We start from the raw sequence: 230686 nt of genomic DNA, 5'->3' as shown, positions 1-230686 counted from the left end.
CAATGCCGGCGACGGCACTCACGAACACCCCACACAGGCGCTGCTCGATGCCTTCACCCTGCGTCGTGCCCTCGGCGGATTCTCCGCTTCAGGGGCCGTCAAGGACGGGCCACGGGGTCGAGGGCTCGACGGCGCAAAAGTCGCCATCGTCGGAGACGTCCTGCACTCCCGTGTAGCCCGGTCGAACGTCCACCTGCTGGCCAACCTCGGCGCCGAAGTTCACCTCGTCGCACCCCCGACGCTGCTTCCATGGGGCGTTGAGACCTGGCCTGTGACTCTGCACTACGACCTCGACGAGGCGCTGCACTCCGAGGAGTTCGCGGCCGTGATGATGCTGCGCGTCCAGCACGAGCGCATGCACGAATCGTTCTTCCCCAACGAACGCGAATACGCACGACTGTGGGGACTCTCCGCAGCCCGGCTGGCCGGACTGCCCAAGGAGACTTTCATCATGCACCCGGGGCCGATGAACCGCGGCTTCGAGATCTCAGCGGCAGCCGCCGACTCACCGCGCGCCCTCATCCTCGACCAGGTCGAAAACGGAGTGAGCGTGCGAATGGCGGTCCTGTACCGCCTCTTGACAGGTCAGGAGGAGACCAATGACTGATTATCTGATCCGCGGTGCGAACGTGCTGGGCCAGGGAATCGCCGATATTGCGATCAAGGATTCGACGATCGTCGACCCCGATCTGCTCGACGCCGACGGCAGCGATGTGGAGCTCGTGAACGCCGACGGGCTCATCGCCCTGCCCGGCCTCGTCGACATGCACACACACCTGCGGGAACCGGGCAAAGAAGATGCGGAGACGATCCTGAGCGGGTCGCGCGCGGCCGCCTCGGGCGGCTTCACCTGCGTTCATGCGATGGCGAACACCGCTCCCGTCGCGGACACCGCAGGCGTCGTCGAACAGGTCCACCGCCTCGGTCGGACAGCCGGCTACACCGAGGTCGTGCCCATCGGAGCCGTGACCATCGGCCTGGAGGGAGAGAACCTCGCCGAGATCGGAGCCATGGCCCGCTCTGCGGCTCGAGTTCGGATCTTCTCCGACGACGGCGTCTGCGTCTCAGATCCGCTGCTCATGCGTCGGGCCCTCGAGTACGTCAAGACCTTCGACGGAGTCATCGCCCAGCACGCCCAGGAGCCGCGCCTGACCGAGGGCGCGCAGATGAACGAGGGTGTCGTCTCTGCTGAGCTGGGGCTGCCCGGCTGGCCAGCCGTCGCCGAGGAATCGATCATCGCCCGCGATGTGCTCCTGGCCGAACATGTGGGCTCGCGGCTGCACATCTGCCACGTATCGACCAAGGGCAGCGTCGACATCATCCGCTGGGCGAAGTCCCGCGGAGTCGAGATCACCGCCGAGGTCACTCCGCATCACCTGATGCTCACCGACGAACTCGTCCGCAGCTTCGACCCCGTCTACAAGGTGAACCCGCCGCTGCGGACCGAAGCCGACGTCACCGCACTGCGCGAAGCGCTGGCCGACGGCACGATCGACGTCATCGGCACCGACCACGCTCCGCATACAGCCGAACACAAATGCAGCGAATGGACGGCAGCGGCCATGGGCATGGTCGGCATGGAGACGGCGCTGCCCATCGTCGTCGAGGCGATGGCCGACTACGACTTCGACTACGGCGACCTTGCCCGCGTGATGTCGGCGACACCGGCACGCATCACCGGAGCAACCGGACACGGCAGCCTCGAGATCGGCGCGAGCGCGAATATCGTGCTCATCGACCCGGCCTCGACACACACGATCGTGCCCGATGACCATGCCACGAAGGGACGCAACAACCCCTTTGCCGGACTCGAGGTCTCCACCTCGATCACCGACACCTTCTTCTACGGCCACCGGGTGCTTTCCGGCGGACGACTCAGCACACCCCACCCGGCAGGAGCATCATGGACAGACCAGTGAGCGTCATCATCATCGCAGTCGTCTTCCTCCTCCTGATCCTGGCGATCACCTGGGGCTGGAGCCGACGAAAGAAGAGCCAGACAGTGGTGCCGCAGCCGGCGAAACCACATATGGGAATCAAACCCGTCTCCGATCCCGTCGAGGGATCGTACGTGTCGACGACCTTGGCCGGACATCCGCTCGAACGAGTCGCCGTCCATGGTCTCGGCATCCGCACCACGGGAGAGATCGTCATCACCGACGGGGGCGTGGTCATGGACCTCGCCGGACGTGAGGACTTCCTCATCCCTCGGCGCGATATCGTCTCCGTCGACACCACCGCCGGCATGATCGGCAAATTCGTCGAACGCGGCGGCATCGTGCGCATCACCTGGCGACTGGGGGAGACCCTCGTCGACACCGGCTTCCGCGCGCGCTACGCCGCCAGCACCACCCCCACCGTCGACCGCATCCGCGAAATGATCGAAGAGGCACAATGAGACTGTCCACCACACCTGCCGTCCTCGTCCTCGAAGACGGACGCACCTTCCGCGGTTCCTCCTACGGGGCCGTCGGCGAGACCCTGGGCGAAGCGGTCTTCGTCACCGCAATGTCCGGTTATCAGGAGACCCTGACCGACCCGTCCTATCACCGTCAGATCGTGATCCAGACCGCGCCGCACATCGGCAATACGGGGATCACCGATGATGACGACGAATCGGGCAAGATCTGGGTCGCCGGCTACGTCGTTCGCGACGCTTCCCGCATCTCCTCGAACTGGCGCTCCATCGGAGACCTGTCCACCCGCCTCGAGGAATCGGGCATCGTGGGCATCAGCGACGTCGACACCCGCGCTCTGACACTGCACCTGCGCGAGGCTGGAGCCATGCGCATGGGCATCTTCTCCGGCCCTGCTGCCGAGGCCGACGACAAGGAGCTGCTGGCCAAGGTCCAGGCCTCACCGCGCATGGCCGGAGCGAAACTGGCCGAACAGGTCTCGATCACGCAGCCTCAGCTCATCCCCGCAGTGGGCGAGAAGAAGTTCAGCGTCGCAGCCCTGGACCTGGGCATCAAGTCGATGACACCTCAACGACTGAGCGAACGCGGCATCGACGTGCACCTCCTGCCCGCGACGACGAACTTTGCGGAGATCCAGGCGCTGGGAGTCGACGGCGTCTTCTTCTCCAACGGGCCCGGTGACCCGGCGACCGCCGATGCTCAGGTCGACCTCCTCCGCGAGGTCCTCGGCGCGAAGATCCCGTTCTTCGGCATCTGCTTCGGCAACCAGCTGCTGGGCCGAGCGCTGGGCTTCGGCACATACAAACTCCCCTTCGGCCATCGCGGCATCAACGTCCCCGTCATGGACCGCACCACAGACAAAGTCGAGATCACCTCGCAGAACCACGGCTTCGCTGTCGACGCTCCTTTGGACGGTGAGACACAGGCACCGCATGATGAGAGTTTCGGCCGTGTCGCCGTCTCCCACGTGTGCCTCAACGATGACGTGGTCGAAGGACTCCAATGCCTCGACCTTCCCGCGTTCTCCGTCCAATTCCATCCGGAGGCCGCAGCCGGCCCCCACGATTCGAGCTACCTGTTCGATCGCTTCATCGACCTCATGTCCGCTTCCCAGGTCGCACAGGCCTAAGGAGAACTCATGCCACTCAGACAAGATCTCTCATCCGTTCTCGTCATCGGCTCCGGCCCCATCGTGATCGGGCAGGCCTGCGAATTCGACTACTCGGGCACCCAGGCATGCCGTGTCCTGCGGGATGAAGGCCTGCGCGTCATCCTCATCAACTCCAATCCCGCGACGATCATGACCGACCCCGACGTCGCCGATGCCACCTACGTCGAGCCGATCGATCCCGACATCATCGAATCGATCATCGACAAGGAACGCCCCGACGCGATCCTGCCGACCCTGGGCGGACAGACAGCGCTGAATGCGGCGATCGCACTGCACGATGCCGGCATCCTCGAGAAGTACGGGGTCGAACTCATCGGCGCCGACGTCGACGCCATCCAGCGCGGCGAGGACCGGCAGAAGTTCAAGACCATCGTTGAGGAATGCGGCGCCGAGTCGGCGAAATCCGTCATCTGCCACACCATCGACGAGGCACTGGCCGGGGCCGAAGAGCTCAACTATCCCGTCGTCGTGCGACCCTCGTTCACGATGGGCGGACTGGGTTCCGGCATGGCCTATGACGAGAACGACCTCCGGCGCATCGCCGGCGCCGGCTTGGGTGACTCCATCACCCACGAGGTGCTCCTCGAGGAGTCGATCCTCGGCTGGAAGGAATACGAACTCGAACTCATGCGCGACCACAAGGACAACGTGGTCGTCATCTGCTCGATCGAGAACGTCGACCCCGTCGGCGTCCACACCGGCGACTCGATCACGGTGGCCCCATCGCTGACCCTGACCGACCGCGAATACCAGAAGATGCGCGACATCGGCATCGACGTCATCCGCGCCGTCGGAGTCGCCACCGGCGGCTGCAACATCCAGTACGCAGTGGATCCTGCGACCGGCCGCATCGTCGTCATCGAAATGAATCCCAGAGTCTCACGGTCCTCGGCACTGGCATCGAAGGCCACAGGCTTCCCGATCGCCAAGATGGCCGCCAAGCTGGCCGTGGGCTACTCGCTCGACGAGATCCCCAACGACATCACGAAGGTCACACCGGCCAGCTTCGAACCGACACTCGACTACGTCGTGGTCAAGATCCCACGGTTTACGTTCGAGAAGTTCCCCGCAGCGGATCCGACGCTGACCACGACCATGAAGTCCGTGGGCGAGGTCATGTCCCTGGGCCGCAACTTCACCACCGCACTGCAGAAGGCCATGCGGTCGATGGAGCAGCGCGATGCCTCGTTCTCCTGGTCCGATCTTCCCGACATCAGCGACGAGGATGTCAGAGAATCCGTCCTTGAGTCGATCTCGCACGCGACAGCCGACCGCATCCATTCCGTTCAGCGCGGATTGGCCGCTGGCCTGAGCAATGCCGAGGTATTCGAGGCCTGCGAGATCGATCCCTGGTTCCTCGACCAGATCGAACTGATCAATGAGGTCGCCGAGTTCATCTCCTCGGCCGAGGAACTCGACGCCCAGGTGCTGCAGGTTGCGAAGAACCACGGCTTCTCCGATGAGCAGATCGCGTCGCTGCGCAGCATGGATACCGGTGTCGTCACCGGTGTCCGGCATGCCCTGCGGATCCGCCCCGTGTTCAAGACCGTCGACACCTGCGCCGGTGAGTTCGCCGCACACACCCCGTACCACTACTCGAGCTATGACGAAGAGACCGAGGTCGCCCCGCGCGAGAAGCCTGCCGTGATCATCCTCGGTTCGGGACCGAACCGGATCGGCCAGGGCATCGAGTTCGACTACTCATGCGTGCACGCGACGATGGCCATCTCCGAGGCCGGCTTCGAGACCATCATGGTCAACTGCAATCCGGAGACCGTGTCCACGGACTATGACACCGCGGATCGCCTCTACTTCGAACCCCTGACCTTCGAAGACGTGATGGAGGTCTATCACGCCGAGGTGGCCGCCGGTCCCGTGCTCGGCGTCGTCTGCACACTGGGTGGCCAGACCCCGCTGGGCCTGGCCGACAAGCTCAAGGCCGCAGGAGTGCCGGTCCTCGGCACCCAGCCCGAAGCCATCGACCTGGCCGAGGATCGCGGCGAATTCGGCGCCGTCCTCGACCGCGCCGGTCTCACCGCACCGAAGCACGGCACCGCTGTGACCTACGCGGAGGCCGAGACGATCGCGGAGGAGATCGGCTACCCGGTCCTCGTCCGCCCCTCATATGTGCTCGGTGGCCGCGGCATGCAGATCGTCTACGACCGCACTCAGCTCGTGGACTACATGGCCACTGCCACAGAGATCTCCATTGACCGTCCCGTCCTCGTCGACCGCTTCCTCGAGGACGCCATCGAAATCGATGTCGATGCCCTCTACGACGGCACCGACATCTTCATCGGCGGCATCATGGAGCACATCGAGGAAGCCGGAATCCACTCCGGTGACTCCGCCTGCGTGCTGCCCTCGCTGACCCTGGGCGAAGACGTGCTCGACCGTGTCCGCAGCGCCACCGCGGCAATCGCCGAAGGCACGAACGTGCGCGGGCTGCTCAACATCCAGTTCGCCATCACCGCCGACGTCCTCCACGTCATCGAAGCCAACCCCCGTGCCTCCCGGACCGTGCCGTTCGTCTCGAAGGCCACTTCCACACAGCTGGCGAAGGCCGCCGCGCTCATCGCGGTCGGACGCACCATCGCCGATATGCGCGGAGACATGCTCCCGGAGACCGGCGACGGTTCGCGACTGTCCTTGGACCACCCGATCGCGGTCAAGGAAGCGGTCCTGCCGTTCCGTCGATTCAGGACCGTCGAGGGCAAGGTCGTCGATTCGATCCTCGGACCGGAGATGCGCTCGACCGGTGAGGTCATGGGCATCGACCACGACTTCCCGACTGCCTTCGCGAAGGGCCTGCTGGGAGCATCGATCAAGCTTCCGACCTCCGGCACCGTGTTCGTGTCCGTCGCTGACCGGGACAAAAGGGCCATGGTCCTGCCGGTCAAGGAACTCGTCGACATGGGCTTCGACGTGGTCGCCACAACCGGAACGGCCGCAGTTCTGTCCCGGTACGGCATCAAGACCACACAGGTGCACAAGCACTTCGAGGCCGATGCCGAGGATCGCACGATCCTCGACTACCTGGCCGCCGGTACGATCGACATGGTCATCAACGTCCCATCCGGACGCCAGGAACGGGCAGACGGCTACGAGATCCGTGCCTCGGCGACCGCGCACTCCGTGCCGCTGATCACCACACTCGCCGAGTTCGCGGCCGCAGTCACCTCACTCGAGGTCGTTCGTGACAAGACTTTCAAGGTCCGCAGCCTGCAGGACTGGAACGCTTGATGTTCGGCGCCCGCCTCCAGGAGGCCATGGAGGAGCACGGACCACTGTGTGTGGGCATCGACCCCCATGAGCATCTCCTTGAGGCCTGGGGCCTGCCGCGCACAGCGGCAGGGCTGCGGGAATTCTCACTGCGCACGGTGACCGAGCTGGCTGGGAATGTGGCTGCGGTCAAACCGCAGTCAGCCTTCTACGAGCAATACGGTTCGGCCGGAGTCGCTGTTCTCGAAGAGACACTGGCAGCCTGCCGGGAACACGATCTCATCAGTGTCCTCGATATCAAACGCGGGGACATCGGATCGACCATGGGAGCCTACGCACGCGCCTACCTCGACCCCGCCTCGGCGCTGGCCGCCGATTCGATCACTGTGTCTCCGTACCTCGGATTCGGGGCACTGGACCCGGCCTTCGAACTCGCCTTGGCTCATGATCGGGGAGTCTTCGTCCTGGCTCTGACCTCGAACCCGGAAGGCGCAGAGGTCCAGCACGCCCTGAGCGCCGAGGCTGTTCCCGGTTTCGGTGAGTCCGTGGCAGGGTCGATCGTCGGCCAGGTCGCGCAGCGCAACTCGGCTGCCTCCGCACAGGGCCTCGGGCGCTTCGGTCTGGTGGTGGGGGCGACAATCGGTTCCGCGGCACGTGACCTCGGGTTCGACCCGTCTGCATGTGGAGGGCCGATCCTGGCCCCGGGAGTCGGCGCTCAGGGCGCAGGAATCAACGAACTCATCGACGTCTTCGGAGCCGATGCGATCGCTGCCAACCAGATTCTGGCCACGACCTCACGTGCTGTCCTCGGTGCGGGGCCCAACGGGCTCCAAGCCGCAGCGAAGGCACTGAACCTGTCCCTGAAACAGGTGGGCTGAGTCTACATACCTACGGGATTCCCCGGCTTCAGACAGTGCTTCTGCCCAGCAGTGCAGAATACTGTTTGAAGCCGGCTCTCTCGTACATTCTCACGGCGCCTTCGGACGAGTGGGCCGTGATGTAGTCAAGTCCACGTCGGTGAGCATATTCGATGACTTCGGTGACGAGGCGATGACCAATGCCGTTGCCGCGCAGTTGCGGGACGACAAAGCACGATTGGATATCACCGCTGGCTCGATCTGGATTCAGGGGCGCCAGTACCCGCGGCAGTATCGCTAACCATGCCATGCCGACCGGTTCGTCTCTGAGGACAGCCACGAAAGGGATGTGTGAGTCCGAGTGACGGTGCGACCAGTCAGCAGTTGCTGCTGTAAATTCCTCGAGTGGGGGAAGTTCGCTGCGCTCATGCTGTTCAAGGGCCCACCGCCAACGCAGCTCGGCTAAGCCGGGCAGGTCCCGCTCGTGGGCCAAACGGACGCCGACATCGGTGGCCGCCGGTTCCGGGGCACGGCCACCTTCGTGAGCTGCGCCCTGGGATGCTGCTGTGCCTCGCGCCATGCGCTTATCCAACCACTGGTGATATCCCGGGTCAATAGGGTACTGAAAACGACGTGTTCTGCAGACACTTGAGTTTTCTTTTGCGCTTTATGCCTCTCACGAGGGTTTTTGTTTTAGACTGAAGCAACTTCCCTACCTGCCCGTTCATGGTGACAGAGGAGATAATGTGGCACTCGAACCTTTGACCCCGCAACAGCGTTCAGCCGCTCTGGACAAGGCCTTCAAAGCGCGTCAGGCGCGGGCCGAGGTCAAGACAGCGCTGAAGAATGGTCAAACCGATCTCGCTGCTGTGCTGAAGAAGGCCGGCGCAGACGAGGCACTCGCGAAGATGCGCGTCGTCGATCTGCTGAGATCGTTGCCCGGAGTCGGCGACCGACGCGCGGAAGCGGCCATGGACGACGTCGGCATCGCATCGTCACGTCGGATCAAGGGCCTGGGCGTACACCAGAAGAATGCCCTGTTGGAGAAATACTCCTGAATGTGTGAACAATAGATCTGTGAATAATCGACTGACCGTCCTCGCGGGACCTACCGCGGTCGGAAAAGGCACCATCAGCGCGTACATCAGAGATCATCATCCCGAGGTCTGGTTCTCCGTCTCCGCCACCACGCGGCCGCGGCGACCCGGCGAAATCGATGGTGTTCATTATCACTTCATCAGCGATGACGAATTCGACTCGCTCATCGCTGCCGGTGAGCTGCTCGAGTACGCCGTCGTCCACGGACGCCACCGCTACGGCACTCCTTCGGCCCAGGTTCAGGAGAAGCTGAGTCAGGGGATACCCTCCCTGCTGGAGATCGATCTGCAGGGAGCACGCCAGGTCAAGGACAAGATGCCCGACGCGCTGTTCGTCTTCCTGTCTCCGCCCAGCTGGGAGGAACTGGTGTCGAGACTCACCGGACGCGGAACGGAAACGGCAGTCGAACAGGAGCGTCGGCTGACCACGGCCAAGCAGGAATTGCAGGCCGAATCCGAGTTCGATGTCACGATCGTCAATGACCACGTTCGCACTGCGGCCGAAGAACTCATATCATTGATGGGTATACCCACTACCGATTAGATTGGACATTCATTGCCTGCACAACCTGAAGGCATCACCAATCCACCGATTGATGATCTGCTGGCCGTGACCAGCTCGAAGTACGAACTGGTCTCGATTGCGGCTCAGCGAGCCCGCCAGATCAACTCCTACTACGCCCAGCTCCAAGAGGGCCTGCTCGAGAACGTCGGTCCGCTGGTGACCCCGGGTACCCACGAGAAGCCGCTCTCGATCGCGCTCCGCGAGATCAACGAAGGCAAGATCGTGGCCCGCGAAGTCACCGAAGCCGACTTCGGTGCGCTCAGCCAAGAGCCTGTGCAGCCCGCTGCCAGCAACGACGGCGCACTGGACTTCAGCGACCAGTGAGAACCGTACTCGGCGTCGCCGGTGGAATCGCCGCTTACAAGGCGTGCCATGTCATTCGGCGACTCCGGGAACTCGGGCACAGCGTCAAGGTCGTGCCCACCGCCAGCGCTCTGAACTTCGTCGGTGCGGCCACCTTCGAAGCTCTGTCCTCACAGACCGTGACCACCGATGTCTTCGACGAGGTCGAATCGGTCAACCATGTCCGCATCGGGCAGGACGCCGAACTCGTCATCATCGCGCCGGCCACCGCCAATACTCTGGCCAAGCTGGCCGCAGGCATCGCCGATGACCTGCTGACCGCCACGGTCCTCACGACGACCGCCGAAGTGGTCGTCGCCCCCGCCATGCACACCGAGATGTGGCAGAACCCCGCCACCGTCGCGAACATCGCGACCTTGAAGCAGCGGGGCATCCATGTCCTCGAACCCGCAGTGGGGCGTCTCACCGGCCCGGACTCCGGTCCCGGTCGTCTGCCCGAACCCGACACGATCGTCGACTTCGCCCTGGCAGCTGCCCGATCAGCGCAGACCGATCCAGTGCTGAAGACAGTCGGGCTGCTGAACAACAGGCGCGTCGTCATCAGTGCCGGCGGGACCAGGGAACCGCTCGATCCTGTCCGATTCCTCGGGAACCGCTCCTCAGGCAAGCAGGGCATTGCGCTGGCACGTGCCGCTGCCGCCGCCGGAGCCCACGTCGACCTGGTCGCTGCCAACATCGACTCGGGTCTGCTGTCCGCACTGCCCGACAGTGTCGCGATCACCGCGGTCGAGTCCACGCTCGAGCTTCAGGCCCAGATGCAGGCTGCTCAGGCTGATGCTGATGCCATCATCATGGCCGCCGCCGTGGCCGACTACCGCCCAGCCGAGCGCACCGAATCGAAGATGAAGAAGTCGGGTGATGAGGGAATGACTCTGAACTTGGTGCAGAACCCGGATGTGCTCGTGGGACTCGTCGAATCACGTCGCGAACACCAGCTCATCATCGGATTCGCCGCCGAGACCGGAGATTCTCATCACAGCGCACTCGACTATGCGAAGGCGAAGTTCCGTCGCAAGGGCGTCGACCTTCTCGTCTTCAACAATGTCTCGGACGACAGGGCCTTCGGCCACGACGACAATGCCGTCCAGATCCTGAGCGTCGACGGTGACGAAGTCGTCGCCAGCCCAGAACTCACCGGCAGCAAGGACGATGTTTCGGAAAAGGTCGTCGAGGCTCTCGTCAGCCGTTTGGAATGCGTAGAATCGACGGCGTGAGTCAATCAAATCTGCGCTTCTTCTCGTCCGAATCCGTCACCGAGGGTCATCCCGACAAGATCTGTGACCAGATCAGTGATGCCGTCCTCGACGATCTGCTGAGTCAGGACCCGAACGCCAAGGTCGCCGTCGAGACAATGGTCACCACCGGTCTCGTCCACGTCGCCGGCGAGGTCAATACCGCAGCCTATGCCGACGTCGCCGGCATCGTGCGCCGGCTCATCACCGGAATCGGCTATGACTCCTCCGACACCGGATTCGACGGTCACTCCTGCGGCGTCTCCGTGTCCATCGGCAGTCAGTCCACCGACATCCATTCCGGAGTGACGAACCCACTGGACTTCCGCGAAGCCGTGGAATCCGACCACGGTTCGAGCCTCGGCGCCGGCGACCAGGGCCTCATGTTCGGCTATGCCGACAACGCCACCGACGTCCTCATGCCCGTACCCATCCATCTCGCCTCACGCATGGCGGAGAAGCTCTCCGAGGTGCGCAAGACCGGTGCACTGGACTATCTGCGTCCTGACGGCAAAACCCAGCTGACACTGGGCTACGACGGCAACGAAGCCGTGTCGATCGAGAACATCGTCGTCTCGACTCAGCATGCAGGCCACGTCGATCAGGCACAGCTTCACGCCGAGATCAAAGACTTCGTCATCGATCCGGTCATCGCAGGCTCCGGTCTCGATGACAGCCATGCGAACATCCACATCAACCCGGCCGGCCCCTTCGTCACTGGCGGGCCGATGGGCGACGCGGGGCTGACAGGCCGCAAGATCATCGTCGACACGTATGGCGGATACTCGCGTCACGGCGGAGGCGCCTTCTCCGGCAAGGACCCCTCGAAGGTCGACCGCTCAGCTGCGTACGCCATGCGCTGGGTCGCGAAGAACGTTGTGGCCGCCGGACTCGCCGACCGCGCCGAGGTGCAGGTCTCCTATGCGATCGGCCGTGTCGACCCGATGGGCCTCTACGTCGAAACATTCGGCACCGAGAAGGTCGACCCGCACGCGATCTCGCGGGCCATTCGCGAAGTCTTCGACCTGCGACCTGCCATGATCATCCAGGAACTCGATCTCCTGCGCCCGATCTACTCTCAGACATCGACATACGGCCACTTCGGCCGTGAGCTCCCCGACTTCACCTGGGAGGTCACGGACCGCGCCGACGATCTGCTGCGCGCAGTCTCCTCGGCTTGATGGACGAACCTCTTCCGATCGACACCGGCACCTCAGCCGTCGGGCAGGTGCCGCTGGCAGCGGAAGACCCCGTCGCCCATGTGCTCATCGATCACCCGGTGCCGCACCTGGCCCGTGCCTTCGACTACGCGGTTCCGGAGAAGTTCGCCGACACGGCCCGCCCGGGTGTGCGAGTCAGGGTCAGATTCGCCGGAAGACTGCGCGACGGCTTCCTCCTCGAACGGGTCGAGAAGTCCGACCACATCGGCCCACTCGCTACGATCGAGCGCATCACCAGTCCCGTCGTGGTGCTCACCCCCGGACTGATGAGCCTCGCTTCTGCCACTGCCCGCCGGTACGCGGGAACCCTCTCCGATGTTCTGCGTCTGGCGATCCCGCCGCGCCACGCACGCGCCGAGAAGGCTGTGCTCAAGGCCGAGAAGACGCTTCAACACAACGAGGGCAGCTCTGGGGCACCGTCCGACTCCGACAACGCAAGCACGGTCTCCGCGTCCTCGACTGCCGATCAAGGGCCTGCCGAGAACACGATCGACCGCCTCGGCGCATGGGTGGTCCGCGAGTCTTCGCACGAGCGAGAAGACGACTTCCCAGCCGCTGAGCATCCGCGGATGGCACTGACCTGCGTTCCCGGCCCGACGCCGGGGCTGAGTTGGATCACCGCCGGGCTGGAGGCTGCCCGAGCGACACTGGCTGCAGGGGAGTCGGTGCTGTGGCTGGTGCCCGATCACCGTGAGCTCGCAGTCCTCTCGGCGGCACTTGACGCTAGCCCGGACATCCCCTCCTACTCAGTCCTGAGTGCAGACCAGTCACCGGAGCAGAGGTGGAAAGCCTGGCTGCGCAGCCTGCTGGGGCACACACGAGTGACGATCGGCACCAGAGCGGCCGCCTTCGCTCCGATCGCCGGCCTCGGCCTCATCATCTGCTTCGACGACTCGAACCCGAACTACCTCGACCAGCACGCGCCGTATCCGCACGCCAGAGAAGTGTGCCTGCTGAGATCGACCATCGACGCCACCGGACTGCTGTTCGTCTCCACCGATCGCAGCGCGGAGATTCAGCGTCTGGTCGAGGTGGGGTGGCTTCGTGACGCCACGCCCACCGGCCCCGAGCGCCGTGAGGGCGCGCCACGCGTCTACGTTCCCGACGAGGAGCGTGACCCCTTCGCCTGGCAGCGCATCCCATCACGCGCCTGGCAGCTGATGCGCGGTGCCCTGCGCCCCGGCGCCAAGGACACGAACGCGGTCGGACCCGTCCTCGTCCAGGTCCCGCGTGCCGGGTACTACCCGGTGTTCGCCTGCGCGAGATGCCAAGAGGTCGCTCGCTGCCCTCAATGCTCGGCCACACTGACCACTCAGTCGGAGGTCGGGCCCTTCGCCTGTCGCTCCTGCGGCTACCACTCCGATACGTTCTCCTGCGGGCGCTGCCGCTCGAATCAGGTGCGCTCGATCGTGCGCGGCAGGGGTCGGACAGTCGAGGAGCTGCGCAAGGCCATGCCGGGAATCGAGATCCTCGAATCCGGCGGCGATGACATTCCTGTGGCCATCGACGACAGCCGGCGTATCGTCGTCGCCACCACCGGAGCAGAACCCTATGCTCTCGGTGGCTACGCCTGCGCAATCCTGCTCGACTCGCTGTGGCCAGGGCCGTGGATGCGCTCGACCGATGAAGGAGTCAGCAGACGGCTGCGGGCGGCAGTTCTCGTGAGGTCACGCACAGCTGGGGGAGTCGTCTACCTCGGCGATACCGATGAGACGATCCGGAACACGGTGACCACCTTCGACCCGGTCACCACCATGTCCAGAGCTCTCGGCGATCGTTTGGATCTCGGCTTTCCGCCCTACCGTCGCATTGTCGAACTCACCGGTGCCGGCACCGACATCGACGCCGTCATCGCGGCCGTCCCAGATCTCACCGAACTCATCCGCGACTCCGACGGTGACGAGCAGAAGGCCGTTGCCGCCTATCCGATCGCAGCAGGAGACACGGTCGGCGAAGCACTGGCTCATCAGATCGCCTCCCGGTCTGCCAAGAAGCTTCCCCAGGTGCGCGTCCGCATCGACGATCCGCGGTCGCTGTGAGTGCACCGGTGCCCGGACTCTGCGTCCGCGAAGCGAACAAGTAGAATTCCTCAAGTGGATATCGTCTTCGCCGGAACTCCGGATGCCGCAGTGCCAGCCCTCGAGGCCCTTGTCGAATCCCGGCACCGCATCCGTGCCGTCCTCACCCGACCCGATGCCCCGGTGGGGCGCAAACGCGTCCTCACCCCCTCGCCGGTCAAGGCACGAGCCCTCGAACTCGGCCTCGACGTCATCGAGGCCAGCCGACTCCGCGGCGAGGTCATCGCCGAACTCCGAGCCCTCAAGGTCGATGCCGTGGCCGTGGTCGCCTATGGTGCCATCGCCGGCCCGGCAGCGCTGTCGACCGCCGAACTCGGCTGGTTCAACCTCCACTTCTCACTCCTGCCGGCGCATCGCGGAGCCGCACCGGTCCAACGGGCCCTCATCGCGGGCCAGAGCAGCAGCGGAGTCAGCGTGTTCAAGATCGACGAGGGCATGGATTCCGGACCCGTCCTGCGCAGCCTCGAACTGCCTCTGGACCATCCCGATGTCGCCGCCGCCCTCGACGACTACGCCCGCCGAGGCGCGGTCGAACTGGTCGCCGCCTTCGATGACCTCGCGGACGGAACCGCAGTGATGACCCCGCAGTCCGGAGAAGCGAGCCACGCGGACAAGATCGGCATCGATGATGCCCATCTCGACTTCTCCGACTCTGCCCGGGCGATCATCGACCGTTCCCGGGGAGTCAGCCCCAGCCCCGGGCCATGGGCGAACGTCGACGGGAAGCGGACCAAACTCTTCGGACTCACACCCGCGCCCGACGTCACCACCCCTCCAGAAGTCGGATTGCTCACCTCCTGGCAGAAGACCGCCGTCCTCGGCTGCGGCGACGGCTGGGTCCATGTCGCGGAGATCCAACCCTTCGGCAAGGCACGGATGGCGGCCGTGGACTTCCTCCGCGGACGTGGCGACATCCGATTCGATCCCACTGAAACCAGCGCCGAGCCGGCGGCAGACCCCGAGCAAGGAGCATGAGACAGATGCCAGCAGATGAGCGCATGCCGCGGAAGAGACCGGCAGGACGAGAGCCGAGACAGGCGAAGAACCTGCCGCGGCGCATCGCCTGGGAGGTCCTCGTCGACGTTGAGACGAAGGACTCCTACGCGAACCTGCTCCTGCCCGCCAAGCTCGCCCGCACGCATATGGACCACCAGGACGCGGCGTTCACGACTGAACTCACCTACGGTGCTCTGCGTCAACAGGAGTTCTACGATGCGATCATCGCCAAGGCGGCGAACCGGTCCCTCGACTCCATCGACCCCGAACCGCTGGCAGGCATGCGCCTCGGCGCCCACCAGATCCTGTCCATGCGCGTGCCAGACCATGCGGCGCTGTCGGAGACTGTCGCCGTCATCAAGTCCTACGCACCGAAGACATCCGGGTTCGTCAACGCCGTCCTGCGTCGGATCTCCGAGGTCGACCGGGCCGAATGGCTGCGCCGCGTCACCGCCGGAGCCACCGCGGTGGGTGAACAGGCCATCGAGTACTCCCACCCGGAATGGATCGTGAGGGCGATGACTCAGGCTCTCAAGGGCCACGGACGGCAGGCATCTGAACTGCAGGCGCTGCTCGAAGCCGACAACGCGGCCGCGAAGGTCAGCGTGTCCGCTCTGCCCGGACTCATCGACCGCAGCGAACTGCCCGGAGCACCGACCGAGTTCTCACCCATCGGCGTCACACTCGACACCGCTGTGCCCAAGAACGTCGACGCCGTCGCCACCGGCCGGGCCCGCGTGCAGGACGAAGGCTCCGCGCTGGTGGCCCTGGCACTGGCGCAGGTTCAGGCACCGGCGGGCACCTGGGCGGACCTGTGCGCTGGACCCGGTGGCAAGGCCGCAGTCCTCGCCGCGATTGCGAAGCAGTCGGGGACCACCCTCGATGCCTTCGACTCCAGTGAGCACAGGGTCGAGCTCGTGAGATCCTCCACCCAGGCACTCGACAACGTCACCACCCGCGTACAAGACGCCCGCGACGCCACGGGCCCGTATGCGAAGGTCCTCGTCGACGTCCCCTGCTCGGGCCTCGGTGCCCTGCGCCGCCGTCCCGAAGCTCGCTACCGCCGTCGCCCCGAGGACATCAACGCCCTGGCCGGACTGCAGCGAGAACTGCTGCGGGCGGCCTTGAACGCATGTGCTCCGGGGGGAGTCGTCGCCTACTCCACCTGCTCTCCCCACTACGCGGAGACCGTGCTGGTCGTCGACGATGTCCTCCGCGGCATTGACGTCGAGATCCTCGACGCCCCGGCAGTCCTCGCCGAGGTCACGGGCGCCGATGCCGCAGGGTTCGCCTCGGTGAGTCGGGGAGCGGGACGGTACGCTCAGCTATGGCCCCATGTCCACAACACCGATGGAATGTTCTTGGCTCTGATGCGGAAGGCGAACTGAAATGGCGATCGAGATCAATCCCAGCATCCTCAGCTCCGATTTCTCGGACCTGCGTGGTGAACTGGCGAAGATCAGCACGGCAGATATGGCGCACATCGACGTGATGGACAACCATTTCGTCCCGAACCTCACCTTCGGGCCTCCCGTAGTCGAGCGGATCCAGGCGATCAGCCCGATCCCGCTCGACGCTCACCTGATGATCGCCGAGGCAGACCGTCACGCTCCGGTCTATGCCGAACTCGGCTGCGCCTCGGTGACCTTCCACGCCGAGGCGGCCGCCGCCCCCGTGCGCCTGGCCCGGGAGATCCGGAAGCTGGGGGCCAAAGCCAGCCTCGCACTCAAGCCGGCGACCCCGATCGAACCCTTCATCGACCTCCTCGGCGAGTTCGACCAGATCCTCATCATGACCGTCGAACCCGGTTTCGGCGGGCAGAAGTTCCTCGATGTGTGCCTGCCGAAGATCCGACGGACCCGTGAGGCGATCTCGGCCGCCGGGCTGGAGATCAAACTGCAGGTCGACGGGGGAGTCTCCACGTCGACGATCGAACGCGTCGTCGACGCCGGTGCCGATGTGCTCGTGGCCGGGTCCGCCGTCTACGGTGCCGAGGACGCTGCCACTGCGATCTCAGGGCTGCGTGAGCTCGCAGCATCCCACGTGCACTGAAGAAGGCCGATATGGAACTGCTCGACTGGCTGAACACCCCGGCGTTCGAAATGCTGGGCAAACAGGTGCCGTACTCCGACCTGTTCGGCAATATCTGTGCTCTGGCCACCGTGGTCCTCGCACTGCGCCGGAACATCCTGTCCTGGCCGGTCCAGATCCTGGGCTCTATCCTCCTCTTCGCCGCGAGCATCTCAGCGGGACTCGGCGGCAACGCCTCCCGCCAGGTCGTCATCATCGTGGCCGCAGTGTGGGGCTGGACGCAGTGGAAGAAGTCCCGAGAGGCCTCCGGCGAGGTCCTCGTCCGCTGGGCGACCTGGAAGGAGCGACTGCTCCTGATCGGCGCCCTCGTGCTGGGCACCGCGGTGTTCGGCTACGTCCTCGCCCTCGGAGGGTGGTCCTGGAATCCCTATCCAGACGCCTACATCTTCATCGGATCACTCGTGGCGATGTATGCCCAGGGGCGGGCGATCGTCGAGTTCTGGTTCGTCTGGCTGGCCGTCGACCTCGTCGGGATTCCCTTGGCAGTGGCCGGAGGACTCGTGTTCTCCGGGGCCGTGTACCTCATCTTCCTCGTCATGGTCGTCATCGGCTTCATCGACTGGTCGAAGCGATCACGCCAGACGATCTCCGCGCCGCATCGGGGTGCCACGGACATCAACCGCAGCACCGAGAGCTGAGGCTGCCGCGGCGGGTGGGAGCGTCCCGCTGGCCGAGACCCCGTGTGAGCGCGGCGGCCGCGATGTATTAGGCTGGATTCGTGAAGACCTTTGACTCGCTCTACGCCGAACTCCTGCAGAAATCCCTCGATCGTCCCGAAGGCTCGAAGACCGTGGCCGAACTCGATGCCGGAATCCATGCGATCGGTAAGAAGGTCGTCGAAGAAGCCGCAGAGGTCTGGATGGCGGCAGAATATGAGACCAAGGACGAGCTCGCCGAGGAGATCTCTCAGCTGCTCTATCACCTGCAGGTGCTCATGGTCGCCAAGGATCTCAGCCTCGACGACGTCAACTCGCATCTGTAGCCTTCCACGCCGGCACAGCCGAACCCCACACAACCGTTGACGATGAAACACAAAAGGACACCATGCTGCGTGTAGCCGTGCCGAACAAGGGCGCACTGTCCGAAGCCGCCTCCGAGATGCTCAGCGAGGCAGGATACTCCACCCGTCGGGGAAGCAAGACCCTTGTCCATCAGGACGAAGTCAACGACGTCGAATTCTTCTACCTGCGCCCGCGCGACATCGCCGTCTACGTCGGCTCGGGAATCCTCGACGCCGGCATCACCGGTCGGGACCTGCTGCTTGAGTCGGAGGCCGAAGCTCAGGAAGTCATCGGCCTCGGATTCGGAGCCTCCCGCTTCTTCTACGCCGGAGTCACCGGTTCCTACTCATCGCCGACCCAGCTGGAAGGCGCACGCATCGCCACCAGCTTTCCGAACCTCGTCGACGCCGATCTGCAGGCCAGGGGCATCGACGCGAAGACCGTTCAGCTCGACGGTGCGATCGAAGTCTCCATCCAGCTCGGCGTCGCCGACGCCATCGCCGACGTGGTCGAGACCGGCAGCACCCTGCGCGCCGCAGGGCTCGAGACGTTCGGCGAACCCCTGCTGGAATCCGAGGCCGTCCTCGTCCAGCGTGATGGAGCAGCCGAGTCGATCGAGGTGCTGCGTCGCCGTCTGGAATCCGTGATGGTGGCCCGGCAGTACGTTCTCGTCGACTACAACATCGAAGAGCGCCTTCTGCCTGAGGCCCTCGGACTCACGCCCGGCCTCGAATCACCCACGATCTCCCCGCTGCAGGAGACGGGCTGGGTGGCCGCGCGCGTCATGGTCGAATCCAAAGAGGTCAACAATGTCATGGACCGTCTCTACGCAGTCGGTGCCCGTGCGATTCTGGTGACGAACATTGGCGCCTGCCGAATCTGAGTTCCGCGTCTTCCGACCCCGCCAGGTGCGCATCATCAGCACCGTCGGCGCCGTGGTGGTGTTCATCGGCTTCGCGGTGCTCTCCGTCGCCCTGCTCGTCGTGGACTGGGACCCCTGGACCCCGCTCGATACGGTCTGGATGAACCTGCTCGGGATCATCTTCGCTGCGGCCCTGCTGCGCGTCGCCGACATCCAGGCCCGACCCAGCGAAGCCGGCCTGGTCGTGAAGAACATGGTCAGGACACGCACCTTCGCGTGGGGGCAGATCCTCGGCGTCGCCTTCTCACCCGAGGGCGACGACCCATGGCCCACCCTCGATTTGACCGACGGAACCACATACGCCGTGATGGCGATCCAGCACGCGGACGGGCCCCGAGCCCACGAGGAATGTCAGCGATTGCGTATGCTCATCGCTAGATGGACCCACTTCAAGGAGGAATAGGAATGTCGAACGACACAATCACAGGGGTCGAAGGCCCACTGACCGGATACACGGTCATCGATCTCTCCCGCGCATTGGCCGGCCCGCACGCGGGAATGATGTTCGGTGACCTCGGAGCCCGAGTGATCAAGGTCGAGAACCCGGGCAAGGGGGATGACTCCCGGTCCTGGGGCCCTCCGTTCGTCGGTCCCGAGGACGATCCTCAGGCCACCTACTTCTTCTCCTGCAACCGCAACAAGGAATCCATCGCCCTCGACCTCAAGTCGGACACCGGCAAGGAGACGCTGCGGGAACTGATCTCCCGCGCCGATGTGCTCATCGAGAACTTCCGCTCCGGCGTCCTCGATCGGCTCGGCTTCTCCACCGCCGTGTGCATGGAGATCAACCCCCGCCTCGTGCTCCTCTCGATCACCGGCTTCGGCCACGACGGACCCGAATCCTCGCGCGCTGGGTACGACCAGATCGCCCAGGGCGAGGCCGGACTCATGTCGCTGACAGGATCCGGACCCGAGGACATGCAGCGTGTCGGCGTTCCCATCGCAGACCTCCTCGCAGGCATCTACGGCTCCTACGGCGTTCTCGCAGCCCTGCTCGAACGCGAGCGCACGGGCAAGGGCAAGGTCGTGCGGACCTCGCTCATCGCCGGCATGGTCGGAGTCCACGCTTTCCAGGGCACACGCGCCACGGTGGCCGGGCAGAACCCCGAGCCCGGTGGCAACCACCATCCGTCGCTCTCTCCCTACGGACTCTTCAACTGCCACGAAGGTGCCGTGCAGATCTCCGTGGGCAACGAGAACCTGTGGCAGAAGTTCTGCGCCGCATTCGGCATCGACCCGGCGACCGAGGGCATGGGCGACAACTCCGCTCGTGTCGCGAACCGTCCGGCCGTGATCGAACTCATCGAAAGCAAGTTCGCCGCCTACGGATCGGACGAACTGCTCGCCAAACTCGCAGATGCAGGAATCCCCTCCGGCACCGTGCGCACCCTCGAAGAGGTCTACTCGTGGGACCAGGCACTGAGCCAGGGACTCAAGGTCTCCGTCGACCATCCCGTCCTCGGCGACATCGACCTGCCAGGACCACCGCTGCGGTTCTTCGACGCGGACGGCGAGGCCGAGGTCGAAACCACGAGAACCGCTCACGATGCACCGCCTCTGCTGAACGAGGACGCCGAGGCGATCGTGTCCTGGCTCGATGCGGACAGTTGAGGACCCTGACCGCCAGCTGCGCTCTCTGATCCGCAGCTGGCGGCAATCAACAGCTGGTGGCCCAACACCGCTTTGCCGTTCGTCAGATTTACCGTTGGTCAGACACATCTGAAGCAGGAGATAAGCACGTGGCACGGTTGAACGCACATGAACTCGTCGACATCGTCGTCGATGACGGATCCTTCGTGTCCTGGGATACGACTCCGATCAGGCCCGCCGGAGGCATCTCCGAGGAATACGCGGCCGAACTCGCCGCAGCCAGGGAGAAATCCGGAGTCGATGAGGCCATCATCACCGGGGAAGGCATGATCGAGGGCCGGCGCGTCGCCATCGTCGCCGGGGAATTCCGGTTCCTTGCCGGTTCGATCGGCGTTGCCGCGGCTCAGCGGCTCGTCGACGCGATCGAACGCGCCACGCTCGAAGGGCTGCCGCTGCTGGCCGGGCCCGCCTCGGGCGGGACCAGGATGCAGGAAGGCACGATCGCGTTCCTGTCGATGGTCAAGATCACCAACGCCGTGATGGCCCATCGTCGGGCCGCCCTGCCCTACCTCGTGTATCTGCGGCATCCCACCACAGGCGGCGTGTTCGCCTCCTGGGGTTCGATGGGCCATGTCACCGTCGCCGAGGCTGGATCACTCATCGGCTTCCTCGGCCCGCGCGTCTTTGAGGCCATCTACGGAGAGAAGTTCCCCGAGAACGTGCAGACGGGTGAGAACCTGCACAAGCACGGGATCATCGACGCAGTGATCAGTCCCGAACGGATCCAGACCACCCTCGCCCGAGTCCTCGACGTGCTCATGGGCGCCAAGGAGATTCCGCCGCGCGTCGCCGACCCGGACACACGCCCCGAGATCGTCGATCCGGACTCCGACGCCTGGGATGCGATCACCCGTTCCCGCAACGCCGATCGTCCCGGAGTTCGCGACCTGCTGCGCACCGCGGCCAACACCGTGCTGCCCCTCAACGGCACCGGACAAGGAGAGAAGGACCCGGGACTCCTGTTGGCGCTGGCGAAGTTCGGCTCCGCCCCGTGCATCGTCCTCGGTCAGGATCGTTTCCGCCAGGATTCCCGGGCGCCTCTCGGGCCAGCGGCACTGCGAGAGGCCAGGCGCGGAATGCGCTTGGCCGCCGAACTCGATCTGCCGCTGGTGACCGTCATCGACACCCCTGGTGCTGCACTGTCGAAATCCGCTGAAGAGGGCGGAATCGCCGGCGAGATCGCCCGCAGCCTCGCCGACCTCGCGAACCTCGATGCACCCTCGGTGTCCCTCATCCTCGGTGAGGGGTCAGGCGGGGGAGCGCTGGCACTGATCCCCGCGGATCGAGTGCTCAGTGCCGAAAACGGGTGGCTTTCGCCCCTTCCCCCGGAAGGCGCCTCGGCGATCGTGCACCGGACGACCGACCGCGCGCCGGAGATGGCCCAGAGCCAAGGTGTGCATGCACCCATGCTCAAGGCGACGGGAGTCGTCGACCGCATCATCGCCGAACATCCAGATGCCAGTGAGGAGCCATTGGACTTCGTGTCCCGGGTGGGTGCGACACTGGAGTACGAACTCATCGAGCTCATGCGTGAACCATCCGACCGCCGCTTGGCGCGCCGGATGGAACGGTATCGCACACTCGGAATCTGAACGTCGACAAGGAATCCAGGAGAGTCACATGGTTGCCATCAGAGTCATTCCGTGCCTCGACGTCGACGAAGGACGGGTCGTCAAGGGCGTGAAGTTCGCGGACCTCAAGGACGCCGGCGATCCGGTCGAATTGGCCCGACGCTACGGGGAATCCGGTGCGGACGAGCTGACATTCCTCGATGTCACCGCCAGCAGCGGTGATCGCGAGACCGTTCACGATATCGTCCGGGCCTGTGCCGAAGAGGTCTTCATTCCGCTGACCGTCGGCGGCGGCATCCGCAGCGTCACCGACGTCGACCGCCTCCTGCGCGATGGGGCAGACAAGGTCTCCGTCAATACCTCCGCTGTCGCGAACCCCCAGCTCATCAGCGATATCGCCCACCACTTCGGCAACCAGGTCCTCGTCCTGTCTCTCGACGCCAGACGCGCGCAGGGGACACAGACGCCCTCTGGCTTCGAAGTCACCACCCGCGGTGGGCGTGAGGGAACCGGTCGCTGCGCGATCGACTGGATCACCGAGGCAGCCGAGCGCGGCGTCGGCGAGATCCTCCTCAACTCCATCGACGCGGACGGCACCCGTGACGGCTTCGATCTCGAACTCATCGCCGCCGCGCGGGCCGCCGTCGACGTTCCGCTGATCGCGTCCGGAGGAGCCGGCCGAGTCGAACACTTCGCTCCGGCCGTGGCTGCCGGGGCCGACGCGCTGCTGGCCGCGAGTGTCTTCCACTTCGGGACACTGAGCATCGGCGAAGTCAAGGACGCACTGCGCAAGGAAGGGATCGAAGTCCGTTGAGCACACACGATTCTGCCGCCCAGATCGACGCCACCCCGGAGAACTGGCGCGAACTGATCACGGTCAACGCAGACGGGCTCATTCCCGTCATCGTCCAAGAGGTCACCACCCGTGAAGTCCTCATGATGGCCTGGATGGACACCGAAGCCATCGAACGCACCCTGAGCAGCGGTGCCGCAGTGTACTGGTCACGGTCCCGCCAGGAATACTGGGTCAAAGGCGAGACCTCTGGACACACTCAGAAGGTGGCATCCCTGAGCCTCGACTGCGATGCGGACGCTCTGCTCATGGAGGTCGAACAGACCGGGCCCGCCTGCCACACCCTGACCCCGACGTGCTTCACCGGAAGGACCATCAGTGCCAACTGACACACGCACGACCGACACCGGGCTGACGATCCGGCCCAGCCTCGATGAGTTCCGCGCGTCCGGCGCCGATCACCGCTTGGTGCCAGTCCACGCGGAAGTCCTCGCCGACTCCGAGACCCCGCTGAGCCTGTACCGCAAACTCACGGACGGCGGTCCTGGCAGCTTTCTCTTCGAATCGGCCGTGTCCGGGGCCTGGGCGCGCTACTCGTTCATCGGCTCCTCACCTGTCGCCACCCTGATCTCCGAGGGCGAGAGCTTTCGGTGGGAAGGCACGCCTCCGGTGGGGATCCCGACCGAAGGCAGCGTTTTGGACGCGGTCACGGCGACCCTCGAACTGCTCGCCGTCGACGCGAGCGAGTCGGTTCTTCCACCGATGGTCTCAAGCTTCGTCGGATACTTCGGCTGGGACATCGTGCGGCAGTTCGAGAGGCTCGGCCCCGCCCGAGCCAACGAACACCATCTGCCGACCGTGCAGCTGATGATCCCCGGCGACATCGCGGTCTATGACCACTACTCCGGAACTCTCACCCTCGTGGCCAATGTATTCAACGTCAATGGTGTCGATACGGGCATCGACGATGCCTACCACGCAGGCGTCGAACGGATCGAGGCGATGCTGTCGAGGATCAGCAGGCCCAGCGACGCCGAGATCCTGAGCACGCACTTCGTCAGACCCGAAGTGTCGACCCGCACCGACCCGCAGGTCTACCTCGACAACGTCGAAGACGCCAAACGCGAGATCGTCGATGGAGAGATCTTCCAGGTTGTCCTCGGCCAACGCTTCGACACCGACTGCACAGCCGACCCATTGACCGTCTATCGGATGCTGCGCCATTCGAACCCCAGCCCGTTCATGTACCTGCTCAACCTCCATGACGACCAGGGACAGCCTGCCAGCATCATCGGCTCGTCCCCGGAAGCTCTCGTCACGGTCCGCTCCGGTGACGTCGTCACCCACCCGATCGCCGGCTCGCGCCCTCGAGGCGCCACGACCGAAGAGGACTCCGCACTGGCCAGAGACCTCATCAGCGACGAGAAGGAACGTGCCGAACACCTCATGCTCGTCGACCTTGCCCGCAACGACCTCGCAAAGGTCTGTCGGGCGGGCACAGTCGATGTCAGTGAGTTCATGGACATCGTGCGCTACAGCCACATCATGCACATCTCCTCGACCGTACGCGGAGAGCTCGCACCAGGACACGGAGCCGTCGACGTGCTGCGTGCCACGTTCCCGGCAGGCACCCTCTCCGGAGCGCCGAAACCCCGCGCTCTGCAGATCATCGACGAGCTCGAACCCATCGGCCGCGGAATATATGGGGGAGTCGTCGGCTACATGTCGTTCACCGGCGACCTCGACCTGGCGATCGCCATCCGCACCGGAGTCCTGCGTGACTCGGTCATGAGCGTCTATGCCGGCGGTGGGCTCGTCGCCGATTCGGTTCCCGAAACCGAATATCAGGAATCGCAGAACAAGGCGGCCGCAGTCCTGGGAGCTGCGGCAGCAGCCGGCGCGGTGGACAAGCTCGGAGCCTCGAGCAGGGAACGCGGCTGAAATGACGAAATCACGCGGAGTACTCCTCGTCCTCATCCTGGCCGGTGCACTGTGGGCGATCAGCCTTGCGTCCTGGCAAGCCGGTGCCGCCGGTGACTCACTGGGGCCCGCAGGTGTGGCCGATGTCACTGAGGACGCAAGCTCTCAGGCATCGCCGGTCGCGACCGCCTGCGTCGCAATCATCGCCGTCACCGGGCTGCTCTCAGCCATGTTGGGCAAGATCGGACGTTTCGTCGTTCTCGGCTTCGCTGCTCTGGCCGCCATCGGCTACGGCATGACCGCACTCCAGTCGGTTTCATCCCCCGGGGCCACCGCCTGGCCGATCGTGGCCCTGTTTGCGGCAGCCATCGCACTCATCGTCATCGTCTACATCGCCTTCGCCTCGGCGAGATGGGCCAATTCGAACCGGTACGCCAGGACGGCGGAAGCCGCAGGCGACGAGTTCGATTCGGCAGCGACCTGGGACGCCCTCTCCCGCGGAGACGACCCCGATCCCACCGCTGGTGGGGTCGATGATGAATCGAAATGACCTCGTGACCGGGTCGGTGTCTGAACCGAACTCGAAGCGTGTCACAATGGATGCAACAAGTTTTCACGCGTGCCACGCCTGCATCTCTAAGGAGCACCATGTCGCAAACCGTCGCTCGTAACGGCGCAACCGATCTCGACAAATCGACGATCGACTATGCAGCAATCGCCGACCCGGGACACGGAAACTCCGTGGCCGGTTGGACCGGTGTCATCGTCATGCTGATCGGCGTCACGATCGGCTGTGTCGGGTTCACGATCCACACCGCGACCATCACCTACGTCGGCATCGGCGTCGTCGTGCTCGGCCTCATCGCCGGCATCATCCTGCGTGCCGTCGGTCTGGGAAACAAGCCGAAGCAGAAATGACAGTTCTCGACGACATCGTCGCCGGTGTCCGCGAAGATCTCGCCGAACGCCGGAGGCAGACACCGCTGGCAGACGTCAGTGATCGCGCGCGTGAGGCTCAGCCTGCGCGTGCGTTCGATCTCTCAGTCGACTTCGGGGTCATCGCCGAGGTGAAACGACGTTCTCCCTCCCGCGGAGACCTCGCCCACATCGCGGATCCGGGGACCCTGGCCGGTCTCTATGCCGCTGGGGGAGCACGGGCGATCAGCGTCCTCACCGAAGGACGTCGCTTCTCAGGAAGCCTGGCGGACCTCGACTCCGTCCGCGCAGCCGTTGACGTTCCCATCCTGCGCAAGGATTTCATGGTCGAGGAGTACCAGTTCCATGAGGCCCGCGCCCACGGTGCTGATCTCGTCCTCCTCATCGTCGCAGCACTCGACGTCGGACAGCTCCACGAGTTCCATGCTCTCGCCCACGAACTCGGGATGACTGCTCTGGTGGAGACCCACAACGCTGATGAGCTGGCGATCGCGGCCGAACTGAATGCCCCTCTGATCGGCATCAACACCCGCAACCTCAAGGACCTCAGCGTCGATACGAACCGTTTCGCCCCCTTGGCCGATCTGGCACCGGCGGACTGCACCCTCGTCGCAGAGTCCGGAGTCACCGGTCCCGATGATGTCGAGACCTACGCCGGAGCCGGCGCCGATCTCGTGCTCGTGGGCGAAGCACTCGTCACCGGCGGCGACGCCGAGTCGGCCGTGGCCGCGTTCACCTCGACCGGGCAGGAGCGGCGGGCGGCGAGCAGTCGTCAGTCCTGATCCACCCGACCACCATTTCGAACCACGAAGGACGGCAATGACCGATTTGAGCCAGGAGAACGGACCCTACTTCGGTTCGTACGGAGGCAGGTTCTTCCCCGAAGCGCTGATCCCCGCACTCGACGAGATCGAGGAGACATGGCGCAAATCCCAGGTCGACCCGGAGTTCACGCAGCAGCTGCTCGACCTGCAGCAGAACTACATCGGCCGTCCCAGCCTCCTCACCGAGGCCACCCGCTTCGCCGCGCACTGCGGTGGGGCGCGGGTCTTCCTCAAACGCGAAGACCTCAACCACACCGGCAGCCATAAGATCAACAACGCCGTGGGTCAGGCCCTGTTGGCCAAGTGCATGGGCAAGACCCGTGTCATCGCCGAAACCGGAGCCGGACAGCACGGTGTTGCAGCAGCAACTGCCGCAGCTCTCCTCGACATGGAGTGCGAGGTCTACATGGGTGAGGAAGACACCCAGCGGCAGGCGCTCAACGTCGCTCGGATGCGACTGCTCGGAGCGAAGGTCAACTCCGTGTCCAACGGCACCAAGACGCTCAAAGACGCGATGAACGAAGCGATGCGCGACTGGGTCGCCAACGTCGAGAACACGCACTACATCATCGGCACAGTCGCCGGCCCGCATCCGTTCCCGGCCATGGTCCGGTCCTTCCAGGACATCATCGGCGTCGAAGCCCGCGAACAGATCCAGAACGCCGTCGGTCGTCTGCCCGACGCGGTCTGCGCGTGTGTCGGCGGCGGGTCGAACGCGATGGGCCTCTTCGCCGCATTCCTCGCCGATCCCGAAGTGAAGATCTTCGGCTTCGAAGCCGGGGGAGACGGCGTCGACAGCGGCCGTCACGCCGCCCGATTCTCCGGCGGGCGACCCGGAGTCCTGCACGGCTCGGCCACCTATATCCTCCAGAACGAGGACGGCCAGACCCAGGGGTCCCACTCGATCTCGGCCGGACTCGACTATCCATCGGTCGGCCCCGAGCACTCCCACCTCCACGACATTCAGCGCGTCACCTACGAACCTGTCGTCGATGAAGATGCGATGGAAGCCATGCAGCTGCTGTCGCGAACCGAAGGCATCATCCCCGCAATCGAATCCGCCCACGCCCTGGCCGGTGCTATGCGCATCGGCCGGGAACTCGGCAGCGAGGCGGTCCTGCTCGTCAATCTCTCCGGACGCGGCGACAAGGACATGACGACCGCGGCCAAATGGTTCAACTACTTCGACGAAGGAGCTGTGCAGGTATGACGAGCTCAGGACCCCGAACCGGCACCACTCTCGACACAGTCGCCCAGGCAGGCCGCAAGGCCGCCCTGATCGGATACCTTCCGGTCGGCTTCCCCTCTGTCGAGGGCTCCATCGAGGCCATGGTCGAACTGGTGAAGTCCGGAGTCGACATCGTCGAGGTCGGCATGCCGTACTCGGACCCGGGAATGGATGGCCCCGTCATCCAACGTGCCGCCGAGCAGGGACTCGCCGCCGGGGTGCGCACCTCCGACATCTTCTCTGCAGTCTCAGCCGTCGCTGAGGCCGGGGGAACCGCCGTGGTGATGAGCTATTGGAACATCGTGCTGCAGTACGGTGTCTCGGCCTTCGCCCGCGACCTGGACTCTGCCGGGGGCGGAGGCATCATCACCCCGGATCTCATCCCCGATGAGGCATCTGAATGGGTGAGCGCCTCGGACGAATTCGATCTGGACCGCATCTTCCTCGCGGCCCCTTCATCGACACCTGAACGACTGGCCACCATCGTCGATGCGAGCCGCGGATTCGTCTATGCCGCCTCGACGATGGGCGTGACCGGCGTCCGCTCCGAGGTCGACAACCACGCTCGTGAGCTCGTATCTCGGCTCAAGGACGCCGGAGCGCCGCACGCCTGCGTCGGGCTCGGCGTCTCGACGCGCGAACAGGCTGCAGAGGTCGCCGAATACGCTGACGGCGTGATCGTCGGCTCGGCGCTCGTGCGCGCTCTCGACAGCGACGGAGTCAGCGGAATCGCCAGCTTGGCCGCTGAACTCGCCGAGGGCTGTGCATGAGCCGGGCTCAACTGCTCGCCTCAAACAACGCACTGCAGCTCGGCTCTGCCACGATCCCCGGGTGGGCACTGTGGGTGCTCGCACTCGCTGTGGTCCTCCTCATCGTCGGAATCGTCTTCTTCGTCCTCGCTCGTCGTGCCCGAAAGATCGCCCGAGCAACAGACGCCTCGAAGAAGGGCGGTGAGGACTTCGGGGGACACGGCTTCGGATACTTCGGAGCGGTCACCTCGGCGATCTCGATCACCCCCGACGTGAAGCGGAGAACTCGGGGCGAGAGCGGTTCGAAGTCCGACGACTGAGACGTTTAGGTTCGTTTTACGGTCCTTTTTCGCTGCTATTCGGTGCCGCCACGTGGTGTAGGTTGGAAAACCGACTGTGAGAACCACGTCACAACTGTGTCTGAGGACGATCTTCGAAGGACACCGCGAAAACAGCTAGGGACAGCGCCGTCTTTAACGTAAACTCCTACACCCCGTGAAGGCAGCGATGTACAGTGAACACTCAACGACCCCGAAAGCTCCGCGTCAACCAGTTCGTGCCGGACTCTACGATCCCGCACTCGAGCACGACGCATGTGGGCTGGCGCTCATCGTCCGCTACCGTGGCCCGGCAGACCATGAGGTCGTCGAACAGGCTCTGACCGCACTGCGCAAGCTCGAACACCGAGGCGGCATCGGTTCCGATGAAGGCACAGGAGATGGTGCCGGGATCACCCTGCAGATTCCCCACGACTATTTCGCCGAGGTGCTCGGTGCCGACGGCGTCGAACTTCCGGAGCCGGGCAGCTACTCCGCAGGCATCGGATTCTTCGCTCAGGACTACCGACAGGATCTCATCCCCGACGTGGCTTTCCTCACGGATGACAGGGATGCATTGGTCACAGAGGGCATGAACGATTCGCACGAGGATCAGGACGACCTCGTCAAGAGGATCGCCGCCGAAGAGGGACTGCAGGTCCTTGCCTTCCGCGACGTACCCCACGACGCGAGCGTGTTGGGCGAGACCGCACGCACCACGATGCCGCGCATGCGCCAGCTCTTCCTCGCCATCGACGAGCGGTATCCGTCCCGGGACCCACAGGATCTGAGCCGCCGGTCCTACATCGTGAGGAAGCGCCTCGACCATGCGGGTCTCTACTGCCCTTCTCTCAACCCGGGCACCATCACCTATAAGGGCATGCTCTCAACGGGTCAGCTCTCTGCCTTCTACACGGAACTGCTCGACGAACGGCTGACTTCTCGGATCGCACTCGTGCATTCTCGCTTCTCGACGAACACGTTCCCGTCCTGGCAGCTCGCGCAGCCCTTCGGCACGATCGCCCACAACGGTGAGATCAACACGGTGCGCGGCAACCGCAACTGGATGCAGGCCAGGGAGTCGAAGCTGGCCTCGGACCTGCTCGTCTCCCCGGTGCCCGGCACCTCGACGAGCCTGGACAGACTGTGCCCGATCGTGCCGCCCGGCGCCTCGGACTCGGCATCATTCAACTCGGTGCTCGAACTCATGGTCGCCTCGGGCCGGTCGCTGCCGCAGGCAATGCTGATGATGATCCCGGAGGCCTGGGAGAACAATCCAGGCATGGGGGAGTCCCGCAAGGCGTTCTACGAATACCACTCGCTGCTGATGGAGCCGTGGGACGGACCCGCCTGTGTGGCATTCACCGACGGGAAGCTGGCTGGGGCGGTCCTCGATCGCAACGGCCTGCGTCCTGCGCGCTACGTCATGACCTCCGACACCGTGGTCCTGGCCAGTGAGATCGGCGTCGTCGACCTGCCCGAAGCGGACATCGTCGCTCGCGGTCGACTGACTCCGGGACGCATGTTCCTCGTCGACACCGAGTCCGAACGGATCATCTCCGACACGGAGATCAAGAATCAGCTCGCCACTGAGCACCCCTATGAGGAGTGGGTCAAGAGCTGTTCGCGTCGACTCTCGGATCTGCCCACCCGGATCCACGTCACTCACCCGCAGTCATCGGTGCGCAGACGCCAGCGAACCTTCGGCTACACCGAGGAGGAGCTGCGTATCCTCATCTCGCCGATGGCCGAGACCGGGGCAGAGCCACTGGGAGCCATGGGCACTGACACGGCGATCGCGGCATTGAGCCAACGGCCGAGGCTGCTCTTCGACTACTTCCACCAGAACTTCGCTCAGGTGACGAACCCGCCGCTGGACTCCATCCGCGAAGACATCGTCACCAGCATGTCCTCGGGCATCGGGCGCGAAGGCAACCTGCTGCAGTTCGCCCAGCCGGACTCCGCGCATATCCTGCTCGATCAGCCGGTCATCGACAACGACGAACTGACGGCGATCTCGCACGTCCAGGGTCACCACCTCGGCGTCGACGATGGACGACCAAGTGTGACGCTGGCCGGCCTGTATTCGGTGAATGCGGGGCCCGATGCCATGGCCAAGCGCCTCGATGCGCTGTGCCGGGAAGCCAGCGCGGCCGTTGAGGCCGGAGCAGTGTTCATCATCCTCAGCGATCGGGACTCGACGGCTGATCTCGCTCCGATTCCGTCGCTGCTGCTGACTTCGGCCCTTCACCACCACCTGGTGCGGCAGCGTTCGCGGACGCGGGTGTCCATCATCGTGGAGGCCGGCGACGTCCGTGAGGTCCACCATGTTGCCACACTGGTGGCCTTCGGTGCCTCCGCAGTCAACCCGTACCTCGTCATGGAGACCGCCGAGGCGCTCGTGCGCTCAGACAGGATCCGCGGCATCAGCGAATCCGCAGCCGTGGCGAATGTGCTCACGGCTCTGAACAAGGGTCTGCTGAAGATCATGTCGAAGATGGGGATCTCGACCGTCCAGTCCTACCACGGTGCACAGACCTTCGAAGCTCTCGGACTCTCGGATGACTTCGTTGATCAGTACTTCACCTCCACCCCGCACCAGCTCGGGGGCAAGGGGATCATCGAGATCACCGCGGAATCGAGTGCTCGGCACGCAGACGCCTACCGCGATGACCATCCGCGGCCCTCGCACCGGAATCTGCTGGTCGGCGGCGAATATCAGTGGCGGCGGGAAGGTCCGGGGCACCTGTTCAACCCGGAGACGATCTTCAAGCTCCAGCACTCCACTGCCACAGGACGCTTCGACATCTTCGAGCAGTACACCCACGCCGTCGATGAGCAGTCACGTGAGCTGATGACGCTGCGCGGACTGTTCGACCTCGTGCCCACGGATTCGGGACCGATCGACATCGCCGAGGTGGAGCCGGCCAGCGAGATCATGAAGCGCTTCTCGACAGGCGCCATGAGCTACGGCTCACTGTCCCAAGAGGCACACGAGACTCTGGCCATCGCCATGAACCGCATCGGCGGGAGGTCGAACACGGGTGAGGGTGGAGAGGACACCGAACGTCTCGTCGACCCCGAACGCCGATCGGCTGTCAAGCAGATCGCCAGCGGACGTTTCGGGGTCACCAGCCATTACCTCACCGAGGCCGATGACCTGCAGATCAAGATGGCTCAGGGCGCGAAGCCGGGGGAGGGCGGACAGCTGCCCGGGGCGAAGGTCTACCCGTGGATCGCGAAGACCAGACACGCCACTCCCGGAGTGGGGCTGATCTCTCCGCCGCCGCATCACGACATCTATTCGATCGAGGACCTCGCTCAGCTCATCCACGATCTCGGTCGCGCCAATGCCAGGGCCCGCGTGCACGTGAAGCTCGTGTCCGGGATCGGCGTCGGCACGGTGGCCGCAGGCGTGGCCAAGGCCGGAGCGGACGTCGTCCTCGTCTCCGGTCACGATGGAGGCACCGGGGCCAGTCCGCTGAACTCTCTCAAGCATGCCGGCACCCCTTGGGAACTGGGCTTGGCCGAGGCCCAGCAGACCCTGGTGCTCAACGGGCTGCGAGAGAAGGTCAGCGTGCAGGTCGACGGCCAGCTCAAGACCGGCCGCGACGTTATCATCGCCGCCCTGCTGGGTGGTGAGGAGTTCGGATTCGCGACTACGGCCCTCGTGGTCTCCGGCTGCATCATGATGCGTGTGTGCCACAAGGACACATGTCCCGTCGGCGTTGCGACCCAGAACCCGAAGCTGCGCGAACGCTTCCACGGACAGGCCGATCACGTCGTGAACTTCTTCACCTTCATCGCCGAGGAGGTCCGCGGCTACTTGGCGCAGCTGGGCCTGCGCTCACTTGACGAGGCGATCGGTGCTGTCGAGAGGCTGCGCATCGATGAGAAGCGTGCCGAGGCCTCTGGCCTCGACCTCGATCTGGCCTCGATCCTCACCGTGCCCGAGGACGTCCACGGCAACACCGAAGTGCCTCGCAAACGCACCACTGAGGTCAACCGCGACTTCGCGGGGGAACTGGACCTGCGTCTGCTGGCCGAGGCCGGGGAGTCGATCGAGTCCGGGGCGAAGGTCAGAATCACCTCGGCGATCGAGAACACGGACCGCAGCGTCGGCACCCTGCTGGGGCACAATGTCACGCTCGCCCATGCGGATGCGGGCCTGCCCGAGCACACGATCAGGCTCGACCTGCACGGCACGGCCGGGCAGTCACTCGGTGCCTTCCTGCCTCGCGGGGTCAGCATCGACCTGCACGGCGACGCCAACGACTACGTCGGCAAGGGGCTCTCGGGCGGAACCATCAGCGTGCATCCGCACGAGGAGAATCCGACCAGACCCGAGCACAACGTCATCGCCGGCAACGTGCTGGGCTACGGCGCGACCGCGGGCAAGCTGTTCATCTCTGGCCAGGTGGGGGAACGTTTCATGGTGCGCAACTCGGGCGCCGAGGCGGTGGTCGAAGGGATCGGTGATCACGGGCTCGAATACATGACCGGAGGCCTCGCCGTGATCCTGGGCAGCACCGGACGCAACTTCGCCGCCGGTATGTCGGGCGGCACGGCCTACGTCCTGGACTTCAACCCTGCCAAGCTCAACCCCAAGGAACGCGCTGCCGGCGTATTCCGGTTCACCGGGGTGGGAATCACCGATATGGAAGTCCTCCAGCGCCTACTGACTGAACATGTTCAGTGGACGGTCTCGCCCCTGGCTGCCCAGCTGCTTGAGGGACTGCGCCGAGGAGAGGACGTCCTCTCCCGCTTCACAAAGATCATCCCCGTCGCCTATGCGATGGTCAAAGACGTCCAGGAAGAGTTCACCGCGGCAGGTCAGTCCGCGGATTCGGATGAGGCCTGGCACAAGATTCTGGAGGTCGCCAATGGCTGATCCACATGGATTCCTCACCACCGACCAGCGCGAGCTGCCACGGCGGCGCCCGGTTCCCATCCGACTCATGGACTACCGCGAGGTCTACGAAGCAGGCGATCCGGAGCAGCTGCGCAGGCAGGCATCGCGCTGCATGGACTGCGGCGTTCCGTTCTGCCATCAGGGCTGCCCCTTGGGCAATCTGATTCCGGAGTTCAACGATGCGATGTATCGCGGCGAACTTCCGCGGGCCGTCGAACTTCTGCATGCAACGAACAACTTCCCGGAATTCACCGGTCGCGCCTGCCCTGCACCGTGTGAGAATGCGTGCGTCCTCGGGATCAATCAGCCTGCAGTGACGATCAAGCAGGTCGAGGTCTCGATCGTCGACCAGGGCTTCGCGGCCGGGCTCATCCAGCCGATGATTCCTGAACGGATCACCGGGCAGACCGTTGCCGTCATCGGTTCTGGTCCGACCGGGCTCGCCGCGGCCCAGCAGCTGACCCGGGCCGGGCACACCGTCGTCGTCCACGAACGCGACGATCGCCTCGGCGGACTGCTGCGCTACGGGATCCCGGACTTCAAGCTCGAGAAGCAGCACATCGACCGTCGTCTCGATCAGATGCGCGCCGAAGGCACCCGGTTCACGACCTCGGTCGAGATCGGCAGGGACATCAGTCTCGAGGACCTGCAGTCGAGCTTCGACGCCGTCATCGTGTGCACAGGTGCCACAGTGCCCCGTGACATGAGCATCGGCGGTCGGGACCTTCGCGGAGTCGAATTCGCGATGGACTATCTGGTGCCCTCGAATCGTGTGCAGGCGGGGGAGCAGCCTGGACCCGGTGGAGTCAAGAGCCACATCGACGCTGCGGGAAAGCACGTGGTCATCATCGGCGGTGGTGACACGGGTGCGGACTGTTTGGGCACGGCCCTGCGGCAGTCTGCAGCCTCGGTCACGACGCTGGCGATCGGAGCTCAGCCGCCCATCGACCGCAGCGACGCAGATCCCTGGCCCACGGTCCCGCGCATCTTCGAGGTCCAGTCCTCCCATGAGGAGGGCGGCACGCGGCGCTACCTCGCATCGACGACAGGGTTCGCCGGAGACGAGGGGGGCCGGGTGGTCGGGATCGATGTGGCAGAGACCCAGTTCGTCGACGGTCGCCGCGTGCCGACTCCTGGTACCGAGCACCGTTTGGATGCAGACCTCGTGCTCCTGGCTCTCGGCTTCTCGGGGCCGGAATCCGAAGCTCTCGGCCTCGACGTCAGCGACAGCGGGGCCTTCGCCCGCGATGAGACCTATCTCAGCTCGACTCCCGGGGTCTTCATCGCCGGTGACGCTGGGCGGGGTCAGTCGCTCATCGTCTGGGCGATCGCCGAGGGGCGGTCGGTCGCGGCCGAGGTCGACCGGTTCCTCACGGGATCGACTCGGCTGCCTGAACCGGTCGGACCACACGACAGATCGTTTTAAATGTTAAGATAGTCTGTGTCAATTAATGAGAAGTCCGCACATTGATGTGCGTGACTCTCCTCCGACGAACAGATGTGGCGGGCGGTTCGGATCGCCCGCCACGGTACAGGTAGGGTGGTGTGCATGAGGCGTGCAAAGATAGTCGCAACATTAGGTCCGAATCAGAACTCCTATGAAGAGATCCGCGCGCTCGTCGACGAAGGCGTCGATGTGGCCAGATTCAATCTCAGCCACGGCAAGCGGGAAGAACACGAAGAGAAATTCGCCTGGGTTCGCCAGGCCGCACTCGACACCGGCCGCGCCGTCGCGCTGCTGCTCGATCTGCAGGGCCCGAAGATCAGGGTCGGCAATTTCGCCAACGGCAAGGAAGAGCTGGTCGAAGGCGCAACCTTCACCATCACCAACCGCGACATCGCCGGCACCGCCGAGGTCGTGAGCACCACACTGTCGACTCTGCCGGGCGATGTGTCCGTCGGCGATCCGTTGCTCATCGATGATGGGCGCCTGCGTCTGCGTGCCACCGAGGTCACCGACACCGATGTCGTCACCGAGGTGGAGATCGGCGGAACGATCTCGAACCACAAGGGCATCAACCTTCCCGGTGTTCCGGTCTCCGTGCCGGCGCTGTCGGAGAAGGACATCGAGGACCTCAAATGGGGCCTCAAGCTCGGCTTCGACTGGGTGGCGCTGTCCTTCGTCCGCAGTCCCGAGGACATGGATGATGTCAGGGCAGTCATGGACGAGGTCGGCATCTCCGCACCCGTCATCGCCAAGCTGGAGAAGCCGCAGGCCGTCGAACAGCTCGACGCGGTCATCGACGCCTTCGACGGAATCATGGTCGCCCGCGGCGACCTCGGCGTGGAGCTGCCCCTGGAGCAGGTTCCGATCGTGCAGAAGCGTGCGGTCGAGATCGCCCGGCAGCAGGCCAAGCCCGTGATCGTGGCCACACAGATGCTCGAGACCATGATCGATGCGGCCAGGCCCACCCGCGCCGAGGCGAGCGACTGCGCCAACGCCGTCCTCGACGGAGCCGATGCCCTGATGCTCTCCGGTGAGACTTCAGTGGGCGACTACTGGGTCGAAGCGATCCGGACCATGAGCCGCATCATCGAGTCCACCGAGGAACACGGCATGGAGCGGATCCCGCAATTGGGCACAGTTCCTCACACCAAGGGTGGGGCCGTGACCGCCGCAGCGGTTCAGATTGCTGAACAGCTCGACATCGATCTGCTGTGCACCTTCTCCCAGACGGGTGACTCCGTACGCCGGATGTCGCGTCTGCGTCCCGCTTGGCCGATCCTCGGCTTCACCCCCGACGCTCAGGTTCGCCACCAGCTGGCACTGACCTGGGGCGTACGCCCCTACCTGGTCAAGACCGTGCGGCACACGGACCAGATGGCCAGGCAGGTCGATGCCGTGCTGCTCGCGGACGGAACCGCCCACGAAGGTGACCAGTCCATCCTCGTGGCCGGGTCCCCTCCCGGCATCCCCGGGTCGACCAATGCCCTGCGCATCCACACGATGGGTGATGCCGCCAAGGGCGTTGCCGCGGCCTACGAGGACTCCTCGGATGATGAGGAAGATCCCTTGGCCGGGTACGGCATCGTCTCCGAAACGCCGGTCACCCGTGAGGTGCCGATCATCAAGGAGAACGGCACGCCAAGGCACTGAGGCTCCCTACAACGGCGGCCGCCCCTTTCCGGGGTGGCCGCCGTTGTCATGTGCCGTTGTCATTTGTGCGAGCAGCCGCCTGAGCGGTTGGCGCCAGTGAGAGCCACTTCACTTGGACTTGCGGAATTTCTGAGATTGCTCAACAGTTGTGCATTGAGTTGAACATTGCCTGAACTGAGATTCGCTCGAATTGAGCACCATTCGAGTTGAGCATCATTCGGAAACCGACAGACGAAGAAGAGGAGTGGCATGAGATTGCCCAAGTGGAGTCGATCATTCGGGGTGCAGGTCACCATAGCCCTGATTGCGGGCGTGATCCTCGGGCTGATCGCCCGATCCTGGGGTCCGGTCAGTGAGAGTCAGGACAACTGGCTCGGTCAGACCTTGGACACCATCGGATCGTCCTACGTGACACTCCTCAAGGCGGCCGTCGTGCCCCTCGTCATCACCGCGATCATCGCCAGCATCGGCAATCTGCGCAAGGTCACGAATGCGGCCAGGCTCGCAGTCTCCACGCTTCTGTGGTTCGCCTTCACCGCACTCATCGCCGTCCTCATCGGGCTCATCCTCGGTGTTGTGATTCAGCCGGGCATGCACGCTGACGCCGCATCGTTGAGCGGTTCCGCCCCTGATTCTCAAGGCAGCTGGATCGGCTTCCTGACCGGTCTTGTGCCCGTGAACTTCCTCGGCCTCGAGGTCGCGACCTCACCCGATGAGGCCGGCGGCCTGGTCTCCGAGGTCGACTTCAACATCCTTCAGCTCATCATCGTCTCCGGTGCCATCGGCATCGCCGCGGTCAAGGTCGGCAAGGCCGCCGAACCTTTCCTCCAGTTCGTCGAAGCGGCCTTGGCCGTCGTGCAGAAGGTGGTCTGGTGGATCGTGCGCATCGCACCGATCGGCACCCTCGGCCTCATCGGCAACGCGGTCAACTCCTACGGGTGGTCGACCATGGGTTCCCTGCTGTGGTTCGTCGTCGCTGTGTACGTGGGACTGGCGATCGTCTTCTTCGTCGTCTATCCGACACTGGCCAAGCTCAACGGTCTCTCCGTTCGTCAGTACTTCTCCGGTGTGTGGCCGGCCGCCCAGATGGGCTTCGTGTCCCGGTCATCGATCGGCACCATGCCTGTGACCCAGAAGGTCACGACCGACAACTTCGGCGTTCCGCAGAGTTACGCCGCCTTCGCAGTCCCCTTCGGGGCGACGACGAAGATGGACGGCTGTGCCGCGATCTATCCGGCGATCGCCGCTGTCTTTGTGGCCCAGTTCTTTGGAATCGATCTCACGATCGTGCAGTACTTCCTGATCGTGTTCGTCTCGGTCATCGGTTCGGCGGCAACGGCCGGAACGACCGGTGCCACTGTGATGCTGACTCTCACGCTGTCCACCCTCGGGCTGCCCCTTGAAGGTGTGGGTCTGCTCCTGGCGATCGAGCCGATCGTCGACATGGGGCGCACAGCGCTCAATGTCTCGGGACAGGCTCTCGTTCCCGCCATTGTGGCCAAACGCCACGGCATCCTCGATGTCGACCGCTACGATGCTGCTCGTGTGGACGGCTATGTGCCGGTCGATGAGGACACAGAGGAGACTGCCGGCGACTCCGATGAAGCTGAACTCGAACAGCCCTCGAGTGGAGTGCGTTCCTGACTCAATTGGGCACCTGGCCGGCATGAGCATTTCGCTCATGTCGGCCAGACTCATGTTGGTGTCGGCCGGACTCATGTTGGTCAGAAGTGCATTTCGAGCTGTTGCGGCGCAGAGCGCTTCGCTGGTGGCTGAGTTCGCGGCGGAAAGTTCGTGGCGTAGTGAGTGAAGGGCCGGCGAACTCAAGTTCGCCGGCCCTTCACTGCTGTTTCGTGCCCTGTGACCGTCTGACGACTGTCTGGGTATAAGTACCGGATGTGGGACTCGAACCCACACGTCTCTCGACAATGCATTTTGAGTGCACCGCGTCTACCGATTCCGCCAATCCGGCTCGGCCGCAGAGCGCATCCGCGACAGAGTCGAGTTTACGACAGCTTTTATGTGATTGCACAATCGGCGGCGGTGGTGACCATCACACGGGTGGCTACCATCACAGAAGAAACTTGGGTACCGACGTCGGTGCGCGCGTGGGCCTGGTTTAGACTGGTGCCGTGCTTTCAAACAGCGAACAACCAACTTCAGATGAGTCCGTGCCGGTTCGCCGCGTCGTAGTGGCGGAAGACGAGGCCGTGATTCGTCTCGATATCGTCGAGATGCTGCGCGAGGTCGGATACGACGTCGTCGGCGAAGCCGCAGACGGCGAATCCGCAATCCGCCTGGCCGAAGAGCTGCGCCCTGATCTCGTCGTGATGGACATCAAGATGCCCATCCTCGACGGAATCTCCGCAGCAGAGAGGATCGCCAAGGCGCGCATCGCTCCGGTGGTCCTGCTCACGGCCTTCTCGCAGAAGGAGCTCGTCGAGCGAGCTCGTGATGCGGGAGCAATGGCTTACGTGGTCAAGCCCTTCACCGCTGCGGATCTCATTCCGGCCCTCGAGATCGCCTTGTCGCGTCATGCAGAGATCAGCTCGCTCGAGAGCGAGATCTCCGATCTGACCGAGCGCTTCGAAACCCGCAAGGTCGTCGAGCGCGCCAAGAGCCTGCTCCAGACCTCGATGGGTCTGAGTGAGCCCGAGGCCTTCCGCTGGATCCAGAAGACGTCGATGGATCGTCGCTTGACCATGCGCGAGGTCGCGGACACCGTTCTCAAGCAGATCAGCTCCGACAAGTAGTCAGCGTCCACCCCAACACACACCGAGGCCGACGAATCCGATGAGGATTCGCCGGCCTCCTGCGTCATGCAGTCACCGTTTGCAGATTACGCTGTCTGCAGATCACACCGCCTGCGAATGACACTGCCTGCAGATCATTTGGGCTTGGTTTTGAGGATCATGTTCGTGATTCGCACGATTGAGAGGAGCCGACCGGCGGCATCGGTCATCTTCACCTCGTGAGACACGATCGTGCGTCCCTGGTGGAGCACCTCGGCGCGGCCGGTCACTGTGCCGTCCCTCGCCGCACGCAGATGTGTGGCATTGAGGTCGACGCCGACGACGTTCTTCCCGCCGGAGATGAGGAACGAATGCATCGAGGCCAGGGATTCGGCGAGTACGACATGGCCGCCGCCGTGGAAGAGGCCCATGGGCTGAGTGTTGCCCGCTACCGGTGCGGTGCCCGTGACGTGGTCGTGGGCCAGCTCTGTGAACTCAATCCCCATCTTCGCCGCCAGATCACCGACTGCGTCGGCGGCGTTGAGCTGGCGGAGCAGCTGCTTGCACTGCTCTTCGGTGGTCTCCGCAGTCAGTGATGCATCCGGTCTGAACATCGTTCTCCTTCATGTCAGTTTTGAACGATAGGCTATGCCATGTGACTCAAGTAAACGAATCCCTCCTGCTCATCGATGGACACTCTCTGGCCTACCGGGCATTCCACGCCCTGCCGGTGGAGAACTTCGCCACCAGCACCGGCCAGTCGACGAACGCCATCTACGGCTTCATCTCGATGCTCATCAATGTCCTCAGGGACGAGTCGCCCAGCCATGTGGCCGTGGCCTTCGACCTGGGACGTCAGACGTTCCGCCTCGAAGAGTATCCGGAGTACAAGGCCGGACGGGCCAAGACGCCACCGGAGTTCCACCCCCAGATCGACCTGATCAAGGACATCGTCGTCGCGATGGGGATCACTGTGGTGACCAAAGACGGGTTCGAAGCCGACGATGCGCTGGCGACCATGGCCCGCATGGGCACCGAAGCAGGCGCCAATGTCGAGGTGATGAGCGGAGACAAGGACTCGTTCCAGCTCTCCAACGAGTCCGTGACGATCCTCTACCCAAAACGCGGCGTCAGCGACCTCAATCGCATGACCCCGGCCGCGATCGAAGAGAAGTACGCGGTGACTCCCGCGAACTACCGCGGACTCGCTGCTCTGGTGGGGGAGAAGGCCGACAACCTTCCCGGAGTGCCCGGTGTCGGTGACAAGACCGCGGCGAAATGGCTGACAACCTACGGTGACCTGCCCGGAGTGCTCGAGAACGCGGAATCGATCAAGGGCAAAGTCGGAGAGAAGCTTCGCGACCACGTCTCTGAGGTCGAACGCAACTTCCGACTCAATCGCCTCCTCGACGATGTCGACCTGGGCCTGACCTACGCCGACCTGAAATGGGGCGAGGGTGACCCGAGCGAACTGTCGAGCCTGTTCGACCAGCTCGAATTCCAGGCTCTCGGCAAACGGCTGAGTGCGATCTTCGGTGAGGAAGCCGTACCCGAGGAAGCCGCCGGACCCGCGCGCGAAGTCTCCGTTGAGACTCTCGACGTTGCAGGGCTGCTAGAGAAGATGTCTGATTCCGATGTGCTCGCGCTTGACTCCGACGCGCGTTACGAACTCGGGCACGGCGATGTTCGAGTCCTCGCCGTTTCCGGCACACCGGAGGAAGCCTGGGTCGTCGATCTCGCCGAGGCGGGGGAGAGCGCCGTGGCGAATCTGAGTTCGGCGCTGCGGTCGAAGACCCTCATCCTGCACAGCGCGAAGACGCAGATCAAGGCCTGGCGCTCACTGGGTCTCGAGGTCGACGACGTTGCCGGTGACACGGCTCTGGCCGCTTACCTCCTGGTGCCCGATCAGCGCAGCTACGAGCTGCCGCAGATCGCGCTCGAACGAGCCGGAATCGAACTGAGCGAGCCCGGAAACGACAGCGGGCAGCTGGCCCTTGACCTCGACTCGGACCAGACCGCTCAGACACACGGATACAGGGCTGCCGCGCTGCTTGAAGTCCACGAGATCCTGGCACTGGCAATCGACGAAGCGAACATGAGCCAGGTCTACCGCGACATCGAACTGCCGCTGGTTCCGGTGCTGGCCAAGATGGAGCTGGCAGGCATCGCAGTCGATGAAGCGGGTCTGTCCGGGCTCATCGATGAGTTCACCAAGCAGGCGGAGGAAAGCGCGAAGCTCGCCTATGAGGCGATCGGCCATGAGGTCAATCTCGGTTCGCCCAAGCAGCTGCAGGCCGTGCTCTTCGACGAACTCGACATGCCCAAAACGAAACGTACGAAGACCGGATACACCACCGATGCCGACGCGCTGGCGGAGCTGTTCATCAAAACCGAGCATCCGTTCCTGCAGCATCTGCTGGCCTACCGTGATGCGACGAAGCTCAAGCAGACCGTCGTGGGTCTGCTCAAGACCGTGGCCGAGGACGGTCGCATCCACACGACCTACCAGCAGACCGTCGCTGCGACGGGCCGACTGTCCTCGCTCGACCCGAATCTGCAGAACATTCCGGTCCGTACCGAATCAGGGCGGCGTATCCGTGAGATCTTCATCTCCGACCCCGAGGTCGAAGAATCTCGGCTCCTGACAGCCGACTACTCGCAGATCGAAATGCGCATCATGGCCCACCTGTCCGGCGATGCCGCACTGATCCAGGCATTCAAGGATGGCGAGGATCTGCACTCATACGTCGGTTCGAAGGTCTTCGGAGTTGGCATCGACGAAGTGGACTCGGCGATGCGCTCGAAGGTCAAGGCCATGTCCTACGGACTGGTCTACGGGCTGTCCGCCTATGGCCTGTCCCGACAGCTGGCGATCGGTGTGGACGAGGCGAAGAACCTCATGGAGCAGTACTTCGAGCGCTTCGGCGCGGTCAAGGACTATCTCGATGAGATCGTCGAACAGGCTCGAGCCAACGGTTACACAGAGACCATCATGGGTCGAAGGCGGTACCTGCCGGCCCTGCACAGCGACCGGCGGCAGCTGCGGGACATGGCCGAACGTGCCGCCCTCAACGCCCCGATTCAGGGATCGGCGGCCGACATCATGAAGATTGCGATGCTCAAGGTCAGCGACCGCCTCGGCGATCTCAAGTCGACGGTCCTGCTCCAGGTCCATGACGAGATCATCGTCGACGTCCACCCAGACGAGGTCGAATCCGTGACGGCGGTTGTGACCGAGGAGATGGGATCAGCCTTCGAGTTGGACGTACCCCTCGACGTCAACGTCGGCACCGGAGTCTCCTGGCACGACGCAGCCCACTGACGCGACGGTGAGCCGGCCACCGAGGTGGACGTGACGCGACGGCGGACGTGACGCGGAGATGCGCGCGACGCGACGGCGGACGTGACGCGGAGATGAACCGGTATTCATTGTGCGATTACGTTCGAGAATACGGCTGGGGGCGACCGTAATCGCACAATGAATATAGGTTCAGCGCGAAGCGAGGTGCACGAAGAGGGGCTGTGGTGCGCATTGCTGTTCGCAGCGGGGACCCTGGCGGGTGCGCGGCGGTGGCTCTGGCGGGTGCGCAGCAGCGCGGGAATCAGTGCCTACAGCAGTGCGGGAGTCAGTCCTTATTCAGAGTGGTGGAGAAGATGACGGTGCCGGGCATGAGCGAACCGCGCAGGGGAGACCAGCCGCCCCAGGCGGTCTGGTTGGACTCCGGCCATTCCGGCTCCGTCACCGAATCGATCGTGAAGCCGGCCGTGACCAGCAGATTCACCCAATCGCCCATTGTCCGGTGGTGCTCGGCGTAGACCGGCTGCCCGTCCGCGGAGATCTCCACGTACGGCGTGCGGTCGAAGTATGAGTACTCGACGGTCAGTCCCGCTTCGCCGGGTACATCGGGAAACATCCAGCGCAGCGGGTGGGTGGTGGAGAAGGCCCACCGTCCACCCGGTCGAAGCACACGAGCGACCTCGGAGAAGACGACATCGGCGTCTTTCACGAAGGGCAGTGCGCCGTAGGAGGAGAACCCGACATCGAAGCTGTTCGACGCGAACGGCAGCTGGCGGGCATCGGCGTGGAGGAACGTCGGGGGAGTTGCATCGTCGCTGAGCGGGTGTTCGCGCTGGAGCCTGGAGGCCTGCTCGAGCATGCCTGAGGATACGTCGACGCCGGTCGCGATCGCCCCTTCCTCGGCCAGCCAGCGCGAGCACTGTCCGGCGCCGCAGCCGACCTCGAGGATCTGCCTTCGAGCGACATTGCCGAGCAGATTCACATCGGATTCGCGGATTCCCTCCGGACACCAGATGAAATCCGTGTCGCCGAGCGCACTGCCGTGCTCGGCCAGGTAATCCTCGGCAGAATTGTCCCAATAGCCTCTGTTGGCGCGGACTGAGGCCTCTTCATCGATGGGCAGATAGCCGCCGCTGATGACCTCGGCCTGATAACTTCCGTCGCTCATCATTCCTCCGTGGCGATCGCCATGTTCTGTTTCCGACTTCGGCGTGCATTCACGCCATGGATGATGCTAGTATTGACAACCGTATGCGCGTATGCATACATGTCCAAAATCGTAATCGAGACCGGATCCAGTTCTCGGGCTGTTTCACAGCATCGCCTCAGAGTATCGGATCTGGACCATAATTCCATCGGAGTCCCAACCTATATGACCACCACCACGCCGGAATCGGTGCAGCCGAAGCAGGTCGCTGTCAACGACATCGGAACCGCTGAGGACTTTCTCGCCGCAGTCGACGAGACGATCAAGTACTTCAACGATGGCGACATCGTTGAGGGCACCGTTGTCAAGGTCGATCGCGACGAAGTGCTCGTCGACATCGGATACAAGACGGAAGGCGTCGTCCTTTCGCGAGAACTCTCCATCAAGCATGATGTCGATCCCGGCGAAGTCGTCGAGGTCGGGGACGAAATCGAAGCCCTCGTTCTTCAGAAGGAAGACAAAGAAGGCCGACTCATGTTGTCCAAGAAGCGTGCGCAGTACGAGCGCGCCTGGGGCGACATCGAAAAGATCAAGGAAGACGACGGTGTTGTCACCGGTACCGTCATCGAGGTTGTCAAGGGCGGCCTGATCGTGGACATCGGTCTGCGCGGCTTCCTGCCTGCTTCCCTCGTCGAGATGCGTCGCGTCCGCGACCTGGCTCCTTACATCGGCCAGCAGGTCGAAGCCAAGATCATCGAACTGGACAAGAACCGCAACAACGTCGTTCTGTCCCGTCGCGCATGGCTCGAGCAGACCCAGTCCGCAGTCCGCCACGACTTCCTGCAGACCCTCCAGAAGGGCCAGGTCCGTCCCGGCGTCGTGTCTTCGATCGTCAACTTCGGTGCATTCGTCGACCTCGGTGGTGTCGACGGACTCGTTCACGTCTCCGAACTGTCCTGGAAGCACATCGATCACCCAGGTGAGGTCGTCACCGTCGGTGACGAGGTCACCGTTGAGGTGCTCGACGTCGACATGGATCGCGAACGTGTCTCCCTGTCGCTCAAGGCGACTCAGGAAGACCCATGGCAGCACTTCGCTCGCACCCACGTCATCGGCCAGATCGTTCCCGGCAAGGTCACCAAGCTGGTTCCGTTCGGTGCGTTCGTGCGCGTCGAAGACGGCATCGAAGGCCTCGTCCATATCTCCGAACTCGCAGTTCGCCACGTGGACCTGCCAGAACAGGTCGTCTCCGTTGACGAGACCATCTACGTCAAGGTCATCGACATCGACCTCGAACGCCGCCGCATCTCGCTGTCGCTGAAGCAGGCGAACGAGGGCGTCGACCCCGAGGCCGACGAATTCCTTGACCCTGCCCTCTACGGCATGCCGCAGGAATACGACGAAGACGGCAACTACAAGTACCCAGAAGGCTTCGATCCCGAGACCAACGAGTGGATGGAAGGCTTCGATTCACAGCGCGAGGTCTGGGAGCAGCAGTACGCTGCCGCTCAGGAGCGTTGGGAAGAGCACAAGAAGCAGGTCGCCAAGGCCATCGCTGCGGACGCCGAAGCAGGCTCCGAAGAGGCCGGCAGCGCTCCTGCCGAAGCTGCACCAGCCACCGGATCGTTCTCCTCGGAAGAGGCAGGCGACGAAGGAACACTGGCCAGCGACGAAGCTCTCGCAGCTCTGCGTGAGAAGCTTGCAGGCAGCTGATAACAGCACTCACAAGGGCTCCCGGTCGATTGATCGGGAGCCCTTTGTGTATGCACCCACTCTGCGACAGCGAGCCCGACCATGGCTGTGGTACGCGCTTCTGCTCGCTGTCGCCAGCATCTGCGTGTTCGGACAGGTCGCCGCCGATCCAGGAGGGCAGGTAGCCGCCGGCAACGACGACTCATCGCTCTTCATCTGGTGGCTCGGGCATGCGGCGGACATCGTCGCCACCCAGCTGGGCTTCGGCACCGACGGAACCCCATCGGGAACAGCGAACGGGTTCCTCTACACGGAGGCGATGAATACCCTCAATGGGGGTGTCAACGGTGCCTGGAACACGTCCCTGGCAGGACTGGCCCTGATCCTGGCCCCTGTCACCTGGGCGGCCGGGCCCATCGTCAGCTACAACCTGCTCATCATCTCCATCCCGGTCCTGGTCAGCCTCGCGACCGCGGCACTCTTCACGCGTTTCCTGACCCGTATCCCGGCCTTCGTCGCAGCCGGCGGTGTGGGCTTCTCCAGCTACGTGATCGCCCAGACCTCGGGCCATCCCAATCTCGCATTCGCTGTGGCACCACCGCTGGTGGCACTCATCATCATCCGGCTGCTGTCCCGCACGCCCTCGTCCGCACTCTTCAATCGTGAGTTCTGGACGCTGAGCCTCGGCCTGGGAGCCGTCCTGGGATTCCAGTTCTACGTTTCCACTGAGGTTCTGGCTGGCACTTTCATCGCCGCGCTGTGTCTGCTGGTGGGCATCGCCGTCTTCGGACGGAAGACCTGGACGCTGACCAGTTGGGTCCGGGTGGCGCTGGGAGGTGTGCTCGGCTCCGCACTTGCCCTGCTCATCGCACTGCCGCTCCTGCTCACGATGCGCGGACCGAACGCTCCCGACGGTGCGATCAGACCCCACGGGGTATGGAACACAGACCTGCTCGATCCCATCATCCCAGCAGCTCCGACCCTTCTCGGGTCCGGTTCATCGCCGATCCCGCGCGTGATGGACATCGATGCCGCAGAGCTCGGCGCCTACGTCGGAGTTCCCGCGCTCATCGCCGCTGTCATCATCGTCATCTACCTCGTCCGCAGCCCCAGGTATGCGACGATTCTGCGCATCGCCTCGGCGACGGGGCTCCTGGTCTTCGTTCTGTCACTGGGTTCACCGGTCCTCCTCAACGGGTCGGCCGTCTTCGAAACCGGTCCTTTCGCCCTCGTCGAGGCCATACCGGTGCTCAACAACATCCTTCCCATGCGCCTGGTCCTGCATTCGACGATTGCACTGTTCGCGATCCTCGGCTGCGGACTGCAATGGGCCCTCGACCATATTCGGAGGCGCCTCGCCCAAGCTCTGCTGGGCCTGCTGGTGGTCGCCGCGGTCTGCGCGATCCCCGGCGTGCAGAACTCACGTGAGGTCTACGTGCCCGACTTCTACACCGATTCCATCGCCGAGGTGGTTCCCGCCGGAGCCGTCGTCAAGACCGTGCCCCGCCCCCTGGCCTGGGCCGAACCACATGCCGATGAAGCCATGGTGTGGCAGTCCGTGAGCGGTTTCCACTATCGGGAGACGGGCGGCTACTTCATCGGTTCGAGCCCTGACGCGGCAGTCACCTATGTGGCACCCGAGGACGCTCTCGACGAGCTGCTGCACGAGACGGTGTACTCGGGCGCACCCTTCCCGGATCCTGACAGCAGTGAGGTCAGCGCAGCCGTCGATGAGCTGCGTGGCTCAGCGGTCGACTACGTGGTTCTTGCCCCGGACGCGCCGCTCTTGCCCGGCGGACCCGGAGACTACGAGGACTTCCTCAACGCCAGTCTCGGCACACCCTCCTTCGCCGACGACGGGGTACTGGTCTACCCGCTGAATCGTTAGGCTGAGCTCATGCTGAAAATTGGTCTCACCGGTGGAATCGGTGCAGGGAAGTCAACCGTGTCCGAGATCCTCGCCGCGCATGGTGCGGTGATCATCGATGCCGACAAGATCGCCCGGGAGGTCGTCGCGCCGGGGGAGCCCCTGCTCGAGGAGCTGGCCGAGAGATTCGGTGCCGATGTCATCGCCGATGACGGCGGGCTCGACCGGGCGCAGCTGGCAGCATCGGCATTCGTCGACGAGGAGTCGACCGGTGCGCTGAACGCACTCATGCATCCCGCGATCCGCGACCGCACACTCGAGCACTTCGCGAGGCATTCCGACGCCGAGGTGGTCGTCCACGATGTGCCGCTGCTGGTCGAGAATGCGATGACCCCTGCCTATCACCTCAATCTCCTCGTCGATGTTCCATCCGACCTCCGACTGCAGCGTCTGATGAGTGCCCGCGGCATGGACCGCGCGGATGCCGAATCGCGCATCGCCAGGCAGGCCGACGACGAAGATCGCTATGCAGTCTGCGACGTGATCATCGGCAATGCAGGCTCGGTCAGCCAGACGCAGGACCGAGTTGCGCGCCTCGTCGACGACCGGATCCTGCCGTTCGCGGCCAATCTGGAAGCCCGGCGTCGTGCGGAACGGGGGCCGGCCGAGCTCGTCGACCCGACTGGTCAGGACTGGCCGATGCAGGCGCAGCGGATCATCGCGAAGCTGCACCACGGCATCGGCACACGGTTCCGCATCGATCACATCGGTTCCACAGCTGTACCGGGCCTGGCGGCCAAGGACGTCATCGACCTCCAGCTCCTCGTGCCCGATCTCGGCACCGCACGTGAACTGTCTGCCACCTTGGCCGAGCTGGGATATCCGGGCGATGACGCGGTCGACAACCTCGGCGAGGGGCAGTTCGAGTCCAAACGATTCCACGCGAACACGGACCCGGGGCGGGCAGTCAATCTTCATGTCCGAGCCGAGGATTCCTTCGGTGCCGTCTTCGCACGGTCGTTCGTCGAACTGATGCGCACGGACTCAGCCGAACGCGAGAGGTACGCACAGGTGAAGCGAACTCTGGCCGATGACCACGCCCGCGACGGGCACACCGCGGGATATGCGGACGCGAAGGAACCGTACTTCCTGACGATGCGCCGACGACTCGTCCCAGCCAGCTTCGACTGAGCACTTCACAACGACTGAGCAGTTCACAACAGAGTCTCGGCTCAACGGTGCACTGTGTCATGGGCGAGGGTTAGTGTTGGACCATGAGCTCAGAACGTCCCCTGCCAGCCATCGGCCATAGGCCAGATGTCACCCGCACAGTCGCCCCGTTCGAAGTCGTCTCCGAATACTCTCCATCCGGCGATCAGCCCACTGCGATCACCGAGATCTCGGAGCGACTCGACCAGGGAGAGCGGGACATCGTGCTGCTGGGTGCCACCGGTACGGGCAAGTCCGCGACCACAGCCTGGCTGATCGAACAGGTTCAGCGACCGACCCTGATCATGGCACCGAACAAGACTCTGGCCGCGCAGCTGGCCAATGAGTTCCGGCAGCTGCTGCCCAACAACGCGGTCGAATACTTCGTCTCCTACTACGACTACTATCAGCCCGAGGCCTACGTCCCGCAGACCGACACCTTCATCGAGAAGGACTCCTCGGTCAACGATGAGGTCGAACGCCTGCGCCACTCCGCGACGAACTCCCTGCTGACCCGCCGAGACGTCGTCGTCGTCTCCACCGTGTCCTGCATCTACGGCCTGGGCACACCGGAGGAGTACGTCGACCGGATGGTGACCCTCAAGCGGGGCGAGCAGTGCGACCGCGACGAGCTCCTCAAGCGCTTCGTATCGATGCAGTATGCACGCAACGACATGGCATTCACCCGTGGTACCTTCCGCGTCCGAGGCGACACCGTCGAGATCATCCCGCAGTATGAGGAACTCGCCCTGCGAATCGAGTTCTTCGGTGACGAGATCGAGACGCTCCAGACGCTGCATCCTCTGACGGGCGAGATCGTCCGGGAAGAGGAGACGATCCACGTCTTCCCCGCTTCGCACTACGTCGCCGGAGAGAACCGGATGGGGCGAGCCGTCAGCGAGATCGAGAACGAACTGCAGACACGGTTGAGCGAGTTCGAATCGCAGAACAAACTTCTCGAGGCTCAACGTCTGAAGATGCGCACCACCTACGACCTCGAGATGATGGAGTCGATGGGGTTCACCTCCGGCATCGAGAACTACTCCCGGCACATCGACGGACGGCCCGCCGGGTCGGCACCGAACTGTCTGCTCGACTACTTCCCAGAGGACTTCCTCCTCGTCATCGACGAATCCCACGTCACGGTCCCTCAGATCGGCGGAATGTACGAAGGCGACATGTCGCGCAAGCGCACACTGGTCGAACACGGATTCCGCCTCCCCAGCGCGATGGACAACAGGCCACTGAAATTCGACGAGTTCCGTGAACGCATCGGACAGGCCGTGTATCTGTCGGCGACCCCGGGCAACTTCGAGCTGGGAAATGCGAATGGCTACGTCCAGCAGATCATCCGACCCACTGGTCTCGTCGACCCGGAGATCGTCGTCAAGCCGACAAAGGGACAGATCGACGACCTGCTCGACGAGATCAGAACTCGCGTCGATGCTCAGGAAAGAGTCCTGGTCACCACGCTGACGAAGAAGATGGCCGAGGATCTCACGGACTACCTCCTCGAACACGATGTGAGAGTGCAGTACCTCCACTCGGACGTCGACACCCTGCGCCGAGTCGAGCTTCTGACAGAGCTGAGGGCCGGCGAGTTCGATGTCCTCGTCGGAATCAACCTTCTGCGTGAGGGCCTCGACCTGCCCGAGGTCTCCCTTGTGGCCATCCTCGACGCTGACAAGGAGGGCTTCCTGCGTTCGGCCACCTCCCTGATCCAGACGATCGGTCGCGCGGCTCGTAACATCAACGGCCAGGTCCATATGTATGCCGACACGATCACACGGTCCATGCGTGAGGCCATCGACGAGACCGATCGTCGACGCGAGATACAGGTCGCGCACAACAAGGAACACGGCATCGACCCCATGCCGCTGGTCAAGAAGATCGCCGACATCACCGAACGGCTGCAGCGAGAGGACGCGGACACGCGTGAGCTGCTGACCGAATTCGACTACGGCAAGGGCAAACGCGGGTACAACTCCACGCTCACCGACGAACAGCGTCAGGCTGCAGGCAAGTCCGGTACCCTGCGCCCACCGGCAGCCGACCTGACCGAGCTCATCGAGTCTCTGACCTCGCAGATGCACACGGCGGCAGCGGAGCTGCAGTTCGAGCTCGCGGCACGTCTCAGGGATGAACTCTCGGATCTCAAGAAGGAACTGCGGCAGATGAAGCAGGCCGGGCACGCCTGATTCGACCCGCGTGCTCATGCACATGCGTCCGCACGACTATACTGGTGTGGCTGGCGAAAGGGAGTATCCCGTCCATCCGTGCTCGTCACCACGATCCCTCAGAGGGTCCGGTCACGGAGCGCACGCCGCCACTTCTTCAGTGGTCATAGCGTGGGAGAGACTTTCGGCACGGGTACATCACCGACACCTTTGAAAGGCATCCATGGATATCCTGTCCTCCACACTCGCAGCCGGCGGTCAAGCCGCAGCCGGCAGTGAGTCCGCCATCCCGCCGTGGTTCATGATCACCTCAGGCATCGTCGTCGTCGCGATCCTCATCTTCGACCTCCTCCTCGTCATCAAACGTCCTCACACACCGTCGATGAAGGAAGCGGGCATCTGGGTCGCGTTCTACGTCGGCCTCGCCATCGTATTCGCCGGTGCGCTCTTCGCCATCGGAGATTCAACGCACGGCAGTGAGTTCCTCACCGGCTGGCTGCTCGAATACTCGCTGAGCATCGACAACCTGTTCGTGTTCATCATCATCATGGGCAGCTTCTCGGTGCCACGGAAGTACCAGCAGGAAGTCCTGATGGTGGGCATCATCATCGCCATCGTCTTCCGCGGCATCTTCATCCTGGCCGGTTCCGCAATCATCACGGCCTTCGTCGAGGTCTTCTTCATCTTCGGCATCTTCCTCCTCATCGTCGCCTACCGACAGGCATTCAGCAATGAAGATGAGGGCGACGGAGAGAACGGTCTCATTCGACTCCTGCGCAAACGGATCAACGTCGTCGACGAGTACCACGGCAACAGCCTGCGCGTGACGATCGAGGGCAAGAAGTACTGGACGCCCATGTTCATCGTCTTCATCGCGATCGGGTCCACGGACGTCATGTTCGCACTCGACTCGATTCCGGCGATCTTCGGCGTCACCCAGAATACGTTCCTCGTCTTCACAGCGAACGTCTTCGCGCTGATGGGTCTGCGCCAGCTCTACTTCCTGCTCGGAGGCCTCGTCGACAAGCTCGTCTACCTCCATTACGGAATCGCGGCGATCCTCGCCTTCATCGGTGTGAAGCTCTTCATCCATGCTCTGCACGAATCGGACTGGGAATTCCTGTCCTGGGGTCAATCAATCCCCGAGGTGCCGACGTGGCTGTCGCTGAGCTTCATCGTCTTCGCTATGGCGGTGGCGACGCTCGCTTCTTTGGCGAAGATGAAGAAGGACGGCATCCCTATTCGCAACTCCAGCTCCGCGGAGTCAGACGACTCGCAGGACTGAGTGACCGTTCCGGTTGCCGCAGGTGCAACTGTGCGCGGGTGTCCTCCCGAATGGGGACACCCGCGCACGCGGGCCATGTGGCCCGAGGCTCAAGCCTCGAAGGCTCAAGCCTCGAAGACTTAAGCCTCTGAGATTAGACTCAGTCTTGGGAGAACGGACCGAAGACTGGGGTCCACTCCCGAACGATCGTCTCGTCGATGACACCGATCGACGCATAGGGATCGTTCGCCAGAAGGGCATCGATTTCCTTGCGGTCGGCGGCCTGCATCAACAGCAGACCTCCGGGAACCGGATCATTGTCCAAGGGGCCGGAGGCCAAAATGGTTTCGGCTTCGTACAGATCGGCCTGCCACGCACGGTGTGCAGGTCGTGACTCCATCCGGGCGTCGGTATCTGGTCCATAGACATAGCTGACAGCGAAAACCGGCATCTGAAACTCCTGAGGTTCGATCAATAGGATGGACATCAGTCTAAACGGAAAGGTCTGTGCATACTTGTGGTGCGATTGCAGGAGATCCCAGCGGAGTTCGCTGATGAAGACGCAGTGTATGAGGCATTCGGCCACTACTGCGAAGAGCTGGGAATCGAACCGTATCCGGCCCAGGACGAAGCCATCCTCAATATTTTGGCCGGCGACAACACGATCGTGGCCACTCCCACAGGTTCGGGCAAGTCCCTCGTGGCACTGTTCGCCCTCTACCAATCATTCACCCGCGGGATCAGGGCCTACTACACGGCCCCGCTCAAGGCGCTGGTGAGCGAGAAGTTCTTCTCCCTCATCGACGCTTTCGGCGCGGAGAACGTCGGGATGATCACCGGCGATTCCACCGTCAACGGGGATGCGCCCGTGATCTGTGCGACGGCCGAGATCCTGGCGAACCAGGCTCTGCGCGAAGGCGGAATGGTCGACGCTGGCATGGTCGTGATGGACGAATTCCATTATGTCGCCGATCCCTCACGCGGATGGGCATGGCAGGTGCCCCTGCTCGAGATGCCACAGGCGCAGTTCGTTCTCATGTCGGCGACACTGGGCGACACGAGTGAAATCTGTCGCACCATGGAAGAGACCACCGGCCGCGACAGCTCCGTCGTCACCTCGGCGACCCGACCGGTTCCGCTGGAGTACGAGTACTCCACCGAGACGCTCTCCGACACATTGCGCTCCCTGGTGCGCAACGACAAAGCCCCCGTCTATGTCGTGTCCTACTCCCAGGCGGGCGCCATCGATCTGGCCACGGGCCTGCTGTCCGTCGATCTGGCGTCGAAGGAGCAGAAGGCCGCGGTCGCAGCAGCCATCAAGGGGTTCACCTTCGCGAAAGGATTCGGACAGAGCCTGCGCAAACTGCTCCTGCACGGCGTCGGTGTCCACCACGCCGGCATGCTGCCCAAATATCGCCGGCTGGTCGAACAGCTCGCGCTCAAGGGGCTGCTGCTGGTCATCTCAGGTACCGACACGCTCGGCGTCGGCATCAACGTTCCCATCCGCTCCGTGCTGCTGACAGGCCTGACGAAATTCGACGGCCGGAAGATGCGCAAACTCAGCGTCCGCGAATTCCAGCAGCTGGCAGGCCGTGCGGGTCGCGCGGGGTTCGACACCCGCGGCTACGTCATCGCTCAGGCTCCCGAACATGTCATCGAGAACATGCGAGCAGAGGCCAAGGCAGCCAATGCCGACAAGAAAAAGAAGAAGGTCAAGAAGAAATCAGCCCCGGCCGGGTTCGTGGGCTGGTCGGAGGAGACCTACACCAAACTCATCGAATCCCAGGCCGAATCTCTGCGCTCACGGATGAAGATCGACCATTCGACGATCCTCAACCTCGTCGCCCGCCCGGGATCGGACGTGGCCACGATCAGCCGCTTCATCGACAAAACCCACGAAAGCCGGGAACGTCACCTCGACCTCAAACTCACAGCGTTGAGCATCGGTCGCTCTCTCATCGATGCCGGCCTCATCGAAGCGAAGGGAGACGAACTGGTCCCGACCACCGATCTGGGGCCCCAGTTCGCCCTCAACCAGCCTCTGGCACCCTTCGTGCTCGCCGGACTCGAACTGCTCGACCCGGAGTCAGAGACCTATGCCCTCGATGTGGTCTCGCTCGTCGAATCCACCACGCCGGTGCCGTTTCCCGTCCTCAAAGGCCAACTCGATCGGCTCAAGAAGGATACCCTGGCCGAACTCAAGGCTGATGGACTCGAATACCCCGAACGCATGGCCATCCTTGACGAGATCGAGGGCCCGAAGCCGCTGGCAGACGTCCTCGATCCCGCCTTCGAGCACTTCATCGAGGTGCACCCGTGGCTGCGAGCGGGGAACTTCGAACCGAAGTCGATCGTGCGCGACATGGTCGAACAGGCGATGGGCTTCACCCAGTTCGTCAGCTATTACAGTCTCACCAGGGTGGAGGGCAGCCTCCTGCGCTACCTCACCGATGTGTTCCGCGCGCTGACGCACAATGTGCCCGCCGACAACAGGACGGAGGAGCTCTCGACCATCATCGAATGGCTGGGGGAGACGATCGCCCGCACAGACTCGTCCCTGCTCGACGAATGGCGCACCCTGCAGGGGTTGTCCCCGGCGGACTTCGCCGACGAAGAGCTGCCCGACCTCGATCGCAAGTTCTCAGACAACGAGCGAGTCTTCACTGCCGAGGTGCGCAACGCTCTGTTCCACCGGGTGCTCCTGGCCGAACGTGCCGACTACGCTGAACTGGGCCGTCTCGATGCCGACAGCGGCTTCGACGCCACCACCTGGGAAGACGCGATCGAAGACTTCTACGAGGAGTACGGCGACCTCCTCACCGACGGGAAGGCCAGAGGCAAGGAATATATCGCGATCGAACCTGGTTCACAGACGTGGACCGTCCGTCAGACCTTGGCCGATCCCGATGACAACAGGGACTGGGCCATCGACGCCGAGGTGGACGTGCCCGCCAGCGACGAAGCCGGAGAGATCGTGCTCCGGATCCTCGCGGTCGGAGAGATCAGCGCCCGTCCCCATTCAAGCAATGTCAGTGCCGAGTAATACAGTGGACAGGTGATGAAAACTAACAGCGGTGAGCAGTCTGCAGGCGTGTCGCATCTCGACACTCTGTGGGTCAAGGGCGCACGCGCCCATAACCTCAAGAACGTGGAGGTCGCCCTGCCCCGCGACTCCATGATCGTCTTCACCGGTCTCTCGGGGTCGGGGAAGTCGTCCTTGGCCTTCGATACGATCTTCGCCGAGGGGCAGCGCCGTTACGTCGAATCCCTGTCCTCATACGCTCGAATGTTCCTGGGCCAAATGGACAAGCCCGATGTCGATTTCATCGAGGGCCTGTCACCGGCGGTGTCGATCGACCAGAAGTCGACCTCCCGCAACCCCCGTTCCACGGTCGGCACCATCACCGAGGTGTATGACTTCCTGCGTCTGCTGTGGGCTCGAATCGGCGTACCGCACTGCCCCGTGTGCGGTGAGATCATCACGAAGCAGACTCCACAGCAGATCGTGGACCAGCTGCTCGAACTCGAGGAGCGGACGAAGTTCCTCGTGCTGGCTCCCATCGTCCGCTCCCGCAAGGGCGAGTTCGTCGACCTCTTCACCGAGCTGCAGGCCAAGGGCTTCTCTCGCGCCATCGTCGATGGTGAGCAGATCACACTCAGCGAACCTCCCACTTTGGAGAAGCAGTACAAGCACACGATCTCAGTCGTCGTCGACCGCTTGGTGTCGAAGTCGGGTCTGCGCCCGCGGCTGACCGACTCCGTCGAGACGGCCCTCGGCCTGGCTGACGGGCGCATCGATGTCGAGATGGTCGACGAAGGCGTGACCCGAACCTTCTCGGAGCACATGTCGTGCCCGAACGAACACCCGCTGGCGATCGACGAGATCGAACCTCGCACATTCTCATTCAACTCGCCCTTCGGCGCCTGCCCCACCTGTGACGGCATCGGCACTCGGCTCCAGGTCGATGAGACACTCGTCGTTCCCGATGAGGACCTCAGCCTCGGCGAGGGAGCGATCGCCCCCTGGGCGGGTGGAAAACAGGTGACGAAGTACTTCAACCGCCTCCTCAAAGGTCTTGGCGACGAACTCGGCTTCGATATGAAGACCACGTGGAAGGATCTGCGCACGTCGGACAAGACAGCGATCCTGACCGGCAAGGACTACAAGGTCCACGTCAAATACAAGAACCGGTTCGGACGCGAACGCACCTACTCCACCGGATTCGAAGGCGTCTACCAGTACATCCAGCGCAAGCACGAGGAAACAGAGTCGGAATGGTCGCGGGAACGCTACGAGTCCTACATGCGCGAAATTCCCTGTGCGAGCTGCAACGGTGCCCGACTCAAACCGGAGATCCTCGCCGTCAAGGTCGGCGGAAAGTCGATCGCCGAGGTCTCCGAGCTGGCTCTCGACGAATCCGCTGAATTCCTCTCACAGCTGGAACTGGACTCTCGCGATGCGGCAGTCGCGGCCCAGGTGATGAAGGAGATCAACGCACGTCTTGGCTTCCTCCTCGACGTCGGACTCGACTACCTCAGCCTCGACCGGCCCGCCGGCTCGCTGTCCGGCGGTGAGGCCCAGCGGATCCGCTTGGCCACACAGATCGGCTCCGGCCTCGTCGGTGTCCTCTATGTCCTCGACGAACCTTCGATTGGGCTCCACCAGCGCGACAACCGACGACTCATTGAGACTCTCAACAAGCTCAAGGAGCTCGGTAACACCCTCATCGTCGTCGAACACGACGAAGACACTATCTATTCGGCCGACTGGATCGTCGACATCGGTCCGGGTGCGGGCGAGCACGGGGGAGAGGTCATCTACTCGGGCCCCGTCGATGGGCTCAAAGACGCAGATCGCTCCATCACCGGTGACTATCTCGCCGGACGCAGAGCCATCCAGGTTCCGACCACCCGCAGGCCGGTGGACAAAGACCGTGTTGTCACGGTTGAGAAGGCCGTCGAGAACAACCTCCGTAACGTCTCTGTCTCGTTCCCACTCGGTGTGCTCACTGCCGTCACCGGTGTCTCCGGTTCGGGCAAGTCGACCCTCGTCAATGAGATCCTCTACACCCAGATGGCCAATGTCCTCAACGGTGCCTCCCGGGTGCCTGGCCGGCATAAGAGAGTCACCGGACTGGACAACCTCGACAAGGTCGTCCACGTCGACCAATCACCGATCGGCCGTACTCCACGGTCGAACCCGGCGACCTACACCGGGGTCTTCGACCGCATCCGGCGACTGTTCGCAGAGACCGAATCGGCCAAGATCCGCGGCTACCAGCCGGGGCGGTTCTCCTTCAACGTCAAGGGAGGACGTTGCGAGAACTGCAGCGGCGACGGCACGATCAAGATCGAGATGAACTTCCTGCCCGACGTCTACGTCACCTGCGAGGTCTGCGGGGGAGCCCGCTACAATCGCGAAACGCTGGAAGTGACATTCAAGGGCAAGTCCATCGCCGAGGTGCTCGAGATGCCGATCGAACAGGGTGCCGAGTTCTTCGCCGCGATCCCTGCCATCGCCCGGCACCTCAACACCCTTGTGGAGGTGGGGCTGGGCTATGTTCGCCTCGGTCAGCCCGCGACCACGCTCTCCGGTGGTGAAGCCCAACGAGTCAAGCTCGCAGCTGAGCTCCAGAAGCGATCCCGCGGTCGCACCGCCTACGTTCTCGACGAACCGACCACCGGACTGCACTTCGAGGACATCTCGAAGCTGCTGCATGTGCTGCAGGGACTCGTCGAGAAGGGCAACACGGTCATCGTCATCGAACACAATCTCGATGTCATCGGCAACGCCGACCATGTCATCGACCTGGGTCCCGAGGGCGGACGAGGCGGTGGAAAGATCATCGCCCAGGGCACGCCGGAAGAGGTGGCGGTCAATAAGAAGAGTCATACCGGGCGATTCCTCAAGGCGATGCTCGATGGCTGATCCAGCGTCCTACCGCCCGGCCACGGGCAGCATTCCGACCTCGGCCGGGGTCTACAAATTCCGCGACCCCGACCGGCGGGTGATCTATGTCGGGAAGGCGAAGAACCTCCGCAATCGGTTGAACTCGTACTTCTCGAACCCCGCGCAGCTGCATCCCCGGACCTCGACGATGGTCCACACCGCTGCCTCAGTGGAATGGACCGTCGTCGACACTGAGGTCGAGGCGCTGCAGCTGGAGTGGACGTGGATCAACGAATTCAACCCGCGGTTCAACGTCATGTTCCGCGACGACAAGTCCTACCCGTACCTCGCGATCACGATGAACGACGAAGTGCCCCGGGCCTTCATCACCCGCGGCAAACGTCGTAAGGGCGTGAAGTACTTCGGACCTTTTGCCCAGGTGTGGGCGATCAAGGACACACTCGACCTGCTGCTGCGGGCCTTCCCGATGCGCACCTGCACTGCCGGAGTTTACAGACGAGCCGAACGCAGCGGCCGTCCCTGCCTGCTGGGATACATCGACAAATGCGCCGCCCCCTGTGTGGGACAGATCAGCGTTGAGGGCCACAAGGACCTGGCCCGCAGCATCTCTGACTTCATGTCCGGCAACACGGGACGATTCATCAGCTACCGGCAGAAGGAGATGGCCTCGGCCGCCGAGGAACTCGACTACGAACGCGCGGCCCGCCTGCGGGATGAGATCACGGCGCTGCAGAAGGTGCTCGACAAGTCGGCAGTCGTGCTCTCCGTCAACGCAGACTGCGACGTGTTCGCTCTCGTCACAGAGGAGCTCGAAGCTTCGGTGCAGGTCTTCCACGTCCGTCAGGGACGCATCCGGGGTCAGCGTGGCTGGATCATCGAACGCTCTGACGACCACAGCCCGGCCGAACTCACGACCGACTACCTGCGTCAGGCCTACACGGGTCTCGATGCGGATGCCATTCCCCGCGAGATCCTCGTCGACACGGTCCCTGCCGATATCGACTCGCTCGAGAGCTGGCTGAGTGAACAGCGCGGATCCAGAGTCACCGTGCGGGTTCCGGAACGCGGAGAGAAGAAGGCCGTTCTCGAGACCGTGGCGAAGAACGCGAAGGAGGCTCTACTTCAGCACAAGCTCAAGCGTTCCTCCGATCTGACCACCCGCAGCACGGCGCTCAAGGAGATCCAGGAGTACCTGTCGCTGCCCGAAGCGCCTCTGCGCATCGAATGCATCGACATCTCGCACACCCAAGGCTCCAACGTCGTGGCCTCACTCGTGGTGTTCGAAGACGGACTCGTGAAGAAGCGCGACTACCGTCACTTCGCCATTCATGGCGAGGCCGCAAGCGATGATACGGCGTCGATGTACGACGTCGTCTCACGTCGCTTCAGCCGTTATCTCGAACAGATGAGCTCCGATGAACCCGATGAGCGGTTCGGGTACCGTCCCAGCCTGCTCGTCGTCGACGGGGCCAGCCCACAGGTCGCGGCGGCCACCAGGGCCCTGCACGATCTGGGCATCGTCGACATCTCGGTAGTCGGTCTGGCCAAGCGACTCGAAGAGGTCTGGGTCCCAGACGATCCGTTCCCCGTCATCCTGCCCCGGAACTCAGAGGGACTGTTCCTCATGCAGCGCCTGCGCGATGAGGCTCACCGCTTCGCCATCAGCTACCACCGATCGAAGCGGGCCAAGGCGATGACCAGCTCCGTCCTCGATGACATCTCCGGACTGGGCGAGTCCAAGAGGACCGCGCTGCTGCGCCATTTCGGCTCCGTGAAGAAGGTGCGTGCGGCCAGCATCGAAGAACTGTGCGAGGTTCAGGGCATCGGCCGGGCTCTCGCGGAGAAGGTCGCGGCCGCCCTCGCGGACTGATCTCATGGTGGCCGGAGACCGACGGGTCGGCAGGCGCTGAGCCCACTGGCGGACAACTGCTCTAGAGTAGTCCTCGACAGCTGTCTTCAACCGCGCAGCCCCAAGGAGGACGTGTGAGTACGCAGGCCGAATCGAACGGCTCCGACCATCCCATCGAGGTCGTCCTTGTGACGGGAATGTCCGGAGCGGGTCGGACCACAGTGGCCAATGTGCTCGAAGACATGGATTGGTACGTCGTCGATAATCTACCTCCGCAGATGATGCGTCCCCTCGTCGAACTCGTCGCCCGTGCCGATGGGGCTCTGCCCAAGATTGCCATCGTCACCGATTCGAAGGGGCGGGCGAAGTATGCGGAGCTCGAAGACACGATCAGTGACTTCATCGACCAGGGGCTGTCCCTGCGCATCCTCTACCTCGAAGCAGCCGACGAAGTTCTCGTCCGACGCTTCGAGTCCACCCGCCGCCCCCACCCGCTCCAGGGCGAAGGGACGCTGCTGGAGGGGATCGAGGGCGAACGTTCGGCCCTCGAATCGCTCAAACACCGGGCCGACATCATCATCGACACCTCAGAGCTCAACGTCCATCAGCTCTCCACCCAGGTCCGCAAGCGCTTCAGCACCGATGACACTCCGCTGCTGCGCCTGACCGTGATGAGCTTCGGCTTCAAATACGGACTGCCCAAGGACGCCGACCACATCGCAGATGTCCGTTTCCTGCCCAACCCGTACTGGATTCCGCACCTGCGCGGACACAACGGACTCGACTCTGACGTCGCGGACTTCGTCGTGGGGCAGAACGGGGCAGAGGAGTTCATCGAGCGCTACACCGCGACCCTTGACACAGTCTCACAGGGTTACCTCCACGAAGGTCGCGGCTACGCGATGATCGGCATCGGCTGCACCGGTGGGAAGCATCGCTCGGTGGCGATCAGCGAACGCGTCGCCAAGAGCCTTGCCGCGCAGACCGGCATTCCGGTCACCGTGCGTCACCGTGATCTGGGGAGAGAGTGAGATGGAGACTGAAGATCTCCCGCAGATCATCCCTGCCGTCAAAGACAAGGGACCCAAGATCGTCTCCTTCGGGGGAGGCCACGGCCTCTACTCTGCTCTGCGCGCCTTCCGTCTGCTCACCGAGTCTCTGACCGCAGTCGTCACGGTCGCCGATGACGGAGGGTCCTCCGGCAGGCTCCGCGACGAACTTGGTGGCCTGCCTCCTGGAGACCTGCGAATGGCCCTGGCCGCCCTCTGCGACGACGGGAACTGGGGGAAGACCTGGCGGGACGTGATCCAGCACCGCTTCGACTCCGACGGAGAGCTCAGCGGACATTCCGTCGGCAACCTGCTCATCTCGGCTCTGTGGCAGATCCATGGAGATCATGTCGCCGGACTCGACTGGATGGCCAAGCTGCTGCGTGCCCACGGTCGGGTTCTGCCCATGTCCTCGGTCCCCCTGACGATCGAGGCCGATGTGAAGTTCCCCGGATCCTTCCAAGTCGTGCGCGGTCAGTCCGTGCTCGCCTCCACCCTGGGCCATGTCGAGACCGTCCGGCTCGATCCTCCGGTCCCACCGGCCCGACACGAGACGATCGAAGCCGTCGCCGAGGCGGATGTGCTCAATCTCGGTCCCGGCTCCTGGTACACATCGGTGATGCCGCATCTTCTTGTCCCCTCCCTTGCGGAAGCGATCGGACGATCCGAAGCCGTGAAGTCCCTCACGTTGAACCTCAGCTCCAGCGACGGCGAAACAAGAGATCTCAGTCTCAGCGAACACCTCGTTTCACTGCACAGGCACGCCCCCTCGCTCGAACTGAACTATGTGCTCGTCGACGAGGCCGCAACACTGGTGGAACCTGATCTCGAGCGGTGTGCACGTGAGATGTTCAACGCCAAATTGTGGGCCCGTCCGCTGCACTCACGGCGGGCAGGACAGCATGACACCCTCAAGCTCGCCGCGTGTTACCGTGACATGTTGGTGGACGCCGGGATCGGCGTGGACGAGCAGTGGTAGCAAATTCAGTTGCAGGAGGACGAACAATGGCACTGACCGCTCAGGTCAAGGACGAGTTGGCACGGGTGAAGATCACCCGTACTTCTGCTCGCAAAGCCGAAGTCTCGGCGATTTTCCGCTTCTCCTCCGCACTTCACCTCGTCAACGGTTCGATCGTGCTCGAAGCCGAACTCGACACCGCACAGGCAGCGAAGCGTCTGCGCAGTGAGATCAAGGACCTCTACGGCCAATACGCTGACATCGTCGTCATCAACGCCGCCGGAATCCGCCGCTCGAACCGCTATCTCCTGCGAGTCACCCGAGACGGGGGCGCTCTGGCCCGCCAGACCGGTCTCGTCGACAACCGCGGACGACCAGTGCGTGGACTGCCCTCTGCAATCGTCAACGGCTCCGTTGCCGATGCCGAAGCCGCCTGGCGTGGAGCGTTCCTCGCCCACGGATCCCTGACCGAGCCCGGTCGTTCCTCTGCCCTCGAAGTCACCTGCCCAGGACCAGAGGCGGCACTCGCCCTGGTCGGCGCGGCCCGAAGGCTGGGACTGAGTGCGAAGGCACGCGAGGTTCGCGGCGTCGACCGCGTCGTCATCCGCGACGGTGACGACATTGCGGCCCTGCTCACCCGCATGGGCTCCCACAGTGCCGTCCTCGTGTGGGAGGAGCGTCGAATGCGGCGCGAGGTCCGTGCCACAGCGAACCGTCTGGCCAACTTCGACGATGCGAACCTGCGCCGCTCCGCCAGAGCGGCAGTGGCCGCCGGCGCCCGAGTCGAGCGCGCCCTCGAGATCCTCGGCGACGAGGTCCCCGAACACCTGCGCTACGCCGGTCAGCTGCGTGTGACACACAAACAGGCATCGCTGGAGGAATTGGGCCAGCTGGCCGATCCGCCGATGACCAAGGACGCCGTCGCCGGTCGTATCCGGCGACTGCTCTCGACTGCCGACAAACATGCCGAAGATCTGGGAATTCCCGGCACAGAGGCCAGTCTCACCCCGGAAATGCTCGAAGATCGCTAAGATCGAGGCATGAGACGAATAGCCATCAACGGCTTCGGCCGTATCGGTCGTGCCCTGTACCGCCTATCCCTCGAACCCTCCTCCGACTTCGAAGTCGTCGCCATCAACGATCTCACCGACACCGAGACCCTGGCTCATCTGCTGGCCTATGACTCCGTGTGGCCGCGCTTCGAGAATACCGTCGAATCCGGCGAGGACTCTCTGACCGTCGGTGGAAAGACCATCTCCGTACTCAGCCAATCCGATCCGTCCGAGATCGACTGGTCGGCACACGATGTAGAGCTCGTCGTCGAATCCACAGGCATTTTCACCCGACGCGATCAGGCCGAGGTCCACCTCGGCGGGACCGTGAAGACCGTCCTGCTGTCCGCACCGGGCAAGGACGTCGACGGAACCTTCGTCATGGGCGTCAACGAAACCGACTTCGACCCGTCCCAGCACACCGTCGTCTCCAACGCCTCCTGCACGACGAACTGCATGGCCACCATCGTCAAGGCCGTCGATGACGCCATCGGCGTCGAATCCGGCCTGCTCAACACGGTCCACGCCTACACCGGCGATCAGATGCTCGTCGACGGTCCGCACCGCGACCTGCGTCGCGCCCGTGCCGCGGCCGTCAACATCGTCCCGACGACGACCGGGGCCGCACGCACCGTCGGCAAGGTGATGCCGCACCTGGCAGGCAAGCTCGACGGACTCGCGATTCGCGTCCCCGTCCCCGCTGGATCGATCATCGACTTCACCTTCACCCCGAAGAAGGGTGCCACGACCGAGGAAGTCAACGAGATCCTGGCGAAGGCCGCAGAGTCCTCGCCGTACCTCGAATACTCCACGGCACCTCTGGTGTCGACCGATATCGTCGGCACCACCGCCTCGGCGATCGTGGATTCCCAGCTCACAATGACGCTTGGCAACCAGATCAAAGTCGTGGCCTGGTACGACAACGAATGGGGCTACACCAACCGCCTCAAGGACATGGTCAGCTACATCCTCGGTGAAAGGAACAAATGAGGACATACGACGACCCGCAGATCTTCTCCCACCGCACGGTCCTCGTTCGCAGCGACCTGAACGTGCCGATGGACGAGGGCACGATCACCGACCGTGGGCGCATCCTGGCCTCGGCCGGCACGATCAAGTCCCTCGCCGAGGCGGGGGCACGGGTGATCGTCATGTCCCACCTGGGGCGGCCCAAGGGCGCTCCCGACCCGCAGTTCTCGCTGCATCCGGTGGCTCCGGAACTCGCCGAGGCGATCGGTCGCGACGTTGTATTCGCTGCCGACACCGTCGGTGACGAAGCGACGACCAAAGCGGCGGCACTGGGTGACGGTGAAGTCCTCCTGCTCGAAAATCTGCGCTTCAACTCCGGAGAGACGTCCAAGGACGATGGTGAGCGGAAGGCCTTCGCCGAGCAGCTGGCCGCACTGGCGGATGACTTCGTCTCCGACGGCTTCGGAGTCGTCCACCGCAAACAGGCATCGGTCTATGACATCGCAGCCCTGCTGCCGCACTACGCCGGATCCCTGGTGCGGGCCGAGGTCGAAGTCAGTGATCGACTGCTGAACTCGCCACAAGCACCATTCACGGTCGTCCTCGGCGGATCGAAGGTCTCAGACAAGCTCGGCGTCATCGACAATCTCATCGATCGTGCTGACAACCTGCTCATCGGCGGCGGGATGGTCTTCACCTTCCTCGCCGCGCTCGGCCACGATATCGGATCGAGTCTCGTGGAGAAGGATCGGATCGACGACGTCAAGGGCTACCTCAAACGTGCCGAAGGCGGGGGAGCGAACATCGTCCTGCCCACAGACATCGTGATGGCCGCATCCTTCGCCGCCGACGCCGAGAACTGGGTGCGCCCCGTCGCGGAGCTCGAGTCGACCCAAGCAGGTGCGCAGGGGCTGGGCCTCGACATCGGTCCCGAATCGGCCAAGGCCTATGCTGAGGTGATCTCAGGCTCGACCACCGTCTTCTGGAACGGCCCCATGGGGGTCTTCGAATTCCCCGCCTTCGCCGCCGGAACCAAGGCAGTGGCAGCGGCACTGACCAACAAGCCAGGCACCGACTCGTCTCGGCTGACTGTCGTCGGCGGAGGCGACTCTGCTGCTGCCGTGCGCACACTCGGATTCACCGATGACGAGTTCGGGCACATCTCCACAGGAGGCGGTGCCAGCCTCGAATATCTCGAAGGCAAGACACTGCCCGGACTCGAAGCACTCGCGTGAGAAAGAAGACGACAATGAGCGATCGGACCCTGCTGCTGGCCGGCAACTGGAAGATGAACCACGATCATCTCGAGGCGATTTCGAGTGTCCAGAAGCTTGCTTGGGCACTTGAGGATGCCAAACTCGACGGGACGCAGTGCGATGTCGTCGTCATTCCGCCCTTCACCGACATCCGATCCGTGCAGACCCTCATCCAGGGTGACAAACTGTGGCTGACCTACGGTGCACAGGACGTCTCCCAGCACGAACCGGGAGCGCACACCGGAGAGATCGCAGCATCGTTCCTGGCCCGACTCGGCTGCACATATGTCGTCGTCGGTCACAGCGAGCGGCGTGCCCACAACGGCGAGACCAACGACGTGGTCGCAGCCAAGGTCAAGGCCGCACTGGCGCAGGAGATCACACCCATCCTGTGCATCGGTGAGTCATTGGAACAGCGTCAGGAGAAGACCCACGTGGACTTCACCCTGACGCAGCTCGAGGAGTCCCTGGCCGGCCTCGATGCCACCGCACTCGAAGGGCTCGTCATCGCGTACGAACCTGTCTGGGCGATCGGCACAGGGGAGACCGCGACGGCAGAGGACGCAGCCGAGATGGCCGCGGCCATCCGCGCCCGCCTGGAAGAGAAGCACGGCTCCGCATTGGCGTCGAGCACCCGGATCCTCTACGGCGGTTCGGTCAAGACCGACAACGTCGCGCAGATCCTGGCCTCCGAGGATGTCGACGGCGCACTTGTCGGGGGAGCGAGCCTCAACGGGCCTGATTTCGCCGCTTTGTGCAAGGCCGCAGTAGCAAAGTAGACTGACCAACAAATCCTCTGACGAAATATAGGTAGTTCTCGACGTGGAAATCCTCAACATCATACTCATCGTGCTGCTCGTCCTCACGAGCATCTTCCTGACACTCCTCATCCTCATGCACAAAGGCAAGGGCGGAGGCATGTCAGACATGTTCGGTGGCGGCATGTCCTCGTCGCTGGGATCCTCGGGCGTGGCTGAGCGCAACCTCAACCGGTTCACGACTCTGATGGCGATCATCTGGGGCGCATGCATCATCCTGTTGGGCCTCATCACCCGTTTCAACGCCTGACTGAGACCTCAGCCGAGTCTGCCTGCGCGAGCCACCTCTTGGCTGCGCAGGCACTGTCTGAGCGCTGTGGACGGACCGTCGTCTGAGTCCACCTCGGCGATCCAGCCACCACGACGCGCAAGTTCATCTGCCAAAGCGAAGGGCCCTGACCGATTGGTCAGGGCCCTTCGTCGTGCCCAGAGGAATGACCTCCAGTCAGAAGTCGGCGCAGGTCTGAGGTCAGTTCAGGGCTGAGACCGGTGCGGGTTGGAAGTCAGTCGACTCCGTAGTGGTGCCGGGGCTCCACGTCTGCGATCGCGCGACGCAGCTGATCAAGGCCCTGTGCGCGGTCGAGCAGGTGAACCCTGAGCACGGGGCGTCCCTTCTCCCGCAGAGCCGCGGCATCGCCGAGGGCCTGCGCCCGCTGCAGCTCAGTGAAGCCATAGGGGCGACCGGGAACCAGCAGATCCGTCCGGGGTTCGGCTGTGATCTGCAGGAACACGCCGTTGGGGTGACCGCCCTTGTGGTACTGGCCTGTCGAATGCAGATAGCGCGGTCCGAATCCGAACGTCGTCTGCACACCCGAATGCTGTGAGACGAGGGCTCGGAGACCTTCGGCATCGGCGTCGGCGATACGGTCGAGGAACGCCTGGACGCCGACGAATCCGTACTCGTCGACCTGTGCGAAGAGCTCTCCGATAGCGCCGAAAAGATCAGTCGCCTCCTCGAACTCACCGAAGACCTCGACCTGTTCCTCGCGGAACGCAGGCTGTGGAGGTGCTGCCGAGGAACCGTGCGAGAGGGCTTGTCTGGCATGTTCCTTAGCGGCCTCAACATCCGGCTGGTCGAAGGGATCGACTCCGATGCTGTAGCCGGCGATCGCAGTGGCGAACTCCCAGAAGACGAACAGCTCACCAAGGTCACCTTCGAGTTCCGAGTTGAAACCGGATGGTGCCTCGACCTCGGTGGCGGGACCCAAAGTGCACAGCATGGCGTCTGCACGCGCGTCGAAGAAGCCGACGTCAGCGGCACCGTCGACGACGACGGGCAGGATGCCCTGACCGTCCTTGCCCAAGGACTCGGCCACGAGCTGTTCGACCCATTTGCTCATCCCTGACAACGCAGGGGTGGTCTCGGCGAGGACCAGCTTCTCTGTTGCCCTGGCATGACCGATGCCCAGCCAGGTTCCGAACTGCAGTGCCGGATTGTCAGGAGCATCGGTTCCCAGACCGCCGACAGCCTCTGCCGCCGACTCCGCGATCGCGCGGACGTCGACACCGGCAAGACCGGCAGGGACGAGGCCGAAGGCCGACAGCGCACTGTAGCGCCCGCCGACGGTCGCATCCGCGTGGAAGGTGGCCAGAAAGCCCTGCTCGGTGGCCAAAGCGTCGAGCTCGGTCCCCGGATCGGTGATGGCGATCAGACGAGACGCTGGATCGATGCCCACCGATTCGAAGGCCGCTGAGAATGCGCGGCGAATCGCATCTGTCTCGATCGTCGTGCCTGATTTGGAAGCGACGATCAGGACGGTGTGGGACAGATCGGTCCCGATCGCCTCGGCGACCTGATTGGGATCGGTGGAATCCACGACCTCGAGCCTGACCCCTGCGGACTGGGCCATGACCTCCGGGGCCAGCGAGGAACCGCCCATACCCGTGAGGCTGATCGAGCGCAGACCCTGCGCCTCCAGTCGGGTCCGCAGAGCCTCGATCTCATCGACGAGCTCCGCAGCCCGCTGCGGCAGGTCCACCCAGCCCATGCGCGGCACAGGCTGCTCGTCGTCGGTGAACAACGATGCATCCTTAGCCGCCAGGCGGGAGGGGACACGCGCTTCGAGGAGGCGCCCTACCTCGGCCTCATAGTCCTCAGCGACCGGAACGCTGTGCTGGAGTCTCATGCGCGGTCCAAGGCAGTGCGAATCGTATCCTGCAGCTCCGCCCAACTGACGTCGAACTTCTCAAGACCTTGCGTCTCAAGCACGGTCATCACCTCCGCATAGTCGATTCCGAGCCGTGCCAGACGGTCGAAGACCTCGTCGGCGGCCCGGTAGTTCTCCGGTGAGATCTCGGCAGTCACTTCACCATGGTCGGCGAAGGCCCGCATCGTAGGTTCAGGCATCGTATTCACAGTGTTCTGGGCAACGAGTCCAGCCACGTACATCGTGTCGGGGTAGTCGGGGTTCTTGACTCCGGTCGACGCCCACAGCAGTCGCTGCGGTGTGGCGCCCGCGAGTTCGAGGACCCGGAAGCGCTCGGACGTGAACAGCTGCGAGTGGATCTCATGGGCCAGCACGCAGTTCGCGATTCCCGCCCGCCCCTTGAGCTCTGCCCCGGCCGGATCATCGAGGGCGTCCAGCCGTGCGTCGATCTCCGCATCCACGCGAGAGACGAAGATCGAGGCCACCGACTTGATCTGACTGAGATCATGCCCGGCGGCACGAGCTTTCTCCAGGCCCTGGAGGAAGGCTTCGACGACGTGGCGGTAGCGGGTCAGGGAGAACACCAAGGTGACGTTGACGCTGATGCCTGCTGCGATGGTCTCGGAGATCGCGCGCAGACCGGCTTCGGTCGCGGGGATCTTGATCATCGCATTGGGTTCGCCCACGCGCTCCCACAGAGTCTTCGCCGCCGCGACGGTGCCCTCGGCATCGTGTGCCAGCGGGGGAGCGACCTCGATCGACACGCGCCCGTCCTCGCCGTTGGTAGCGTCGTAGACAGGACGGAAGAGTCTGGCCGCGGCTGCGACGTCCGAGGTGGTCAGGGACTCGATCGCCTCATCGGCGGAGACCTTGGCCTCGCCGAGCTCTGCGACGGCGGAGTCATAGCTGTCCGCCCCGGCGATGGCATTTGCGAAGATCGTCGGGTTCGTCGTCACTCCGGTGACGTTCGAGTCCTCGATAAGGCGTGCCAGGTCGCCGGACTCGAGACGTGTCCGTGACAGGTCATCGAGCCAGATGGAGACTCCGTGCTCGCTCAGCTGTGCCAAATTGCTGCTCATGCGTCCGCCTTCGCCGCTGCGATCGATTCCTTCGCGGCGGTGACGACCGCAGCCGGGGTGATTCCGAATTTCTCGTACAATGTCGCGTAATCGGCCGAAGCGCCGAAGTGCTCGATCGACACGGCACGACCGGCATCGCCGAGGTACTTGTGCCAGCTCATCGCCGAGGCGGCTTCGATGCTCACGCGAGCCTTGAGGGCACGGGGGAGGACCGCTCTGCGGTAGTCCTCGGGCTGAGCGTCGAACCATTCCTGGCACGGCATCGAAATGACTCGTGCGGCGGTGCCTGCGGCCTGCAGCTCTTCGGCTGCTGCGATCGCAATGGCGACCTCGGAACCGCTGGCGAGGATGGCCACCTCGGGCTCAACCGCAGTGTCGAAGAGAACGTAGCCGCCACGAGCCGCCTCGGAGGCAGGGGCGTACTTCTCACGGTCGAGGACCGGAACGGCCTGACGGGTGAGCACGAGTCCGCTGGGACCGTCCGTGCGGTCGAGGATCCTGCGCCACACGACCGAGGTCTCATTCGCGTCTGCTGGGCGCACCAGATCAAGACCGGGAATCGCACGCAAGGCGGAGAGATGCTCGATCGGCTGGTGCGTCGGTCCATCTTCGCCGAGGCCGATCGAATCGTGGGTCCACACGAACACGTTAGGCAGCTGCTGCAGAGCGGCCAGCCGTATGGCCGGACGCTGGTAGTCGCTGAAGACGAGGAAGGTGCCGCTGTAGGGGCGCGTGCCGCCGTGCAGGGCGATGCCGTTGCCGATGAGTCCGGCGGAGAATTCGCGGACGCCGAAGTGGATGTTGCGCCCGTAAACGTTACCGGAGAATGCTCCGGTCGAACGATGTTCGGGCAGGAAGCTCGGGTCGCCCTTGATCAGTGTGTTGTTCGATCCGGCGAGGTCGGCGGATCCGCCCCACAGTTCGGGCATGGTTGCCGCGATGGCGTTGAGGACCTGCCCGGAGGCGGCGCGAGTCGCGATGCCCTTGGCGCTGGCTTCGAAGACAGGGAACTGGTTGTCGAGTCCGGCGGGAAGTTCGCGCTTGGCCAGGCGGTCGAAGAGTTCGGCGTTGGCCGGGTTCGCCTCGCGCCAGGCGTTATAGGACTCGTCCCACTCGATATGGGCTCCGCGGCCGCGGTCCAATGCCGAGCGGGTGTGGTTGAGCACCTCGGCGGGCACTGCGAAGGTCTCTTCGGGATCGAATCCGAGGATCTCCTTCGTCGCCTTGATCTCGTCGGCGCCGAGTGCGGAACCGTGGGAGCCGCCGGTGTTCTGCGCGTTCGGTGCGGGCCAGGCGATGATGGTCGAGAGACGGATGAAGGAGGGGCGGGGATCAGTCTTTGCCGCTTCCATGGCGGCGTGGAAGGCTTCCACGTCTTCCTTGTACTCGTCGCCGGCTCTGAAGTCGACGTGCTGGACGTGCCAGCCGTACGCGGCGTAGCGGGCTGCGGTGTCCTCGCTGAAGGCGATCGCGGTGTCGTCTTCGATGGAGATCCGGTTGTCGTCCCAGATCACGACCAGGTTGGACAGTTCCTGGGTTCCGGCAAGGGACGACGCCTCACCCGAGACGCCTTCCTCGAGGTCGCCGTCGGATGCCAGGACGACGACGGAATGATCGAAGGGCGAGGCGCCGGGAGCAGCATCAGGATCGAAGAGGCCGCGTTCGCGGCGAGAGGCCATGGCCATTCCCACCGCCGAAGCGAGGCCGGATCCCAGCGGCCCCGTCGTGATCTCGACGCCTGCAGTGTGTCCGACCTCCGGGTGGCCGGGAGTCAGTGAACCCCAGGTGCGCAGCGCCTTCAGATCGTCGAGTTCGAGGCCGAAGCCCGAGAGGTAGAGCTGGACGTACTGGGTCAGCGAGCTGTGCCCGCAGGAGAGAACGAAGCGATCGCGGCCGGCCCAGCTCGGATCGGCAGGATCATGATTGAGACCGTACTGGTAGAGGTAGTGTGCAACGGGAGCAAGACTCATCGCGGTTCCGGGGTGACCGTGTCCGGCCTTCTGCACTGCATCTGCGGCGAGGAGGCGGGCGGTGTCGACTGCGCGGTTGTCGAGTTCTGTCCAGGACAGGGAGTTCATGTCTTCGAGCGATCCTTCGTTCGTCTTAGAGGCGTGCACTCAAACTCTACCGTGCCGGGTCCTAAACGCGAGGGGTGAGATCGCCGACCGTGGTTCCTGTTCGCGATGGTGGCTCTGGGCATCTGTATCCTGTGACTCAGATCTGGTGCAGATTCCGGCTCCGAAACACAGCCCCCACCGACTGGCAAAAAATTCGACAGAGGGTAGAATCGACATCGTGAGTGAACTTCGTCAGAACCAGGACACGCAGAGTGAACGTCCTCTGCAGAGGGCAATCGACGAGGAACGACTCTCAAAACGCCCCCGCTCGATCATCAGTGCCTACATCGCACTGACCAAGCCTCGAGTGATCGAACTCCTGCTGGTGACCACTGCTCCGGTGATGTTCCTCGCCGCGCAGGGAATGCCGAATATCTGGCTGGTCATCAATACCCTCATCGGCGGCGCAGCTGCCGCAGCCTCCGCTTCGGTCTTCAACTGCTACGTCGATCGTGACATCGACGCGAAGATGGAACGCACCAAGCATCGCCCACTCGTGACCGGTGAGATCACACCACGGGCCGCACTCATCTTCGCCTTCGCGCTGGGCCTGGGATCGATCTTCTGGCTCGGCGGCTTCACAAACTGGGTGACCGCTGGACTCACCGCCTGCGCGATCCTGCTCTACGCGGTCTTCTACACGCTGATCCTCAAGCGTCGTACCACACAGAACATCGTCTGGGGCGGCGCCGCGGGCTGCATGCCTGTGCTCATCGGCTGGTCTGCCGTCACCGGCGGACTGGCCTGGGAACCACTCCTGCTCTTCCTCGTCGTCTTCTTCTGGACGCCGCCGCACTACTGGCCGCTGGCGATCAAGTACAAGGCCGACTATGATGCCGCAGACGTTCCGATGCTGCCATCGAAGGTCCCGCCGACGAACGTCGGTCGCCAGATGATCGCCTACACCTGGGCGATGGTGGCCTGCTCGCTGGCACTCATTCCGCTCGCCCCGATGGGCCCTGTCTACACAGGCGTTGCGGTTCTCGCCGGCGCTTGGTTCCTGTTCTCCTGCTATGCACTCGTCTCCCGGGCGAAGAAGGGCAAGAGCGGAACCTCGCTGAAGGCGATGAAGGTCTTCCACGGCTCGATCACCTACTTGTCACTGCTCTTCCTCGCAGTCGCGATCGACCCGTTCGTCCTCCCCGGATTCTGGTAGGTCCTCACCCCGACGCATCCGCAGCTGACGCATCCAAAGCCGCAGCGTAGGAGCTGCTCAGCTTGCGTTGACGAGTTCCTCGATGACGATCTTCTTCATCCCCATCAGCGCCTTGACCTGGGCATCTCCGGTCATCAGCTCCTCGAGGTGGGCCGGAACAATCTGCCAGCTGATCCCGTACTCGTCCTTGAGCCAGCCGCACTGCTCGCTGGCGGGAACGGCCGACAGCGCTGACCAGTAGTGGTCGATCTCGGCCTGATCACGACATCTGACGGTCAGTGAGATCGCCTCGTTGAACGTGAATGCAGGTCCGCCGTCGAGGCAGATGAAGCGAGTGCCGTCGAGCTCGAAGACCCCATTGATGACCTTGCCGCGCATCCCCGCGTAATGCGGATCGAGGGACTCATCGGGGTAACGGTCGATGGAGACGATGTGCGAGTTGGGGAAGACGGAGCAGTAGAACTCCATCGCCTCCTCGGCGTGGTCAGTGAACCACAGGCACGGCGTGATCGGTGTCGGCATGATGGGTGCTCCTCGGGTATGCGCTGTCGAGGACGGCAACGCTTGCCGCGATAGTAGCCGAGATGCCGATCATATGGAATGCCACGAGCACGATGGGCACGCCGGTGAAGTACTGGACGTAGCCGATGATCCCCTGCAGCACCTCGATGATGAGGAGTACGACCAGCGGTCGGACCATGACGGTGTGCTTCTTCACTGCCAGGACGAGCGAGGAGATGGTCGCGATGACCAGCAGCCAGACCGGGGCGGCATGTGCGCGGGTGATCCAGACGTTGTCGAGACCGTTGCGGGTCGACATCGTCGAACCCGAGTGCGGTCCCGCGCCCGTGGTGAGGACACCGAAGATGACAACGATCGCGGTCAGACCGAGGATGGTCCAGCCGAGCGCCGGCAGCGGTGACGGAGCCTTCTCAGCTGTGCGCACGCCGGTGTCGGAGGTGCGGCGAACGAAGTACGCGGCGACGCCGACGGCGATGGCAGAGGGCACGAAGTGTCCGGCCACGACCCACGGGTTGAGCTTCGTCCACACGGTGATGCCGCCGACGATGGCCTGGACGGGGACGATGGCCAACAGCCCGAGGTTGAGCCAGAACAGGTCGGGGCGCTGCTTCCGATGCTTCCAGAGCATGAAGAAGATGACGACGCCGAGCATGGCCAGCGCCACAGCCAGCGTGCGGTTGCCGAATTCGATGAGGCCGTGGATGCCCATCTCCGGGGTGGTCACGAGCGAATCGGGGGTGCACTTGGGCCAGTCCGTGCACCCGAGGCCGGAGCCGGTGAGGCGGACGATGCCGCCGCTGACGATGATGATGGCCTGCGCGATGAGCATGGCCCATGCAGCGACACGAATCCTCTTAGTGACCATTTCTCTCCTCATTCGAATCGGAACCACCTGCGTGCCGCAAAGGTTCCCAGCAGCCCCCACACGAGGAGCACGATCAAAGCTTTGATGTCGAAGCCGGCACCACCGACGGCCGCACGCATCGCATCACCGAGCGCGCCGGAGGGCAGATAGCCGACCACAGTGCCCCATTCTCCCGGATGGGCGATGACGAGCCCGCCCACACCGGCCATGAGCACCCAGATCAGGTTGGCACCGGCCAGGGTGGCCTCTGCCCGTACGGTTCCTGCCATGAGCAAGCCTAAGGACAGCAGCGCTGCGGTGCCAAGAAGCGTGGTCAGGATCAGTGCGAGTGGGTTCACGGGACTGTTGAAGCCGAGGCCCACAGCGATGGCAAAGGCAAGGATGAATTGGATGACGACGACGGCGACGACTGCGCCGAGCTTGCCGAGGATGAGGCCATTCGTGCCCAGCGGCGTCGTCGCCAGCTGTCGCAGCACCCCATAGCGGCGGTCGAAGGCCGTAGCGATCGCCTGACCGGTGAAGGCAGTCGAGGCCAGGCACAGGCTCAGTGCACCGGGCAGGGCCACGGTGAGCGGATCCGCCCCGGGCCCGACGATGCCGAGGCCGCTGAGCAGCGGTGCCTTCGCGAGGAAGATGAGCATACCCAGCGGCAGGATGAGTGAGAGCAGCAGCTGTTCGCCGTTGCGCAGTACGGAGATCGTCTCGAACTTGGTCTGCGCGATGACGCGCTTCGTCCTCATCTGCGGCCTCTGGCTGGTCGGTGGCATCTGGCTCATCGCAGCGGCCTGCCCGTGAGTTCGAAGAACACATCTGCCAACGACTGGGAGTGCATGTCGATGTCCGTGATCGCCAGCCCCGCCTCGGCGACGGCCGTGCACAGGCCAGCAATCTGGGTGCTGTCGAGGTCCCCGTCGACGACGAGGGCCGCTCCTACCACCGAGGTGGCTGCGATCCTATTCATCGTGGCCAGGAGCTCACGAGGGGCAGGCTCCAGCGGCTGGCCCACCGTGATGACGAGTCGGCGACCTGCGGGGGAGGCGTTGCGCAGATCCTCGGGCGCGCCCTGGGCGATGATGCGACCGCGATCGATGACGACGACCTCATCGGCCAGCTCCTCCGCCTCGGCGAGGTCATGGGTCGTCAGGACCACAGCCACCGAGGCTGCTGCCAGCTCCCGGATGAAATCGTGGACGACCTCCCGTGCTTGAGGATCGAGCCCGGCACAGGGCTCATCGAGGAAGACCAGGCGCGGTCGGCCGATGAGCGCGGCGGCCAGGGCGACTCGTTGCTTCTGGCCCCCCGACAGGCGCCGGATCGTGCGAGTGGAGAACTCGTGCAGACCCAAGGGCTCGGCGAGTTCGTCGACGCTGAGCGGATTGGGATAGAGGGACGCGAGGTGTCGCAGAACCTGGAGCGGCTTCGCGCTCATCGGCAGTCCGCCGTCCTGGAGCATGACGCCTGCGAGCAGCGATGTCGAGGCGTGGTCACGGAACGGATCGTGGCCGAAGATCTCCACGCGACCGGCGTCGGGGGCTCGTGTGCCCACCGCCAGGGAGATCGTCGTCGACTTGCCTGCACCATTGGGCCCGAGCACACCGAGGATGGATCCGGTGGCGGCATCGAGGTCGATCCCGTCGACGACGTGGTGTGCGCCGTACGAGTAATGGAGACCACGAATGGTGAGGGCCGAATCTGACACCACACCATTCTACGACGCGTCGAATCGGCATGTAGTTAGGCTCACCTAGTTTTACGAAACAAATTACGCAACAATAGTGTTGTGTTAGTCAAGGAGGTGGAGAATGGCTGCGAACGACACAGAAGATCGCCGTACCCGAGAGAAGGTATTTCGATCGGTGCTCGATGAAGGGCCGATCACTGCCTCGGCGTTGGCGAAAGGTCTTCACCTGACTCCTGCGGCGATTCGTCGTCATATGGATGCGCTGGAGAGCGAGGGCCTCATCGAGGTCCGAGAGCTCGCCGGCAAGCAGGCAGGCCGCGGCAGGCCGGCCAGACACTACGTGGTCACCTCGCGTGGCCATGGGTCGGTCACCCATTCCTACGACCAGCTGGCAGTCGATATCCTCCGGTTCATGAAGGACCGAGTCGGCCATGAGGCCGTTGAGGAGTTCACCGAGGACCTGGTTGCGAAACTCCGCGACCGCCTCGGCGGGGAACTGGATCGACGGGGAGGCACCACAGTGGCTTCCCGCTCCCGGGGACTGGCTGCGGCATTGACCAAGGAGGGATATGCTGCCTCGGCGACACCGGTGGCGGCCGGCACCCCTCTCGAAGCGATGCAGCTGTGCCAAGGGCATTGTCCGATCCAGGCAGTCGCCTCCGAGTTCCCCGAGATCTGCGAAGCAGAGCTCGCCATGTTCTCGGACTACCTGGGCGTCGATGTTCGTCGTCTGTCCTCATTGGCCCACGGCGACCATGTCTGCACCACCCACATTCCGACCTCGGAACTCACCAGACCACTCATCCACAGCAATGATCGACCTCAAGGAGGTTCACGATGACTGACACAGGCAATCGGATCATCGATGCTAACCCCGAGCTCAAAGACCTCGGGCAATACGCATACGGTTGGCACGACGGAAACGACGCTGGAGAGTTCGCGGCTCGCGGTCTCTCAGAAGACGTCGTCCGCAACATCTCGAAGTTGAAGGACGAGCCGGACTGGATGCTGCAGCGCCGGCTCAAGGCGCTCAAGCTGTTTGAGAAGAAGCCGATGCCCAGCTGGGGTGCAGACCTCACCGGCATCCACTTCGACGACATCAAGTACTTCGTGCGCTCGACAGAGGGCCAAGCGACGTCCTGGGACGATCTGCCCGAGGACATCCGCAACACCTACGACAAGCTCGGCATCCCCGAGGCTGAGAAGCAGCGTCTTGTCGCAGGTGTGGCCGCTCAGTACGAGTCCGAGGTCGTCTACCACCAGATCAACGAAGAGCTCGAGAAGCAGGGTGTCATCTTCATGGACACCGACACCGGGCTGCGCGAGTACCCGGAGATCTTCGAAGAGTACTTCGGCTCGATCATCCCCGCCGGAGACAACAAGTTCTCGGCGCTCAACACCGCAGTCTGGTCGGGCGGTTCCTTCGTCTACGTCCCCAAGGGCGTCCACGTCGAGATCCCTCTGCAGGCCTACTTCCGCATCAACACGGAGAACATGGGCCAGTTCGAGCGCACCCTCATCATCGCCGACGAAGGCTCGTCAGTGCACTACGTCGAGGGCTGCACCGCACCGATCTACAAGACCGACTCACTGCACTCCGCAGTCGTCGAGATCGTGGCCAAGAAGGACGCGAAGGTTCGCTACACGACCATCCAGAACTGGTCGAACAACGTGTACAACCTCGTCACCAAGCGTGCGATCGCCGAAGAGGGCGCTTCCATGGAATGGGTCGACGGCAACATCGGCTCGAAGGTCACCATGAAGTACCCGGCCATCTGGCTGACCGGTGAGCACGCACGCGGCGAGACGCTGTCCGTGGCATTCGCCGGCGAGGGCCAGCATCAGGACACCGGTGCGAAGATGGTTCACGCCGCTCCGAACACCCACTCCTCGATCGTGGCGAAGTCCGTGGCCCGTGGCGGCGGACGTTCCGGTTACCGCGGACTCGTCCATGTGCACCCCGGAGCCAAAGGCTCGTCGAACAATGTCCTCTGTGACGCACTTCTGGTCGACAACATCTCTCGCTCCGACACCTACCCGTACATCGATATCCGTGAGGACGATGTGACGCTGGGTCATGAGGCGACCGTGTCGAAGGTGAGTGAGGATCAGCTCTTCTACCTCATGAGCCGCGGCATGGAGGAGACCGAGGCAATGGCGATGATCGTGCGCGGATTCGTCGAGCCGATCGCTCGCGAGCTGCCGATGGAATACGCACTCGAGCTCAACCGCCTCATCGAAATCCAGATGGAAGGTGGCGTGGGCTGATCTGCGCCCACCACCGACCACGACAAGGAGTTTTCTAAGTGACTGATACCACCAATCCGTTGGGCCTCGATGAGCACTCTCATGGCGCCGACGTCCACGTCCCCGATTCCAAGCGGGACGCTCGCACCCGCAGCTTCGACGTCTCCGACTTCTCCGTCCCGAACGGACGCGAAGAGGAGTGGCGGTTCTCGCCGGTGCGCAAACTCAGTGATTTCTTCACCGACGCTGCCTCCGAGACGAAGCTGACGACGACCGGCGACCTGCCTGAGGGCATCTCCGTGGAGGAGATCTCGCTCGAGGCCGCGCAGGAGCTGGGCATCCTCGAACCCGAGGATCGGGCCGCCGCCGTGGCAGCCAACCGCGCCGCCACCGTCACCCACTACTCGGTTCCCGCGGGAACCGAGATCGACGGCGCCGTGATCATCCACGCCGACGGCACCGGCAACGACATCTCCCATGGACATGTCGTCGTCTCCGTCGGAGCGAATGCCAAGGCGACCATCGTCATCGAGCACGAAGGACTCGCTCGGCACTCCGAGCTCGTGTCCCTCGTCATCGGTGATGGCGCAAATGTGACCTTCGTGTCCCTGCAGCTCTGGGACGACGAGACACAGCACCTGGGCCAGCACGACGCGATCGTGGGCAAGGATGCGAAGTTCAAGCACATCGTCATCAGCCTCGGCGGAGACATCGTGCGCCTGAACACGAACGTGCGCTACTCGGCAGCCGGGGGAGAGGCCGAACTGCTCGGACTCTACTTCGCCGATGCCGGCCAGCACTTCGAGCACCGCACCTACGTCGACCACAACACGCCGAAGGCCACCTCGAACGTCCACTACAAGGGCGCTCTCCAGGGCAAGGACGCACGCAGCGTCTGGATCGGCGATGTGCTCATCCGCCCCGAGGCACTCGACATCGACACCTACGAGCTCAACCGCAACCTCATCCTCTCCGATGGGGCCAGGGCGGACTCGGTGCCGAACTTGGAGATCGAGACCGGCGACATCGCCGGCGCCGGACACGCTTCGTCGACCGGACGCTTCGATGAGGAGCACCTGTTCTACCTGATGAGCCGCGGCATCCCCGAGGACGTTGCGCGTCAGCTCGTGGTCCGCGGATTCTTCAACGAAGTGATCCAGAAGATCCAGGTACCCGAGATCGAAGAGGTCCTCAACGAGCGAATCGAGGAAGAACTCTCCCGGAGCGTTCTGTGACCATGATCGACGTTGCAGCCGCCGACGAGGTGGCCGCGGGCGCGACGATGAGGATCGAAGTGAACAACTTCGAGATCTGCATCGCCCGCGACTCCGACGGCACGATCCATGCCATCGACGATGTCTGCACTCACGGCGAGGTATCGCTGGCCGAGGGAGAAGTGGAGGGCTGCGCCATCGAATGCTGGCTGCACGGATCCCAGTTCGACCTCAAGACCGGCCGCCCACTGAGCCCACCGGCATTCGAACCCGTCGCAGTCTATGACTGCAAGGAGATCGCCGGCCGCATCCTGCTTGACCCGAGCACAGTGGTCAATTGACCAGCACGCTCAACTGATCACCACGCTTACCTGAATTGAAAAGGATTGACATGTCCACTCTGAAAATCACTGACCTGCACGTCAGCGTCAACACCGAAACCGGTCCCAAGCCGATCCTCAACGGCATCAACCTGGAGATCAACTCCAACGAGACCCACGCCATCATGGGCCCCAACGGCTCCGGCAAGTCCACACTGGCCTACTCACTGGCCGGTCACCCGAAGTACCAGGTGACCTCGGGCTCCGTCACCCTCGACGGCGTGGACGTCCTCGCGATGTCCGTCGACGAGCGCGCCAAGGCCGGACTGTTCCTGGCCATGCAGTACCCCGTCGAGGTCCCCGGCGTGACCGTGACGAACTTCCTGCGTTCGGCCAAGACCGCAATCGACGGTGAAGCACCGAAGCTGCGTCACTGGACCAAGGACCTCAAGTCCGCGATGGAGAACCTCCGTGTGGATCCTGAGTTCGCCAGCCGCAACGTCAACGAAGGATTCTCCGGCGGCGAGAAGAAGCGCCACGAGATCCTGCAGATGGAGATGCTCAAGCCCAAGTTCTCCGTCCTCGACGAGACCGACTCCGGCCTTGACGTCGATGCTCTGCGCATCGTGTCCGAGGGCATCAACCGGGTGCGCGAGTCGACCGATGTCGGCGTCCTGCTCATCACTCACTACACCCGCATCCTCAGCTACATCAAGCCCGACCACGTGCACGTGATCATCAAGGGCAAGGTTGCTGAAGAGGGCGGGCCCGAGCTGGCCGATCGCCTCGAGAACGAAGGCTACGACCGCTTCCTGCAGGCCTCGGTCTGATGTTCTCCCGCCTGCGGAACGACTTCCCGATCCTGGACACCAGGATCGGGGAGTCGTCTCTGAGCTATCTCGACTCTGGCGCGACTTCCCAGAAGCCGCAGTGCGTCATCGACACATTCACCGAGTACTACTCGCAGCGCAATGCCGCCGTCCACCGTGGAGCACACTCTCTTGCGGTGATGGCCACCGACGCGTTCGAAGCAGGCCGTGAAGCAGTGGCAGACCTCGTCGGCGGAGCACCCGAACAGGTGGTCTGGACGAAGAACGCCACCGAGGCACTCAACGTGGTCGCATTGGGCATCGACCGAGCCAGCGATGGCTTCGGGGGAGAGACCGCTCAGCGTTTCGGTCTCGGCCCCGCCGACTCCATCGTCGTCACCGAGATGGAACACCACGCGAACCTCGTCCCCTGGCAGCAGCTGGCCCAGTCCACGGGTGCCCAACTCCGTTGGCTCCCGGTCACGGACGCCGGAGAGCTCGATCTCAGCGATCTGGAATCCATCGTCGACGAGACGACCAAGGTCTTCGCCTTCACCCACGTCTCGAATGTGCTCGGCACCATCAACCCGGTCGACGCACTCGTCGCTCGGGCCCGGCAGGTGGGGGCCCTCGTCGTCCTCGACGCCTGCCAATCGGTCCCGCACATGCCCGTGAACTTCGTCGACCTCGATATCGACTTCGCAGCGTTCTCCGCTCACAAGGCGCTGGGGCCCACCGGTCTCGGCACTCTCTGGGGAAAGACGGACCTGCTGAACTCGCTGCCCCCGGTCCTGACCGGCGGATCCATGATCACCACGGTGACCATGGAGGATTCGGCGTTCATGGACGCACCACAGCGGTTCGAGGCCGGAACACAGCCCGTGGCCGAGGTCGCGGCGTTCACCACAGCGGTCAACTACCTCGCCGAGGTGGGCCTGGAGAAGATCTTCGACCATGAGCGAGAGCTCGCCGGGGTCCTCCTCGACGGCATCGCGAAGATTCCCGGCATCACGGTGCTCGGCGCCGCCGAGAATCGGATCGGAACCGTGGCCTTCGACGTCGACGGCGTCCACGCCCACGACGTGGGGCAGTACCTCGACTCCCAAGGAGTTGCGGTCCGGGTCGGCCATCATTGCGCTCAGCCGCTGCACCGGCGCTTCGGCGTCACCGCCACGACGCGGGCGAGCACCTATCTGTACAACAACACCGAGGACTGCGAACAGTTCTTGGCCGCTCTGGCCGAGGTCCGTCCCTTCTTCGGAGTTCAGTGAGGATCGTGTCATGAGCACGCAGATGCAACAGCTCTACCAACAGGTCATCCTCGATCATTCCCGGGAGCGTGCCGGCAACTCCGACTTACTCGGCGACAGCGCTGCTGGGGCACACGGCTCCTCGCACCAGATCAACCCCACCTGTGGCGACGAGATCGAACTCGAGACCGAGATCAGCGAAGACGGCGGAATCGCCGTGCGCTGGACCGGTGACGGATGCTCGATCTCCATGGCCTCGGCCTCTGTTCTGACAGAGCTTGCTGCGGAGAACAGTGTCGAGGGCATGCTTGACATCGAAGCGAAATTCCACGAACTCATGCACTCTCGTGGAACAATGGCGGGAGATGAGGAAATACTCGGCGACGCTGCGGTGTTTTCCGGAGTGTCCAAGTTTCCGGCCAGGATCAAGTGCGCGCTCCTGTCCTGGGTCGCGTTCAAGGACGCACTCAACCAAGCACAAACGTCTCTGAAGGAGTAAGAATGCCCGAAGTGATAGACGCACCGCAGAACGCCAGCATCGACGAGGTGCGCGAAGCGATGATGGACGTCATGGATCCTGAGCTCGGCGTCAACATCGTCGATCTCGGACTCGTCTACGGACTCTCCGTCGAAGACGACGGCACCGCCGTCGTCGAGATGACCCTGACGTCTGCGGCCTGCCCGCTGACCGATGTCATCGAAGACCAGACCGCTCAGTGCCTCGAGGGCATCGTGCCGGCCTACCGGATCAACTGGGTCTGGATGCCGCCGTGGGGACCTGAGAAGATCACCGAGGACGGTCGCGAACAGATGCGTGCCCTCGGCTTCAACATCTGAGTTCTGATACTGCCGACGTCCCCGCGGGGACGTCACACCCTCACCTCGCCGAGGTGGGAGCACCGATTCCGGTGCCCCCACCTCGGCGATGTTGTGGGTCGGGGTTGCAGAGATCACCTGCCCTGAATGCAGGGGACAAGGCTCGGCATGAAAGAATGAAGACCGACTTTCCTAGGAGAACCATTGACGATCATCGCGGCCGCAGACGGGTCAGCCCTCGGCAACCCCGGACCCGCCGGCTGGGCCTGGTACGTCGATGATGACTGCTGGCACGCCGGCGGCTGGAAGGAATCGACGAATAACCGCGGCGAGCTCATGGCCGTCCTCGACCTGCTGAACTCGACGGCGGAAGCCGAGGAGGATCTCAAGGTCTTCTGCGACTCCAAATATGTCATCAACGCGTGCACGAAGTGGATGCCCGGCTGGAAGCGCAGAGGATGGAAGAAGGCTGACGGCAAGGACGTCCTCAATAAGGATCTCCTCGAACAGCTCGATTCCGCGCTGAAGGGCCGCGAGGTCGAATTCGAATGGGTCAAGGGCCACAGCAACCACGCAATGAACGAAGCGGCAGACGACCGTGCACGGGCAGCGGCCACCGCGTATCAGAAGAGCACAAAGGTTCCCTCCGGACCCGGATACGTCCCCGCGGGGACGTCCCAGTCGATTACGGCTTCCTCAACTGAGGACGTTCCGGTCGCCGACGAAGCCCCGGTCGCCGACGACGCGCCGGCCGCCGGGACCACCACGCTCGTGTCCTGTCGAGTCCCCACACACATCGCAGACGAACTCGTCTCCCGGGCACAGGCTCAGGGAATCCACCCGCAAGAATTCTTGGCCGACATCATCGGTCGCAGTTTGGAGAATGAATGATTCAGGCATCCGACCTCGAAGTCAACGTCGGCGCCCGTACGCTGATGTCCGAGGTCTCCTTCCGCGTGGACAAGGGTGACCGAGTCGGCCTGGTCGGACGCAACGGGGCGGGCAAGACCACCCTGACGAAGGTGATCATGGGTGGCCACAGTGCCGCGAAGGGCAGAGTCTCCGTCTCCGGGTCGGTGGGATACCTGCCTCAGGATCCCCGCAGCGGTGACCCACAGGCCACCGGCATGGAGCGCATCCTCTCCGCCCGCGAACTCGACGTCTTAGTCAAGCGTCTGCGCAAGGCCGAGAACCAGATGGCCTCGCCTGATGAGAATGTCTCGATGAAGGCCATCGATCGCTACCCGCGCATCGAAGCCGAATTCATGGCCGCAGGCGGTTACTCAGCGGAATCCGAAGCCTACGCGATCGCAGCGAACCTGGGCCTCGACGAAGATCTCATCAACCAGGAGATCGGCACCCTCTCGGGCGGCCAGAGGCGCCGCGTCGAACTTGCCCGGATCCTCTTCTCAGCCCCGGACACGATGATCCTCGACGAGCCGACGAACCACCTGGACGCAGAGTCCGTCCTGTGGCTGCGCGACTACCTCAAGGGCTACTCCGGCGGACTCATCATCATCAGTCACGACCTCGACCTCATCGATGAAGTCGTCAACAAGGTGTTCTTCCTCGACGCGACCCGCCAGACCATCGACATCTATTCGATGGGCTACCGTCTCTACCTCAAGCAGCGCGAAGATGATGAGCGCCGTCGCCGTCGCGAGCGTGCCAATGCCGAGAAGAAGGCTTCGGCCCTGAACGCCCAGGCGAACAAGATGATGGCGAAGGCGACGAAGACCGTGGCCGCCCAGCAGATGGCCAAACGTGCCGAACGCCTGCTGTCGGGACTCGATGCCGAACGCAGCACCGAGAAGGTCGCGAACCTGCGGTTCCCGGCCCCTGCCGACTGCGGACGAGTGCCGCTGACGGCTGAGGGACTCTCTCGCAGCTTCGGATCGACAGAGGTCTTCACCGGCGTCGACTTGGCCATCGACAAGGGCTCACGAGTGGTCATCCTCGGCTACAACGGTGCCGGCAAGACAACGCTGCTGCGCCTGCTGGCCGGTCTCGACGAACCGGACTCGGGTGAGGTCGTCCCGGGCTTCGGCCTCAGGCTCGGGTACTACGCACAGGAACACGAGACGCTCGATCTCGACCGCAGCGTGTTGGAGAACATGAAGCGCAACTCCCCGCACCTCGACGACACCGCGGTGCGCAATGTGCTCGGTTCGTTCCTGTTCTCCGGCGATGACGTGCATAAGCCATCAAAGGTGCTCTCCGGCGGCGAGAAGACTCGTCTGGCGCTGGCCACACTCGTGGTCTCCAGCGCCAACGTCCTCCTCCTCGATGAGCCGACGAACAACCTCGATCCGGCCTCGCGTGAGGAGATCCTCTCAGCTATCCGCCGCTACGAGGGCGCCATCATCCTTGTCACACACGATGAGGGAGCAGTCTCCGCGCTCGACCCCGACCGTGTGCTGCTGCTGCCTGACGGCGACGAGGACCTGTGGAACGACACTTACCTGGATCTCGTCACGCTGGCCTGAGACTCGACCTCTTCGCCGGTGGTCCCAACGACCGCCGGTTCAGGAGTGCCTGAACCGGTCCTCGATGAATTCGTCCTCTTCTGCCTCGTCACGGCCGTGGACACCCGGTGATCTCAACCGGTTGCGGCCATAGCGGTTGCCCGGCTGGGAGATCTTCGCTCCCGCGTCCAGCGCCTCCTTGTCCACCACGACGTATTCGACGTCGCCGGTGAATTTCGCGGCCGCCTCGGCGTCGGCTCTGCGTTCTCGTCTGGCGGAGATCGATACGGCGATGATGATCATGATGCCGAAGGTGAACCACTGGAGCATGTAGGACAGGTGGTTGCCCGGGTCGAGATCCGGTGCCGGCAGAGGCGTCAGCCCAGATTCGTCGGGCAGGCCGTTGCCGGTGTGGATGGTCTCCGCGTAGATGTTCTCGTATGCCGAATCCATACCGGGGATCCGGGCGGGATCGATGGCCTTGATCAGCCCATCCGGATTATTGTCCTCGGAACCGTCCTGGGCCGGTTGGAGACGGGCGGCGATGGTCTGCTCCCCGGTGGGCGTCGGCGGGGCCTGATCGGGTTCTGCGATCCATCCCCTGACGATCGCGATCGTGTCCCCGGACGTGAGCTCGAACGGAACGACGACGTAATAGCCGACCTTGTCGTTGACCGTCCGGTTGCGCGCGAACACGGTATCGGATTCCAGATAGTGGCCGGTCAGCGACACCTGTCGCCACTCATCGTCGCCATCGAGAGTCGCCGAGGTGGAACCCAGAACGCTCGTGATGTCGACCGGTTGAGACGAATAGTTCGCGTTGATCGTAGCGATCTCATGCTGCCGCTGATCCTGTCGGTCCTTCTGCCACAGTGCCAGGAAGATGCAGGCGATGACGATGATGATGGTCATGGCGATGTATTTCAGCCACCGTGCGCTGAAGAGGAAGGAATAGCGTGACATCAACCGGCGTCCTCCGGGATGTCGTCGACGGCGACGTCGCTCTGATAGAAGCTGCGCATGGTCAGGAACTCTCGCAGATAGTCGAGATGTTCGTCACAAGCCAGCCAGGTCTTGCGGCGTTTGGGCATGTGCAGGCGGGGATTGTTCCACAGAATTGCGCGGGTGGCCTCTGCCCGGCAACCCTTGGCCGAGCATTGGAGCGTCTCCGTCATGTGTCATCACCTCGAGTCGGGTCTGTCGACGTTTCACCATCGTCCGGCGCTGAGTCCTCGGTTTCCCCAGCGATCGTCTCCCCGGCGATGGTCTCACCGGTTGCCGGCGGCAGCTCGGGCATCGGCGCGTTGTCCAGCAGAGCCGAATCGTCATTGGTGGTGCGCTCACGCCCGGCATTGGCGATGATCACAGCCGGATAGGGGAGGAGCACGGCACCGGCCACGCAGATCCACATCAACACGGTCAGATCTGCCCGGAACATGAAATAGGCCGCCACGAAGCAGAGCGTGCGAATTGCCATGGTGACCGAGTATTTGATGATCCGCGACTTCATGTCGTCATCAAGGGCAGTGTCTGCCGTGGTGATCTGCTGCGGGTGCTTGGACATAACCTTCTTCGTTCGATTACTGCTACAAAATCATACTCTTCGTTTGTGTGAGTCGTATCGACGCCTGCCGGTTCGCGATAGGTTAGTGACGGTAAGTTTGATCTCAAACGCTGATCAATCTGTATTGTCCACCAACAGGAGAGATTCGTGTCAGAACCACGCATAGTCCTCGTGACCGGAGGAAACCGCGGAATCGGCCGCACCATCGCCGAGGAATTCCTCGCCCAGGGCGACACGGTTGCCGTCACCTCCCGCAACGGAGACGCACCGGAAGGTGCTCTGGCCGTGTCCGCGGACGTCACCGATACCGCATCCCTCGACGCGGCATTCGCGCAGATCGAGGAGAAGCTGGGCCCCGTCGAGGTGGTCGTGGCGAACGCCGGCATCACCCGCGACAATCTGCTCATGCGGATGAGCGACGAGGAGTTCGAGGCCGTCGTCGACACCAACCTCACCGGCACCTTCCGCACCGTGAAGCGTGCCATCACCGGAATGATTCGCGCGAAGAAGGGCCGCATCGTGCTCATCTCGTCCGTGTCGGGACTCTACGGAGTCCCCGGTCAAGCGAACTACTCGGCGTCGAAGGCCGGACTCGTCGGCCTCGCCCGCTCGGTCACCCGTGAGCTGGGTTCGCGCGGCATCACCGCCAACGTCGTCGCACCGGGCTTCATCCGCACCGACATGACGGATGAGCTGCCCGAGAAGCAGCAGAAGGAATACCTCGCCACGATCCCCGCCAAGCGATTCGCCGAGGCGAGCGAGGTCGCAAAGGTCGTGCGCTGGGTGTCCTCAGACGAAGCCGCCTACATCTCCGGCGCCGTCATTCCCGTCGACGGCGGACTGGGGATGGGGCACTGAGCCCCGTCAACATCTAGACTTCACACCAAGGACGTCGGCTCCTACGGCGTCGATCGCAACGATTTCACCTACGTTTGAACATTTCGAAAGGACCACCATGGGAATTCTTGACGGAAAGCGCATCCTCGTCACCGGCGTTCTGACCGAGGCATCCATCGCCTTCGCAGCCGCCCGCATCGCCCAGGAGCAGGGTGCCGAAGTCATCCTCTCCAGCTTCGGCCGCCAGATGAAGATCACCCAGGTGATCGCCGAGCGACTGCCCGAGACCCCGAAGGTCATCGAACTCGATGCCACCAACGACGATGACCTGGCAGCACTGCCTGAGCGCCTCGAGGGCAACATCGACGGCATCGTCCACGCCATCGCGTTTGCCCCCAAGGACGCACTCGGCGGCGTGTTCCTCGACACCCCATGGGACTCCGTGTCCGCAGCGATCCATGTCTCGGCGTTCTCGCTCAAGGCCATCACCGTGGCCGCGAAGCCTGTGCTCAACAAGGGTGCCGGTGTCGTCGGTCTGACCTTCGACGCCACCATCTCCTGGCCGGTCTACGACTGGATGGGCGTGGCCAAGGCCGCCTTCGAGTCCACTGCTCGCTACCTCGCGAAGTACGTCGGCGAGGACGGAGTCCGCGTCAACCTCGTCTCGGCCGGACCGCTGAAGACCACCGCCGCCACCTCGATTCCCGGATTCGGGACGCTCGAAGACATGTGGGGCGACCGCGCACCGCTGGGCTGGGACCAGAAGGACACCACTCCGGCAGGCAAGGCGATCGTCGCCCTGCTCTCGGACTGGTTCCCTGCCACAACCGGCGAGATGGTCCACGTCGACGGCGGATTCCACTCCACCGGCGCCTGATACCATGCCTGTGCTCATTCTCGCTCGCCATGCGAAGGCCGAGGCCGAGGGTCCGACGGACTTCGAACGCTCATTGAACGCCAAAGGTCTTGCTCAAGCCGTCGAAGCCGGAGCCGAGATCGCCGAGCGCTGGTCACCTGACGTGGCCATCGCCTCGGCGGCCAGGCGCACCGTCCAGACAGGGCAGGCCGTGGTCGAAGCCGTCAACCGGCACAACGGGGAACCTGAGACCGGTGCGGGCCTCGAACTGCGCCAGGACGAATCCCTCTACAACGGGGGAGTCGATGACTGGATCGACGCGATCAATTCGATCCCGTCAGATTCCCAGTGCGTCTACATCGTGGGCCATCAGCCCACCGTCGCCGAGGTGGTCGGCCACCTGAGCCCGGCCGCCGGAGTCCCGGACGCGTTCCGTCCTTCCTCGCTTGCGGTGTTCGTCCTTGAGAGCTGGGACGTCGAGCCCGGGAACTATCCCGCACCCGAACTCAGGGTCTTCCTCGGGGTCTGAGCGCTGCAGCTGACACAGAACCAGGCGTCTGAACGCGTTTCAGGCGCCTGAGTTCTATTCACCCGCGGTCACTCACCCGCGGTGACGTTCACACCTGGGTGCGTGCCTCGATGAGGGTGAGCACCTCACGCAGATCACGATTCGTCACCGAGGCGTCAGCTGCAGCGACAAGCGCCGGTTTCGCACAGAAGGCGACGCCCAGACCCGCGGCCTGGATCATGCCGATGTCGTTGGCGCCGTCGCCGATGGCCACTGTTCGGGCCCGATCACATCCGTATTTCGATGACAGCTGCTTGAAGATCTCCGCCTTCGCACTCGGATCGATGACGCGACCGCTCGTGACTCCGGTCAGCAGTCCCTCGGCAGAGTCGAGACCATTGGCGTAGACCTCGGTGATGCCCATCGACTCCGCAACCGGAGCGATGATCTGGGTGAAGCCACCGGAGACCAGGGCAACGACACCGCCGCCTGACTGAACGGCCGCGACGAGTTCGCGGGCACCTTCGGTCAGCGTGATCTGGGCCCCCACCTCGTGGAGGACGGAGACCGGCAGACCTTTGAGCAGCGCCACCCGCTCTGCCAGCGATGCGGCGAAGTCCAACTGGCCTGCCATGGCACGTTCCGTGATGTCGGCAACCTGGGCGCCCACCTCGGCGTGGACGGCGATGAGGTCGATGACCTCCTCATTGATGAACGTCGAATCGACGTCCATGACGAGGAGCTGGACGGCGTTGCCTGGCATCGGGGTGGAGGAGTCTAAGTCAATCACCCCTTCATCGTAGCGACCGCCATGATGTAGTCGGCGGCCGCGGGGTGGAGACGCGAGAGCAGATCACCGAAGGCGGGAGGTGCGACCGTGGCCGGAGCCAGCACTGTGCGCATCCGCTCATGGATGTCCAGCGCCGCATAGATGGCTCGGGCGTCGGCGACCGAGGGGATGAGCTTCGAGATCGGATGATTCAGGCTCAGCTCCTCCTGCCAGTCCCGCCACGGCCCCTCTCGCCAGTCGGCGGGAACCTCGATCGACTCGATGAGGTTCAGTCCCTCCATCACAAGGAGCCGGAGTCGGCGCAGCGCCTCGGCAGGGGTAGCCACGGTGACCGGATGAAAGACCGTGTCACGGCAGGCGATGACCTCGACGTTCGCCTCGGCGCCCAGAAGGACCACCGCACCTTGGTGGGAACCGGAGTGGAGGACGATCGGTGCCGTATGCCGGCCGACCTTGAGCCGATCGGCCTTGTCCACCGGCGGAGTCGTATGCGGCAGCGAAGGGTGATGCAGTGCGAGCCGAGCATGCGTGATTCCAGCGGCGCCAGCCTCGGCGGTGAAAAGCAGCAGACCCGTCGGCGGTGAGGTGCCGAAGACCTCGTCGGAGACGATGAGAGGGACATCACGATCATCGTCGAGGAATGCGGCACTGACCTCGTCAGGGGCGAGGCTGGAGTGCAGGCGATGGTTCATCGCCAGGGTCAGCAGCAGTGAGTCGGTAGTCAAGTCCATGTCGAACCAGAATAGACGCCGAGCCTGCGATAGAGTTGGCTGATATGAGTGATGTCCTGACTTTGGATTCTGTTTCCGTGCGCCGAGGAGAGAATTTCCTCCTCCAAGATTTTTCCCTGACCGTCTCTGAAGGTGAGCATTGGGCCGTTCTCGGACCCAACGGCGCCGGGAAGACGACTCTGCTGGAACTGGCTGCAGGACGAATGCACCCGACGACGGGTTCGGTCGGGATCCTGGAGGAGCGCCTCGGGCGCGTCGACGTCTTCGAACTGCGCCCGCGCATCGGCTACTCCTCGACGGCTCTGGCCAACCGCATTCCTCTGTCCGAAGCCGTCCTCGACACCGTGCTGACCGCCGCCTATGGCGTCACCGGTCGCTGGGTCGAGGCGTATGAGACCACCGACATCGACCGAGCCAAGGACCTCCTCGCCGCGTTCAACATCTCGCATCTGGCCGATCGCACCTTCGGCACCCTGTCCGAGGGCGAGCGCAAACGCGTGCAGATCGCCCGCTCACTCATGACCGACCCGGAGCTGCTGCTGCTCGACGAGCCTGCCTCCGGACTCGACCTGGGCGGACGCGAAGAACTGCTGGCCGCGTTGACGGAGATCCTGTCCTCGAAGTGGGCTCCGGCGACGATCATGGTCACCCACCATGTCGAGGAGATCCCTGTGGGCATCACACACGTGTTGCTGCTGGCCGAAGGCACTGATCTTGCCGCCGGCCCCATCGATGAGACCCTGACCGCCGACAATCTGTCGGCGACCTTCGGCATCGACGTGAAGCTCACCCGCGACGGGCAGCGGTTCCACGCCCGATCCCCTTACTGAGCATGGACCCAGTTCTCGGAATGGAACTGTGGCAGATTGCGCTGATCGTCCTCGCCGGAATCGGTGCTGGCGGCATCAACGCCGTTGTCGGTTCCGGTACCCTCATCACCTTCCCGGTTCTCGTGGCCTTCGGCGTGCCACCGGTCGTGTCGACGATGAGCAATGCTGTCGGACTGATCCCCGGCAACATTGCCTCGTCCTTCGGCTATCGAGAGGAGCTGAAGGGCCAATGGCGACGGATCCTCGGCTTCGTGCCGGCCTCCATCTTGGGGTCGCTGACCGGTGCCTATCTGCTGCTCCACCTGCCCGAAGATGCGTTCGAGACGATCGTCCCGGTGCTCCTGGTCGTCGCCCTCGTCATGGTCGTGGCCCAGCCGGCGCTTTCGCGTCATCTGAAGAGCCGAGCGGTTCGTCGCGCTGAAAAGTCAGGCAGAGAGCATGTGGCGGCCTCAGTCGGCGATAAGCTGTCCACCGGTCGCTACATCCTGGTCCTGCTCGTCGTCTTTCTCACCGCGATCTACGGCGGCTACTTCGCCGCAGCTCAGGGGATCATCCTCATTGCTCTGCTCGGGCTGATCCTGCCCGATGACCTGCAGCGTCTCAACGGACTGAAGAACGTTCTGGTCCTCGTCGTCAACACGGTCTCGGCGAGCACCTACATCATCGTCGGTCACGACCGGATCAACTGGATCGCCGTGATCTGCATCGCGATCGGCTCGCTCATCGGCGGCTACTTCGGTGCTCGCGTCGGACGGAAGTTCTCACCTGTGCTGCTGCGCACCATCATCGTCGTCCTCGGCCTCGTCGCCATCTGGCGCATCCTCACATTGTGATCGCATGAACACTCCGGCCAAGGCACCACTGACACGGCAGCAGGTCATCGACCGTGCCGCCGAGCTCGGCATCAGTGCCGAGCGACTGCACTTCTTCGACGAAGAGACGTTGTCTTCATCCGCACAGCACCTGTATGACTACACTCAGCTGACGGATGTGGCGCTTCGCAGCATCCGTGAACCAGCCGAGGGGCTCTTCATCGCCGAGTCCTCGAAGATCATTCGCCGCGCCCACGCCGCGGGCATGGTTCCCCGGTCATACCTGACCAGCCCCAAATGGCTCTTCGACTTAGCCGACCTCATCGCCGCCAACGATGCTCCGATCTTCATCGGCACCGACACCGCTGTTGAGGCCCTGACAGGATTCCACCTCCACCGAGGTGCTCTGGCCGCCATGCATCGCCCGCAGGCGCCCGCTGTCGCCGATCTCGTGGCAGATGCCCGACGCATCGTCGTCATCGAGGACGTCGTCGATCACACGAACGTGGGTGCGATCTTCCGGTCCGCCGCCGCATTCGGAGTCGATGCTGTGCTGGTGACGCCGAGGTGCGCCGACCCTCTCTACCGACGTTCCATCCGAGTGTCCATGGGCACAGTTTTCCAGGTGCCATGGACGCGCATCGAATCCTGGCCGGCTGGTGTCGATTCTCTGCGTGAACTCGGTTTCCATGTCGTGGCACTGGCCCTCGACGAGGACTCCGTGGCGATCCGCGAGTTCGCAGCAGACGCTCCCGAGCGCACAGCCATTGTCTTCGGCACCGAGGGCGACGGTCTGCGACGCTCGACGATCGCCGCCTGCGATTCGACTGTCATGATCCCGATGTCCGGGGGAGTCGACTCCCTCAACGTCGCAGCCGCCTCGGCGGTGGCCTGCTTCGCCCTGCAGAACGACTGAGGTCGGACGGCAGCCCCAACCCGAATCGACACTGAGAACGAGAGGACCAGAGTGGACCGCACATCGCTTGCCGCCGCCCTAGAATCCGGACGCATCACCGGAGAGGTGGCGACGCCGAGGGAGAACAACCTCTCCCACATCCACCGATTCCTTGCACAGGAGAGGCAGTTCGACTTCGGTGTCGAACTCACTCGCGACTGGGACTATGACTCCGTGTTCGCGCTCATGGTTGACCGGTGCGGTCTGCGCCCGGAGACCGACTTCATCGAGGGAGTCGACACGATCTCCACGCAGGCCTGCATCGACGCACTGCAGCGGCTGGCGAGCGCCATCGGCGACATCACCCGTGCCGGGGGCGAGATCCTCTTCGCCACGGGTCATCCCGCGGGTCTGCTGCCCGTACATATGGCGATCGCCGAGGCAGCGGAAAGCCACGGTGCCCGCATCGTCGGCCAGGTCAACGCGATCCCCGTGCCCGGCCTCGGCGGCGACTGCAGACAGATCAACCGGGTGTGGACCTGGCACCAGCACGGTGGAACTCCGCACACCCATCTCGCCGAACCCATGCACGCACTCCTTGACGACATCACCCGCCGAGGCGGTTCGACCCCGGATCTGATCGTGGCCGACCACGGTTGGGCAGGCGCGGCATCGAGCCGTGGACTGCGCACGCTGGGGTATGCGGACTGCAACGATCCGGCCCTCTTCGTCGCCGAGGCCCAAGGCGTCATCGAGGTCACCGTCCCCCTCGATGACGACGTCGTACCCCACCTCTACGAACCGCTCATCGCCTACGTCCTGGAGCAGGCCGGACTGAGCTGAGGGAACTCTGCCGGGGTGGGCCGGAAGCCGGACCAGATACTCAGTCGATCTCGTTCGCGAGCCCTTCGACCACCTCGGCGGTGGGAAGGGACGCCAGTGCCGCGCCCGAGAGCATGAGCTTGGACCCGCGGATGCCGGAGCCGATGATGAGCTCTTTGGCCTCGGCCACACGTGAGTCGATGAGAATCCGGTAGTTGTCGGGCAGACCGATCGGGCCGATACCGCCGTACTCCATATCCGATTCGCCGACCGCACGATCCATGGGCAGGAATGAGGCCTTGCGGACGTCGAGGAGCTTCTTCACGCGCTTGTTGACATCGGCGCGCGTGTTCGCGAGCACCATGCAGGCCGCGATCCTTTCCTCACCGGCGCGTGAACCTGCGACGAGAACACAGTTGGCCGAAGTCTCAGGTCCGAGACCGGTCGCGTCGAGCAGGGCCGAAGTGTCAGCGATCTGCGGGTCGATGGCAAAGGCGACGACATCACCGGTGATCGACGGGATCGCCTCGGCGGTGGGCTTGGCCATGAGATCGGGAGCCGATGCTGCGGGAGTGAGGTCGAATTGCGCAGAGATGCGTTCCTTGGTGTTCATGGCCACAGTGTAGGAGACGGTGTGCGAATCGCATTGAGCGAGTCCATCAGATAGACTGGGCTGTCGTCTCGTGTCCGGTTCCTACGGTGCGGGGCGTGTCCAGCAGACGAATTCGGGCACTGGCGGATGGGTCGACCCATACCAGGCGCCTGAGCGGATTCAGCAAAGGTAAGAATATGAAAAAGGACATCCACCCGGAATACGCACCGATCGTGTTCAACGATCTGTCGTCGGGAACCAAGATCCTCACCCGCTCGACCGCGAAGAGCGACAAGACGATCGAATGGGAAGACGGCAACACCTACCCAGTCATCGACGTTGAGATCTCGAGCGCATCGCACCCGTTCTACACCGGAAAGCAGCGCATCCTCGACTCCGCAGGCCGCGTCGAGAAGTTCAAGGATCGCTACAAGGGCTTCGGCAAGCGCTGATCCCCAGTCGGTTCCGACCGATCAGACGGTTCCGACCGTCACGCATGACTCATGCGAACTGCCCCGCACACCTGAGACGGTGTGCGGGGCAGTTCTTTTTTGCTCTGTGCTCAGTTATCAGTCCACGCTGACGCGGACGTCTGGCGACGGCTGAGTCCGTGCCGCGGGGTGGAACAGCGAGGCAACGCCGGTGGCATTGTCGAGGCAGTTCGCGATGCCGTGGGCGACCTTCTCCTTCGCCGAGACGACCGCGTCCTCAATGCTCAGCCCGGTGGCGATGCCAGCGGCGATGGATGAGGCGAACGAACAGCCTGCACCGTTGACGAGCTTCTCATTGACCTTGCGTGAACGCAGCGTCGTGACGCTCTCACCGTCGAAGAGGATGTCGATTGCGTCATCACCGGCCAGGCGTGCACCGCCCTTGACGACGACGTTTTCGGCACCCTGAGAGTGGATGATCTTCGCGGCCTCGACCATTCCCTCAACCGAATCGATCGGATCGATTCCGGCCAGTGTCGCGGCCTCCTCGAGGTTCGGGGTGATGACGGTGGCCAAAGGGACGAGATTGTCGACGAAGAGATCCTTGAGATCGACCATCGTGCCCGCACCCTTACACACGAGGACGGGGTCGAAGACATAGGGCAGCTCATTGGTCTTGAGCTTCTCGGCCAGGACGAGAGCGTTCTCCACGGATCCGAGCATGCCCGACTTGATCGCATCGAACGTGTGCACGGCCAGAGTCGATTCGAGCTGCCTCGTCACAACCTCGGGGTCGATGAATTCGATGACGTGGCTGAAGCCGTCATTCGGGTCGAAGGTGACGATGCAGGTCACGGCGGCGGTGCCGAACGCGCCGTATTCTTCGAACATCTTCAGGTCAGCTTCGAGCCCTGCTCCGCCTGAGACATCGGAGCCGGCGATCGTGAGCACTTTGGAGGTCATAGTGGTCCTTTCGGGAATTGCTGTCGGGCAGAAGTCTACGCGCGTTCAGGCGCCGGCGTATCCCTGCTGTCGCCAGGCCTCGTAGATCGCGATCGACGCGGAATTGGCGAGGTTGAGCGAGCGCCGAGAGGGCAGCATCGGGATGCGCACGGACAGGTCCACATGCTCATCATCGACGACTGCATCGGGCAGGCCCGTCGACTCCTGACCGAAGAGGAGGACATCACCGTCACGGTAGTCCACCTCGGCGAAGGACTGCTCCGTATGAGTGGTGAATGCGATGACCCGACGCTCGCCGAGGTGGTTCCACAGATCCGTCAGAGAAGCGTGGACCGTGACGTGGGCAAGATCGTGATAATCCAGCCCCGCACGACGCAGTTTCGCATCGGAGAGGTCGAAGCCCAAGGGTTCGACGAGGTGGAGGTGGGCCCCCGTGACTGCGGCCAGGCGTATCGCGTTGCCGGTGTTGCCGGGGATCTCAGGAGTGTGGAAGACGATGTCGATGTTCATATGAGATCCATTTTGTCACGTTCGCAAGTCGCTTTGGCTCTCATTCCAGCCAGGTGGTCTCGAAGTGCGGGGAAGAGCGGATGTGCGCTGCTTCAAACCCGTCTTCGTCGGTGACGAACGTGTGCGGAGTCTCGGCACCGATGACGAAGACCCATCCGGTGGAGCCGGGGACCGGAGTCAGGCTGGCTGGCGGACGAGCAGGTAGCCCTGCCGTGTCGCCTCTGGGAATCGGCCCGCTTGGTCCGGTTCCCGTTCGAGCTGGGTCACGGGGACGAAGCCGTGGTCAGCGAGAACCGTGAGCACCTGATCGATCGAGCGACGGTGGAAGTCGAGATCGACCGTGAAGCCGGCGGCCGTCGCCTGATGGTCGATTCGATCGCCGAGCTGGAAGGCCAATTGGAACAGCCCACCCGGCCGCAGCACTCGTGCCGCCTCAGCAAAGACTGTGTGCAGGGACTCATCGGGAACGTGGATGATGGAATACCACGCGAGGAGTCCGGAGAAGCTGTCGTCGCCGTAGGGCAGTGCTGTCATGGTTCCGGTGGTGAAATCGAAGGTGGGGTAGTGGCGCGTTGCCAGGTCGATCATGGCGGGGGAGAGGTCGAGGCCCGACGGAGACAGACCCAGGGCGGCAAGGAATGCGGTGATCCGACCGGGGCCGCACCCGATTTCCAGCGTCTGGGAATCCCCTGTGGCGAGCACGAGTTCCGAAAAGGCACCGAGAACTGCTCGATCGTGTGGCTTGGCCGTGAGCTCGTCTGCAATCCAGCCCGTATAGGTCTCGGCGATCGCATCGTAGGAGGCCCGGGTGGCTGCCTCTCGGTCCGAATCCTGGGGGCTGCTACGGGAGAGGGCCGCGTCGTCATTCGTCTCATCGCTCATGCGAACAGCCTACGGCGTGATGCTGCGATCGAGCCTGGTGCGTCCCCGCGGGGACGCTTGCGCATTCAGGAGATTCTAATTCTGTAGAACGCCGTCCTTGCGAATATGAATCAGATTAGAATATGACAAGCTGATTCAACAGAGTGAATCATGATGATCCGGATGTCATGTCAGTGGCGCCTCGTATGGTGAAAGTATGGTTCGAGGTCATGGGGACTCGCGAACCGAACGGCCACAGGGGCCGAAGGGGAAAGGTGGCAACCATGGTCGAGAACACGGCTGCAGATCCATTTGCGGACTATCCGGACCCGTTCTCAGATTCAGAGATTCTCAAATCGATGAGCGTCGATCCCAGCGACTACGGCAGAGGCTCGAGGGCGCAGGTGGAAGCTCCGCACGCCGAGCCGAGCACTGGAGGCCGCGGCGGTGGTGAGACGGATGCGGATCCTGAGACGGACACGGGGACTGGGCTCGGCGCCCTCACCTCCGAGGAGCTGGTTGCCGACATTCGACGCAACATCTCGTGCATCGCCTTCTGCCATGCCCGTGTCATCGCACTCATCGACGAGGTCGAACGCCGAGGCCTGTGGGCCCAGTGGGTGGGTGTGACATCGCTGCCTCAGTGGGTCATGCACATCGCTGCCGTCAGCGCACACACCGCACGGGAATACGTCCGCGTGATGATGGCGCTGCGCGAAATGCCGAAGGTCAAGGAGAGCCTGGGGGAGGGGAATGTCAGCTTCTCCAAGGTGCGCGAGGTCACCAGGCTGGTGGGGCGGATCCCCGATGAGGAGGCCCTGTGCTTAGCCGATGTCTCCACCGGAAGCCAGATCGGTGTGATTGCTCGCAACTACCTCCAGCTGTCCGACGCGAACGAGGCCGGTGGGCCACCCCGCTTCCTTCCGAGCGACAGCGTGAGTATGCGGACCACCGAACCCGGTCGGACCCGCATCACGATCGACCTGGGCGAGGATGAGGCCGCTGAGTTCTCCTCGATGCTCGACGCTGCTCGGCATGTCCTTGAACAGCAGTCTGACGCGAAGGAGCAGTCCGACGCGGAAGAGGTCGACAGGGACGAGCAGGAGAGGCCCTCGTACGATCCGATCTCGCAGGTCATGTGCCTGATGGAGATCGTGCATGCGTTTCCGCAGGCAGAGTCGTCCGGCACCGTTGACGTCGACCGCGCCCGCATGCTCGTGCATGCCTCCGCCGAGGTGGTGACCAGATTCGGTGCCCTCGATACAGCGGTCGCTGAGCACGAGACCGCTGAGCACGAGACCACCGATGCTGTCCTCGACGACGTCCCCGCGGGGACGTCTGCGGTCGGGAAGAAGGACCTGACCTGTCGGGTTGACGGCTTCGGTGGCATCACCTCGGCGACGGCGGAACGGCTGAGCTGCGAAGCCCTGATCAGTGGGGCGATCAAGGACGCCGATGGAGACGTGCTCATGCTCGGCCGTTCGAAGAGGCTGGTGAGCAGACGCCAACGCCTGGCGCTGAGCGCACGGGACATGGGATGTCAATTCCCCGGCTGCCGCGCCCGCAGGAGGTGCGAGGCTCACCATATCCGTCCGTGGTCACAGGGCGGAGCAACGGACCTGGACAATCTCATTCTGCTCTGCCGCACGCACCACACGGCGGTGCACAAATATGAGTTGAATATCTCACGGACCCCAGCACCCTTCGCCGGAACGCTGGACGGACAGGCGGCATTCGCCTTCTTCCTGCCCGACGGCTCGCAGCTGCTTCCGCTCGAGGAGAGGAGGCGAGGGCGCCACGTCTTCGACACGGCGCGGCTGGTGAAAGTTGCCGAAAAGGCGGTAGCCGAAGCGGATCCGAGCACTCTCGGCGGCGGGTACGGCTTCAGCCTGGACTATTGCATTGCGTGGATGTTCGAAGCGGAATGGCGACACGCCCGGGCGAACAATGCCGCTGCGTAAATCTTGCCTATTTAGAACACTAGTTCGATAATGGATGTCATGTCTGCAGTGCCACTCGTTGAACAGCTCAGCCGGGAGATGGGTATCTCCACGGCCACTGCTCTGTTCGATGGGCCTGCCCCCCGCGCTGTGGATCCGGTGCTGGCACCGATGTTTCGCCGAGGCGGTCTTCCCAGAGGCGAGATCGTGACACTGACCGGGGGTCAGTCCTTGAGCTGTGCCCTCGCTGCGATCGCCGTCGCAACCCAGGAACAGAAATGGTGCGCCGGCATCGGGCTCGGAGAACCGGCCGTGTCGTCTATTGCCGATCTGGGCGTTGACCTCGACCATTTCGTCAACCTCGTCACCCCCGCCGAGGACTGGCTGCGGGTGGCCTCCATCCTCATCGAGTCCTTCGATATCCTCGTCATCGACCCGGGATTTCTGCCCAGCGCTGGAGAACGCGCCCGGCTGCTGGCGAAGGTGCGCGAACGTAAGATCAGCCTCATCAGTCTGACGTCGATGCCCGGAAGTACGGAGCAGATCGAGATCACCGACACACAGTGGTCGGGCACGGAACACGGCCATGGACGTCTCCGCTCCTGCCTCGTGCAGGCCCGATCCCAGACCGGCGTCCACCGGTTCCTGCTGCCAGGACCGGACGGGACTCCTGCCGAGGCACCCGCAGCTTCGCCATCTGAGGGTGTATTCGAACGGCCGGTGATCCGCAGTGTCAGCTGACGCCGCTGCTGAGCCCAGGGCTGTGCGCACCGGCACCGCTGACTGTCGCACGCTGGTTCTGACCGTTCCCGATTGGTCCGCGGTGGCGGCCGCGACCGAGCATGACCTCAGCCCGCGCACTCCGGTGGCGGTTCTCAGCGGAGGCAAGGTGGTCGCTGCCAATGCGCCTGCGCGCGCAGCCGGAATCGCTCTGGGCAACAACAAACGCGCGGTCGGGTACCGCTGCCCCGAAGCACATGTGGTGGCCTGGGACGAGGAGGCAGACAACCGACACTTCTCCGCCGGAGTCGGAGCGCTCGAGGAACTCGTGGCACGGTTCACTCTGCTCAGCCCCGGCACGCTCGCCATTCCCCTCGACTCGCTCAAACACGGCTATGACGATGAGCCCAGCGCCGTGGAGGCGCTGATCTCAGCACTCGTATCGGTCACCGGGTGGGAGTTCTTCCCCGGCATTGCCGACACCGTGTTCGCGGCAGTCCTCGCCGCAGGACAGGCGCGTCGGGTTGAGCCAGGGGAGACCGCGGAGTTCTTGGCCGCTCAGCCGATCAGCACCCTCGAATACGTCGGGGCAGGCGCGACCGAACTCATCGATACCTTCACCCAGCTGGGTCTGCGAACCCTGGGCGATCTGGCCGACATCGACGCGCGGGACGTGAACTCACGATTCGGGGCACTGGGCAAGCGCGCGCACGATCTGGCCACAGGAACCGAGTGGACGCCGCTGAATGATCATGTCCGGGAGGAACGACCCAATGTCGAACTCGGTCTGGACACGCCGACCACCCGCAGCGACACTTTGGGATTCCTGACCCGCCAGCTCGCCGCCGACCTGCTGACGACAGTGCGGCGCCGAGGGCTCGTGTGCACGCAGATCACAATCGAGCTCATCGCTGTCTCAGGGCAGTCCTCGAAGCGGACGTGGCGGATCGAGGACATGAACGAGAACACCATCGCCGATCGTCTGCGGTGGCAGGCAGAGGGATGGTTGGCAGGCGCCGCTCGAAAGGGACCGGCCACGTCCCGGAAGGACACACCGCCTGCCCGCAGGGACAGGGAGGCCCCGGCTCCCGACGAGCCCGGCCCCGACCCGGAAGACTTCTCCGAAGAGGGCATCATCGCTCTGGGCCTCGTGGCCGCAGAGCTGACCACCCCCATCGGTGCGACGAAGAGCCTGTTCGATGAGAACACCGGACAGGTCACCCACACGCTGGAGCGACTGCAGGGACTGTTCGGTCCCGATTCGGTCCTGGTCCCGGGTCTGCAGGGCGGATGGGATCCGGCCGAGACGAACCTGTGGACACCGTGGCAGCAAGCGGCATCACCTGTGCGCAGCCCCGGCGCACCTTGGCCCGGGGCACTGCACGCACCCCGACCGACGACGGTCGAACGTCTGCCCGTCGACGTGCTCGCTGCGGGAGGCCGACCGGTGGGAGCACGTCCCGCTGGCCTGGAATCGGCGCCGTATGCGATCCGCTTTCCCACCGGAACCGCCGAGGCGGTCATTGACTATTCGGGCTCCTGGCCCGTCGAATCCGGTTGGTGGGATCCGACGAAAGCCATCTACCGGACCCGGCTGCAGGTCGTCACCGACTCGGGGCAGGCACTGCTGCTGAGCAAAGAGAACGGCCAGTGGTACATCACCGGACGGTACCGCTGATGGGCTTCTCGAATCCGCGCACCCCCTGGTCCCAGCTGGCTCAGCGGCTGGAGGGCAAACAGGCCAGCCGCAAACAGGTCGCCGACAGGCAGACGGTCAACAGGCAGACGGTTGACGAACACGCCGACGGATCCGACGCGCCCGCCTTCTCCCGACCAGACCGCCATCAGGTCTCGGTGGGCCCAGGCGGCTCCGATGGTGTCGGCCGGTATTCGGGGCCTGGCCAGGGGCCCATTCTGCGCACTTCGACCGTCGAGTGGGCCGAGCTGCATGTGCACTCCCAGTTCAGCTTCCTCGACGGGGCCTCCGACCCGGAAGAGCTCGTGGCCGCAGGTGCGGCCGCGGGGCTGACGTCCTTGGCGCTGACCGATCACAACGGTCTCTACGGTGCGGTGCGGTTCGCCCATGCCGCCGCCGAGGTGGGGCTGCCCACCGTCTTCGGCGCGGAGCTGTCCGTGGGGTTGGAGGAGAAGATCCCCGGCCAGACCGATCCCGATGCCACCCACCTTCTGGTCCTTGCCCGCGGAGTCGAGGGATACCACCGACTGTCGATGGCCATCACCGGGGCCAATCTGGCAGGGGAGAAGAACCGGCCGGTGTTCGGTCTCGAAGAGCTGGCCGCGATGAGCGGGGACTGGACGATCCTCACCGGCTGTCGCAAAGGCCCTCTGCGCCGAGCCCTGAACGAGCCTGATGGTGGGCTCGGAGTCCTGCGTGAGCTCATCGCGCTCTTCGGGCGCGAGCGGATCGCGGTCGAACTCAGCCGGGACGGAACCCCGGATGACGATGAACGGCTGCGCCACCTCGGCGAGCTTGCACAGCGGACCCATCTGCCGGTCGTGGCCAGCAACAGCGTGCACTTCGCTACCCGGGCGCAATGGAAGTCCGCGCAGGTGAGAGCCTCGGTGAGGTCTCGGTTGTCCCTCGACGAGCTGGCCGGGTGGCTGCCGGCGACAGCGAATGCCCGGATCCATACGGGCGAGGAGATGGCCGCACGCTTCCCTCGGCAGGCCTTGGAGAACGCGGTGGCCATCGGCAGGGAATGCTCCTTCGTCCTGGGCTCCGCCCGTCCGGATCTGCCGCGTGCTCCGATGCCCGATGCGCTTGGGGCCGAAGAGTATCTGCGCGAGCTCATCGAGGATCGCGGCGCGAAGCGCTACGGATCCCGGACTGCGAACCCGAAGGCGTGGGCGCAGCTCGATCGGGAGATGAACATGATCGCGGAACTGGGGTTCTGCGGGTACTTCCTCATCGTCTATGACATCACCGAGTTCTGCCATCGGGTGGGGATCTTCTGCCAAGGGAGGGGCTCGGCGGCGAACTCCGCCGTCTGCTATGTCCTCGACATCACCGCCGTCGACGCGGTCAAGCACGAACTTCTCTTCGACCGCTTCCTCTCACCGGATCGCAAGGGGTACCCGGACATCGACATCGACATCGAATCGGGCAGGCGGGAGGAGGTCATCCAATACGTCTATGACCATTTCGGTCGGGAACGGGCCGCTCAGGTCGCCAACGTCATCACCTACCGGGCGAAGTCGGCGATCCGGGACGCGGCCTTCAGCCTCGGCTACGAGCCCGGCCAGCAGGATGCGTTCTCCAAGACCAGCAATCGTTGGTCGACCCTGCCCGAGGCCGAGGATTCCCCGGTCCCGGCCCCGGTGCTCAGAATCGCCGGTGACCTCCTGGGCTCACCCCGTCACCTGGGCATCCACTCCGGCGGCATGATCCTCGCCGACCGGCCCATCGGTGAGGTCGTTCCGATCGAGAAGGCCACGATGGGCCATCGCACCGTCGTCCAATGGGACAAGGACGACTGCGCGGCCATGGACCTGGTGAAGTTCGACCTGCTGGGGTTGGGCATGCTCACAGCGCTGCACGAGATGGTCGATCTGGTCCATCGGCATACGGGTGAGCTCATCGAACGCGCCCACATCGACGATGAGGACGATCGCGTCTACACGATGCTGCAGAAGGCCGATGCGGTGGGTGTCTTCCAGGTCGAATCGCGAGCCCAGCTGGCGACCCTGCCTCGCCTGCGTCCGGAGACGTTCTACGATCTCGCCGTTCAGGTCGCACTCATTCGGCCCGGCCCCATCCAGGGCGGGTCCGTCCACCCCTACATCCGCAGACGGCAGGGCCTTGACGAGGTCGAATACCTCCACCCACTGCTGGAGAAGTCCCTGGCCAAGACCTACGGGGTGCCGCTGTTCCAAGAGCAGCTCATGCAGATGGCCATCGACGTCGGCGGCTTCACCGGAGCCGATGCCGACCAGCTGCGGCAGGCCATGGGATCGCGGCGGTCAGAGAAGCGGATGACCGAACTGGCGGCGAAATTCCAGGCCGGGGCCGCAGCCAAGGGCGTCGACGAGGAGACCGCGGAGTCCATCTTCTCCACGATTGCCGCGTTCGCCAACTACGGGTTCCCCGAATCACATGCGATCAGCTTCGCGAACCTGGTCTACCAGTCGGCCTGGTTCAAATACCATCACCATGCTGCGTTCACCGTGGGCCTGCTGCGCAGTCAGCCGATGGGCTTCTACTCACCGCAATCCCTCGTCGCCGACGCCCGTCGTCACGGTGTGAAGATCCTGCCTGTGGACATCCGCCACTCGATGGCCGGCAGCGATCTGGAGCGCGTCGAGACCTCGGGCGAGTTCGGGATCCGATTGGGTCTGGACTCGGTGTCCCATGTCGGCTCCTTCGCCGAGGTGATCGAGACCGAACGCGCGAACGCACCGTTCACCTCGGTGACGGACCTGGCAGAGAGAACCGGAATCGGAAAGCAGGCACTCGAAGGGCTCGCCACCGCAGGAGCACTGAGCAACTTCGACCTCGACCGCAGACAGGCACTGTGGTTGGCCGGAGGCGTCGCGGGAGCACACCCGGGCGTGCTCCCCGGAACTGCCACGATCTCCTCGGCGCCGAGCCTGCCGACCATGGATGCCTTCGACACGACCCTGGCCGAACTCTTCTCCACCGGGATCACCGTCGACGGATACCCGACCGAGATCCTGCGAGCGTCCCTGATCGAACGGGGCTATGCCTCGACGGCGGATGCCGCAGCGGCTGCGGACGGGACCCGGATGACGGTGGCCGCCATCGTCACACACCGACAGCGCCCGGCCACCGCCTCGGGGATCACATTCATCAACCTGGAGGACGAGTTCGGGATGCTCAACGTCGTCGCCACGGCCGGGCTGATGAAACGGTTCCGGCCGATCGCGACCTCGCGCAACGCACTCGTGGTCACCGGGCTGATCCAACGCGGTGGAGAGGTCGTGAGCCTCTACGCCCACAAGCTCATCCCGCTTGAGGTGCAGCTGCCGACCAAGGCCCGCAACTTCCGCTGATGATGTGTGACGGAACATGACGACACATGACACGAAGATGACGAGATCGCATCGGGGAAGTCACAGAGTCAATGAGAGTAGAGCCATCACCACCACTCGCACCACCCGCATGGACGATTGCGGGCGAACCCGTCGCATCCGAAGGAGACATCATGGCTCAGTCATTCGAAACCCGCCAGATCCACGCCGGTCAGACACCCGATCCGGTCACCGGATCCCGCGCGCTGCCCATCCACCAGACGACCTCGTTCGTCTTCGACAGCAATGAGACGGCCGCGAATCGCTTCGCACTCGCCGAGCTCGGCCCCATCTACACCCGCATCACCAACCCGACCACTGAGGTAGTCGAGAACCGCATCGCCGACCTCGAAGGCGGCGTCCACGCCGTACTCACAGCATCGGGACAGTCAGCAGCTCTGCTGGCGATCACGAATATCGCCGAGGCCGGTGACCACATCGTCGCCAGCTCCAGCCTCTACGGCGGAACCTACAACCTGCTTCACGTGACCCTGCGCAAGCTGGGCATCGAGACCACGTTCGTCGACGTCGATGACTTCGATGGATGGAAGTCAGCAGTGCAGGACAACACCAAGCTCTTCTTCGCCGAGGTTGTCTCCAACCCCCGCTCCGATGTCCTCGACATTGCCGCTGTGGCCGACATCGCCCACGAGGCAGGTGTTCCGCTCTTCACCGACAACACCCTGGCCACCCCCTACCTGGTGCGTCCGATCGAGCACGGTGCCGACGTCGTCCTCCACTCGGCCACGAAGTACCTCGGCGGACACGGCAACTCGATCGCCGGTGTCGTCATCGACAGCGGAAACTTCGACTACGGCACGCAGCCGGAGAAGTTCCCCGGGTTCAACACCCCGGATGAGTCCTACAACGGTCTGGTCTACGCTCGCGATCTCGGCGCGGATTCGCCGTTCGGAGCAAACGTCTCCTTCGGCCTCAAGGCCCGTGTGCAGGGCCTGCGCGACCTCGGACCGGCTGCCAGCCCGTTCAATGCATTCCTCATCGCCCAGGGAATCGAAACCCTGAGCCTGCGCATCGACCGCCATGTCGAGAACGCGAACAAGGTTGCTTCCTACCTCGAGAACCACGAACAGGTCAGCCGGGTCGCCTTCGCCGGAATCGAGTCCAGCCCCTGGCACGACAAAGCCAAGAAGTACCTGCCGAACGGTGTCGGATCGGTCCTCGGCTTCGACATCGCCGGAGGCTTCGACGCCGCTGTGGCATTCGTCAATGCGCTTGAACTGCACTCACACGTGGCCAATATCGGCGACGTCCGCTCGCTGGTCATCCACCCGGCATCGACGACCCATGCCCAGCTGGACGAAGAGGCACAGATCGCCGCCGGCGTGAACCCCGCCTTCGTGCGTCTGTCCGTGGGACTCGAAGGCAGCGACGACATCATCGCCGACATCGACAAGGGCTTCGTCGCTGCCGCAGCGAAGGCATCGGCCGCCGCCTGACATGACTACCCAGAGCACTTCCGTCGAGCGAATTCTGGGCTTCGTCACAGAATCCGGACACACGTTCGGGACTGTCGAAGTCGCCTATGAGACCTTCGGCACACTCAACACTGACCGCAGCAATGCGATCCTGGTCGAACACGCCCTGACCGGCGATACCAGCGTCACCGAATGGTGGTCAGGAATCGTCGGTCCGGGCGAGGCGATCGACACGGACGAATACTTCGTGGTGTGTGCGAATTCGCTCGGCGGGTGTTCGGGAACCACCGGTCCGCAGTCTGTCTATGACGACGGTCTGCCCTACGGATCACGATTCCCTGCGGTCACGATCCGCGATATGGCCCGACTGGAACACAATCTCACTCAGATCCTCGGCATCGACTCCTGGTATGCCGTCATCGGCGGATCGATGGGCGGAGCCAGAGCCCTCGAATTCGCACTCCTCGATCGACGCAAGGTGAATAAGTGCGCGATCATCGCAGCACCGGCCTTCTGCGAAGCCGATCAGATCGCCTGGGCGATGATGCAGGAACGCGCGATCGAACTCGACCCTGACTACTATTCCGGTGACTACACCGCGGTCGGCGCCTTCCCTGCACAAGGGTTGGGCCTGGCCCGCCAGATCGCCCACCTGACCTACCGCAATGATGCGGAACTCAACCACCGGTTCTCCAGCCGACGCAGATCGCCTGACTATCATGAGGTCACTTCGTACCTCGACTACCAGGCGAAGAAGCTCACCGCCCGATTCGACCCACACAGCTACGTCGTGCTGTCTCGCGCCCTGCGCGATCACGACGTGCGCACCGGTCGCTCACAGGACTTAGCGACTGCATTGGCCGATGCCTGCACCGACAACCTCGTCGTCTCAGTCTCCTCCGATCGGCTGTTCCCGACCGCACAGGTCGAACTGCTCGCGCAGAAATTGCCCGGAGCGGTCAGCCATCACGTCATCGAATCCGAGGTCGGTCACGACGGTTTCCTCACGGAGACTGCGGCGGTCTCGGCGGCGCTGACGGACTTTCTCCGCGCCTGAACGCATCCAAGCGTATTCAAACACGCGTCCAAACGCGTTCAAACGCATCCCATTGTGCTGGACACAGCCCCGGGCTCAACGTGAGAGGGCCGTGCGGCTGATTCGTCGCACGGCCCTCTCACCTACCTGTCAGGATTCACTGCCTGTCAGGGCTTCTACTTTCCAGCCTTCGCCTTGCGGCCGTCCTTCTCAGCCGCCTTCCGCGCTGCCTTCTCTGCCTTGCGCAGCTGCTTCTCCGGCACCGCATAATCCTCCTGCGCACGGGAGTGACGGTAGTAGTCAGCGGCTTCGTCCTGTCGCTCAGCCTCGACACCGGTCGCGATCGTGGCGCGGCGGTGATCATCGCCATAGCCGAAGGCGTCCACCAGGTCCAAGGCGTTGGCAGACAGCTTCTCGCACAGGCGATTCAGCGTCTCGTTGAGCTGCCGGGCGCGCAGCATCGGCAGACGACCGTACATGAGGTGCCAGCCCACGTGCTTCTCGATGAGGCTGAGACCGTAGGTGTCGCGCAGACGTCGGAACAGCTTGTTCTGGTCGGGGTCCTGCTGCTCCCTCATCGCCTCGTCGAGGGCCTTCCACTTCTCCAACTCGACGTAGGCACGGGCCATCTCGATGAACTCATGCTGATTGGAGTTGAACAGGTCCGCGGCATCGGCGGCTGACATCTTCATCGCCGGCCGCAGCGCCTGAGCGAGTCCGGAGACCATGACTTCGAGCCGGGTCTCGAGAAGCGAGCGCTGCAGACGTCCCGAGCGGATCCGCTTCTCGCCGAGGTTGGGAGTGAATACGTCGGAGATGGCGAGCCCCGCATTGGCCAGTCCGGTGCGGTAGAGCGTGTGCTCGGCCGCCTGGGTGCCGATGTAGCGGGCGGCCCCGCCGACGTCGATGTTCGCGAATTCCTTCGCATAGTCGCCGAGGAGGCGCTTGGCTGCCAGCTGCAGGAGCACCGTGTTGTCGCCTTCGAACGTGGCGTAGATGTCGAGGTCGGCGCGCAGCCCCACCAGGCGGTTCTCGGCCATGTAGCCGGCTCCGCCGCAGGCTTCCCTCGCCTCTTGGATGACGTCGAGGGCCATCCATGTCGTGTCGGCTTTGAACGCCGCGGCTCGGGTTTCGAGCAGAGCGCGATTCTCCTCGCTCTCGTCGGCCCCGGAGAAGACTTCCTCGAACGAGGTGAGCAGCTTCTCGTGGGCGAAGGCCGAGGCGTAGACCGAGGCGATGGCCGGCATGAGGCGGCGCTGGTGCTGCTGATAGTCCAGCAGGGTGGTCTCGTTGATGTCATCGACAGTGGTGAACTGCTTACGTTCGAGTCCGTAGCGCACGGCGATGTCGAGCGCCAGCTTCGAGGCCACGATGGCCGCACCGTCGAGGGAGACGCGGCCCTGGACGAGGGTTCCGAGCATCGTGAAGAAGCGACGTCCGGGGGAGTCGATGGGGGAGGTGTAGTCGCCCGCGGGATTCACAGCGCCGTAGCGATCGAGAAGATTGAACCGAGGAATGCGAACCTGCTCGAAGACGATCCGACCGTTGTCGACGCCCTTGAGCCCGCCCTTGTAGCCGTCATCTTCGATGCTGATGCCCGACAGGATATTCCCGCTCTCATCTCGGATCGGCACGAAGAACGCATGCACACCATGGTTGACCCCATTGGTGATGAGCTGGGCGAAGACGACCGCGGCACGTGCATCACGGGCGGCATTGCCGATGTATTCCTTGGTCGCGGCACGGAAGGGCGTGTTGATGACGAACTCTTCCTGATCGGCCTCATAGGTCGCCGTGGTGCCGACCGCGGCCACATCGGAGCCGTGGCCGATCTCCGTCATTGCGAAGGATCCCAGAAGTTCGCCCTGCTGTGCCGCGACCAGCCAAGCATCGTGCTGTTCGGGGTTGCCCAGGTGCAGGATCGCTCCGCCGAAGAGCCCGAACTGGACTCCTGCCTTGACCTGGAGGCTGGGGGAGGCGGTGACGGTCTCCTCGAAGCTGGCGATATTGGTCGCATGCTGGTTGCGTCCGCCGAGTGAGGGTGGCAGGGCCACCATCGGCAGTCCGGTGCCAGCCATGAGCTTCACTCCGGCCAGCGTCTTGGCTCGGGTGGTCTCGAGGTCATCGGCAGGGTCTTCATGGGTGATCTCTTCGAGTGCCAGGGTGCGCCCCTGGCGTCGAGCCTCGGCCCACTGGCCGTCGAGGGCGGTGTTGATCGCCTGTGGATCAAGGGAAAGCTTCATTCGTCTACTCCTAGTTTTGCGGGCAGCGAGGCCCAGAGCCATTGACTGATTGCGGTGGCGAATTCATCGGGGCGGCTGGGATCGGCCAGCCAGTTCTCAGTCGCGGCGCGCACGAATCCGATCGCACCTGCTGCCCACAGCTGTCCCTGAGTGCCCTCAAGGCCAAGCCGATCGGCGAGGAGCCCAGCGATCGAGTTGAAGAACCCACCGGTCTCCGTCGGTGCGAAGCGATTGACCGCTGTATCGCAGAATCGGTAGATATTCGGTGATTCTGCGGCGAGCGCGACGAAGGCGTGGATCATCTTCGTCAGTGCATCCTGCGCCGAGGCTGCTGTTGCGTCGTCGAGTGACTTGGAGATGACATCCATCGCCCATTCGCCCATTGCCGCCTGCAGTCCGGCACGATCCGTGAAATACCGGTAGAGCACTGACTTCGTTGTGCCCGAATGCTCTGAGATCTGCTCCATCGACAGTTCGTCGCCGTGCTCATCGACGACATGCCGGACGGCGCGCAGCAGCTCGTGGCGCCTGTGGTCGCGATGCTGCTGCCACCGAGTGGACCGACCATCTGTGAGCGATTTCATGTGACAGACGGTATCAGGTACTGTCGGTAACAGTTAAATCCATATACCGGAGGTGCAAATGTCCACTCCCACTCAGCGCGCCGTCATCCTTGGCGGTAACCGCATTCCGTTCGCTCGTTCGAACAAGCAGTATTCCAAAGCGAGCAATCTCGATATGCTCACGAGCGCCCTCGACGGACTCGTGGCTCGCTTCGGCCTGGCCGGAGAGAGCATCGGCGAGGTTGCCGGTGGTGCCGTCCTGAAGCATTCGAAGGACTTCAACCTCACCCGTGAGGCAGTCCTTGGTTCCGCCCTGTCGCCGACAACTCCCGCGTTCGACGTCGGGCAGGCCTGTGCCACCGGTCTTGAGACCGTGGTCAGCCTCAACAACAAGATCAATGCCGGCCAGCTTGAGTCGGGCATCGCCTCCGGCGTCGACTCCGCGTCGGATGCACCCATCGTCGTCAATGATTCGATGCGTGAGATCCTGCTCGAGCTCACGCGCGCGAAGACCCTGGCCCAGCGGGCGAAGATCGCTGCTCAGATCCGACCGGCCTACCTGGCTCCCCAGGCGCCGTCGACGGCTGAGCCCCGCACAGGCATGAGCATGGGCGAGCATCAGGCGATCACCACTGCCCAGTGGCAGATCACCCGTGAGGCTCAGGACGAACTGGCTCTGGCCTCCCATCACAACCTCGCCCGTGCTTGGGATGAGGGCTTCTTCGATGATCTCTCGACGCCCTACCTCGGCGTCAGCCGCGACACCAACATGCGCGCGGACTCGTCCGCCGAGTCTCTGGCCAAACTCTCGCCCGTGTTCGGTAAGAAGCTGAGCTCGCCGGCGACGATGACTGCAGGCAACTCGACGCCCCTGACCGACGGTGCTTCCTCAGTCCTCCTCGGCAGTGAGGACTGGGCTCGCGAACACGGCTTCACGCCTTTGGCCCGCCTCGTCGACGCCGAAGCCGCAGCCGTCGACTTCGTCGACGGAGCCGAGGGGCTGCTCATGGCCCCGGCCTACGCGGTTCCACGCCTGCTGGCCCGCAACGGGCTGACGTTCGAGGACTTCGACGTCTTCGAGATCCACGAAGCATTCGCCTCGACCGTGCTCAGCCACCTCGCGGCATGGGAATCAGAGAAGTTCTGCCGTGACAAGGTCGGCCTCGACGGTGCACTGGGCACCATCGACCGAGCCAAGCTCAACCCGCTCGGCTCAAGCCTCGCCGCCGGACACCCGTTCGCGGCGACCGGTGGGCGCATCATCGCCTCCACCGCGAAGTACCTCAAGCTCACCGGCAAGAAGAGGTCGCTGGTCTCGATCTGCGCAGCAGGCGGCCAGGGACTCACCGCGATTGTGGAGGCAGCATGAAAGACACCTACCTGGGCTTGGTCAACGGCCCACTGAAGCAGGTCGCGAAGACTCTGGGCCTGCCGCAGCCGGTCGAACTGCACCGCTTCGACTCGACTCCGGCGGACTACCGCCGGAAACCGGTGCTCGTACTCGGCTCCGGACCAGAGGCGCAGAAGCTTGCCGACCTGCTGTTGGACAACGGCTTCGAGGTTCGACGCCACGCCAACTCGGGGGAGTCCCTGCGAGCCATCATCGCCGTCTTCGACGAAGCCACCGCGCCCGTCGATCTCTCGGCGCCCGTGCTCGAGATCGGTTCAGCCCTGCGATCGCTGGCCCGCTGCGGACGCGTGATCACGATCTCTGCTGCCCCGAACCCGCAGCAGCAGAGCCCCGAAATCGCGGCCGCGACTCAGGGGATCACCGGCCTGACACGGTCCATGGCTCACGAGATGCGCCGCGGAGCCACCGCCAACGGGATCCTCCTCGACGGCGTCGACGTGCAGGCACCATCCGTGTCCACCGCACTGTGGTTCCTCCTCTCGGGCAAATCGGCCTATGTCTCGGGCCAGTTCATCACCGTCTCGACGCAGGCCGGCACCCCGATGGGGATGAAGGAGTTCCTCTCCACCGGCGAGGCCGGCCCGCTGGCAGGACGCACCGCAGTCGTCACCGGTGCCGCTCGGGGTATCGGTGCAGCGATTGCGCGCAACCTGGCCCGTGACGGTGCGCAGCTCATCGGCGTTGACATGCCGCAGGCCGGGCAGGCTCTGGCAGAGGTGATGAATGAGGTCGGCGGCAGGTCCCTCCAGCTCGACATCACCACGGAGACCGCTGCGGAGACGATCGCCGAGGCGGTCGGAGGTCCCGTCGATATCCTCGTCCACAATGCCGGAATCACCCGGGACAAGATGCTGGCGAATATGGATGCCTCCCGCTGGGACTCCGTCATCGCCGTCAACATCGCCTCCCAGTCCCGGATCAACGCCCATCTGCAGGCCAAGGGCCTCTTCGCCGAGGGCGCGCAGGTCGTGTCACTGGCCTCGACCTCGGGCATCGCAGGCAACCGCGGGCAGACGAACTACGCAACCTCGAAGGCCGGAGTCATCGGACTCACCGCCGCCTCGGCGCCGGACTTCGCGCAGCGCGGAGGAACGATCAATGCTGTGGCTCCCGGCTTCATCGAAACCGATATGACAGCCAAGATGCCAGCCTTGACCAGGCAGGTTGCACGCAGGCTCTCCAGCCTTCAGCAGGGTGGACAGCCTGTCGACGTGGCCGAGACCATCGGATTCCTCGCCTCGGCGGGGGCCCGGGGGATCAACGGTCTGACGCTGCGGGTGTGCGGCCAGAACATGGTGGGTGCATGATGGCGAAGGATTCGATGCTTCCGCTGTACGCGAAGGCGGTGCTCAAGGCTCTGCCGTTGGGCACACGCACGAGCCCGGACCTGCCCAACCGCTCCCTGGATCGCAGCATGCCGATCGAGGCCGATGCCTACGCCGGTTTCACCACCGTCATCGGTGCCGGACTGGGCAACACCGTCCACCCGGGATACCTTCACGTTCTCGCGTTCCCGCTGAGCATGCAGCTGCTCGGCGACCCCGAGGTGCCGCTGCCGATGATGGGCATGGTCCACATCCACAACAGGATCGACAGCCTCGGCGCCGTGCATATCGGTGACAGCGTCGACTTCCATGTGGAGTTGGCCGGTCCCTACCAGCATTCGGCCGGAACCACGATCGAGGTCATCGTCGAGGCGAAGGTTGAGGGCGCCCTGCGCATGCGTGAGACCACGACCTATCTGGCTAAGGGCAAGAAGCTGCCCAATGCAGAAGCGAAACCACAGCCGCCGCGGGAGGAGTTCACTGCTCCCACCCCGAGCGCACTGTGGCGACTCGATCCGATCATCGGCCAGCGCTATGCCCACGCCTCGGGTGACTACAACCCGATCCACCTCAACGGATTGGCCGCGAAGGGCTTCGGCTTCCCGCGCCTCATCGCCCACGGCATGTACGGTGCCTCGCGCGCGTTGTCCGCGGTCGATACGAGGCTCGAGTCATACCGCTGGGATGTGTCATTCGCCAAGCCCGTGCTGCTGCCCTCGACCGTTGGGTTCGCCATTACCGAGGGACAGAGGCATGAGGCCGCGAAGTTCGCCGTCTTCGATCTCAAGTCCGGTAAACCGCACATCCTCTCAGAGGTCTCAGCACTCAGTGAGTGAGCCTGTGCAGGCCCCGGTGAGCGCCTCAGCAGAATCAGCTGAGTGCCGTGCGTCACAATCGGCCGATCTGATTTTGCACGGCCGAAAGTCGCGTGTAAAGTAATCTCTGTTGCCAGCGCGAGTGGCGGAATTGGTAGACGCGCTAGCTTGAGGTGCTAGTGCCCAACTTATCGGGCGTGGGGGTTCAAGTCCCCCTTCGCGCACAACAGAGGAAATGGCCTCCGGATCTGATCCGGAGGCCATTTCTCATTCACTCCTGCCGCTGACTCGCTGACCCGCTGACCCGCTGACCCGTTGACGTGCTGCCCCGTTGACGTGCTGCCCCGGAGATCACGATCGGCGGACACCATGGGTCGGGCTGTCGCAGTTGCTATAACGTGGATCACGTCAGCATCTTCGCACCTATCCGACAGGAGACACCGTGTACGATTTCAGTGCCGCCGAGGCCGAGGTCACCTCTCTGTGCCAGCAGCTCATCCGCATCGACACACAGAACTGGGGAGGCAATAAGGTCAACCCCGAACGGCCGGCAGCGGATCTCATCGCAGGCTGGTTCGACGAGGTGGGACTGACGTCGACAATCATCGAGTCCGAACCGGGCAGGGCCTCCCTGGTCGCCCGGATCAAGGGATCCGATCCCGAGGCGGACGCGCTCGTCGTCCACGGCCACACCGATGTGGTTCCGGCTGCGGCAGAGGACTGGAGCGTCGACCCCTTCGCCGGTGTCATCAAGGACGAGCTGCTCTGGGGTCGCGGAGCCGTCGACATGAAGGACATGGACGCGATGATCATCGCCGCCGTCCGCGATATGCTCCGCCAGGGTCTGCGTCCGCGCCGAGACCTCATCATCGCCTTCTTCGCCGATGAGGAGGCCGGTGGGAACTATGGTGCCCGCTATATGGTCCGCAATCACCCGGAGCTCTTCGCCGGGGCCACAGAGGCCATCTCCGAGGTCGGCGGCTATTCCGTCGATGTCCGCGGCCAACGGGTGTACCTCATCCAGACCGCAGAGAAGGGTCTCGCCTGGCTCAACCTCATCGCCCACGGCACAGCGGGTCACGGCTCCCAGCGCAATGATGACAATCCGGTCACCCGTCTGGCCGCAGCCATCGCCCGCATCGGCGAATATCCTTGGCCGCAGGAGATCCCGGTCGCAACACGGCAGCTGCTCGAAGGAGTTGCGGAGATCACCGGCATCGAATTCCGGGCCGATACGATCGGTGAGCTCCTGGCCGAGCTCGGCTCTGTCGAGAAGTTCGTCGCCCCGACGCTGCAGAACACCTCGAATCCGTCGTTCCTCAACGCCGGCTACAAGCACAACGTCATCCCCGGCACGGCTACGGCCTACGTCGACTGTCGGACCCTGCCGGGTCAGCACGAGGATGTGATGCTCAAGATCAAGGAACTCGCGGGGGAGGGCATCGACATCGAGGCCAATGACGAAGGAGAAGCTTTGGAGGCACCCTTCGACACGCCGCTGGTCGCGCAGATGCGCACGAGCCTGCTCGATGACGATCCCACAGCGAAGGTTCTGCCGTATACGCTCTCGGGCGGAACGGACAATAAGTCCATGGCAGAGCTGGGCATCACCGGCTACGGGTTTGCGCCGCTGCAGCTGACCGGTGATCTCGACTTCCCGGCGATGTTCCACGGCGTCGACGAGCGAGTGCCGATCTCGGCACTCAAGTTCGGGGCGAGGGTTCTGGGTGATTTCCTGATGAAGGCATAATCGTCATCGCGATCCCGAGGAGCACCAGGGCGGCACTGATGACCGTCGTGGTGCTCACCAGGGATCCGGGCAGAGGCAGCAGGAGATCGAGCAGGAGCGCGCCGAGGAGATTTCCGAACAGCGAGAACAGGCTGAGCAGCAGCACGCCGAGCTTCGCCACGGTCAGCGCGGTCAACCCGATGAAGATGACGCCGAAGGCCCCACCGAGGAGCATCCACCACTGAGTGGGCGCCGTCGGAAATCCTGCCCAGGTCACCCCGGTGGCCATAATGACCCCAGCGGCCGCGAGCAGGGCGAGGAAGCCGACGGCGAAGTTCACAGTGGTGGCGACGATGACCGAGCCGGTGGCGGCTTTGATCCGTCCGTTGAACGCCTGCTGGACGGAGGTCAGGGCGCCAGAGCCGAAGGGCAGCAGCAGGGCCCAGAACGGGACTCCCAGGTTGAGTCGCTCCGAGGCGCCGTAGACCAGGGCGGCGATGACGACGAGGACCCCGAAGACCCGGAGGAATGTCAGGCGCTGCCTCCCGCCCGGTGGCAGGCGTGTGGAATCGACGGCGAGACCACCGGTCACCTGGCCGGAGACAAAGGCCATGGTGAACATTGCGACGCCCATGATCGGCACCGTGGATGCCTGAGCGATGACGACGAGGCCGCCGCTGAGTCCACCGAGCAGCATCCACCAGGGCATCGCGTGAGTGCGGAGGAGTCGGAGCAGGATTCCGGCGCCGGCCCGAGACCGGGAGGAGCACAGCAGAGTCGTGCCCACGAGGATGAGTCCGATGATGAACGAGACGAGTGCGGCGAAGACAGAGTGACCCAGGATCGGACCGAGCAGGCCGTTGGCACGACCTTGGAGGGACATGGCACCGCCGGCCACGATGGTGACGAGGCCGGCGAAGAGGACGGGGAGGAGCGCAGCGGGTGACTTCACAGGGTCGGTGTCAGCTGCTCAATGTCAGAGGCATGATCTTACGACGCAGCCAGACGGTCTTGGTGCCTCCCACGGAGATCCGGGTCCGGGCGAGCTCCCATTTGCCGTACTCCGCCTCATCATTGAGTTCCTGGAGACTGACAGATCGTGGGGTTTCTCTGGAGAACGAGACCTTGCGAAACTCATAGGCCATGCTGGGACGCTGACGCTTCATAGGCCCACTGTAAACGATCTGGGCTAGTGTTGATCATATGCCCGTCATCGTTCTCCTCCGGCACGGCGTCTCCAGTGCGAATACGGCAGGGATCCTCGCCGGACGCACTCCCGGCGTGTCGCTGACTGATCAGGGTGTCAGCGCCCTTCGCGACACCCTGCGGATGCTTCCGCAGCGCCACTTTTCGCGCCTGTTGCATTCGCCCCTCATGCGATGTGAGCAGACGGCTCAGATCGCGGCGTCTGCGGTCACCGCTGACTCTGTCGCCGCCGTCGATGACCTCATCGAACTCGATTACGGCGAATGGACCGGGCGGAGCCTGAAGGAACTCGGCAGCGAAGAGCTGTGGAAGACCGTCCTCGAGAGTGCTTCGCAGGCGCGTTTCCCCGGTGGGGAATCCATCGCCGAGGCGGCCGATCGTGCCGTGTCACAGGTGAGAACCGTCGTTGACGAGCTCCGCGCAGAAGAGCGCAGCGACGAAGAGAAACGCGGCCACAGCACAGAGAATCGTGAGGGCAGGGCCGAACGTTGGGCGCTGCTCGTCTCCCACGGCGACATCATCAAGGCGATCATTGCCGATGCGCTGGCGATGCCTCTCGATGATTTTCAGCGAATAAGCGTTGCCCCGGGCTCCTTCACCGTCATCGACTTCTCGGGGCCACGGCCGGTGCTGACGGCGATGTCGGTCACCGCCTCCGGGCTCTCCGAAGGGAGCGTGCCCGGAGGCGGCGGACTGCGCTGACGCTCAACCGAGCCAGCCGGCGCCGATCAGCCTGCGCGAATCAGGTGGCGGCGAGGACTCCTGTGCCCAGCAGGATGTAGAGCACGATGCCCAGTGCCACGCGGTACCAGACGAAGATCGCGAAGGACTTGGTCTTCACGTAGCCGAGGAACCAGTGGATGACGAGGAGCCCGAGTCCGAAGGCGATGATGGTGGCCAGGATCGTCGGTCCCCAGCCGATGACCATGTCCGCGCTGCCGAGCGTCTGGAAGACGCTGTAGAAACCGGATCCCAAGACCGCTGGAATGGCGAGCAGGAATGAGTAGCGGGCAGCTGCAGGACGGTCGAAGCCCATGAAGCGTCCGGCCATGATCGTACCGCCGGAGCGTGAGACGCCGGGGATGAGCGCCAGCGCCTGGGCGAAACCGTAGGCGATGCCCTGGCCCCAGCTCATGTCCTCAAGGGTGCGTTCCCTCTTGCCCACCCAGTCGGCGAGGCCGATGATGAGTCCGAAGACGATGAGCATGGTTGCGGTGATCCACAGACTGCGCAGGGCGCCCTCAATGGCGTCCTGGAACAGCAGACCGAGGATGACGATCGGAATCGAACCGACGATGATCAGCCAGCCGAGCCTGACTTCGGGGTCCTTGCGGTCGTGCTTGCCGACCAGCGCCTTGCACCATTTTGAGATGATGGAGACGATGTCGCGCCAGAAGTACACGACGACAGCCGCCTCGGTGCCGATCTGGATGATCGCGGTGAAGAACGCGCCCGGGTCCTGGCCCGGCAGCATGAACTCACCGACGATGCGCACATGCGCAGAGGACGAGATCGGCAGAAATTCTGTCAGTGCCTGAACGATTCCAAGCACAGCTGCGACCAGCCAGTCGTACATGCGTCTCCTTGAGAAAGTGGGGTGGGAACGAAACCACGGTAGTCGCCGAATCAGGTAACCTCAACAATCATGAAGCATCAACGCCTCGGCAGAACCGGTCTTGAAGTCAGCGATGTGGGTCTCGGCACATTCGAGTGGGGACACCGAGTCGACGCCCCAGTCGCACAGCGACTCGTCGATGAGTACGTCGACGCTGGTGGGAACCTCATTGAGCTTCCCAGTTCGGGAGTGCACGCGGCTCAGGTGATGTCTCAGCTGAGCCTTCCTGAGCAGATCGTGTTGGTTGCCCGAGTGGGCGTGTCCATGAGTGAGTCATCCCACATCGAGGTGGGTCTGGGCAGGGCTCGGATCCTCAACCAGGTCGATGCCCTGCTCAATGCCACCGGACGTTCCCACATCGACGTGCTCATCCTCGATGTCTTCGACGCTGAGGTGGAGAAGGCAGAGACCGCCTCGGCGATCGATACCCTGCTGACATTGGGCAAGATCCGCTACGTCGGCGTGTCCCACCACGCCGGTTGGGAGCTGGCGGAGATGCGCGGAGCAGGTCTGCCGATCGCCTGCGCGATCGCCGAATACTCCCTGCTCAACAGGGAGGCAGAGCACGATCTGCTGCCGGCTGCGAACTACGCAGGTGTGGGACTCATCGCCGGTGCCGGCCTGGGCCGGGGAGTGCTGAGTGACAAATATCGGCGGGGCACCCCACAGGACTCACGCTTCGCGGCGGGTGAACTCACCGACTATGTCGGGGCCTACCTCGATGACCGGGCGACACGGGTGCTGGCTGGAGTCCGCAAGGCTGCTGCGGCATTGGGGGTGACGACGACGGACATTGCGCTGGCGTTCAACAGATACCAGGGAGTCGCGTCGTCATTGGTCTCGGCCCGCACCCCTGAGCAGTTGGCTCAGCTGCTCAGCAGTGACATCGAACTCGAACCCGAGATCGCCGAGGTGCTCGACCAGATCTCCTGAGGTCGCGGCCGGTTCGCACCCGACTCAGTCGTCTTCGTCATCCTCGTCGATGGCGAAGTCACCGTCGAGTTCGTTGTTCTCGTCGTCCTCCTTGGCGTCTTCGACATCGTCGAAGAGCTCAAACGGAGTGACCTCGTCGTACGCGGTGTAGATCGCGTCTTCATAGATTTCGAAGGCGTCGGCCAAGGCCATGTAGGCGGCTTCGACACGGGGGTCTTGGTCTCCATTGCGGTGTGCGGATGCAGCGAAGTGTTCACCCACTGCTTCGAGGAATGCGTCCAGGGCCTCACGAGGATCAGTGCTCATGACTCAAATGTATCCCAGGGAAGTCGGACATGTAAGTCTTTGAACTAGGCTGAAGGCATGGCAGCTTTGTACGACCACCCCACCCCAGATCGATTCGTCGTCGGCACGATCGGTCTGCCCGGCGAGCGAACGTTCCTCTTACAGGCGAAATCCGGAACTTCGCTGACCACAGTGGTGGTCGAGAAGGAGCAGGTCGAAATCCTCGCCGATCGCGTCACCGAACTTCTCGATATGGTCATGGTCAAGGATCCCGCGGCGCGAGTGCCCCAGTCTGCGATCGACGAACGCATCGACAACGCTGGACTCAACGTCCCGATCGAACCTGAATTCCGGGTCGGCACCATGAGCCTGGGCTGGGACACGGTCGCCCATGAGCTTGTGGTCGAATGCTTCGAACTCACCGAGGAGGATGCTCAGACGGGCACTTCGGCAGAGCCGGATGACGATGAAGTCGAGCGAGAGGTGCTGCGCATCGTCCTCGACGCCGCCGGCTCCCGCGAGTTCGCCCGCCGTGCCGATCAGGTCGTCTCCGCCGGACGCGGCGACTGCCCCTTCTGCTCGCTGCCGTTGGAGCCCGAAGGGCACCTGTGTCCCCGTGCCAACGGCATCGCCCGCGTTTAAGAGAGTCATGCACGAAGCTTTCGCCCAACAGGCCCTGGAACAGGGCACCTGCACCGTCATGGGAGCAATCCCGCGGGCCAGCAACGACACCCGCCTCGTGGTCGTCGACCACGCCGGCACCCACCTCAAAGCCGTCTACAAACCGGCATCGGGAGAGCGCCCGCTGGCAGACTTCCGACCGCACACCCTCTCGCTGCGCGAGGTGGCCTCCTACCGGCTGAGCGCTCATCTCGACTTGAACGTGGTTCCGCCGACCGTCCTGAGGAGCGACCTGGGGGCGGGGCCAGGCTCGCTCCAGGCCTATGTCGAGGACGCCGGGGACGATGACGCCGTCGCCCTCACCGGGGTCGACTCCATCCCTGCCGATCACACTCCGATGTTCGCCCTGCGAACCGAGGACGGCACCGATCTGGTGCTGTCCCACGACACACGGGAGGGGCTGCGCGCGATCGCCTTCTTCGACCTCCTCGCGAACAACGCAGACCGGAAGGCGGGCCACATCATCACCGGCAGCTACCTGCCGGGCAGCGGTGCGGCCAGCATCGGCACCTACGGCATCGACAACGGTCTGACGTTCCATGCCGAGGAGAAGGTGCGCACCGTGCTGTGGGGTTTCTCTCATCTGTCGTTCAGGGTCGAAGAGATCGACGCTCTCGACGAAGTGGTCCGAATGCCCACGGAGCTGCGGACCGTGTTGGATGAGTGTTTGGAGGAGACAGAGATCGAGAGCCTGCGCGCCCGGGCGGAGCGTCTGGGAGAGTCCGGAACGTTCCCCGATCCGCCGCAGGATCGGACCGTCATTCCCTGGCCGCCGATCTAGAGGCAGCACCGCCCGAGACCGGAGGTGCCGTTCTGCTATGACTCGGTTAGGCTGGTCTCCGTGAAGTCATGGTCCGAACCTCAGCTACCCCGCCTCACCAGCTCCGGAAAGGTGCCGACAGTCTTCGACACCGGCACCCGGAGCCCACGCAGACTCAAAGGGCGTGACCAGGCGGCCGGTCTCTATGTATGTGGAATCACCCCGTACGACGCCACTCATCTTGGTCACGCGGCGACCTATGTCGCCTTCGACCTCTTGAACAGGGTGTGGCGGGATGCGGGGCTCGACGTCGTCTATGTGCAGAACACCACCGATGTCGATGACCCCCTGCTCGAAAGGGCCAACGCCACCGGAGTCGATTGGCGTGAACTCGCGGAGTCCCAGATCGAACTGTTCCGCGAAGACATGACGGCGCTGCGCGTGCTTCCGCCGCAGAACTACATCGGCGTCGTGGAGTCGGTCGAACAGATCGTCGCAGCCGTCGAGGACCTCGTTGAATCGCGGGCTGCCTACACCCTCGACAACGGCGACGTGTACTACCGCGTCTCTACTCCGATCAATCCGCCCTTCGGCAGCGTCAGCCACGATGACAGGGCCACGATGGCCAAGCTCTCGGCCGAGCGCGGCGGCGATCCGGAGACACCGGGCAAAGACAATCAGATCGATCCTCTGCTGTGGAAGGCCGCACGCGAGGGCGAACCGTCGTGGGACGGCGGGAAACTCGGGCCGGGACGCCCGGGCTGGCACATCGAATGCACCGTCATCGCCAACAACTACGCGGGACTGCCCGTCGACGTTCAGGGCGGCGGCAGCGACCTGGTGTTCCCTCACCACGAGATGAGCGCGGCTCACGCAGCGGCGTGGAAGCAGACACCGCTGGCCCGGACCTATATGCACACAGGCATGGTCGGCTACCAGGGCGAGAAGATGAGCAAGTCCAAGGGCAACCTGGTCCTCGTCTCGAAGCTGCGCGAACAGGGCGTCGACCCGATGGTCATTCGCACAGTGCTGCTGTCCTACCACTACCGCAGCGACTGGATCTTCACCGACGATCTGCTCGAATCCGCCTCAACGCGGCTCAAGGCGTGGAAGCATGCGGCAATGTGCGAAGCCGAATGCCGGGAGGGACTGCGCGGACACATCATCGGTCTGCTGCGTGAGTCTCTGGCCGATGACCTCGACAGCCCTCGTGCGTTGGGAATCCTCGACGAATGGGCCGAGCACTATGCGGACTCACCCGCTGCCGAGACCGCACCGGTGTGCGGTGACCGGGTCGCGGACGCTGTCGATGCCCTGCTCGGCCTCGACCTGCACAGCTGAGGCGCAGCCCTCTACTTCTCGCGACCGTTACTTCTCGCGACCGCGTTTGCGCAGGTAGCGTTCGAACTCAGCGGCGATCGCATCGCCGCTGGCTTCGGGCAGCTCCGTGGAATCGTTGAGCTGTTCAAGTCCCTTGAGCAGCTCGACGAGGTGCGGGTTGTGCGCGACCAATTCGTCGGCACCGAGCTCCCATGCGCGGCTCTCCTCCTCGAGGATGGGAATGTCGATCTCGAGTCCCGTGTACTTCTCCACCGCTGAGGCCAGGGCCAATTCCGCCTTGGGCGAGGGGGAGTCGGTGAGATAGTCGGGCACACCGACCCACAGGTTGATCGCGTGGCGTCCGCGCCTGTCGCATTCGACGCCGAGCAGGCCGAGGATGCCGATCGGTCCCTCATAGCCGTTGACGTCGATGTTGAGATCTGCGGCGAGTACTGCATCCTCTGTGTTCGCGACGACAGGCAGGGGACGCGTATGGGGGACCTCCGCGTGCAGACCTCCGAGCAGGACCACACAATCCTCGGCGGTGACCTGGGACAGGATGAGCGAGAGGAACTCGCGCCACTTCAGTCCCGGCTCATGTCCCTGGATGACGGTGACCGGCGTGCCCAGATGCTGCCCCCGGTGGACTTCGATTCCCGGCCACGCGATCGTGGCTCGACCCGTTTCGTCCCGAACGATCTCAGGTTCTGAGAATCTGAACTCGTAGAAGCCGTCGGTGTCCAAGATCTCACTCTCGTCCAGGCGCCATGACTCGATGAGATCCTTGACCAGTGAACTGGCGGCCTCGGAGGCATCCGCGTCCTGTCCTTCGAAGGCGATGAACACGAGTGCCCCGGACCCTGATGGAAGAAAAGTCATGCTTCAACATTACGCTGGAATCATGACTAATCCTGCCGCAGTCCTCTGGGACATGGACGGAACTCTGGTCGATACGGAACCGTATTGGATCAGAGCCGAGACCGAACTGATGAACGCGCACGGCATCAGCTGGAGCGAAGAACAGGGTCTGGAGTTCGTGGGCAACGATCTTCTCACCTCCGCCGCGATGATGCAGGACGCCGGACTCGACCTTCCAGCCGCGGTCATCGTCGACACTCTCCTCGACGAGGTCGTCGCGAAGATCGAGGAAGCAGTGCCGTTTCGTCCCGGAGCTCTCGAGTTCCTCGCTGCGATCGTCACCGACGGCATTCCCTGCGTGATGGTCACGATGTCCTACCGGCGACTCGCCGAGGCGGTCATCTCAGCATGTCCGGAGGGCAGTTTCGTCGGCCTCATCTCCGGCGACGAGGTCACCGCCGGCAAACCCGATCCAGAGCCCTATCTCAAGGGAGCGGCCCTGCTTGAGCTCGACCCGGGAGCCTGTGTGGCGCTCGAGGATTCGAAACCCGGCCTCGCCAGCGCAGAGGCGGCAGGCACCATCGCCATCGGCATCCCCCATCTGGTTGCGCTCGAGGAACGCCCCGGTCGGATCCTGTGGTCGAGCCTCGAAGGGCGCGGAATTGCTGATCTGAGAGAACTCACGTCCCGACAATCCGTGTGATCTCCGGGGTCGGCGGGGGAGTGTTTCCCCACGCTGGGCACAGCGGTTTGAACGTGCACCAGTTGCACAGCGGTGATTTCTTCGGACGCCAGCGGTCCGCCTCGGCGGAGGCGATGATGTCCTTCCAGATCGATTCGATCTCGAACTGCGTGCGTTCGATGTCACTCATCGTGGGGTGAGACTTGAGGATGCTCTGCGACCCCAGGTACATGAGCTGGAGCGTGTGCACGAGCTCACCCGTGAGGCGATACTCGACGAGGGCGTAGAAGCCCATCTGGAAATGAGCCTCCCTGCCGTACTGGGGTTTGGGCTGCTTTCCGGTCTTGTAGTCGACCAGGCGCTTCTCACCTCCCGGTGCGACATCGACGCGGTCGATGAAGCCCCGCAGCTCGAGGCCGTTGTCGAGTCGCGTGCGCACGTACTTCTCCGTCTCATCGGGCTCGAGGTGCTCCGGGAACTCGAGCGTGAAGTAGGCCTGCAGCAGCTTGCCCGCGGTTGTGAAGAATGTCTCCTTCTCGCTTTCATTGCCGAAGATCTCGAGCACAGCCGGGTCCTTCTCGACGAGCTCGTCCCAGCTGGGACCAAGCAGAGACTCGGCGACATCCTGCGTCCGCTGTGCCGCGGGACGTTCGAAGAGCTTCTCCAGGACGGAATGGACCACGGTCCCTCTGAAAGCGGCCTGCGAAGGCGGCTCCGGAAGCTTGTCGATGCTGCGGAATCGAAATTTCAAGGGACATTGTACGAAGTCGTTGGCCCGTGAGGGCGAAAGACTGATCAGCTCGGCCATGTCACCACTGTAACGACTTGGTCTGACACGACGCGTAAGACGGCGGTGGCGAGCCTGTCGCTGATAGGCTGAGTGGACCCGACCCCAAGCTAGAGGAACTCCATCGATGGCCGCGAAAAAACACCAGACCGGTGCCTCTTCGGGCTTGCGCCTGGGCACTGTTCTCGGCGCCCCGGTGATCCTTGCCTGGTCCTGGTTCCTCGCCGCCATCGTGATCACGATTCTGTTCGCCCCGTGGGTGAATACCGTCCGGCCCGACCTCGGTGTCTGGGCCTGGTTCGTCGCGTTCGCGTATGCGGTTCTGCTGTTCGGCTCGGTCTTCCTCCACGAACTGGCGCACGGTGTCGCCGGACAGTTCTATGGACTCAAGGTCGCCGCGATCGAGCTCAATATCTGGGGCGGGTTCACCAGGTTCGAACCTCAGGCGGATAATCCGCGTGACAAGGCCGCGCTGACCAGCTTCGTCATCTCCATCGTCGGTCCGATCGTCAACATCGTCTTGGCCCTCTTGGGCTGGTGGTGTCTGAGCGCGGTCTCCCCGACCTCGGTTCCGTGGCTCCTGCTCATCGCAGTCACATTCGCGAACGTCGCACTCGGCGCCATCAACCTTCTGCCCGGAATTCCGCTGGACGGCGGGTGGGCGCTGCAGGCCCTGATGTGGCGCCTGACAGGTTCGCAGTACCTGGGAACGATCGTTGCCAGCTGGGTCGGTCGAGTCATCGCCATCGGCTTCATCGGCTGGTCTGTCATCACACCGCTGCTGGCAGGTGAGCGCCCTGACCCGCTGACCGTGGCGTGGATGTCGCTGATCGCCATCATGCTGTGGTTCTCCGCAGGGGACGCCGCGACTCATGCGAAGCGAGCCCGGAAGATGGAGACCTACGATCTCTCGCAGGTCATCCAGCCTGCCATCGCAGCAACCTGGGACGCGGATCTGGCCGACACACTCGACTATGCGAACACGCTGGGCAATGCCAAGGAACGCACCCTCATTGTCGTCCTCGACCAGAAGGGCCTGCCCTACGGGCTCGTCGACAGGCATGCGGCAGCCGGCCGTCTGGCCGAGTCGCTGGACCAGGTGCCGGCGGGCGAAGTAGCCAGGCCCCTGGCTGGGTGGATCGGAGTCCCTAAGGACATCACGGCACCGCACCTGCTTGAGTCTCTGACCCATCGTCCCAAGGCGCAGTTCAGCCTGGTCATGGACGAGAACACCCTCGTCGGCGTGATCGATCTGCAGGAATTCTTCGACGAGCTTCTCGCAGCCTGAACCGGGTGTGCTGAGACACTTCTCATCAGCGTAGAGTGGACGCATCATGACTGAGGCAAGCCATACCGAACCCGACCGGGCCCTGAAGATCGGCGAGAAGATTCAGCTCACCGACCCCAAGGGCAGAATGCACACGATCGTGCTGGCTCCCGGAGAGCTGTTCCACACGCACAAGGGACTCATCGAACACGATGCCATCATCGGTCGCACCGAGGGAATCATCGTGCCGAACACCGGGGGCATCGACTTCCAGGTCTTCCGTCCGCGCTACGAGGACTTCGTCCTGTCTATGCCCCGCGGGGCAGCGGTCGTCTATCCCAAGGACTCGGGGCTCATCGTCACCCTCGGCGATATCTTCCCCGGTGCAGTGGTCGTAGAAGCCGGCGTCGGCTCCGGAGCATTGTCCATGGCTCTGCTGCGGGCAGTCGGCCCCACAGGCAGGCTCCACTCCTTCGAACTCCGCGAGGAATTCGCCACCATCGCAGCCGGGAACATCGCAGACTTCTTCGATGGTCGACCCGAGAACTGGTCCGTCACCGTCGGTGACCTCTCAGAGGAACTCCCGCAGGCCTATGACGACGGCACCGTCGACCGGGTCGTCCTCGACATGCTCACTCCCTGGAATACTTTGGGAGCCGTAAGCGGGGCCCTGGCGCCGGGCGGTATCGTCATCGCCTACGTCGCAACCGTCCCGCAGCTCTCACGTTTCGTCGAGGCGGTGCGCAAGACGGGCTGCTTCAGCGAACCGGAGTCGATGGAGGCGATGGTCAGAGGTTGGCACGTCGAAGGACTCGCAGTGCGACCGGATCACAGGATGATCGCTCACACCGGCTTCCTGGTCATGGCGCGCCGCATGGCTCCTGGGGTTCTTCCGCTGGAGAAGAAGAAGCGCCCCCAGGGGGCACCGGCATCGACAGAAGACGTCGACGCATGGACGCAGCCCGAAGTCACCGCCGAAGCTCTCGGCACGAGAGTCGCCAACGGCAAGAAGCTGCGGCGCGTGATGCGTGAGGCGGGAAAGCGTTTGGACCGGACCGAGCCCACCGAGGCCGATTCCCGCCGAACAGGATCCGCCGAGGCAAATGACGAAGAGCCAGCCAGTCAAGCCTCGAACACCCCCGGGTCGAAGGAGGACCAATGACCGAAACCACGACCGAAGTCAAGCGACTGCGCGAGGACACTGCGTCATTGCGCCAGCAGCTCTTCAGCGCCGGGAAACGCAATGAAGCCCTGTCGAAGACCCTGCGCACAGCACGAGATGAGCTGAACCGGATCAAGGAGGAGGCCCGTCGACTGACGGAGCCACCCAACAACTGGGGCACACTCATCGCTCTCGGCGAATCGGGGCTGAGCGCCGACGTCATCGTCGGCGGCCGCAGAATGCGCGTCGCCGTCGGACCCGAGGTGGAGCCGGCACACCTGCGTGCCGGTGCAGATGTGCTGCTCTCGGAAGGTCTTGTCATCATCGGGACCGGGTCCTTCGCCCCGGTCGGCTCCGTCGTCAATGTGCGCGAATTCGTCGACGACACCCGGATTCTCGTCGGCGCTCCCGGCGACGACGAACAGGTCTTCATCCTCGGCGAGGACCTCGTCGATTCCGGCCTGCGCGTCGGTGATGCCGTGGTCGTCGATACCCGCACACACTATGCCCTGCAGGTCGTTGAGAAGCCGGAGGTCTCTTCGCTTCTGCTCGAAGAGGTCCCGGACATCACCTACTCCGACATCGGTGGGCTGGCCGATCAGATCGGTCAGATCAAGGACGCAGTGGAACTGCCCTTCGAGCACCCGCAGCTCTACACCGAGCATGGTCTCAAACCGCCGAAGGGCATCCTGCTCTACGGCCCTCCCGGCTGTGGCAAGACCCTGATCGCGAAGGCCGTGGCCAATTCTCTGGCCGACCGGACCGGTGCCGGTCAGTCCCGCAAGACCTACTTCCTCAACATCAAGGGCCCGGAGCTGCTCGACAAGTACGTCGGCGAGACCGAACGTCAGCTTCGTCTCATCTTCGCCCGGGCCAGGGAGAAGGCTTCGGCAGGATTCCCCGTCGTCGTCTTCTTCGACGAAATGGAGTCCCTGTTCCGCACCCGTGGTACCGGCAAGTCCTCGGACGTGGAGACGACCATCGTGCCGCAGCTGCTGACCGAGATCGACGGTGTCGAACAGCTCGACAACGTCATCGTGATCGGCGCATCGAACCGCGAAGACCTCATCGATCCCGCAATCCTGCGTCCGGGTCGCCTCGATGTGAAGATCCGCATCGAACGTCCCGATGCTGATGCGGCTCGCGACATCTTCGAGAAGTACCTCACCGCAGAACTGCCCCTGCATGCGAGCGTGCAGACCGGTCATGAGACCCCCGCCGAGGGGGTGTCGGCCCTGATCTCGTTCTGTGTCGATCGTATGTATGCACTGTCACCGGAGAACGAATTCGTCGAGGTCACCTATGCCGACGGTGCGAAGGAAGTTCTCCACTTCGCGGACTTCGCCTCCGGAGCGATGATCCACAACATCGTGGACCGGGCCAAGAAGAGTGCGATCAAATCGCTGCTGGAAACCGGTGAACGCGGTCTTCAGCCGAAGCACTTCGAAGAGGCCATCGCCGAGGAATTCAGCGAGCACGAGGATCTGCCCAATACGACGAACCCCGACGAATGGGCGCGGATCTCCGGTCGCAAGGGCGAGCGGGTGACACATCTGCGGATGATGCACCTGGACACGACGCGTGGAGCTCCTGCGGTTCCGCTCGAGAAGGATATCGCCGAGGTGTATCCGAACTCAGACCTGGTCTGAGCCGGCTCTCCGGCCCTGTCCGGTATGGCCCTGCCTCTTCGGTACGGCCCTGTTCGGTATGGATCAGTGTCGGCTGCGGATCAGCGGCGGCGTCGGCGAGGGCTGGTGCCGCCGCCGGTCACGGCCGTGGCGATGAGCCGCCATCCGACCAGGGTGATGAGGTTGAGGCTGGCAGCGACGACGATGAATGGTCCTTCTGTTCCCGCGCCCGTGAGCGCGCGGAGGACCATGCCGGCCAGCACAGTGATCGCCCATACGGCAGTTCCCGTCGCCAGCGGCGCGATCGGACGATCCCAGACAGCCGACAGCAGCCAGGCGATGCCGAGTCCGGCCAGGAACGGCCACGCTGTGGTCAGAAGCCCCTGGGGATCGAAGTTATGAGAATGTGTGTAATGACCGATGATGGTGAATAGGACAACCAGGATGAGGTCGACGATCAACGCGATCGGGAGATGAGATTTCTTCGCAGCCACGTCCCCAAGTCTAAACGTTAGAGGGAGTTCAGATGCTCAGTGTCCACCGTGTGATGGGTTCCGAAACCGAGTTCGGGCTGAGCCAACCGGGCAATCCGGGAGCGAATCCGATGCGTGACTCTGCGCGCGTCGTCGACGCCTATGCGGGACCGCGCGGACTGAGGTCCTCACAGAACTTCTGGGACTTCGCCACCGAATCGCCGCTCGCGGACGCACGCGGCTTCTTCATGAACGTCGCCGACGCCGACATCTCCCAGCTCACCCACATGCCCCAGGAATCCGTGGAAGCACAGTACATGGCCAATGTCGTGACCGAGAACGGCGCCCGCTACTACGTGGACCATGCTCACCCCGAATACTCCTCACCGGAGGTGCTGACTCCGCGTGATCTCGTCACCTTCGATCGTGCGGGAGACCTGGTGGCACTGGCCTCGGTGCGCAGCCTCGAGGCCACGGATGAACCTGTCAACCTCTACAAGAACAACACCGATTCGAAGGGGTCCTCCTACGGCACCCACGAGAACTACCTCGTTGATCGGGCAGTGGATTTCGATGACCTCGTTGCCGGACTGATCCCGTTCTTCGTCAGCAGGCAGATTCTCTGCGGGTCCGGACGCGTGGGCATCGGACGCGAAGGTGAGACCGCAGGCTTCCAGATCTCCTCGCGCGCAGATTTCTTCGAAGCCCAGGTGGGCCTCGAGACCACCCTGCGCAGGCCGATCGTCAACACCCGCGACGAACCCCACGCCGATCCGGCCAAATATCGTCGGCTGCACGTCATCATCGGCGATGCCACAATGGCCGAGCCGGCCACGCTGGTCAGATTCGGGTCGACCTCTCTTGTGCTCGGCCTCATCGAGGCAGGACTCGTCCCCAAGCTCGAACTCGCCGACCCGATGCAGGCGCTGTGGGACGTCAGCCATGACCTGAGCCTGAGCACGATGCTGCCCATGTCCGACGGCACTTCGATGACGGCTCTCGAGGTCCAGAACGCCTACTACTCGGCCTGCCTCGAACACGCCGGCGATGACGCGGACACCACCGAGGTCCTCAGCGAATGGAAGAGATTCCTCGACGGCTTGGCCACCGACCCACGCAGCCTGTCCGACTCCATCGACTGGATTGCAAAATGGGTGCTGCTCGAAGGCTACCGGAAGAAGGAGAACCTTGACTGGGACCATCCGAAGCTTGCGCTCATCGACGTCCAGTACCACGACGTTCGGCCCGAGAAGGGTCTGTTCTACAAGCTTGAGAAAGCCGGCCGGATCCGCCGGCTGACGAGCGATGGGGAAGTCGAGAAGGCCGTAGTCTCCGCGCCCGACGGTACCCGGGCCTACCTGAGATCCCTGGCCGTGACCCGATTCTCGGACTCTCTGGTGGCAGCGAGCTGGGACTCGCTCGTCCTCGACGCCGGAGAGTACGGAATCGTGCGTCTGCCGATGAGCGAACCGCTCAAGGGCAACCGTGAGCTTCTCGAGGACAGGCTGGCTGAAGTGCACGACTCACAGGCACTGCTGCAGGCACTGGGAGTGGATAGACTGAAAACGACGAACGATGAAAGAGGTGCGAAATGAGTTCGCAGGAACAGGTTCACAGAGACCATTCGGCCGGCGGGGGAGAACCACCCGTCGAACCGCCGGAGGCTGTGCAGGGCCAGATCAACACACAGAACGTGGATTCGATCCTCGACGAGATCGACGGAGTCCTCGAATCGAACGCAGAGGAGTTCGTGCGCAACTTCGTCCAGAAGGGCGGCCAATGAGATGTCAGGATTCTCTCCTGCATTTCTGAGTTCGACGAGCAATTCGTTCGTCGAACTCGCCCGGGCTGTGGCACCCGAAGCGCTGCCGACCATGGTCGGGCATGACCTAGGGCATCTGGCCCCGGAAGGCACGACGATCATCTGCTTCCGCACCGCCACAGGCATCCTCATGGCAGGAGACCGGCGCGCGACGATCGGGAACATGATCGCCTCCCACTCCATGGAGAAGGTGCGACCAGCCGACGATTTCTCGGTCATCGGCATCGCCGGAACCGCGGGACTCGCGCTCGATCTCATTCGTCTCTACCAGCTCGAACTCGAACACTACGAGAAGATCGAAGGTGCCCGCCTGTCGCTGGGCGGCAAGGCCAACCGTCTGGCATCGATGCTGCGCGGAAACCTGAACTTGGCCCTGCAGGGGCTGTCCGTTGTTCCGCTCTTCGCCGGCGTCGACGAAGCGACTCCTGCCGGGCAGATCTTCAGCTTCGACGTCACCGGCGGCAAATACGAAGAGCATCGATTCCATTCGATCGGCTCCGGATCCGGCTACGCGCGTGGGGCGCTGAAGAAGCTGTGGCAGCCGGGCCTTGACACCGATGCTGCGATCTCGGTGGCCGTTGAAGCCCTCTTCGATGCCTCCGATGATGACTCGGCCACCGGTGGCCCGGACTTCGTCAGGCAGATCGCTCCGACGATCCTCACCGTTGACCTTGAGCGCGGGGTCGTCGAGATCCCTTCGGCCGACGTGTTGTCGATTGCCACTGAGGTCATCGATCGGCGGACCAGGAAGGCACAGTCATGAATGAGGCACGCCCATGAGCCAGGCACCGTTCTACGTCTCACCCGAACAGCTGATGAAGGACCGGGCCGACTTCGCTCGCAAGGGCATTGCCCGGGGCCGGTCGGTCGTGGTGCTGCGCTACGACGAAGGCATCCTCCTTCTGGCAGAGAATCCTTCTCCGACGCTGCACAAGATCGCCGAGATCTACGACCGCATCGGCTTCGCCGCAGTCGGCAAGTACAACGAGTTCGAGACGATGCGCCAAGCCGGTGTGAGGTACGCGGATCTGCGCGGATATTCCTACCACCGCAGCGATGTCACCGCGCGGGGGTTGACGAACGCATACGCGCAGACGCTGGCCGGGGTCTTCACGACCGAGTCGAAGCCCTTCGAAGTCGAACTCGTCGTCGCTGAGCTCGGACTCACCGCCGAGACCGATCAGCTCTACCGGCTCAGCTACGACGGCTCCGTGATAGATGAGACCGAACATGTGGCGATCGGGGGACAGGCCGATGACATCACAGCAACGCTGAAGGACCTGTCCACCTCGGAGCTGCCGCTGCGAGAGGTCTTCGACCATGGTGTGCGCGCTCTTGCCACCGCAGCATCCGGCACATTGCCGGCCCAGGACCTCGAGGCAGCCGTGCTCGATAGGAATGCGAGCGGACACCGTACATTCAAACGACTCAGTGACGCCATGATGGCGCAGCTGCGGGAGGACTGATGGCCAGAATCTACGGACTCGAAACCGAATACGGGCTTGCCCATTCGGCAGGCGAGGGTGACCGACGCATCGGTCCGGAGGAGATCGCACGCTATCTGTTTCGACCCATCGTCGAATGGGGACGTTCCTCGAACGTGTTCCTGCCCAACGGTTCCCGGCTCTACCTCGACGTCGGCTCCCACCCCGAATATGCGACCGCCGAATGCGATAATCTCAGCGATCTGCTCACACAGGACCGGGCGGGGGAGTCCCTGATGATCGACCTGCTGAATCAGGCACAGTCGAGCATCGAGGCCGATGGACTCGGTGGCCGCATCCACATGGTCAAGAACAACACGGATGCGGCGGGGAACTCCTACGGCTCCCATGAGAACTTCCTCATCCGCCGCAACCTCGATTTCAATCGTCTGACCACGGTGCTGCTTCCCTTCCTCGTCTCCAGACAGCTGCTGGTGGGTGCCGGTGCAATCATCCCCGCACAGTCGTCCTTCCAGCCCGACGTCGAGGCGAATCGAGCAGACATGAGGTTCGGACTCTCGGCACGTTCTGATGTGATGTGGGAAGGACTGTCCTCGGCTACGACCCGTTCACGCCCAATCATCAACGCTCGAGACGAACCGCACGCAGATGCGGAGAAGTACCGTCGTCTCCATGTCATCGTCGGTGATTCCTCGATGTCGACAGCCACCTCGGCGCTCAAGATCGGCTCGGCCGTCCTCATGCTCGACCTCATCGAACAGGGCGCACGCATCCCCGAACACGGTCTGCGCCACCCCGTGCGCGACATCCGCCTCGTCGCCAGGGACCTCACCGGGTCGGTGCGGCTCGAGCGCACGGACGGGACGACGATCACCCCGCTGAACCTGCTCACCGACTACCGCGACCGCGCTCAGGTGCTCGTGCAGAAGGGAGACCACAGCCTCGGCGACGATGGGATGGCCGAATACGTCATCGACCTGTGGACCCGGATGCTCGAGGCGATTGCAGCCCAGGACTTCTCCGCCGTCGACCATGAGATCGATTGGGTGATGAAGAAGACGCTCATCGACCGGGCGATGGCCCGCGGCATCGACGACCTCACGGACCCGCGGATCTCTCGCCTCGACATCGCCTATCACGACATCACCCCCGATACCGGCCTGTTTCCCAAGCTGGAACGCTCAGGTTTGGCGAAGAACCTGGTCGCCGCCGAGGCACGGGACAAGGCGAAGGACGTCCCACCGGCGTCCACCCGGGCAGCCATCCGCGGAGAATTCGTCCGTGCCGCCCATGCCGCACGCCGCGACTACACCGTCGACTGGGTGCATCTGCGACTCAACGACGAATCCGGCCGTGCCGTGGCGCTGAAGAACCCCTTCGAACCCACGCACCCGCAGGCTGAAGCTCTCATCGCGGGCCTGTAAGATTTTCGCTTGTAAGATCACAGTGATCTGGTCTTGAACGAAAGGAACCACGTGCGCACCAAAGTGCTCGCCGTCATCGCGGCCGCCACACTTCTGCTGTCCGCCTGCGGACAGGGCGAGGAGGCGGAGGACACGACAAGCGCCCCGCCCTCGGTCTCGGCCGAGGACGCGAAGTCGACCAGCCTCGACGACATCACGGTCGACGGCAAGGTAGGTGAGAAGCCGAAGGTCAGCTTCGACGCACCCCTGGTCGTCGACAAGACCGGAGACACCATCATCAGCGAGGGCAAGGGCGACAAGGTCGCAGACGGTGAGCAGGTCACCGCACAGATGACCCTGGTCTCGGGCACGACCGGCAAGCAGATCGAGTCGAGCTACGATTCGAAGTCACCGGCCGGGTTCCCGATGGACAAGAGCCAGATTTCGGAGCAGCTCTACAGCGCACTCCTGGACACGAAGGTCGGATCGCGCGTGCTCATGTCGCTCAACGGCAGTGCGCAGGAGGGCCAGCCGGCGCAGACCCTCGTCTACGTCATCGACATCGAGAAGACGACGAAGCCCCTGACCCGTGCCGAAGGCAAGAAGGTCGATCAGTCGAAGAACCCCGTGACGGTGAAATGGGCTGACAACGGTGAACCCTCGATCTCGAAGCCGAAGGGCAAGGCTCCGAAAGAACTCGAATCGTATACGACGATCGAAGGTGACGGGCCGAAGGTCAAGGAAGGCCAGAGCGTGGCCGTGCACTACTCCGGCTGGCTCTGGGACGACAATTCGAAGTACTTCGACTCAAGCTGGCAGGATGGACGCGGACCCTTCGCCGTCGACCCAGTGGGCCAGGCCCAGGTTATCGATGGATGGAACGAAGGCCTCGTCGGCGCAAAGGTCGGCAGCCAGATCGTCCTCGTCATCCCGCCCGACAAGGGATACGGAGAACAGGGCAGCCCGCCGAACATTCCCGGCAATGCCACCCTCGTATTCGTCATCGACGTCCTCTCGGCCCAAGGCTGAGGAACTCTCGGCCCACGGCTGAGATCACAGACACCACAGAACTACGACTTAAGGAGACACCATGAGCAAGCAGAAGCCAGTCGTCGATTTCCCCGGAGCAGAGGCTCCGACCGAGCTCGTCATCGTCGATGACATCATCGGTGACGGCGCCGAGGCTGGTCCCGGCAATACCGTGAGCGTGAACTACGTCGGCATCGCCCATTCGACCGGTGAAGAGTTCGACGCCTCCTACAACCGCGGCACTCCGCTCGAGTTCCGCCTCGGTTCCGGCATGGTCATCTCCGGCTGGGACCAGGGCATCCAGGGCATGAAGGTCGGTGGCAGGCGCACCCTGCAGATTCCCCCGCACCTGGCCTACGGCGACCAGGGCGCCGGCGGCGTCATCAAGCCCGGCGAATCCCTGATCTTCGTCTGCGATCTGGAGAACGTGCGCTGAGACCAAGCCACTCTGCGCTGAGACGCAAGCAGTGAATCGGCTGCCGAGACTCAGATCTCGGCAGCCAATCTGCCCGCCGCGGCAGCAGCGAGAAATGCTGCTGCATCGGCGGGCAGTTTTCGTCCCATCGTCGACAGGCCCACCGGCGAGGACTTGAGCCCTGACCACAGACCCTCCAGGCTGACACTGACCTGATCATGCATGTGCAGCATCGGCAGCTGTGCGGCCGCGACCTCGGCCACGACGGAGGGGTCGGTCTCCATGTCACGGCGGTCAGCCTCGGCGAGGGTGGAGAAGTCTGGGACCGGAATCGTCATTCCGGGGCGGGCGATCTCGGCCAGAGACGTCAGAGAATGGTGGGAGACTCCGAAATGCCTGCCGCGGGCATCTGCATTGGACATGCGCAGGACGCCGACAGGGGTCCCACCCAGCAGAGCAGCCGCATTGAGGTGCTCACCGGTGACAAGGCCGGAATATCCGTATTTGGTTCCGGTTCCCAGGTTTCCCGGCCCCTGCGCGACGATGGCGATATCGGCACCGAGGACATGTTTGGCGGCGAGCAGACCCGTGTGAATCGTCACAGCCTCAAGATCGGCGCCCCAGGATTGGCCGGTGCTGATGGATCCGTGCAGCCAGCCTGCGTCCTTCAGCCCGGCCGCTGCCTGGGAGAAGCTGGCGGGCAGAGCCGCACCGTCGCTGAGGACGTAGGCGATGCGGAGCTCGGGATTGACTGTGCGGATGCCGGCGATGATGGCGGGAAGAGCCGAATGCAGATCCGCGACGAGCACGGGCATCCCCCCCAGAGACTCTTCCCTTGCGAGGGTCTCATGGTGCTCAGATTCCTGATCATCGACGCCGAGGACCATTGTCTGCAGAGGGGAGTAGCGGTCCTTGACCAGATGCCCTGGACCCTCAGCAGGGTCGGCCGGCAGTGCATCGGGCAGAGCCACGACGAGACCGAAACCACCGGTGCCCAAGCGTTTGGCCAGAGCCGAGACATTGAGCAGGACCGTGTCCCCGACCTGCGGATGCCCGACGGCGTCGGTATAGGCGACTGCCTTGATGCTGGTGATCGTCGTGCCCGGCAGCGCCTGGTCAATATCGGCCTCGACCTCTGTGTATCCTGGCCGGGTGGAGCGAATCGTGGTCACGGTTCCTCTGCGCCAATGAATCATGGTCCTAAGACTATCGCCCGCATTAGGTTACGGTGGAATTGTGAATACACCCCGCCCCAGCAGACAGAGGCAGCAGACGGAACGTCTGATGAACCTGCTGATCGCTCTGAGAGCCGCCCGCGGATGGGTCTCGAGGAAGACTCTGATGAGCGCCATCGACGGCTACGCGGGACTTGACGACATCGCCTTCGACCGCAAGTTCTCCCGCGACAAGGAGCTTCTGCGGCACATGGGGATCACGATCGCCACTCGCGCCGAACATGACGCCTACTCGGATGTGGGGGAGACGGGTTACCGGATCTCCGCCGACGACTACGCGATGGACGACGTTGAGCTCACGCCCTCCGAGGCGGCAGCGGTGGCAGTTGCCGCACAGTTCTGGTCCGACACCGAACTCGGTGAGTCCAGTGCGCAGGCTCTGACGAAGCTGCGCGCCCTGGGCATTGACCTGACCGAGGCAGGACCTGGGCACGTCGAAGCCAATCAGGGGCCCGCAGCACGCAAGCTCGGCAGTGCGAACTTCGCCACTGCCCTCCACCACATCAACGCCCGTGAGGCGATCAGCTTCAAGTACCACAAGCCCGGGCAGAGCCCCCGCAAGGTCAAGCTCGAACCCTATGCGCTGCTCAGCCGCGGTGACAGGGTCTACCTGCTGGGCCACGACATCGACCGGCAGGCCCAGCGCACGTTCCGCCTCTCCCGGGTCGAGGGCAAGCTGACGAAGCTCGGCGGACGGGACCCCGGTGACTATGACATCCCCGCGGACTTCGCCCCACATGTGGCACTGAGCTCGAGCACGGAGATGGCTGTCGTCGCTGAGGCGAAGCTGCGCATCCGCGCCCACCGTGCGGACCCCCTGCGCCGACGACAGGTGCGCACGGAAGATGATGCCGTGATCATCGAGTTCACCGATGCCGCATCCCTGGCCGCAGAGATCGTGAGCTTCGGCACCGCCGTCGAGGTGCTTGCCCCGGTCGAACTGGCCCAGGCTGTCGAGGACCGACGGCACACAGTCAGAGAGTCCCTCGAACGACTCGGAGGTCGCAATGTCCTCAGCGCGTGAACGACTCACCCGGCTGCTCAGCCTGGTCCCGTATCTCGATGCCCACCCGGGAGCCGACCTGGAGGAGACCGCGGCCTACTTCAACATCGATTCGGACACCCTCATCGATGACCTGCAGCTCCTGTTCGTGACAGGTCGACCCGGCCACATGCCCGATGACCTCATCGACGCCAGCTGGGAAGGTGGGAAGATCTACATCTCCAATGCTGAAGAGGTCTCCGTCCCTGTCCGGCTCAGTGCCGAAGAGGCCGGAGTCCTCGTCCTGGCCCTCGAACTCATCGACACCCTGCCCGGGCTCGACACCGAGGCGGTCCGGACGGCGGCGTCGAAGCTGCGACTGGCTGCGGGGGAGAACCTCCACACGCCTGTCGAGGTCAGCCCCATCCCCGCGGACGAGGAGCTGATGACGTTCCTCAAGCAGGCGATCGACACGGAAGCGGCGGTCGAGATCGACTACTACGTCGGTTCCCGAGATGAACTGACCCGGCGGATCATCGCCCCCAGCAGGCTGGTGCCCGGGGCAGACTGGTACCTGGACGCGTGGTGCTATGCCGCTCAGGCTCCACGCCGCTTTGCCCTGAGCAGCATTCGCTCCTGGACTCCGGCTGCGCATCCGCCGCTGACCGTCAGCACCTCGCAGTCGAGTGCGCGGGAGGTCACCATGACGCTGTCCGCAGCGGGTGCATGGCTCGCGGATGAACTCGAGCTGAGCGAGCGTGAATACTTCGCCAACGGTGAACCAAGTGTGCGAATCAGGTTCCTGGTGCACTCCGTGGACTGGTTGAGTCGATTCCTGCTGTGCCATGCCGACGTCATCACCGACATCGACGACAGCGAAGCGGTGGACGCCGCACTGACGCGACTGGGCTGAAACCGGTCCTCGCACATCGGAACCAGCAGTGCGGCGAGGATGAAAGGCACAGCCACACAGCGTAGAATCTTTCAGAGCAGACAATAGTCAAGGAGTCCCCATGAAACCGAGTTTCGTGCAGATCGCGATCGTGATCCTCATCATCGTGATCATTTTCGGCGCCCCCAAGCTGCCGGCGCTGGCCAGAAGCCTGGGTCAGTCGATGAAGATCTTCAAATCAGAGGTCAAGGATCTCCGTGATGATGACGAGCCCAAGAAGACCGAACCGGGCGAGCTCAACCGCGAGGCAAGCGAGAACGACACCTCGTCGACCGCCGAGGCTGCCCGACAGCCTGAGCAGGCTGCACAGGAAAAGCAGGATCCGCAGTCTCGCGAGAAGTGAAAGAGCAGCACGACCGGCGATCGTCCTCGGCGCGTAAGAAGAACCCTGAGCGGAAGATGCCCGTTGTCGGGCATCTCATCGAACTCCGGAATCGTCTCCTTGTCGCGGCGATCGCGATCGCCCTCGGTGCCGTCGCCGGATGGTTCCTCTACGATCCGGTCCTCGACATTCTGCAGGAGCCGATCCGCAGCATCCGTGCCTCGGGCGACCGGACCGCTGAGATCAACTTCGCCGGAGTCGCCTCCCCGTTCGATCTGAAGATCAAACTGTCGTTCTTCATCGGCATCTTCCTGTCCTGCCCGATCTGGCTCTACGAAGTCTGGGCATTCATCGTTCCGGGGCTGACGAAGAAGGAGAAGCTCTACTCGCTCGGCTTCCTCGGTGCCGCGATTCCACTGTTCCTCGCGGGATCGACCATGGCCTTCTTCGCCCTTCCCAACGCAGTCAAGGCGCTGACGTCGTTCACCCCGGCAGGCGGCACGAACATCATCCCTGCCCAGGATTACCTGAGCTTCGTGATGGTCATCATCGTGGTCTTCGGTCTGGCGTTCGTTCTTCCGGTGCTCATGGTCGGGCTCAACATGATGGGCATCCTTTCGGCCGCACGGATCCAGAAATCCTGGCGGGTGATCGTGATGATCGTGTTCCTGTTCGCGGCCATCGCCACCCCCACTCCCGACGCATTGTCGATGTTCTTCCTCGTGATCCCGATGATGACGCTGTTCTGCGTGGCATGGGTGATCTGCGTGTTCAGCGACCGGAGACGTAAGAAGAGGCTCATCGCCCAGGGCCTGTGGGTCGACCCCGACGAACCGATTGACTGAGAGAAGCATGACTGAATCCATGAGCCCGCTCGAACCCTCGGCAAACGCTGAGCCGTTGAGTCCTTCGGCGGCCTATGCCGACTATCGAGACAGGTCGAAGAAGGCGCAGACCCCCTTGGGGCGGTTCGCGGCCAGGACCGACTTCGATCTCGACGACTTCCAGCTCGAGGCGTGCACGCAGCTGCAGGAAGGCAAGGACGTTCTTGTCACTGCGCCCACCGGTGCCGGCAAGACTCTGATTGCGGAATTCGCTGTCGAGCTGGCCAGGGACGAAGGCAAAAGGGTCTTCTACACCACCCCGATCAAGGCGCTGAGCAACCAGAAGTTCAACGACCTCATGGAAGTCCATGGTGTCGACAACGTCGGGCTGCTCACTGGTGACACCTCGATCCGGCGTGATGCGCCGATCATCGTCATGACCACAGAAGTCCTGCGCAACATGCTGTACAACGACCTGTCGGGACTCTCCGACCTCGGGTTCGTCGTCCTCGACGAGGTCCACTACCTCGCCGATCGATTCCGCGGTCCCGTATGGGAAGAGGTGATCATCCACCTGCCGGACCGGGTGCAGATGGTATCGCTGTCGGCGACCGTCTCCAACGTCGAGGAGTTCGGCGCCTGGCTGCGTGAGGTACGTGGACCCACAACCGTCATCTCCACCTCCCACCGCCCGGTGCCGCTGGTCAACCATGTTCTCGTCGGCCACCGCATGTATGATCTGTTCACTCACCACGACTCCGACCGGATCGATCCCGCACTCAACCATGCCACCCGGACCCATGGTGGGCCCCGCTCGAAGCGCGAACGAACCACCCGTGCCCGATTCCGCAGGCCCAGCCGAACCCAGGTCGTGTCCTCTCTGGCAGAGACTGGGATGCTTCCGGCGATCATGTTCATCTTCTCCCGAAATGCCTGCGACGAGGCGGTGGAACAGTACCTGGCCTCCGGATTCGACCTGAACTCCCGTGAAGAGAAGGTCATCGTCAATGCCGCGCTGGAGAAGCTGCGCGATGAGCTGGCCAGCGAGGACCTGGGCATCCTCGGATTCCACTCGTTCAGGGAAGGCCTACTGTTGGGAGTCGCCGCCCACCATGCGGGGATGATCCCGCAGTTCAAACAGCTCGTCGAGGAACTCTTCTCCCAGGGCATCATCAAGGTCGTCTTCGCTACCGAGACCCTGGCCCTGGGCATCAACATGCCTGCACGCACAGTGGTCCTCGAGAAGCTCGTGAAGTTCAACGGTGAGGCCCATGTCTCGATCACGCCGGGGGAGTACACCCAGCTGACCGGACGTGCCGGGCGCCGCGGCATCGACAAGATCGGCCACTCCGTCGTCATCTGGCACCCCAGCTTCGAAGTCAACGAGATCGCAGGACTCGCCTCCAACCGCTCCTACGCGCTCAATTCCGCGTTCGGACCCACCTACAACATGACGGCGAACCTGCTGTCGCGGATGAGTTCGGCGGAGGCAGCGAAGGTTCTTGAGACCTCGTTCGCACAGTTCCAGGCCGACAAGGCCGTCGTGGGGCTGGCGAAGAAGGTGCGCAAGAACGAAGCGACGATCGGAGCCTACGAGAAGTCGATGCAGTGCGAGCTCGGGGACTTCGCCGAGTATGCGCGTCTGCGGCAGGCCATCAGCGATACCGAGAAGCAGGAGACTCGCACCAAGTCGAAGAACCGGCAACGTGAGATCGTCGAGTCGCTGAGTACACTCAAGGTCGGCGACGTCGTCACCCTGCCCGCGAAACGAGTTGAGGGCACTGCCGTCATCATCGCGCCCATGAGCTCCCGCGACGGAGGTTCACGGCTGCCGACGGTGCTGACCGAACAGGGCAAAGTCTGGCACCTGCGTCCCCACGAGGTGACCGAACCGCTGGCAGCACAGGGACGGGTTCGTGTGCCGAAGAAGTTCAATCACAGGCAGGCGGGGGACCGGAGGCAGCTGTTGGGCATCCTCAACGATGCCAAACACGATGGCAAGGTCGATCCAGATGCCCAATGGGAATCCTCATCCGGTGCTTCTGGTGTCAGTTCGAGCGTGTCGGAGATGACCGCGCAGCTGCGAGCTCATCCCTGCCACGAGTGCCCGGACCGCGAAATGCACGCCAGGTGGGCCAACCGAGCGGCCAAACTGGTCAAGGAGAACGATTCGCTCATCGCCCGGATCGAAGGCCGAACGACGTCGATCGCTCTCGTGTTCGAACGAGTTCAGGATGTGCTGCGCACGCTGGGCTTCGACCCCGAACAGTCCGATATGCTGCGTCGGATCTACGGGGAGCGCGACCTGCTGGTGGCGCTGACCATTCGCGCGGGACTGTGGGACAACCTCGTCGAACCTGAACTCGCAGCATTCGCCTCGTGCTTCGTCTTCCAATCCCGGCGCGGTGACACCCTCCATCCGGATCGTGCCCCGAGCCGCGACCTCAAGGTCAACGGTGATGAAGCAGTGACGATCTGGCGCAAGCTGTTCCAACTTGAGGAGCAGCACGCCCTGTCCACGACACAGGAACCCGACAGGGGGCTGTTCAAGCCGATGTACCGCTGGACCGAAGGCAAGAACCTTGCCGACTCCCTGCGCGGTACGGACATCGCCGCCGGGGACTTCGTCCGGTGGGCCAAGCAGAGCCTTGACCTGCTCGGTCAGGTCGCGGAGGTGGCCGAACCGGAGACTTCGGTGCGCATCCGTCGGACAATCGAAGCGATCCGCCGCGGAGTCGTCGCCGACTCCTGATCGACAGATAGTTCCGACCTCAGCAGCGGGATCTGGCTCAGCAGCGGGATCGTGACGACAGCAAAATGGGCCCGCCTTCAGACATGAAGACGGGCCCAGATGCGTCTCAGCGCTTGACCTTCTTGACGATGTTCTCGATGTCCGAGCCGAACGCGCTCTCCGTGGTCAGATAGGTCCACGTCGACGACGGACGCTTGAGCCCGTGCGATTCCAGATCGATTCCGGAATCCGTGAACTCTGCCTCTTCGACCGTCGACGCTGAATCCTCGATGACGTCGGACCAGAACGAGGAGAAGACGCGGATGGACTCCGTGTTGAACGCCTCATGCGGCTTTTCACGTGCGAAGGTGCGCAGATGGATGCCCTCACGCAGATCGTTGAGGAAGGCGAGGTGGTCGACCCAGCGTGAGTCAAGATGGAACAGCATCACTTCGCGCAGCGTCGCGTCGACGAGCTCCTGCGAATGCTCGTCCGCCAGATCCTTCGCCACATCGCCGAGGCGCCCCTTGAGCTCGTCGACGGCCCCATCATCGACACGCAGCTCTTGGCGTCGAGCGAGGACGAGGTCACGCTGCTTGGCCATGAGCTCGTTGAACTTCCAGGTGTCGCGGTGCAGTGCCGTGTTCTGACCTTCAGCGACGCGCTGAGCGTGTTCGACGAGACTCAGCGCCCGCTTTGACTCGATCCACCCGGTCTCATCTCCTTCGGAGACGAAACGTTGGATCTCCGGGACACGAGTCAGCAGCTCATCTTCGAGGCTGGTGAAGAACACAGACGTTCCCGGATCGCCTTGGCGTCCGGCGCGACCGCGCAGCTGATCATCAAGACGTGAGGATAGGTAGCGCCCAGCACCGATGACCAAGAGCCCGCCAGCATCGGCGACGCTGTCATCGGCCAGGCGGATATCGGTGCCGCGTCCAGCCATCTGGGTCGACACCGTCACCGCCCCGGGGGCACCGGCGGCCGCGATGACCTCAGCCTCGAGCGAATCGTCCTTGGCATTGAGAACGGCAACATCGATGCCGCGTTCGATCAGCCGAGCCGCCAGCGATTCGCTTTCCGCCACCGAGGACGTGCCGATGAGCACGGGACGATCCTTGGCATGGTTGTCGGCGACCTCGTCGACGATCGCGCGTTCCTTCGACTCCTGATACGTGTAGAGCCTGTCAGGTTCGTCGATGCGGATGACGGGCAGGTGCGTGTCGACGGGGACGATCTCAAGGTTGTAGAACTCGCGCAGGTCATCGCCGACAGCCAGTGCGGTTCCCGTCATACCGCAGACGGTCTCGTAGCCGTGGATGAGCTCTTCGACGGTCATCTGGTCGAGGATCTCACCGCTTTCAGTGGTGCCGACGCCTTCCTTGGCCTCGACGGCTGCCTGCAGTCCGTCTGGCCAACGCTGCAGTTCGGCCACACGCCCACGGGAAGCCGAGATGAGTTTGACCCGTCCGTCGACGACAAGATAATCGACATCACGTTTGACCAGGGACTTCGCATACAGGGCCAGGTTGACCGCGGCGAGATCGGACGCGTCTTCACCGAAGAGCTCGACGTCGAGTTCAGCTTCGACACGGTTGATTCCCTCGTCGGTGAGCGAGACCGCTTGATGATCCGGGCTGATCTCGTAATCGATGCCGGGCTCGAGGGTCTCGACGAGTGCCGCGATCGCAGCATTGGCGTCTTCGACGCTGGCCGATCCGGCGAGGACGAGGGGGACACGTGCTTCGTCGATGAGCACAGAGTCAGCTTCGTCGACGATGACGACATCACGCTCCGGAACGCGAATCTGGTCGTCATCGGTGACGAAACGGTCGCGCAGCACGTCGAAGCCGACCTCCGTCACGGAAGCATAGAGAACCTCAGCACCATAGCCTTCGCGTCGCTCGGACTCACTCTGAGTACCGGAGATCGATGCCGACTTGACGCCGAGGAGGTCGAAGAGGGGCTTCATCCAGGTGCGGTCGCGAACAGCGAGATAGTCGTTGACGCTGACCACGTGGACTCGACGACCCTGGAGAGCGTAGCCGGCTGCGGCGAGAGCGCCGACGAGGGTCTTGCCCTCACCGGTGGCCATCTGCACGATATTCGCCTGCAGCAGTCCCACCAGGCCCTTGATCTGCGTGTCATAGGCGCGCTCGTCGAGAGACCGTTCGGCAGCCTCACGTGCCAACGCACAATAGCGAACGAGATTGTCCTGCGCGGAGCCTGAGGTGAAGATGTCGGCAGCGGCCTCTGTCAGCTCGCTGTCATCCATCTTCGCGTACTCACGACTCGCGGCCGCCATATCGTCAGCGGCCCTATCGAACCATCCCGTGGCTTTGTCGGCCTGTGCGCCGGGTCGGTTGAGCAGTCGTGAAAAGAAACCCATTATCGTCCTTCGTCGAGTGATGGTGGCAATTGATTCTATCGTTCAGGCCATGGGCCAGGAGCCATCGACGACGGCCTCGGCGTTGCCCTTTCTGCGCAACCAAGACTGCAGATCAGCGGCCTGTGCGCGTTTCCAGTCGCCCTGGGCGGACATGATATCGGCCCGGGTCAGATTCGCGATTTCCTCCGAGCTCTCGGCCAACGCTCGGGAAATGTCCAGGGCGGCAAGGGCATCCGCTGCGGCGTCGTGCGCGTCGAGCAGGGTGACCTTCCATCGTTTGGCTGTCTCCGTGAGAGTCCGTTTGCCACGACGGAACTGCTCGATGCGCTTGTCCAGGACAAATGTATCGACGATCGTCGGCAGCAGTGCCGCAAAATCGATATGGGGCTGATGACGTTTGACTTCGGCCGCCATGACGCTGAGGTCATAGACGATGTTGTGGCCGACGACGACGGCGCCTTCCGATCTGAGATCTGACAGAACCGTGCAGAGCTCGGCGACCACCTCTGCCACCGGGGCGCCGTTGGCTTGGGCGAATTCGGTGGTGATTCCATGAACGGCTCGCGCCGGTTCGGGAATTTCGACGCCGGGGTCGGCCAGCCAGGTGCGTGAGTTGTCGACGGATTCGACGAATGCAGCAGTCACGATTCTGGCAGTCGACGGGTCGACGCCGGTCGTCTCGAGATCGAAACCGACCAGCCGCGACTGCGACCAGGAATCGGCGGTGGATGAGCTCGGAACCGACGCGGCCGAAGGCTGCGGAGCAGGCGCCTGGATCGGAGCGATCGTGCTTGTGCCGGTGGCCATGAGGGAGGGCCGTCCCGACGCCTTCGCGCCGGAGTCCGTGTCGGCGCTGCCGAGGGCGGCGATGAGGTTGTCGACCGAACGGCGGATGTTCTGGCCACGGGCCGCCATCTCCACCGCAGGGCGATCGAGCTCGCCGGGCACGGACTCGAGATCGAGTCCATGAGCGACATCGGTCAGGCACCGCATGACCTCGATGGTCTTGTAGAGCGTGTCCTCCTCTTCGATCAGCGTGGCCGCTCGTTTGGGGCTGAGACCACCGGTCTTCACACCGGCCTTTGCGGCCTTGATGATCGATGCGAGGGAACCGAAGTTCGAGAGCAGCGTCGCTGCGGTCTTCTCTCCGATCCCCGGTGCACCAGGCAGACCGTCCGAAGGATCGCCGCGCATCGCGGCGAGCTCACGGTATCGGGTTCCATCGGGCACACCATAGGCCTCGGGCAGATCTGCCTGGGTGATGGCCTCCCACTCTCCGCCCTTGCGTGGGCGAAGCACACTGACGTCTGCGGCCGCATCGATGAGTGCGAGCAGATCACGATCGGGGGAGACGATGACTACAGGGGTGCGCGACTGGGCGGCCATGGTCGCGATCACGTCATCGGCTTCGGTCCCGTCCACCTCGGCGATGGGGATTCCTGCGGCCCGAAGAACACGAGTCATGATCGGCAGCTGCACAGCCAGCTCGGGCGGGATCTCCGTGCCTGCTTCGGCATCTTTGATCCGGGCCGCCTTGTATTCGGGCATGATCGCGGTTCGGAAGGCTGGCCGCCAATCCGCGTCCATGGTCGCCACGACTCGTGGGGAGTCGAATCGGCGGATCATCTGCGCGATCGCATCGAGGACGCCGCGCACGGCATTGACCGGCTGGCCTTCGTCGTTGACGATCGAATCGGGGACCGAGTAGAAGGCACGGTAGTACAGGGCGGGCGTATCGATCAGAACCAAGGGCTTCACACTCGTTGACGATACCCGACACCCCTGACTCGAGTGCAAAGACGCGGACACGGAGGTGTAGCCTATCGGCTGTGACTATGTACTTTGGTGGAGATGTATACAGCAGTGTCGACCCCTTTGCGACCGCCCTGGGCACGAAGGACGGGAAGGTCTCGTTCATCGGTTCCGATGAGGCAGCACGTGCATCGGAGCCCGACGCAATCAACCTCGACGGGGACTTCCTCACCCCCGGTTTCGTTCACGCGGGGCTGACTCTTCGCGAGGGCGGCCCCGACGGTGACCAGCTCGTCGAATCCGGTTTCACCCACGTGCATGTCCTCGGTGCCGCTGAGGCCGTACGGGACTTCAGCGAACGCGCGCCCAGGACTCTGAGGATCGTCGCGTATCCCGATATCGGCGCCGAGACCGCTCCAGCGGCGGACCCGACCACGGACAGAGCGAGCATCGCTGCGCTCGACTTCCTCCGGCTCGAGACGTTGCCGGAGACGGCCCTGTACATCCAGGTCGAGTCGAACCAGCGCCTCGGCGAGGTCCTGGACCGTGTGCGCGACCATGCCGCACTGGCACAGCGCAACGGATACCGTCTGCTGCTGAACTTCAGCGTCGACGAGGACTTCATCACGCCGTTGGGCTACTCCGGCATCGCGATCACCCTCGACCCTGCGCAGCCGCAGCCTTTGGCGCAGCTGCTCTCGGCAGGTGCCCAGGTGTCGTGGACGGACTCACAGGGTTCACCGTGGGGTACTGTGCGCTCGGCCGTTGTCGGCGAGAACGGAATCGGAGCTCGCGCAGCGTTCAACGCAGCCACCCGGTTCGCTCACCGTGCCGCTGGCAACCCGGACGGTGGAGTCCTCGCCCCTGGAGCCGACGCAGACTTCGTGCGCTGGCAGGTCGAACGACTCGTCGTTCAGGTCGCAGATGCGCGCGTTGCCGCGTGGAGCACCGATCCGCGTTCGGGCACACCCGGACTGCCAGAACTCTCACCCGACGTGGTGCTGCCGACTCGCATAGCACTCAGCGAGGATGTGTAGAACCCGTCGATGCGGTGACGTTCGACACTGAGTGGACGATTCAAGACGACACGCCGACAAGCGAAGTATTTTTATCATTCTGTCTTACGTCTGACCTGGAGATTTGAACATACGCCCAGGTCAGAGCGATTTTGCAAAGATCACGGCAGCCACTAGATTCGTTGTTGACATTCCACAGCAGCTGGGATGGAGCCGGCACTCTCGTCATTAGATAACTCGTTTCCCAACGTGGTCCGAAGGCGAGGGTGTCGGCTCATATTTTCCGTCCGGCGCGGCGTATTGTTGTGGCCGTGGTTTCTAAGACTCTGGTCGTCATTCCGACCTACAACGAACGACTCGCTCTTCCTGTGACATTGGCCGGTCTGTTCGAGAATCAGCCCGTCGTCGACGTTCTCGTCGTCGACGACGGTTCACCCGACGGCACCGGTGAATGGGTCGATGAGCAGGCACGCACCGATCCACGTCTGCATGTTCTGCACCGCAGTGAGAAATCCGGTCTGGGTATGGCCTACATTGCAGGATTCGAATGGGCGCTGGAGCGCGACTACGACATCATCTGCGAGTTCGACGCCGACGGATCTCACCGTCCCCTGGACCTCGGGCAGCTTTTGGCAGTGGCCCAGGCGGGACATGCCGACCTCGTCATCGGCTCGAGGTGGGTTCGGGGCGGGGCGATCGTCGACTGGCCCCGCTCCCGCTTCTTCCTCTCCCGCGGAGCCAACATCTACGTCAACGCGGTCATGGGCCTCGGGGTCAAGGACGCGACTGCAGGGTTCCGTGCGTATTCGCGACAGGTGCTGGAGAGCCTCGATCTCTCCGGAGTGCAGTCTCAGGGCTACTGCTTCCAGATCGACATGACCTACCGCACGGTCGAGGCCGGATTCCGTGTGGCCGAGGTTCCCATCGTCTTCGTCGAACGCGAACTGGGCGAATCGAAGATGAGCGGATCGATCATCTCCGAGGCATTCACCAAGGTGGCCGGTTGGGGTCTGACCCGCCGCAGACGACAGGCTCGAGGCTTCATCGAGCGACTCGCTGCTCGCAGGTCGGCTTCCTGAGGGCGCTGGGTCAGCTCCGGGCAGTCAAGAAGGGCGGGGTGCAGGTCCGATGACCTGCACCCCGCCCTTCCTGCTCAGGTGTGCTCGTGGGATTCAGTGCAGAGGCCCTCAGGCTTGCGCAGGAACCTCACCGCGGCGAACGGCAAGTCGCTCATCGAGCAGAACCTGAAGTTCGTCGAAGGAACGGCGCTCGAGCAGCATGTCCCAGTGGGAGCGCACATGCTTGCCCGGCTCACCATCCGGCTCGTTCACGCCGACACGGGTGCCGACGCCGTGGATGCCCGAATCCCAGGTGGAGGGAACTTCGGCCTCGATCGAGAAGGGAACCTTGAACCTGGTTCCGTCTTCGCACTCGAATTCGACCATCTGGCGAGGCGCCGGTTCGACGCCCTCTTCCGTTTCCAGGCTGCGTGAGCCCAACTGTGTTCCGCGGAGACTGCGTTCGCTCATATCTCTCTCACCTTCCGACTCGACTGCAGACGTCTCATACGAAAGAACAGTCTACCGTCTGTGCCTATTCCCAGCACTCAGGTCCGAACCGCGAGCTCCCGCAGCCCCGCCGGAACGTCGTCGGTGACGATTCCATCGACGTCGAGGTCGAGGAGGACGCGCATCGAAGCCGGGGCATTGATGGTCCATACATGAACCGCCAGACCCGACCGGTGAGCCCGAGACACGAAGTCCTCTGTGATGACGGGTACGCCCTTGAAGGACATCGGCACCTGCAACGAGTCGAGGCCGACCGGCAGGGGACAGGGCCCGGACTCGGCCACACCGGGCAGCCCTCCCGCCGCAAACAGCGCGGATTCCAAGACTCCCGCCGAGGTTCGGACCCCCGGCAGGGCCTGTCGCAGGCTGCGCAGGGTCGAAGACGAGAATGAAGCAAGCCGGATTCTCCCTTCGGCGTTGAGGCTGCGGACGAAGCGAACCATCGGCGCAATGCTGCGAGCAGCCTTGACATCGATGTTCCATGCCGCCTCCGGAATCGACTCGAGGAGAGCCGACAGTCGGGGCAGATGACCACCGGCCAGGAGTTCGACGGAGTCGAGTTCGGTGGCGGTGAGGTCGCGGATGTGGTGCGGACGATCGGCAATGCGGTCCAGGTCGGCATCATGGGCTGCGAACAGGATGCCGTCGGCCGAGGCGTGGACGTCGGTCTCCATCCACCGCACACCTGCCCGATGGGCGGCGGTGAATGCCCCAAGAGTGTTCTCACTCATACCGGGCCACTTCCCGCCTCTATGGGCGATGATCTCTGCCTGAGAATTCATGGTCCAATCCTATGTTGCTGTTGACCTTGGAGTCGGGGTCGACAACTATGGAGACATGAGCCGAACACAAGATCCGATCGAACCTGATTACGTCATCGATTCCACTCAGAGGACACCGACCGAGAAGGCGCGTTCGGCCGCCACCAGAGCCTACGGTGCGGCCAGCAGCAGTGTGAGGAACGCTCGCGAGGCGACGTCGGGTTCCCGCCTCATTGAAACGACCGAGGCGAACGTGAAGAAGGCGCTGGGCAATGTCTCCCAGGCGATCGACGACGCTGTGCGCAGTGGGAAGGTCGAACGTGCTTTCGACAAAGCACAGGAAACAGTGACCACCGGTGCCGATGGCATGCGGAGACTGGTGACGCGCAAGTCGAAGTGATCTGAGATCCATCAATGCGGCACGCTCGTGGAGCGTGCCGCATTGCTTTTGTAACAGTTTCTTAATTACACTGTCTTCAGGTAACGATCCGATAACTTGGAGCCAGTGTTGAGGTGCACTCGATCATTGAGTCTCCCAGTTGCCGAAACACGGCCAATGACTACGAGGACTCACTGTGGGAAAACACTCTTCGCCCCGTTCGACAACGACGGGCTCTCTCTTCTCTGCGCTCAAGGCGCCTAAAAAGAAGCCCGGACGGCATTCGCCGCAACGAGCCGATAGCGCTGGGAACACCGCAGGGGGAGTACTGGCATCGGTGCGTTCACGCCCGGTCCTCTCCGCATTCATCGTTCCCACGGTGGCGACCGCCGCAGTCGTGGCCTCCAGCTTGGCGATGGTCCCCGACAGCACGAGCGGTGGCCAGCGAGTCGTTGCTGAGGCCCCAGTCGTCGCAGCAGCCGAAGCGACACAATCCCCAGACGAGTCCCTGGCCAAAGCGAAGAAGCAGGCCAAGGAGAAGCCGGGCAAGATCACTCTCGAGTCCAAGATCGAGACACCGAGCCCGACCCCGACCGAGTCCGCAACCAAGGACACCGCAACCAAGGACTCGGCAAGCAAGGATTCGACGAGCGAGGATGCCTCCACCGGCGGCTCAGACTGGAAGGAGCCGACGCCCGATGCCAACGACGCTCCGTCTAAGTCCGGCGACTCCGCAGGTCAGTCCGGTACCTGCCCGATGTCGTACTACGGTGGAGGCGACGGATTCGATGGTCGAAAGACTGCCAGCGGCGAGCCATTCGATACCAACAAGCTGACCGCAGCGCATAAGTCACTGCCGTTCGGCTCGCAGGTGAAGATCACCAACACAGCCAACGGAAAGTCCGTGACGGTGCGCATCAATGACCGTGGCCCCTATCACGGCAGTCGCTGCATCGACCTGTCCAAAGCGGCTATGGAAGCGGTCGGCGGGGTCGGAGCCGGGCAGATCAACGGCAAGTACGAGGTTCAGTAAACGTCGTTCTGATTCCTCAGAGGCCGTTGCATACAGCTGTGCGACGTGCTTGTTCGCGCAGCGCCGTACGGACTGCCAGAGGTGATATCACCTCGACCCCGCCAATGGTGATCAGCTGCGATACAGCGACATCCGATGGCTCCATCGGCAGGTCGACGACAATTGCTCCCTCTGCTGAGGAGGCACCATCTGCCATCGAGGCGGCCTCGATCGAGGCGGCCTCGATCGAGGCGGCCTCGATCGCCTCGTCCGTGATTCGACCGGGAACCGCACGTCGCAGATCGCCGAGGCTGTCGTTGGGTACCCGCAGTTTCACCGTCGCAGATCGGATCGAACGGTCGAATTCGATCTGAGACCTCGCCCAGTAGTCGCCGAGGTGGAAGCCCGGCGGGCGTGAGACTGAGACGTAGTGCAGTCTGATCTCAGTGATGCGCGAGACCCGGTAGGTCCGTGGCCTGCCACCAGGGGTCTGTGCGGCCAGATACCAGCGCCCTGCCTTGACGACGAGGCCCAATGGTATGACGGTGCGAATCAGGCGATCCCTGCCGTTTGCGTAGTCGAATCGCAGACCCCGGTGCGAACGCAGTGCCGCCACGATGACTGAAAGCTCATCCGGGCGCTCGTGTGTCATGAACCAATCTGGCCCGTCGATGAGCACATCCGATGAGAAGACTGAATCTGTCTCGGAGAGGATCTTCTCCCGTGCGGTCGCCAGCTCCCCGGAGTACCCGAGATCAGCCGCAGCGAAACCTCCGATGAGCACGGAATCCAGCTCATCACGGGTCATCCCCGACAGGGGAGAGGTCCAGGACCCGAGCAGACTGATACCACCGCCCGGACCGGACTCCGTCACGACGGGGACTCCCATCCGAGACAGATCACCGAGGTCGCGATAGACAGTGCGCTGCGTGACCTCGAGGCGAGTCGCCAGACACGCAGCAGTGATGGGCACCGACCGCGCGCTGAGGATGACGATCTCCGACACCAACCGTGCTGCCTTCATACCCACCAAGAATAATCATGGACACTGACATAGCGTGTCAGCGATTGCACGAGAAGGTGTCACCATGACTTCTCACAACGAATCGACCGCATCCCAGTCCGCTCCTCTCAACCAGCGGTCACTCACCGACCGAGTGGCACTCGTTGCCGGCGCCACACGCGGTGCCGGACGTGCCATCGCTCGGGAGCTCGGTCGAGCCGGTGCCTTCGTGTACTGCACCGGACGATCAACCTCGACTCGGCCCTCCGACTACGGCCGGAACGAGACCATCGAGGGCACTGCCCAACTGATACGCGCAGAAGACGGCCGCGCCGAGGCGATCATCTGCGATCACCTGCAACCGGCAATGATCGACGAGGTGGTCCGGACGATCGATGAGCAGCACGGACGACTCGACATTCTGATCAACGACATCGGAGGAGAGGCCTATGTCTCCTGGGGCGAAAAATTCTGGGACACCGACTTCGACGCCGGAATGCGGCTGGTGAATGCAGGACTGCTCACGCACCTGAACACGGCGCACGCCGCCTTGCCACTGCTCACTCGCAGACCCGGAGGTCTGCACATCGAGATCACCGATGGAACGTACGAGTTCAATTCCTCGCACTACCGGGAGAGCATCTATCTCGATCTGACGAAGACCGGCGTCAGCCGACTGGCGTTCGGGCTCGGCCACGAACTGGCGGAATCGGGATGCACAGCCGCAGCGATCACTCCCGGCTGGCTGAGATCGGAGATGATGCTCGATCTCTTCGCCACGACCGAACAGAGCTGGCTCGAGGACTCCCTCGACCCAGCACGTGAGGTGCCGCCTGCAGATTTCGCGATATCGGAGACTCCGCAATTCCTGGGACGGACGCTCGTGGCACTCGCATCCGATCCCGACCGACACCGTTTCAATACGAGAACCCTCAACAGCTGCGAATTGGGCGATCTCTATGACATCGACGATATCGATGGTTCCCGGCCGGATTCTTGGGCGTTCATGGCAGCCAAGGAGGCCGACTCGGGCGCGGACGCACGTGACTACCGCTGAAACCGATTTCGCACCGTCGCAGTCGATCCCGAACCCGCCTTGGCAGGGTGATGTTCCCTGGTTACTGTGAGCACATAAGCGGAACTTTCGAAGGAGTGCGGAATGTCGGATCGAACATGCGATGTGGTCATCGTCGGAGCCGGTCCGACCGGCCTGAGCGCGGCGAGGACGCTGCAGGCTGCAGGCAAAGACGTTGTCGTCCTCGAAGCAAGGGACAGGGTCGGCGGTCGCACCTGGACCGATCACATCGACGGGCAGATGTACGAAATCGGTGGCCAGTGGATCTCACCGGACCAGACGGCGCTGCTTCAACTCGTCACTGAGCTGGGCAAGGAAACCTACCAGCGCTACCGGGAGGGCGACAGCGTCTATATCGCACCCGATGGCACCCGCACCGCCTACAGCGGCGATATGTTCCCGGTGGGGAAGTCCACCCAAGCAGAGATGGAACGTCTGATCGCGAAGTTGGACGAGCTCGCCGTCCGCATCGGACCGATCGCCCCGTGGGACGCCGAAGACGCCGCCGAACTCGATTCGGTGTCCTTCCACCATTGGCTCCGGAATCAATCCGACGATGAGACCGCGTGCGCGAACATCGGCATGTTCATCGCTGGGGGAATGCTGACCAAGCCCGCCACCGCATTCTCCGCACTGCAGGCGATCCTCATGGCCGCCTCGGCGGGATCGTTCACTCATCTCGTGGATGACCACTTCATCCTCGACCGCCGTGTCGTGGGAGGAATGCAGTCGGTCTCCGAGCAGATGGCAGCCGAACTCGGCGAAGGCGTCGTCCACCTGGACAGCCCCGTCCGCACGATCGAGTGGACCGACGATTCCGTGAGAGTCGGCGCCGATGCGATGAACGTGTCGGCCGCGTGTGCCATTGTGGCCGTCCCGCCGAACCTGTACTCGCGCATCAGCTACACCCCGCATCTGCCGCGCCTCCAGCAGGTCTTCCACCAGCACCAGTCGATGGGCCTCGTGATCAAGGTCCACGCCACTTATCAGACACCGTTCTGGCGAGAAGACGGCCTGTGCGGAACCGGATTCGGTGCCGGGCAGCTGGTGCAGGAGGTCTATGACAACACCAACCACGGCGAAGAACAGGGGACGCTCGTCGGATTCATCTCCGACGTCAATGCCGATGCCATGTTCGCCCTCGACGAGGACACCCGCAAGCAGCGCATCCTAGAATCACTGGCCGACTTCCTGGGCCCGCAGGCCCTGGAACCCGAGGTGTTCTACCTGTCTGACTTCGGGGCCGAGGAGTGGACTCGAGGCGCCTATGCCACGAGCTACGACCTTGGGGGACTGCACCGGTGGGGACAGTTCCAGAACGATCCAGTCGGCCCCATCCATTTCGCGAGTTCGGACATCGCAGCACATGGTTACCAGCACGTCGACGGTGCGGTCAGAATCGGGCAGGACACTGCCGAAAAGATTCTGAGCACCTGAAATCACGCTTGAAAGGTTGAGCTGATGACCTCGGCAACTCCAATTCCCAGCGCGCCCGGAAGCCCATCCGATGGCACCGGCTCGGGCCTGAGCTCGAAAGGGCTGTCCGCGGGCAAGGTCGGAGCCATCGGCGGTGCCATCATCGGCATCTCCTGCATTGCTCCTGCCTACACACTGACCTCGGGTCTTGGACCGACGATTTCGCAGGTCGGAGTCCACACTCCGGCGATTCTGCTGATCGGCTTCGTTCCGATGCTGCTCGTCGTCTTCGGATACCGCGAGCTCAACACCGCCATGCCCGATTCCGGCACCACCTTCACCTGGGCGACACGTGCCTTCGGACCGTGGCTCGGCTGGATGGGAGGGTGGGGGCTGATCTCGGCCACGGTCCTCGTACTCTCGAACTTGGCCGCAGTGGCCGTGGACTTCCTGTTTCTGCTGTTGGCTCAGATCTTCTCCGACCCCGGGATCGCCGATCTCACACGAGTGCTGTGGATCAACATTCCCGTCACCGTCCTCCTGACTGCGGGTGCCGCATGGATCTCCTATCGGGGTGTCGAAGCAACCCAGAAGATTCAAGTCTGGCTGGTGGCCTTCCAAGTCCTTGCCCTCGGTTGGTTCGTCATTGCGGCATTCGTCCACGTGTCCAATGGCACCGCCTTCGACGCGACACCGGTCGAACTCGGCTGGTTCAACCCCGCCGAGGCCGGCGACTTCTCGACCGTCGCGGCGGCGGTGTCCCTGTCGATCTTCCTCTTCTGGGGCTGGGACACCGTCATCACCATGAACGAAGAGGCGAAGGACCCACAGAAGACTCCAGGCCGCGCAGCAATGCTCACGATCGTGGCCATCGTCATCATCTACCTCGCCTGCACCGTCGCCGTCATCTCCTTCGCCGGAGTCGGCACAGACGGATTGGGGGCAGGGAATCCGGAGAATCAGGAATCCATCTTCGCGGCCCTCGCCGGACCAGTGATGGGGCCCTTCGCGGTCCTCGTCTCGATCGCCGTCCTCTCGAGTTCCGTGGCCTCGCTGCAGTCGACGATGGTCTCACCCTCACGCACGATCCTTGCCATGGGCCACTACGGTGCTCTGCCGAAGAAGTACGGCAACATCTCACCCAGGTACAAGTCACCATCGGTGGCCACTGTCACCTCGGCGGCGGCCGCGATCATCTTCTACGTCGTCATGCGGCTGCTGTCGGAAAACGCCTTGTGGGACACGATCACAGCATTGGGCCTCATGGTCTGCTTCTACTACGGTGTGACCGCTCTGGCCTGCATCTGGTACTTCCGCCGGTCGCTGTTTGCGGGGGCAAAGAACTTCTTCTTCAGGTTCCTCTTCCCACTGGTCGGGGGAGTGACCCTGCTGGTGATCTTCGTGACGACCGCGATCGACTCCCTCGACCCCGACTACGGCTCAGGATCCTCGGTCTTCGGCATCGGACTGGTCTTCGTGCTGGGCATCGGAGTCCTGCTCCTGGGCGTGGTCATCATGATCATCCAATCCCGCAGGCATCCCGGCTACTTCCGTGGTGAGACCCTGACCCAGGGAGTCCACGAGGGGTGAACACGTTCAGCAATGGCCATGTGCCTGTGCACCAGCTGGTCCTCCTGCGACGCGTGCGCGACCGGATCGACAGAGAGTTCGACCGTCCCCTCAACGTTGAGGAGCTCGCAGCCGGGGTGCACATGTCAGCCGGTCACCTCAGCCGCCAGTTCAGAGCCGCGTACGGTGAATCGCCCTATTCGTATCTCCTGACGCGTCGGATCGAACGGTCCATGGCGCTGATCCGTCGCGGTGACCTGTCGATCACGGATATCTGCTTTGCGGTCGGATTCTCGTCGTTGGGCACTTTCAGCACCCGGTTCAGCGAACTCGTGGGGCTCTCACCGTCTCGATATCGTGCCGGGGTCGCCCAAGGTGATCACGACTTGCCCACGTTCATCGTCAAGAATGTTCTTCGACCCGTCAGGAATCGAGAAGTGCCGCCCGGCGACCCGAACTAGGATGACGATCATGAATATCTCGATCAACGCCAGCTTCCTGCCCCACACCGATGCCGAGGCGTCGTTGACCTTCTACCGCGACGTTCTGGGTTTCGAGGTCCGCCTCGATGTCGGATCCGGACAGATGCGGTGGCTGACAGTCGGCCCCGAAGGCCAGCCTGACACCTCGATCGTGCTCACTCCCGCGATCACCGACCCGACCATCAGCGATGCCGAACGCGAGGTCATTGAGTCCCTCATGGCCAAGGGCAGCTATGCGGCCATCGTGTTGGCCAGCACGAACGTCGATGAGGCCTTCGCCGAGGTGGAGGCCAGGGGAGCAGACATCGTGCAGGAGCCGATGGACCAGCCCTACGGTCTGCGGGATTTCGCACTGCGTGACCCGGCCGGCAACATGATCCGCGTCCAGCAGCGCGGCTGACCGGCATGCAGCATCAAGCCGACAACCATGAGCTGATTCGTGTCCAGGGTGCTCGTGAGAACAATCTCAAGGGCATCTCCGTCGACATTCCCAAACGACGACTCACCGTTTTCACCGGTGTCTCCGGGTCCGGCAAATCGTCCTTGGTCTTCTCGACGATCGCCGCCGAATCCCAACGTCTGATCAACGAGACCTACAGCGCCTTCGTCCAGGGGTTCATGCCCGCGATGGCGCGACCTGAAGTGGATGTGCTGGACGGCCTGACCACCGCCATCATCGTCGATCAGGAACGCATCGGAGCCAATCCGCGCTCGACCGTGGGCACGGTCAGCGACATCAATGCGAAGCTGAGAACTCTGTTCTCCAGGGTGGCTCAGCCGAACCTCGGGACGACCAATGCCTACTCGTTCAATGTGGCCTCGATCAGCGGCAAGGGCGCCGTGACCATCGACAAAGGCACCGACGAACAGGTCGAGCGACGGACCTTCACCGTCAACGGCGGCATGTGCCCGCACTGCGAGGGAATGGGCACAGCCACAGACATCGACATCGCCGAGGTGGTCGACGAGTCGAAATCTCTCAACGAGGGCGCGATCACGATACCGGGATACAAACCCGGTGGGTGGACTGTGCGGTTCTACTCCGAGTCGGGCTATTTCGACCCGGACAAGGCGATCGCTGACTATTCAGAGGACGAACGGCACTATCTTCTCTATGCCGAGGGCGAGAAGATCGTCATCAACGGCACGAACATGACCTTCGACGGTCTTATTCCGCGGATCAGGCGTTCGTTTCTGTCCAAGGACCGCGACGCGATGCAGAAGCATGTGCGGGAGTTCGTCGACCGGGCAGTCGTATACACGCAGTGTCCCGAGTGCGCCGGCACGAGGCTGAACGCTGCGGCTCGCGGATCTTCGCTGGCAGGACTCTCCATCGCCGATGTGTGTGCTCTGCAGATCTCTGACCTCCTCGACTGGCTGACACAGATCGACGACGGGGGAGTCGGCCCTCTTGTGAGGTCGCTGACGGCAGATGTTCAGGCCTTCGTCGACATCGGACTCGGGTACCTCTCCTTAGACCGTTCGGCTGGTTCGCTGTCCGGGGGAGAGGCTCAACGGATCAAGCTCGTGCGTCACCTCGGATCCTCGCTGACGGATGTCACCTATATCTTCGACGAACCGACGATCGGACTGCACCCTCACGACATCGCCGCGATGAACGGGCTGCTCATCGCATTGCGCGACAAGGGCAATACCGTCCTCGTCGTCGAACACAAGCCCGAGACCATCAGAATCGCCGATCACATCGTCGATCTCGGGCCTGGGGCGGGAACGGCCGGTGGAGAGATCTGCTTCATCGGAAGCCTCGATCAGCTCACAGCCAGCGACACGCTCACCGGCAGGCACCTGAACGACCGCGCCCAGGTGAAGAAGACAACTCGCGAACCCACCGGGCATCTCGAGATCAGGGGAGCGAAGACGCATAACCTGCGCGACGTCGATGTCGATGTGCCGCTGGGTGTGATCACCGCCATCACGGGAGTGGCCGGTTCCGGCAAGAGCACTCTCATTGCAGGATCACTGCGTCGCCGGGACGGCGTGATCATGATCGACCAGGCGGCGATCAAGGGCTCGCGTCGCAGCAACCCGGCCACCTACACTGGCATGCTCGAGCCGATCCGTAAGGCCTTCGCCAAGGTCAACGGCGTCAAGCCCGCTCTGTTCAGTGCCAATTCGGAAGGGGCCTGTCCGGTCTGCAATGGTGCCGGAATCATCTACTCCGACCTCGGAATGATGGCGGGAATGTCGGCTCCTTGTGATGTGTGTGAGGGCAAGGGATTCCAGGCGGAAGTCCTCGACTACACTCTGGCCGGCAAGAACATTCGTGAGGTGCTCGATCTGCCGGTGACTGCGGCGATCGACTACTTTGCCGCAGGGGAGTCACGAATCCCTGCTGTCAGCAAGATCCTCGGGCACCTCGCCGAGGTGGGTCTCGGCTATATCAGTCTGGGTCAGCCGCTGACGACCCTGTCAGGTGGCGAGCGGCAGCGCCTCAAACTGGCTACGCATCTCTCAGCCAAAGCTGCGGACTCTGCACCTGTCATCATCCTCGACGAACCGACGACGGGCCTGCATCTTGCCGATGTGGAGAACCTGCTGGACATGCTGGATCGTCTCGCAGATGCAGGGAAGACGGTCATCGTCATCGAGCACCATCAGGCGGTCATGGCCCACTCCGATTGGATGATCGATCTGGGTCCCGGTGCTGGTCACGACGGTGGCCGAGTTGTATTCGAAGGCACTCCGGAACAGCTCGTCGCCTCTGCTTCAAGGCCGAACATGACATTGACCGCTCAGCATCTGGCGGCCTATGTCTCAGGTGTTTCAGCCTGACGAGTCTCAGGTGTTTCAGCCTGACGACGGGGGAGCCAAACACAGTCAGGGGAGTCGTCCATGGGCGCAGCGCGTTCAGTTCGCGTTGTGGCTTCTGTGCGTCGATTCTGAGGGCTCAGGGGTGGATTCCGGTTCACTCCTTGCGTCAGATCCGTTACCGTGTATAACGGCTCGGTAACGACCGGGTTACAAAACCGAAATGCAATCGTATTACGGAGATGACACAGTGAACCTCTACAGCACAAGCCTCCGCAAGGTCGCCCTCGTTGCAGGAGCCGGCGCGGTTGCCGCCGCCGGACTGACGGGAATGAGCGGCCCGGCCCAGGCCTCCACAGGGACTCAGTCCTCGGGCGGCGTCTGGGACAAGGTCGCCGAGTGCGAGTCCGGCGGTGACTGGCACATCAACAGCGGTAATGGCTACTACGGTGGTCTGCAGTTCTCGGAGCAGACCTGGAACGCGTTCGGCGGTGAGGGCATGCCTCACAAGGCCAGCAAGGCTGAGCAGATCGACGTTGCTCAGAAGACCCTCAAGGAGCAGGGTCCGGGTGCATGGCCGGTCTGCGGTGACGAGGCTGGCTTGACGAAAGCCAACGGCGCCGCAGATGACGGCGGCGGATCCAAGGACGATGGCGGGTCCAAGGATGACGGAAAGGTCGGACTCGGCGGCAGCTGAGTCGGCAGCTGAGCCGAACGCGACTGGCTGACACCTGGTCAGCCCTGACACACGTTCAGCAGTTCAGCACAATGACGGCCGCGGATGGCAGACGAGCCATCCGCGGCCGTTGCCATTGATGCCTGGTTGATGTCCGATGGATTGATATGTTGGATGCGGGTACGGCGGCTCTGATCATTGTGCTGTTATGTGTGTTGTGGGACTCCTCGGTGCAGGCGTGTGGGTAAAGCCGATAATATACATTATGTTAAGTACCCCATTCTCAGCCCCCTCCTTTCGTGCGCCAGCTATGGACTCTGCGAAAGATCTATGTCGCTATTGTGCTGCGTTCGTCGATCATCACAGATTGTTCCGGCGCGGCCTTCGACCTGACGTGAAACGTTGGTCCCGGCGCCCTTCGGCGAATCGTGCATCCGCATCTGCATGTCGTTTGCGGCTCCGAGCTTCGATCTGAACTGGTTGGACCAGTCCTGTCTGCTTCGACGCGCTGAATCAAGATGATGGCCAAGCGCCGCGCCAAGATACTGATCGACGCGGACTCAGCGTGGTTGTCGATTGTGCGATGGCGTCCCGCTCCCCTGCATGTGCTCGATGTCACTATACTGGGGTCCACGCTTCCGTCTCGCTGAAAGGACGTTCGATGAACACGCAGACTGCACTTGATGCAGAGGCCACCGGCGGTACCGAGTCCACGGGGACCGTCGCGCCTGCAGCGAACCTGAGGATCTGGCAGAAGCTGCAGAAGGTGCCATTCGGCAATTGGCTCTTCACTCGGGCCGTGTGTTTCAAAGTTCCTTACTTCCGTACGGTTCACCCTCTGATCCACGAGCTGCGTCCCGGCTTGTGTCGCGTGAGTGCCCCGAATCGTCGCGGCGTGCACAATCACCTCGGCACCTATCACGCAATCGCTTCATGCAATATGGCTGAGATCGCTGCCGGCGTGATGGTCGATGCGACGATTCCTCCCACGCATCGCTGGATTCCGATGGGCATGACCGTTGAGTACAAGTCCAAGTCCACCACTGGTGTCACCTCGATCGCACGCCTTGACGCGATTCCTGAGTTCGGCGACGAGCCCATGGAGGTGGTCGTCCCGGTTGAAGTCCTCGATGCCGACGGTCAGGTGTATGTCTCTGCGGAGATTACGATGTACGTCTCAAGGAAGAAGTCTGCTTAGAGCGATGCTCGCGCTCCCCTGTGGATTCTCTATTCGCCGATTGACCTTTCTAACGAACGTTCACTATGGTGAATGTGATTAGCCCCACTCAAGCAGGGCTGGTTGTGTCGATCGCCACCACGACGCAAGGAAGCATCATGGTCTCATCAAAGCTCACCTCTCCCCCAACCTCAACTGCTGTTCCTGGCACAGAGTCCCGGCGCAAGGCATGGTCGCTGACTGCGCTGCTGGTCGTCCTGTATGTCGTCAACTACGGTGACAAGGCTGCATTCGGCATCATCGCCCAGTCCCTCAAGGACGAGCTGGGCATCAGTGCTTCGCAGATCGGGCTCGTGGGCAGCCTGTTCTTCTTTGCCTTCACCGTCGGTGGATTCTTCGCAGGGGCGCTGAACAAGTGGTTGTCTCTGCGCACCGTTCTCATCGTCTTGGCCTTTGTCTGGGCCTTCGCGATGCTGCCGCTGGTCTTCGCCGCCACGTTCGGAGTCCTGGTCGTCTCACGAATGCTGCTCGGGCTCGCTGAAGGGCCGAGTTCGGCTCTTATCCATACTGCCACCTATTCCTGGCACACCCCGGCGAAGCGCGGATTCCCCGGCGCACTCTTGGCCAGCGCAGCGTCGATTTCCAAGATTGCTCTGGCCCCACTCCTCGCCTACTTCTCGGTCACATTCGGATGGCGCAGTGCGCTGATCACAATGGCTGTTCTCGGCGTCGTCTGGTGCTTCTTCTGGACCCGGTACTGGGAAGTGGGGCCCTATATTCCAGCGAAGGCGACTAAGAATTCGGTCGATCCCAACGAGGAACCGCGGGTTCCCTGGCGCAGGATTCTGCTGACTAGGACATTCATCAGCGGAGCCTTCCTGGTCGCCAGCATCTACGCCCTCGTGACCGTCGTCCTCACCTGGCTTCCGTCCTATTTCGAAGTCGGCCTCGGATACAGTCGACTCCAGTCCGGATCCATGCTGGCCATTCCCTCGATCGCCGGGCTGGTCAGCCTCATCGGCGGGACTCTGCTCTCGGATCGGCTCTTGGCCAAGGGCTGGTCTTCACGGTTCGTGCGCATCGTGGCCCCCTCGATCTGCGTGGTCCTCGGCGGCGGGATACTCTTCTTCCTGCCCTCGATCTCAAGTTCGCCCGGCGCCGTTGCCATTGTGTCCATCGGGTACGGTGTCGGCGTGGTGGTCCTGCCGCTGTGCAACGCAGCCGTCTCGGAGATCTGCCCGCCCAGGCAGACGGCAGGGGCTCTGGGGATCTTCCTGGCGATCATGGCCGTCGGCGGATTGATCGGCCCTTATGTCACCGGGCTCATCGTCGATGCCGCCGCGACACCCGGTCTCGGCTATGCGACAGCCTTTCAGGCACTCGGGCTTGCCTCCGCGCTCGGCGCAGTCCTGACCCTCATCTTCGCCGACCCGGACAGGGACAAGGCTCTGGTGCGCGGACGCACACAGCAGCGCCACTGAGGGCCAGTTCCTGGCAGAGTGGTCATCGCCCGGAAGTGTGTGGTGGCAGCACGGCGCTGACTGAGCCTCCCCGACCGGAGATATTGAGCACCTGCTCGGCGGAGGAAACCTGAGTGTTCTCGCCTGTACGATCACTCGGTTGAGCAGGTGCGTAGCCACCAACTGACCCCAGCTGGCCAATGAGCTCACCGAGTTCGACGCATATGTACTCAGCGAGCTCGTCATCGATCGGCCACTCGTCGCCTGTGCCGACAGAGAGATCGGCCGCATGGAGTGCGAGTTCGAGAATGCGCATCCGCACCAACTGGTGCCCGGGCAGCGGCCCGATCCGATGTGGCACCTGTGCGTCGAGGTCGCAGTCCCCCGCGATTCTTCGGAACTCCCGTTCATGTGCCCAGAAAGATTCGAGAAGATCCTCGCCGAGGTGGTTCTGACCTCGCGTGGCCTCAACCTCTTCCGGCGGCTTCTGCGCGAGCAGTTCGGCATAGCGCAGTCCCCCGCCGATCAGATGATTGATCAGCTCCTCGCTCGTCCAGTCGGGGCATCCGCTCGTCGAGCCCAGGTCGCCGACCGAGACTCTCGAAAGCGCTGTCACCCAGCAGACCTCCGCTCGATCGAGGTACGTGTCGATGTCCGGATCGTTCATTGTTCAAGTTATCCTTCACGTCGATGTCCTCGCGAGGTCACCCATCGAATTCACTGATGACCGTCATTGAGAACTCTATTCTCGCCTATCGGGAAGTCGGCTCGCAGATGGCCATTGAGCCCCCGACTCGGTATAGGTTACTGACACAAGTGATGCGGACCACAACGACGCGGACCGGTCGCTGTGAGCAACTCCGACAAGGAAGTGAGGAGCCCCGCTATGGTGATGGCAAGTGGATCGGCCGATTATCTCGGCCTCGCGAATGCCCCTGTTCTCTGGATTCTGGCATTGGCAGTCATGGGTGTCGTCGTCGTCCAATCACTCATCTACATGAATGCGGTGAAGAAGAACGCCGAATCGGCCGGCATGAGCCAGCAGGAGGTCAAGTCGGCATTCAGAGCCGGTGGAGTTGCGGCGATCGGACCCTCGTTGTCCGTGGTCCTCGTCGCCATCGCCCTGCTGCCCCTCTTCGGCACTCCCCCGGTAGTCGTCCGCGTCGGTCTCATCGGGTCCGCGGCCACGGAGGTCGCCTCGGCCTCGATCGCAGCCGGCACCATGGGCTCGAGTCTCGGCGATGAGACATTCACCCGCGGCGTCTTCATCGTCGCACTCATGGCGATGAGCCTCTCGGGGGCCGGGTGGATGATCTCGACCTTGATCCTGACTCCGGTCTTCAAACGAAGCTCCCACAAGCTGGAGAAGGTCAATCCTGCACTGATGTCCATCATCCCCGGCGCGGCGCTGCTCGCGGCCTTCGCCGCGCTGACGTTCCGGGAACTCCCGAAATCCCCGACGCACGTCATCGCGATCCTCGTCTCCGCCGTGGTGATGACGATCTGTCTCTTCCTCGCCAAGACCTTGAAACAGCCGTGGCTCAAGGAATGGGGACTTGGAATCTCCCTGCTTGTGGGCCTGATTGCGTCCTACTTCGCCCACTATGCCGGTCTCGGCGCACCCGAAGCCTGAGGAGAACATCATGTCGAACATCATCACGTCACCCTCACACGCGGCCTTCGAGCGGACGACGACCAAGTGGGGCTCGCTCACGCTGTTCATCGGGTTCCTCATCGCCACCTCGGTGCCGTTCTACCTCCTGTTCTTTGCGGATGCGAACGTCAACCTCGGTGAGATCGTCAAGGGATTTCTGGCCGTATTCGCCGTCTACGGTGTCTTCTACATCGTCGAACCGCTGACCTACTTCCCGATCCTGGGGCCGGCCGGCATGTACCAGGCATTCCTGATCGGCAACATCTCGAACAAGCTGCTGCCGTCGGCGATCGTCGCCCAGGACACCATCGGAGTGAAGCCAGGCACACGCAAGGGCGAATATGCCGCGACCATGGCCATCTGCGGCGCAGCGTTGATCCACGTGGCATCCATGGTGCTCTTCGTCGGAATCCTCGGCACCTGGCTGGTCTCGATCATCCCCGAGCCGGTGACGCTCGTGGCCAAGCTCTACATTCTGCCGGCCATCCTCGGCGGAGTCACGGTCCAGCTCATCGCCTCACTCAGACAGGTCAAATCCACGCTCATCGCTTTGGGCGCGGCCGCTCTCGTCATCCTCGTCCTCATTCCGCTCGTCCCGGTCCTGGCCTCAGGCGATGTTGCCATCGTCGTCATCGTGACGATCACCATCACTTGGTTCACACGCAACAAGACCATGACCGACAAGACGGGGCCGAGCGACGGCGACAACGTCGGGATCAACTGACGATCACCTCGGCACTCAGCCCCGAATACCTGAGATCATCGAAGACACCCACCGTGAAAGGACATCATGTCGCTCAATACCTCCCTCAGGGACGCCATTTCGGCCAACCTCGCTCAGACAGTCGCCGACTACAAGGACTTCCATCGCACGCCTGAGCTGTCCATGCAGGAGACTCAGACAGCCGCCACCATTCGTTCCACGCTCGAAGCACTGGGACTTGAGACCCACACCTTCGGCGGCACCGGCATCGTCAGCGTCATCGAGAACGGCGAAGGACCTGTCGTGGCCTACCGGGCCGACACCGACGGACTGCCGATCGCCGAAGACACCGGATACGACTACGCTTCGACCGCGGAGGGAACACTTCCCGACGGGTCGACCACAAAGGTCATGCACGGTTGCGGCCACGACACGCACATCACCGTCGGGCTGTATGTGGCCCGCTACCTCGTCGAGCACAAAGATCTGTGGTCAGGAAGCGTGGTCATGATCTTCCAACCGGGTGAAGAGACCGGCGAGGGTGCGCGGGCAATGCTTGACGATGGTCTCTGGGAATCGATCGTCAAACCGGAGGTCATCTACGGACAGCATGTGTGGCCCGGCAAGGCCGGACACATCTACGTGGCCAAAGAGACCGCCATGGCCATGTCCGACTGTCTCAAAGTCACAGTCAGGGGCAAGCAGGCGCATGGCTCACAGCCTGAGAGCTCAGTCGACCCGATCGTCCTCGGTGCCTACATGATCACTCGGCTGCAGTCCATCGTGTCGCGAGAGATCTCAGGCCGCGACATGGCTGTGGTCACAGTGGGCACCTTCCACGGCGGCCTGAAGGAGAACATCATTCCCGACTCCGCAGAATTCAAACTCAACATCCGCACCTTCAACGAGGAAGTGCGTGTGGTCGTCCTCAACCGCGTCGAACGGATCATCGTCGCAGAAGCTCAGGCCTCCGGCGCTCCCGAGCCGATCATCGAAGAGATGTACCGATTCCCGCGCTGCTACAACGACCCAGCAGCCACTGACCAGTTCCTCGACGTGCTCGGAGCCGAACTCGGCGAGGAACAGGTGCACCTGGACCGGGCCGTGACAGGCAGCGAGGATTTCGGAGCCTTCGGCGACGACATCGACGTGCCATATGTGTACTGGTTCTTCGGAGGGTACTCTCCCGCCAAATTCGACGGCGACGAACCACCAGCAGGAAATCACTCCCCGTTCTTCGCCCCCGATGATGTCGAAACCACTCTGGAGACCGGCATTCGTGCGGGCCTGAGTGCCGTTCTCAGCACAGTTGGGAAGTGAGACGGTGAGCGAGGAACTGCGCTGGTTGTCCACGCGTGAGCTGGCGGCCAAGATCGCGAGGAAGGAAATCTCCGCCCGGGAGGCTCTCAACGATCATCTGGCCCGCATCGATACCCTCAACCCGGCCATCAATGCGGTTGTCACCCGTGATGACGAAGCCGCGCAGGCACGTGCCGGCGCGGCTGACGAGGCGGTGGCGAAGGGCGAGCCGATCGGGCCCCTGCACGGAGTGCCGATGACGCACAAGGACACACACGACACCGCGGGACTGCGCACCACCTGGGGCTCGCCCATCATGGCTGATCGCGTTCCGGACTCGGACTCGCTGATCATCTCTCGCCTCAAGGCTGCCGGTGTCAACACGACGGGCAAGACCAATGTTCCGGAATTCGCGGCGGGTTCCCACACCTTCAACCCGGTCTTCGGCACCACGGTCAACCCCTATGACACGTCCAAATCTGCGTCGGGTTCCTCCGGTGGAGTCGGCGCAGTCCTAGCCGCCGGCATCCAGGCCACTGGAGACGGCTCGGACATGGGAGGCTCGCTGCGCTCCCCCGCCTCATTCAACAATGTCGTGGGTTTCCGCCCCTCGAATGGGCGAATCCCGCACACACTTCCCGGCAACCCGTTCGCGTGGCTGGCACAGAGCGGTTTCATGGCGCGCACGGTCTCCGATGTGGCGCTGACGATGAGTGCGGCGGCCGGACCAGAGCCCGGCGGACCTCGTTCGATCGGCGAGCCGGGCAGCGTCTTCGATCTGCCCGAGTTCGGCCTGGGAGCCGATATCGAACCCGACCTCAGCGGTGTGAGGATCGGATTCAGCCCGGATCTGAATGGGCTGCTTCCCGTTGAGAGTGACGTGCACGAGATCGTGGCAGGCACAGCCGACGTGTTCTCCTCACTCGGGGCGGGCGTCGTCGACACGATCCCCAACCTCGGCGATGCCGATGAGGTCTTCAACGTCCGTCGTGCGCTGGATTTCGTCCATTCCTGGGGCCCTCTGCTCGAGAAGCATCCGGATCAGATCAAGGACTCCGTAGTCTGGAACATTGAGATGGGACTCAAGCTCACCGGCGCCGAGGTGGTCTCCGCCGACCGTGCTCGTGCCCGACTGCATGGAGAGATCGAGCGGTTCTTCGGAGAGCACGATCTCCTGGTGCTCACCACCTGTCAAGTGCTTCCATTCGACGCGACGATCGAATATCCCACAGAGATCAACGGGGTCGGGCTCGAGAACTATCTCGATTGGATGCGGGCCCTGTGCCTCATCTCGGCCACCGGGTGCCCGGCGATCTCCGTGCCTGCCGGCTTTTCGACCTCAGGGCTGCCGGTAGGCGTCCAGCTCGTCGCGAAGCCGGGTGCTGACGTGGATCTGCTGCGCATGGCGCATGCCTTCGAAACAGCGACACAGATCCATCGCCGCCACCCTCAGCTCTCGGCGCCGATGCCCTGAGCCTGTGCGATCTGGGAGATCTCAGCAGCCAGATCGATGTCCTTGGCGGTGATCGACCCAGCATCGTGGGTGGTCAGGGAGATGTCCACGTGTGGGAACCGCAGGTCCACATCCGGGTGGTGGCCTGCGGCTTCCGCCGCGTCGGCGATTGCGTTGATGAACGCGACTCCGCTGACGAAGGATCCAGTCAGGAATCGTGCATGGAGTGCGTCGTCGGTTGATTGCCATTGCGTGAGTTCGTCGATTCGATCCTGCATGGATCCAGCTTGGCACCGGCCAGAGCTGCATGTCCATAGCCACGGCATCGGCAGACTCGCCGAATCTGCTGGGTCAGGTATGCCATGCCTCATCATTGTTTGCCGAGCCTTCCCACACTGGAACCATTCTAGAAAAGGTGTCAGGCTATGGAACATGAGGACGGAATGAATCCGTCTCGTATCGCGAAGGAGAAACATATGCACTTGAGCCCCGCTATGCAGAAGGTCCTCGGCGAGCAGGTCACCCTCGAACTCGAGGCTTCGATGGTCTACCTGCAACTGTCCATCCAGCTTGACGATCTCGACCTCCCCGGAATGACCCGCTGGATGCGTGCGCAGTCCGAAGAGGAGCAGGTCCACGCAGCGAAGTTCATCCAGCACTGCCAGGATCGCGACTTCGCTCCCCAGATCGGTGACATCGCTGCTCCGAAGGTCTCGGGCTCACAGCCCATCGACTACTTCAAGGCAGCCTTGGCTCATGAGGAGAAGGTCTCCGAGTCGATCCGGAATCTGTACCGTACCGCGCAGTCGGAAGGCGACCTCGACGTCCTGCCGCTCCTGCACTGGTTCATCGACGAGCAGGTCGAAGAGGAATCGACCATCTCGGAGATCATCGGTCGCCTGGACCATGTTGCAGACAGCGGATCCGGACTGCTCCGGATCGATTCCGAGCTCGGATCACGTCACCCTGAAATCAAGGCCGACAGCGAATGATCGACAGATCCTGATCATCGACGAGTGACCGCTGGTCGCAGTCGGACCTACTGAGAGCGGCCGGACCCAACTTGGGCTCGGCCGCTCTCAGCTCTCGTGGCTCTCAACTCTCTGAGTACGAAGTTGGTGCCCTCAGGCTCCGAGCACAGTTTGGGAGACGAGCAGGACAAAGGGAAGAGTCAGAAGCATGAGAACGGTCTGCACCGCGATGAGTGCGGCCATCAGCTCAGCATTTCCACCCAGCTGGCGGGCCATGACATAACCGGAACTTGCCGTGGCGATCGACTGGAAGATCATGGCGACCAGAGCAGGCGTGGTGGGAACGTCGAGCAGGACCAGAGCGAGCAAGGTCAGCGCAGGTAAGACGATGAGCTTGGTCACGGTGGAATTGACCATGGCGGCTACATGCGCCCGCAACGGGAACCGCCGCAGACCCGCGCCGACGCACAGCAGTCCGATCGGCAGAGCCGCAGCCGCCAACGGAGACAGCACCGAGTCGACGACATCCGGAACTTGTGCGCCGGTGAGATTGAACAGTCCCCCGGCCGCGCACCCGATGACCAGCGGATTCGTCACGACGACGCGGAGGATCCCGACAACGGAGCTGGGGCCGGTACGCAGAAACTCGAATCCGAGACTGGATATGATATTCACCGTGGGTACGAGGACGGCCGCGACGATGGCAGCCAGGGCGCTGCCTTCAGCCCCGAACAGACTCGCCGATATCGACAGTCCGATATACGTGTTGAAGCGAATCCCACCCTGCAGCACCGAGGTGAAGGACGGCAGGTCACGAGCCACGAACAGGCGCAGCACAATGATGAGGATCGACACGAGCACTGTCGGAGCGATGAGGCCTGCCGTCACCCGCCCGAGCGGAGCATGTGCGACGCTGGCCTCGGCGACCGAGGAGAACAGCAGCACGGGCAGCAAGACGTAGTACGCGAGTTTCTCCGCTCCTGACCAGAATTCTGAATTCGTGAAACCTGGGAGTCGTTTGAGTCCGCTGCCGCCGATGATCAAGACAGCGACGGGAACAAGGGCGAGAAGAACCGGAACGAGACTCACGAGACTGAGAATTTCATGAGATGGGAATCATTTCAAAGTTGAGTGTGTTTGACTCAATGTAATGACCTAGTGAAAGGAAGCTCATGGCTACACGTTTTGACCCCATCCGTGACCTCGATCGATTCTTCTCGGAAGTGACTCGCACCCCGAACTCCACTTCGCTTCCCATGGATCTCTACCGCGATGGAGAGGTCTTCGTCGCTCGTATCGACATGCCGGGTGTGGATCCGTCCAGCATCGATGTCGACGTCGAGGATCGCACGCTGACAGTTCGCGCTCAGCGACAGTCTGATGTCGCGGACAAGGATGTGAAATGGCTGACCCGGGAACGCACGACCGGCACCTACGCCCGTCAGCTCACCCTCGGCAACAGGGTCGCACTCGACCGGATCCAGGCTGACTACCAGGACGGCGTGCTGTCGCTGACAATCCCGGTGGCAGAGGAAGCTCGGCCACGCAAGATCAACGTCTCACACTCCAACCCGACCAGAGGCACCGAGGTCGTCGAAACCTCCCCCGCACAGGATGAGGATCCGGCTGGCGCCTGATCGACAGACTCAACCGTTGAAAGCGGGTCGCACCAGTCGGTGCGGCCCGCTTCTTCAGGTTCAGAGCTGGTGTGTCCTGAGGCTCTCTGTGGTTCAGCCGTGAGACCTGAGAACATAGGCCAGACACATGTAGGGCAGGTCAAGCTCACCGTCGAAAGGCTGTTCGACGGAGAAGTACTCACGCAGATTCGACTCGACCCGTGACCTCGTCGTCTGGTTCGAACGCAGCCAATAGGAACGAGTCCTAGCCAGATCGATGATGCCCTCGAAAGGCAGCGGCGTGCTGAACTCGACCAGCGCATGGTCGAGGAGGTCGAAGCCTGCAGGGCTCGGACGGTACGCGGGACGGTACACATCGCCGGCATGCATGATCCGACTCAGACGCAGCACCCAGTCGATACGCACATCGAGCTGATTGATGAGGATGATCAGATGCCCACCGGGCCGTAGAATTCGGTCGATCTCCGCCGCAGCCGCCGCCTCGTCGAACCAGTGCCAGGCCTGTGCCACCGTGACGATATCGACACAGGCGTCAGGCAGACCCGTATCCTCTGCACTGCCCACGAGACTTCGTGCGGGATTGTTGGCCAATGCCACCTCGTCGGGATCGATGGCGATGACATTCGCACCGCGGTCGAGCAGCGCACTGCTGAGAATGCCTGTCCCCGCGCCCAGGTCACAGATCTCCAGATCGCTCCACTCGCTGCTCACCAGGTTGATGGCGGCATCGGGATACCGGGGACGCACTTCGTCATAGACGCCCGCCTGCTGGCCGAAGCTGCGTCCATGAGCTGCTTGCGCACGTGGTCTCACAGTTCGCCCACCCTGACTCGTGAAGTTGATCGATCCTGGTCAACTCTAACTTGTCGTCTTTTCCCTTCCGCCCGCGGTGCTGGCCCGCACCTCGACCGGGAAGTGACTAGGATGGTTGTACCGGTCAAACAACAGTGACAAGGAGCATCGATGTCCCCCACGTCCGAGCTGCAGGCAGAGCTGGAGAGCGCTTCTGGCGCCTATGAGGAATTCGCTTCCCGCGGGTTGAAACTCGATATCACCCGAGGCAAGCCGGCAAGCGCGCAACTCGACCTGGCGGCAGACCTTCTGACAGCGGTGACACCCGATGACGTCTTGACTCCCAGCGGAGTCGATACCCGCAACTATGGCGGTCTGGACGGAATCGTCGAGCTGCGTGAACTCTTCTCGCCGCTGCTCAAGATCCCTGCGAACCAGTTGCTGGCCGGCGGCAACGCCTCACTGACCCTCATGGCCCAGGCCCTGACCTTTGCTCTCCTGCACGGCACCGTCGGTGACTCACGACCCTGGGGCCAGGGACCTCACAAACTCATCTGCCCGGTCCCCGGCTACGACCGCCATTTCACGTTGGCCGAGTCGCTGGGCTTCGAACTCCTCAGCATTCCTATGGACTCCGAAGGTCCAGTCGTCGCCGAGGCCCAGCGTCTGGCAGAGGACGAGACGGTCAAGGGCATGTGGTTGGTACCCATGTACTCGAACCCGACAGGCATCACCATCACCGAAGAACGAGCGAAAGAGCTCGCGGCGATGCCGGCAGCGGCACCCGACTTCACGCTGCTGTGGGACAATGCATACGGACTCCACCATCTCCGGGACGAGCATCCCGAGGTTCTCGACATCCTCGACATCTGTGCCAAGGCCGGCCACCCGGAACGCCCGTGGATCTTCGCCTCGACGTCGAAGATCACCCATGCGGGTGCCGGTGTCTCCTTCTTCGGTGCGGGACCGGAGACGAGTGACTGGATCCGGACGAATCTCTCGAAGATCTCGATCGGTCCCGATAAGGTCAACCAGCTGCGTCATCTGCGCTTCTTCTCCGATCCTGCGGGCGTCGAGGAGCACATGCGCCAGCACGCGAAGATCATCGCGCCGAAGTTCGATGCAGTGCTGGACACCTTGGAACGGGAACTGGGCGGCAGGGACCTGGCGCAGTGGACTGAACCGGACGGCGGTTACTTCATCACCCTGACGACGCTGGAAGGCACCGCGGACCGGATCGTCAAATTAGCCGCCGAGGCGGGGGTCAAGCTGACCCCGGCCGGTGCTACCCATCCCTATGGTTTGGATCCACACAACAACGTCATCCGCATCGCTCCGACCATGCCGACAGCCGAAGACGTCGAACTGGCCGCGCAGGGCCTCGTGGCCTGTGTGAAGCTCGCCAGCTATGAGAAGCTCCTCGCCGGCTGAAGCCTCCGGCTCGCGATGTGCAGCCTGAATACAAAGAACTCCTGGTCGGTGCAATCACCGACCAGGAGTTCTTTGTCTGTGCTGGTGCCTCTGGCCTCAGTACTCGTAGAAGCCGCGACCGGATTTGACTCCGTGCAGGCCGGCATCGACCATGCGTGAGAGCAGCACCGGTGGTTTGGCAGCAGGATCGCCGGTCTCCGTATAGATGCTCTCAGCTGCATACAGGCACGTATCAAGACCCACCATGTCGGCGAGCTTGATCGGTCCCATCGGGTGAGCGCAGCCGCCCACCATTCCGGCATCGATGTCTTCCTTGGTGGCAAACCCGGACTCGAGCATGCGAATTGCGCTGCACAGGTACGGGATGAGCAACGCGTTGACGATGAACCCGGGACGGTCCTGGGCCTGGACCGGATTCTTGCCGAGCACCTCGGCGACGAACTCCGTGACCGTCTCACGCACCGAATCGGAGGTGAGCACGGAGGAGACGACCTCGACGAGCGGCTGGACCGGAGCCGGATTGAAGAAATGGACCCCGAGAACGCGCTCCGGACGTGAGGTCGACTGCGCGAACCGGATGATCGGCATCGATGACGTATTCGAAGCGAGAATCGCCTCAGGATCTGTCACGACCTTGTCGAGTTCGGCGAAGATCGACTTCTTGATGTCCTCGTTCTCACTCGCGGCCTCAATGACCAGCTGACGATCGGAGAGCTCGCCGATGTCGGTGGTGAATCTCAACCTGCCGAGAGCCGCGTCACGAGCCTCGGAATCGAGTTTGCCCTTCTCGACTGCACGGGCCATTGACTTCTCGATGCGAGCACGGCCGGCTGCGGAGGCCTCGTCGTTGATCTCGCGGACGATGACGTCGAGGCCCGACTTCGCGAGCACCTCGGCGATGCCGGCTCCCATGAGTCCGCTTCCGATGACTGCGGTGCGTTGAATGCTCATCTGCTGTTCCTTCTGTTGAAGTATCTGTTCGTCATGTGCGTCACGGCTGCCTGGCGAGGAACCAATCGGAACCGCGAATGGCCTTCATCGCCTCTCGCCGACGTTCCTTAGGAAGGGTCTGAACGTAGACCTGACCGTCGAGGTGCGCGACCTCGTGTTGGAGCATCTGCGCGAAGACCTCCGTCCCGGAGAGCTCCACCGGTGAGTTCTCCGCGTCAACACCGCGCACACGAGCGAACTCGTAGCGCGGTGTGGGGAAGAACAGACCGGGAACCGAGAGACAGCCTTCCTCGATGTCGCGCAGCTCTCCTGCGACCTCGACGACCTCGGGGTTGATGACATACCCCGTGCGACCGTCGAGATCATAGCCGAATGCCCGCACGCCCACACCGATCTGCGGTGCCGCCACAGCGGCCCGCCCTTCCGGCAGAGACGTGTCCACGAGGTCTTGGGCCAAGGCCCTGAGCCCCTCGTCGAAGACGGTGACCGGTGCGCACGGACTGCGCAGCACCGGATCACCCCACAGACGGATATCGCGCTCAGCCATCGACGACCACGACGAGGTCGCCGCCTTCAAGCTGCTGGACGTTGCCGATGGCGATTCGGGAGACGGTGCCCGCCGTCTGAGTGGTGATGGAGGCCTCCATCTTCATGGCCTCGATCGTCGCGACTGTTGCGCCGGCCTCGACCCGGTCCCCCTCTGCAACCTGCAGTGTGACTACGCCGGCGAACGGGCTGGCCACGTGGCCGGAGTTCGACGGATCGGCCTTCTCCGCGGTCTTGACGTCGCTTTCGACTGCATGGTCGCGAACCTGCAGCGGGCGCAGCTGACCGTTGAGGGTGAACATCACCGATCGCATGCCGCGTTCGTCGGTGCCGCTGATTGCCTGCACCCCGATGAGGAGGTCCTTGCCCTTCGACAGCTCCACCGCGTGCTCCTCGCCCGCAGTCAGACCGTAGAGGTATTCCGAGGTCTCAACGACGGACAGGTCGCCGTAGTTGGCTCGCATCTGCTCGAACTCCCTGGTCGGTCCGGGGAACAGGAGCGAATTGAGCTTGGCCTGACGTGCGGCGCCAGGCGTCTCCAAGGCAGCAGCATCCTCTGCCGGGAGGTCCTCGGAGACAGCCTTGTGTTTGCGCCCTGCCAAGGCCTTCGTGCGGAACGGCTCGGGCCATCCGCCTGGAGGATCACCGAGGTCGCCGTTGAGGAAGCCGATCACCGAGTCCGGAATGTCGAACCTGTCCGGATTCTCTGCGAACTCCTCGGGATCGACACCGGCGCCCACGAGGTGAAGCGCGAGGTCGCCGACGACCTTGGACGAGGGTGTGACCTTGACGAGGTGGCCGAGGATCGCGTCTGCTGCCGCGTACATGCGTTCGATCTCCTCGAACCGCTCCCCCAGACCCAGCGCTACGGCCTGTTGGCGCAGGTTGGACAGCTGTCCGCCCGGAATCTCGTGGCGGTAGACACGGCCGGTCGGTCCGGCCAGTCCGGATTCGAACGGGGCATAGACCTTGCGGACGGATTCCCAGTACGGTTCGAGGTCGCTGACCGCGTTGAGGCTGATCAGGGTGTCGCGTTCGGTGTTCTCAAATGCTGCCACCAGAGCCGACAGGCTCGGCTGGCTGGTGGTCCCGGCCATGGCGGCAGATGCCGCATCGACCGCGTCGGCACCGGCTGCAGCTGCAGCGTAGAGCGTGGCCAACTGGCCACCGGCGGTGTCGTGGGTGTGGACGTGGACGGGCAGGTCGAAGTTCTCCCGCAGCGCCGTGACGAGTTTCGTCGCAGCGGCAGGGCGAAGGAGTCCGGCCATGTCCTTGATCGCGAGCACATGGGCACCGGCCGCGACAATCTCTTCTGCGAGCTTCAGGTAGTAGTCGAGCGTGTAGAGCTCTTCTCGCGGATCGAGGATGTCGGAGGTATAGCACAGGGCAACCTCGGCGACGGTGGTGTTCGTGGCGCGAACTGCCTCGATGGCCGGTCGCATCTGTTCGACGTCGTTGAGGGCATCGAAGATGCGGAAGATGTCGATGCCGGTGCGCGCAGCCTCATCGACGAAGGCATCGGTGACCTGGGTCGGGTACGGAGTGTAGCCGACGGTGTTGCGACCGCGCAGCAGCATCTGGAGATTGATGTTGGGCACAGCAGAGCGCAGTGCGGCCAATCGTTCCCAGGGATCCTCGCCGAGGAAGCGCAGCGCCACATCATAGGTCGCACCTCCCCAGGCTTCGATGCTGAGCAGCTCCGGCGTCATCCGGGACACATGCCCGGCGACGGCCAGCAGATCACGGGTGCGCACTCGGGTCGCCAGCAGAGACTGGTGAGCGTCGCGGAATGTAGTGTCCGTGACGGCCAACGGAGTCTGGCTCCGCAGTGCCTGAGCGAAACCGGTCGGGCCGACCTCGAGGAGCCGATCGCGACTTCCCGGCGTCGGATCCGTGTCGAGATCGATATCGGGAAGCTTCTCCCCCGGGCGGATGCGCAGGCGGGGCTCGCCATTGGGACGGTTGACGGTGACGTCGGCCAGGTAGTCGAGGATCTTCGAACCGCGATCCGCGCTGACCCGAGCGTCGAGCAGATGTGGGCGCTCCTCGATGAACGAGGTTGCGAGATCTCCGGCGATGAATGACTCATCTTCGAGCACGGCCCGCAGGAACCCGATGTTCGAGGATACGCCGCGGATCCGGAACTCGGCCAGGGCCCGTCGTGCACGAGAGATCGCCTGCTCGAAATCGCGACCACGGCAAGTGAGTTTGACCAGCATCGAGTCGAAGTGCGCGCTGACTACGGCTCCGGCGTGGACTGTTCCACCGTCGAGCCGCACACCGGCACCGCCGGCAGAGCGGTAGGCAGTGATGGTTCCGGTGTCGGGACGGAAGGCGTTCGCCGGGTCCTCGGTGGTGATGCGGCACTGGAGGGCGGCGCCCTTGATTCGCATGTCCCCCTGAACCAGGCCGATCTCAGCCAGGGTCTCCCCCGCTGCGACGCGCATCTGAGACGCGACCAGATCGACGTCAGTGATCTCTTCTGTCACCGTGTGCTCGACCTGAATGCGCGGGTTCATCTCGATGAAGACATGCTGACCCTTGCGCGGGCCGTCGGTCTCGAGGAGGAACTCGACGGTGCCGGCGTTCTGGTAGCCCAGGGCCGCAGCGAACTTCAGAGCATCGGCGTGCAGCGCGTCGGCGATGGCCGGGTCCAGGTTCGGCGCCGGTGCGATCTCGACGACCTTCTGATGACGACGCTGGACAGAGCAGTCGCGTTCGAAGAGATGAATCGCATTCGAGTCGTTGTCGGCAAGGACCTGGACCTCGATGTGACGCGGACGCTGCACGGCCTGTTCGATGAAGACCGTGGGATCTCCGAAAGCGCCCTCGGCTTCGCGCATCGCCGCCTTGAGCGCATCCTCCAGCTGTGAGGATTCGGCGACCCGGCGCATTCCGCGTCCGCCGCCACCGGCCACAGCCTTGACGAAGAGCGGGTACTCCATGGAGTCCGCGTCGGCCAGCAGCTGAGCGATGTCAGCGGAGGGACGCGTCGAGTCGAGTACGGGAATACCGGCATTGCGTGCGGCCGTCAGAGCCTGCACCTTGTTGCCGGCGAGTTCGAGCACGTCGGCCTTGGGACCGATGAAGGTGATTCCTGCCTCCTGGCAGGCTCGCGCCAAGTCGGGGTTCTCCGACAGGAAGCCGTAGCCGGGGTAGATGGCGTCGGCTCCCGATTCCTTGGCGACGCGCAGCATCTCTTCGACGCTGAGGTACGCACGAACGGGGTGGCCTTCTTGGCCGATCATGTAGGCCTCATCGGCCTTCATTCGGTGTTCGGAGTTCCGATCCTCATAGGGGAAAACAGCGACAGTGGAGGCGCCGAGTTCGTACGCTGCACGGAATGCGCGAACGGCGATCTCTCCACGATTTGCCACAAGAACTTTAGAGAACATCTGTGTCTCTCACTTCTGTATCGATCGCCTAGAGGCGATAGTCGACGGGCTGTCGAGGAACAACTCTACTAAGTGACCCAGAGCACTCGAATACAGGGGGGTCTGATTTCGACTGTGGTGCCACGCCCGGCGTGGTCGTGACTGCTCAGCCCGGTTGGATACGTTAACGTAGGAGGGTGCTTGTCCTAAGTATCAGCAGCCTCAAAGGCGGAGTCGGTAAGACGTCCGTGACACTCGGTCTTGCCTCGGCCGCATACAACCGTGGAATTCCGACCTTGGTCGTCGACATGGATCCGCAAGCGGACTCGTCGACCGGCCTTGATGTCCCGACGTCGACACGTGTCGATATCGCCGATGTGCTCGCTGCCCCCAAGTCCCAGAAAATCCTGTCCGAGGCGATCATCCCCTCCGGGTGGGTGGGTGACAAGCTCGGCCAGCTCGACGTGATCTCCGGCTCCCCCAGAGCTGCGGAGTTCGATCGACCCTCATTGTCGGAGAGGTACCTCCGGCGCCTTGAAGACGCATTGAGTCGCGTCGCCAAGGGGTACCGGCTGGTTCTCATCGACTGTCCGCCAAGTCTCAACGGGCTCACACGCACCGCGTGGACGGCCAGCAATCGGGTTGCAGTGGTGACCGAGCCCAGCCTGTTCTCCGTGGCAGCCGCGGATCGTGCGCTGCGGGCGGCGGACGAACTGCGCCAGCGAGGAACCTCGGACATCCAGCCGCTGGGCCTCGTGGTGAACCGGGTTCGCGCCGGTTCGAACGAACATGACTATCGCGTCAGTGAGATGCGGGAGATGTTCGGGCCATTGGTGCTCAATCCGCCTTTGGCCGAACGTGCGGTGATGCAGCAGGCTCAAGGTTCTGCCCGCCCGATTCACACGTGGCCCGGGAAGCCGGCAGAGGAAGTTGCGACCTCATTCGACTCGCTGCTGGAACGCGCTCTGCGCTCGGAGAACATTCGTTCGCGCAACGCCCCGAAACAGTAGGACCGAAGAAGCAGCAGGCATCGAACGCCACGTCCTGTGACAGCTGGATCGTCCGTGAGTCTTCCCGCTCATTTCCTTCAGCCTCAAACTCTTGAGCAATCAGACTCTGGGTCTGTTCAAGCTCTGGGTGTATTCAAGCTGCGGTCATTGACGGAATTGGGGTGCCGAATCTGCTGTGAAGCCGAGATGGCTGTCCGCGAAGTCTGATTCTTCTTGATGAATATGAGTGTGGCCCGTCCTCTCGGACGGGCCACACTCATCAATCCCCCATGGTGTCCCGGTCAGGGACTGCCCGATATCCGGGCGATCAGCTGTTCAGCCGAGCTTCTGTGCTCTTCGCTGGGCGAGCTCATCCATTTCGATGACAGCGGAATCATCTTCGGGAAGACGTTCGCTCGGCAGTTCGGAGAGGCTGCCTTCAACCTCATTCCAGACACGCCCGACGGCAATGCCGAAGACGCCCTGTCCGCCCTGCAGAAGATCGACGACCTCATCGGGTGAGGTGCATTCGAAGACGCTGGCCCCATCGGACATCAGAGTGATCTGAGAGAGGTCCCGGACACCACGCGAACGCAGGTGGTCGACCGCAGTGCGGATCGACTGCAGCCCGACGCCGGTGTCGAGAAGCCGCTTGACGATCTTGAGAACGAGGATGTCACGGAAGCTGTAGAGCCGCTGGCTGCCCGATCCCGTCGCGTTGCGAATCGAGGGGGTCACCAGGTCGGTGCGCGCCCAATAGTCGAGCCGGCGGTAGCTGATGCCGACGACTTTGCACACGGTCGGGCCGCGGTAGCCGGCCTCTTCGTCAAGGACTGGCAGATCGTCGTCGAACAACAGTCCTTGGGCGGCTGGTGGTATTGGCGTCGGCTCGACGCTTTCATGACTTGAGCGGTTCACACCGACTCCTCCTTATAGTCCCTGGGGGAAGCGAGGTCGCTTTGAAGAGCAGAGAACATAACCATTCTAGCTCTCTTCTCAGCGAACCTACAGTGGGATTCAACATCTCCAAGCTATTCTCCCGGGCCTTCCAGGACAAACACCTCAAGGTAACAATTTGCGCGTGTCGCCGTTATCGCAGTATTCGAACACGTGATTCACGCACAAACTGACCGTTCGATACCCATCTGAGAGCCCGCTCACTCGGTCTCGGGCTGCGCTTGGTCGTCCTTGGCACCAGTGGAACCCTGCGGCTTGTCATCCTCGGACTTCCGATCCTCGGCCTTCTTGGGCTTGGCACTGGTCAGGAGCTTCGTTTTGACGGTCGACGCGTACTTGTCGACGTACTCCTGGCCCGAGAGCCGCATGATCTCGTACATGATCTCGTCGGTGACGGATCGCAACAGGAACCTGTCATTGGGAAGGCCCTCGTACTTCGAGAAATCCATGGCGGATCCGAAGACTATTCCGACCCGTCGAAACTTCGGGATCAGACGTCCAGGAGGCTGAATCTTGTCGGTGCCGATGATCGCGACGGGAATCACCGGGGCACCAGATTCGAGGACCAGGCGGGCGACGCCCGTGCGGCCGCGGTAGAGCTTGCCGTCCGGTGAACGTGTGCCCTCCGGATAGATGCCCAGAGAGTTCCCCTCTCTCAGAACCTTGAGCCCGGATTCCAGCGAGGCCTGAGAACCGGAGCCCCCGGCTCTGTCCATCGGCAGCTGGTTGTTGAGTTTGAAGAACCACCGGGTGACGGCGCCCTTGAGGCCGCGACCGGTGAAATAGTCCTTCTTCGCCAGATAGACGACAGGCCGGGGTGCTAGAAGAGGGACGAAGATCGAATCCATGAAGTGATTGTGGTTTCCCGCGATGATCGCGGGTCCGTCAGACGGGAGGTTGTCCAACCCGCGCACCCAGGGACGGAAGAGGATCCGCAGAATGGGTCCGGCCACGACTCGCTTGAGAAACCAGTAGAACACGAGCACCCTTCCCTGTCACGACTCTTTGTCGTCCTCGGACATCATATATCGACACCATCAACGCACATTCATGCCATGCTGAACCTATGGAGATCGACTACTCACCACAATCAGTGCCGACTGCACCTTACCGGCAGATCGCCCAGGACTCTGCGTCTGCGGTGCTGTTTCTCCATGGGATCACCGGGTCTCCGGCCGCGTGGTTCCCCATCGCCCGGGCCTTGGGCCATCATGGAATCAGCGTCAGCGTTCCGCTGCTTCCGGGCCACGGCACTCGGTGGCAGGACCTCAATTCCACGCCCTGGTCCGAATGGCTCGACGCAGCGAAGGCGGAGCTTCAGGCACTGTCTCGAACTCACACCCGGGTGGTGGTGGCAGGTCTGTCAATGGGCGGTGCCCTGGCATTGGCACTTGGCGCCGGGGATTCCCCTCCTGACGCGCTCGTGTTGATCAATCCTGCCCTTTACATCGATTCCCCGCTGACACCGTTTCTGCCCGTCCTCAAACACGTGGTCGCCTCTGTGCCGGCGATCGCCGGCGACATCGCACATCCGGATCGCTGCGAATACGCTTACGATCGCACCCCAGTCGCAGCTATCGCCTCGTTCGCGTCGGCACAGAGAACTCTTCGCGAGGACCTCTGGCGGATCGAATGCCCAGTCACCCTCTTCGTCTCCGGCCGCGACAGTGTGGTCGGGCCGCGGACCTTTCGAACCCTGCGATCGCGTCTGCCCCAGCGGCCGACGATCCTATCTCTGCGTCGATCCCGGCACGTAGCCACCTTGGACAATGACGCGGACATCATCGCCGAGGCGATCCTGGACAAGGCGACATCCGCCGATCGTTTCCCGGCAGGAGCCCCCGGAACCGGGGAATAGAGACGCCGAGAAGATTGCTGATAGAGGACATGGACGACGAGAAGAACGAGAACTGGCGTGATGAGGTTCCCGAGTCCGAGCGGCTCGGCGATTCTTCGCGCATCAGTGACAGTCACTGGGAGGATCTCGTCAATCAGATAGCAGAGCCCAGCGCCATGATGGGTGATATCCCTGTCGAAGAGGTCAGGGAGAGGCTCGAAGAGGAAGAGGGCTGGGAGCCCGGGCCAGCTGAACCCATCGGCTGGCGCACCGCCTCGCCGACTCTGATGCTCTCTGTGGTCGCGACGTTCGGCGCCGTCCTGCTGTTGGTACTCGGTGCGATCTTCTTCCGCCCACTGCCCGGCTGGTTTCTGTTGATCGGCATTGCAGTCGGCCTCGGTGGAGCAGTCGGCCTGTTCTTTCATCTCCCGACCAACCGTTCGCCCGACGGGGACAACGGCGCCTCGGTCTGATGCCGCAGTCGAACGTCGGACCCTCTCCTGTGTCAGGGGCGAGTGAAAGACTAGGGCGCATGTCCACCCCATTCGACCGAGCGCCGTCAGCAATCGCCTCCTCGCAGTTGTCGTTCGACAGTCTTGGCACCCCTCTCCACGAGGTCACTTTCGTCATAGTCGACCTGGAGACAACCGGTACAACTGCCGGAAAGTCGGAGATCACGGAGATCGGTGCGGTCAAGATGTGCGGCGGCGAGGTTCTCGGAGAGTTTCAATCTCTGGTCAAGCCCGAGGAATCGGTGATCAGCCCGTTCGTGGCGCGACTGACAGGCATCACACACGCCATGGTCGATGATGCTCCCTCGATCCGCTCTGTGCTGCCGAGCTTTCTGGAGTTCTGCGTCGGTGCGGTCCTGGTTGCGCACAATGCTCCTTTCGACATCGGCTTCCTCCGCTCCGCGTGTGAAAAGCTCGACTACCACTGGCCTCAGCCGACCGTCCTCGACACCGTCACCTTGTCTCGGCGAGTAGTGAGTCGTGATGAGGTCCGCAATCACAAACTGTCGACTCTCGCCGCTCATTTCGGAACCGAGGTCTCCCCCGACCACAGGGCACTCTCCGATGCCAAGGCCACCGGAGAGCTGCTGCATCGGGTGCTGGAACGATTCGGCGGCTATGGCATCACAACTCTCGAAGAGCTGGCCACGGTGCGCCAGCCCGGATGGGCGAAACGCCAAGCAAAATCTCATCTTGCCAAGGGAGTTTCGGCCGAACCAGGCGTCTACATGTTCCTCGATGGAACTCGCCGAGTCCTCTACATCGGCAAATCCGGCAATATGGCGCGCCGAGTCCGGGGCTACTTCAACGCTTCGGAGAACCGCGGTCGGATGGCTGAGATGATCACAGCAGCTCAGGAGGTCAGCTGTCTGCCATGCGCGCATGCGCTCGAGGCCGAGGTCAGAGAGATTCGGCTGATCGGAGAGCTCGCCCCGCCGTATAACCGTCGGTCGAAGAACCCCGAACGCAATTCCTGGATCGTTCTCAGCGATGAGGCATATCCGAGGTTGTCGGTCGTCCGTTCGAACACCGCATTGGAGAAGTCGCCCGCAACGCCCATGGGCCCGTTCCGGTCACGCAAGACGGCGCAAGCGGTGAAGGAGCTTCTCGACACCCTCTATCCCGTCAAGCGATGCACGGCGAAGATCACCTCCGCCGATCTGGGATCGCACCGCCCGTGCGTGAGTTCCCAGGTCGGTCAGTGCGGCGGTCCCTGCGCAGGCGTGACCCACAGGCAGGAGTACCTGGACGACATCAGCGATCTGTTCGCGGTCATGGACGGTGACTACTCAACCCTGCGTGATCTGTGCACGCAGAGAATGTCGAGATTGGCCACCGAAGCCAGGTATGAGACAGCCGCCGAGGTGCGCGATGCCATGCGTTCGGGACTTGCCAACGCCGCACGGGCCGAGTCCGTTCGTGCTCTGCGAGATATCCCTGAGATCCTTGCGTACGCTCAGGGGCCCGACGGAGGGTTCGATCTCGCCGTCATCCGATATGGGAAGCTGGCCGCCGCTGCACACTCCCGTGGCTCGCGGGGAATCGACGAGGCCTTCGTTGCCATTCGCGCGACCGCGGAATGGGTTCCTGCACCAGGGAAGCTTCCGGCAGCATCCGACTCTTTGCCGGAGGAGACCAGGCTCTTGTCCCAATGGTTGCAGTCGGCGACGCTGACCTCGATGCGGGGAGCTTGGTCGCTCCCCCGCACCGGGGCCAACTTCCACGCCCAGGAATCAGGAACGATTCGTCTCGGCGACCCTGTGTGAGACCCCGATGAGCTGGTCGAGCTTCTGCGCACCGAGGCCGGCGTCTACCGTTTCCTCTGCAATGGTCACCTTCGCCGCCAACCGCTCGGTCAGGCTGCCCACAGCAGACTCATCGGCTGCAACGAGTGCCGCTGCTGTATTGATGAGCACGATGTCGCGTACTGCTGACTTCTCTCCGTTGAGCACCGATCGGGTGATCTCAGCGTTCTGTTCGGGTCCGCCGCCTCGCAGATCGTTCTTTGTGACACGTTCAAAGCCCAGGTCAAGGGCATCGAAGGTCATATGTTCGACCTCGCCGTGACGAATCTCCCACACATCGTTGACGTCGGTGTTGCTCAGTTCGTCCAACCCGTCTCTGGAGCGGAACACGACTGCCTGATGACCGCGCTTGGCCAAGGTTCCGACGACCAGAGGCGCCATCTGAGCATCAGCGACACCGATCGCGGTGTGACGGGCACGGGCCGGGTTCGTCAGCGGTCCGAGGATGTTGAAGGCGGTCGGGACGCTGATCTGACGACGCACTGCCGCCACGAACTGCATCGACGGGTGGAAGACGTTGGCGAAGCAGAATGCCAGCCCGACTTCCTTCGCGATGATGCCCGTCTGCTCCGGGGTGATGTCGAAGCGGACTCCAAGAGCTTCGAGCACATCGGCGGAGCCAGAGGCCGACGACGTTGCACGGTTGCCATGCTTGACGACGCGCTGCCCGCTCGCGGAGATGATCATCGCTGCAGTTGAGGAGATATTGGCAGTCTTCGCCCGATCGCCGCCGGTGCCGACGATATCGACCGAATCTTCGAGACCCGGCAGCGGCACGGCGTGGTCCATCATCGCGGAGACCAAACCGGCTATCTCGGCGACGGTCTCGCCCTTCGTATGGTGTGCCACGAGAAATGCGGCCATTGTCACGTCGGGCGTCTGACCCGACATGATCTGGTCCATCGCCCACGCGGCGGCGGCCTCGTCGAGATCCTGCTGGTGCATGAGCGTCATAAGCAGATCGGGCCAGCTGTAGGTGGTGCCCTGGGGTGTGGTTCGGAGCCCGGAATCCTGTGTTTCCGGGCTTGTCGTACGCGGTGTCTCCGTCATCCGAATGAACTCTCCTTAAGGGACTTCCACCACCTCTGACTACGAGATGGAACTTACCTGCGGCATCCTATCCTGTCTTCGACACGCGGGGGCCAGGTACTCCGGATACGAGATTCCGGCACCAAATCAAGGTTTTCGCTACACCGTGTAGAAAAATATTCACCGAAAGCTGGGTAAAAGATGAAAACTCACCCCGAGACGAGTAATAATGGGGTTGTGTCAACTGCCACTGCATCTCAAACAGCGCCAGCACATCCGGTTGTCAATCGTCCGAATGTGACCACGGTGGGCTTCATCGTGTTCCTCGCGAGCGACCTGATGTTCTTTGCCGCGCTCTTCGCCATGTACTTCACCATTCGATCCGTCGTGCCGGAATTATGGGAGACCCAGACCGAGGTCCTCGACATTCCATACGCGCTCGGCAACACGCTCATTTTGGTGTCGTCTTCATTCACCTGCCAGCTGGGCGTCTTCGCAGCGGAGAAGTTCCGTCCCCGCCGGACGGGCTCTCTGTTCAACATCGCCAAATGGGGAATGGTCGAGTGGTTCTACCTCACCTTCCTCCTTGGCGCGGTCTTCGTCTCCGGCCAGGTGATGGAATACGCCACCCTGGTCAGCGAGGGCATCGCCATCAACAGTGATGGCTATGGTTCCGTCTTCTACCTGACCACCGGGTTCCACGGTATTCACGTGACCATCGGACTCATCTGCTTCCTGCTTGTGATCGGACGAGCATACGGAGCCAAGAAGTTCGGTCATCATGAGGCCACATTCGCGATCTGCGTGTCCTACTACTGGCACTTCGTCGACGTCGTCTGGGTGGGTCTCTTCGGAGTCATCTACCTCCTTCAGTAGTCGGCTCGAGATGCTCGGCCATTCGGACGTACAACATTTAAAGCAAAGGACGATCACGTGAAGCTTTTAGCAGATCGCCGCAGGCATCCAATGGCACTGGTTGTGCTGCTCTTGGTGGGCCTGCTGATGACTGGCGGAGCCTACGCACTCTTCACTCAGACATCGAGCGCCAAGGCAGATACCGCCAGCGCATCGGATGTCGACGAAGGAAAGAAGCTTTTCGCTGCGAACTGTGCAACATGCCACGGACTCAGCGGCGAGGGCTCGAAGGCCGGACCGGGTCTCATCGGAGTTGGTGCAGCAGCAGTTGACTTCCAGGTCGGAACCGGGCGCATGCCGCTGCAGTCCAATGGGCCGCAGGCACGCGTCAAGGAACCCCAGTTCGACGAAGAGCAGACAGCTCAGCTGGCTGCCTATGTCGCTTCGCTGGGTCCTGGCCCAGCCGTCCCTGAGGACGAAAACCTCGATGCGTCCAAGGGTGATCCTGCTGCAGGCGGCAGTCTCTTCCGCACCAACTGCGCCATGTGCCACAACGTGGTCGGCGCCGGCGGTGCTCTGACCCGAGGCAAATACGCACCGAACCTGGCGGATGTCTCCGAGAAGCACCTGTACGAAGCGATGCAGACCGGTCCCCAGAATATGCCAATCTTCAACGACGCGAACCTGACTCCCGATGACAAGCGCGATGTGATCGCCTATGTCAAAGAGGTGTCGGATACTCCCTCGCCCGGTGGTTTCAAGCTGGGATCCCTGGGACCGGTGGCTGAAGGCCTCTTCATCTGGTTCTTCGGCCTCAGCGCAGTCATCGGACTGACAGTATGGCTGTCGTCCAGGGCAAAGTGAGTCAGTCAATGTCGTTCAGTAATCACCACGAGAAAAGACGGGGAATTCAATGACCTCGAAAGACCACTTCGGCGGCGGCAGCCAGCTCGAGGAGTTGAATGGGTTCACGAACCCTGGGCTGCCGGAACACAAGCCTCGGCTTGCTGACGGAGACCCGAAGGCCGCAAAGGTCGCCGAACGCCAGGTTGCGGCGTGGTTCGTGCTGTCGATGGTCGGAACCATCTGGTTCATCGTCGCCTACTTCCTGTTCTCTCCCGGCGAGACGATGCAGAGCATTCGGCTCCACAACACCTCCATCGGCCTCGGCGCCGCGGTAGCGATGTTCTCGATCGGCGTCGGCGCCGTTCTGTGGGCGAAGAACCTCATGAGCGATCACGAGGGAATCGATGAGCGTCACGACATCGGTGGCAGTGAAGAGGATCAGGCAGTTGCCCTTGAGATCCTGCACCAGGCGAAGGAAGAGTCGGGAATCGCCCGACGTCCTCTCCTGCGCAACACGCTGATCGCGGCACTGGCCATCGCTCCTCTGCCCGCAGTCCTCGTATTCCGTGACCTGGGCCCGCTGCCCGGGGACAAGCTGTTCCACACGCTCTGGGGCAAAGGCATCCGCCTGATCCAGGACCCGGGTGGCATCCCATCGGTGGAATCCGAGCGCCCGATCAAGGCAGACGACGTCACCATCGGATCGGCCTACCACGTTCTGCCATCGGGCATCGGCGATGAAGAGAAGGCCGAACACCCGTTGGAGGAGAAGGCAAAAGCCGCCGTTCTCCTGATGCGCATCGATCCCAAGGAACTCAAAGAGGATCCGGATCGCAAGGACTGGTCACACGACGGCATCGTCGCCTATTCCAAGATCTGCACCCATGTCGGTTGCCCTGTCGCACTGTATGAGCACCAGACACACCACCTGCTCTGCCCGTGCCACCAGTCGACCTTCGACGTGACCGAACACTGCAAGGTCATCTTCGGCCCGGCCAAGCGTCCACTGCCGCAGCTGCCCATCTCGGTCGACAGCGAAGGCTATCTGGTCGCACAGTCGGACTTCCCCGAGCCCGTCGGACCTACGTTCTGGGAGATCAATCACCCATGAGTACTACACAACCCACAACCACCATCGGGAAGGCCGCGAACTTCGCCGAAACTAGAGTCGGGGCTTCAGTCCTCGTCCGCGAGTTCGGACGCAAGATCTTTCCTTCCCACTGGTCGTTCATGCTCGGTGAGGTCGCTCTCTACAGCTTCGTCATCGTTATCCTCTCCGGAACGTTCCTGACCTTCTTCTTCACCCCTGCAATGGGTGAGATGCACTATGAAGGTCCTTGGGCGCCGCTGCGCGGCGTCGAGATCTCAGAGGCATACAACTCGACGCTGGCGATCTCATTCGAGATCCGCGGTGGCCTGTTCATCCGTCAGATGCACCACTGGGGTGCACTGCTTTTCGTCGCGGCACTGAGCATCCACATGCTGCGCGTGTTCTTCACCGGTGCGTTCCGTCGCCCTCGCGAGCTCAACTGGATCGTCGGTGTGCTTCTGGTGATCATGGGAATGGCGGCAGGTTTCACCGGCTACTCACTTCCCGATGATCTGCTCTCAGGCAACGGTCTGCGAATCATTGACGGTATCGTCAAATCATTGCCGCTGGTCGGAACATATCTCTCGTTCTTCATCTTCGGCGGCGAGTTCCCTGGCACTGACATTGTCGCCAGGCTCTACTCCCTCCACATCATGATCGTGCCCGCGCTGCTGATCGCTCTGATCGGGATTCACCTGGTGTTCGTCGTCGTACACAAGCACACGCAGTACCCAGGCGCAGGCAACACCGAGAAGAACGTTGTCGGCGAGCCTGTTCTGCCGACATTCGCAGCCAAGGGCGGAGGCTTCTTCTTCCTCATCTTCGGCTTGCTGGCTCTGATCTCAGCACTGTTCACGATCAACCCGATCTGGAACTACGGGCCCTATGACCCCTCACCGGTGTCTGCAGGCACACAGCCCGACTGGTACATCGGTTGGGCAGACGGATTCCTGCGCATTGTTCCAGGCTGGCTCGAGTTCTACATTGCCGGTTGGCCGATCTCGCTGAATATCAACAGCGCAGTCATTGTCATGGGCGGCGTGTTCGGAGCGATGTTCATCTATCCGTTCTTCGAGTCCTGGCTGCTCAAGGACAAGCGTGAACACCACATCCTCGATCGCCCACGCAACAACCCCACGCGTACCGCCATCGGTGTTGCAGGCATCATCTTCTACTGCAACATGTGGGCTGCGGCCTCGGGCGACATCATTGCCGTGTTCTTCCAGATGTCACTCAACGACATGATCTACATATTCCGCATCGTGTTCTTCCTCGGACCGATCATCGGCTACATGATCACGAAGCGGATGTGCATCGGTCTGCAGCGCAAGGATCGTGAGATCGCACTGCATGGACGTGAGACGGCCAATATCATCCGTCTCCCCCACGGCGAGTTCCTTGAGCGTCACGAAGCTCTTCCTCCCCATAAGCTGTGGAAGCTGACAGCGTTTGAGTCGCCGACGTACACGCCTGCGGAGCCGAATGCGGAAGGTAAGATCACCGGACTCGAGAAGTTCCGTGCGAAGCTCTCCAAGTTCTTCTTCGAGGACCGTGTTGCACCAGTGACTAAGCAGGAGCTCGAAGCATCGCACCACGACCACGATTCGGTTGAGTCGAACACTCACAACCAGATCGGTCACTGATCGAGTCTGAGTTCAGATGACGTGATTCTGACGAGTCGACGGTATGACGGAGGGGCCCAACAGTTTATGTTGGGCCCCTCCGTCATACCGTCATCGTGTGCCGCTGAACATTCGAACTCAGTGTTGTTGAGCGGTCATCCTTCTGGGACCCACGGTCGGCCATTCGTGCTGTCACCGTCACCATCACCGAGGTCGTGCTGGAGTGCTCCATCTGATTGAAGTCGGCGCAGATCGCAGACCTCAAGCCTTCGATCTGCCCCATCATTCCACGTGCGGCCAGGATCGACACCCGAACCGCGCTGCGGGCCACGAAGGAAGTTCCGACACCCGGCACCGGGCTCTGAAATCAGCACCACCAACAGAGAAGTCATAGGCTCCGCTCGCTCCTGCTCCCCCGTCGGTCCGATCCGGGGTCGTAGCGGTTTGAACGTGAGATCTACTCGACGAGATTCACCGGTGTGTCCTGGGCAGCGCGAATACCAAGGTACCCCCGACCCAACTGCTCGGGGGCACTCTCAGCTGCCGTGAGGATGTTGCGTCAGGTCAGCGTCGTGGACCTTATGCGAGGAGAATACAGGCATCAGTATCATCTGAGCGATGTTGATCAACGTGGTGAACACTACGGTGTGCTCGATAGACGTGTTCGGACCGACTGTCGTGAACAACCACTGCCACCGCATCTAGGTGTGTGCACCAGGTGTCAGCACAGTCCGCGAGCTGTGGCGGTCGTCGACGCGGGCGAAGATCGCTCAGGTCACCACGGTGCCGGGCAACGTGCCCATGTCGATGAAGATGAGGCTGCGTCTGCAGGTGCGATCATTGGGTGGCTGCAGGTGCGATCATTGGGTGGCTGCAGGATTCAGCAGTGTGTGGTTCTGCAACGCGCCGCCGGCGGTGAAGATCGCGTGGACCAACACGCCAAGGAGAAGGCTGGTCGAGGCGAGGAGTTGAGTACTGCATTCCGTCCGGCCTGGTCCTCTCAGAGCTCTGCAGACACTCATGGTTGCCGAGGTGGTGAACAGCGATCTGCCTGATCGCCCGGCAGTCCATTGCCACGGACGAGGTCGTCGGTGGTGCCCGTGCCTCTGGGACTGATCCGTGCGACTGTACGTGAGCACAGCGATGGCCCGAACTCTAATGAGTCCGGGCCATCGCTGTGCTATCTGATAGCAGTGTTCGGTCTGGAACGAATCAGTGAGCGTGGTCCCCACGATCATGTTCGTACGACAGTCCGACCAGAGCCACCAGGCCGAGTACGGCACCGAAGGGGAAGATCCACCAGCCCATGGCAATTCCGTAGAATGCCACAGCAGCTGCACCGGCACACGCGATCGGCCACCAGCTCCAAGGGCTGAAGAAGCCGTAGTCCGCATCAGCATCGGAGATCTCCGCATGCTCATTGTCCTGGGGCTGGCGACCGACTCGACGGTCTGTCAGCCACAGGTAGACGCCGATCATCAAGGACATTGCACCGACGAGGAGCAGTGCCGGGAATCCGACCATCTCCGAGAAGTCCGTGAAGAAGCCGTAGAAGACTCCAACGGCTGCGAAGAAGATGCCACAGATCACGAAGACATAGATCGAGGATTTCACTTGACATTACCTCCTGTGAGTTGCGGCTCTGCGGTCCCGTGCCCGGCGTACTCGAGCAGTTCCGGGTGATTCACATCGAATGCCGGGCGCTCGGAACGGATGCGAGGCAGCGAGGTGAAGTTGTGGCGAGGAGGCGGGCAGGAAGTCGCCCACTCGAGTGATCCGCCGTAACCCCAAGGGTCATCTACTGTCACCTTTGGTGCATTGCGAGCGGTGATCCACACGTTCCAGAAGAAGGGAACCATGGACAGGCCGAGGAGCATTGCGCCGACAGTCGACACCTGGTTCATCCAGGTGAAGCCGTCTTGCGGGAGGTAGTCGGCATAACGGCGGGGCATTCCGTCGACTCCCAGCCAGTGCTGGACGAGGAAGGTACCGTGGAAGCCGACGAACAGCATCCAGAAGTGAATGTGTCCCAGCTTCTCATTGAGCATCCTGCCGGTCCATTTGGGCCACCAGAAGTAGAATCCGGCGAACATCGCGAACACGACGGTACCGAAGACCACGTAGTGGAAGTGGGCGACGACGAAGTAGGAGTCAGAGACCTGCATATCGAGAGCAGGGCTGGCCAGGATGACACCGGTGAGACCACCGAAGAGGAATGTGACGAGGAACCCGATGGACCAGACCATCGGAGTCTCGAAGGTGATCGACCCTCGCCACATCGTGCCGACCCAGTTGAAGAACTTCACCCCAGTCGGAATCGCAATGAGCATCGTCATGAAGGCGAAGAATGGAAGGGCGACGACGCCGGTGACATACATGTGGTGGGCCCACACAGTCACAGACAGTGCCGCAATCGAGATCGTCGCGAAGACCAGTTCCTTGTAGCCGAAGACGGGCTTGCGGCTGAATACTGGGAAGATCTCCGTCACGATGCCGAAGAAGGGCAGGGCAATGACATAGACCTCCGGGTGACCGAAGAACCAGAACAGGTGCTGCCACAGTATCGGTCCACCGTTGCCGGGGCTGAAGACATGTGACCCCAATACTCGGTCAGCTCCCAACACGAGCAGAGCTGCCGCAAGAGGCTGAAAGGCCATCAAGACGAGGATGCCGGTGATGAGAACGTTCCAGGTGAAGATGGGCATACGGAACATCGTCATGCCTGGAGCACGCATCGTGATCACGGTGGTGATGAAGTTGACCGAGCCGAGAATCGTTCCGATTCCCTGGAGCGCCAAGCCGAGAACCCAGAGGTTGCCTCCGGCACCCGGAGTGAACGTTGTGTTGCTCAGTGGCGCGTACGCGGTCCATCCGAATGAAGCAGCACCCTGAGGGGTGAGGAATCCGGAAAGGGCGATCAGCGAACCGAAGAGGAACATCCAGAAAGCGAAGGCGTTGAGACGAGGGAAAGCCACGTCTGGCGCACCGATCTGCAGCGGCATGATCACGTTGGCAAAGCCGGCGAACAGCGGAGTCGCGAACATCAGCAGCATCAGCGTGCCGTGCATGGTGAACAGCTGGTTGTACTGTTCCTTCGTCTCAATGATCTGCATGCCCGGGTCGAAGAGCTCGAGCCGGATGATGAGCGCCATGACGCCACCAACGCAGAAGAAGATGAACGACGCGATCAGATACATGTAGCCGATCGTCTTATGGTCGGTCGACGTGATCCAGTCGACGATGACCTTTCCCTTGCTCCGAGGAACAACAGGGGCATCAAGAGCCGGCTGATTCATCGTTGCGGTCATTTTTCAGCACCTTCTTTCGGGTACCAGTTGCGATCGTACTCAGGACCGAGCTGACCCTTGTTGCCTTCGTCGCCGAGGGACTTGGTGTAGTCCTCGAATTCGGCCTTGGATACGACCTTCACGTTGAAGAGCATCTCCGAGTGGTACTCACCGCACAGCTCGGCGCACTTGCCTACGTACTCGCCTTCTTTCTCGGCGCGCAGATGCAGACTCTGGTCGTGACCAGGAATCATGTCGCGCTTCTCGAGGAATGCGGGGACCCAGAACGAGTGGATGACATCGCGTGAACGAAGTTTGATTTCGAGGTCGGTGTCGACCGGGAGGTAGAGGGTCGGCGCCTTCTCCCCCGGCTTCTCAGAGCCGTCGAGGTGAACCTGCGTACCTGCGTAGTACACGTCTTGATTGACGTAGTTGAAGTCCCACGCCCATTGTTTTGCGGCGACTTCGATGACCTGTTCACCGGGAGTGGTGTCGTCGGTGGTCTTCTCCATGACCTGGACGCTCTGGAAGAAGAACCCGAGAACCAGGATGACTGGGGTGACCGTGAACAGGATTTCGATCGGCATACTGTAGCGCAGCTGCACAGGCAGTCCGCGATCGTTCTTGCGGCGGCGGTAAGCGACCATCGACCACAGGATGAGCCCCCAGACGATCAGCCCCACGATCAGCAGGGCGATCCATGCGCCGTTCCACAGTGAGGTGTAAGCCTCGGTGTGGTTGGTGGCGCCCTTCGATTCGGCGGGGAAGAATCCTGTGGAGACTTGCTCTTTCGTGCAGCCGGACAGCAACGCCAGTACAGCGACGGCGCCCAGAGTGCCGAGCCGCTTCGCCCAGGACCTTCCCGGTCCTGCCTGATTCGGAGAATCCACGTGCAGCCTTTCACAACCTTATTCGTCCTCCGGGTGCCCGAAGAACGAATTCTTACTATGTCAGTTACCAGAGTACCGCTACAAGCGGTAGAAATTCACATGCAAATGATCATTTGTTGAGAATAACCTGACAACGATTCCCGCGGAGAGCGGAATCTAGCCGAGCGGAGTAGTCGAGACCGCTGATCTCCGACACGCCGAGGCTTGCCAGGTGTGATGTCTGCCACTGTGTATCGATGAGCCATCCATTCGCGTCGTCAACGGTGTCGACCGAGGTGGGAAGCGTTGGAGCCGTGATTCCATCGAAGAGGGAGACGAGGTGGACAAGTGCGGCTTTCGAGGCATCTCGCTGGGTATGGAACATCGATTCTCCGGCGAAGAACGAGCCCATGGCCACACCGTAGAGACCCCCCACGAGGACGCCTTCTGATCTGACTTCGACAGAATGAGCCCACCCGTCTGCGTGGAGGCCCAAATAGAGGCCGATGATGCCTTCGGTGATCCAGCTGCCGGGCCTGCTCGGATCCGCACAGGCGCGAATGACCCGTTCGAAATCCGTGTTGACGCTGCACTCGAAGCGGCGCATCGACTTGCGTAGGCTTTTGCTGACTCTGAGGTCTCCCGGGAAGAGCACACCGCGACGCCGCGGAGCCCACCATCCCATTCGTCCGGTGCCGCCGCTGCCGATGCCCATGGGGAACAGCCCGGCCCGATACGAAGAGAGGACCTGGGGCTGCGTTGCCGTGTATGACACGGCGCGCAGATCCTCCAGGTCCATCTCAGTGACTTTCAGGTCTGTTTCAGTGGGCGGACATCAGTGGAACGAGTCGCCGCAGGCGCAGGAGCCGCCAGCGTTCGGATTGTCGATCGTGAAGCCCTGCTTCTCGATGGTGTCAGCGAAATCGATGGTCGAGCCACCGAGGTAGGGCACGCTCATCCGATCCACGATGACCTCGACTCCGTCGAAGTCACGCACAGCGTCACCGTCGAGCTGACGCTCGTCGAAGTACAGCTGGTAGATCAGACCAGAGCAGCCGCCGGGCTGAACGGCCACACGCAGGCGCAGGTCATCGCGACCTTCCTGCTGCAACAGGCTGCGCACCTTGTCGGCCGCCGTGCTCGACAGCTCAACCTCGTGCGTGGCCATCGCTTCGTTCGTCACAGTCATGGTTACTCCTTATTTCGATCCTGCCTGTCTCCAGGCTACACCGCGCACAACGCTATCGACGATGAACCTATTCCCGAGTCACCCTCAGCCGACTGCCAGTTTCTGCAGAAGGAGCGCCTCAGCGACGATTGCCGCCTTGAAATCGGGCAGATACAGCGACTCATTGGCGCTGTGTGCCCTGGCGTCCGGGTCCTCGACTCCGGTGACCAGGATAGAGGCCTGCGGGAAGACCTCGAGGAGATCGGCGATGAACGGTATCGAGCCGCCGATGCCCATAGTCACGGACTCCTGCCCCCACGCTTCGGTGAGGGCGCGTTGGGCGGTCTGCACCACGGGATCGTTCATATCGGCCTGCCACGGGCTGCCGCCTTCCGTGTCGCCGATGGTGAGGGTGGCGCCGAAGGGAAGATTGTCACGCAGGTGCGCTTCGACAGCCTGGACTGCGTTCTCGGGTGTGTCTCCTGGGGCCAAGCGGATCGACAGCTTTGCCCGCAAGCTCGACTGGAGAGTGTTCGAGGAGACGTCGACGTCGGGAATGTCGAGTCCGATGACTGTGATCGAGGGCTGGGTCCACAGTCGGGACGCCAGGGACCCGGAGCCGATAAGTGAAGTCGATTCGAGAACACCGGAGTCGGAGCGGATCGTTGACTCTTCGTAGTCGATGTCACTGTCGACCTGTGCCTTGAGTCCTCTGACGGCAACGGAGCCGTTGTCATCGTGGAGGCTGCTCAGCACCCGTGTCATAGCCAGCATCGCGTCGGGGACGATTCCGCCGTACATTCCCGAATGCACCGCGTGATCGAGCGTGGAGATCTCGAATTCGATGGCGCACATGCCCCGCAGACTCGTTGTCAGAGCTGGCGTACCCGCCGCCCAATTCCCCGAATCCGCGACGACGATGACGTCGGCAGCAAGCTTGTCCTGGTAGGTCTCAAGGAAGTTGCGGAAGCTCGGGCTGCCGGCCTCTTCCTCGCCTTCGATGAAGAGAGTCACTCCTACGCCGAGGCGGTCTGCCAGGAGCCGCAGCGAGGTGAGGTGGACCATGATGCCGGCTTTGTCGTCGGCGGCCCCGCGACCGTAGAGCCGATCCCCGGTCCGGGTGGCGATGAAGGGTTCGGTGTCCCAAGCTTCGGGCTTGCCCGGAGGCTGGACGTCGTGGTGTGCGTAGAGCAGCACAGTCGGTGCCCCTGCTGGAGCCGGCACCGAGGCGACAACAGCCGGGTACCCGTCCGTTCCGTCCTCCTGTGCCGCGTTCAGGATGTCGACGTCGAGGCCCAGATTGCGGGCGAGGCCGGCGACTGCTTCAGCGCTGGCTCGAACGTTCGCCAGATCGAAGCTCGGCCAGGCGACCGAGGGGATCGCCACGAGATCGGTCAGCTGGTCGATCACCTCGTCGAAAATAGTGTCGAGTTCGGCATGCAATTGTGCACTGTCCAGTGCAGGAGTCGATTCGCTCATTCTCCAAAGGTAGTATTCATTAGGTGTTCGGAAGCAAAAAATCTCATGAGGATGCGCAATCCTCCGACAATCGACCTGTGAACGATGACGGTTCACACCCTGGTGCTGCCACGCAGCGTGAGGCTGAGCAGAAGAAAGGACGGCCGACGCCCAAACGCAGTCAGCAGGAATCGGTGCGCAAGCAGCCGCTGGTTTCGAAGGATCGCAAGGTGGCGAACCAGAGGGCCAAGGAACAGACGCGCAAGGACCGCGATCGTGCCCGCATCGGCATGATGAACGGTGAAGAGCAGTACCTCACACGCCGCGACAAAGGTCCCCAGCGTCGCTACGTTCGCGACTACATCGATGCTCGCTTCTCCATCGGAGAACTGTTCATCCCCGCCGCGATTCTGATCTTGGTTGTGGCATTCACACAGCCAGTCGCCATTCAGCAGTACTTCACCTACGCGGTCTGGGGCCTGCTGGCGTTGGTCATCCTCGACGGCGTGATCGTCAACTACATCCTCAAGGGACGGTTGAAAGCCAAGTTCGGAACCGTCGAACGAGGCCTGGCCTTCTACGCGATCATGCGCAGCGTCCAGATTCGTCCGCTGCGCATGCCGAAACCTCAGGTCAAGCGCCGCCAGTACCCCGAGTGAGCAGAGTCCGCGCATGCCTGGCGCGGATGATCCGTCCGGGCCAGAACGGTCCGGAGTAGATCATCTCCGAATAGGACTGAACAAGATCAGCGCCCGCCGCAAGTCGGGCGCTGACGTCATTGGCATCAGCGATTCCGCCGACCGAGATGATGCTCAGGTTCTCGCCGACGGTGGCCTTGACCAACCGCAGGACCTCCATCGACCGGCGAGCCAGCGGTCGGCCCGAGATTCCACCAGCCTGGCCGCGAGCGAAGTCCGCTTCCCGACCACTCAGCACGTCCCGATCGATCGTGGTGTTGGTGGTGATGAGGCCATCGACACCCGAACGCACAGCGAGATCACAGATCTCAACGACATCGTCGTCGTTGAGATCGGGTGCGATCTTGACCAGCAGAGGCACATGCCCGAGCGTGGAACGAGGAGTTGTGACCACCTCGGCGGCGGCAGAGCGCACGGCGTCGATGATGGGCTCCAGACTCGACACAGACTGCAGGTCACGCAGACCCGGAGTGTTCGGCGAACTCACATTGATGACGAGGTAGTCAGCCAGAGGCGCACAGAACCGCGCTGAACTCGCATAGTCCTCGACCGCATCGGCAGCGTCGACGACCTTGGTCTTGCCGATGTTGATCCCGATGATCGGACGCTGCGCAGACGGCAGGGAGGCAATCGACTTCCGCTGCTCTTCGATGTTGAAAGCGGCCTGCCGGGCACCCTGGTTGTTGAAGCCCATCCGATTGAGCAGTGCAATATTGTCGCGCAGGCGAAACAGTCGCGGCTTGTCATTGCCGGGCTGAGCATGAGCGGTGATCGTGCCGACCTCGATATGGCCGAAGCCCAGCGAAGACAGAGCGCGAACCCCCTCACCGTTCTTGTCGAAACCAGCTGCGAGTCCGAGGCGATTGGGAAAGCGCAGGCCCAGCACATCCACCTCATCGCGGGTGCCGCGGGCCAGAACCAGACGCAGCAGACGTCCCAGACCAGGGACGGAGTCGAGGATTCTCAGCGCTGTGAACGACACATGATGTGCCCGTTCGGCATCCATAGGGGCGAAGAAGAGTTTGAAGATAAGTGAGTACACACCCCCAGAATATGTCAGGTGAAAGATCGGCCGAAGTGCGGCACGGTTCGCAGACATCGAGAATTCACACAGATCCCTGCTCAGAACGGTCACCGTTTATCCATACCTCGTGAAATGGCATTAGGATCGATTCAACGTTCAAAGACGATGAAAGGGAATATATGCCCAGTGCATCCACGCCCACCAGCTACTCTTCGACCACACTCGTGAAAGCCACCGCTTCCGTTCTGGTGTTGGGAGTCGCTGACGATAAGGTCCTCGGCCTCGACACTGCGAAAACCGCACGCACCGCTCTGGAGGACGTGGTCCGCGCCATCGAATTCAGCGGCAAGGCCGGATCCACAGCACGAGTAGCCGCGCCCAAGGGCTTCTCCTCCTCGAGTATCCTGCTGGTCGGTCTCGGCACCTTCGACTCCACAGCGGGCGGCACCGACGCCGCAGCGAAGTCGCATGAAGCCCTCCGCCGCGCCGCAGGCAGTGCCCTGCGTGCCCTCGACGGTGTGGATTCGATTGCCGTGGGCCTGCCGGCCATCACCGCCCAGGCTATCGAAGCCGTCACCATCGGCGCAGGCCTCGGCGCCTACCGCTACATCGACTACCGCAGCCAGGACGCAGACAAGGTGCCCGGAACAATCGCCATCCTCGGGCCTAAGAGCAAAGAGCACTCGGCGGCACACGCCAACGGCGCGATCATCGCCGCAGCGACGAACCGTGCCCGAGACCTCGTCAACACCCCTCCCCTCGATCTCTACCCCGAATCCTTCGCCCAGCGCGTCAAGGACCAGGGCAAGGAACGCAAGCTCAAGGTGAGCGTCCTCGGCGAGAAGGAACTCCAGGCCGGTGGATACGGTGGAATCATCGGTGTCGGCCAAGGTTCAACCCGCGGCCCGCGCCTGGTCAAGGTCGAGTACTCCCCCAAAGGCGCCGAACGCCACGTGAGCTTCGTCGGCAAGGGCATCACCTTCGACTCCGGCGGCATCTCCCTCAAGCCCGCAGCGAGCATGGAGGACATGAAATCCGACATGGCCGGCGCCGCAGCCGTCGTCCAGGCCCTGTTCGCCATCGCAGACCTGGGACTGCCCGTCCGTGCGACTGCCTGGCTGCCCCTGGCCGAGAACATGCCGGGATCATCGGCTACTCGGCCCAGCGACGTGCTGCATATGCGCAGCGGCAAGACGGTCGAAGTCACCAATACCGATGCCGAGGGCCGATTGGTTCTCGCCGACGCATTGGCAGACGCTGACGCAGAGAATCCCGATCTGCTCATCGACGTGGCCACACTGACGGGAGCACAGGTCGTGGCCTTGGGCAATCGGACATCAGGCGTCATGGGTGCTGAGGCTGCACGCAGTCTCGTGGCCGCCTCGGCGACGGAAGCCGGCGAACAGATGTGGGCAATGCCGATCCCCGAGGAGATGCTCTCCGGTTTCGACTCCAACGCGGCCGACCTGAAGAACTCCGGACCCCGCCCCGGCGGTATGCTCGCCGCCGCCGCATTCCTCCAGGAATTCGTCAGCGAGGACGCGAACTGGGCCCACATCGACATCGCCGGACCGAGCTTCAACACCGGGTCCGCGTTCGGCTACACCCCGGTCGCCGCCACCGGCGCGGCAGTTCGGACCCTCATCCAAGCAGCGAAGCAGGTGAACTGACACAACAGTTTCTACACACTGTCGATCTTGACGTGATCATCACCACCTGTGTCCAAACAGACAGCGTGTGCTTTCGCCCTTGGCGAGAAAAGTGGAAAGATAGAAGGAAAGCTGCGTAAGGCAGGCTTATTCACAGCTACGAGGAGTAATCCGTGAGTGACTCATTGACCTACGACCTTGTCGTTCTGGGCGGCGGAACCGGCGGCTATGCTGCCGCGCTGCGTGCTGCAGAGCTCGACATGAAGGTTGCTTTGATCGAACGCGACAAGGTTGGCGGCACATGCTTGCACCGCGGTTGTGTTCCGACGAAGGCGCTTCTGCATGCTGCAGAAGTCGCCGACACAGCGAAGGAATCGTCCAACTTCGGCATTGAGGTGGATTTCAAGGGCATCGACATCGACAAAGTTCTCGACTACAAGAACAATGTCATTTCCCGTAACTACAAAGGCCTGCAGGGTCTGGTCAAGGCACGTGGAATCGACACGTACTTCGGCACCGGCAAGCTCGTCGGCAAGGATACGGTCGAGGTCGAGGGTGAAGACGGCAAGCACACCGTCACCGGCACCAACGTTCTCCTGTCAACGGGGTCGACGTCGAAAACCATCGGCCTCGACATCACCGAGCGTGTGATCACAAGCACCGAAGCTCTCGAGCTCGACAAGGTCCCCGGCTCGGCGATCGTTCTCGGCGGCGGCGTCATCGGCGTCGAGTTCGCCAGCGTGTGGTCGTCGTTCGGTGCCGAGGTCACCATCGTTGAGGGACTCAAGCACCTCGTGGCCAACGAGGACGAGACGATCTCGAAGAACCTCGAACGTGCCTTCAAGAAGCGCAAGATCGGCTTCAAGCTCGGCACCATGTTCAAGGGCGTCGAAGAGACCGCCGACGGAGTCAAGGTGACTCTCGAAGACGGTTCGGTCCTCGAAGCCGAGTACCTTCTCGTAGCTGTCGGCCGTGGCCCGGTCACCGACGGCTTCGGCTTCGAAGAGCAGGGCATCCCCATGGACCGCGGATTCGTCCTGGCCAACGAGCGACTCCACACCGGCGTCGGCAACATCTACGCCTGCGGCGACATCGTTCCCGGCCTGCAGCTGGCCCACCGTGCCTTCGGTCAGGGAATCTTCATCGCCGAGGAGATCGCTGGACTCAACCCGGTTCCTGTCCTGGAATCCGGTATTCCTCGCGTGACCTACTGCGAACCCGAGATCTTCTCTGTCGGACTCTCGTCCAAGCAGGCCGAGGAGCAGTATGGAGCCGACAGCGTCGAATCCATCGAATACAACCTGGGTGGCAACGGCAAGTCCGTGATCCTGAATACCACGGGTCTGATCAAGGTCATCCGTGAGAAGGACGGGCCCGTCGTCGGCGTCCACGGCATTGGCGCTCGACTGAGCGAACAGGCAGGCGAAGCCCAACTGATTGTCAACTGGGAGGCATTCCCAGAGGAAGTTGCGCAACTCATTCACGCTCACCCGACGCAGAATGAAGCACTCGGCGAGGCCCACCTGGCCCTTGCCGGCAAACCCCTGCACTTCCACTCTTAAGATCCGAGGAGACGAAAGACATGTCGAATTCCGTGCAGATGCCGGCTCTCGGTGAGTCGGTGACCGAAGGAACAGTCACCCGCTGGCTGAAATCCGTCGGTGAAGAAATCGAAGTAGACGAGCCGTTGCTCGAAGTGTCGACCGACAAGGTCGACACGGAGATCCCCAGCCCGTACGCAGGTGTCCTGGAGAAGATCTTGGCCGACGAGGACGATGTCGTCGAAGTCGGTGGAGACCTTGCCTACATCGGCGACGGCAGCGGATCCGATTCCGCAGACTCGACCGAGGCGGAGGACACGTCCGATGAGGACTCCTCTGAAGCAGCCGAGGAATCCGAGCCCGCAGCGGCAGAGGAAGCCGAGGAGCCAGCCTCTGACTCCGCAGACGAATCAGCTGCTGAAGCACCGGCCTCATCGGGTTCCGAAGGCGAGGGCACGGAGATCACCATGCCAGCGCTGGGCGAGTCCGTGACCGAAGGCACCGTTACTCGCTGGCTCAAAGAGGTCGGCGAAGAGGTTGAGGTCGACGAACCTCTGCTCGAGGTGTCCACCGACAAGGTCGACACCGAGGTCCCCTCCCCCGTGGCAGGCACAGTTCAGGCACACCTGGCCGAAGAGGACGAGACCGTTGAGGTCGGCGCACCGTTGGCTCGCGTCGGCTCAGGCGCTCCCGCCTCCTCCGACTCGGGATCCTCCGATTCGGAGTCGGCTGAGGCAGATTCTTCCGCCGCTGAAGAGGAAGCTCCGGCCGAAAAGCCTGAGGAAGCACCTGCCGAGGAGCCAGAGGAAGAAGCACCTGCCGAGGACGAGAAGTCCGCACCCGCAGAAGAAGCACCGAAGCAGGAGACCTCTGCCCCGGCCGCTTCGAAGCCTGCCGCGGCGAAGTCCGAGAGCTCGGCATCTGCTCCCGCCGCTGCTGACACCGTTGGTGAGAATGCCGCATATGTGACTCCTCTCGTGCGCCGTCTGGCACGCGATGAGGGAGTCGATCTGAGCTCGGTCACCGGCACCGGTGTGGGCGGACGCATCCGTAAGCAGGACGTCGCCGCCGCGGCCGCTAATCGTGGTTCGGCAACGTCGGGTTCGGCAGCTCCGGCAGCTGGCGGTGCGAAGGCACCGTTCAAGCTCGAGATTCCCGAAGAGGCCGCGAAGCTTCGTGGCACCACGGAGAAGGCTTCGCGAATCCGGCAGACGATTGCCAAGCGGATGAGCGAGTCCCTCGAAGTATCGGCTCAGCTGACCCAGGTGGTCGAGGTCGATATGACTCAGGTCGTGAAACTGCGCAAGGCCAACAAAGAAGCCTTCCAGTCAAAGCACGGCTCGAAGCTGACCTACCTGCCGTTCTTCGGAAAGGCCGTCGTCGAGGCGCTCAAGCAGCACCCGAAGGTCAACGCACAGTACGATCTGGAATCTCAGCAGATCACGTACTTCGATCATGAGCATCTGGCGATCGCGGTGGACACTCCTCGTGGCCTCCTCGTGCCTGTGATCAAGGACGCTGGCGACCTGAGCATCGCTGGGATCTCGAAGGCCATCGACGATGTCGCGGACAGGACTCGCAACAACAAGATCATGCCTGATGAGCTTTCGGGTGGAACGTTCACCATCACCAATATCGGTTCGGTGGGAGCTCTGTTCGATACTCCGATCATCAACCAGCCGCAGATGGGCATTCTGGGCACGGGTACGATCGTGCGACGTCCGATCGTCGTCAAGACTGCAGACGGGGAAGAGTCCATCGCAATCCGCGACATGGTCTACCTGCCGTTGACCTACAACCACCAGTTGGTTGACGGTGCGGATGCAGGACGATTCCTGCAGACGATCAAGGCACGTCTGGAAGAAGGCAACTTCGAGGCGGATCTCGATCTCTGATATGTTCCAGGATCAGTTTCTGCGGTGAGTCGCCAGATTCTCCAGGGAAATGGGACGGCCGGTCACTGATGTGGCCGGCTTTTCTCATGCCTTCAGGCCTCTCCCCCAATCAGCCGGCGATCTCCGTGACTGCGAGAATCTTCCAACCGCTGCCATGAGGCACCAACTCGAACTCGACGTGGGTGGGTTCGAACCCTGACTTCTTCCCTTCGGCCGTGACGCTCGTCGACATGCGGGCCTGGACCAGGATGTGGTGGTCCGACTGCTCTCTGACGACCGGATCATCCAACTCGATGGCGTAGTCATTGCCGACGAAGGCATGGAGGTCGAGCAGCTCATCGGCTGCTGCAGCTGATGAGTCGGGGACGGTCAGTGCCGCCAAAGCCTGCTCATCACCGGCGCTCAACGCCTCTGAGCGCTTGAGACAGAGGTCATCCAGCAGCGCAAGAATCTGGCTGTCCGACATCCTCCCGGGATGTTTGTCCGGCTCACTCGTTCCCGGCACTGAGCTCTCTGCCGAAGACGGGCCCGTGCCCTCTGGCGAACTCACCGAGGCTGCACTTCCCTCCGTACTCCACGACCTGACCAGGACGACCCCGCCGAGGATCGTCACGAGAATTGCAAGGAGAGCCCAAGCTCGCGGCCCGGTCGTCAGCTTCTGTGGCCGTCGTTCCATAGTCTGCAGCCGATCCAGCAGACTGCGACAGCCCTCACCGAACGTCGATGACAGACGAGTCAGCACGTTCGGACTCGCTCGGCCTCGGCGATGTCCCCGTCCTCGCCGACGATCACCTTCGCGGCTGGCTGCCCGCAGCCGTCCTGCGGCGCCTGTGGCCTCGGATCGACGTGACGCCTTCGCAGCATGGGGCGAACGCACAGGCGTAGGTGACCTGGCGGCACGCAATCGCGCCGTCAGGGCCTGTCCGGGGTCGAGGTCGGGTTCAGCAGGCAACAGCGGGAGCGCACTGGCGGCCCCGGTTCGACGCAGTGCCGCGCTGACCTCGTCAAAGGTGTCGTTGAGACTGGAAACGGCGCACGAGTCGTCCAGCAGCTTTGCCACCAATGTCTGCAACGGCTGGGAACAGCCGGCCAGCGCGACGGAAACCGGAAGGGGACTCTGCTCCCACGGACGACCGTGCGCCGCGTGGTAGATCATCTCTCCGACCGAGACCCGAGTCGAAGCCGGCGATGTCCGGCTGATTCCGGGAATGATCCGGGGGTGTCCATCGGCATCGAGGCCGATGCTCTCAAGGCAGAGACGGGATTGCGCATCGCTGCTCCCCCGCAGCTCGTCGACGATGCCGAGGAAGAGCGTGCTCAACTCCCCTTCCACCAGCCCCTGATAGGAACGGACAGCGTCGAGGACGAGGCCGCCTGCAAGTGGTTCCACGAGGAGAAGCGAGGTGCGGCCGGTAGGCAGATCGACCTCGGCGATGCCGAGAGCGTCCGGGTGATCTGCGTCGAAGCCGCCATGGGCGACTCCCCAGAGCGTCTGTCCCTGAACATTCACCAGTCGATGGATGTCATCAGAGACTGGTGCTTGGAGTTCCCACGTCATTGTTCGTCATCTCCGTCGATGGATTACGCGGCAGTTATAGTGCTATATGATCGTGTTTGACACTATTTAATAGTGTTTGATATCTCGGTGTATGTCAATAGGGTTCGCGCACCCAGAGGTGTCGAGGCTCATCTTCAATGAAATTGAACCCCCGCGACAAGAGACATAGTCTGGAGGCATGCCTCTGGTCACAGAAACACTGGGCTTCGCACCCGTCTACTCGGACTACCTGCGAACCTGGGACTTGCAGAAGAAGTATCACGAAGAAGTGCTTGCTGGGGATCGCAGCTCAACGATTCTCCTGCTCGAACACCCGCCGGTCTACACTGCCGGAAAACGCACAGAAGACCACGAGCGGCCGACCGACGGCACAGAGGTCGTCGATGTCGACCGTGGAGGGAAGATCACCTGGCATGGACCGGGTCAGCTCGTCGCCTACCTCGTGTACAAGCTCAACGACACCAAAGAGGTCAGACTGTTCGTCTCTCAGCTCGAGGATTCGATGATCGAACTCCTCGCTGAATACGACATCGAAGCCACGACCGTCGAGGGACGCGCGGGTGTTTGGATCCTCGGAGACGGAACCCGCCGTGACCGGAAGATCGGCGCAATCGGCATCCGCATCCACGAAGGCGTGACCATGCACGGTCTGGCACTGAACTGCAGCAATGACCTCGCTGCCTACGAATCGATCATCGCCTGCGGGATCGCGGACGCCGACACCACGACCATGAGTGCAGAACTCGGCCGAAGCGTGACACCTGAGGATGTCGCGAGCCGCCTTGACGAGATCCTGCACCACCACATCACAGCCTAGGAGAATGACGTGACCATAGCGCCAGAAGGCCGTCGCATGCTCCGTGTCGAAGCACGGAACTCAGAGACGCCGATCGAAGACAAACCAGCCTGGATCAAGGCAAAGGCCCATATCGGCCCCGAATACACGTCTTTGAAATCACTGGTTCGCAAGCAGGAGCTGCACACTGTCTGCGAGGAAGCCGGCTGCCCCAATATCTTCGAGTGCTGGGAAGATCGCGAAGCGACGTTCCTCATCGGTGGCGAACAGTGCACACGACGCTGTGACTTCTGTCAGATCGATACAGGCAAGCCTGCCGACTTCGATGCCGATGAACCTCGCCGTGTTGCAGCCTCCGTCGGAGAGATGGGCCTGCGTTACTCGACGATCACCGGAGTTGCCCGCGACGACCTCGACGACGGGGGTGCATGGCTGTATGCCGAGACCGTACGTCAGATCCACAATCTCGACAGCACCGATGGAAGCGGTACGGGCGTCGAACTCCTCATCCCTGACTTCAACGCTGAACCCGATCAGCTGGCCGAGGTCTTCTCCTCGCGTCCGGAGGTGCTGGCTCACAATGTTGAGACTGTCCCCCGCATCTTCAAGCGGATCCGACCGGCCTTCCGCTACGAGCGGTCCCTGTCCGTGATCACCCAGGCGCGCGACGCCGGCCTCATCACGAAGTCCAACCTCATGCTGGGCATGGGTGAGACGAACGACGAGATCATCGAGACTCTGCGCGACCTGCACGAGGCTGGGTGCGATCTCATCACGATCAACCAGTACCTGAGGCCCTCACCGCGCCACCATCCCGTCACTCGGTGGGTCAAGCCGGCCGACTTCGTGATGCTGCGCGATGCCGCACAGGACATCGGATTCTCAGGCGTCATGTCCGGCCCCCTGGTGCGTTCCTCGTACCGTGCCGGCCGCCTGTGGGCGACCGCGATGCGCCATCGTGGGGAGCAGATCCCCGCCCACCTGTCCCACCTTGACAAGCACACTCCTGCCAAGCAGGAGGCTCAGGCCGTCGTGGATACATTCGGTCCGGGCGAAGAGGTAGACTTGACTGCTGAGCAATGAGAGCGCTTGAGGCCCGGCCTCGACGCCGATACGCCATTCAAGAGCAAGTGAGAGCATGAGCGAAGAACCGCGCAAGGGACTATTCCGCCGGAAGCCCAAAGACCCGAACAAGAAGCCAGGGCGTCTGGCGCAGATGAAGCAGGTCTACGAACTGTCGGCCAAGCACAACAAGGCCACCCCGTGGCTGTTGGCCGCGGCGATCCTCGGCTGTACGCTCATCGGCCTGCTGGCCGGACTTCTGTTCGGCGGAGCGATCTTCACAACGATCCTCGGCTTCATGGTGGGTCTGCTGCTCGGCATGTTCATGCTCGGCCGATTTGCCGAAACCGCAGCTTTCGCACAGATGGACGGACAGCCCGGAGCCTTCGGTGCCGTCCTCAACACCGCCCGCCGCGGTTACCTGATGGACGACAAGCCGATCGCCATCGACCCGAAGAGCCGCGACCTCGTTTTCCGCTCGACCGGCCGTGCGGGTGTCGTTCTGCTCAGCGAAGGACCGAAAGGTCGCAGCGCGAAGCTGCTGGCCAAGGAGCGCAAGCGCCACGAGCGCATTCTGCCCAATGTCCCGGTTCACACGTTCCAGGGAGGCAACGAGGACGGCCAGCTGAAGATGAAGCAGGTCGTGCCGGCCGTGCAGAAGCTTCCGCGCAAGCTGAATAAGAACGAGGTGCTTGCCGTGCGCAATCGCCTCGCCGCTCTCGGCACTCAGGGGACTCGTCCTCCGATCCCGAAGGGCATCGACCCGAACAAGGCTCGCCCCAACCACAAGGCGATGCGCGGACGCTGATCCCTGCGGTCGCACACCGACGCAATACAGCAGTCGCAGTAGAAGCAGTGGGGCACCGACTCGATCGAGTCGGTGCCCCACTGCTCTGCAGTTTCGCGTCTGTACGAACAGCTCTCAGCCAAGACGACCGGTACTCAACCGGGAAATGCCTCAGCGTTTGAGAATGAGTGTGCCGGCAGCCAGATCATGGAGACCGCGATTGTCGCGGTTGAAGATCAGCGCGGGAATGACGAGGACGACCAGAGCAGTGCGGATGAGTGCTTTGAGGAACCCCGGCACATGACCGTCCAGGCGACGGACCTCGATGCCGAAGATCCTGTGTCCGATCGTGTATCCGAGAGTGGACACGAGCAGGAAGTGTTCCAGTGCGAAGAGACCCGGAGCCAGGAACGGATTGGACGAGCCGATCAGGTTTGCGATGGCCAGGCACAAGAACCAATCCACCAGGAGCCCCAGCAGTCTGCGCCAGGCGGGAGCGAGTGAATGTGAGCCGGTCTCCGGCAATCCCAGGCGCCTGCCCGGCCAATCGCCGTCTTCTCGCTCAATCTTGGGTCCTTCGAGCCAGGATCCGAGGTCATCACGATTAATCACGGACCCAGTTTACCCAAATCGAACCTGGACGAACCCTCAGGAAACATGCCCGAAACATGGACGTCATCAGCACTTCACCTGCTTGCAACTAAGATTGGGAATGGTCAAGACAAACGACCACCATAATCTAACTAGGAGACTAAGTGTTCTCGTCTGCTGAAGAACTCGTCAACTACATCTCGGAGAACGACGTCAAGTTCGTTGATGTCCGTTTCTGCGACCTCCCCGGTGTCGTCCAGCATTTCAACCTTCCTGCAGCCTCGTACGGCACGGAAGAGATCACCGAAGGTCTGCTCTTCGACGGTTCCTCAATCACGGGCTTCCAGGGCATCCACGAGTCGGACATGAAGCTGCTCGCCGATGTCTCATCGGCCTACATCGACCCTTTCCGTGAGGCCAAGACCTTGGTCATCACGCACTCGATCGTCGATCCCTTCACCGATGAGCCCTACTCTCGGGACCCTCGCCAGGTTGCGGCCAAGGCCGAGGCCTACCTCGAGAGCACCGGCATCGCCGACACCGTCTTCTTCGGCGCTGAGGCGGAGTTCTACCTCTTCGACTCCATCCGCTACCAGAACACCCCGGGCAGCAGCTTCTATACGATCGACTCCGAGGAAGCTGCCTGGAACACGGGCGAAGACGAGCCCGGCGGCAACCTCGGCTACAAGACCCCGTTCAAGGGCGGTTACTTCCCCGTCTCCCCCCAGGATAAGTTCGCCGACATCCGCGATCAGATGTCGCTGACGCTGGAGCAGATCGGCTTCGAGATGGAGCGGGCCCACCATGAGGTCGGCACCGCAGGACAGCAGGAGATCAACTACAAGTTCAAGACCCTGCAGCATGCAGGTGATCAGCTCCTCGACTTCAAATACGTGATCAAGAACACGGCCTATGAACTCGGCAAGTCGGCCACCTTCATGCCCAAGCCGCTCTTCGATGACAACGGTTCGGGCATGCACTGCCACCAGTCGCTGTGGAAGAACGGTGAGCCGCTGTTCTATGACGAGAACGGCTATGGCGGGCTCTCCGATCTGGCTCGCTGGTACATCGGCGGCCTCATCGAACATGCCGGCGCAGTGCTGGCCTTCACCAACCCGACGATCAACTCGTACCGTCGCCTCGTGCCCGGATACGAAGCTCCCGTCAACCTGGTCTACTCGGCTCGCAACCGCTCCGCCGCGATTCGCATCCCGGTCACCGGCAGCTCGCCGAAAGCCAAGCGCCTCGAGTTCCGCGTGCCGGACCCGTCGACCAACCCTTACCTGGCCTTCTCAGCCCAGCTGATGGCCGGCCTCGACGGAATCCGCAATCGCATCGAGCCCCCGGAGCCCATCGACAAGGACCTCTACGAGCTCCCACCAGAGGAAGCCAAGGACATCAAGCTGGTTCCCGGCTCCCTCGATGAGGCGCTCATCGAGCTCGAGAAGGACCACGACTTCCTCACCGCGGGCGACGTCTTCACCTCCGACCTGATCGAGACGTGGATTCGGATCAAGCGTGAGAACGAGATCGACGTTGCACGTCTGCGTCCGACGCCGACAGAATTCGAGCTCTACTACGCACTCTGAGCCACAGTCCTAGGGTTCGCGGACTGCTGCAAGGCGTATGTGACAGCAGCTGCAGGGAATACAGTGGGGGGCGTCACGGGTTGTCACCCGTGGCGCCCTTCAGCGCTTCTGACCAGGGCGGCTTTCTATGGTGACCACAACTGACACAGGGATGGACAATGACGCATTTCGATCTCCTTCTGATCGGCACAGGCTCGGGGAACATGTTCCTCGACGACCGATTCTCCGGCCTCAACGTGGCGATTGCTGAGGAGTGGCACTTCGGCGGAACCTGCCTCAACGTCGGGTGCATTCCGACGAAGATGTTCGTCTATCCCGCCACGATCGCCGAACAGGCTGCCGACGCGAAGCACTACAACCTCTCTACGGAGTTCAACAGCGTCGACTGGCCGGCGCTGCAGAAGCGGATCTTCGACCGTGTCGACGCCATCGAAGCCGGAGGCCGGGACTACCGCAGCGGCGATCGCCAACCGAATGTCACTGTTCTGGCAGAACACGTTCACTTCACTGGTACCAAGACGGTGCGCACCGCCTCGGGTCAGGAGATCACTGCCGATCGCATCGTCATCGCGGCCGGCGCCTCCCCTGTCATCCCCGCAGCCGAAGGCCTGGATCCGCAGCGTGTGGACACAGACGGCTATCCCGTGTTCACGTCGAACTCGATCATGCGCATCCCTGAGAAGCCAGAACGGCTGGTCATCATCGGATCCGGCATCATCGCAATGGAGTTCGCCCACGTCTTCGCCGGGTTCGGCACCGAGGTGACGGTGATCGCACGTGGCCCCCGCCTGCTCGGCAACATCGATGAGGAAGTCTCACAGGAGTTCACGGACCTCTTCGAACGCACCCATACGGTTCACCGCGGAGCCGAGGTCGCCTCATACAGTTTCGACGACGACCAGGTGTCGGTGACTCTGAAGGCAAGCGGCCGCCTCGGCGATGTCGATCTTCCCTCGCAGATAGACGCGGATGCGGTTCTCATCGCCACCGGACGGACGCCGAACACCACGGGTCTGAATGTGGTCGAAGCCGGCTTCGACATTCTCGATGATGCGCGTCTCAGCGTCGATTCACGCCAGCGTGTCCTCGCCCACGGGCAGCCGGTCCCCGGCGTGTTCGCCCTCGGCGACATCAGCTCCCCACACCAGCTCAAACACGTCGCCAATCACGAGGCCGATGTCGTCGGTGACAATCTCGCCGTCGACGTGACGGCCGGAGAGCCGGGCAGCGCCGCCGAGGCGGATCTGCGGGAGGTCAACCATCACGCGGTTCCCGGTGCTGTGTTCACCTCACCTCAGGTTGCCTACGTCGGTATCACAGAGGATGAGGCCCGGCAGGCCGGTCACGATATCAGTGTGAAGGTGCAGAAGTACTCCGACGTGGCGTACGGCTGGGCGATGGCCGATGACCCCGGCATCGTGAAGCTCATCGCGGATACGTCGACGCATCAGATCCTGGGCGCCCACATCGTCGGTCACGAAGCGTCGATGATCGTCCAGCCGCTGATCCAGGCGATGGCGTTCGGACAGCGTGCTGACGAAGTGGCAAAGCGGCAGTACTGGATTCATCCGGCTCTGCCCGAAGTCGTTGAGAACGCACTCTTGGGCCTCGAATTCGATGGGGCCTGACCGCGCTTCTCAGAAGCCGTAGAAGTGCTCTTCCATGATGTTCCTGGCATGGCGGGTGGTGCGCAGATAGTCGTCTTCGAGTTCGTGACCGCCGCCCGCCGGATATCCGAGCAGTCGGGCCGTGGCCTCCAGCTCGAAGTGCTCCTCCGGCAGCGATTGGGCTGTGCGTCCCCGATACAGCATGACCGCTGATCGCACATCTGTCGCCAATTGCCATGCGGCCGCGAGCTCTTCGGCATCATCCGTGGGGATGAGCCCTTCTTCGGCTGCGACACGGAGAGCTGCCAGCGTCGAGGTTGTCCGCAGGCCGGGAATCTGGTGGGCGTGCTGGAGCTGCAGGAGCTGGACCGTCCACTCGACGTCGGAGAGACTGCCCCGACCCAGTTTGAGGTGTCGCCGCTTGTCCGCATTGCGAGGCAGACGCTCATCCTCCATCCGCGCTTTGAGCGTGCGGACCTGGGTCAGCGCCTTCGTCGTCATCTCCACCGGATACCGCAGCGGATCGATGAGTTCGATGAAGTCCTCAATGAGGCCGGAGTCACCGGCGACCGGACGAGCTCTCAGCAGCGCCTGTGCCTCCCAGGGCTGAGACCACTTCGCATAGTAGGCCCGGTAGGACGACAGGGCTCGGACCAGCGGCCCGTTCTTACCCTCAGGCCGCAGATCCGCATCGAGATCGATGCCCTGGGCAGCGTCGCTGGCTTTGAGCCGGCTGCCGAGACCGAGTGCGAGCTTGTTGACGTGCTTGCTCAGCTTTGCCTTGTCCTCGGCCCCGAGCTCCTCACCGACAGAGCGGTAGACGAACGTCACGTCGGCATCGGAGAAGTAGCCGATCTCGTTTCCGCCCCACCGGCCCATTGCGATGATCGCGAACTCGTACGGTGGCGTCTCAGGCTGGTCGATGTCCATGCGGACGGCCTGCAGGGCGCCCCTGACTGCCAGATCCATCAGTGCCGAAAGGTCACCGGGGACCGTCGCCCGGTCCCCGACATCGAGGACGTCACGCAGAGCGATGCGCAGGAGCTCACGGCTGTAGGTCTCACGGATCGGTGTGATCGCAGATGCCGCATGTCGTTTGAGGAGGCCTCCGACTTCGGCCTCGAGGGCCTTCGGATCGCGGGGTGTGAGGTTGTCGAAGTTGTCCAACCAGGCGACCGCGGCGGGTTGGCGCAGCAGCAGTTCACTGGCATAGCCGGACAGCGAGAGCACGTCGGCCACCGACTTCGCGGCCAGACCGGAATCACGGAGCATCTTGAGGAACCAGCCGGAGGATGACAGCGAGTCTGTGAGCCGGCGAAAGGCCAGGAGCGCGGCATCGGGGCTGACTCCGTCGGAGAACCAGTCCAGCAGCGCCGGCAGCACCTGTTTGATGACGAGTGCCGTGCGTGACATGCCGGAAGTCAGCGCCTTGATGTGGGACAAAGCGCCTTGCGGGTCGCGATAGCCGAAGGCTTGGAGGCGGTCGGCGGCAGCCTGCATGCTGCTGCCCCGGTTGTGGGCGTCGACGACGGCACCGTGCACTCCGACAGCCGCGTCGAGGATGGGTCGGTAGAAGATCTGATCGTGGAGACGGGTGACCTGCTTCGCATAGTCCTTGCGGGTCTCTTCCAGCCGGGATCCGCTTCGTGAGCCGGAGGTGAAGACCGATCGCGAGAGGATGCGCAGCTTCTCGTCGTCGTCGGGAATGAGTGCATTGCGCAGCATCCGCGGAATCTGGACTCTGTGTTCGACCACACGCATAAACCGGTAGGCGGCGGAGAAGACGAAGGCATCCTCTTTTCCGATGTACCCGTGCTCGCCCAGCTCCTCCAGAGCCACGAGCGTGTTCGGTGTGCGGATCTCCTCGTCCGTGCGACCGTGGACCAGCTGGAGCAGCTGTGCGGAGAACTCCACATCGCGCAGTCCTCCACGTCCCAGCTTGATCTGCCTGGGCGCCTCGGCGGCAGGGATGAGGTCGACCACGCGACGGCGCATCGAGCGGATGCCGTCGATGAACCCCTGCCGGCTGGCGGCCTCCCATACAAGTGGCAGGAGCGTCTCGACGAATTCCTCGCCCACCCCGACGTCACCGGCCACTGGCCGAGCCTTGAGGAGAGCCTGGAACTCCCAGTTCTTCGCGATGTCCGCATAGTAGCGGACGAATTCCGACATCGTGCGCACCAGTGCCCCGGCCTTGCCCTCGGGACGCAGCGCCGTGTCGACCTCCCACAGTGCAGGCTCCGCGCCAGCGTCGGCGAGGATGCCGCGCATCCTTTGGGCAACCTCCGTGGCGAGATCGCGCTGCTCATCAGTCGTCGACGAATCGACGACGAAGACCACATCGACGTCGGAGACGTAGTTGAGCTCGCGCGCCCCGGTCTTGCCCAGTGCGATCACAGCGATGCGAACCGTGCCCTGAGGATCGAGCTCTGCCCTGGCGATGGCCAGAGCCGCATCCATGGCAGCAGCCGCCAGGTCCGAGAGCACGGCCATCACATGATCGACGATCTCCTCGGGCGCCTCGGCAACGAGATCATCGGCGACCAGCCGCAGCTGTGCATCGCGATAGGTGCGACGGAGATCTTTGATCGCCTCCTCGCCTCGGTGGTCCGCCGTGGGTGCCGGATCATCAGGATCGGCTCCCACACTGGCCAGCAGATCGTTGCGCAACGATGCCGCCGAGGCTGCTGGGGTGGAGATCATCAGGAACGGTGACCGCTCCACCAGCTGCGGCAGAGACTCCGGATGCCGCACAAGGTGGTCGACCATCGCCTCGGATGTGCCCATGACTGCGAGCACCCGTCGCAGCAGAGCGCGGTCGATCTCATCCTCGGCGAGATCTGCCTCGGTCCCCGAACGGATGGCATCGAGGAACTGCGGCGCAGACTCGCCTGCGGCCTCCAGGACCCGCAGCAGACCCAGGGCGGCCGCGTGCGGATCCGGGGTCGCCTCGAGGAGATCGATGAAGCGTGAGTCGGTGGCCAGGGGGTGGCCGAGGAGTTCATTGATCTCGTCGAGGAAACGAGCGGCTGACTCGGTGACGACCGAGGTGCGCGAAGTGATCCGGGCCATGAGACTACATTGAGGTGAAGTGTTTGCTGAGCTCGTACGGAGTGACCTGAGCGCGGTAGTCGTTCCATTCCTGCCGTTTATTGCGCAGGAAGAAGTCGAAGACCTCTTCGCCCAGCGTCTCCGCGACGAGATCGGACTGCTCCATGATCTCAAGGGCGTGGGACAGGCTGGAGGGCAGAGCTTGGATTCCCATCGCACGGCGCTCGGTGTCCGAGAGCTGCCACACGTTGTCCTCGGCCTCCTCAGGCAGCTCGTAGTCTTCTTCGATGCCCTTCAGCCCGGCCGCGAGCATGAGGGCATAGGACAGGTACGGGTTGGCAGAGGAGTCAAGAGCCCGGTATTCGATGCGCGCGGAGGAGGACTTCCCCGAGTTGTACTGCGGCACGCGGATCAGGGCCGAACGATTCCGGTGTCCCCAGGAGATGTATGACGGGGCTTCGTGACCTGTCCACAGACGCTTGTACGAGTTCACGTGCTGATTCGTCACCGCAGTGATCTCTGCTGCGTGGGTGAGGAGGCCGGCGATGAACTGCTTGCCGCTCTTCGACAGCTGATACATGGCTCCGGGCTCGAAGAAGGCGTTGTTCTCCCCCTCGAAGAGTGAGACATGGGTATGCATTCCGCTGCCCGGATGATCGTTGAGCGGCTTGGGCATGAAGGATGCGTAGACGCCCTGAGAGATCGCGACTTCCTTGATCACCGATCGGAAGGTCATGATGTTGTCGGCCATGGTCAGCGCATCGGCGTAGCGCAGGTCGATCTCGTTCTGCCCTGGGCCGGCCTCATGATGGGAGAACTCGACGGACAGTCCCATGGCTTCAAGCATGGTGACTGCGGAGCGGCGGAAGTCGTTGGCGGTGCCGCCGTTGACATGGTCGAAGTAGCCGGCAGTGTCGACGGGGATGGGCCTGGTTCCTTCGAGGATGCCGGTGCCGGGATCGAGGTTGTCGGTCTTGAACAGGTAGAACTCGATCTCCGGGTGAACATAGAAGGAGAAACCCTTCTCCGCGGCCTTCGCCAGCGTCCGTTTGAGAACGTTGCGCGGATCAGCCTGGGCCGGCTCTCCCCCGGGCACGTGGATATCGCAGAACATCCTCCCGGTGGGTTCCTTCTCGCCACGCCACGGCAGCAGCGAGAACGTTGAGGGATCGGGCTTGAGGACCATATCGGCCTCATAGACTCGTGAGAGCCCCTCGACGGCGGACCCGTCGAAGCCGATTCCCTCGGAGAATGCTCCTTCGAGCTCTGCCGGAACCACTGCGACCGACTTCAGCCCGCCGAGGACGTCGGTGAACCACAGGCGGATGAAGCGGACTTCACGGTCTTCAACGGTGCGAAGAACGAATTCTTCCTGACGCGACATTCCTCAGCCGTTCCACTTCTTGTCGTCTTCTTCCCACTCTTCGTTGCGGGCCTGGGCCCGCTCGAGGGCGGATCGAGCCACTTCCTCTGTCTCGTAGGGGCCCATGCGGTGGTCCGCATCGCTGACCAGGCCACGCTCAACCGAGTTGGTCTTCAGATTGAAGTAGTACTTCGAATCGGCATCGTCGATATCTTTGAACAGTCCCATGTCGAACCCTTCATCGTGGGTGTGGTGAATCCCTGACAGATTTCAGCTTACCGGTTCTGCCCGTCGCCGCCAGGACCTCACCGCACGACTTCGCTCGCACACGCCTGTGACGTGCAAAAAATGGACCGCTTCCGTGTCTGAACGCGACAAAATATGGTTTTCCGTGCCCGTGTGGTCGATATTCCACCGAATCCGCAGACAATTGCACGAATCCTGCCGATAAAGGTTTGCCCTGCAGACCTTCAACGGAATACAGTGGAATGTATCCTCAGCCACAGTTCGACCTGGCTGGAACTGCCCATGGGCCAACATCATGGGGCAACATGAGAGAAGGAAAGTTATGCGCATTTCAGTGCCCACAGAGGTCAAGAACAACGAGTTCCGCGTCGCCATCACCGCTGCCGGTGTCCACGAGCTCGTTTCACACGGACATGAAGTCACGGTTCAGGCTGGCGCCGGAGTAGGGTCATTCATCACCGATGATGAGTACACCGAGGCTGGTGCCGCCATCGCTGCGGACGCGGCATCCACCTGGGCCGCCGGGGACATGGTCCTCAAGGTCAAAGAACCCATCGCCGAAGAATACGGTTTCCTCCGCAAGGACCTGATCCTCTTCACCTATCTGCACCTGGCCGCCGATGAAGCGCTGACTCAGGCACTGATGAGTGCGGGGACCACCGCGATCGCCTACGAGACGGTTGCGCCCGATGGAGGAGGCCTGCCGCTGCTGGCACCGATGAGTGAGATCGCCGGGCGGCTGTCAACGCAGGTCGGTGCCCACAGTCTGCTCAAGGCTTCGGGCGGTCGCGGCATCCTGCTCTCAGGCGTCCCCGGTGTCGAACGGGCAAATGTCGTCGTCATCGGCGCAGGAGTCGCCGGCACCAACGCCGCTCGTATGGCCCTGGGCCTGGGTGCTGCCGTCGAAGTCATCGACATCAACATTCCCCGCCTGCGTCAGATCGATGAGACCTTTGCCGGTGCGATCGCGACGAAGGTCTCGAACAAATACGAGATCACGAAGTCCCTGGCCTCTGCCGACCTGGTCATCGGTTCGGTGCTCATCCCCGGCAAGAAGGCACCGAAGCTCGTCACCGACGAGATGGTCGCGGGTATGAAGCCGGGCTCGGTGCTCGTCGACATCGCCATCGACCAGGGCGGGTGCTTCGAGAACTCGAGGCCCACCACCCACGATGATCCCACCTTCGAGGTGCACAATTCGATCTACTACTGCGTGGCGAACATGCCCGGTGCGGTGCCCAATACGGCCACGGCGGCACTGACGAACGCGACTCTGCCGTTTGCGGTCAAGATCGCCAACCAGGGATGGCACGCAGCCTTGTCGAAGGACTCGGGCCTGGCTCGTGGACTCAATATCCACAATGGTCACGTCACCAACGACAACGTTGCCGAGGCCTTCGGTCTCGAGGCCGTCTCCGTCGAGCACGCCTTGGCGAACTGAGCGCACGAGTTCGGGTGAACCTCGACTGAAACACAGATGCGCAAGGCCGACACCCTTTGTCCTGGTGTCGGCCTTCCGCCTTGTCCCAGGGCGGTACTGATTGCTTCAGAGCGGTCCTGATTGTTTCAGGGCAGTCCTGTACGCGTGGGAGCCGGGCGCAGGAAGCCGCGGCGGAACCGGAATGAGCTCAGCTGGCCGGCGGCATCGTCGTCGACCGGAAGTGCTCCTCGCACAGCTGGCCGGCGGCCTGCGCATCCTGGTCGGCGATCGCCTCGACGATGGCTGCGTGATCGGCCACCGCATGGTCGAAGAGCTTGTGGGAGAAGGGGTCGTGGCGGAAGCCTGCGTTGATCCTGGTGTCGATGTCGATGGCCATGCGTACGAGCTCGGGATTGTGCCCGGCTCGAGCGATGGCGAAGTGGAACTGTGCATCAGCTGTTCGGGCCACACCTGCCTCGGCGCGTTCAGAGTACCTCTGTGCCAACTCCCGGAGCTCCGTGAGCTCGTCCTCGGTTCGCCGCAGAGCCGCAGTCGCGGCCAGACTGTTCTGGAAGATCGCACGGGCATCGAGAAGATTTCTGCGTTCGGCATGGAACTCACCGATGCGACCGGCCATCGGGGCCAGAGCCGTCGGTTCCGCGCTGGACACGAAAGTTCCGCCGCCGCGCCCACGCCGCCGTTCGACGACTCCGAGACGCTCCAGCCGCAGCAGTGCCGCCCGCACACTCGAGCGTGAGACCTGAAGATCGGCGGCAAGGGCTCGTTCACCGGGCAGCAGTGTGCCCTCGGGAAGCGCGCCCACAGCGATGCCGGAGAGGATGTGGTCAGCGATCTGCTGGGGTGCGCTCGTCAGACTCACCACATCGCTGAGACCGGAGAACTCGGGACCGACCGGGGCAGTCTGCTCGTTCATCATTTCCCCTTCCGTTGCATCTCGTCCATTGTGGCAACCTGTCGTCGCACACGCAGGCGACAATACCTGTCTCCATTCTAATTCCACTCCGATGGCCCCCCTCGCACCGACAGGCAGCGCAATTGTGGAACATCTGGGCTCAACCGCTCTAGAATCGGAGTCACCATGACTGATACGCCTCGCCTGCTCACGCCCGGAACCATCTCTCCTGAACTGGGTGTCCCCCAGAACATCACCCGACCTGAATACGTCGGCCGCGCCGATGCCGACGAAGGCAGGGGCAGCAACTTCTACTCCGCCGAGGAGATCGAAAAGGTCCGCGCGGCGGGCAGGATCGCAGCGAACGCGCTGGCCGTTGTCGGTGACATGATCGAACCCGGAGTGACCACCGATGCGATCGACCGAGTCGCCCATGAGTACATCTGCGACCACGGTGCCTATCCTTCGACTCTGGGCTATCGCGGGTTCCCGAAGTCCGTGTGCACGTCGCTCAACGAGGTGATCTGTCACGGCATCCCCGACTCGACGGTCATCGCCGATGGGGACATCGTCAACGTCGACATCACCGCCTACATCGACGGCATGCACGGAGACACGAACTACACCTTCTATGCCGGCGAGGTCGATGACGAGTCCCGTCTGCTCGTGGAGCGGACGTGGGAGGCCACGATGCGCGGAATCAAAGCCGTCAAACCGGGCCGCGAGATCAACGTCATCGGTCGAGTCATCGAGAAGTATGCCAAGCGCTTCGACTACGGAGTCGTCCGTGACTACAGCGGACACGGCGTCGGCCGCGAGTTCCACACCGGCCTCATCGTTCCCCACTACGACGCCGCGCCCGCCCACGCCGAGGTGATGGAACCGGGAATGATCTTCACCATCGAACCGATGCTCAACCTCGGAACCGTCGACTGGGACGTCTGGGACGACGCCTGGACAGTGGTCACCAAGGACCGGAAGCGTTCCGCCCAGTTCGAACACACACTTGTCGTCACCGAGACCGGTGCCGATATCCTCACCCTCCCCGATGCCGATGCAGCCATCGCAGCAGGACCGAATCGACAGGACTGACATGACCGACGAACAGCAGGGACGCTTCGCCATCGGAGTCGACGTCGGCGGAACCGGCATCAAGGCCGGCCTCGTCGACACAGAGACGGGAAATCTCGCGTTCAAGCGGGTCCGCGTCCTCACCCCCAAGCCGAGCACTCCCCCAGAGGTCGGTGCGGCGATGGCCGAACTCATCGAGCTCCTCGTCTCCACTGCACTCGAGCTGGGAGTCGTCGATGACCGGTCGGTTCTCGACGCCCTGCCGATCGGCTGCGGCTTCCCCGGCGTCGTCCGTGACGACCATGTGGACTATGCAGCGAACCTCGACCGGACCTGGATCGGATCGAACATCACCCGGATCCTCGCCGAGCACACAGGGCGCCGCTTCTTCATCATGAACGACGCTGATGCCGCGGGACTGGCGGAGATGACCTTCGGCGCTGGGCGCAAGCACCGGAAGAAGACGGTCTTGCTGACTACCCTGGGCACCGGCATCGGTACGGCGCTGTTCACCCAGGGCCGGTTGGTGCCCTACACGGAGCTTGGACATTTCGAGATGAACGGTCGGGACGCTGAGACTCAGGCTGCGGAATCGGTCAAGGTGCGCGAGAACCTGAGCTACGAAGAGTGGGCAGGACGGCTGCAGCAGTACTACTCCCAAGTGGAGCTTCTCGTGGCCCCGGATGTGATCCTCATCGGCGGAGGGATCTCGAAGTCGCACACACAGTTCCTGCACCTGATCCGCACGCGTGCAGAGTTGAAGCCGGCGAAGCTGCTCAACAACGCGGGAATCGTCGGCGCCGCCATATTGGCCGCCAATAACGGTAAAGCCAAAGTGAAGAAGGGCTCTGTCTAGATCTGACGCGGCAGCCGGACGTGAGGTGAGGACAGGCCACCGATACGCCGGGTTCTGTCATCGAGTCGGTTGCCCTTCTCGACGGACGGTCATCTATCTGGGACCGATGTTGCCACCGGCCTCAAGCAATCCACCCGACGACTCGGCGAGCAGCCTCGAACGTCGCCTGTCTGATCTTGCTCCGGATGGGGTTTACCCAGCGGCGCCGGTCACCCGGCACCCTGGTGGTCTCTTACACCACCGTTTCACCCTTACCCAGTCGAAACTGGGCGGTCTGCTCTCTGTTGCACTGGCCCGCGGGTTACCCCGGGTGGGTGTTACCCACCATCCCTGCTCTGTGGAGCCCGGACGTTCCTCAGCCCTCGTGAGAGAGCCGCGACCGTCTGGTGACCTGTCCTCGAGTACAGAAGTCTACCCTCATCGCCGGGACCCTTCATCGCAGCCTCGAGCCAACAGTGATGAAACTAACGTGGACAGCGATTCGAGGACCAGGGGTTGGGACCTACGATGGTGAGGTGAAGATCCTATTGCCGCCCTCAGAAGGTAAGACTCCAGCGAGCTCGGGTTCCGCACTCGACCTCCCAGAGCTTTCGGCACCGGATCTCAACCCGCAGCGCAAGAAGGTCCTGAGTGCCCTGCAGAAGGTCTCCAAACGAAAAGACGCACTGGATCAGCTGGGTGTGGGAGCCTCACTCTCAGCCGACGTCGAACGCAATGTCAATCTCGACACCCTCCCCTGCGCCCCGGCCCTGCAGACGTACTCGGGAGTCCTCTACGAAGCGATGGGCGCCCCGGACCTCGTTGCCGATGCCATGGCCGACGAGACCCTGGCACAACGGTTGCGCAACGTTCACGTGTTCTCAGCACTCTTCGGCCAGGTGAACGGTCTCGATCCGATCCCCGCCTATCGGCTGGCGATGAAGACGGACCTTGGTACCCTCGGAAAGCTGTCGTCGTGGTGGAAGCCGGTCTTGGCCAAATCTTTCACGGTCGACCCCGACGAGGTGATCCTCGACTGCCGCTCCAGCGATTACCGAGCCGCTTGGCCGGGCCCGCATGAGCAGGTCGTGACCCTGGGGGCAGTCAAGGTCAACGGCACCAAACGCAGCGTGGTCTCCCATTGGGCGAAGTACTATCGCGGCGAACTCGTCGGCCGACTGCTCGCAGACGAGCGTGAGCTGCCGACCAGCTCTGCGGATCTGCTCTCACGGGCAGAAGAGTCCTATGAGGTCGAGTTCACCCCACATGCCAAGAGCCGACCGGCGGCGCTGACAATCGTCCTGCGCGACTGAGGCCCTGTAGCTCTCAGAGGTCGGTCACAGTCCGTGGGCCGACCTCAGCCCTTGCGCAGCAGAACCGCTTCGCACTCTTCGCACTCATAGGTCTGATTCGGGTCATCGAGCAGCATGCTCGTCCACGCCATGCCGCTGATCTCCTGGCCACAGGCCTGACAGTTCGGCCCGTTCAGGATCGCGGCCCCGGGCCCGCCCGCAGCGACATTCCGGTCAAACTGTCGAACCAATGTCTCGGGCAGGTCGGCCTTCAGCTTCTGGGCCGAGGCGCTGTTGGCCTCAAGCTCCGCGGCCAACTCCGCTTTGCGGTCCTTGATGGCCGTCTGCATGGTACGGCCGGATGCGATCACCTCCGCGAGGGAGGACTCCACCTTTGAGAGGGCGGCCTCAGCGGATTCGAGTTCCTCCATGGAGCCGAGCTCAGCCTCCTCGAGTTCAGCGACCCGTTCCTCATGGCCGGCGATCTCGCCCTGCAGATTCACGAGATCTCGGCTGGTCAGTCCGGTACCGTCGTTGAGTTCGACCGTCTTCTTCTTGATCTGGCCATTCTGGGTCTCGATGGACGCGGCATGCTCGGCAACCTCGGTACGGAACTTCTCCACCACCTCGGCGGCCTCGCTCTTCTTGGTCTCGAGCTCCTTGTGCTGAGACACGAGGTCTTTCAGCTCCGACGCTTGGGTGGGATTGTCGTGCTCGTGCCGCAGCGCGCGTCCGTGGGCGGCGAGTTCGATGAGTGACTCGAGTTCTGTGCGTTGTTCGGCGGTGATCAGCATTCTGGGTTCCTTGTCATCGAGGCGTCAGGGGCCGTGTGCAGCGAGTCAATAGCGTTCGACCCAGGGATCGGTGTTGACCGCCGAATGCTGCAGTGCGACGCTGAGTCCGCGCTCGGCGAATTCGGTCTCCAGCTGTTCGGCGGCCGCGGTGAGCCAGACGGTCTCCGAAGCCCAATGGGAGACATCGATGAGCTGTGGTCGACCTCCCTGCCTGTTGGCGGTGTCGCGCGCCTCGGTGGCGGGATGGTGGCGAAGGTCAGCGGTGATGTAGACCTCTGCGCCGCTGGCCCTGACCTCGTCGAACAGGGAGTCCCCCGCTCCACCGCAGACGGCGACTCGGGTGACGGCTGCGGCCGGGTCGCCGGCGATGCGCACTCCGGTCGTTGTCCGCGGCAGACGGTTCGAGAGAGTGCGGGCGATATCGCGGACGGGTATCGGCGTGGGAAGGTCTCCGACGCGGCCGATGCCGGTGGTCGATCCCTCTGCATGAGGGACGAGTGGCACTGCGTCCTCGATGCCGAGCAGGGAGATGAGCGCATCTGAGACTCCCCCGCGCGCGGAGTCCGCATTCGTGTGGGCGTTGAACAAGGCAATGTCGTTGCTGATCAGGGTGTGAACGGCGCCGCCCTTCAAGGTTGCAGCGTTGACGGACTTCACGGGTTTGAGCATGAGCGGATGATGGTTGAACACGAGATCGGCACCCAGCACCACCGCCTCGGCGATGACCGCGTCCATGGGGTCGAGCGCGAGCAGGATCGAACGCACCTCGGCATCGGGGTCCCCCACTGCCAGACCCACAGAATCCCAGCTCTCGGCCAGGGCCGTCGGCCACAGTGTTTCGAAGACGTCCACACATTCACTGACCTTCGGGTATCTCATGCCACCACAGTATTACATCCGGACGGTCACGGTCAGACAGATACGCCCGAAGCGATCCTGCGATCGAGGGGGCCAGCGGTCTGAGAATCGTGGGACGCGTCAGAAAAGTGTGCGACGCGGTTCACCTGACGATCGTTCAGCTATAGATTTGGGTCATGACTACGAATGCGACGAATACAGACCACACAGACTCGGCATCGCCCGATCTTCACTTCTCCTCCACCGTCGCCGATATCGTGCGTCGCAGCGCCGAACGCTTCCGCACCGACATTGCCGTCGAGTTCGACGATCGCACGTGGAACTATCGGGATCTTGACACCGCCGTGACCGCCGTTGCACGTGAACTGCTGAGCCTCGGAGCGCGGAAAGGCGATCGGATCGCCGCGTATGGCAAGAACTCCGACCTCTTCCTGCTCCTCTACCTCGGCTGTGCTCGCGCCGGACTGATCCATGTGCCCGTCAACTACCAGCTGAAAAACGAGGAACTGGACTTCATCCTTGAGAATTCTTCAGCGACGATCGTCTTCGCCGACGGCGACCTCCTCGACGCGGTCACCGCAACACCGACCGGGGCCGGTGCTCAGGTCAAGGACTTCTCCACACTCCTCGCGCCCGCGACAGCCACCGGCATCGCACCGGTGGCGACGGGAGAATTCGACGTCGCCGATACAGACGTCGCACAGCTGCTCTACACCTCAGGGACCACCTCGGCGCCGAAGGGCGCGATCATGACACATCGTGGCCTCGTTCACGAATACATGTCGTCACTGATGAGCCTCGACCATTCCGCCTCGGATCGGGTCGTCCATGCACTGCCCCTCTACCACTCGGCACAGATGCACGTCTTCCTGCTGCCGCTGTTGGCGATCGGTGCGCACAACATCATCGTCCCCGCCCCGGTTCCCGAACAGCTTCTGGCCATCTTCGAAGAACGCGAGATCAACTCCTTCTTCGCCGCTCCCACAGTGTGGGTGGCACTGGCCAACAGCCCTGATCTCGACACACGCAATCTCGACAGCCTGCGCAAGGCCTACTACGGCGCCTCGATCATGCCCGGGCCGGTGCTGACGAAGCTTCGCGAACGACTGCCGAAGCTCGGTTTCTACAACTGCTTCGGTCAGTCGGAGCTGGGACCGCTCTGCTCGGTGCTGCGGCCAGAGGAGCATGACGACCACCCCGGCTCGGCCGGACGCCCAGTGCTGTTCGTGGAGACCCGGGTCGTCGACGGTGACGGCAATGATGTTGCGGTCGGTGAGCAGGGTGAGATCCTCTACCGGTCCCCACAGCTGTGCGAAGGCTATTGGAACAGGCCCGAAGCTACAGCCGAGGCCTTCGACAACGGCTGGTTCCATTCAGGTGACCTGGTCAAACGAGATGATGAAGGCTTCATCGAGGTCATCGACCGGGTCAAGGATGTCATCAACACCGGTGGCGTCCTCGTGGCCAGCAGGCAGGTCGAAGATGCGATCTTCGAACTCGCGCAGGTCGCCGAGGTGGCGGTTGTGGGTGTCGCCGATGAGAAGTGGATCGAGGCGGTCACCGCCTTTGTCGTCGTCAAACCTGAGCAAGGTGAGCTCACCGAGGCGGACGTGGTCACCCACGTCAAGAGCCGTCTGGCTGGATTCAAGGTTCCCAAACGCGTCGACTTCGTCGCCGAACTGCCGAAGAATTCGGCAGGCAAGATCCTCAAACGCCAACTCCGCGATATCTGAACGGCAGTTGGGTCAGCATATTCGCGGTAGGAGGCCGACACTGGGATCACGCCCCGGTGGCGGCCTTCCTTCGTTTCGGTCTCCGTCGTCTGCGGCCTCAGGCGTTGGCTGTCTGCTGTGTCCCTGCGCCGCGCCTCCTCAGCGTGGGAGTCGCGGCCATGGTCGGGATGTCCTCTTGCCCGATGACTGTGAAGCCGTTGTCGCGGATGAGTGCGAGGTCCTCCTCGGCGGCCTGTCCCTCTGCAGTGAGATAGTCACCCAGGAAGATGGAGTTCGCGAGGTGCAGAGCCATCGCCTGCAGGGACCGGAGATGGATCTCGCGCCCGCCGGCGAGCCTGATTTCCCTGTCGGGGCAGACGAATCTGGCCATCGCCACGATCTTCACGCATTGAGTCGGCGTCAGGTTCCACTGGCCTTCCATCGGGGTGCCATCGAATGGCACTAGGAAGTTGATCGGGATCGACGCCGAGTCGAGGTCTTTGAGCGCGAACAGGGCCTCGACGATCTGTTCGCTGCTCTCACCCAGTCCGACGATGAGGCCGCTGCAGGGAGAAAGACCCGCCGCCTTCGATTTGGCGATCGTGGCCGTGCGATCGGAATATGTGTGCGAGGTGACGATGGTGTCGTGGAAGGATTCGGCGGTGTTGATGTTGTGGTTGTACGCGTCGACTCCGGCATTGCGCAGTGTCTCTGCCTGTCCGTCTTTGAGCAGGCCCAGGCAGGCACAGACCTCGACCTCGGGATGATCGTCCTTCAACTGGGCCACGATATCGGTGACGCGATCGATGTCCCTGTTGCCGGGTCCCCGGCCACTGGCCACAAGGCACACGCGAGAGGCTCCACCGTCAATTCCGGTGTTGGCCTGTTTCACCGCTTCATCGGTCTTGAGCCACGAATATTTGAGGATCGGTGCCTGGGAGCCGAGCGCCTGAGAGCAATAGCTGCAGTTCTCCGGGCACAGCCCCGATTTGAGATCGACGAGGTAGTTGACCTTGACTGTCATTCCGAAATGCCGGCGTCTGACCCTGGCACCAGCATCGACGAGTGAGACGAGGTCATCGTCGTCGGCGGTGAGCAGTCGAAGCGCCTGTTCTTCGGTGATCGCGTGGCCGTCGAGCACGGAATCGGCAAGGTCGTAGAACCAGCTGGTCATTGGTGGTGCTCCTTCATAGGTGTGGCGCAATGAGCGCATGCAGTCTGCTGCGGGGAGGTCGAGCACGGCTGTATCGGACAATGCCCGGCCACCTCGCCCTGAACAGTGTTCAATAGCGTATCAAACCTGTTGCTTCCCCGCGGCCGCCTCGATGAATGCCGGAGGAGAATAGACTGCTCTCGGTGACGAACGAACGACGACAGGCTGCAAGCCGCCGCAGGGCGGTCGGATGAGGGGACTGATGGTGGAATCGCGCAAATCGGTGAGCGCAGAGAACGACTCGACGGACAGCCGCAAGGGCTGGAAGCTGCATGGGGACGGGAAGACAATTCGTCCCGGTGAGACGGTCCTTCCGGAAGAGCGGCTGAGCTGGCCGAGGACCGTGGGCATCGGAGCACAGCACGTCGTGGCGATGTTCGGAGCGACGTTCCTCGTGCCGCTGCTCACCGGGTTCCCACCCTCGACGACACTGTTCTTCACCGCCATCGGGACGCTGCTCTTCCTACTCATCACGAAGGGCATGATGCCCTCTTATCTGGGGTCGTCCTTCGGACTGCTGGCGCCCATCGGCGCCGTCACCGGGTTCGCGGCCACCTCGGGTGAGGACCTCGACTCCCATGCCATGGCACTGGCACAGGGCGGCATCATCTCCGTGGGCGTGACTCTCGCGCTGGTGGGTATCGTCGTTCACTTCGCCGGAGTGCGGTGGATCGAGGTCACCATGCCGCCAGTGGTCACCGGTGCGATTGTGGCCCTCATCGGACTCAATCTGGCACCCGCCGCCTGGGACTGGGTCAAGGAGGCGCCGCTGACAGCAGTCATCACGATTGTGGCCATTCTGCTCACGACTGTGCTGTTTCGCGGAATGCTCGGACGACTGTCCATCCTCATCGGCGTCCTCGTCGGCTACGGTGCCGCATGGGTGCAGGGACAGATCGACTTCTCGACTGTTGGTCAGGCTGATTGGGTGGGGCTGCCCGAATTCCACGCTCCGGCCTTCGACCTGGGCTATCTGGGACTCTTCCTCCCCGTCGTCTTCGTCCTCATCGCCGAGAACATCGGACACGTGAAATCCGTGTCGGCCATGACCGGGCGTGACCTCGACAAGCTCACCGGCCGAACCCTCTTCGCTGACGGATTCTCGACGATGCTCGCCGGATCCGGCGGAGGATCAGGAACGACGACCTATGCAGAGAACATCGGCGTCATGGCAGCGACCCGGATCTTCTCCACGGCGGCCTACCTCTGCGCCGGCATCATCGCCCTCCTCCTGAGTCTGCTGCCGAAGTTCGGAGAGATCATCGCCACCATTCCCCCAGGCGTCCTCGGCGGGGCGGCAACCGTCCTCTACGGCATGATCGGCATGCTCGGCGTGCGCATCTGGGTGGAGAACAAAGTCGATTTCTCCAACCCCATCAACCTCAACACCGCCGCCGTCGCGCTGATCGTCGCAATCGCGAACTTCACCTGGACTCCCGGCAATCTGCAGTTCGAGGGCATTGCCCTCGGCTCCGCCTCGGCGATAATCATCCACCAGGTGATGCGCGGCATCGCGAAGTGGCGCGGCACCGATCAGGACGACATCGTCAGCACTCGCCCCGAGGTCGACAGCACCGACAGGGACGGCACTGGTCCCGATATCGACACGGATCACGAACTCGAGGAGCGAACACCACCCGGATCACCGTGAGCCCAGTATTCTCGACGGAGACGTAGGCCCTTCCCCCCAATGGTGAGAATCCGACTAAGAGGAGAGGAATCATGAAACCTGCAACTGACCGATCACGTCGAACACGTCGAGGGCTGGTGTCCGGCTTTGCCTGCGCGCTCGTCGCTGGTTCAATGTTCACCGGCACAGCCGCCCAGGCGGCCGGGGGCCTCGGTGCGGGCCTGGTCGACGGCAATGCCGGAGACAGACCATCGCACCTCGGCGAGGAATGTTCGGTGCCCTCAGCCGCAACGGCGGACAAAGTCATCACGGTCAAGGGCACCGGAGGCGCTGATGCCACGGTCTCGGCCTGCGAGGAGTGGGACGGTGAGTATTATTCGGCGCTGAACACCGACGGTCATGTCGGCTCCAACGGCATCGCTGCACCGGGTGAGAAGCGCGAGGGTGACGGCATGACCCCGTCTGGCCTCTTCGGCATGGGCTACGGCTTCGGAGTCGAAGCGGAACCCGAGCAATTCGGCGGATCGAAGTATCTCCAAGTCACGGAGGACGACGTCTGGGTCGACGGCGATGCAACGGTGAACTACAACACAATGCAGAAGAAGTCCGAAGGCTATAACGGTGAGTCGATGTACCAGACCCCGGCGTACAACTACGGACAGGTCATCGACTACAACGAGGCTGGGACACCCGGAATGGGCTCGGCAATCTTCCTCCACGTCAACACCGGCAGCGGCAAGACTGCAGGCTGTGTATCGGTGTCTCAGGAGGATCTGCTGAAGATCCTCGACTGGGAGGATGACGGCCCGGTTGAGATGGCGATCCTAGGTCTGCAGCAAGGACCGCGCTAACGCCGAAGCAGCCGTGGCACACGACTAAGAGGCGGTCAGGGGACACTGCGGGGTGCCCTCTGACCGCCTCTCCCTGCGATCCGTGCTTCTGACTATTCCTTGATCAAGGAGAGCTCGAACTCGAGGGTGATCTTGTCACTGACGAGCAGGCCGCCGGAGTCCAAGGTCGTATTCCACGTCACGCCCCAGTCCTTACGATCGATGCGGCGCTTGCCCTCGAGACCAGCTCTCAGATCACCATTCTGGTCGCGGTCGACTCCCAGCAGCTCGAGGGGAACAGAGACAGGCCGGGTGATATCGCGAATCGTCAGGTCGCCGTTGACGATATAGCTTCCTTCTTCGACCTCATCGACCCCGGTGGACTTGAATGTGATCGTCGGATAGTTCTCGACATCGAAGAAGTCGGCGCTTCGCAGATGAGCATCACGATCGGGGGTCCGGGTGTCAACGCTGTCAACGTCGATCGTGATGGTGATTTCGGCATTCGAGAGGTCCGCAGCGTCGATGACGGCCTTGCCTTCGACGGTGTTGAAAGCACCACGGATACGGGTGACCATCGCGTGACGGCTCGAGAATCCGAGGCGAGTATGTGCGGGGTCGATGACCCATGTTCCGGTCAGCTGTTCGTCTGATGACATAGTCGTGCTCCTTTGGCCGAGCTGAGATCGTGGGATCCCGATGCCGAGAGCCCAAGACAGTACTGTGAGAGTACTGGTGTGCATATGAGTTCAGCGTATATGTTGCGGAGCTGGACTGTCATGTTGACGAGACAATTAACCTTGGGCATTGCGGGCTAGAGGGACATAGAATCTTTCTGCGCCGCAGGTGAGGAGCCTGACCCATGAATTCTAGGGTCGCAATTATCACATTAGCACCTCTGAAAACAGGGGTTTGGGGAGGAATTGTGGGCAGATCACCCCTTGCTCTGTGCCCGAAGATCTCGCAGGCTGCAATCAGCCCTTCCCGAACGACTGACACCCGGAGGGACAATTGAGGGGAGGGTGCGCGTTAAGGAGTCAGTCGTCCGAGGTGGGCAGACGAACCTGGATTTCGTTGTCAGTCATGCGAACGGGATAGACGGCGACCGGCTCGGTGGCTGGCGGGCCCGTGGGGACTCCGGTGTCCAGGTCGAACCGGGAGCCGTGCAGCCAGCACTCGACGTAGCCGGCCTCAATGTCACCTTCGGATAGAAGCACCTGACCGTGAGTGCATTCGTCGCGAATGGCATGGATTCTGCCCAGACTACGAATAAGGCAGACCTCATGTCGACCGATGTCGAGGTGGATCGCAGACTCGTCGTCAAGAGTTCGTGCCTCGTCGATTCTCACCCAACCCGAATTGTATTCGCCGTCGGTTGGTGATTCTGTGTGGTGGTCCTCAGCAGGCATGCTGCCTTTCCGTCACAATGTCATGGATTGGCGTTGAGGACTGGTTCATGGCCGCTTCGCCACCGTCAGGACCACCACTGAGTCTTCGACTGCTTCCAGCGCGTGCGGGGCGTCAGGAATGAACATGAGGTCGCCGGGCGAACCGTTCCAGCGGGTCTTGTCCGCAATGAGGGTCACTCGTCCATGGAGCACTTGCAGGGTGGCTTCGCCGGGATTCTCATGCTCGTTGAGCTCAGTGCCCGCGCGCAATGCAATCATGGTTTGCCGAAGGATATGCTCGTGGCCGCCGTAGACAGTACGGGCGCTGCGCCCACTCGACGCGCCTTTGGCGGTCTCCAGTTGGTGACGCATCAACGCCGTCAAAGATATTTTCTGCACGTACCCCTCTTTCATTCTCGATGGATTGTCGCTGGCCGTCTCCCCAAATCAGTTCTCTGCCTCAAGATGGCTGCTGGTGGGCACAATTCGTGCACGAGGAGGAGTGATATGCGCCATCTTTTCAAGCTACCAGAATGGTTGGCTCCCAGGATCGCGGCCTGCAGCGGTCTCGCCAGCATCGCGCCGGTGATCCGTTGTCGGGGCTGCGACCCGGGCAAAGAGATTCCCGGAACATGACACAATCCACTCGATGAGTCGTGTCCACCTCGCCATTTGCTCCCCGGAATCTGTTGGGTCCGCCGAGGAGACTGCCGAGTTCTGCCGCCAGACCGTTGACCATCTCGCGAATTATGAGATCAGCTGTACCCTCAAGAGATCAGCTGTATCCTCAACTGGCATGGCCACGATGATCTCTTCCTCCTGCATACCGTCGAGCGCGGTTCGGCAAGGATGGTGTGGCGCCTGCTACTGACACGACGCAGTGTCACTCGTCCAAGCCCATCTACAGGCGAGATAGCTAGCTGTTGGCCCGCACGGAGATGGGTGGTCCGGAAATGAGCTCGTCGATCGCATCGAACTCAGCCAGCTGTCGGTCTTAGAATACATCCTCTGATTCCTCCAAATAGGAGATAGCCACGGCCAGAGAGACGTTGTTGACGTGTCGCATAACCTTGCCGCCAACGCCTGCCGCCCATTCAATTGAGAGATCTCATCCCACACAATCTGGCCCAAACCCTGTAAGCATGCAGGAGCGCCTGAACAGGGCTACCCCCGCGAGATCGTAGTCGACGATCTCTGCCTTGTACGCCTCGACCAGGCGGACGAAGGGTCTCCGAGTGCATATTCTTCGCACGAGTCCTGTATTCCACCGGCAGGCTTGGACTCTAGCATGTGCGGCAGATCACGAAATGAGTTTGCCATCCTTTCACCATTCACCTAGCATTTTGCGATAAGGAAATATACTTTCACATCTTGGAAGTATTC

General features: G+C 62.9%; 209 protein-coding genes, 2 tRNA genes and 1 other RNA gene (1 of these 212 cut by a window edge). 146 read left to right on the top strand and 66 right to left on the bottom strand.

Annotation, left to right across the window (positions count from 1 at the left end):
* The 6 genes in view from JFC13_RS06530 to pyrF are tightly spaced (at most 9 nt apart) and all read left to right on the top strand, a layout consistent with a single transcriptional unit that may run on beyond the window.
* A protein-coding gene (locus JFC13_RS06530; protein ID WP_198396293.1) for an aspartate carbamoyltransferase catalytic subunit crosses the window boundary here: on the top strand, window positions 1-607 show its 3' portion. The gene continues 374 nt to the left of window position 1, outside the view; 607 of the gene's 981 nt are visible here — the last part of the coding sequence; the start codon falls outside the window, past its left edge; the stop codon is at window positions 605-607.
* Window positions 600-1919, top strand: coding sequence for a dihydroorotase (locus JFC13_RS06525; protein WP_198396292.1), 1320 nt, complete (start codon window positions 600-602; stop codon window positions 1917-1919). Before JFC13_RS06530 ends, JFC13_RS06525 begins: the two co-directional genes overlap by 8 nt.
* Window positions 1904-2398 (top strand): PH-like domain-containing protein, encoded by a 495-nt coding sequence (locus JFC13_RS06520; RefSeq protein WP_198396291.1) that lies wholly within the window; start codon window positions 1904-1906, stop codon window positions 2396-2398. Before JFC13_RS06525 ends, JFC13_RS06520 begins: the two co-directional genes overlap by 16 nt.
* A complete protein-coding gene (gene carA / locus JFC13_RS06515) occupies window positions 2395-3546 on the top strand; it encodes a glutamine-hydrolyzing carbamoyl-phosphate synthase small subunit (protein ID WP_198396290.1) in 1152 nt (383 codons plus the stop codon). The genes JFC13_RS06520 and carA overlap by 4 nt, the downstream gene beginning before the upstream one ends.
* Before the next feature lie 9 nt (window positions 3547-3555).
* The gene (gene carB, locus JFC13_RS06510; protein ID WP_198396289.1) at window positions 3556-6831 is read left to right on the top strand and encodes a carbamoyl-phosphate synthase large subunit; all 3276 of its coding nucleotides are present in this window, start codon (window positions 3556-3558) and stop codon (window positions 6829-6831) included.
* Window positions 6831-7688 (top strand): orotidine-5'-phosphate decarboxylase, encoded by an 858-nt coding sequence (pyrF, locus tag JFC13_RS06505; protein ID WP_198396476.1) that lies wholly within the window; start codon window positions 6831-6833, stop codon window positions 7686-7688. Before carB ends, pyrF begins: the two co-directional genes overlap by 1 nt.
* A 28-nt stretch (window positions 7689-7716) precedes the next feature.
* On the opposite strand, the gene JFC13_RS06500 is transcribed toward pyrF, so the two are convergent.
* Window positions 7717-8247 carry a GNAT family N-acetyltransferase gene (locus tag JFC13_RS06500; protein WP_198396288.1) on the bottom strand — a complete coding sequence of 177 codons (531 nt, stop codon included), beginning with the start codon at window positions 8245-8247 and terminating at the stop codon, window positions 7717-7719.
* A gap of 166 nt (window positions 8248-8413) precedes the next feature.
* Here JFC13_RS06500 and mihF point away from each other — a divergent pair, with 166 nt between their 5' ends.
* From mihF to JFC13_RS06360, 28 genes are all read left to right on the top strand, one after another.
* Entirely contained in the window at window positions 8414-8725 is a 312-nt protein-coding gene (gene mihF, locus JFC13_RS06495; RefSeq protein ID WP_092108101.1) for an integration host factor, actinobacterial type, read from the top strand.
* Window positions 8726-8744: 19 nt separating this feature from the next.
* Window positions 8745-9308 carry a guanylate kinase gene (gmk, locus tag JFC13_RS06490; protein WP_235344366.1) on the top strand — a complete coding sequence of 188 codons (564 nt, stop codon included), beginning with the start codon at window positions 8745-8747 and terminating at the stop codon, window positions 9306-9308.
* Between the two features lie 12 nt (window positions 9309-9320).
* Window positions 9321-9653 (top strand): DNA-directed RNA polymerase subunit omega, encoded by a 333-nt coding sequence (gene rpoZ / locus JFC13_RS06485; protein ID WP_198396286.1) that lies wholly within the window; start codon window positions 9321-9323, stop codon window positions 9651-9653.
* Complete coding sequence (gene coaBC / locus JFC13_RS06480) at window positions 9650-10906, top strand: bifunctional phosphopantothenoylcysteine decarboxylase/phosphopantothenate--cysteine ligase CoaBC (protein ID WP_198396285.1); 1257 nt, start codon at window positions 9650-9652, stop codon at window positions 10904-10906. The genes rpoZ and coaBC overlap by 4 nt, the downstream gene beginning before the upstream one ends.
* Window positions 10903-12105 (top strand): methionine adenosyltransferase, encoded by a 1203-nt coding sequence (gene metK / locus JFC13_RS06475; protein WP_332839351.1) that lies wholly within the window; start codon window positions 10903-10905, stop codon window positions 12103-12105. Before coaBC ends, metK begins: the two co-directional genes overlap by 4 nt.
* Complete coding sequence (locus JFC13_RS06470) at window positions 12105-14183, top strand: primosomal protein N' family DNA-binding protein (RefSeq protein ID WP_198396283.1); 2079 nt, start codon at window positions 12105-12107, stop codon at window positions 14181-14183. Before metK ends, JFC13_RS06470 begins: the two co-directional genes overlap by 1 nt.
* A 54-nt stretch (window positions 14184-14237) precedes the next feature.
* Entirely contained in the window at window positions 14238-15197 is a 960-nt protein-coding gene (locus JFC13_RS19820) for a methionyl-tRNA formyltransferase (protein WP_198396282.1), read from the top strand.
* Window positions 15198-15202: 5 nt separating this feature from the next.
* Window positions 15203-16606: an RsmB/NOP family class I SAM-dependent RNA methyltransferase gene (locus tag JFC13_RS06460; protein ID WP_198396475.1), complete on the top strand. Its 1404-nt coding sequence runs from the start codon at window positions 15203-15205 to the stop codon at window positions 16604-16606.
* Window position 16607: 1 nt separating this feature from the next.
* A complete protein-coding gene (gene rpe / locus JFC13_RS06455) occupies window positions 16608-17270 on the top strand; it encodes a ribulose-phosphate 3-epimerase (protein ID WP_198396281.1) in 663 nt (220 codons plus the stop codon).
* A gap of 11 nt (window positions 17271-17281) precedes the next feature.
* Window positions 17282-17947 carry a nicotinamide mononucleotide transporter family protein gene (locus JFC13_RS06450; protein ID WP_198396280.1) on the top strand — a complete coding sequence of 222 codons (666 nt, stop codon included), beginning with the start codon at window positions 17282-17284 and terminating at the stop codon, window positions 17945-17947.
* An 80-nt stretch (window positions 17948-18027) separates the two neighbouring features.
* Window positions 18028-18291 (top strand): phosphoribosyl-ATP diphosphatase, encoded by a 264-nt coding sequence (locus JFC13_RS06445; protein WP_198396279.1) that lies wholly within the window; start codon window positions 18028-18030, stop codon window positions 18289-18291.
* 62 nt (window positions 18292-18353) lie between these two features.
* Window positions 18354-19193, top strand: coding sequence for an ATP phosphoribosyltransferase (gene hisG / locus JFC13_RS06440; protein ID WP_198396278.1), 840 nt, complete (start codon window positions 18354-18356; stop codon window positions 19191-19193).
* A 25-nt stretch (window positions 19194-19218) separates the two neighbouring features.
* Window positions 19219-19635, top strand: coding sequence for a PH domain-containing protein (locus JFC13_RS06435; protein WP_332839350.1), 417 nt, complete (start codon window positions 19219-19221; stop codon window positions 19633-19635).
* 2 nt (window positions 19636-19637) lie between these two features.
* Entirely contained in the window at window positions 19638-20843 is a 1206-nt protein-coding gene (locus JFC13_RS06430; protein WP_198396276.1) for a CaiB/BaiF CoA transferase family protein, read from the top strand.
* A gap of 128 nt (window positions 20844-20971) precedes the next feature.
* Entirely contained in the window at window positions 20972-22474 is a 1503-nt protein-coding gene (locus JFC13_RS06425; protein WP_198396275.1) for a carboxyl transferase domain-containing protein, read from the top strand.
* A gap of 28 nt (window positions 22475-22502) precedes the next feature.
* On the top strand, window positions 22503-23267 hold the full coding sequence (gene hisF / locus JFC13_RS06420) for an imidazole glycerol phosphate synthase subunit HisF (RefSeq protein ID WP_198396274.1): 765 nt from the start codon (window positions 22503-22505) through the stop codon (window positions 23265-23267).
* Complete coding sequence (hisI, locus tag JFC13_RS06415) at window positions 23264-23635, top strand: phosphoribosyl-AMP cyclohydrolase (RefSeq protein WP_198396273.1); 372 nt, start codon at window positions 23264-23266, stop codon at window positions 23633-23635. Before hisF ends, hisI begins: the two co-directional genes overlap by 4 nt.
* The gene (gene trpE / locus JFC13_RS06410) at window positions 23625-25187 is read left to right on the top strand and encodes an anthranilate synthase component I (RefSeq protein WP_332839349.1); all 1563 of its coding nucleotides are present in this window, start codon (window positions 23625-23627) and stop codon (window positions 25185-25187) included. Before hisI ends, trpE begins: the two co-directional genes overlap by 11 nt.
* A 1-nt stretch (window position 25188) precedes the next feature.
* Complete coding sequence (locus JFC13_RS06405) at window positions 25189-25716, top strand: Trp biosynthesis-associated membrane protein (RefSeq protein WP_198396272.1); 528 nt, start codon at window positions 25189-25191, stop codon at window positions 25714-25716.
* A gap of 98 nt (window positions 25717-25814) precedes the next feature.
* Window positions 25815-26084 carry an HGxxPAAW family protein gene (locus JFC13_RS06400; protein WP_198396271.1) on the top strand — a complete coding sequence of 90 codons (270 nt, stop codon included), beginning with the start codon at window positions 25815-25817 and terminating at the stop codon, window positions 26082-26084.
* Window positions 26081-26884, top strand: a complete 804-nt coding sequence (gene trpC / locus JFC13_RS06395; RefSeq protein ID WP_198396270.1) for an indole-3-glycerol phosphate synthase TrpC — start codon at window positions 26081-26083, stop codon at window positions 26882-26884. Before JFC13_RS06400 ends, trpC begins: the two co-directional genes overlap by 4 nt.
* A 37-nt stretch (window positions 26885-26921) precedes the next feature.
* Window positions 26922-28136 (top strand): tryptophan synthase subunit beta, encoded by a 1215-nt coding sequence (trpB, locus tag JFC13_RS06390; protein WP_198396269.1) that lies wholly within the window; start codon window positions 26922-26924, stop codon window positions 28134-28136.
* Window positions 28133-28924 (top strand): tryptophan synthase subunit alpha, encoded by a 792-nt coding sequence (trpA, locus tag JFC13_RS06385; RefSeq protein ID WP_198396268.1) that lies wholly within the window; start codon window positions 28133-28135, stop codon window positions 28922-28924. Before trpB ends, trpA begins: the two co-directional genes overlap by 4 nt.
* Window positions 28921-29223, top strand: coding sequence for a hypothetical protein (locus JFC13_RS06380; protein WP_198396267.1), 303 nt, complete (start codon window positions 28921-28923; stop codon window positions 29221-29223). The genes trpA and JFC13_RS06380 overlap by 4 nt, the downstream gene beginning before the upstream one ends.
* Before the next feature lie 187 nt (window positions 29224-29410).
* Window positions 29411-34111: a glutamate synthase large subunit gene (gene gltB / locus JFC13_RS06375; RefSeq protein ID WP_198396266.1), complete on the top strand. Its 4701-nt coding sequence runs from the start codon at window positions 29411-29413 to the stop codon at window positions 34109-34111.
* On the top strand, window positions 34104-35558 hold the full coding sequence (locus JFC13_RS06370) for a glutamate synthase subunit beta (protein ID WP_198396265.1): 1455 nt from the start codon (window positions 34104-34106) through the stop codon (window positions 35556-35558). The genes gltB and JFC13_RS06370 overlap by 8 nt, the downstream gene beginning before the upstream one ends.
* Before the next feature lie 123 nt (window positions 35559-35681).
* Complete coding sequence (gene pyk, locus JFC13_RS06365; RefSeq protein WP_198396264.1) at window positions 35682-37229, top strand: pyruvate kinase; 1548 nt, start codon at window positions 35682-35684, stop codon at window positions 37227-37229.
* Between the two features lie 249 nt (window positions 37230-37478).
* The gene (locus JFC13_RS06360; protein ID WP_198396263.1) at window positions 37479-38873 is read left to right on the top strand and encodes a dicarboxylate/amino acid:cation symporter; all 1395 of its coding nucleotides are present in this window, start codon (window positions 37479-37481) and stop codon (window positions 38871-38873) included.
* Window positions 38874-39119: 246 nt separating this feature from the next.
* Here the strand turns inward: JFC13_RS06360 and JFC13_RS06355 are convergent.
* Window positions 39120-39201, bottom strand: a tRNA-Leu gene (locus tag JFC13_RS06355).
* Between the two features lie 160 nt (window positions 39202-39361).
* On the opposite strand from JFC13_RS06355, the gene JFC13_RS06350 reads away from it, so the two are divergent.
* Complete coding sequence (locus JFC13_RS06350) at window positions 39362-39982, top strand: ANTAR domain-containing response regulator (protein WP_408610728.1); 621 nt, start codon at window positions 39362-39364, stop codon at window positions 39980-39982.
* A gap of 134 nt (window positions 39983-40116) precedes the next feature.
* Here the strand turns inward: JFC13_RS06350 and JFC13_RS06345 are convergent, their stop codons facing one another.
* Window positions 40117-40575 carry a PaaI family thioesterase gene (locus tag JFC13_RS06345; RefSeq protein ID WP_198396262.1) on the bottom strand — a complete coding sequence of 153 codons (459 nt, stop codon included), beginning with the start codon at window positions 40573-40575 and terminating at the stop codon, window positions 40117-40119.
* A 41-nt stretch (window positions 40576-40616) separates the two neighbouring features.
* Between JFC13_RS06345 and polA the strand changes: the two genes are divergently transcribed.
* The gene (gene polA, locus JFC13_RS06340) at window positions 40617-43283 is read left to right on the top strand and encodes a DNA polymerase I (RefSeq protein WP_198396261.1); all 2667 of its coding nucleotides are present in this window, start codon (window positions 40617-40619) and stop codon (window positions 43281-43283) included.
* A 304-nt stretch (window positions 43284-43587) separates the two neighbouring features.
* Here the strand turns inward: polA and JFC13_RS06335 are convergent, their stop codons facing one another.
* Window positions 43588-44427, bottom strand: a complete 840-nt coding sequence (locus JFC13_RS06335) for a class I SAM-dependent methyltransferase (protein WP_198396260.1) — start codon at window positions 44425-44427, stop codon at window positions 43588-43590.
* A 204-nt stretch (window positions 44428-44631) separates the two neighbouring features.
* Between JFC13_RS06335 and rpsA the strand changes: the two genes are divergently transcribed.
* From rpsA to JFC13_RS06310, 5 genes are all read left to right on the top strand, one after another.
* Window positions 44632-46119 (top strand): 30S ribosomal protein S1, encoded by a 1488-nt coding sequence (rpsA, locus tag JFC13_RS06330; protein ID WP_069600240.1) that lies wholly within the window; start codon window positions 44632-44634, stop codon window positions 46117-46119.
* Between the two features lie 46 nt (window positions 46120-46165).
* Window positions 46166-47986 (top strand): hypothetical protein, encoded by a 1821-nt coding sequence (locus JFC13_RS06325; protein WP_198396259.1) that lies wholly within the window; start codon window positions 46166-46168, stop codon window positions 47984-47986.
* 9 nt (window positions 47987-47995) lie between these two features.
* A complete protein-coding gene (gene coaE / locus JFC13_RS06320) occupies window positions 47996-49156 on the top strand; it encodes a dephospho-CoA kinase (protein ID WP_198396258.1) in 1161 nt (386 codons plus the stop codon).
* Window positions 49157-49239: 83 nt separating this feature from the next.
* A complete protein-coding gene (gene uvrB, locus JFC13_RS06315; RefSeq protein WP_232488271.1) occupies window positions 49240-51372 on the top strand; it encodes an excinuclease ABC subunit UvrB in 2133 nt (710 codons plus the stop codon).
* Between the two features lie 202 nt (window positions 51373-51574).
* On the top strand, window positions 51575-52636 hold the full coding sequence (locus JFC13_RS06310) for a TerC family protein (RefSeq protein ID WP_198396257.1): 1062 nt from the start codon (window positions 51575-51577) through the stop codon (window positions 52634-52636).
* A gap of 139 nt (window positions 52637-52775) precedes the next feature.
* On the opposite strand, the gene JFC13_RS06305 is transcribed toward JFC13_RS06310, so the two are convergent.
* Window positions 52776-53066: a YciI family protein gene (locus tag JFC13_RS06305; RefSeq protein WP_198396256.1), complete on the bottom strand. Its 291-nt coding sequence runs from the start codon at window positions 53064-53066 to the stop codon at window positions 52776-52778.
* A 66-nt stretch (window positions 53067-53132) separates the two neighbouring features.
* Here JFC13_RS06305 and JFC13_RS06300 point away from each other — a divergent pair, with 66 nt between their 5' ends.
* From JFC13_RS06300 to secG, 10 genes are all read left to right on the top strand, one after another.
* Window positions 53133-55658 (top strand): DEAD/DEAH box helicase, encoded by a 2526-nt coding sequence (locus tag JFC13_RS06300; RefSeq protein ID WP_198396255.1) that lies wholly within the window; start codon window positions 53133-53135, stop codon window positions 55656-55658.
* Window positions 55659-55673: 15 nt separating this feature from the next.
* Window positions 55674-58544, top strand: coding sequence for an excinuclease ABC subunit UvrA (uvrA, locus tag JFC13_RS06295; protein ID WP_198396254.1), 2871 nt, complete (start codon window positions 55674-55676; stop codon window positions 58542-58544).
* On the top strand, window positions 58537-60396 hold the full coding sequence (gene uvrC / locus JFC13_RS06290; RefSeq protein ID WP_198396253.1) for an excinuclease ABC subunit UvrC: 1860 nt from the start codon (window positions 58537-58539) through the stop codon (window positions 60394-60396). The genes uvrA and uvrC overlap by 8 nt, the downstream gene beginning before the upstream one ends.
* 113 nt (window positions 60397-60509) lie before the next feature.
* Window positions 60510-61406, top strand: a complete 897-nt coding sequence (rapZ, locus tag JFC13_RS06285) for an RNase adapter RapZ (protein WP_198396252.1) — start codon at window positions 60510-60512, stop codon at window positions 61404-61406.
* A 1-nt stretch (window position 61407) separates the two neighbouring features.
* Window positions 61408-62403, top strand: coding sequence for a gluconeogenesis factor YvcK family protein (locus JFC13_RS06280; RefSeq protein WP_198396251.1), 996 nt, complete (start codon window positions 61408-61410; stop codon window positions 62401-62403).
* 26 nt (window positions 62404-62429) lie between these two features.
* Window positions 62430-63413, top strand: a complete 984-nt coding sequence (gene whiA / locus JFC13_RS06275) for a DNA-binding protein WhiA (protein WP_009881375.1) — start codon at window positions 62430-62432, stop codon at window positions 63411-63413.
* A 9-nt stretch (window positions 63414-63422) separates the two neighbouring features.
* Window positions 63423-64424: a type I glyceraldehyde-3-phosphate dehydrogenase gene (gap, locus tag JFC13_RS06270; RefSeq protein ID WP_198396250.1), complete on the top strand. Its 1002-nt coding sequence runs from the start codon at window positions 63423-63425 to the stop codon at window positions 64422-64424.
* Window positions 64421-65638: a phosphoglycerate kinase gene (locus tag JFC13_RS06265; protein WP_198396249.1), complete on the top strand. Its 1218-nt coding sequence runs from the start codon at window positions 64421-64423 to the stop codon at window positions 65636-65638. Before gap ends, JFC13_RS06265 begins: the two co-directional genes overlap by 4 nt.
* 14 nt (window positions 65639-65652) lie before the next feature.
* Complete coding sequence (gene tpiA / locus JFC13_RS06260; RefSeq protein WP_198396248.1) at window positions 65653-66438, top strand: triose-phosphate isomerase; 786 nt, start codon at window positions 65653-65655, stop codon at window positions 66436-66438.
* 43 nt (window positions 66439-66481) lie between these two features.
* Window positions 66482-66727, top strand: a complete 246-nt coding sequence (gene secG, locus JFC13_RS06255) for a preprotein translocase subunit SecG (RefSeq protein ID WP_198396247.1) — start codon at window positions 66482-66484, stop codon at window positions 66725-66727.
* Between the two features lie 253 nt (window positions 66728-66980).
* Here the strand turns inward: secG and JFC13_RS06250 are convergent, their stop codons facing one another.
* From JFC13_RS06250 to tkt, 3 genes are read right to left on the bottom strand one after another with little or no spacing between them, the layout of a single operon-like run.
* A complete protein-coding gene (locus JFC13_RS06250; protein WP_198396246.1) occupies window positions 66981-68603 on the bottom strand; it encodes a glucose-6-phosphate isomerase in 1623 nt (540 codons plus the stop codon).
* The gene (tal, locus tag JFC13_RS06245; RefSeq protein WP_198396245.1) at window positions 68600-69703 is read right to left on the bottom strand and encodes a transaldolase; all 1104 of its coding nucleotides are present in this window, start codon (window positions 69701-69703) and stop codon (window positions 68600-68602) included. Before tal ends, JFC13_RS06250 begins: the two co-directional genes overlap by 4 nt.
* Window positions 69700-71781, bottom strand: a complete 2082-nt coding sequence (gene tkt / locus JFC13_RS06240; RefSeq protein ID WP_198396244.1) for a transketolase — start codon at window positions 71779-71781, stop codon at window positions 69700-69702. The genes tal and tkt overlap by 4 nt, the downstream gene beginning before the upstream one ends.
* Before the next feature lie 217 nt (window positions 71782-71998).
* On the opposite strand from tkt, the gene JFC13_RS06235 reads away from it, so the two are divergent.
* Entirely contained in the window at window positions 71999-72976 is a 978-nt protein-coding gene (locus tag JFC13_RS06235; protein WP_198396243.1) for a heme o synthase, read from the top strand.
* Between the two features lie 57 nt (window positions 72977-73033).
* Here JFC13_RS06235 and JFC13_RS06230 read toward each other — a convergent pair whose 3' ends face one another.
* Genes JFC13_RS06230 through JFC13_RS19635 form a run of 4 tightly spaced genes read right to left on the bottom strand, consistent with a single transcriptional unit; the run spans window position 73034 to window position 76062 of the window.
* Window positions 73034-73498 (bottom strand): VOC family protein, encoded by a 465-nt coding sequence (locus JFC13_RS06230; protein ID WP_198396242.1) that lies wholly within the window; start codon window positions 73496-73498, stop codon window positions 73034-73036.
* On the bottom strand, window positions 73461-74363 hold the full coding sequence (locus JFC13_RS06225; protein WP_198396241.1) for a COX15/CtaA family protein: 903 nt from the start codon (window positions 74361-74363) through the stop codon (window positions 73461-73463). Before JFC13_RS06225 ends, JFC13_RS06230 begins: the two co-directional genes overlap by 38 nt.
* 8 nt (window positions 74364-74371) lie before the next feature.
* Window positions 74372-75103, bottom strand: coding sequence for an ABC transporter permease (locus JFC13_RS06220; RefSeq protein ID WP_232488270.1), 732 nt, complete (start codon window positions 75101-75103; stop codon window positions 74372-74374).
* 32 nt (window positions 75104-75135) lie between these two features.
* The gene (locus JFC13_RS19635) at window positions 75136-76062 is read right to left on the bottom strand and encodes an ABC transporter ATP-binding protein (RefSeq protein ID WP_198396239.1); all 927 of its coding nucleotides are present in this window, start codon (window positions 76060-76062) and stop codon (window positions 75136-75138) included.
* A 103-nt stretch (window positions 76063-76165) separates the two neighbouring features.
* On the opposite strand from JFC13_RS19635, the gene JFC13_RS06210 reads away from it, so the two are divergent.
* The 10 genes from JFC13_RS06210 (at window position 76166) to JFC13_RS06165 (ending at window position 85186) form a co-directional block, all read left to right on the top strand.
* Window positions 76166-76885 carry a helix-turn-helix transcriptional regulator gene (locus JFC13_RS06210; RefSeq protein ID WP_198396238.1) on the top strand — a complete coding sequence of 240 codons (720 nt, stop codon included), beginning with the start codon at window positions 76166-76168 and terminating at the stop codon, window positions 76883-76885.
* A complete protein-coding gene (gene sufB, locus JFC13_RS06205) occupies window positions 76882-78312 on the top strand; it encodes a Fe-S cluster assembly protein SufB (RefSeq protein ID WP_198396237.1) in 1431 nt (476 codons plus the stop codon). The genes JFC13_RS06210 and sufB overlap by 4 nt, the downstream gene beginning before the upstream one ends.
* 38 nt (window positions 78313-78350) lie before the next feature.
* Window positions 78351-79526: a Fe-S cluster assembly protein SufD gene (sufD, locus tag JFC13_RS06200; protein ID WP_198396236.1), complete on the top strand. Its 1176-nt coding sequence runs from the start codon at window positions 78351-78353 to the stop codon at window positions 79524-79526.
* Complete coding sequence (locus tag JFC13_RS06195) at window positions 79523-79846, top strand: non-heme iron oxygenase ferredoxin subunit (RefSeq protein ID WP_408610727.1); 324 nt, start codon at window positions 79523-79525, stop codon at window positions 79844-79846. The genes sufD and JFC13_RS06195 overlap by 4 nt, the downstream gene beginning before the upstream one ends.
* Window positions 79847-79896: 50 nt before the next feature.
* Window positions 79897-80655 carry a Fe-S cluster assembly ATPase SufC gene (gene sufC / locus JFC13_RS06190; RefSeq protein ID WP_198396235.1) on the top strand — a complete coding sequence of 253 codons (759 nt, stop codon included), beginning with the start codon at window positions 79897-79899 and terminating at the stop codon, window positions 80653-80655.
* Window positions 80655-81905, top strand: a complete 1251-nt coding sequence (locus JFC13_RS06185) for a SufS family cysteine desulfurase (RefSeq protein ID WP_198396234.1) — start codon at window positions 80655-80657, stop codon at window positions 81903-81905. Before sufC ends, JFC13_RS06185 begins: the two co-directional genes overlap by 1 nt.
* A gap of 10 nt (window positions 81906-81915) precedes the next feature.
* Window positions 81916-82383 (top strand): Fe-S cluster assembly sulfur transfer protein SufU, encoded by a 468-nt coding sequence (gene sufU / locus JFC13_RS06180; protein WP_198396233.1) that lies wholly within the window; start codon window positions 81916-81918, stop codon window positions 82381-82383.
* A gap of 2 nt (window positions 82384-82385) precedes the next feature.
* Window positions 82386-82721: a metal-sulfur cluster assembly factor gene (locus JFC13_RS06175; RefSeq protein ID WP_198396232.1), complete on the top strand. Its 336-nt coding sequence runs from the start codon at window positions 82386-82388 to the stop codon at window positions 82719-82721.
* A gap of 183 nt (window positions 82722-82904) precedes the next feature.
* On the top strand, window positions 82905-83591 hold the full coding sequence (locus tag JFC13_RS06170) for a ribonuclease H family protein (RefSeq protein ID WP_198396231.1): 687 nt from the start codon (window positions 82905-82907) through the stop codon (window positions 83589-83591).
* On the top strand, window positions 83588-85186 hold the full coding sequence (locus JFC13_RS06165; protein WP_198396230.1) for an ABC-F family ATP-binding cassette domain-containing protein: 1599 nt from the start codon (window positions 83588-83590) through the stop codon (window positions 85184-85186). Before JFC13_RS06170 ends, JFC13_RS06165 begins: the two co-directional genes overlap by 4 nt.
* 39 nt (window positions 85187-85225) lie before the next feature.
* Here the strand turns inward: JFC13_RS06165 and JFC13_RS06160 are convergent, their stop codons facing one another.
* The 3 genes from JFC13_RS06160 to JFC13_RS06150 are packed head-to-tail and all read right to left on the bottom strand — an operon-like array spanning window position 85226 to window position 86729.
* Complete coding sequence (locus tag JFC13_RS06160; RefSeq protein ID WP_198396229.1) at window positions 85226-86128, bottom strand: SURF1 family cytochrome oxidase biogenesis protein; 903 nt, start codon at window positions 86126-86128, stop codon at window positions 85226-85228.
* Window positions 86128-86340: a hypothetical protein gene (locus tag JFC13_RS06155; protein ID WP_143921730.1), complete on the bottom strand. Its 213-nt coding sequence runs from the start codon at window positions 86338-86340 to the stop codon at window positions 86128-86130. Before JFC13_RS06155 ends, JFC13_RS06160 begins: the two co-directional genes overlap by 1 nt.
* Window positions 86337-86729: a DUF3099 domain-containing protein gene (locus JFC13_RS06150; protein WP_198396228.1), complete on the bottom strand. Its 393-nt coding sequence runs from the start codon at window positions 86727-86729 to the stop codon at window positions 86337-86339. The genes JFC13_RS06155 and JFC13_RS06150 overlap by 4 nt, the downstream gene beginning before the upstream one ends.
* Before the next feature lie 147 nt (window positions 86730-86876).
* Between JFC13_RS06150 and JFC13_RS06145 the strand changes: the two genes are divergently transcribed.
* From JFC13_RS06145 to JFC13_RS06135, 3 genes are all read left to right on the top strand, one after another.
* Window positions 86877-87587: a beta-ketoacyl-ACP reductase gene (locus JFC13_RS06145; protein WP_198396227.1), complete on the top strand. Its 711-nt coding sequence runs from the start codon at window positions 86877-86879 to the stop codon at window positions 87585-87587.
* Window positions 87588-87684: 97 nt separating this feature from the next.
* Window positions 87685-88443, top strand: a complete 759-nt coding sequence (gene fabI, locus JFC13_RS06140; protein ID WP_143921727.1) for an enoyl-ACP reductase FabI — start codon at window positions 87685-87687, stop codon at window positions 88441-88443.
* Between the two features lie 4 nt (window positions 88444-88447).
* Window positions 88448-88951: a SixA phosphatase family protein gene (locus JFC13_RS06135; protein WP_198396226.1), complete on the top strand. Its 504-nt coding sequence runs from the start codon at window positions 88448-88450 to the stop codon at window positions 88949-88951.
* A gap of 88 nt (window positions 88952-89039) precedes the next feature.
* Here JFC13_RS06135 and serB read toward each other — a convergent pair whose 3' ends face one another.
* Complete coding sequence (serB, locus tag JFC13_RS06130; protein ID WP_332839348.1) at window positions 89040-89720, bottom strand: phosphoserine phosphatase SerB; 681 nt, start codon at window positions 89718-89720, stop codon at window positions 89040-89042.
* Window positions 89717-90451, bottom strand: coding sequence for a hypothetical protein (locus JFC13_RS06125; RefSeq protein WP_198396224.1), 735 nt, complete (start codon window positions 90449-90451; stop codon window positions 89717-89719). The genes serB and JFC13_RS06125 overlap by 4 nt, the downstream gene beginning before the upstream one ends.
* A gap of 44 nt (window positions 90452-90495) precedes the next feature.
* Here JFC13_RS06125 and JFC13_RS06120 point away from each other — a divergent pair, with 44 nt between their 5' ends.
* The 4 genes from JFC13_RS06120 to JFC13_RS06105 are packed head-to-tail and all read left to right on the top strand — an operon-like array spanning window position 90496 to window position 93831.
* Window positions 90496-91281, top strand: coding sequence for an ABC transporter ATP-binding protein (locus JFC13_RS06120; RefSeq protein ID WP_198396223.1), 786 nt, complete (start codon window positions 90496-90498; stop codon window positions 91279-91281).
* 20 nt (window positions 91282-91301) lie between these two features.
* A complete protein-coding gene (locus tag JFC13_RS06115; RefSeq protein ID WP_198396470.1) occupies window positions 91302-92114 on the top strand; it encodes a sulfite exporter TauE/SafE family protein in 813 nt (270 codons plus the stop codon).
* Between the two features lie 4 nt (window positions 92115-92118).
* Complete coding sequence (locus tag JFC13_RS06110) at window positions 92119-93009, top strand: TrmH family RNA methyltransferase (RefSeq protein ID WP_198396222.1); 891 nt, start codon at window positions 92119-92121, stop codon at window positions 93007-93009.
* A gap of 51 nt (window positions 93010-93060) precedes the next feature.
* Window positions 93061-93831 carry a phosphatase gene (locus tag JFC13_RS06105; RefSeq protein ID WP_198396221.1) on the top strand — a complete coding sequence of 257 codons (771 nt, stop codon included), beginning with the start codon at window positions 93061-93063 and terminating at the stop codon, window positions 93829-93831.
* 40 nt (window positions 93832-93871) lie between these two features.
* Here JFC13_RS06105 and JFC13_RS06100 read toward each other — a convergent pair whose 3' ends face one another.
* A complete protein-coding gene (locus tag JFC13_RS06100; protein ID WP_198396220.1) occupies window positions 93872-94423 on the bottom strand; it encodes a YbaK/EbsC family protein in 552 nt (183 codons plus the stop codon).
* A 176-nt stretch (window positions 94424-94599) separates the two neighbouring features.
* On the opposite strand from JFC13_RS06100, the gene JFC13_RS06095 reads away from it, so the two are divergent.
* A complete protein-coding gene (locus JFC13_RS06095) occupies window positions 94600-94854 on the top strand; it encodes a type B 50S ribosomal protein L31 (RefSeq protein ID WP_009881328.1) in 255 nt (84 codons plus the stop codon).
* A 117-nt stretch (window positions 94855-94971) separates the two neighbouring features.
* Here the strand turns inward: JFC13_RS06095 and JFC13_RS06090 are convergent, their stop codons facing one another.
* From JFC13_RS06090 to JFC13_RS06080, 3 genes are all read right to left on the bottom strand, one after another.
* On the bottom strand, window positions 94972-95796 hold the full coding sequence (locus JFC13_RS06090; RefSeq protein ID WP_198396219.1) for a PfkB family carbohydrate kinase: 825 nt from the start codon (window positions 95794-95796) through the stop codon (window positions 94972-94974).
* Between the two features lie 45 nt (window positions 95797-95841).
* Window positions 95842-96306, bottom strand: coding sequence for a tRNA (cytidine(34)-2'-O)-methyltransferase (locus JFC13_RS06085; RefSeq protein WP_198396218.1), 465 nt, complete (start codon window positions 96304-96306; stop codon window positions 95842-95844).
* Window positions 96307-96483: 177 nt separating this feature from the next.
* Window positions 96484-97188, bottom strand: coding sequence for a class I SAM-dependent methyltransferase (locus JFC13_RS06080; RefSeq protein WP_198396217.1), 705 nt, complete (start codon window positions 97186-97188; stop codon window positions 96484-96486).
* A gap of 263 nt (window positions 97189-97451) precedes the next feature.
* Between JFC13_RS06080 and JFC13_RS06075 the strand changes: the two genes are divergently transcribed.
* The 6 genes from JFC13_RS06075 (at window position 97452) to metX (ending at window position 107369) form a co-directional block, all read left to right on the top strand.
* Entirely contained in the window at window positions 97452-99128 is a 1677-nt protein-coding gene (locus JFC13_RS06075) for an HNH endonuclease signature motif containing protein (protein WP_198396216.1), read from the top strand.
* A gap of 39 nt (window positions 99129-99167) precedes the next feature.
* Window positions 99168-99848 carry a DNA recombination/repair protein RecA gene (locus JFC13_RS06070; protein WP_232488269.1) on the top strand — a complete coding sequence of 227 codons (681 nt, stop codon included), beginning with the start codon at window positions 99168-99170 and terminating at the stop codon, window positions 99846-99848.
* Window positions 99838-101505, top strand: coding sequence for a Y-family DNA polymerase (locus tag JFC13_RS06065; RefSeq protein ID WP_198396214.1), 1668 nt, complete (start codon window positions 99838-99840; stop codon window positions 101503-101505). The genes JFC13_RS06070 and JFC13_RS06065 overlap by 11 nt, the downstream gene beginning before the upstream one ends.
* The gene (locus JFC13_RS06060) at window positions 101505-104858 is read left to right on the top strand and encodes an error-prone DNA polymerase (protein WP_198396213.1); all 3354 of its coding nucleotides are present in this window, start codon (window positions 101505-101507) and stop codon (window positions 104856-104858) included. Before JFC13_RS06065 ends, JFC13_RS06060 begins: the two co-directional genes overlap by 1 nt.
* Before the next feature lie 152 nt (window positions 104859-105010).
* Window positions 105011-106333 (top strand): O-acetylhomoserine aminocarboxypropyltransferase/cysteine synthase family protein, encoded by a 1323-nt coding sequence (locus tag JFC13_RS06055; RefSeq protein WP_198396212.1) that lies wholly within the window; start codon window positions 105011-105013, stop codon window positions 106331-106333.
* A 1-nt stretch (window position 106334) separates the two neighbouring features.
* Complete coding sequence (gene metX, locus JFC13_RS06050) at window positions 106335-107369, top strand: homoserine O-acetyltransferase MetX (protein WP_198396211.1); 1035 nt, start codon at window positions 106335-106337, stop codon at window positions 107367-107369.
* A 155-nt stretch (window positions 107370-107524) separates the two neighbouring features.
* On the opposite strand, the gene JFC13_RS06045 is transcribed toward metX, so the two are convergent.
* Window positions 107525-109591, bottom strand: coding sequence for an acyl-CoA dehydrogenase family protein (locus JFC13_RS06045; protein ID WP_198396210.1), 2067 nt, complete (start codon window positions 109589-109591; stop codon window positions 107525-107527).
* Complete coding sequence (locus JFC13_RS06040) at window positions 109588-110175, bottom strand: TetR/AcrR family transcriptional regulator (protein ID WP_198396209.1); 588 nt, start codon at window positions 110173-110175, stop codon at window positions 109588-109590. The genes JFC13_RS06045 and JFC13_RS06040 overlap by 4 nt, the downstream gene beginning before the upstream one ends.
* A gap of 58 nt (window positions 110176-110233) precedes the next feature.
* Here JFC13_RS06040 and JFC13_RS06035 point away from each other — a divergent pair, with 58 nt between their 5' ends.
* From JFC13_RS06035 to JFC13_RS06015, 5 genes are all read left to right on the top strand, one after another.
* Complete coding sequence (locus tag JFC13_RS06035) at window positions 110234-111523, top strand: acetyl-CoA C-acetyltransferase (RefSeq protein WP_198396208.1); 1290 nt, start codon at window positions 110234-110236, stop codon at window positions 111521-111523.
* Entirely contained in the window at window positions 111520-112872 is a 1353-nt protein-coding gene (locus tag JFC13_RS06030; protein WP_198396207.1) for a 3-oxoacyl-ACP reductase, read from the top strand. Before JFC13_RS06035 ends, JFC13_RS06030 begins: the two co-directional genes overlap by 4 nt.
* Window positions 112869-113726 carry a MaoC family dehydratase gene (locus JFC13_RS06025; RefSeq protein WP_232488268.1) on the top strand — a complete coding sequence of 286 codons (858 nt, stop codon included), beginning with the start codon at window positions 112869-112871 and terminating at the stop codon, window positions 113724-113726. The genes JFC13_RS06030 and JFC13_RS06025 overlap by 4 nt, the downstream gene beginning before the upstream one ends.
* A gap of 115 nt (window positions 113727-113841) precedes the next feature.
* Window positions 113842-113929: transfer RNA gene (locus tag JFC13_RS06020), tRNA-Leu, on the top strand.
* Window positions 113930-114147: 218 nt separating this feature from the next.
* Window positions 114148-115455, top strand: coding sequence for a M20/M25/M40 family metallo-hydrolase (locus tag JFC13_RS06015; protein ID WP_198396206.1), 1308 nt, complete (start codon window positions 114148-114150; stop codon window positions 115453-115455).
* Here JFC13_RS06015 and JFC13_RS19815 read toward each other — a convergent pair.
* A complete protein-coding gene (locus JFC13_RS19815; RefSeq protein WP_198396205.1) occupies window positions 115409-116386 on the bottom strand; it encodes a DMT family transporter in 978 nt (325 codons plus the stop codon). The two genes, JFC13_RS06015 and JFC13_RS19815, sit on opposite strands and share 47 nt — an antisense overlap.
* 10 nt (window positions 116387-116396) lie before the next feature.
* The gene (locus JFC13_RS06005; RefSeq protein WP_232488267.1) at window positions 116397-116600 is read right to left on the bottom strand and encodes a DUF5703 family protein; all 204 of its coding nucleotides are present in this window, start codon (window positions 116598-116600) and stop codon (window positions 116397-116399) included.
* Window positions 116601-116637: 37 nt separating this feature from the next.
* On the opposite strand from JFC13_RS06005, the gene JFC13_RS06000 reads away from it, so the two are divergent.
* A complete protein-coding gene (locus JFC13_RS06000; RefSeq protein ID WP_198396204.1) occupies window positions 116638-117342 on the top strand; it encodes a histidine phosphatase family protein in 705 nt (234 codons plus the stop codon).
* 40 nt (window positions 117343-117382) lie between these two features.
* Here the strand turns inward: JFC13_RS06000 and JFC13_RS05995 are convergent, their stop codons facing one another.
* Window positions 117383-118216 (bottom strand): undecaprenyl-diphosphate phosphatase, encoded by an 834-nt coding sequence (locus tag JFC13_RS05995; RefSeq protein ID WP_198396203.1) that lies wholly within the window; start codon window positions 118214-118216, stop codon window positions 117383-117385.
* Between the two features lie 69 nt (window positions 118217-118285).
* Between JFC13_RS05995 and JFC13_RS05990 the strand changes: the two genes are divergently transcribed.
* Window positions 118286-119188: an aldo/keto reductase gene (locus JFC13_RS05990; protein WP_198396202.1), complete on the top strand. Its 903-nt coding sequence runs from the start codon at window positions 118286-118288 to the stop codon at window positions 119186-119188.
* 24 nt (window positions 119189-119212) lie between these two features.
* On the opposite strand, the gene JFC13_RS05985 is transcribed toward JFC13_RS05990, so the two are convergent.
* Complete coding sequence (locus JFC13_RS05985) at window positions 119213-119494, bottom strand: hypothetical protein (protein ID WP_198396201.1); 282 nt, start codon at window positions 119492-119494, stop codon at window positions 119213-119215.
* A gap of 57 nt (window positions 119495-119551) precedes the next feature.
* On the opposite strand from JFC13_RS05985, the gene JFC13_RS05980 reads away from it, so the two are divergent.
* From JFC13_RS05980 to mshC, 3 genes are read left to right on the top strand one after another with little or no spacing between them, the layout of a single operon-like run.
* Window positions 119552-120115: a DUF3090 domain-containing protein gene (locus JFC13_RS05980; RefSeq protein WP_143921690.1), complete on the top strand. Its 564-nt coding sequence runs from the start codon at window positions 119552-119554 to the stop codon at window positions 120113-120115.
* A 7-nt stretch (window positions 120116-120122) separates the two neighbouring features.
* Entirely contained in the window at window positions 120123-120935 is an 813-nt protein-coding gene (locus JFC13_RS05975) for an SCO1664 family protein (protein ID WP_198396200.1), read from the top strand.
* Window positions 120936-120995: 60 nt separating this feature from the next.
* Window positions 120996-122255 (top strand): cysteine--1-D-myo-inosityl 2-amino-2-deoxy-alpha-D-glucopyranoside ligase, encoded by a 1260-nt coding sequence (gene mshC, locus JFC13_RS05970; RefSeq protein WP_198396199.1) that lies wholly within the window; start codon window positions 120996-120998, stop codon window positions 122253-122255.
* Between the two features lie 27 nt (window positions 122256-122282).
* Here mshC and JFC13_RS05965 read toward each other — a convergent pair whose 3' ends face one another.
* Complete coding sequence (locus tag JFC13_RS05965; RefSeq protein WP_198396198.1) at window positions 122283-123113, bottom strand: proteasome assembly chaperone family protein; 831 nt, start codon at window positions 123111-123113, stop codon at window positions 122283-122285.
* A 22-nt stretch (window positions 123114-123135) separates the two neighbouring features.
* Here JFC13_RS05965 and JFC13_RS05960 point away from each other — a divergent pair, with 22 nt between their 5' ends.
* On the top strand, window positions 123136-123795 hold the full coding sequence (locus JFC13_RS05960; RefSeq protein ID WP_232488266.1) for an HAD family hydrolase: 660 nt from the start codon (window positions 123136-123138) through the stop codon (window positions 123793-123795).
* Here the strand turns inward: JFC13_RS05960 and JFC13_RS05955 are convergent.
* The gene (locus tag JFC13_RS05955; RefSeq protein WP_408610726.1) at window positions 123773-124525 is read right to left on the bottom strand and encodes a RecB family exonuclease; all 753 of its coding nucleotides are present in this window, start codon (window positions 124523-124525) and stop codon (window positions 123773-123775) included. The genes JFC13_RS05960 and JFC13_RS05955 overlap by 23 nt on opposite strands.
* A 163-nt stretch (window positions 124526-124688) precedes the next feature.
* Here JFC13_RS05955 and JFC13_RS05950 point away from each other — a divergent pair, with 163 nt between their 5' ends.
* From JFC13_RS05950 to arc, 3 genes are read left to right on the top strand one after another with little or no spacing between them, the layout of a single operon-like run.
* Window positions 124689-125849: a site-2 protease family protein gene (locus tag JFC13_RS05950; protein WP_198396195.1), complete on the top strand. Its 1161-nt coding sequence runs from the start codon at window positions 124689-124691 to the stop codon at window positions 125847-125849.
* A 46-nt stretch (window positions 125850-125895) separates the two neighbouring features.
* The gene (locus JFC13_RS05945) at window positions 125896-126990 is read left to right on the top strand and encodes a tRNA (adenine-N1)-methyltransferase (RefSeq protein WP_198396194.1); all 1095 of its coding nucleotides are present in this window, start codon (window positions 125896-125898) and stop codon (window positions 126988-126990) included.
* Entirely contained in the window at window positions 126987-128639 is a 1653-nt protein-coding gene (gene arc, locus JFC13_RS05940; protein WP_198396193.1) for a proteasome ATPase, read from the top strand. The genes JFC13_RS05945 and arc overlap by 4 nt, the downstream gene beginning before the upstream one ends.
* Window positions 128640-128719: 80 nt before the next feature.
* On the opposite strand, the gene JFC13_RS05935 is transcribed toward arc, so the two are convergent.
* Window positions 128720-129112: a DUF3054 domain-containing protein gene (locus JFC13_RS05935; RefSeq protein WP_198396192.1), complete on the bottom strand. Its 393-nt coding sequence runs from the start codon at window positions 129110-129112 to the stop codon at window positions 128720-128722.
* A gap of 32 nt (window positions 129113-129144) precedes the next feature.
* Here JFC13_RS05935 and dop point away from each other — a divergent pair, with 32 nt between their 5' ends.
* The 7 genes from dop (at window position 129145) to JFC13_RS05900 (ending at window position 135226) form a co-directional block, all read left to right on the top strand.
* Window positions 129145-130686 (top strand): depupylase/deamidase Dop, encoded by a 1542-nt coding sequence (gene dop, locus JFC13_RS05930; protein WP_198396191.1) that lies wholly within the window; start codon window positions 129145-129147, stop codon window positions 130684-130686.
* Window positions 130683-130874 (top strand): ubiquitin-like protein Pup, encoded by a 192-nt coding sequence (locus JFC13_RS05925; RefSeq protein WP_198396190.1) that lies wholly within the window; start codon window positions 130683-130685, stop codon window positions 130872-130874. The genes dop and JFC13_RS05925 overlap by 4 nt, the downstream gene beginning before the upstream one ends.
* A 1-nt stretch (window position 130875) precedes the next feature.
* Window positions 130876-131676, top strand: coding sequence for a proteasome subunit beta (prcB, locus tag JFC13_RS05920; protein ID WP_198396189.1), 801 nt, complete (start codon window positions 130876-130878; stop codon window positions 131674-131676).
* 13 nt (window positions 131677-131689) lie between these two features.
* Entirely contained in the window at window positions 131690-132379 is a 690-nt protein-coding gene (prcA, locus tag JFC13_RS05915) for a proteasome subunit alpha (RefSeq protein ID WP_198396188.1), read from the top strand.
* Window positions 132379-133782: a Pup--protein ligase gene (gene pafA, locus JFC13_RS05910; protein WP_232488265.1), complete on the top strand. Its 1404-nt coding sequence runs from the start codon at window positions 132379-132381 to the stop codon at window positions 133780-133782. The genes prcA and pafA overlap by 1 nt, the downstream gene beginning before the upstream one ends.
* A 51-nt stretch (window positions 133783-133833) precedes the next feature.
* Window positions 133834-134790, top strand: a complete 957-nt coding sequence (locus JFC13_RS05905) for an FKBP-type peptidyl-prolyl cis-trans isomerase (RefSeq protein WP_332839347.1) — start codon at window positions 133834-133836, stop codon at window positions 134788-134790.
* 61 nt (window positions 134791-134851) lie between these two features.
* On the top strand, window positions 134852-135226 hold the full coding sequence (locus tag JFC13_RS05900) for an FKBP-type peptidyl-prolyl cis-trans isomerase (protein ID WP_198396187.1): 375 nt from the start codon (window positions 134852-134854) through the stop codon (window positions 135224-135226).
* Between the two features lie 50 nt (window positions 135227-135276).
* Here JFC13_RS05900 and JFC13_RS05895 read toward each other — a convergent pair whose 3' ends face one another.
* Window positions 135277-136401, bottom strand: a complete 1125-nt coding sequence (locus tag JFC13_RS05895) for a DUF3866 family protein (protein WP_198396186.1) — start codon at window positions 136399-136401, stop codon at window positions 135277-135279.
* An 88-nt stretch (window positions 136402-136489) separates the two neighbouring features.
* Between JFC13_RS05895 and JFC13_RS05890 the strand changes: the two genes are divergently transcribed.
* From JFC13_RS05890 to JFC13_RS05870, 5 genes are all read left to right on the top strand, one after another.
* Window positions 136490-137464 (top strand): helix-turn-helix transcriptional regulator, encoded by a 975-nt coding sequence (locus JFC13_RS05890; RefSeq protein ID WP_198396185.1) that lies wholly within the window; start codon window positions 136490-136492, stop codon window positions 137462-137464.
* Window positions 137448-138335: a WYL domain-containing transcriptional regulator gene (locus JFC13_RS05885; protein WP_198396184.1), complete on the top strand. Its 888-nt coding sequence runs from the start codon at window positions 137448-137450 to the stop codon at window positions 138333-138335. The genes JFC13_RS05890 and JFC13_RS05885 overlap by 17 nt, the downstream gene beginning before the upstream one ends.
* Before the next feature lie 100 nt (window positions 138336-138435).
* The gene (gene tatA / locus JFC13_RS05880) at window positions 138436-138717 is read left to right on the top strand and encodes a Sec-independent protein translocase subunit TatA (protein WP_198396183.1); all 282 of its coding nucleotides are present in this window, start codon (window positions 138436-138438) and stop codon (window positions 138715-138717) included.
* A 56-nt stretch (window positions 138718-138773) separates the two neighbouring features.
* On the top strand, window positions 138774-139541 hold the full coding sequence (gene tatC, locus JFC13_RS05875) for a twin-arginine translocase subunit TatC (protein WP_198396466.1): 768 nt from the start codon (window positions 138774-138776) through the stop codon (window positions 139539-139541).
* A 7-nt stretch (window positions 139542-139548) separates the two neighbouring features.
* Window positions 139549-142272, top strand: a complete 2724-nt coding sequence (locus JFC13_RS05870) for a DEAD/DEAH box helicase (RefSeq protein WP_198396182.1) — start codon at window positions 139549-139551, stop codon at window positions 142270-142272.
* Window positions 142273-142378: 106 nt separating this feature from the next.
* On the opposite strand, the gene secA2 is transcribed toward JFC13_RS05870, so the two are convergent.
* Window positions 142379-144640 (bottom strand): accessory Sec system translocase SecA2, encoded by a 2262-nt coding sequence (secA2, locus tag JFC13_RS05865; RefSeq protein WP_198396181.1) that lies wholly within the window; start codon window positions 144638-144640, stop codon window positions 142379-142381.
* 42 nt (window positions 144641-144682) lie between these two features.
* Window positions 144683-146398: a 5'-3' exonuclease H3TH domain-containing protein gene (locus JFC13_RS05860; RefSeq protein ID WP_332839346.1), complete on the bottom strand. Its 1716-nt coding sequence runs from the start codon at window positions 146396-146398 to the stop codon at window positions 144683-144685.
* Between the two features lie 77 nt (window positions 146399-146475).
* Between JFC13_RS05860 and JFC13_RS05855 the strand changes: the two genes are divergently transcribed.
* Together JFC13_RS05855 and JFC13_RS05850 are read left to right on the top strand one after the other, a co-directional pair.
* Entirely contained in the window at window positions 146476-147429 is a 954-nt protein-coding gene (locus tag JFC13_RS05855; protein WP_198396464.1) for a metal-dependent hydrolase, read from the top strand.
* A gap of 284 nt (window positions 147430-147713) precedes the next feature.
* On the top strand, window positions 147714-148487 hold the full coding sequence (locus tag JFC13_RS05850) for a polyprenol monophosphomannose synthase (RefSeq protein ID WP_198396180.1): 774 nt from the start codon (window positions 147714-147716) through the stop codon (window positions 148485-148487).
* A gap of 108 nt (window positions 148488-148595) precedes the next feature.
* Here JFC13_RS05850 and JFC13_RS05845 read toward each other — a convergent pair whose 3' ends face one another.
* Together JFC13_RS05845 and JFC13_RS05840 are read right to left on the bottom strand one after the other, a co-directional pair.
* Complete coding sequence (locus JFC13_RS05845; protein ID WP_143921669.1) at window positions 148596-148937, bottom strand: RNA polymerase-binding protein RbpA; 342 nt, start codon at window positions 148935-148937, stop codon at window positions 148596-148598.
* 77 nt (window positions 148938-149014) lie between these two features.
* On the bottom strand, window positions 149015-149758 hold the full coding sequence (locus JFC13_RS05840) for a glycerophosphodiester phosphodiesterase family protein (RefSeq protein WP_198396179.1): 744 nt from the start codon (window positions 149756-149758) through the stop codon (window positions 149015-149017).
* 55 nt (window positions 149759-149813) lie between these two features.
* Between JFC13_RS05840 and JFC13_RS05835 the strand changes: the two genes are divergently transcribed.
* Both JFC13_RS05835 and JFC13_RS05830 read left to right on the top strand, forming a co-directional pair.
* Window positions 149814-150137 (top strand): hypothetical protein, encoded by a 324-nt coding sequence (locus tag JFC13_RS05835; RefSeq protein ID WP_232488264.1) that lies wholly within the window; start codon window positions 149814-149816, stop codon window positions 150135-150137.
* A 316-nt stretch (window positions 150138-150453) separates the two neighbouring features.
* The gene (locus JFC13_RS05830) at window positions 150454-151149 is read left to right on the top strand and encodes a septal ring lytic transglycosylase RlpA family protein (protein ID WP_332839345.1); all 696 of its coding nucleotides are present in this window, start codon (window positions 150454-150456) and stop codon (window positions 151147-151149) included.
* A 16-nt stretch (window positions 151150-151165) separates the two neighbouring features.
* Here the strand turns inward: JFC13_RS05830 and JFC13_RS05825 are convergent, their stop codons facing one another.
* Window positions 151166-152152, bottom strand: a complete 987-nt coding sequence (locus tag JFC13_RS05825) for a helix-turn-helix transcriptional regulator (protein WP_232488263.1) — start codon at window positions 152150-152152, stop codon at window positions 151166-151168.
* Window positions 152153-152216: 64 nt separating this feature from the next.
* Here JFC13_RS05825 and JFC13_RS05820 point away from each other — a divergent pair, with 64 nt between their 5' ends.
* The 9 genes from JFC13_RS05820 to JFC13_RS05780 all read left to right on the top strand — a co-directional run bounded on the left by JFC13_RS05820 (window position 152217) and on the right by JFC13_RS05780 (window position 162776).
* Window positions 152217-153188: an SDR family oxidoreductase gene (locus JFC13_RS05820; protein WP_198396175.1), complete on the top strand. Its 972-nt coding sequence runs from the start codon at window positions 152217-152219 to the stop codon at window positions 153186-153188.
* Window positions 153189-153290: 102 nt separating this feature from the next.
* Window positions 153291-154643 carry a flavin monoamine oxidase family protein gene (locus JFC13_RS05815; RefSeq protein WP_198396174.1) on the top strand — a complete coding sequence of 451 codons (1353 nt, stop codon included), beginning with the start codon at window positions 153291-153293 and terminating at the stop codon, window positions 154641-154643.
* A 24-nt stretch (window positions 154644-154667) separates the two neighbouring features.
* Window positions 154668-156212, top strand: coding sequence for an APC family permease (locus tag JFC13_RS05810; RefSeq protein WP_198396173.1), 1545 nt, complete (start codon window positions 154668-154670; stop codon window positions 156210-156212).
* The gene (locus JFC13_RS05805) at window positions 156209-156652 is read left to right on the top strand and encodes a helix-turn-helix transcriptional regulator (RefSeq protein WP_198396172.1); all 444 of its coding nucleotides are present in this window, start codon (window positions 156209-156211) and stop codon (window positions 156650-156652) included. Before JFC13_RS05810 ends, JFC13_RS05805 begins: the two co-directional genes overlap by 4 nt.
* Window position 156653: 1 nt before the next feature.
* Window positions 156654-157073 carry a VOC family protein gene (locus JFC13_RS05800; RefSeq protein ID WP_198396171.1) on the top strand — a complete coding sequence of 140 codons (420 nt, stop codon included), beginning with the start codon at window positions 156654-156656 and terminating at the stop codon, window positions 157071-157073.
* A gap of 5 nt (window positions 157074-157078) precedes the next feature.
* Window positions 157079-159466 carry an ATP-binding cassette domain-containing protein gene (locus JFC13_RS05795; protein ID WP_198396170.1) on the top strand — a complete coding sequence of 796 codons (2388 nt, stop codon included), beginning with the start codon at window positions 157079-157081 and terminating at the stop codon, window positions 159464-159466.
* A gap of 226 nt (window positions 159467-159692) precedes the next feature.
* Window positions 159693-160139, top strand: a complete 447-nt coding sequence (locus JFC13_RS05790; RefSeq protein ID WP_332839344.1) for a transglycosylase family protein — start codon at window positions 159693-159695, stop codon at window positions 160137-160139.
* 640 nt (window positions 160140-160779) lie between these two features.
* Window positions 160780-161316 carry a hotdog fold domain-containing protein gene (locus tag JFC13_RS05785; protein WP_198396168.1) on the top strand — a complete coding sequence of 179 codons (537 nt, stop codon included), beginning with the start codon at window positions 160780-160782 and terminating at the stop codon, window positions 161314-161316.
* Between the two features lie 137 nt (window positions 161317-161453).
* Entirely contained in the window at window positions 161454-162776 is a 1323-nt protein-coding gene (locus JFC13_RS05780; protein ID WP_198396167.1) for an MFS transporter, read from the top strand.
* Between the two features lie 22 nt (window positions 162777-162798).
* On the opposite strand, the gene JFC13_RS05775 is transcribed toward JFC13_RS05780, so the two are convergent.
* The gene (locus tag JFC13_RS05775; protein ID WP_198396166.1) at window positions 162799-163422 is read right to left on the bottom strand and encodes a maleylpyruvate isomerase N-terminal domain-containing protein; all 624 of its coding nucleotides are present in this window, start codon (window positions 163420-163422) and stop codon (window positions 162799-162801) included.
* A gap of 219 nt (window positions 163423-163641) precedes the next feature.
* Between JFC13_RS05775 and JFC13_RS05770 the strand changes: the two genes are divergently transcribed.
* The 4 genes from JFC13_RS05770 to JFC13_RS05755 all read left to right on the top strand — a co-directional run bounded on the left by JFC13_RS05770 (window position 163642) and on the right by JFC13_RS05755 (window position 167885).
* The gene (locus tag JFC13_RS05770; RefSeq protein WP_198396165.1) at window positions 163642-164388 is read left to right on the top strand and encodes a DUF5058 family protein; all 747 of its coding nucleotides are present in this window, start codon (window positions 163642-163644) and stop codon (window positions 164386-164388) included.
* A 10-nt stretch (window positions 164389-164398) separates the two neighbouring features.
* Complete coding sequence (locus tag JFC13_RS05765; protein ID WP_198396164.1) at window positions 164399-165133, top strand: hypothetical protein; 735 nt, start codon at window positions 164399-164401, stop codon at window positions 165131-165133.
* A gap of 66 nt (window positions 165134-165199) precedes the next feature.
* Window positions 165200-166432, top strand: coding sequence for an amidohydrolase (locus JFC13_RS05760; protein ID WP_198396163.1), 1233 nt, complete (start codon window positions 165200-165202; stop codon window positions 166430-166432).
* A gap of 4 nt (window positions 166433-166436) precedes the next feature.
* On the top strand, window positions 166437-167885 hold the full coding sequence (locus JFC13_RS05755) for an amidase (protein ID WP_198396162.1): 1449 nt from the start codon (window positions 166437-166439) through the stop codon (window positions 167883-167885).
* Here the strand turns inward: JFC13_RS05755 and JFC13_RS05750 are convergent.
* Window positions 167861-168142, bottom strand: a complete 282-nt coding sequence (locus JFC13_RS05750) for a 4a-hydroxytetrahydrobiopterin dehydratase (protein ID WP_198396161.1) — start codon at window positions 168140-168142, stop codon at window positions 167861-167863. The two genes, JFC13_RS05755 and JFC13_RS05750, sit on opposite strands and share 25 nt — an antisense overlap.
* 198 nt (window positions 168143-168340) lie before the next feature.
* Here JFC13_RS05750 and JFC13_RS05745 point away from each other — a divergent pair, with 198 nt between their 5' ends.
* On the top strand, window positions 168341-168856 hold the full coding sequence (locus tag JFC13_RS05745) for a ferritin (protein ID WP_198396160.1): 516 nt from the start codon (window positions 168341-168343) through the stop codon (window positions 168854-168856).
* A 132-nt stretch (window positions 168857-168988) separates the two neighbouring features.
* Here JFC13_RS05745 and JFC13_RS05740 read toward each other — a convergent pair whose 3' ends face one another.
* Window positions 168989-169924: an AEC family transporter gene (locus JFC13_RS05740; protein WP_198396159.1), complete on the bottom strand. Its 936-nt coding sequence runs from the start codon at window positions 169922-169924 to the stop codon at window positions 168989-168991.
* A gap of 83 nt (window positions 169925-170007) precedes the next feature.
* Here JFC13_RS05740 and JFC13_RS05735 point away from each other — a divergent pair, with 83 nt between their 5' ends.
* Window positions 170008-170472, top strand: a complete 465-nt coding sequence (locus JFC13_RS05735) for an Hsp20/alpha crystallin family protein (protein ID WP_198396158.1) — start codon at window positions 170008-170010, stop codon at window positions 170470-170472.
* A 93-nt stretch (window positions 170473-170565) separates the two neighbouring features.
* On the opposite strand, the gene JFC13_RS05730 is transcribed toward JFC13_RS05735, so the two are convergent.
* Window positions 170566-171285, bottom strand: a complete 720-nt coding sequence (locus tag JFC13_RS05730) for a class I SAM-dependent methyltransferase (RefSeq protein ID WP_198396157.1) — start codon at window positions 171283-171285, stop codon at window positions 170566-170568.
* 150 nt (window positions 171286-171435) lie between these two features.
* On the opposite strand from JFC13_RS05730, the gene JFC13_RS05725 reads away from it, so the two are divergent.
* On the top strand, window positions 171436-172695 hold the full coding sequence (locus JFC13_RS05725) for an aminotransferase class I/II-fold pyridoxal phosphate-dependent enzyme (protein WP_198396156.1): 1260 nt from the start codon (window positions 171436-171438) through the stop codon (window positions 172693-172695).
* Between the two features lie 96 nt (window positions 172696-172791).
* On the opposite strand, the gene JFC13_RS05720 is transcribed toward JFC13_RS05725, so the two are convergent.
* The 3 genes from JFC13_RS05720 to JFC13_RS05710 are packed head-to-tail and all read right to left on the bottom strand — an operon-like array spanning window position 172792 to window position 177587.
* Window positions 172792-173646 (bottom strand): 3-hydroxybutyryl-CoA dehydrogenase, encoded by an 855-nt coding sequence (locus JFC13_RS05720; protein ID WP_198396155.1) that lies wholly within the window; start codon window positions 173644-173646, stop codon window positions 172792-172794.
* Between the two features lie 40 nt (window positions 173647-173686).
* The gene (locus JFC13_RS05715; RefSeq protein WP_198396154.1) at window positions 173687-174193 is read right to left on the bottom strand and encodes a peptide deformylase; all 507 of its coding nucleotides are present in this window, start codon (window positions 174191-174193) and stop codon (window positions 173687-173689) included.
* Complete coding sequence (locus JFC13_RS05710; RefSeq protein WP_198396153.1) at window positions 174186-177587, bottom strand: pyruvate carboxylase; 3402 nt, start codon at window positions 177585-177587, stop codon at window positions 174186-174188. Before JFC13_RS05710 ends, JFC13_RS05715 begins: the two co-directional genes overlap by 8 nt.
* Window positions 177588-177763: 176 nt before the next feature.
* Here JFC13_RS05710 and JFC13_RS05705 point away from each other — a divergent pair, with 176 nt between their 5' ends.
* A complete protein-coding gene (locus tag JFC13_RS05705; RefSeq protein ID WP_198396152.1) occupies window positions 177764-178576 on the top strand; it encodes a ParA family protein in 813 nt (270 codons plus the stop codon).
* Window positions 178577-178891: 315 nt separating this feature from the next.
* Here JFC13_RS05705 and JFC13_RS05700 read toward each other — a convergent pair whose 3' ends face one another.
* Window positions 178892-179473 carry a MerR family transcriptional regulator gene (locus JFC13_RS05700; RefSeq protein WP_198396151.1) on the bottom strand — a complete coding sequence of 194 codons (582 nt, stop codon included), beginning with the start codon at window positions 179471-179473 and terminating at the stop codon, window positions 178892-178894.
* A gap of 239 nt (window positions 179474-179712) precedes the next feature.
* Window positions 179713-180492: a lysophospholipid acyltransferase family protein gene (locus tag JFC13_RS05695; protein WP_198396150.1), complete on the bottom strand. Its 780-nt coding sequence runs from the start codon at window positions 180490-180492 to the stop codon at window positions 179713-179715.
* Between the two features lie 113 nt (window positions 180493-180605).
* On the opposite strand from JFC13_RS05695, the gene JFC13_RS05690 reads away from it, so the two are divergent.
* From JFC13_RS05690 to JFC13_RS05680, 3 genes are read left to right on the top strand one after another with little or no spacing between them, the layout of a single operon-like run.
* The gene (locus tag JFC13_RS05690) at window positions 180606-181370 is read left to right on the top strand and encodes an alpha/beta hydrolase (protein ID WP_332839343.1); all 765 of its coding nucleotides are present in this window, start codon (window positions 180606-180608) and stop codon (window positions 181368-181370) included.
* Between the two features lie 29 nt (window positions 181371-181399).
* Entirely contained in the window at window positions 181400-181822 is a 423-nt protein-coding gene (locus JFC13_RS05685) for a hypothetical protein (RefSeq protein WP_198396148.1), read from the top strand.
* A gap of 59 nt (window positions 181823-181881) precedes the next feature.
* On the top strand, window positions 181882-183627 hold the full coding sequence (locus tag JFC13_RS05680; protein ID WP_198396147.1) for a DEDD exonuclease domain-containing protein: 1746 nt from the start codon (window positions 181882-181884) through the stop codon (window positions 183625-183627).
* Here the strand turns inward: JFC13_RS05680 and trpD are convergent.
* Window positions 183595-184716 (bottom strand): anthranilate phosphoribosyltransferase, encoded by a 1122-nt coding sequence (gene trpD, locus JFC13_RS05675; RefSeq protein WP_198396146.1) that lies wholly within the window; start codon window positions 184714-184716, stop codon window positions 183595-183597. The two genes, JFC13_RS05680 and trpD, sit on opposite strands and share 33 nt — an antisense overlap.
* Before the next feature lie 216 nt (window positions 184717-184932).
* On the opposite strand from trpD, the gene ctaE reads away from it, so the two are divergent.
* Genes ctaE through qcrB form a run of 4 tightly spaced genes read left to right on the top strand, consistent with a single transcriptional unit; the run spans window position 184933 to window position 189129 of the window.
* A complete protein-coding gene (gene ctaE, locus JFC13_RS05670; RefSeq protein ID WP_442862658.1) occupies window positions 184933-185571 on the top strand; it encodes an aa3-type cytochrome oxidase subunit III in 639 nt (212 codons plus the stop codon).
* 57 nt (window positions 185572-185628) lie between these two features.
* Window positions 185629-186414, top strand: coding sequence for a cytochrome bc1 complex diheme cytochrome c subunit (qcrC, locus tag JFC13_RS05665; RefSeq protein WP_198396145.1), 786 nt, complete (start codon window positions 185629-185631; stop codon window positions 186412-186414).
* Between the two features lie 49 nt (window positions 186415-186463).
* Entirely contained in the window at window positions 186464-187507 is a 1044-nt protein-coding gene (gene qcrA, locus JFC13_RS05660) for a cytochrome bc1 complex Rieske iron-sulfur subunit (RefSeq protein WP_198396144.1), read from the top strand.
* A complete protein-coding gene (qcrB, locus tag JFC13_RS05655; protein WP_198396143.1) occupies window positions 187504-189129 on the top strand; it encodes a cytochrome bc1 complex cytochrome b subunit in 1626 nt (541 codons plus the stop codon). Before qcrA ends, qcrB begins: the two co-directional genes overlap by 4 nt.
* A 1191-nt stretch (window positions 189130-190320) precedes the next feature.
* Here the strand turns inward: qcrB and JFC13_RS05650 are convergent.
* From JFC13_RS05650 to JFC13_RS05625, 6 genes are all read right to left on the bottom strand, one after another.
* Complete coding sequence (locus tag JFC13_RS05650) at window positions 190321-190722, bottom strand: cytochrome c oxidase subunit 4 (RefSeq protein ID WP_198396142.1); 402 nt, start codon at window positions 190720-190722, stop codon at window positions 190321-190323.
* Window positions 190719-192416: an aa3-type cytochrome oxidase subunit I gene (gene ctaD / locus JFC13_RS05645; protein ID WP_198396141.1), complete on the bottom strand. Its 1698-nt coding sequence runs from the start codon at window positions 192414-192416 to the stop codon at window positions 190719-190721. The genes JFC13_RS05650 and ctaD overlap by 4 nt, the downstream gene beginning before the upstream one ends.
* Window positions 192413-193285 (bottom strand): aa3-type cytochrome oxidase subunit II, encoded by an 873-nt coding sequence (gene ctaC, locus JFC13_RS05640; protein WP_198396140.1) that lies wholly within the window; start codon window positions 193283-193285, stop codon window positions 192413-192415. Before ctaC ends, ctaD begins: the two co-directional genes overlap by 4 nt.
* A gap of 109 nt (window positions 193286-193394) precedes the next feature.
* Window positions 193395-194063: a leucyl/phenylalanyl-tRNA--protein transferase gene (gene aat, locus JFC13_RS05635; protein WP_198396139.1), complete on the bottom strand. Its 669-nt coding sequence runs from the start codon at window positions 194061-194063 to the stop codon at window positions 193395-193397.
* 36 nt (window positions 194064-194099) lie between these two features.
* On the bottom strand, window positions 194100-194453 hold the full coding sequence (locus JFC13_RS05630) for a HesB/IscA family protein (RefSeq protein ID WP_101618722.1): 354 nt from the start codon (window positions 194451-194453) through the stop codon (window positions 194100-194102).
* 84 nt (window positions 194454-194537) lie between these two features.
* The gene (locus tag JFC13_RS05625; protein ID WP_198396138.1) at window positions 194538-195911 is read right to left on the bottom strand and encodes a dipeptidase; all 1374 of its coding nucleotides are present in this window, start codon (window positions 195909-195911) and stop codon (window positions 194538-194540) included.
* Window positions 195912-195988: 77 nt separating this feature from the next.
* Between JFC13_RS05625 and JFC13_RS05620 the strand changes: the two genes are divergently transcribed.
* Complete coding sequence (locus JFC13_RS05620) at window positions 195989-196549, top strand: DUF3043 domain-containing protein (protein WP_235347010.1); 561 nt, start codon at window positions 195989-195991, stop codon at window positions 196547-196549.
* On the opposite strand, the gene JFC13_RS05615 is transcribed toward JFC13_RS05620, so the two are convergent.
* Window positions 196524-197630 carry a quinone-dependent dihydroorotate dehydrogenase gene (locus JFC13_RS05615; protein ID WP_198396137.1) on the bottom strand — a complete coding sequence of 369 codons (1107 nt, stop codon included), beginning with the start codon at window positions 197628-197630 and terminating at the stop codon, window positions 196524-196526. The two genes, JFC13_RS05620 and JFC13_RS05615, sit on opposite strands and share 26 nt — an antisense overlap.
* A gap of 161 nt (window positions 197631-197791) precedes the next feature.
* On the opposite strand from JFC13_RS05615, the gene JFC13_RS05610 reads away from it, so the two are divergent.
* From JFC13_RS05610 to sucB, 3 genes are all read left to right on the top strand, one after another.
* Window positions 197792-199282, top strand: a complete 1491-nt coding sequence (locus JFC13_RS05610) for a leucyl aminopeptidase (RefSeq protein WP_198396136.1) — start codon at window positions 197792-197794, stop codon at window positions 199280-199282.
* Between the two features lie 152 nt (window positions 199283-199434).
* On the top strand, window positions 199435-200823 hold the full coding sequence (gene lpdA, locus JFC13_RS05605) for a dihydrolipoyl dehydrogenase (protein ID WP_198396135.1): 1389 nt from the start codon (window positions 199435-199437) through the stop codon (window positions 200821-200823).
* A gap of 20 nt (window positions 200824-200843) precedes the next feature.
* Window positions 200844-202697 (top strand): 2-oxoglutarate dehydrogenase, E2 component, dihydrolipoamide succinyltransferase, encoded by a 1854-nt coding sequence (gene sucB / locus JFC13_RS05600; RefSeq protein WP_198396134.1) that lies wholly within the window; start codon window positions 200844-200846, stop codon window positions 202695-202697.
* 109 nt (window positions 202698-202806) lie between these two features.
* Here the strand turns inward: sucB and JFC13_RS05595 are convergent, their stop codons facing one another.
* Window positions 202807-204255, bottom strand: a complete 1449-nt coding sequence (locus tag JFC13_RS05595) for a serine/threonine-protein kinase (RefSeq protein WP_198396133.1) — start codon at window positions 204253-204255, stop codon at window positions 202807-202809.
* 178 nt (window positions 204256-204433) lie between these two features.
* Between JFC13_RS05595 and lipB the strand changes: the two genes are divergently transcribed.
* The 3 genes from lipB to JFC13_RS05580 are packed head-to-tail and all read left to right on the top strand — an operon-like array spanning window position 204434 to window position 206921.
* A complete protein-coding gene (lipB, locus tag JFC13_RS05590; RefSeq protein WP_198396132.1) occupies window positions 204434-205072 on the top strand; it encodes a lipoyl(octanoyl) transferase LipB in 639 nt (212 codons plus the stop codon).
* Between the two features lie 9 nt (window positions 205073-205081).
* Window positions 205082-206134: a lipoyl synthase gene (gene lipA / locus JFC13_RS05585; RefSeq protein WP_198396131.1), complete on the top strand. Its 1053-nt coding sequence runs from the start codon at window positions 205082-205084 to the stop codon at window positions 206132-206134.
* Between the two features lie 55 nt (window positions 206135-206189).
* Window positions 206190-206921 (top strand): DUF4191 domain-containing protein, encoded by a 732-nt coding sequence (locus tag JFC13_RS05580; protein ID WP_198396130.1) that lies wholly within the window; start codon window positions 206190-206192, stop codon window positions 206919-206921.
* 150 nt (window positions 206922-207071) lie between these two features.
* Here JFC13_RS05580 and JFC13_RS19810 read toward each other — a convergent pair whose 3' ends face one another.
* Window positions 207072-207512, bottom strand: a complete 441-nt coding sequence (locus JFC13_RS19810; protein ID WP_198396129.1) for an RDD family protein — start codon at window positions 207510-207512, stop codon at window positions 207072-207074.
* A gap of 143 nt (window positions 207513-207655) precedes the next feature.
* Between JFC13_RS19810 and glnA (JFC13_RS05570) the strand changes: the two genes are divergently transcribed.
* Both glnA (JFC13_RS05570) and JFC13_RS05565 read left to right on the top strand, forming a co-directional pair.
* Window positions 207656-209080 (top strand): type I glutamate--ammonia ligase, encoded by a 1425-nt coding sequence (gene glnA / locus JFC13_RS05570; protein ID WP_092108435.1) that lies wholly within the window; start codon window positions 207656-207658, stop codon window positions 209078-209080.
* Between the two features lie 158 nt (window positions 209081-209238).
* On the top strand, window positions 209239-210708 hold the full coding sequence (locus JFC13_RS05565; protein ID WP_198396128.1) for a mycothione reductase: 1470 nt from the start codon (window positions 209239-209241) through the stop codon (window positions 210706-210708).
* 9 nt (window positions 210709-210717) lie between these two features.
* On the opposite strand, the gene JFC13_RS05560 is transcribed toward JFC13_RS05565, so the two are convergent.
* Genes JFC13_RS05560 through JFC13_RS05550 form a run of 3 tightly spaced genes read right to left on the bottom strand, consistent with a single transcriptional unit; the run spans window position 210718 to window position 215329 of the window.
* Complete coding sequence (locus tag JFC13_RS05560; protein WP_198396127.1) at window positions 210718-213759, bottom strand: bifunctional [glutamine synthetase] adenylyltransferase/[glutamine synthetase]-adenylyl-L-tyrosine phosphorylase; 3042 nt, start codon at window positions 213757-213759, stop codon at window positions 210718-210720.
* A gap of 4 nt (window positions 213760-213763) precedes the next feature.
* The gene (gene glnA / locus JFC13_RS05555) at window positions 213764-215122 is read right to left on the bottom strand and encodes a type I glutamate--ammonia ligase (protein ID WP_198396126.1); all 1359 of its coding nucleotides are present in this window, start codon (window positions 215120-215122) and stop codon (window positions 213764-213766) included.
* A 3-nt stretch (window positions 215123-215125) separates the two neighbouring features.
* Window positions 215126-215329, bottom strand: a complete 204-nt coding sequence (locus JFC13_RS05550; protein WP_198396125.1) for a hypothetical protein — start codon at window positions 215327-215329, stop codon at window positions 215126-215128.
* Between the two features lie 340 nt (window positions 215330-215669).
* On the opposite strand from JFC13_RS05550, the gene ald reads away from it, so the two are divergent.
* Entirely contained in the window at window positions 215670-216788 is a 1119-nt protein-coding gene (ald, locus tag JFC13_RS05545; RefSeq protein ID WP_198396124.1) for an alanine dehydrogenase, read from the top strand.
* A 187-nt stretch (window positions 216789-216975) separates the two neighbouring features.
* Here the strand turns inward: ald and JFC13_RS05540 are convergent, their stop codons facing one another.
* Window positions 216976-217701, bottom strand: a complete 726-nt coding sequence (locus tag JFC13_RS05540; RefSeq protein ID WP_198396123.1) for a FadR/GntR family transcriptional regulator — start codon at window positions 217699-217701, stop codon at window positions 216976-216978.
* A gap of 165 nt (window positions 217702-217866) precedes the next feature.
* On the opposite strand from JFC13_RS05540, the gene map reads away from it, so the two are divergent.
* Both map and ppgK read left to right on the top strand, forming a co-directional pair.
* Entirely contained in the window at window positions 217867-218772 is a 906-nt protein-coding gene (gene map / locus JFC13_RS05535; protein ID WP_198396122.1) for a type I methionyl aminopeptidase, read from the top strand.
* Window position 218773: 1 nt separating this feature from the next.
* Entirely contained in the window at window positions 218774-219607 is an 834-nt protein-coding gene (gene ppgK, locus JFC13_RS05530; protein ID WP_198396121.1) for a polyphosphate--glucose phosphotransferase, read from the top strand.
* A 27-nt stretch (window positions 219608-219634) separates the two neighbouring features.
* Here the strand turns inward: ppgK and rnpB are convergent.
* Window positions 219635-220002, bottom strand: an RNA gene (gene rnpB, locus JFC13_RS05525) — RNase P RNA component class A.
* A 120-nt stretch (window positions 220003-220122) separates the two neighbouring features.
* On the opposite strand from rnpB, the gene JFC13_RS05520 reads away from it, so the two are divergent.
* Entirely contained in the window at window positions 220123-220899 is a 777-nt protein-coding gene (locus tag JFC13_RS05520) for a YaaA family protein (RefSeq protein ID WP_198396120.1), read from the top strand.
* Between the two features lie 44 nt (window positions 220900-220943).
* On the opposite strand, the gene JFC13_RS05515 is transcribed toward JFC13_RS05520, so the two are convergent.
* Both JFC13_RS05515 and JFC13_RS05510 read right to left on the bottom strand, forming a co-directional pair.
* The gene (locus JFC13_RS05515; protein ID WP_198396119.1) at window positions 220944-221672 is read right to left on the bottom strand and encodes a zinc ribbon domain-containing protein; all 729 of its coding nucleotides are present in this window, start codon (window positions 221670-221672) and stop codon (window positions 220944-220946) included.
* A 45-nt stretch (window positions 221673-221717) separates the two neighbouring features.
* Window positions 221718-222551, bottom strand: coding sequence for a Nif3-like dinuclear metal center hexameric protein (locus tag JFC13_RS05510; RefSeq protein ID WP_198396118.1), 834 nt, complete (start codon window positions 222549-222551; stop codon window positions 221718-221720).
* Window positions 222552-222706: 155 nt separating this feature from the next.
* Between JFC13_RS05510 and JFC13_RS05505 the strand changes: the two genes are divergently transcribed.
* Window positions 222707-224263 (top strand): fatty acyl-CoA synthetase, encoded by a 1557-nt coding sequence (locus JFC13_RS05505; protein WP_198396117.1) that lies wholly within the window; start codon window positions 222707-222709, stop codon window positions 224261-224263.
* Between the two features lie 97 nt (window positions 224264-224360).
* Here JFC13_RS05505 and bioB read toward each other — a convergent pair whose 3' ends face one another.
* Window positions 224361-225416, bottom strand: a complete 1056-nt coding sequence (bioB, locus tag JFC13_RS05500; protein WP_198396116.1) for a biotin synthase BioB — start codon at window positions 225414-225416, stop codon at window positions 224361-224363.
* Window positions 225417-225657: 241 nt separating this feature from the next.
* Between bioB and JFC13_RS05495 the strand changes: the two genes are divergently transcribed.
* Complete coding sequence (locus tag JFC13_RS05495; RefSeq protein WP_232488261.1) at window positions 225658-227106, top strand: uracil-xanthine permease family protein; 1449 nt, start codon at window positions 225658-225660, stop codon at window positions 227104-227106.
* 71 nt (window positions 227107-227177) lie between these two features.
* Window positions 227178-227936, top strand: coding sequence for a L,D-transpeptidase family protein (locus JFC13_RS05490; protein ID WP_198396115.1), 759 nt, complete (start codon window positions 227178-227180; stop codon window positions 227934-227936).
* Window positions 227937-228028: 92 nt separating this feature from the next.
* Here the strand turns inward: JFC13_RS05490 and JFC13_RS05485 are convergent, their stop codons facing one another.
* The 3 genes from JFC13_RS05485 to JFC13_RS05475 form a co-directional block, all read right to left on the bottom strand.
* On the bottom strand, window positions 228029-228574 hold the full coding sequence (locus JFC13_RS05485) for a YceI family protein (protein ID WP_198396114.1): 546 nt from the start codon (window positions 228572-228574) through the stop codon (window positions 228029-228031).
* A 378-nt stretch (window positions 228575-228952) separates the two neighbouring features.
* Window positions 228953-229324, bottom strand: coding sequence for a non-heme iron oxygenase ferredoxin subunit (locus JFC13_RS05480; protein WP_198396113.1), 372 nt, complete (start codon window positions 229322-229324; stop codon window positions 228953-228955).
* 45 nt (window positions 229325-229369) lie between these two features.
* Window positions 229370-229702: a cupin domain-containing protein gene (locus tag JFC13_RS05475; protein WP_198396112.1), complete on the bottom strand. Its 333-nt coding sequence runs from the start codon at window positions 229700-229702 to the stop codon at window positions 229370-229372.
* Between the last annotated feature and the right edge of the window lie 984 nt (window positions 229703-230686).

The organism is Brevibacterium antiquum, from assembly GCF_016107655.1.
In the GTDB taxonomy this organism is placed as follows: Bacteria; Actinomycetota; Actinomycetes; order Actinomycetales; family Brevibacteriaceae; genus Brevibacterium; species Brevibacterium antiquum.
The sequence above is the reverse complement of the archived record's forward strand: the minus strand, read 5'-3'. Positions and strand labels throughout refer to the sequence as shown.

What these genes read in the sequence shown, in the direction of transcription:
- JFC13_RS06525 (WP_198396292.1), top strand. Translation starts at nt 600, where the DNA reads ATGACTGATTATCTGATCCGCGGTGCGAACGTGCTGGGCCAGGGAATC.
- JFC13_RS06520 (WP_198396291.1), top strand. Translation starts at nt 1,904, where the DNA reads ATGGACAGACCAGTGAGCGTCATCATCATCGCAGTCGTCTTCCTCCTC.
- carA (WP_198396290.1), top strand. Translation starts at nt 2,395, where the DNA reads ATGAGACTGTCCACCACACCTGCCGTCCTCGTCCTCGAAGACGGACGC.
- carB (WP_198396289.1), top strand. Translation starts at nt 3,556, where the DNA reads ATGCCACTCAGACAAGATCTCTCATCCGTTCTCGTCATCGGCTCCGGC.
- pyrF (WP_198396476.1), top strand. Translation starts at nt 6,831, where the DNA reads ATGTTCGGCGCCCGCCTCCAGGAGGCCATGGAGGAGCACGGACCACTG.
- JFC13_RS06500 (WP_198396288.1), bottom strand. Translation starts at nt 8,247, where the DNA reads ATGGCGCGAGGCACAGCAGCATCCCAGGGCGCAGCTCACGAAGGTGGC.
- JFC13_RS06470 (WP_198396283.1), top strand. Translation starts at nt 12,105, where the DNA reads ATGGACGAACCTCTTCCGATCGACACCGGCACCTCAGCCGTCGGGCAG.
- JFC13_RS06460 (WP_198396475.1), top strand. Translation starts at nt 15,203, where the DNA reads ATGCCAGCAGATGAGCGCATGCCGCGGAAGAGACCGGCAGGACGAGAG.
- rpe (WP_198396281.1), top strand. Translation starts at nt 16,608, where the DNA reads ATGGCGATCGAGATCAATCCCAGCATCCTCAGCTCCGATTTCTCGGAC.
- JFC13_RS06450 (WP_198396280.1), top strand. Translation starts at nt 17,282, where the DNA reads ATGGAACTGCTCGACTGGCTGAACACCCCGGCGTTCGAAATGCTGGGC.
- hisG (WP_198396278.1), top strand. Translation starts at nt 18,354, where the DNA reads ATGCTGCGTGTAGCCGTGCCGAACAAGGGCGCACTGTCCGAAGCCGCC.
- JFC13_RS06430 (WP_198396276.1), top strand. Translation starts at nt 19,638, where the DNA reads ATGTCGAACGACACAATCACAGGGGTCGAAGGCCCACTGACCGGATAC.
- hisF (WP_198396274.1), top strand. Translation starts at nt 22,503, where the DNA reads ATGGTTGCCATCAGAGTCATTCCGTGCCTCGACGTCGACGAAGGACGG.
- JFC13_RS06405 (WP_198396272.1), top strand. Translation starts at nt 25,189, where the DNA reads ATGACGAAATCACGCGGAGTACTCCTCGTCCTCATCCTGGCCGGTGCA.
- JFC13_RS06400 (WP_198396271.1), top strand. Translation starts at nt 25,815, where the DNA reads ATGTCGCAAACCGTCGCTCGTAACGGCGCAACCGATCTCGACAAATCG.
- trpC (WP_198396270.1), top strand. Translation starts at nt 26,081, where the DNA reads ATGACAGTTCTCGACGACATCGTCGCCGGTGTCCGCGAAGATCTCGCC.
- trpB (WP_198396269.1), top strand. Translation starts at nt 26,922, where the DNA reads ATGACCGATTTGAGCCAGGAGAACGGACCCTACTTCGGTTCGTACGGA.
- trpA (WP_198396268.1), top strand. Translation starts at nt 28,133, where the DNA reads ATGACGAGCTCAGGACCCCGAACCGGCACCACTCTCGACACAGTCGCC.
- JFC13_RS06380 (WP_198396267.1), top strand. Translation starts at nt 28,921, where the DNA reads ATGAGCCGGGCTCAACTGCTCGCCTCAAACAACGCACTGCAGCTCGGC.
- gltB (WP_198396266.1), top strand. Translation starts at nt 29,411, where the DNA reads ATGTACAGTGAACACTCAACGACCCCGAAAGCTCCGCGTCAACCAGTT.
- JFC13_RS06370 (WP_198396265.1), top strand. Translation starts at nt 34,104, where the DNA reads ATGGCTGATCCACATGGATTCCTCACCACCGACCAGCGCGAGCTGCCA.
- pyk (WP_198396264.1), top strand. Translation starts at nt 35,682, where the DNA reads ATGAGGCGTGCAAAGATAGTCGCAACATTAGGTCCGAATCAGAACTCC.
- JFC13_RS06360 (WP_198396263.1), top strand. Translation starts at nt 37,479, where the DNA reads ATGAGATTGCCCAAGTGGAGTCGATCATTCGGGGTGCAGGTCACCATA.
- JFC13_RS06345 (WP_198396262.1), bottom strand. Translation starts at nt 40,575, where the DNA reads ATGTTCAGACCGGATGCATCACTGACTGCGGAGACCACCGAAGAGCAG.
- JFC13_RS06335 (WP_198396260.1), bottom strand. Translation starts at nt 44,427, where the DNA reads ATGAGCGACGGAAGTTATCAGGCCGAGGTCATCAGCGGCGGCTATCTG.
- rpsA (WP_069600240.1), top strand. Translation starts at nt 44,632, where the DNA reads ATGACCACCACCACGCCGGAATCGGTGCAGCCGAAGCAGGTCGCTGTC.
- coaE (WP_198396258.1), top strand. Translation starts at nt 47,996, where the DNA reads ATGCTGAAAATTGGTCTCACCGGTGGAATCGGTGCAGGGAAGTCAACC.
- uvrB (WP_232488271.1), top strand. Translation starts at nt 49,240, where the DNA reads ATGAGCTCAGAACGTCCCCTGCCAGCCATCGGCCATAGGCCAGATGTC.
- JFC13_RS06310 (WP_198396257.1), top strand. Translation starts at nt 51,575, where the DNA reads ATGGATATCCTGTCCTCCACACTCGCAGCCGGCGGTCAAGCCGCAGCC.
- JFC13_RS06305 (WP_198396256.1), bottom strand. Translation starts at nt 53,066, where the DNA reads ATGCCGGTTTTCGCTGTCAGCTATGTCTATGGACCAGATACCGACGCC.
- uvrA (WP_198396254.1), top strand. Translation starts at nt 55,674, where the DNA reads ATGAAAACTAACAGCGGTGAGCAGTCTGCAGGCGTGTCGCATCTCGAC.
- uvrC (WP_198396253.1), top strand. Translation starts at nt 58,537, where the DNA reads ATGGCTGATCCAGCGTCCTACCGCCCGGCCACGGGCAGCATTCCGACC.
- JFC13_RS06280 (WP_198396251.1), top strand. Translation starts at nt 61,408, where the DNA reads ATGGAGACTGAAGATCTCCCGCAGATCATCCCTGCCGTCAAAGACAAG.
- whiA (WP_009881375.1), top strand. Translation starts at nt 62,430, where the DNA reads ATGGCACTGACCGCTCAGGTCAAGGACGAGTTGGCACGGGTGAAGATC.
- gap (WP_198396250.1), top strand. Translation starts at nt 63,423, where the DNA reads ATGAGACGAATAGCCATCAACGGCTTCGGCCGTATCGGTCGTGCCCTG.
- JFC13_RS06265 (WP_198396249.1), top strand. Translation starts at nt 64,421, where the DNA reads ATGAGGACATACGACGACCCGCAGATCTTCTCCCACCGCACGGTCCTC.
- tpiA (WP_198396248.1), top strand. Translation starts at nt 65,653, where the DNA reads ATGAGCGATCGGACCCTGCTGCTGGCCGGCAACTGGAAGATGAACCAC.
- JFC13_RS06250 (WP_198396246.1), bottom strand. Translation starts at nt 68,603, where the DNA reads ATGAGACTCCAGCACAGCGTTCCGGTCGCTGAGGACTATGAGGCCGAG.
- tal (WP_198396245.1), bottom strand. Translation starts at nt 69,703, where the DNA reads ATGAGCAGCAATTTGGCACAGCTGAGCGAGCACGGAGTCTCCATCTGG.
- tkt (WP_198396244.1), bottom strand. Translation starts at nt 71,781, where the DNA reads ATGAACTCCCTGTCCTGGACAGAACTCGACAACCGCGCAGTCGACACC.
- JFC13_RS06230 (WP_198396242.1), bottom strand. Translation starts at nt 73,498, where the DNA reads ATGCCGACACCGATCACGCCGTGCCTGTGGTTCACTGACCACGCCGAG.
- JFC13_RS06225 (WP_198396241.1), bottom strand. Translation starts at nt 74,363, where the DNA reads ATGGTCACTAAGAGGATTCGTGTCGCTGCATGGGCCATGCTCATCGCG.
- JFC13_RS06220 (WP_232488270.1), bottom strand. Translation starts at nt 75,103, where the DNA reads ATGAGGACGAAGCGCGTCATCGCGCAGACCAAGTTCGAGACGATCTCC.
- JFC13_RS06210 (WP_198396238.1), top strand. Translation starts at nt 76,166, where the DNA reads ATGGCTGCGAACGACACAGAAGATCGCCGTACCCGAGAGAAGGTATTT.
- sufB (WP_198396237.1), top strand. Translation starts at nt 76,882, where the DNA reads ATGACTGACACAGGCAATCGGATCATCGATGCTAACCCCGAGCTCAAA.
- sufC (WP_198396235.1), top strand. Translation starts at nt 79,897, where the DNA reads ATGTCCACTCTGAAAATCACTGACCTGCACGTCAGCGTCAACACCGAA.
- JFC13_RS06185 (WP_198396234.1), top strand. Translation starts at nt 80,655, where the DNA reads ATGTTCTCCCGCCTGCGGAACGACTTCCCGATCCTGGACACCAGGATC.
- sufU (WP_198396233.1), top strand. Translation starts at nt 81,916, where the DNA reads ATGAGCACGCAGATGCAACAGCTCTACCAACAGGTCATCCTCGATCAT.
- JFC13_RS06175 (WP_198396232.1), top strand. Translation starts at nt 82,386, where the DNA reads ATGCCCGAAGTGATAGACGCACCGCAGAACGCCAGCATCGACGAGGTG.
- JFC13_RS06165 (WP_198396230.1), top strand. Translation starts at nt 83,588, where the DNA reads ATGATTCAGGCATCCGACCTCGAAGTCAACGTCGGCGCCCGTACGCTG.
- JFC13_RS06160 (WP_198396229.1), bottom strand. Translation starts at nt 86,128, where the DNA reads ATGTCACGCTATTCCTTCCTCTTCAGCGCACGGTGGCTGAAATACATC.
- JFC13_RS06155 (WP_143921730.1), bottom strand. Translation starts at nt 86,340, where the DNA reads ATGACGGAGACGCTCCAATGCTCGGCCAAGGGTTGCCGGGCAGAGGCC.
- JFC13_RS06150 (WP_198396228.1), bottom strand. Translation starts at nt 86,729, where the DNA reads ATGTCCAAGCACCCGCAGCAGATCACCACGGCAGACACTGCCCTTGAT.
- fabI (WP_143921727.1), top strand. Translation starts at nt 87,685, where the DNA reads ATGGGAATTCTTGACGGAAAGCGCATCCTCGTCACCGGCGTTCTGACC.
- JFC13_RS06135 (WP_198396226.1), top strand. Translation starts at nt 88,448, where the DNA reads ATGCCTGTGCTCATTCTCGCTCGCCATGCGAAGGCCGAGGCCGAGGGT.
- JFC13_RS06125 (WP_198396224.1), bottom strand. Translation starts at nt 90,451, where the DNA reads ATGGACTTGACTACCGACTCACTGCTGCTGACCCTGGCGATGAACCAT.
- JFC13_RS06120 (WP_198396223.1), top strand. Translation starts at nt 90,496, where the DNA reads ATGAGTGATGTCCTGACTTTGGATTCTGTTTCCGTGCGCCGAGGAGAG.
- JFC13_RS06115 (WP_198396470.1), top strand. Translation starts at nt 91,302, where the DNA reads ATGGAACTGTGGCAGATTGCGCTGATCGTCCTCGCCGGAATCGGTGCT.
- JFC13_RS06110 (WP_198396222.1), top strand. Translation starts at nt 92,119, where the DNA reads ATGAACACTCCGGCCAAGGCACCACTGACACGGCAGCAGGTCATCGAC.
- JFC13_RS06100 (WP_198396220.1), bottom strand. Translation starts at nt 94,423, where the DNA reads ATGAACACCAAGGAACGCATCTCTGCGCAATTCGACCTCACTCCCGCA.
- JFC13_RS06095 (WP_009881328.1), top strand. Translation starts at nt 94,600, where the DNA reads ATGAAAAAGGACATCCACCCGGAATACGCACCGATCGTGTTCAACGAT.
- JFC13_RS06090 (WP_198396219.1), bottom strand. Translation starts at nt 95,796, where the DNA reads ATGACCTCCAAAGTGCTCACGATCGCCGGCTCCGATGTCTCAGGCGGA.
- JFC13_RS06085 (WP_198396218.1), bottom strand. Translation starts at nt 96,306, where the DNA reads ATGAACATCGACATCGTCTTCCACACTCCTGAGATCCCCGGCAACACC.
- JFC13_RS06080 (WP_198396217.1), bottom strand. Translation starts at nt 97,188, where the DNA reads ATGAGCGATGAGACGAATGACGACGCGGCCCTCTCCCGTAGCAGCCCC.
- JFC13_RS06075 (WP_198396216.1), top strand. Translation starts at nt 97,452, where the DNA reads ATGGTCGAGAACACGGCTGCAGATCCATTTGCGGACTATCCGGACCCG.
- JFC13_RS06070 (WP_232488269.1), top strand. Translation starts at nt 99,168, where the DNA reads ATGTCTGCAGTGCCACTCGTTGAACAGCTCAGCCGGGAGATGGGTATC.
- JFC13_RS06060 (WP_198396213.1), top strand. Translation starts at nt 101,505, where the DNA reads ATGGGCTTCTCGAATCCGCGCACCCCCTGGTCCCAGCTGGCTCAGCGG.
- JFC13_RS06055 (WP_198396212.1), top strand. Translation starts at nt 105,011, where the DNA reads ATGGCTCAGTCATTCGAAACCCGCCAGATCCACGCCGGTCAGACACCC.
- metX (WP_198396211.1), top strand. Translation starts at nt 106,335, where the DNA reads ATGACTACCCAGAGCACTTCCGTCGAGCGAATTCTGGGCTTCGTCACA.
- JFC13_RS06045 (WP_198396210.1), bottom strand. Translation starts at nt 109,591, where the DNA reads ATGAAGCTTTCCCTTGATCCACAGGCGATCAACACCGCCCTCGACGGC.
- JFC13_RS06040 (WP_198396209.1), bottom strand. Translation starts at nt 110,175, where the DNA reads ATGAAATCGCTCACAGATGGTCGGTCCACTCGGTGGCAGCAGCATCGC.
- JFC13_RS06035 (WP_198396208.1), top strand. Translation starts at nt 110,234, where the DNA reads ATGTCCACTCCCACTCAGCGCGCCGTCATCCTTGGCGGTAACCGCATT.
- JFC13_RS06030 (WP_198396207.1), top strand. Translation starts at nt 111,520, where the DNA reads ATGAAAGACACCTACCTGGGCTTGGTCAACGGCCCACTGAAGCAGGTC.
- JFC13_RS06025 (WP_232488268.1), top strand. Translation starts at nt 112,869, where the DNA reads ATGATGGCGAAGGATTCGATGCTTCCGCTGTACGCGAAGGCGGTGCTC.
- JFC13_RS06005 (WP_232488267.1), bottom strand. Translation starts at nt 116,600, where the DNA reads ATGAAGCGTCAGCGTCCCAGCATGGCCTATGAGTTTCGCAAGGTCTCG.
- JFC13_RS06000 (WP_198396204.1), top strand. Translation starts at nt 116,638, where the DNA reads ATGCCCGTCATCGTTCTCCTCCGGCACGGCGTCTCCAGTGCGAATACG.
- JFC13_RS05995 (WP_198396203.1), bottom strand. Translation starts at nt 118,216, where the DNA reads ATGTACGACTGGCTGGTCGCAGCTGTGCTTGGAATCGTTCAGGCACTG.
- JFC13_RS05990 (WP_198396202.1), top strand. Translation starts at nt 118,286, where the DNA reads ATGAAGCATCAACGCCTCGGCAGAACCGGTCTTGAAGTCAGCGATGTG.
- JFC13_RS05985 (WP_198396201.1), bottom strand. Translation starts at nt 119,494, where the DNA reads ATGAGCACTGATCCTCGTGAGGCCCTGGACGCATTCCTCGAAGCAGTG.
- JFC13_RS05980 (WP_143921690.1), top strand. Translation starts at nt 119,552, where the DNA reads ATGGCAGCTTTGTACGACCACCCCACCCCAGATCGATTCGTCGTCGGC.
- JFC13_RS05975 (WP_198396200.1), top strand. Translation starts at nt 120,123, where the DNA reads ATGCACGAAGCTTTCGCCCAACAGGCCCTGGAACAGGGCACCTGCACC.
- JFC13_RS05965 (WP_198396198.1), bottom strand. Translation starts at nt 123,113, where the DNA reads ATGACTTTTCTTCCATCAGGGTCCGGGGCACTCGTGTTCATCGCCTTC.
- JFC13_RS05960 (WP_232488266.1), top strand. Translation starts at nt 123,136, where the DNA reads ATGACTAATCCTGCCGCAGTCCTCTGGGACATGGACGGAACTCTGGTC.
- JFC13_RS05950 (WP_198396195.1), top strand. Translation starts at nt 124,689, where the DNA reads ATGGCCGCGAAAAAACACCAGACCGGTGCCTCTTCGGGCTTGCGCCTG.
- JFC13_RS05945 (WP_198396194.1), top strand. Translation starts at nt 125,896, where the DNA reads ATGACTGAGGCAAGCCATACCGAACCCGACCGGGCCCTGAAGATCGGC.
- arc (WP_198396193.1), top strand. Translation starts at nt 126,987, where the DNA reads ATGACCGAAACCACGACCGAAGTCAAGCGACTGCGCGAGGACACTGCG.
- dop (WP_198396191.1), top strand. Translation starts at nt 129,145, where the DNA reads ATGCTCAGTGTCCACCGTGTGATGGGTTCCGAAACCGAGTTCGGGCTG.
- JFC13_RS05925 (WP_198396190.1), top strand. Translation starts at nt 130,683, where the DNA reads ATGAGTTCGCAGGAACAGGTTCACAGAGACCATTCGGCCGGCGGGGGA.
- prcB (WP_198396189.1), top strand. Translation starts at nt 130,876, where the DNA reads ATGTCAGGATTCTCTCCTGCATTTCTGAGTTCGACGAGCAATTCGTTC.
- prcA (WP_198396188.1), top strand. Translation starts at nt 131,690, where the DNA reads ATGAGCCAGGCACCGTTCTACGTCTCACCCGAACAGCTGATGAAGGAC.
- pafA (WP_232488265.1), top strand. Translation starts at nt 132,379, where the DNA reads ATGGCCAGAATCTACGGACTCGAAACCGAATACGGGCTTGCCCATTCG.
- JFC13_RS05900 (WP_198396187.1), top strand. Translation starts at nt 134,852, where the DNA reads ATGAGCAAGCAGAAGCCAGTCGTCGATTTCCCCGGAGCAGAGGCTCCG.
- JFC13_RS05895 (WP_198396186.1), bottom strand. Translation starts at nt 136,401, where the DNA reads ATGATTCATTGGCGCAGAGGAACCGTGACCACGATTCGCTCCACCCGG.
- JFC13_RS05890 (WP_198396185.1), top strand. Translation starts at nt 136,490, where the DNA reads ATGAACCTGCTGATCGCTCTGAGAGCCGCCCGCGGATGGGTCTCGAGG.
- JFC13_RS05885 (WP_198396184.1), top strand. Translation starts at nt 137,448, where the DNA reads ATGTCCTCAGCGCGTGAACGACTCACCCGGCTGCTCAGCCTGGTCCCG.
- tatA (WP_198396183.1), top strand. Translation starts at nt 138,436, where the DNA reads ATGAAACCGAGTTTCGTGCAGATCGCGATCGTGATCCTCATCATCGTG.
- tatC (WP_198396466.1), top strand. Translation starts at nt 138,774, where the DNA reads ATGCCCGTTGTCGGGCATCTCATCGAACTCCGGAATCGTCTCCTTGTC.
- JFC13_RS05870 (WP_198396182.1), top strand. Translation starts at nt 139,549, where the DNA reads ATGACTGAATCCATGAGCCCGCTCGAACCCTCGGCAAACGCTGAGCCG.
- secA2 (WP_198396181.1), bottom strand. Translation starts at nt 144,640, where the DNA reads ATGGGTTTCTTTTCACGACTGCTCAACCGACCCGGCGCACAGGCCGAC.
- JFC13_RS05855 (WP_198396464.1), top strand. Translation starts at nt 146,476, where the DNA reads ATGTACTTTGGTGGAGATGTATACAGCAGTGTCGACCCCTTTGCGACC.
- JFC13_RS05845 (WP_143921669.1), bottom strand. Translation starts at nt 148,937, where the DNA reads ATGAGCGAACGCAGTCTCCGCGGAACACAGTTGGGCTCACGCAGCCTG.
- JFC13_RS05840 (WP_198396179.1), bottom strand. Translation starts at nt 149,758, where the DNA reads ATGAATTCTCAGGCAGAGATCATCGCCCATAGAGGCGGGAAGTGGCCC.
- JFC13_RS05835 (WP_232488264.1), top strand. Translation starts at nt 149,814, where the DNA reads ATGAGCCGAACACAAGATCCGATCGAACCTGATTACGTCATCGATTCC.
- JFC13_RS05825 (WP_232488263.1), bottom strand. Translation starts at nt 152,152, where the DNA reads ATGAAGGCAGCACGGTTGGTGTCGGAGATCGTCATCCTCAGCGCGCGG.
- JFC13_RS05820 (WP_198396175.1), top strand. Translation starts at nt 152,217, where the DNA reads ATGACTTCTCACAACGAATCGACCGCATCCCAGTCCGCTCCTCTCAAC.
- JFC13_RS05815 (WP_198396174.1), top strand. Translation starts at nt 153,291, where the DNA reads ATGTCGGATCGAACATGCGATGTGGTCATCGTCGGAGCCGGTCCGACC.
- JFC13_RS05810 (WP_198396173.1), top strand. Translation starts at nt 154,668, where the DNA reads ATGACCTCGGCAACTCCAATTCCCAGCGCGCCCGGAAGCCCATCCGAT.
- JFC13_RS05800 (WP_198396171.1), top strand. Translation starts at nt 156,654, where the DNA reads ATGACGATCATGAATATCTCGATCAACGCCAGCTTCCTGCCCCACACC.
- JFC13_RS05795 (WP_198396170.1), top strand. Translation starts at nt 157,079, where the DNA reads ATGCAGCATCAAGCCGACAACCATGAGCTGATTCGTGTCCAGGGTGCT.
- JFC13_RS05785 (WP_198396168.1), top strand. Translation starts at nt 160,780, where the DNA reads ATGAACACGCAGACTGCACTTGATGCAGAGGCCACCGGCGGTACCGAG.
- JFC13_RS05780 (WP_198396167.1), top strand. Translation starts at nt 161,454, where the DNA reads ATGGTCTCATCAAAGCTCACCTCTCCCCCAACCTCAACTGCTGTTCCT.
- JFC13_RS05775 (WP_198396166.1), bottom strand. Translation starts at nt 163,422, where the DNA reads ATGAACGATCCGGACATCGACACGTACCTCGATCGAGCGGAGGTCTGC.
- JFC13_RS05770 (WP_198396165.1), top strand. Translation starts at nt 163,642, where the DNA reads ATGGTGATGGCAAGTGGATCGGCCGATTATCTCGGCCTCGCGAATGCC.
- JFC13_RS05765 (WP_198396164.1), top strand. Translation starts at nt 164,399, where the DNA reads ATGTCGAACATCATCACGTCACCCTCACACGCGGCCTTCGAGCGGACG.
- JFC13_RS05760 (WP_198396163.1), top strand. Translation starts at nt 165,200, where the DNA reads ATGTCGCTCAATACCTCCCTCAGGGACGCCATTTCGGCCAACCTCGCT.
- JFC13_RS05750 (WP_198396161.1), bottom strand. Translation starts at nt 168,142, where the DNA reads ATGCAGGATCGAATCGACGAACTCACGCAATGGCAATCAACCGACGAC.
- JFC13_RS05745 (WP_198396160.1), top strand. Translation starts at nt 168,341, where the DNA reads ATGCACTTGAGCCCCGCTATGCAGAAGGTCCTCGGCGAGCAGGTCACC.
- JFC13_RS05735 (WP_198396158.1), top strand. Translation starts at nt 170,008, where the DNA reads ATGGCTACACGTTTTGACCCCATCCGTGACCTCGATCGATTCTTCTCG.
- JFC13_RS05725 (WP_198396156.1), top strand. Translation starts at nt 171,436, where the DNA reads ATGTCCCCCACGTCCGAGCTGCAGGCAGAGCTGGAGAGCGCTTCTGGC.
- JFC13_RS05720 (WP_198396155.1), bottom strand. Translation starts at nt 173,646, where the DNA reads ATGAGCATTCAACGCACCGCAGTCATCGGAAGCGGACTCATGGGAGCC.
- JFC13_RS05715 (WP_198396154.1), bottom strand. Translation starts at nt 174,193, where the DNA reads ATGGCTGAGCGCGATATCCGTCTGTGGGGTGATCCGGTGCTGCGCAGT.
- JFC13_RS05710 (WP_198396153.1), bottom strand. Translation starts at nt 177,587, where the DNA reads ATGTTCTCTAAAGTTCTTGTGGCAAATCGTGGAGAGATCGCCGTTCGC.
- JFC13_RS05685 (WP_198396148.1), top strand. Translation starts at nt 181,400, where the DNA reads ATGGACGACGAGAAGAACGAGAACTGGCGTGATGAGGTTCCCGAGTCC.
- JFC13_RS05680 (WP_198396147.1), top strand. Translation starts at nt 181,882, where the DNA reads ATGTCCACCCCATTCGACCGAGCGCCGTCAGCAATCGCCTCCTCGCAG.
- trpD (WP_198396146.1), bottom strand. Translation starts at nt 184,716, where the DNA reads ATGACGGAGACACCGCGTACGACAAGCCCGGAAACACAGGATTCCGGG.
- qcrA (WP_198396144.1), top strand. Translation starts at nt 186,464, where the DNA reads ATGACCTCGAAAGACCACTTCGGCGGCGGCAGCCAGCTCGAGGAGTTG.
- qcrB (WP_198396143.1), top strand. Translation starts at nt 187,504, where the DNA reads ATGAGTACTACACAACCCACAACCACCATCGGGAAGGCCGCGAACTTC.
- ctaD (WP_198396141.1), bottom strand. Translation starts at nt 192,416, where the DNA reads ATGACCGCAACGATGAATCAGCCGGCTCTTGATGCCCCTGTTGTTCCT.
- aat (WP_198396139.1), bottom strand. Translation starts at nt 194,063, where the DNA reads ATGGACCTGGAGGATCTGCGCGCCGTGTCATACACGGCAACGCAGCCC.
- JFC13_RS05630 (WP_101618722.1), bottom strand. Translation starts at nt 194,453, where the DNA reads ATGACTGTGACGAACGAAGCGATGGCCACGCACGAGGTTGAGCTGTCG.
- JFC13_RS05625 (WP_198396138.1), bottom strand. Translation starts at nt 195,911, where the DNA reads ATGAGCGAATCGACTCCTGCACTGGACAGTGCACAATTGCATGCCGAA.
- JFC13_RS05610 (WP_198396136.1), top strand. Translation starts at nt 197,792, where the DNA reads ATGCCCAGTGCATCCACGCCCACCAGCTACTCTTCGACCACACTCGTG.
- sucB (WP_198396134.1), top strand. Translation starts at nt 200,844, where the DNA reads ATGTCGAATTCCGTGCAGATGCCGGCTCTCGGTGAGTCGGTGACCGAA.
- JFC13_RS05595 (WP_198396133.1), bottom strand. Translation starts at nt 204,255, where the DNA reads ATGACGTGGGAACTCCAAGCACCAGTCTCTGATGACATCCATCGACTG.
- lipB (WP_198396132.1), top strand. Translation starts at nt 204,434, where the DNA reads ATGCCTCTGGTCACAGAAACACTGGGCTTCGCACCCGTCTACTCGGAC.
- JFC13_RS05580 (WP_198396130.1), top strand. Translation starts at nt 206,190, where the DNA reads ATGAGCGAAGAACCGCGCAAGGGACTATTCCGCCGGAAGCCCAAAGAC.
- JFC13_RS05565 (WP_198396128.1), top strand. Translation starts at nt 209,239, where the DNA reads ATGACGCATTTCGATCTCCTTCTGATCGGCACAGGCTCGGGGAACATG.
- JFC13_RS05560 (WP_198396127.1), bottom strand. Translation starts at nt 213,759, where the DNA reads ATGGCCCGGATCACTTCGCGCACCTCGGTCGTCACCGAGTCAGCCGCT.
- glnA (WP_198396126.1), bottom strand. Translation starts at nt 215,122, where the DNA reads ATGTCGCGTCAGGAAGAATTCGTTCTTCGCACCGTTGAAGACCGTGAA.
- JFC13_RS05550 (WP_198396125.1), bottom strand. Translation starts at nt 215,329, where the DNA reads ATGGGACTGTTCAAAGATATCGACGATGCCGATTCGAAGTACTACTTC.
- ald (WP_198396124.1), top strand. Translation starts at nt 215,670, where the DNA reads ATGCGCATTTCAGTGCCCACAGAGGTCAAGAACAACGAGTTCCGCGTC.
- JFC13_RS05540 (WP_198396123.1), bottom strand. Translation starts at nt 217,701, where the DNA reads ATGAACGAGCAGACTGCCCCGGTCGGTCCCGAGTTCTCCGGTCTCAGC.
- map (WP_198396122.1), top strand. Translation starts at nt 217,867, where the DNA reads ATGACTGATACGCCTCGCCTGCTCACGCCCGGAACCATCTCTCCTGAA.
- ppgK (WP_198396121.1), top strand. Translation starts at nt 218,774, where the DNA reads ATGACCGACGAACAGCAGGGACGCTTCGCCATCGGAGTCGACGTCGGC.
- JFC13_RS05515 (WP_198396119.1), bottom strand. Translation starts at nt 221,672, where the DNA reads ATGCTGATCACCGCCGAACAACGCACAGAACTCGAGTCACTCATCGAA.
- JFC13_RS05510 (WP_198396118.1), bottom strand. Translation starts at nt 222,551, where the DNA reads ATGAGATACCCGAAGGTCAGTGAATGTGTGGACGTCTTCGAAACACTG.
- JFC13_RS05505 (WP_198396117.1), top strand. Translation starts at nt 222,707, where the DNA reads ATGACTACGAATGCGACGAATACAGACCACACAGACTCGGCATCGCCC.
- bioB (WP_198396116.1), bottom strand. Translation starts at nt 225,416, where the DNA reads ATGACCAGCTGGTTCTACGACCTTGCCGATTCCGTGCTCGACGGCCAC.
- JFC13_RS05495 (WP_232488261.1), top strand. Translation starts at nt 225,658, where the DNA reads ATGGTGGAATCGCGCAAATCGGTGAGCGCAGAGAACGACTCGACGGAC.
- JFC13_RS05490 (WP_198396115.1), top strand. Translation starts at nt 227,178, where the DNA reads ATGAAACCTGCAACTGACCGATCACGTCGAACACGTCGAGGGCTGGTG.
- JFC13_RS05485 (WP_198396114.1), bottom strand. Translation starts at nt 228,574, where the DNA reads ATGTCATCAGACGAACAGCTGACCGGAACATGGGTCATCGACCCCGCA.
- JFC13_RS05480 (WP_198396113.1), bottom strand. Translation starts at nt 229,324, where the DNA reads ATGCCTGCTGAGGACCACCACACAGAATCACCAACCGACGGCGAATAC.